The sequence below is a fragment of the Mesobacillus foraminis genome (genome assembly GCF_004340465.1).
In the GTDB taxonomy this organism is placed as follows: Bacteria; Bacillota; Bacilli; order Bacillales; family Cytobacillaceae; genus Mesobacillus_B; species Mesobacillus_B foraminis.
Map to the genome: position 1 here is coordinate 230,686 of NZ_SLVV01000004.1, position 224,544 is coordinate 455,229.

A 224,544-nucleotide genomic window follows, 5' to 3' on the forward strand; every position below is an offset into this window, starting at 1 on the left:
ATGGGTGTCTCTCGTGCACTTTCATTTTCGTTAAGCGTTCATAGGTTTCCTTAATCTCGGGAATATTTCCAAACTTGAGCTGCGGATCTACACCGTGTGAAAAGAGGTTTAGAGCAAGAGTAACAATATCGACGTTTCCTGTCCTTTCTCCATTTCCAAACAGCGTTCCTTCGATTCTTTGGCCGCCAGCCAGCATGGCAAGCTCCGCATCTGCAATCCCGCTTCCTCTGTCATTATGAGGGTGGATGGATAAAATAACATTTTCCCGATAGTTTAAGTGATCGCTCACAAATTCAATTTGGCTTGCATAGACGTGAGGCATGGAATGAGAAACGGTGGCTGGCAGATTGATGATTACTTTATTTTCTGCAGTAGGCTGCCATACATCCAGGACTCGATTGCAAATATCCAGGGCAAATTCCATTTCTGTACCTGTAAAGCTCTCAGGGGAATATTGAAATGTGAAATTCCCTTCAGTGCTCGCTGCATATTTTTGTAGCAATTTTGCGCCAGATACTGCGATATCGACAATTTCCTCTTTGGATTTCCTAAATACTTGTTCTCGCTGTGCCAGTGACGTGGAATTATACAGGTGCACAACCGCTTTATTCGCTCCTTTTAGGGATTCAAAGGTTTTTTTGATGATATGGTCCCTTGATTGGGTCAAAACCTGGATGGTCACATCGTCCGGAATCAAATTTTCTTCAATCAATGTCCTCAGAAAAGTGTATTCCGTTTCTGATGCTGCTGGAAAACCAACTTCAATTTCTTTAAAACCGATATCCACCAGCATCTGAAAATACTCCAGTTTTTCCTCAAGAGTCAAAGGAACAACCAGGGCCTGATTCCCGTCCCTTAAGTCAACGCTGCACCATGTCGGTGCCTCTGATATAAATTCTTTTTCCATCCACTTCATGCTTGTAACTGGTGGCATAAAATAACTTCTCGAATATTTTTCAACATTTCTCATTCACAAAACCGCCTTTCTTCAGACATCCCCATTGTTTTTAGAATAAAAAAAGCCTGTCATCTCATAAGAGACGACAGGCTTTGCCTGCGTGGTACCACTCTTTTTGGTTTGCCTCCATCTGGAAACAAACCCGCTTAATGACTTCATTACGGTCGTCAACCGTTAAGGCCTACATGGTCAGCCTTACCACTCCAGGGCGAGTTGGGGGATTTATTGACTGTCTTTCACCATCCGACAGTTCTCTGGACAATAAAGGTTCCCTTAATACTCCCATTCATTGTGTTTGAAATAATTTAAATTTTTTTCATTTTATAACTTATTTTACTATTGGTCAACCCACATTTTCATTTTCAGGAATCTTTTTGTCAATTTTTAAAACATTCTTAATTAAAACCGGAATAAATTTGATTGAGGGCTTCGACTGCCTATGCTATTTTATGTACATTTGGTACAATATGAAAGATTCATCTTAAAGGAGAAAATTTATTTTGCACGAAATTGCTGATCTATTTTTAGCTAACATGACGCTGATCATTTCTTTCATGTACATTATTCTTAAATTTAAGGAATTCTTAATTATAAAAATAAAAAACATCAACAAATATATTTGGTTGGTACCATTGCTGATCAGCATATTAAGCATCTGGGTGATGCATCACCCGCTTGTGTATGAAGGAATGCGTATTGATTTAAGGGGGGTGCCGCTATTTTTTCTATCGTATTTAGGCGGGTGGAAACTTGGATTTCTCGGACTTCTTTTGCCAGTCTGGTATCGAATTGAGCTCGGCGGCCCTACTCTCATTCAGGGAATTTTGCAGGGAATTCTCATCCCTTACCTGTCTGGAGCGCTTTTTCACAAAAAGTCGGTGTATAATCCCCCCTATACTCTGCTTAGCCTGAAACCTATGATGGCCGGATTTTTTATTCAAGAAATCATAAAATCCGGACTCATGCTTCTAACTACACCGGCAACTCCCCTTTCGATTGGATTAATGATTATGTTTGAGGCAATTGCCCTATTATCGATCGCTTTGATCAACAATGACACCAATCGCAATTTGCTGACTAAGAAAGATTTGGAATTCCAATCGAGATATGATAATATGACGAACTTGTACAATCTCCGCTATTTCAAAAACAAGGTGCATTCACTGATTTCGAATAAAAAATCGTTTGTGATTGCAATGTGTGATGTCGATCACTTTAAACATTACAATGATACAAATGGCCATCCTGCAGGCGATACTGTTCTAAGGACCATCGGACAGCTTCTCACTGACAGCATGCGGACTGAAGATGTGTTTGCGAGATATGGAGGTGAAGAGTTTATTATTTGCTTTACAAACGTCACGAGCCCCCAGACGGCAGCGGGCATTGCAGAGCGATTTCGGAACCTTGTAGAGACCTATCCTTTTGCTGAAGAAGAAAAACAGCCAAATGGTTCACTTACCATCTCCATCGGCTTAAGCAGTGTATCCCATGAAAAAAGCCTTGATACTTTAATTGAAGAAGCAGACCAAGCATTGTACACTTCAAAAAGAACAGGGAAAAACTCCATTCATCTTTATCATCCAGAAGGACATTTCTAATAATGGAAATGTCTTTTTGTCTGTAATGAGGTTTTATATACCTCGTTATACAGTTAGATCTCACTGTTTGTTCAAATAAAGTATCCATTCTCAACCATTTTATTTTCAAGGCTAGCAGTGTCCTGTTATTTATACAGGTATAGTATATAATCCTGCATATCCGAAGTGTGACCCAATTGCCGCAGCATGGTTGCTATATTTCCGCGATGATAGCCTCCATGGGTAACTGTATGGATCACTATTTCAGAAATGGAGATGTCAAGTAAACCCGCATATGGATTATCGACCAAAATGGTGCTTTCCGGATTGATGTGAATGTTAAGTAGGGCTTTGTTTTCTTGTGATAAATCTCCAAATAGTTCTTGTATTTCCTTAAGGCTTTTTCTTTCTACCTGCTCACTTAGTTGGCTCGCAGCCGCCATAGCATCCTTCATGCTTGTTCCTGAAATTATACTAAACCACATATGATCCGTTAGATAAATATGAGACAACACCTTTGATATCGAGGAAAAACCACTATTAATTTCTTGGTGATAAATGTTCTCCGGCAGTTTTTTTAATACATCAAAAATAACCCCATTTGCCCAAATATGATAATCGTACATTTTTAACGCATGCATGGTCATTTTACCTTCCCTCCATCTACCTTTATTAGTACCTTAGAAGAAGTACTATGTTACGATACAACCCTTTTTATATATTCTATTTTGTCAGGCCTTATGCTTTAAAAAATCTCCATCTAGTTGCTTTCATGAATAATCCTTCACCTGCTTCTATGCTTCCTTGGAATTCGGTATTTTAAAAAAATGCTCCTATAAATATAAAAACCACCAATCTTATGATTAGTGGTTCAGACTGTAGATAAATGGTTCTCTGCTCAGTTTAATCCTTTTTTTTGGTCTTAGGCTTTTTTCCTTTTTCTTTGTTTTTCGCAGCAGTTTTTTTATTGGGTTTCTCTTTTTCTTTTTTAGCTTCTTTTTTCGGTTTTGGTGCAGGCGGCACCATGTCCCGTTTTACTCCTTTGATATAAAGTTCGTTCCTTATTTTTTCCACGGAGGCTGGCTGTTTAAAATGGCTGCTGCCGCTGGAGTATTTTTGCATCATCGTTTTGAAGATTGTGTGGGATATTTTCGATTCCTCTTTATTCATAAAATGGCCTGCGCCGTTTTTTGCATATCCTGTCCAGACGGTCATCGTATAATTGGATGTATAACCAGCAAACCAGCTGTCATTCGTTGCATCCTCGGGATAACCAAATTTGCTGATGACCTTCTTATCGAAGTTAGTGGTACCTGTTTTTCCAGCTATATCCGCTCCAGGGACAGCTGCTAATTTACCTGTTCCATTTGGCGCATTTAATACACCGCGAAGCATATCCGTAACCATAAAGGAAGTATAATCCTGCATGACACGTTTGCTATCGGGCTTGAAATCAATTACTGTTCCGTCAGGCATGACAACTTTCGAGACAAAATGCGGTTTTGTATAAACTCCTTGATTGGCAAATGCCCCATAGGCCCCTGCCAATTGAATCGGAGATACCGTATTGCTGCCAATGGAATAAGATTCGTAAACCTTTCCGTCCGGATAAGGGATTCCGAGAGCTTCTGAAAATTTCTTAGCCTTGTCCAAGCCTACGCTTTCCAGTGTTTTTAACGCAGGTACATTCCTGGATTCAATCAGTGCATTCCTAATCGACATCTTGCCGGCGTAATTTTTATAGGCGTTTCGAATTGGATCTCCTGTTGAGTATTCATATGGTTCATCGACGACCTGGTGATAAGTGGACCATTTTAAATACTCAATGGCCGGTCCGTAATCGAAAATTGGTTTAAAAGTAGAACCAGGCTGGCGCCTTAATGAAGTAACAAGGTTGTGTCCGCGGAACGTCGTTCTGTAGTCATTCCGTCCGCTGCCAATCGCTCTTATTTCACCCGTTTTGGAATCCATGAAGGTAAATGCCGCCTGAAATTCCTTGTCGGGATAAGAAACCAGGCCGCCGGAGAGTATCGAATCTGCGAGCTCCTGAGCTTTAGGGTCGATCGTCAGGTAAATCTGCAGTCCATCTTTACTGATGTCGACATTCTTGAGCTTTGCCTCTACTTCTCTGACAGCACCATCTAAAAATGCTTCATATGGCATTCCCTTGTTCGCTTCATTCTTCACGATTCCCTCCGTAACAGGAACCTTACTGGCGCTTTCCATTTCAGTTTTCGAAAGATATCCGTGTCTGTTCATTAAGGTTAGAACCATATTCCGCCGGTCTGTTGCTGCTTTAAGATTTTCCTTTTTAGTGGGATCATAGTTGTTAGGGCTTTGAGTGAGGCCCGCCAGCATGGCAGCCTGTGGAAGTGTCAGCTTATTAAGATCCTTCAGTTCAAGCCCATAATAGTTTTCAGCAGCTGATGCCACACCGTAGGAACGGTTCCCAAGGTTGATTTTATTCACATACATGGCCAGTATTTCTTTTTTGCTGTATTGCTGTTCAAGCTTGTATGCCAGGTACCATTCCTGAACTTTTCGCTTTATGGTTTTTTCAGGGGACAGGAAAGAGTTCTTGATCACTTGCTGGGTGATCGTGCTTCCGCCCTGGCTGCCGAATTCTCCTGTAATGTTCTCCATTATGGCTTTGGCCGTTCTTTTAATGTCCACTCCCTGGTGCTCATAAAAGCGGCTGTCCTCCGTAGCGATAATCGCTTCCTCAAGCTGTCTCGGAATTTGTTCGTAACTTATTTTTGTACGGTGTTCTGTCCCATATTCATGAATGAAGTTGCCGTCCATGTCATAAAACTTGGAAGACAGCGGATCCTCCAATTTTGACTTGCTCAATTCAGGCACATCTTGAATAAAAGCATAAACCGTGCCTCCAATTGCTCCAAGGCAGAATAAGCCAAATAACACAAAACCAATCATCAGCTTGATGAAAAAAGTGAAGTGCTTTTTGTTCCTTTTGTTCTTCCTATTTTGTTTTCCGGCCAATCTCCGTTCTTCTCTTGTTTGATAAGTTAATGTCATGATGATCATATCCTGCCTTTTCCCAACACAATGATGATTCTTTTGAAACTTGATAAAGGTGTAACCATTAATTTAATCTTTATTCCCGTTATTTCAAAGGTGAAACACGGATATAACGAATGAGGGATGTATCAAGCCGGTCCGATCCTTTCTCAGTACGGATCTTTAAAAACTTTGAAGTAGCCGCCCTCCTCATCAAACTTTCAAAGACTTCACTCGCGTTTATATTTATATCCAGAATAATATTTTCAGTTTCCACACGGTCCTCAAGAATATAGCAAACTCTGTATTTTTTCATATTTCAACACCTTATTCCAAATTTATCTAGAGGAATTCTATTTTATACTGGATAATATACGTAGAATGATGTCTGTTTTTGGGGGTTTACGTCGAATACACAATTGTATAGGGATTCAAACTCTATGTAGATGCGCAAAAAAAAGACTGCAGGAAATTTCAATCTCAGTCTTTAGTCGTGATTGGCTGCAATTGAAAAGAGGGCAGCTGCCCTCTTTTAGTGTGTTTTGATAAGATTCATTCCTTTGAAACAAACAAGAAGAAAATTTATTCTTCTTCTTCAAGCATCATTTCTTGAAGTAATCGTTTTTCTTCAGCTGTTAACCTTCCAAGCTTCCGCAGAAGATTTTGATTCAATTGAAGGTTCGCTTCTAGTTCTTCTGCTGCAAATAATTTTTTACGCTTCTTTTTGCAATTGTCTTTGCAGCAGCAGTTGCAGATGCATTTATTGCACTGCTGGCACGGATTAAATCGGTGACATTGGTTGCATTGATTAAAGCGGTTAAACTGGTTGCATTGATTAAAGCGATTAAATTGACCGCATTGGTTAAAGCGGTTGAATTGGTTACAGTGGTCAAAGCGGTTGAATTGCTTGCATGGATCAAATCTGTTAAATTGATGGCAATCTGAACACATTCCTTCTTCCCCCCTTTATATAAGAACTTACTTTATTTTATTCTGGGAGAAGACAAGCTGTGAGGGCAAATACCCTGTTCTCTATTTAATTAATGAAGCTCCCCCTATTTATACATCTACTGCATAAAAAATGAATAAATCCCCCCTATTCACTCGTGGAATTTTTGCCTGGCAAAATGCTAGTTCCAATTTAGTTCATTTTATTATCTTCAGTTCTACTCATCGTTTGCCCCGAGCCCATACACTTTTCAGCAAGCTTCCCTTTTGACAGCCTTTTAGCTTCCCTTCATTCTTTGATATGGTTGTTCATTAAACCTAATTTTTGCGTTGAATTGAAATAAAGCATATAAGAACCCATGACACATCATCAAATCAATACCCGTTAAATACTACAAAGCTTCCTGGCAAAAATGGACCATAATCGAACCGTAGGTATATTTTTCATAGATTTCACCAAGTACTTGGGAATGCAGAAACCCTTCTCAATAATATGAATTATGATTATTCAATTATCCCGCTTAAGGAGGTTTTGGCAATAATAGGAAAATAAAAAGGCAGCGAATTCCCTGGTGGAAAATCACTGCCTCATTGAAATTATATATATAGATAGACTTGTGTTAAAACCATAATCTTTTATGATAGTCATATTCAGGGATGTCGAAAACCTCATCCCCATCTGTTTTTGGGGTACATTCTTCACATGGTTCTTCAGACTGGTTATGTGTACATTGTTCAATTAAAAGTTCCATTGCTTGTCTCCCCTCTCTTAAATCTACTATTTCTACTATCTATATTACAGGTAGCGCTTACATATGTCTGGTGTTTTTTATTGGAAATAGTAAATTTTGCTGAATGAATTGTTATGATAGTATTAATTAGTTCTAAGTTAAAAAGCGTATAGCTATAGTTCCTGCGAGAATGTACTTATACATTTTTGGCTCGGGGAAATATCAATCGCAATCTTGGTTATCTAAAAGGATCCCTGGCACGATGCGGGAGGAATCGTGTTTATTACCGCTATAGATTAATAAAGAGATAGCTGCTGTCAGCTATCTCTCTAACATTACTCTTCTTCTTCTGCTACAGCTTCCTCTTCTTCCTCAGCTGCCTCAGCTGCACCAAACAGGATGCCATTGATGTTTTTAGCTTCGTATGCACCAATTTGTCCATTTACATCGAAGTACGCCAATCCCTCTTTGTCGTTAATGAATTGAGTTACATCTGCCGTTGCTCCATTTATCAGGATACGGCCAACTGCGTAACCAGGAGGTAACTTTTTCATCAAGTCCTTAATTTTTTTTGCTTTTGCCATAAAATCCACCTCCTTTCTGCTTTAATTTTCCCTCTGATTTATCAGGGTTAGTATAGTGTATTTACAACCAGCCATTTTTGAATGGGACAAGCGTTCAATTTTTTAAAAAAGGCTAATGTTCTATTATCTTTTTTAACGTTGATTTATCCACATTAATCTTCTGAATCATCAGCCTCAAACTGGCAAATCCTTGTGGCTTGAGTGCAAAACTTGGGTTGACCTAAAAAAAGAGAGAGCCGGATTGCTTTCTCTGCCTTTTTTACATTTTTTATTCCCTAGGCTTACCTGTCCCGAATAGAATGCCATTAATATCCTTGGTCTCATAAGCAATTAATTGATTATTAACCAAAAAATAAGCTACTCCGTCCTTTTCATTGATAAATCTTGTTACTTCTTCTTTGACCCCATTCACCAGGATGTGGGATACCGGAAAACCAGAAGGCAATCTCTTTATGAGGTCCCCGACTTTTTTTGGCTCCTTCCCGGCAGGCAAATCTGTAATTGGATTGGACATTTGGGCCTTTTTTCGTTTTGGCATTATCGTCCACTTCCTTTCTTTCTGTCTATCAATCTTATATCCGTCTTTCATTTATACAGGTTCTATATTATATTCTGATTTTTATACCCTGTATGGACCAGAGTCCTTACTTGGGAAACTTTATTTTACGCTGCTTTTATGTAAAACTGGAAAAGGGAAGGATTAGCATCCATCACAAGAAAAGAGACAGCATGAAAGCTATCTCTTCAAATGTATTCCTTATGCTTCTTCCTCTTCTTCTGCCGCCTCAGCCGCTCCAAAAAGGATTCCATTGATATTTCTAGCTTCGTAGGCCCCAACTTGGCCATCAACATTGAAATAAGCCAAACCGTCCTTTTCGTTTAAGAACATTGTAACATCTTCAGTAGCTCCCTTAACCATGATGCGGGATACTGGATAGCCAGGAGGCAATTTTTTGATAAGGTCTTTAACCTTTTTCACCTTTTTTCGTTTAGGCATTGCTTCTGCAGCAGTATTCTCAGCTTGTGCCATTTCACAATTTTTGCGTTTTCCCATACTAGTCACCTCCTTTTTATAATTCCCTCTGCTTTGACAGGGTTACTATATTTTATTTTCAAACTGCCTTTTTGTATGGGACAAGGGTTTAGGTTTGATAAAAAGGGCTAATGATGATTAACTTTTTCAGAATTCAGTCTGACTGATTTTATGAACCAGGCAGACTGTTTGTTAGGTTAATAATGATACTTGCAGTTGCAAGGCTCTATAATGCCTCCGCCTTCCTCTTCTTCTTCACCAGCTGCGTCTGCAACACCAAAAAGGATCCCGTCAATGGTGCAAATATCATACACAGCGACTTGGCCACCTGACTGAAAATAGGCTCTCCCATTGCTTGAATGAGAGTAAATTCCACCTTCAGCAACTGCTCCATTAACTAGAATCTGTGCCACAGGATAGCCTGGAGGCATATTTTTTAGAAGGGCCTCTATATGAGAATGCCTGACTCGTTTTTTCATTTTTTCACCTCCCTTTCTATATAAATGGTCCTTTTTACAAGGAATACTATATTGTATTCAGCTAGAAACAGCCTGAATAGGACAAGCGTGCAATATTAACAAAAAAGGGCGTTTACCAAGAGTGAAATAAGGAAAAAAGGCATTTTCAGAGAGACTGAAAATGCCTTTTTCAAATAAAGCAATACATATAAACTTCTATAACACCATATTATTGTTTTAATTAAAAATCCTAAGTTAATTCTATGTACACTCATAAACTGTTAAAAAATTTTCGACATATAGTACTCATCGACAAATTCTCCATTTATGCACAGCGATTTTCTTTTCGTTCCCTCAACGACAAAACCCATTTTCTTGTAAAGTCTAATCCCTGCTTCATTAAGAGTCACGACAGTTAACTCAAGGCGTTCGATTTCGGCTCCCCTTCTCCATTCTTCTAAATGTTTAAATAGTTCTGTTCCAATTCCCCTGCCACGATATTCATCCAGAATCCCAGTAACAAGATATACGGAGTGTTTGTTTCTTTTGGCAGTTCCGCCAATAGCCATTAAATACCCTATTAATTCATTGCCTTCTTCTGCAACAAAAACGGTAGAATTGCCTACCTTCTTCATCTCTATTATTCTACTTTCCAGTTCCCGATCCCCACTCGTTCTCTCACCAGGCTCAAGAAGCATATACTTTGATTGCTTTTCAACCTCCTTAATTAGTTCCACCAAGGCTGCTGCTTCTCCCTTTTTTATCTCTCTAATCTTCATTCCGCTGCCTCCATTTCTAGTACAAGGTTTTTATCACTTGGCTGTACGTAGCTGTAGCGTTTCCCATAAAGCTGGACATCACTGCGTTGATATTAAATGCAAAAAGCCCCATTTCTTTGTAACAGCCAAAGAATTGAGGACTTTAATTGCGCCCACCTTCATAATAACCACTCGCCTTGTGCGAGTTTTTCAACTCTTCCGCCAACCCGCACATCTATTTTTTCTCCATGTTCCTTTGCCTTTACAAACAACAAGGAGTTTCTGTTTATTTCATATCCCTGTTCCACCCTGATATGGATTTGGCTCTTGCCGAAAAATCGGTACTTTACTAAATAGGATCCCAAACAGCCGTTAGAACTCCCAGTGGCGGGATCTTCAGGAATACCGTAATAATCCGCAAAGTCACGGACGTTCACATCATTTTCAGGGTGATAGGTTTCAGGAGAGAAAACGATAATGCCTTTCGCTTCCGTGTGTTCAATCAGCTTATAATAGTTTTCCTTATTGATCATCACATTTTTGACAGCTTCCAATGACTTTAACGGGACGATGATCACAGGAAGTCCAGTAGAAACCTCCTGGACAGGATAATCCAAATTGAAATCTTTTCTGTCCAAATTTAAAACCTCTGACATTTTATCGGCGTTTATGGTTTGTCCAAAAACAGGTATGCCTTGTTTCATCCAGATGACCTCCTCCTGATGATCGAAGGATACAGGCACCTCGCCGGCTTTAAGCTTTACCATCAATTCATCCTGGGGATTCTGGATTATTTCTCTTTGAATCACATAAGCGGTACCCAATACAGGATGCCCGGCAAAAGGGACTTCTTCTTGGGGAGTAAATATCCGGACATCGTAACGGCTGTTTTGATTCCTATCCGATAAGATAAAAGTTGTTTCAGAAAAATTGACTTCCCTGGCAATTTGCTGCATTTGTTGATCAGTAATTTCCTCAGCATCCCGAAAGACTGCCAGCTGATTGCCTGAATATTTGCCTTGAGAAAAGACATCCAGAATGTAATAGCGAAGTTTATTCAAGTATGGGTCTCCCTATCCAAATATTTAATTTCCCGCAATTCCAGAGAGGATTCACGTGCATGATTACTGATTGAAATGGACTAACCTGGTATAAAACTCGTTCAGAAAATCGAAAAATAACTTTTCTGTGGGAAGCAATGCTCGCTGTGTCGGCCATATGATGCCCACTGTCCTTTTTACACTGTGCTCGTTTAATCGGACTTTTACGGTTGAATTGGGGATGTTATCAACTAATGTCACTTCCGGCATAAGAGCAATTCCCAATCCGGCCGAGACCAATCCCTTCAGCGCGTCGATATCGTCACCCTCAAAGGAAATAGTAGGTGAAAAACCATAATCATGGCAGGCATTTATCACCATATCACGGAATACATATCCTTCTGGCAATACAACAAAAGGATCATCCTTCAGTTCTCTCAAATTGATACTATCTTTTTTTGCAAGTGGGTGGTGCAGAGGCAAAAGTGCCACTATGTTATCAGTGAATAATATTTTCCGATGGACTTTTCGCTCTTCGCTTGGCGGCAAAGGAGCAATCATTGCCAGGTTAAAATCTCCTTTGACAACCCCTTCTATGAGCTCTTGATACCGGGCCTGCTTTAAAATAAACTTCGCATCTGGATATTGTTTGCGGAATGCATAGATTGCAGTAGGCAATGTATGAGCAGCCAGGCTGATCGGGAAGGCTATACGAATCGTCCCTTTTTCCGGTGCCAGGTATTCCCTTACCTCCCTTTCAGCTTCATCAATTACATTTAATCCATGCTTCATGCGTTCCAGAAAGATTTTTCCGATGGGAGTTAATTTTACATTCCTTCCCTCCCGGATAAAAAGATCTACACCCAATTCACTTTCCAGATTAAAGATCTGCCTGCTGACCGAAGACTGGGCAACATGGAGGGCATCAGCGGCTTCCGTAACATGTTCTCTCTTTGCTACTTCAATAAAGTATCGTATTTGTCTAAGCTCCACTTTTTCTTCCCTTTCTTTTTCATGCGTAAAATGCATTGATTATATCGAATATTCATATTGAAGCGATTACTTATAAAAGTATAAGATGTAATCATGAAGATATGAAGTCTTTTTTTCTATCTGAAAAGTCTAATAATGAAGCGGAGATTGATATTCATGAACACAACAATTAGCGAAGTAGAGAAAACACAGATTGAAAAGGCACATGAATATGTAAACAAGGTATTCGAGCAAGTAAAGGACCGGAATCCAAACGAGAATGAATTCCACCAGGCGGTTAAAGAAGTTTTTAACTCTTTAGTACCGGTTTTTGCTAAACACCCCCATTATATGAAACAAGCCATCCTGGAAAGAATTTCAGAACCTGACCGATTGATTTCTTTTAAAGTTTCCTGGGCGGATGATAACGGAAACGTTCAAGTAAATCGCGGGTTCCGTGTACAGTTCAACAACACGATCGGCCCTTATAAAGGCGGTTTGCGTTTCCATCCATCGGTGAATGCCAGCATCATCAAATTCCTCGGATTTGAACAGATCTTTAAAAATTCATTGACTGGACAGCCGATTGGCGGCGGAAAAGGCGGATCTGATTTTAACCCTAAAGGAAAGTCGGATGGAGAAATCATGCGTTTCTGCCAAAGCTTCATGTCCGAGCTTGGAAAATATATCGGACCGGATATCGATGTTCCTGCAGGTGATATTGGAGTAGGCGCTCGCGAAATTGGTTATATGTTTGGTCAATACAAGAAAATGCGCGGTGCATTTGAAGCTGGAGTTCTTACAGGCAAAGGCCTTGGATACGGCGGAAGCCTTGCCCGCAAGGAAGCAACAGGATACGGGACTGTTTATTTTGTTGATGAAATGCTGAAGGATGCCGGTTTAAGCTTCAAAGACAGTACAGTTGTAGTATCTGGTTCTGGAAATGTATCCATTTATGCCATTGAAAAAGCAATGGAACTGGGTGCCAAAGTAGTTGCCTGCAGTGATTCCAACGGCTATGTATATGATAAAAACGGTATCGACCTTGACACTGTAAAACGACTGAAAGAAGTAGAAAATAAAAGAATCCGCGAATATGTCACTGTACACCCTGAAGCTGAATATGTAGAAGGATGCACTGGAATTTGGGCTGTGCCATGTGATATTGCTTTACCTTGCGCAACACAAAACGAGATCAATAAAGAATCTGCGGAAATTTTGGTTTCTAACGGAGTCAAAGCTGTTGGAGAAGGAGCAAACATGCCTTCTACCCTGGAAGCTATTGATATTTTCCTCGATAACCAAGTTTTATTTGCTCCAGCAAAAGCAGCGAATGCTGGAGGGGTAGCTGTTTCTGCATTAGAGATGGCTCAAAACAGTGCAAGACTTTCCTGGACGAAAGAAGAAGTAGATTCGAAGCTACATGATATTATGAAAAACATTTACCGCATGAGCAAGGAAGCATCTGAAGAATACAATGCTCCAGGCAACCTTGTTGTAGGATCCAACATTGCAGGATTCTTAAAGGTAGCAGATGGTATGGTTGAGCAAGGAATCTTTTAACATTTGATTCCCTGTACACTAGGATCAGACCAGTCAATCCTTGAATAAAGATGCTATAAAAGCTGACTCTATATCGTTGGAAGACGATAGAATGAGTCAGCTTTTTTAGTTGATTATGACTAACCTCCCCTTTCCTCCCGTTATTGCTGAATCATCAACAGTTTCCCGCTTGCAGCTTCGCTGAAATGATGATCCATGAATATTTGCTTTACTAAATAAACACAATAGGATGGTGCCCAGCACGGATTAATTAATTCCCGGATATTTTACCCCCAGAGAGCATCCAAAGTGGAAAAGCAAACAAAATCACCCGATTTAATCGTTAAAACTGGCTGCAGACTTTTCGAAAAGTATCCGTGCAACGTCTCGTCATTGGGATGGATATAGTAGGTAGTCAATCAATTACTCCTTTACTTTTTATCTATTGTCATTAAAAAGAACAAACTTCAGATTTCCAATGTAGGATCATTGCCTGATCTTTCATAGGAGGCAATCATACTAAATGTTCATGTCGAAGCTAAATAATGATATACCTCGTCAATCCAGGCCCCTTTTTCATCCGCGAGCAACGTATTCCACCCCAAAATCCTTGCCTCATTGAAGTTTTTTTCTTGATCGTCAACATATAAGATATTCTTGGATTTTAATTCCATCTTAACTTTTGCATAGATTTCGGGTTGTGGCTTACAACAGCCTGCCTCACTCGAAATCGTGATGCTTTTCAAGTATCCTTGAATGGGCTGCAGGATAGGTTCTACCCATTCAACGCGGTGATTGCTTAATATATGAATATTTGCGTATTCGCTCCAATTTCGAATCTCTATTGATGTCGGCAGTGGATGGATAAAAGAGAGCAGCAATTGCTTTGTATCCTTTAGTGGAATATAGAACTCTCCCCCATTTTGTACCAGAATTCTCTTTCCTCAAGCTGTCCAGTCCATAAATCGTAACGTACGTCGTTTTTAAATTTTTGCAGTTTCTTTTCAGGAAGGTTATATTTTGAGGCGAGCGCCTCCCAGAAAAAAGGTGAGAAATTGGTCGCAACTACACCGGCAAGGTCTAAAATTAAATCTGGTTTGGGAGACATCTATTATCACCTTATCTATGTATCTCTTTTTTAACTAAATATTTTTGATATTATTATAAATGTTTTAACAGGAATTGAAACAAACTTTTTAGTCGATGTCTGAAAAAAAAGGCTGCAACAGCAACCTTTTCCTTTATCCATATAAAACTACAACCTGTCTGGCTATGTCTAGAAGTCAAGAAAAGGTGATTACTTTACATTTATAGTAATTATCACCTATAAATAAAAGCTAACACTGGTAAATTTATAGAAATTTTTAAAGGTTAGGATACATCCGGGAGCCGAAAATCATTTATGGTTAAAATCTCGCTCTTTCATCATAACTATAAAACCTCCTTAACCACTATGGCTTCGCATTAATGGTCCACGACAGGCCAAACATCATGAAAGTAAATACCAGGATAAACAGATTAAGACCAATTCCCCACCATGCATACATGCGTGACCGATTTCTGGTAACCAGGCCAAAAACTCCGAGGAACAATCCCAGCAGCGGCAGCTTAACTAACATAGTATCAGGAAAGACGTCAGTTTCAATGAGCATTGATGCATTCAGTCCTGCGAGGGCCATTATCCCACCTAAAAAAGACACAAACCCGGTTGCTGTCTGTAATTTTCTTTTAACCCTTGTTATTTCCAATTCCATAGCTTTACTTCCCCTACTTTCATTGCTCGAATTTCCTCGATTTGTTCAAGCTTTCTCAATTCAGGTGTTGGACCAGTGACAACAGCGCCATACACTTCAATCCCGTTTGCTTTTAAAAACGCCAGCCTTTTGGTCATGTCCAATGATTTTGCTCTTGCAACTTTTTCAGAAACAATTTCATTTTCTTCCAGCAGGGCCAGTATATCCATAAATACTTCTTGATTGGTTTGATCCCTGCCATTAAAAGGGGACCAAGTGGTGGTATCGATCTGAGCTGGGTAACCAATCGGCGCAATCGGAATCCCTTCGCCATCTGTTTGTTTTGCTTCCAACCCTGTATGAACTGCCAGCCATTGGACCTCCGTTTCTGTTGGCAGGAACTCTTCTATTTCTTCAGGGTCCATTAAGTTCGAAAATGATAGGTATACTTCAGCCACCGTTCCATTAGGAAGCCCTTTAAGCATATTCCATTCACCACTAACGCTAAATGGGATATTAGCTTTCGGATGAAGCATATTTTCCGTTTCACCAGTGGGATTTTCCGGCAACGGACGTTCGAGGACCATATTCTTCTTAGGAAAAGCTGGCTGATCAAGGGCAAAATAAATATCATAGTCACCGGCCTTATAATCCTGTTTCCCAATTCGTTTATAAACATCAAAAAAGATATTCATTGAAAAGAAACCAATATCATCTTCTATTTCCATTTCCTCAATACTGATATTGGGCTCTGTTACATAAATGGTTTTGGAAGTAACCTCGATCAGATGGTCAGCTCTTCCCCCTATTGCATAATACAAGTATGAAAGCAATGTCATCACCGGCAGGATAAGAAGCAGTATTGCTACACTGATCATAACATTGGTGATACGCGCTGCAGTTCTTCCTCTAGCAACAATTTGTCTTTGTTCCTCCACGGAAATTGAAAAACTGCTGTCCATTTCCTCTTTGGTATTTGTTATGTAAGCTTTATAGAGTTTGTCGTCATTATTACGGTTCTCTATAGAATCATTGTCCTTCATCCCTGCTCATCCTCTCTTTAACCAAGGCCAGAAGTTTCTTCCTTCCCCTGAATAAATGACTTTTAAAAGTGTTTAAGTTTAAACCTAGTATCTTGGCTGCTTCCTGGTATGGAAGCCCGTGCAGATCACATAAAACCACCGCGTGCTTTTCCATCTCCTTTAACACTCCAAGGTCTTCAAATAAAAGTCTAAGGGACTCTTTTTCCAAAACACTTTTCTCTGGAGTTCTTTGATTGGGGACGATATGCTTCTCCATTTGACTTTCGATGTGTACTCGTTTGCTTTTCCTCTGATAGTCAATAAAAGCATGATACGCCACTTTAAACAGCCATGCTTTTATATTCACGATCTCATCTTCCTCCAGAGCTATAAATGCCCGGTAATAAGCCTCTTGAACGAGATCTTCAGCCATATAATGGTCCTTGGAAAGGGAATACAAATAGCGGTATAAGTCATTTATATACATCTTATAAATATCTTCAAGCTGCACTTTCATCCCCCTTCCATCTAAACCACGTTTCAGTTACCAAAAAAGTTGCAAATTTTAACAAATTTATAAGAATTGAAGGTTAGATACCCTTCTTTATTAAAGCTGGAAGATTATTAGCTTAAATGGTTATCCTTAATTGACTCGTTGCTAAGGCGAATTCTTTCAAATAATATTTTCAAAAAAGAATCAGAAAGTGCATAATCCACGAATGGATTATGCACTCAACGTGTTTTTAATATAAGAGCTTAGCTTTTAATCAGCCGATCTTCTATTTTACTATTGTAAGAGTATTTCCCCATAAAGTTTATTTCCGTTATCAAAAATCACGACCATTTCTTCCTGTGTTTTTCCATCCTGGCCGTTTTATGTCTCAATAACCTGTTTTCTGTCGAACTTTAGATATAGTCTCTTTTCACTTTGATTTTATTCAACTCCCTCTAAAGCTGTGTTATTGAATACCCGCTGGACGGTTTTAATTGATTCCAATTCTAGATGATCCAGACTGAAAAGCCCGACATGAACCATTAAGGAAGGTGCCTTCCTATTCAGGTTCAAAGTATCAGGAATGATAGTTAATTATGCATGAATCGCTGCATACAACTCAGGGACCGGAAGTTTCTCCATCCCCCGGCCCAAATAAAAACTGGTATGCGGCGGCTGATTGTATTCTACGTTCTGTCAGAATGCCCAAGCGGTTTACGCGGTCATTCATTAAGGTATACAATTTATGTTTCGCTAGCTCCGATGTGGTATAAATCCGCAAGCCCTGGCTGTCCTCGGATCTCCCATATAGCTTCTTCTCTCCAATCTCCAAGAACCCTTGAGGGCTTGGTGTTCCATTAGTTGTATTATTGGAAACCGTTCCTTCAGCGGTCAGGAAGTTGACTGTAGTCTCGTTTTGAATGGGATATCCGTTAACCTTCCCTATGACCGTCTTTGGTGGAGAATGGCTCGAAAATAAAAACCCGCAGCATTTACCGTTGAAAAACTTTCTATATGTATGTTTTATGGCCTTGTGGTCCCGGCTATTCGTGGCTGACCACAGTGTTTCTTAAATTAGCTTGCCATTCTCGTCATATGCATTGATTTTAATAGGCTTATTTAACTCGTAGTTTTCAAAAATGGAGTACCATACCCATAGATGATCATGGATTTTTATTCGTTTTGGTTGAATGTCATGTTCACTGGCAATCGAGATGGTTTTGACCTCGCTGGTCGATACCCCAATAATCATCGAAAATTTCTCCTGGGGCTCATAATGGGCTTTCCAAAGGATGGGCTCCCGGAACTCCTTAAGCTGCGTAAAATCCAATGTGCTCATCACCGATTTGATTTTAGAAAATTTATTATTGGTAAGCACAGTCATTAAACCCAATTCTCCCTCATAGAATACGAGATGTGCATCACGATCCACATAGTGAACATTGCGGCATTCACCGTGCTGTTTGGAGATCACCGTGCATACTCTTTCCTCTAGCGCTGCCGATGATCTTGTGAATGAAAAACATAACGCTATGACCATTCCTAGGTAAAGTAAAGTGATAAAGGTTTTCGATATCGTTTACACCCCCATAATATATGTCTCAGCATATTTGCCTTTCCCGTAGCCTTTAATGGAAAAAAGAGATTTTACGCAAACGATTCCACCAGCAATTGAGAAAATACATTTACACTACAAGAAAAGTAAAAAAGCAGTCAATTAATCTGCAGCCATCCACTAGAACAAAACCTATAAAAAGTTGTCCGCTCGTTTTTCTCAATAAATATTACGGTTTTTCTGCGTCTAAAGATTCATTGTTTTCTTAAAAAAACCATTAAATTACATAAATTCAACTTATATCAGTAAAGAATTTTGCTCCTACAGTGAATATGGAGTCATTAGGTTGCGTCTTTAATAAAAGCCGCCTTCAATGGTGGCGGCTTTATCTTGAGATCCTTTTAATTTTTCTTCGGCTCTTCTCCTGTTTCAGCTACACGAACTCTCATTTCCACCCTGAATTCTTCTTGTTTTTTAGGTGAATAGTGTATGGGTATAAAGAACTCAAAAATATCGCTTATAGGCTGGAACTGATGATCCCCCACGTACTTAGTCAATTTTTGAAGGTTCCGGAGATAATTTTCAGGGGAGAAATGAAAGGCAATGCATATATATTTTCCTTTCGGTATAGTTGTCAGTTCAAAGTCAGGAGTCACGGCAGATATTTGGTTCTTGCTAAGGACAGGAGAAAACAGATACATATAGGAAATGTCTTTTAAATTTGCGTAGTGCTCAAAATGAAACATGGCCCCATAGCTCGTATTTGTGAAGCCATCAGTCGATTCAATCAGCATTTTCAGTTTGCTGTATGACGCATTAAACAGGCTTTCGGGTTCCATGCCCTCAGCTTCCATTCGGATAATGCGGACTTCTTCCTCTTCCACAACATACACTTCACCTAAAGAAGGATATTCTAATTGACGCTGCATCCCTTTTTTCACATTTGTAATTGATTGTTCAATATTCAATAAGAAATCTATTTTTTCTCTGACCTGTTTTTCTTGCTTCTCCAGAAACGTCAGCAATTCCTCACTGTCCAGCTCCTGCGCCAATCTTATTTCCTCCAGCGGTGTTCCAATATATTTAAGCGATTTTATCAGGTCGAGGTGATAAAGCTGGGAGTCCCGATAATAACGGTAATTTGTATCAGGATCAATATATGCCGGCTTAAACAGGTCAATTTTGTCATAATAGCGAAGGGCCTTTATTGAGACATTCGCCAGTCTGGATATTTCTCCAATGGAGTAGAGCTTTTCCTTCAAGACACCACTTCCTTATGTTGTTCATTATTATAAAAAAGCGTACTTCATGCAGTAAACAATGAATACGCTTTTTGAGTATTTAGTTGACGCTGGCTTTCATCTTTCCCGGGGCTTTCCAGGAAAGTGTCAGTCCAATGCCTGCAGCAAGGACAATTGTTGCAAAGTAGAAAGGGTAATTTAGATCAATATCAAATAGCATCCCACCAATGACTGGGCCAAATACATTGCCAATACTGGTGAACATGGAATTCATTCCCCCAACAAACCCTTGTTCGTTCCCCGCCATTTTCGATAGATACGTGGTAACTGCTGGCCTCATCAAGTCAAAGCCTACAAATACCAGGATCGTTACCGCTAAAATAGCAGCATAGCTGCTGACCAGGGTAAGTAAATATACCAGTATGGTAGAGAAAATAAGGCTGTGTCGAATTAAGCGGATTTCTCCAAGCCAATTTGTTAAACGGTCAAAGAAGCCGACCTGCACAATCGCTCCAACGATGGCGCCTCCCGTTATCATGATAGCAATGTCTTTCGCTGTGAAACCAAATTTATGATCAACAAACAGCGCAAAAAGTGATTCGAAGGCAGCTAAACCGAAGGCTGAGATTAGAATAATCATAAAGGCAATGAAGTACATGGGAGCAAAGATTCGTTTGACCCCTTTCTGTGCCCCTTCTTGTTCACCATTTTCTGGATTTCGCTCCGGCTCGCGAAGAGTGATCAGCGACAGCAGTGCGGCGAACAGGGCAAATCCTGCAGCAAAGAAAAATGGCAGACGGGAATGGATTTCAGCTAAGAAACCTCCAATGCCCGGTCCAATAATAAAACCCGTTGAAATGGCAGCGGACATGTATCCAAGCGCCTTAGGTCGAGTTTGGACTGTCGTAATATCAGCAATGAACGCTGTCACAGCCGGCATGATAAAGGCCGCACTGACACCGCCTAGTACACGTGATAAAAACAAAACTTCAACAGTTTGGCCAATGCCGAATAAAAATTCTGAGATGCTAAAGAATAGCAGGCCAATTATAATCATGATTTTCCGTCCGAACATATCTGCCCAGCGGCCTGCAACCGGTGAAACAATCAGCTGAGTGACAGCAAAGGATGCGACCATGTATCCTACAACGGTACCAGAAAGATTTAACTCGTTCATGATTGCAGGTGTGACTGGAATCACTAGCCCGATACCAAGAAAAGCTATGAACAGATTTAACAATAAAATAGCTAACGTATATTTTTTAATTTGCATGGTGCTTCCCCCTGTTTCGATTCTACTTTTTAAAATATAAGGTCTCCTCCAGGGGGAGAGTCAATAGATTGTTATGATTTATTTTAAAGACGCTCATCCAGGCAAACATATATAAATGATGCCACGCTAAAGCAGGACGAAAAAGACAATGCCGTTTTGATTGGCACTGTCTTTTTCGTCCCGCCAATTTGAATCCTCTACCCCAAGTTTTTTGCTGCTTTTTATGACCGTTATGCGGCTGGCTAGCTGGATTTGGTCAGTGAAATTAACATGCACTGTGTCTAACTTCCTTCAGGAACAATCCTGGTGAACAAGGAGGACCTTGTTTTACCTGGGGGCTATAAGAAAAACTGACGGGTTGAAGCCCGTCTAATAATAAAGCACTCTATTTATACAAGAGCGGCAGGAGTTTGCTGACGAATTTTCTTCCTGGGGGATCTGCCTTTTATCCAGCTAATTTCTTTGTTCTCCGTATCCTTCCATTTCCATATGAGTTTGTGGAAAACCATTTGCGACCCATTCAGCTCTTAAAGCGGAATCATATTGGGTTAAGCCTTTTTCTTCGGGAACCTTTTCTGCATCCACACTTTCCTGCTTGTCAATTTTTTCACTGTTCCTCATATCTGTATCTTCAATGATTTTAACAGCTTCTTTTTGGCTCATTCTATATACCGCCAATCCTACTACAGTGGCTCCTAAAACAAAATTCAATGCTGATTTTTTCATCCTGTATCCCTCCAATTTGTTTGAATGTTTTATCTCTTCTTATATTTAATACCCACTTTAATAAATTAAAAAAGTCATATTTATTTACATTTCTTTTACGAGATTTGGTGTTTATGCGGGGTTTTTGGTATTATCCAGAACTCCTATCAGCTTCCTGTTAAGTTGTTTCCCTGGAGAACTTCTCTATGCACTATTGAGGAGATACAGTTACAACTGTAGCGTTCCATCATTTCTTAAACAGAAACCACCTCGAGTTGCATTCGGGGAAAAGAAAACATTTGGAAATTGGGGTTTGTTTTCTCCAAAATAGTGGAATCTGTTTAACAGCCCTGTTTCATGACCCAGAAACGAAAGCCCTTTTTTTATATTAATAGTTCTTTAACACAATTAGGGCTTCCTCTTAATATGTAATTCATATAATAAGAGGGTATCAAGCAAATGCTCATTTGAGGAGGATGAAAATGTTTTTAAAGCAGCTGACTGAAAAGAAGATGATTTCAATTGATTACTATTCCAACGGTACCTTGCAAACTATTAAAGGACGTGTTCACCGGCTCAATCTGCTGGAACAAATTCTTCAATTGAAAGATGAAAAACAAAAAACATTCGTTATTCAATTATCTGGGATACGACAAATTTACTAGCCTTATCTGCCTTTTCTTACTGACCTATGATGAAACATCTAGGTTTTTTTTATTGAATTCATTTCATTTTTACCTTCCCTCTTTTTATAAACTTTTAATAAACATCCCCATCGGCATTAATAAAATACGGTTAGACTGGAATGGACTTAAGTGTTTCTCTAGTAATCAGCATTCCAATTCTATGAACCGGACAGGGGGAATACACAATGTGTGATCGCAGAATCCTTACCGAAGATGAGATTAGAAAATTACAAGAGCTGAAGACTGTTCTTTTAAATGCAGATAGTTTAACCGAGAGAAATATAATGCTAAAAAAAATAGAGCAGCTGTTTAGTAAATCAAAACAGCGTCATAAATTCATGGTGACTTTAAATGAGGACTAATGGTTTTAAGCGTGGCCAGAGCTGCAAAAACCAAGCAATCCTGGGGTACGCTAGGCGAAGATGCGTGACCGATGATGATTAAAAACAGTGAATGGGAACCCGCGATGAGGATGCATCACGACCGATGGATCGGGTTTGGAATGCAAGATGAAGATGCGAGACTAAAGTGCAATTAATTGAAAAGCCGTCAATCTGTTTATTATTTTTACTCCCAGTTACACTAAAAAGCAAACCCGATCCCCAATATTTTAGCATTGGTTCTTCAAACAGTTCAATTAGCTTTGAGTCCTATATTGAGGAAAGTCAGGGTATCTAAAACCGTTCTATTAGACGAACCCTGTATTATCATAACCTTGTTTATCTATCATTCCTCTACACACCTTTCCCCTCTGTTGTAGATAAGCCCGGGTCACCTAAACCATTCTAAGAACCCTGCGACAAACCTGAAATAAGTGAATGGCTTACAGAAAGACTCCGCAAGCCCATCCCACTTATCATAAGATAAAACTTTGCCATATAGATGGTTTCTACAAGCCCTTCCCCCTGCCTCAATGGAATTCCCTGGTTACAAAAATATAAATGCTTCCACGTGCCTTGCCCCATGAAATCATAAAAGCCAAGGTCAACTAGAACCCTTCTACGACCCCTGCAGCAAACTTAATACAAACTACCGGACACATAGAAAAACTTTACTGCCTTTGCCCCCAATGGGTCAGATTACAAGCAAGACCCAGTCACATGCAAAACCCTCATGTCCTTCTTCGCCAGCTTCCTTAAGGCACCTGGTACCTTTTTTCCCGGGCTTCTTGGATTGCCAGGGAATAGTGCCACAGCAAAGATTCGAATATGGCATCCCACTTTTGTGATAAGGCATAATTCCGCCCTTCCGTCCCCATTTGCCTTCGCAGATTTTTGTTTCTTATTAGGTTTACGATAGAAGAGGTAAAGTCCTGACCATTTCCTGCTTCACATAAATATCCGGTTCTATTATCCTGAACAATGTGCTTAACCCCTCCCGCGTTTGCACAGATTACAGGTGTTCCACTGGCTAAGGATTCAAGGACAACATTCCCAAAGGTCTCTGTAGGTGACGGGAAAATAAACAAATCAGCCGCAGAGTATACCTCCGCGAGTTGTTCCCCTTTTAGGTAGCCTGTGAATGTCATGTTTTCTGGTGCTTCATTTTGGAGCTGCTGACGTAAAGGGCCATCTCCAGCGATGATCCACTGGATATTATCAGCTAGATATGCGGGCATTGATTCAGCTATATCCAGCAGGGTTTTTATATCCTTCTCGGGTGCCAGCCTACCCACATAAAGCAAAACATACTTCTTTGTAATTTGATATTTTTTACGGACCGCAGATTTATCATAATGTGGGTGAAATAAATCGGCATCCACACCTCTAGGCCAAATTTCCATGTTCGTAAACCCATGGCGCTTTAATTTGTCCAGAGTATCAAGAGAAGGAACAAAAAGCTTTTTAAATGGTCTGTGAAACCAATTCATATATTTCCATAAATACTTAGTTAAAACTTGAAGGTCATAGAATTGAAGATAATGGTCGAAATTGGTATGATAGGAGCCAACTAAAGGGATATTGAATTTATTAGCATAATAAACACCATACAGACCGAGGTTAAACGGGGTTGCTACATGGATCAGGTCAGGGGCAAAACTTAGCAGCTCTTCCCTGATGGATGCAGGGCTTGGGAACGCCATTCGGCATTCTGGATATAAAAAAAATGGGAGACTCTTGAAATAGTGAATATGATTTGAAACATATTCATTAGAATCACCGCCAGGAGCAAAGACTTTTACGTCAAGGTTTCTGTTTTCCAGATAGTCGGTAAACCGTTTCAAAGTCCGGGCTACTCCATTAATATCCGGATAAAAGGTATCTGTGAAAAAGGCAATTTTCATTTTTACACTCCTCCCTGACAGGCTTCTCATACATCTTATACGGCCATTAAATAGAAACAAAAAAACCCGCATACCGTTCCTAAAAGACCGCCGGCAAGGACATCTGTAGGATAGTGGAGTCCAAGATAAACACGGGAAAGTCCTACTCCGAAAGCCATAGGTAACAAACTGTACAGAAAAACTGGCATTAATAGAATAAAAGGAATGACAATGGAAAAAATGGCGGTCGTATGGCCGGAAGGAAAAGAATGGTCTTTTAATGGATTCCTTGGAATTTTAGTACTTCCCAAACTCAGATAAGGTCTCTTTCGTGGATACCATTTTTTGATTAAGTGCACAGGTAAATGACTTATTGTTAATGAAAGCGCGCTTGCTATTGCAGTTAACCGAAGCTCGCCTGTTGTCAATCCCATGGCTAGGATACTGGCTCCAACTGTAAACAGTGCTCCCCCAAAATGAGTGATTGCAGAAAAAAACAAATTAAGACCTCTTATATCAAAATGACGGTTTACCCCCTGAAATAAGCGACAGTCGAGCTGATAAAAAACAAGCAGCCATTTCACCATCATTCGCCTCCATTATGTAATTCAATGCTAACCTTATTTTATAAAAAGAAGTTTTAGCCAGCATTAAAGGAGTGTAAACTTTAATCAATTGTTGAACCCGAAAAGAAAATCTGTTGCTACCCTCTCGATCCTTTTAATTTTTCAAAAAAAGAAGACGAGAAGAATAATCTCCTCATCTATTACACTTCTTATTTTTCCAGCTCGTTCAAAACATCAAGTGTCGCCTGAACATCTTCATCCGCCAAAGGGGCAAATCCAGTCTCTTCAGCTGTTTCCTGGGCATTTTCCATTGTATAGATGGCATAGTCCAATACTTCAGGCTTTTCTTTTGCATGGTTTACATTGAGATAAGTGAACACAGGGCGAGTAAATGGGCCGTATTCTCCATCTTCTTTAATGGTATCAACGGACGGTTCAACAGGTCCTTTTCCAAAGTCCACTTTCACAGCAGACAGCTTGTCCTTGTTAGATTCGTAATATCCATAGCCAAAAAAGCCGATTCCGTTTTTGTCTTTTGCCACTAAATCCACCAAAGTTGAATAATCCTGCTGAAGGTTAATGTTCTCAACCAAAGGTTTTTCTTCCAGGATATTTTCGAACATAAATTCATATGTACCATGATTTTCGTTAGGACCGTAAGTCTTTATTTCTTCATCTGGGAATTCCGGGCGAACATCGGACCATTTTTTCTTTTCACCGCTTGCCAGGAAGATGTCCATCACTTCCTCTTTCGTGAGCTCCTTTGCCCAGTCATTATCTTTGTTGATGACAATGGTAAGACCATCCAGCGCCACCTTCATTTCTTGGACTTCAATGCCCAATTTCTCGGCTTTTGCTATCTCTTCATCTTTAATTTTGCGGGAAGCATCATTATAGTCGGTCCCGTTTTCGGCCAGGAATTTTTCAAATCCTGCTGAAGTTCCAGCGCGGCTTACTTCGACAGAAACATTTTCCTGTTCATTTGTCATATAATTTTCCGCCATTTTAGCCATGAATGGATAAACAGTACCGGAACCGTCAATGATTACACCGCCTTCGAGTTCAGCTTGCTTGTCCTTGTTGTCACTTTTAGCCACTGCGCTGCTCTCTTCCTCACCGCAAGCTGTCCCCAGAACCACAACGGAAGCAAGCATTGTAAACACACCTAGTCTTTTTAAACTCTTCATTTCTACGTCCCCCATAAAATGTTTTTGTTTGAATATTCCTTACATGTTTAAAGATAACTTCCAATTCTTAATGCTGTTTATAAAAAATGTAAATTATTTGCAAACTTCCTAGTGGAGTAAATTTACATTTGCAAAATGCGTGGACTGGCTTTCTCTGCTATTCAGCAGGACCTTTAGAGCATAGGGATCCTTACGCGGTATCGGAGAAAAAAGTAATTTAATGGGTATACACAGAAGGAGGAGTACTTTTCTTCAAAATTGAAGTTTTATTGTCTAAGAAAGGAATTTTATTTCCCCTATGCGGTAGATTATTTTTCAGAATGGCCTGTTTTTTTTAAAAGGGGCATCCTGGCGATCTTCGTCCAGTTTTATTTTTCAAAACAGCACCTTTATTTTTCAAATTTAGGATTTATTAGCCAAAGTCCTGATTTTATTTCTCAAAATTAACATTGTATTTCTCAAAATGCCCTGTTTATTTTTCAACGGGGCATCCTGGCGATCTCCGTCCAGTTTTATTTTTCAAAACAGCATCTTTATTTTTCAAATTTAGGATTTATTAGCCAAAGTCCTGATTTTATTTCTCAGAATTAACATTTTATTTCTCAAAAGGGCCTGTATATTTTCAACGGGGCATTCTGAGTCACTCTGTACAGTCAATAAAAAAGTGAGTAAACATGAAGGTGTTTACTCACTCGTATTTTCTTTATACTGCCATTATTAATTTATTATGCTTCTATGACTGGTATCCAAATTTCACTTCTGTAGTTTTCACTATTGGGATCGCCGGCCGGGTATACTTCGATTTCTGGAGCTTTATCATGCTTATAGTCGGATGAGGGAAACCATTCAGAGTAGATCCGGGACCACACGTTTTGAATTGCGCCCGGCATGGGGCCGACACATTCAAAAACTGCCCATTTGGCCTCAGGAATTTCTTCCTCTTCCCATCCCTCCGGCAGTTCTTCCTTGTTCTTTTCGGTCCCAATGTAATAAATAAACCCGTTGTATTCAGGTTGATATGGCATACATACACCAAGCAGCCCCATTGGCCCAGAATGCCTTGAAAGCTCTTCGCTAAAACCATTACTATTAGATTCTATCCAAAACTCAGTGATGGCACGCTGATGTTCATCATTTTCCATTGATACCTTGATTCCTTTACCTACAATTTTAAAAGCGTCCTTTTCTATAATTTTAATATTCATCTCTCCATCTCCTTTTGTCGAAAAATGTATCTAACGAATTAAACATTCTGCACAACCTTTTTATTCCCTTCTTTATTTATTTTAGAAGAGGCCGGAAGATGTGGGGGAATTCTATCAGATGGGTAAATACCATACTAAGTTCATGTTTAAATCGACCTCAAAGAACAACAAAGAGCAGTGCTTCTCCTGCCATGGAAATGAAGCACTGCTCAAAGTTTGTATAAGTCTATTTATCTACGATTTTTATCTCGTTAAAAGGCCAGTAGACCAGTTTGGTGGTTCCCACTACCTGTTCAATCGGCACAGGGCCTATATGCCGGCTGTCTGTACTGTTTCTTCTGTTATCCCCCATTACGAAGAAGGTTCCATCGGGGACGACCGTAGTAAAATCTGGTGTTAAAGCTCCTTCGTATTGACTGCTGTATTCCTTTTTATATTGATCGAGATAGGCTTCTCCATAGGCTTTGCCGTTAACATATAGCGTATCATTTTTATATTCTATTTCGTCACCGGGCAAACCGATGACACGTTTTATGTAATCATCTTTACTGTTGGCATGGAATACGACGATATCGAACCGTTTAGGTTCTCCGACTTTTGTTACAACCATGCGGTCGTGGTCCTGTAAAGTAGGCATCATCGATGACCCTTCTACAACGATGGGTGCCAGGAGAAAGGTCCGGATTACAAAGGCCAGACCAATTGCGATGAGGAATGCTTTTGTCCATTCCCAGAATTCATTTTTTCCTTTTGCCATTTGCTTCATCCTCTCACTAAATTATTGAATTGGTATTTAAAAGTATGACCCTTGTCACTGTGAAAATCAACTAATCGCTATTCGCGTTTTATTAAATATATATTGATTTTAATAGTCCGCTTTGTGTCTTTTTATCTAAAATGAGCAGGAAAACTTTCTTAATGATAGAACCTAATAGTTGTTAATGATTACAACCTTATCGAGATTCTGAAAGGAGAAACGCTGATGAATAACACTAATGAGACGGCAGTGAAAAGAGGTCAATTGGGACAAACGATTCAAGTCCGCTTGGTTTCCGATCTTAAAAAGTCCCAGGAATACTACCGGAAAATTCTCGATTGCGAGGTTGATGACTGGGGCCACGCAAAGCGCGATGGAATGCTGGTTATCCTGCAGCAGGCTAACTCCCTTGACGATGTCCGGCCCAACGCCATTTCCAGAAAGCGCAATGATTATCCTACAGAATGGGAAGGACCAGATTTTGGCTGGGATACGTATATTCATGTTGGCTGGGACGACTTGGACCATATTGTTGAAGAAATCAGTGAAAAAGGCGGATACATTGCGGCCGAGCCATTCACGGGCACACATGGAAAATGGGAGTTTAAAAACGCATGTATAAAGGATCCAGATGGCTATGCGATTGTGCTGGGTTCCATGCGTGAAGGCTAATAAAAACAACCTCTATCTCTTCTGGGGGACTTTAAATCCCTTCAAAATCTTACGGATACCTGCAAAGAGCAAATAATAGAAGAAGTAATTAAAAAATATGCCAAACATATTAACTCCAACAATCCATTCGCCATGATAATCGACGATTTCCGCCGGGTAGCCGATATAGTGAGTTCCATTGGTAATTCTATAGCCAATCCCGGGGATAAAAGCGAATAGAATGGTAGAAATTAGGCTTAATAGATGTAATTTCTTTTTAGAGGATTTCATTTAATATTTAGTGCTGAATATGTTGATCACGGCCAAAACTACCAGGCCTATTAAAAATAGGATACTGAATATTCCGTCGACCATGTAGATAAGCCCCTCTCGTCCTTCAGGAAGGATTATAATTTAACACCAACCGCACATGTGTCCTTGATGCTGTTAAAATTACCATTTCCACCCATTTATTTTATCATAGATCCAAGTTGGGTGTTTCCATTTTTATTAAAATACTGACAAACTTGCCCGGCGGCGAGTTTGTCATTCTTATTCTCATTGAGACTTCCTTATTCTACGACTTTTATGCTAAACGCATAGGATGAATCTCCGTGAGAAAGGTGCTCCTCTTCTTCATCCATCCACCAAACAGAATACGCATAATGGTAGATTCCTTCCTCCAGCGGCGCTGTCACTTCTCCTCCATCAAAGGAAACATCTGTCTCCTTATCTCCCTGAAACTGCGCCAAATGGAATTCATTCGGTTTTGGTTCAAAATCTAACGTGAATCTTATGCTTTCAACCGGTTTAACCACAACGGGTTTGTGACCTTTCATAAGTTCCGGCGGACCAGCGGTATCAGCACAGGTGGTATTCCAGCAATAGCTTCCCTGTACCCCTTCATGCTTTTCATCACCTATTACCATATAGCCAACCGGTGGTGTCTTTCCTGGCATTTCATCATGGCTGCATCCTGCTCCAAATAGAAGCAAGCAACATAACAGAAACAATTTATTCATTACACTCCCCCCTTTGCTCATTAGACGCAACGATTTGGCAAAAGTTTCTTCCGCAGGGCCCCCCCTAATATCTTTTAATTGTTTTTCTGTTAAAATATACCTATTAAAATGTTGGGACAAGGTGGTGACAGACATGAACATTGGGATGGGTTTGCTTTTTTTGCCCCTTGCAATTATTTTTATCGGGTTAGGAGGCCACTTGATTAAAAATAATGATAAAGGTTTTGGGAAAGGATTGGTACTAACTGGTATTATCGTTTTATCGGGGTGCATGCTATTGCTTACTGGTTTATACGATCCTTATGCAAACCATCTTGAATAAACTAACGGGAGGACAGGCTGGTAATGAGGAGAGGCAAAACAAAAAAAGCCCTTATTTCTTTGGACTTTAAATGAACTTTCTTAATATGTATCTAACATTCACGCTGGCCTATAGACGATTCAGATAAATGGGTTTCCCGGAATGAAATCGACAAAGTCTTCCTTCCCTCATTCTCCTTAAACAAATGAGAGTAAAGCTTAAACAGCTGCCGGTACATTCCTTTTAAATCAGGGGCAATGATGACGATTTGCAAACTTTGTTCTTCCCTTCGGACGACAACAACAAATCTTTTCCTTGGCTTCCTTAATCTCTTCATATGCTCCTCTTCTGGTGAATTTTTGTCATTCTGGGCTATTGGTGCAAATAAAAACTGCCGCAGAACACGACAGTCGAATAAGCATAGAAGCAAGTACTAGAGTGCATAGATGATTGGTCCTGAGCTGCTTCAGTGCTTATAGTAGTTAATTATCCTTTTTCCGACATAAATAAACACAAAATTCTTTTTTATCTGTTATTTTTCAAGCAAATATCACCAAAAAGCCTTGAAGACATCCTTACTTTTCCCTTCTACAGCCTATTCAAGCAACGTGGAGGATCTTTTCTCTACTCGGTTAAACTAAAAAACCAGTCACTCCTTGTCGGAGGACTGGTTTTAAAGATTATTCGCCTTTTACAGCATCCTTTAACGCTTTTCCAGCAGAGAATGCAGGTACTTTAGATGCCGCGATTTCAATTTCTTCACCAGTTTGTGGATTTCTTCCTTTTCTGGCTGCTCTTTCGCGGACCTCAAAATTTCCAAACCCAATCAGTTGTACTTTTTCACCATTCGATAAAGCGTATGTAATTGTCTCAAATACAGATTCAACCGCTTTGGTCGCATCTTTCTTTGACAGTTCTCCAGCTTCTGCTACAGCATTAATTAATTCTGTTTTATTCATCGTTTAAATCTCCTTTTACAATATTAATAGGGATTAACTATATCATACGAAAAAAATAATAACAATTCTTAACATGGTTAAATATGGCCATTCTTATCAAAATGCTACTTAATGACCTAAAATCCGGAAATTTTTATGGCAGGATATTAACTTTTTTACTATAATGACGATATATAAACCATAAGTCCTGTGTAAAAAGCACTGAAGGGGGAACTAATTTGTTAACAATTAAACATTATATCTTGAGTGATAAAGAAAGATTTGAAATGGAAGAAGTGATTTTATCGAATAGTAGTGCAATCAGCAGAGATGAAGTATACAATCTTGACGATCAGGAATTAACCCAAATGTATGAAACCTTTAAAGGAAAAGAGTATGCGACTTCAGCATCGTAATAGTAAAACAATTTCCTTAATAAGCAGGTGTACTTAATTCCATAGTCCCTGCTTATATTACTATAACATTTATCCGGTGAATTTCTTATCTCTTGCTATTTTGCCAAGTCATGTAAGATCCAAACGGAGTCTGTCCAACCGGAAATCTTCAATCAGATCAATATTTCTTTTGGTCTTCACATAATCGAGAATTTGCTCTGAAAGATTTGGTATAAGTAAAATGGAGTTGAGCTCCTCAAGCGGCACCCATTCTACCGCTGTTTGAAAGGGATCTGGCTGCGGCGGAAGCCTTGGGATTGAATGATCTTTAAGCGTACATTCAAAAATTAAATGCAAGCTATGTTTTTCGGTTGGCAAGTAATCACCAGACTGTTTTTGAGGGGCAAACTCGTAAACCAGTGCCAGCTGTCCAACCTCTACCTCTGCATTTGTTTCCTCATACACTTCCCTGGCAACACCCTCTAAAATTGTTTCTCCCTGTTCAAGTCCTCCGCCAGGTAAATTGTAATGAATACCATTGTCATTATACCGAATGACTAAGATTGCATTGTCTTTAATTATTAATCCTGTACATCTTATTCTAACATGGGACAAGATCTCACCTCATTCATATATTTCTAATACGCTCTCCTTTAACCCTGCTTAACATCCATACTAAGCCTTTAATCTTTAGATCATATTTTGTTTAATACCTTATAAACTCCCCACTGCGCCCCATTGTTTCTAAAAAAAACAGCTTGGATGTTTCTTAAAAGAAGGTAACCTCTATTGTCAGAATAAAATCACTATTTTTTTCTATATCCACAACCAAAAATCCTTTTAACATATAACTTTAGGAGGGTTTAGTCCACCATGAGAATAAAATTGAAATATTTAAATGGGACCTGCCTGAATAGCTATACATGTACTAATGATATCACCTCTCCCTTTAATTATGTGGAGACAGCCCTTAAGCCCCTTGAAACAGGCTTACAGACGTAGGAAACATTTGTTAAGCCAATAGGCGAGAACTGATTGGCTCATTCAGGTTTCCTTGAAATACTTTCTTTCTTATTTTGCGCTTCTTAAATTTAGAAAAACAGCAGGCCCCACTCTCTTCGTACGTCTATTCCGGCAAGCTCCACCCTTTTTATAAATATTTTCAAAAAAAGGTTTAGACACAAATTGATAAGGGTAATTTCTATTTATGCTTGAAAAAATGAACGACAGGATACCCTGCCGTTCATTTGGTGTAGTTCACTTACAGTTATTCTCCTTTAGCACGCTTTTCTTTTAGCTCAAAATACGCTTTAAAAACATCATCCGCAATATCGAGATTGATATGGGATTTATCCGTCGTTAACCATGGCACTACAACTGAAAGTGCAATTTCAGGATTGTCATAAGGCGCATACCCGGCAAATGTTAAGTTCCAGGTCATGGGCTTCACAGGCAGCGGACCATCATATAAAGCCTGGGCTGTTCCTGTTTTTCCAGCAATCTTGTACTTCTTATTGTCAATGGAACCGTATCCGGTACCCTGGGGGTCGTTGACAACAAGCCTTAATCCTTCTTTTACATGAGCGATCCATTCATCCTCCATATTTACCTTGTTCAGGATGTTTGGCTTATACTCCTTAAAGACTGGCCCCAGTCCATCACCTTCATTACTTGGCTCGCGGATTTCTTTCACGACTTTAGGCTGAACGCGATAACCGCCGTTTGCAATCGTTGAAATATACTGAACTAGCTGTAATGGAGTGTAGGTATCATATTGTCCGATGGCGAAATCTAGCACATTACCACCCTGTGGAGGGATTTGTCCAGCGCCATAGCCGGTTTGCTCCCCAGGCAAATCAATTCCTGTCCTGACGCCTAATCCGAATTGGTTGAAGTTCTTCCTTAAAGTGTTGATTCCTTTCACTTTGTCAATACTTAATGGGCCATTTGGAACGTAGGTTTGCTGTCCTCCAATTTTCATGGCAATCAAAAACATATAAACGTTTGACGACCTTTTTAAAGCATACAGATCATTAATGACTCCAAATCCGACCGTATTCCATGATTTCTTCACTTGGGTACCCTTAAAATGCAATGGACGGTCATTCAGGTAGGACCATGGAGAAATGACCCCCGTCTGATAGCCTGATAAAACAGTTGCACCTTTTACGACAGAACCGGGAGAATAGGAGGTTGTCATATTCCCCAAAGCGAAATCATTGATTTCGGTTATTCCTGTTGAACTGTCCCTGACATATTGCTTTCCAGCCAATGCGAGGACATCCCCGGTCTGGGGATTCATGACCGAAACCATCGCCCGGTCCAAATATGGCTGGCCATACCTGGCAGTTCCCAGTTTTTCCTGGATGATCTTTTCCACTTCCTGCTGAAATTCCATGTCAATCGCTAAAACCAGATCTTTCCCGCTTTTACCTTCTCTGACCACTTGGGAATCAATGACGGTCCCCGAATTATCAGTTACCTTCTTCACAATTTTCTTTTGACCCTGCAGAACATCTTCATACTGCAGCTCTAAATAACTTTTCCCAACACGGTCGTTTCGGTTATAACCCCGGGCCTCATAGTAGCTAAGCATATCCTTTGGCAGTCCTTCTTTAGAACTGGTCACTTTTCCTAATACCGAACTTAAGGTTGTATTACCATCTTCATCCTTATAGGTATTAAAGCGGTCCCAGTCGGTGGTGGTGTTAACGCCAGGAAGCAAATTAAGGTTTTCGCTGACAACAGCATATTCCTTTTCACTAACATCTTTATTCTTAATAATGTGAGGTGTTAAGGATCTTGAGCTGGCCATCTCCCGGAAAATAGCCAAAACTTCCAATTCTCTTTTGGTAAACGAATTTAATTCTTTTTCAGTAATTCGCTCTCTTGTCAAATCATATACCGCCGAATTAAAGTCATCATTATCCAGGTCTTTTTTCTTAATCTCCGCCTGATCCTTTTTCGTCACTTTTTCCTTTGCCTCATCAGGGTGCATTAGAATCCAAAAATCTTGACGGTCCCTCTCGGTAATGGATTTGAAATCTTCCTCAGTGTCCTTCTTAATTAAAGTTGCCAATTTCTCAGCCGTTTCCAGCATTTCTTCCTGTGTGACAGAGGATGGCCGTGTGTACGTAATGGCTTTTAATGGTTTATTTCCTACAATCAGCTTGCCGGTAGTATCATATATTTTCCCTCTTGGCACAGAAGAATTAATTGGCACTACCACCTTTTGATCAATCTCCCGCTTATAATCCTCTCCGTAGACAATCTGGATGGTCCCCAGTCTGACCACCAATGCTGAAAATAAAATAAATACCAAAAAGAAGATAAGATTTAATCTAAATCGCCCACTTTTATTTTTCTTCATTGCAAACTCTCTCTTTCAATTAATATCTTATTCTATAAGACGAAGCACAAAGATTTAGGTTCCCAAATAAATGCTCTTCCTGTAAATATTCTTGGACCATTTCCAGTTTATGTCCCGATACATAGTCCTACTCATATCTATGGCTCCAGGTGATCATCCATGCCCTTCATTAAATAAAATATATCCTCTCGAATGGCAATGACAAACAGCCAAGACTGAAGTTTGGTAAAATGGAAGCAGCAGGTACAGAAACATCTTAGGGGACTAACTGGGATCAACTGTTAATGAAGAAAAGTTTGAATCCAGACTATTGGAAAGGAAAAGTACACAATTCCTCTAAACTATAAGCCTCATTGTTTCTGTTACTGAATTCAGGTTCTTTATGAATATTGTCATGGTCTTCGCTTCACATTTATGCCTTTACTTTTTGTCATCGAACCAACCATAACATATTTTTAATCGTTTTTCAGTGGATTTTGGCAAATTTTTTCATATTTAATCGATTGCTGGATTTTTTTTGTACCGTTACAGCTATGGTAAACGAAAATTCAGCTTTTCAAATAGGGAAAAAGATGGTGATGACAAGGAAGATAGCACTACTATTACCAGTTTACGATACAAAAAAAGAACGGCAGGAATGTCCTACCGTTCAGATCCTATAAATTTTACAGATTCATAAACTCTAGAAGGTGCACCTGCCATTTCCATTTCACACGAAAATAGAGATCCTGCCAGAGGCTCCTGTGTCAGTTGTTCAGATGTCAGCCCTTCCTTGGCTGTCGTAATATAGAGTGTTTTCCTATCTCCTCCGCCAAATGCACAGCTGGTAACATTAGATACAGGCATTGGAATTCTGTCAACAAGCATTCCTTCCTCTGGATCAATGCAAACCACACTGCTTCCTCCCCAAAGTGCGACCCATAGACGATCGTTCTCATCAATAGTCATTCCATCCGGTGAACCGTCCATCCCTTCAAAATCGAAGACAACTTGGCCATCCTCCAATGAATCCGTCTCTTTAGAAAAGCCAAAAGACCATATTTTTTCCGTTGGTGTGTCAATCAGATACATTGTAGTTCCATCCTTATTCCAAGCCAGTCCGTTCGAAATGGTTAGACCTTTTTTACTTTCTGTCAAGGTACCGTATTTATTAATCATATATAGACTGGCTGCACCTTGTTCACCATCTTCACTCATCGTTCCAATCCAAAAGCGGCCATGTGGATCGACTTTTCCATCGTTGAAACGCATTGAAGGTCCTAAATCATTAAGTGAAACAACTGTTTCGGTGATACCTTTGTCCTCATCGTATAAAACCCATTGATTCCTCAGCGATAAAAAGATTGAGCCGCTGTGATCAACAACTGCACTTGTAACATGATCGGCAAACACATATTCCTTTACTATTTCAGCTTCTGGATGGTAAGAAATGAGCTTTTTCCCTAAAATGTCAACACATAGCAGCCGCTTATGATCCTGGTCCCAAAACGGTCCTTCCAGCAGCTGGCCTCCCTGCACTTTTTCCACTTTTACTGATTTCTCCATGTCATCATTCCTTTATCTATTCTTTTATCTTTTAGTTCCCAAGATAAAGAGCCATTGAGCTATGATATTACTTTATTATGTAAGTCCTGTAGTAGCTTCTTCAGACTGTAACGGTTACTGGCTATTTAAATTTACCCAATTCATCCGTAAAACTAACCTTACAGTCAGTAATTTAAAATGCTTTATAAAAAGGCAGCATGAAAAAAATAAGGCCAGCCTGCAAGGCAGGCCGGCCAGCTGAGAGTGAAACTTTAGGGGTTATTAAAGTTCCTATTCCATAGTAAGACAAGAATATTAATTCTTTATGAATATTTTGTAAATTAAATGTAAATGTAAGCTTCCGATTCGATGGAAGGGCTTGTTTTATGACGAAATGAAGACTTGGTAGTGAAATGAACACAAGTTCAACCTTTGATGTCAAACGATTTTCCGGCTCTTAAGCATTTTCCTTTAATTTTGCCGGCTTTACATTAAAGTATAATTTATAGAAGGTCTTATCTCCCTGTTTGACAATCGAATGCCTGACATAGTCTCCCTTGAAAGTTCTTTTTTTGTCATCATAAATATACCAATCCTGCCAATCAATTACGGTCTCAAGCAAGCCTTCAATGGTATAGGGATGTTCATATACCTGCTGGTGTAAAATTTCTTGAGAGAAGGTGTTGCAGATTTGTAGAATAAACACCTTAAGCACCTCCTAATCTAGATACTTTTATTATATCTTATGTGGAAAAAGTTCTTAGAGTGTACTGTGAAGGAAAGGTGACATTTATTCCCTAATATCCTCCTTAATGATATATTTCAGTTCTTAATGTTTTATCAATTGGTATCTGCCAGCTTTGTGAGGGCAATATGGGATAATGGAAGTCAACTAAATATTTAGCATGGTGATTTTACTGGACCGTTAACTGGATGGACCTATAGTAACGACGACATTCCCTTTTTTGTGTCCGGTTTCTACATATCTGTGTGCCTCGGGAATTTGTTCAAGCAAATAGTGCCGATCGATGACCGCCTTCAGTTTTTCCTCTTCAATGAGACTTTTTAGGAATAGCAAGTCTTTGGTATGAACTTTCGCGATTCCCTGGCCTTCAACGGACACGTAGGATCCATCAGGCAGGAGTGCCTTTTTGCATTGGGCCTTGGAGCTTTTTCCAACTGCATCGAAGATCAGATCATATCGCTCGTCACTAGATGTAAAATCCTCTTCCGTATAATCAATCGCATGATCTGCCCCAAGGGACTGTACCAACTCAAAATTTGCTGATGAGCATACTGCGGTAACTTCTGCCCCGTAATACTTTGCGAGCTGTACGGCTGAGGTGCCTACCGACCCTGACGCTCCATAAATCAGGACTTTTTTCCTCTCTTCAATCTGACCTTTTCTCAGAAAGTAGAGAGCAGAAGTTCCGCCAAATAAAACAGCGGCAGCTTCCTTGAGGGGCATATTGTCCGGTTTAATCGCTACCTGACCGGTTTCAGGGATACAAGTATATTCGGCGTAGGCTCCAAAATTCATGCCTGTCATAGCGAAAACCTGATCCCCTCTCTTGAATCCTTTAACATTCTTCCCTATTTCCTCAACCTCTCCAGCCAATTCCACACCCAATATCGATTTTCGAGGCTTCCTCAACCCCAGGAAAATTCGCATCGGGAGCCATAATAAAATGGGACTGTTAAAGCTCCTTACCCTTAAGTCTCCTGACGCCACTGTTGTGGCATGGATTTTGACTAGTAACTCATTTTCCTTTGGAACAGGTTTTTGAACCTCGTGAAGTTCCAAAACATCAGGTGAACCATATTTCGTACATACCATGGCTTTCGTACGCATCCTCCCCTTTCGCAGTCTATTTTTAGTTTATGAACAAGACAGGATTATAAAACTAATTGATTACGAGTGAAATAAATGAGTTGATAAGCATACCTTCGATGTAGACTTTTAGAGATGACTTTCCGGTAAATTACCTGATAAAGCTAGATTGAACCAACAGAAAAAGCTGCCATGTAAGGGCAGCTTTAGAAGTGCATTAGTATGATATGATCGGAAATTCCATGCTATTATTAGTATTTTAATTGGTATTCCCAGTTAAGCTATTCTCGAATAATTCAATGATATCCAGAAATCTTTCCGCTTCCCTGAACGTGTGATCAGCTAACAGCGGATGAATATTGCTCTTGATCCGGCATTCTTCAATCAACTCTCTAGCTGTCTTCTTAAAATCTCTTAGTGATGCTACCGAAACCTTATTTTGATTTAAAAATTGACTCAGGATAGGTCTTGTTTCTGATTGAGGCCTCATAGATTCCAAATCGACTGCCTGAAAAAGCAATTGGTCAAAATCATGGCTGAATTCTCTGGCCTGTTCCACTAATTTTCTTTCCGAAGGGTCTAATAGATGGCCGATAAACTTGGCATGGTCTGCCATAATTCTAAGAAAAAACACATTTTCCTCAATAATGGCTTCTGGCTTCGGCGCCAGTTCGCCCCTGTTAAGCTCCTGCAGCCGGTTCGCAAAATAAGCCGCCTCCCGGCTGATGTGGTCGACTAATAAAGGGTAGTTATTTGAACGTATTTCACAGCGCAATGTCAGCCCTAACACTTTTCTCTTGTAATTCCAAATACCAGCAGCTGCTTGGTACACTTCGCTGTTAAACATGCGAATTTGCTGCAAATCCGAGTGTATAGAAAATCTCGCCAGCCTTTCTTCTATCCTCTCAAATATAGCTATAAACTGTTGTGCTTCACTAATCAGTTGATCTTGATCATGAGTGAACCCCAGGCTTAAGAATAAGGCATGTTCCTTCATGATTCTTGACCAGAATTTTATTTCATCCAAGGACCTGGCAACAATAGGATCCGTCATAAAACCCCTCCTTGATCACTCCCTCCTTTTAAATGTATGAACTGCTATTTGTCCAAATTCGTGAAAGTACCACCATCTAAATTCCCTATTGCGCCGACTGCCCATTTGTAAAGACACCCAGGAAAATAACTTTATATCTTGTTCAGGGAAATTGCAGGCAAGACTTTTGCTTTCTGCAGCATACTTCTAAGTAAAAGGTGCGTCTCCATTATCAAGGAAACGCACCAAAAAGATGCCTATTGATGCAGCTGTAATTGCGTTAAACTAATATTTATCGATTGTTGCTCCCAGAACAGAAGCACGAATAAATTGAAGGTCTTTAAACCGCTTGAGCTCTTCAGCTGCCCCTGTTACTACAGCACCGCTAACAAGAAGTTCACCATTCTTTGTTACTGCATTTTCCTTTATCCCTTTTAAGGCAGCTTTGACAGAGGTTCTTGATTTGCTTAATTGCTCCATTGTTTTTAGGTATCCTTTGCCGCTTTCTGCTGTATATGGATTTTCCTTGTTTACTGAAAATCCATAAGCTCTTCCTCCTCCTTTAACTCTCAGGCTGTCATCTGGCAGTTCCTCAGACATTCTGCTTCTTTGTGCACTTGTTGTCGTATCCACCCACAACCAGTTAATATTCTCATGCCCAAGACGGCTGCTTAACTCAGTCAGAGTCATAGGTTTCTCAAATGAAAGAGCAACCTCGATTAATTTGTTGTCATCCATGCTTGCTGCAATTTCTATTTCCTTAGGCAGAAAGTCATAGGGCAAACCAGGGTAGTAAAAATCGATTCTTCTCTCATTTGTGTATTCATTATAACGGACAACCCGGTTGGCTTCGGCATTCATACTCTGTGTTGACACCAATCCGCTCCCCTGTTCAATGATGCTCACCCGGCCAAACAGAGGAACTTTTTTTGTCGTTTGATCCCAGACTATTTGCCTGTCACCAATTTGTTTATATTCTCTCGTTACAGCCAGAACACTAAAAAGATTATGAATAAAATATGTACCTTCCCCCGTGACATTTGCTCCCTGAATCATAGTTCTCATATAGCCCTTTTCCTGGTCTGCCTGCAGCCGCTTGTTCAAGAAGTATTGACTCCCAAGGAATAGTGCAGTCAAAAGAAAAGCCGACGTAAGGAGTGCAATAATAACATATTTAATTGTCTGCTTTCTCCTGGATTTTTTTACAGCCATCTGTAAGGATGGGCTGCTTATAAAATCTAGTTCCTCTTCTGTATTTAAGCTGTTTTCATTTTTTTTCACCATTTGCAGCCTCCTTTAGAACCTTTGCTAGTTGGTTTCTTGCCCTGTATAAATTGGTTTTTACCGAGCTGAGATTCATGCTGACTATACTGGAAATTTCCTGATAGCTGAGTCCCGTTTGATATTTTAATAATAGCAGTTCCTGAAATTTAGGCTTTATTTTAGCAAGGGCAAAGCTTAATTCCTCACGTTGTTCTTTTGTCAGCATCATGGTTTCAGGCTGTTCCTTTTGAGTTGCTACCAAAATTTCATCATTCAAATCCAGACGAATGCGACTGAGCTTGCGGCATTGATCATAATGAAAATTTAATGCCACCCTGATCAGCCAGCTGCGGGTTTTTGATGGCTGAATAGAATCATTGTATCGCAGAAATTTATAAGCCGTTTCCTGGACAATATCTTCGGCGTCCTCTTTAGGTATCCCCATTTCCCTCAAGTACCTGTAAACAATATTCAGTTCGGTGTTTAGAATCATCCCCTGATTTTTAACTTCCATATCATCCTCCCGGTTACTTGACGTTCTATGATTCAAAAAGTATACAAACTAGGAAAAACTTTTTTATTTTATATGAAAATATCGTTTTATATACTTTCCGCCAGAAAAAAGGATAATTTTAGGCTCTTAAGCAAATTGATCCGTCGTTCCGTCTTTATAACTATTGAGGGGTTTGCCTTGTTTATAAACAGAAGGACTTATAAAGGATAAAAATCCAAACAAGGTTTTTCGTTTACGTTGAGTAATAGTTTCTCTGCCAAAGCTCCCTTTCAATATCCAAAGGAATATTATCAGCGCCCTTTTTCTTTTCCCAAAAACTTATATCACTCCTTGATTTATCGATTATCAATAAGTTATTATTAAGTTACAACACAACATTGTTGTTAGTATCCATTTATCTCGAGGCTGATGTTGTTTCCTCACCGAGGATTTTTTTCGTAAATGGAAATGTTTTTTCCGAGCTAAGAAGAACTGCGAGGGCCGATAGAACAAACGTCCAGCTTTTATATTTTTAAGGGGGAAAAATTATGTCTTTACTGTTAATTTTAGGACTGATTGGGGTTGCTTTGGTTTTAGTCTTCATGCCAAGATTGAATATTGATCCGGGTAAAAGCAAGGCCATTCAAAGGTTACAAGGTTATAAGTGGTTTCACAATCATTGGTACGCTGGGCTCTTTTTGTTCTCCATGAATGCAGTTTTGTTTACCTTGACATGTCTTATGCTCTTCGCACTAATGTATTTCACGATTCCTTTTGTCCATCTGCTTGTCATGCTGGCCGCTGTTATTTTGAGTATTCTTTTATGGTTACTCCTAGGCGGGGCATGGCAGGGAGCAAAAAGCGGCCGGATAAAAATGAGTGGTGCGGGCAGCAGTTTTTATTTTTTACTAACTATTGTGTTTTCATATTGGTTTTTCACAATAGAACCGGAATATCCTGGAGAAGATACCTTTATGAGAGCTGTTGGACTGCTATTCGCCATTGTTGTCGGTCTAGTTGCATTTATTACATGCTTTGTCATGACTGGTTTTCCGAGGAGGAAATAGGGAAGCTTATACGTAACCAATATTAAATCGGACGTTGTTATATTTTTGACATGCTAACAAGGGACTGCCCCAAAAGCTTTTAGAAACGGGGAATTACATTTTTTCTCCATGGCTTCCTGTTTTAAATACTTATGTAATTTTGTAATTTAGTTAATGAAATTCTTATTCCTGCTAAAAGCATAATGTTCAGGCTATTCATATAAGTATAATTGCGTCTAGCTACTTTTGTTTTCCCATTTTGCAGAGGCAATACGTTACACTATAAGTGAAAATTTGATAGACATTCCCTTCAGTCTGCTGCCTTTTAAGAAGTCTAATTTCTTTATCGTTAAGAAAGATGCCACTTACTTGCTCATTCTGTTCATTCACCCATGTAATGAGCAAGGTTCCTTTGTAATAGGCCGTATCCAACCCAAGTGCGGCATCATTCCACAGCATAGCCCCTTCCTGTGACTCCGCTTCAACGGCGGCACGTCCGATATTTAGCTGGTGTCTTCTTAGATCATAATAAATAGCCGCACACGGGCTTCTTTTTTCCTCTGTTCCCAGCAATATCCCCAGCAGTTCCTTGCCAGCCTCCCAATACGACTGTTTTTTTATCATTGAGACTTTCTCTCGCAAAATCAGATAGTCAGTATCCTTTCCCTGAATCCAAAAAGCTAATTTATCTCGATATGGAAATGGTTTCTTGCTTATTTTTACTAACTCTTTTTCCGTTAAGAAAATGCCTGTAACTTCATTAGCAGACTGGACCCAATATAGTGTAAGGCTTGGAGATGTACCAATTGAACTTGAAGAGTGAAAAAAGCGTCCATGGATTTCTTCAGCTGTGTCAAAATGTTTTTTCCTTCGGTTGTACCTTCCTCGTAAAATCGTTACTGTTTCTCTCTGATATTGATAGTTGAGCAGTAAGTTATGAACCATATAGCTTTTTTCCTGTGCGCCACTATCGAGCAACATCGCTAAATCTTCAAAATCAAACACCACAAGTCACCCTCTCCCCAAATTTCTATTCTTTTCTATGTATGGGCATTATCTCATTCCACCTCAGAACGTACTTATAAAGAAGTAATTGATTGGGAACGTCACCAGCCAATTTATATTTCCTACTGTCAACATACGAACGGTGCTCCTCTTTCCTTATTCCATAATAACCCAAAATTCATGGAGGGTTGATCCTTTTTTTTTATGAAATCCCTTTCGAATTTCCCTTTTTAGCTGGAAAATCTGTGACCGTTTAAGAATTAACCCAGTCGCAAAAATTCATTTTATGCACTGGGTTCAGGATATTTGCATATTAACGGGAAGTTAATCGAAATATGTAACTCCTTCATCTTTGTCTTATCAATGTTTACTTCAAGTTTGGTTTTATCCTGGCTATGAGGACTTAATTCTCCATCCAGGACTTATGATTTTTGAAACCTTTTGTCTGAATAATCGTAAAAAAAAGAACAACTAACAGGAGGAATTTTTATGTACGAATACAAATTTGTTAAGATTTCAGTCGGTGCTTTTTCAGGAAGCCCTAAAGATGATTATCAGGGAATAATCCACGAGCATGCAAGACAGGGCTGGAAGCTGCATCAAATATTTACTCCTCCATTTGGTGCTGGCGGTCAAGCCGTTTCAATGGAACTGATCTTTGAGAAGGAGGTGGCAAATGACTAGATGCTATTGTATGATTCCCCTCCCTGCTCATACTATTTGAACCTTAATCTCCCTATACTGGAATTGACCTCCTAGTGATGTCGGCTGTGAAGCTATGGTAAACTAACTACTGTAGTGATGAACAGAACAAAAACATGAAATGGTGGGTAATCGCGGCTCATGGAAACATGAGTTGAGGAAAGTCCAGGCTCGCCCGGTGCTGAGATGCCCGGAGTGTTCGTGCCATCTGCAAAGATGGGCAGCAGGCCATGATTCTGCTGACGGCGGTGAAATTAGCTAAGTCCCTTGGGATATGCTGAAATTAACCTTAAAGTGCCACAGTGACGAGTTCTTCTGGAAACGGAAGAAATGGAACGAGGTAAACCCCGCGAGCGAGCAACCCAAACTTTGGTAGGGGCACCATCCCGAGGGAATATAGAACCAAAAGGATGGATCGATTGAACACACAATCGATAGTCATATGATTACACCTGTTGTGCGAGATTGGCATCGTTTAGCACGCAGGAACAGAACCTGGCTTACAGCCATTTCATGTGCCGGATTCATCCCTATATGAATTGAAAAATAACATAGAAATTTGTCTAGCCTATACATACCGTGCTAGACGGGGAGATGGCGGTGCCCTGTAACCCGCAATCCGCCATAGCGGGGTTGAATTCCTGCTTGAGGTATCAACATGTGAGGTCTGCCTTGTTTAAAGAGGCGTTGAAAATTGGGTCCTTCGCAATGGAAAGCTGTGAACCTGGTCAGGTCCGGAAGGAAGCAGCCATAAGGAGTTTCTTCCATGTGCCGAAGGGGAGCCTAATTTGAGCTGGCTTTAGCAAGTAACGCTTGTTTGTTTTTATCGATAGCAGGTGCACGGTGTTCCATACAATCTTATAATGATGAACAAAGCCGGGGTCGCTTACAGACCCCGGCTTTTTGATACATACAGCAGTATTAATTTTTAAGGCGATTATCCCAGGAATTCACGTGATCGTCTTCGTCGAACTCGACGATAACATCAGCCACTCCTTTTTCCTTCAGGATTTTTTCTTCCAGGCGATCTTTAATGTCATCTGCCTGTGCTACAGAAATTGAAGGGTCGACCTCCACCATTAACTCCACATGAAATTCGTCTCCCTCTTTCAGGACCGTGATTTCTGGCAAATCTTTGACTTCAGGGTCTTCTAAAACAAGAGCGCCAATTTTATTTTGCATGAATTCATCGGCTTCTCCCAGGACTCCTGCTGCATTATCCAGGAAGGTCTTCCCGACAACAAAGAACATCAGAATTCCGATGATGATCGAAGCCAGCCCCTCTGCATGGTGGTATGGAGTGTAATGAGAAATGATAACCGCCATTAAAGCCAGCAATCCGCCACCGGTAGCCACAGAATCCTCAAGGAAAACCAGCTTTGTTGCAGGTTTGGCCTTACCGACATGCCGGATGCTTTGATGGATGATTCCCAGGCCTTTTGCTTCCACTCCTACGTCATGCAGTGTTTCTTTCATGGCTTTAAATAATACAAAAGATTCAAGGATAACGGAAATGGCGAGTACACCTACACTGATTAAAAACCCGGTTGATTCTGCCGGATGGAGGATATGATGGTATCCTTCGACAATGGTTTCATATGCCATTATTCCAACAATCAGTACGGCACCCAGCAATACAAGATTGACCAGGCGGCCAAATCCATTTGGAAAGCGTTTGGTAGGGGCTTTTTTACTAAGCGCAGAACCAATGAATACAAAAAACTGATTAGCCGTATCTCCCAGGCTGTGCATGGTTTCTGCAAACATTGCGACATTTCCGGTAAAGAAAAAGGCTATACCTTTTATAATAGAAATGACTGCGTTAACTGTAGCTGCTGCAAGAGCCGATCTGTTTCCTCGTTTTAATAGTGAAAATAAATCCTTCATCATCTCATCTCTTTCTCTCTATAATTTAATTTAAATAAAAGGATGCTTACAGTATTCGTGGGGATATATGTGTTTATTCCTTAAACATAAAAATCCACTTCTAATTAATGAGGTAAAATCCCCTCTGAAAGCATGATTAGAAATTCTTTTCTTCTAGTTACTTACCTCTTTTTTAAAGCAAAAAAACCTGGTGAAAAGGAGTCTTTAGTAATGAATAGACTGCATCGGCAGCAAAAGGACAATCGTTTCAGACAAAAGTTCTTATTTTTGCCAATAACTTGATTAAGCTAAAAGCGGCAGGGAGACCTGTTGTTTTCCAATAAGAAGTGACTTTTTGAAAAAATGGATCTGGATTATTCTGTTTTACACCGACATTTTTATCTTCGTATTTCAAAATCAAGAATGAATCAGCATTCCATAACTGGCCGATTTACAAGGGAGAAGAACTCCTTCTTTTTGCAGTATTCTTCTTCCCTGACCTCTTGCAACTCATGATGAACGAGACAATTGATTGCATTATGGTTTCTTTAATAGTAATGTTTTTAGAGGAAGTGAAACTAATTAAGAAAGAGGATTTTTATGAATATATTGTGGGATTTTGATGGAACTCTTTTTGATACATATCCTTCTTTAGTTGAAGGCTTCGTACATCTTAGTAAAAAGGATCTGGACCGCGCTGAGGTATTGAAATGGCTGAAAAAAGATTCAAAGACCGCTTTTCGCCATTTCGGAATTGATGAAGGTCAAAGAGAAGAATACAAGCGGTTATATAATCATTATGCAAACACGACAAGTGTCCCTTTTGAGCATCTCGAAGCTGTTTTATCCAGGGGTGGCGATAACATCATTGTGACTCATCGGGAAAAGGATTCCACTATTTCCCTTCTTGAGAAATATGATCTGAGAAAATATTTTAAAGAAATAGTCTCGGTTGAGGAACAGGGATTTCCCAGAAAGCCTGATAGCGCCTCTTATGAATATGTACTTACCAACCATCAAATTGATCTGGTTGTGGGCGACCGTGACCTGGATCTTATTCCGGCAAGGAAATTAAAGATCAAAACTGTCGCTTTTCAAAACAGGGATATTGAAGCCGATTTTTATCTCGACAGCTATGAAGATTTTTTCCCGATGGTTCTTCAGCCACTTCAAAACTAATAATAAAGTGAAACTGGCCCTTTTCTTTACCTTATGAAGTGGTATCCGTCATAAAAGTAAGGCGTGAATTCCTTTTGAATTCACGCCTTGATCTTTATTTATCAAATTCAATTGTTTCGTTAATGTTCGTTGTGTCATACCCGTTTCCTGCCATTCTGTTGACCATATTGATGACATTTTTAGCAAAATTACCGGTCTCCCAATATTCAGCAGCTTCTGCCGTGATTTTAATTAGGATGACATTAGGATCATCATAGGAAGTCTGCATGATCTTTTCATAAGCAGCATTCCATAATTCCCTTTTTTTCTCGATGTTGTCAATAATTTGTGCCTTGCCTCTGACTGAGACATAGGATTTGCCAGCATAGGCGACATTAACTTCTGAATCATGAAGGAGCTCATCATATTTATCTGTATCTCTCTTTGTAAAGAACCAAAGGTCTCCGTCGAACTCTATCTCCTGTGTCTTCATTGGACGAGACACCAGACCTTCTTCTGAATTGGTCGTCAGCATCGCTGTATCAATATCTTTTATTAACTCACGTAATTTAGCGACTTCCTCTAAATTATATCCCGCTATATTTGCCATAAAATCACCTCTTCGTTTTATAAAGATATTACCCTTCGAGAGGTCATTTAATCCATAAAGGGGATTAAATGCTGTACCCTACTTCTTCAAGAATGTTTTTCTCTATGTATTCTATTGCTCGGATTCGGCAACATAGCGTTTCTTGACTATTCATGGGATTGGCAAGTCTTAGTAAAATGACTACAAACTCTCAGGCAAATAATGTTTATAGATATCAAGAATATCTCTATGTTTGATTAAAGCAGACACCGTTTTGGGATGCGGCTTTGTATAAACCATCGGATAGTCGATTTCCCCAATCTTTTCATCAACCGGAAATGCCAGCCTTTCCTCTCCAATTGAAAATTCTGCATGAATCCCTTTTTTATTTCCTCTTGCATCTAATCGAACCCATTTGTCCAAAGTATTAATATAGACAGCATTTAATGCATGTATACAGTACCCTTGCTCGGGAGTATCAAATAACATCAATCTTTGGTAACAGAATCCTGCAGGTATTCCTTGAGAACGCAATAAAGCGGCCAGAAGGTGAGATTTTGCATAGCATATTCCTTCTTTATGCAATAAAACATCCGATGCATTACAAGTAACAGTTCTGCCCTGAATATCCCAGGAATGAGCAATTTTATCACGAACAAACACAAAAGCTGTTTTAACTTTTTCCAACTCATCCTGCCCTGGATGAAACAGCTCTTCCGTCCTTGCTTTTATAACCGGGTTTGAATAATTAACCTCTTCTAATTCAAGCAAATAGTCATCCAGTCTTTCCGACTCGCAAATCATCGAGAATCATCTCCCTTTTTTAATGTATAAATATCTATTTTTATGAATTATAATACATTAAAACCCCAGAAATTTAAAGGTAAATCACTTATAGCTTTTCTGGTAACATAAGCTATGGAATTTGCATTAGGTTTGTCTGACTCTCCGTAGCATGTTCTTTCCATATGTAAATGCCATTAAAACCTTTTTGGATATCTTCTTTTTTGTATAAGCCCCTGCATATATTTAATGTAGGAATATTATGTTCAAAATGCGAATCTATTTAGTGCTGATTTCTCTGACCTGGATCATCAACAACATAATGTAAGGGTGTGTTGAAGCAAATGGATTTAAATACTTTTATCACCATATATCAAGAGTTTTTAAATGAAGGGAGAGCGAAAGGATGGATGGTTGAAATACTTATTGAAGAGTTCGGAAATCACCTTGCATCCATTACTAATCAAGATGGAATTGAAGTGGAGTTCTTCATTGAATTAGATTTAGAAAATGATGTTTGCCTGAGCGAAAAAACTCGTCAAACCACTTTGGATTATGGCGTACTAAGGAAGAAAGGAGAGGGAGATTTTTTTGCGAAGGAAGTATTGGATTCCTTCCACCACTATTGGGCCAAAAAACTGGCTAAACGCAGCATGAGCTTTATCGTTCATAAACGTTCTTAAGCAAAACTCCATTTCATGTACAACGCGCATTTAATTTCTTTAATGGTCAGCCTAAAACCAGACTTCTATGTATACCGCTCTGCAGGTTATTATCATTTAGTACTCCCTCGTTCTTCCTGCTTCAATTGTTATCCCTTCAATTTGAGTAATAAGCCGATTTCTAAAGAAAGTAGCGGCATGAGCACAAGAATATATATTTAAGTTGCCTCCATGCAATCTTCGTTGTTTTTATTCAACTGGTGCAGGATGTCCTTCAACTGAATCATGTCATCAATAACGTAATCAGCCTGAGCCAATTCATCTTCCCTGGCAAAATCAAAATTACACCCAATTGCAGCCAAACCATTTTGTTTCGCTGCATGAATATCTGATAAGCGGTCGCCCACTACAGCTGCTGTTTTAATACCATGCTTTTCTATAATTGCCTTCACTAAATCTGCCTTATCCAGAGTGCTTACTTGTTGTATGCTGAATGTTTCTGTGACCCATTCATCCAGCTGATAATAATCAACAATTTCATTTAAGTAGTGTGTTAAGCCATTGCTTGCAATGAAAATGGAATAGTACTTCTCTTTTAAAAAACTAAAAATTTCCTTTACGTGAGGGTACAAAGCACCTCTCCCTCTTCTAATATTTTCAATTAACCTTGTTAGAAAGTAAGCATCTGTTTGTTCTCTAACCACATCTGTGTGATTAGGCAATAATATTTTCCAGACTGTTGGCAGAGGGACCCCCATAATCTCCCGGTATTTATTAATTGGTGTCGCCGAAGGATATAAGTTTTGTGAACGCAAATGATTAAACGTATCATCAAGTGCATGTTCCAGGATTTTATCGGTCTGAAATAGTGTACCGTCCATATCAAAAATCAGTGCTTTACACATTTCTCTCTCTCCTTTACAAATGTTCTTTTGTTTCCAAAGTTTTGAATAACCAGAAATAGGTTTAATTGGAGAAAGGGGCTGCCTAAAGTGACCTACGCTGTTGGAGAGACACGGTAAGGAACCCCTACTTTTACTCCAAGTTCTTAGCAAGTGTTTTATAAAAAAAGCAAGTCATGCTGTCTTCTAGACTTGAATTCTATATTCCAATTTCGTTACCAGTCTTCGCAGTAGATATTTTAAACCCTTTCACCATCACACCATCATTCGCTGGTTCGAAATCCAGTTCCCGCACTCTCTCAAACCCGATCTTTTTGTACAGGGAAATCGCACTGTTCATAAAATCCGCTGTATGCAGACCCACATGAGTATATCCCTTTTCTTTCGCAGCTTGAATGCAATGTGTGATCAATAACTTTCCAATTCCACTTCTTTGCATGGAAGGCTCAACAGCCAACATACGAATTTCAGGATAATTTTGTTGTCCTGTGGTCCATTCGTATGCTTCTAGTTTCGCAGGAAACAGCACAACGCTTCCGACAATTTGCCCCTTTGCCTCCATAACGAAAATGTCCACACCAAGTTTCACATCATTATCGGAAGACAAGGTTCCTCTTAATGCTTCCCAGTGTGCTTTTGACACCAGGTTTTCATAGCTTTTATAACAATCCAATCGTTGCTTTCTAACAAAATCAATCTCATTTTCTTGCATTTTACGAATCAACAATTTTCCACATCTCCCCGCGAAAGAAAATAAGTAGTCTGAATAAATGAGCTTAATTGTTTAACTGGGTCCTAGAACTGCCAAATAATCAGGAAACTGAAAAAAATAAATATTGGAACTTCTCATATTATGAAGGACCGCCCCCGATGATTCAATCCTTTTTCTTCTGAATGCGAATGGACCTCGAAAGGTACGTCCAAACTCCTGCTTCCATTTTCCGCTTTTTCTTGCCTGTGACGAATGAACGATATACTGATGATCCTCGTCATACGTACAGATACCTTTTTAAAGGAGTGTTGTTTATGAAAACCTCTCAGCTAGGGTTCAGGATTTCCCTTTTTCTGGCCACTATCTGCCTTCTAGCGGGATTTTTTGTGGTCCCTTATCAAATGGAATCAATAAAAACCTTTTTTGGCGTTGAGGAATACGAAAAGGTGATGGATTCCCTTCAGATGCCCTTTCCTTTGCTCATTCTTCTCACCAGTCCCCAAGTGTTTGTTGTTTCCTTGATTCTTGGATTTACTGGCTATTATTTGGCCAAAAGTGCCGGCTTTCGTCTAGTCTTCTTTGAAAACCTCGTCACCAGAGGGAAGAAAGCTGTGCTTAATGCCAATTCTGTCCTCCTCGCTGCAGGACTAGGAATCTTATCAGGACTTATCATTCAGGGAAGCGACCGATTTTTTTTCATGAAGCATATCCCAAAGCTTCAGGAGTCCTCTCCGGAATTTAATGTCATTGGTTTGCTAGCCGGCATTTTTTATGGAGGCATCCTGGAAGAAGTAATGATGAGGCTGTTTGTCATGAGCCTTCTTGTCTGGGTGATCATGAAGGTGTTACGCTACCCGAATGGAACCCCTCTCCCTACCTGGGTTTACTGGTCTGGAATTATTCTTGCAGCGGGTGTATTTGCGGTGGGACACCTTCCAGCCACAGAGCAGTTATTCGGAGAAATAACTTCCGTCCTCCTTTTTCGCTGTTTCTTGCTCAATGGAATTGCAGGAATCTTCTTTGGCTATCTGTACTGGAAGAAAGGACTGGAGTACAGTATGATCTCCCATATGATAAGTCATATTTCTTCGCAGCTCCTGTTCATCCCGCTGTTTTACTAGAGTAAATGTACAATCAAACAATAGGGACAGCGCTCCATTCGCAGTCCCTTCAATCCCCCTTATAGATTGTTGATATAACATTTTTTATACTTTAAGGTTTTCTCATTCAATTCCTCTACCAACTGGTGGATTTTCAGTATTCGTTTTGTCCATCACCAACCAAAAACATTGATTTTCAGGAGATTATTCCTCAGATGATTAATCCTGTCCAAATTGCCCTCAAGTAAGGATCCTGTTCAGCTCTAATTGGAACTTTTCTTTGCAACAGACTTTTATTGAATCAGAATGGAATAGCTTTTAGTCCCGTTCCCGTTCTATTGATGGTTTAGGTGAAAGGATACTTGTTAAATATACTAGTAAAATCAAATTTGGAAGGGATCAGATCATGTTAAACAATCATAGCCTTAAAGGCAAAGTTGCTGTAATCACAGGTGCCGGTTCGGGCATGGGCCGGGCAGCTGCGCTCCGTTTAGCAAGTGAAGGGGCAATGGTCTGCCTGCTAGATATCAGTTTGGATCAAGCAAATAAGGTCAAAGACCAAATCGAGGAAACCGAAGGCAGTGCCCTGGCAAGAAAGTGCGATATAAAGTCCGCACAAGAAATAAAGCAAGGGATTGAAGCTGCAATAGCCCGCTGGGGCAGAATTGATATTCTATTTGCCAATGCCGGCATCGCCGGAGAAATGGCTCCGATTGAAACGATGAAAGAGAAGGATTGGGACAGCACGATAAATACCAATCTAAAAGGGACCTTTTTAACTGTTAAACATTCCGTTCCCTTCCTGAAAGAACATGGGGGCAGCATCATAATCACAAGCTCTGTAAGTGGCAGCCGTACTTTTTCACAGGCTGGGTTTACCGCCTACAGTACATCAAAAGCAGGACAGCTTGCCTTTATGAAAATGGCTGCATTGGAACTTGCTCAATATAAAATTCGAGTAAATGCGATTTGTCCAGGCGCCATAGAAACCAACATACAAAAATCAATTCATAAATCCACCGATGTAGAAGAAGTTGAAATCCCTAAATTATATCCTGAAGGAGATCAGCCTCTTGAACATGGTCCCGGGAAACCGGAGCAGGTTGCCAATTTAGTTGCTTTTTTAGCTTCTGACCTTTCTTCTCATATAACAGGGACAGAAATTTATATTGATGGCGCAGAATCTCTTCTTAAATAAACAGTGGGCTGCTTCTATTGGGGAAGCAGCCTTTTTTAATTGCATCTGCCGATATATGTACAAATGCAAATTATGAGAGATAGTAAGTTACTGCCTTAGTTGAATTTTGATGTACAGCTAAATTAAACGCCAAACATGCCGCCAATCTGCCAATCATTAATTGATTTAAATTTATTTCTTAAGGGACTGCCATAAATGTTCGATTATTAAAAAGAGAAATCTCACCTCAGCACAACATTTGACTTATTTGGGTGATCAATGCACGGTCTCCTCCCGTTTCTCTCAAATGAATCAAGGCTTTTGCATCTTCCCCGACAATGTACCTTAGCTGGGAGGATTGATCAGATGCTGCTTGAAAAACGACTTCCGCCACCTTTTCCGGAGGTATCATCTGTGAAGTTCCCAGCATTTTTAAAGAAGCCTGGTTCACTCGGTCAGTATATTCCTTATAATCAGCAAGTGTTTCATCATAATGATATTCTGAAGGCCTTCTTCCAAAATCAGAGTCCACGGCACCCGGCTCAATCAGCTTTACTTTAATATTCTGCGAGTTTAACTCATAATAAAGGGCCTCAGTAAACCCTTCGATCGCGAATTTTGAGGCATGATATAGAGATAAATTAGGTAATGTGATCCGTCCCCCCATAGAGGACATATTAATCATTATGCCGCCATTATTTCTTCTAAAGTGAGGAAGGATTGCTTTAGCTACATTCATTACTCCAAATACATTGACCTCGAAAACGCTGCGTATTCTCTCATCGTCAGCAGCTTCAAAAATCCCTCGGGCTCCGAGTGCGGCATTATTAAGAACTGCATCAATTTTTCCAAAATGGTTGATACCTTGATCTACTGACTCTTGAATGGACTCTTTATCTTCTACATCAAGTCGAGTAACCAACACATTCCCTAGCACTGTTAAATCACTTTCCTTCTCGGGGGACCGCATGGTTGCGACCACATTCCAGTTTCTTTGAGCAAAGTAGAAAGCTGCAGCTTTTCCAATTCCGGATGAAGAACCCGTAATCAAAATCGTTTTCATGATAAAACTCCCTTATAAAAATTTTCCATCCTATAATATTGGAATATATGCTCGTTCTTAATGAAGAATACTAAGCCCATAAAAAATCGCACAAGGATTCCCATGATGGAGTCCTTGTGCGTTTGTTGATGCATGACCGTAAAAATCCGTAATAAAGCTGTTCTCAAAGATAAAGGAAATCACTTGTGCGTTTACGTGGGTCTACTGAATTCCCGCTCATCCTTTTGTTCACTCATTAGAACGATAAGTCTTACCTGCTTACTAACTCTTCTTTTGTGACAGCGCGCCAGCCATTTGCTTCTAATTTCTCTATATAGGTTTCGAGCTTTATCTTTTCCAATTCTAAAACCAAAGGCAGAAGTGAAACAAAGCATTCATTTTGAGCATAATTGATTGTGACTTTTACAACTTCATAGCCATTATGAAATCCCGGATCAAAACCAGGATCATCGATAATGTCTCCTTTAACAGGGCGAATAGTTGATTCAAAGGTTTTCATCATTGTTTCCTGTCTGGCAGATTCTCTGTTGTCTTTTGATGATGAAAGGAAAAGCATTAGATTGATTTTCATTTTCTGCTCCTTTCCCAAAAGCCAATTTGATAACATGCATGGAATAGCACAAGTTTAAGCAATACCCTTATATTCAAGCATAGGACAATTCTTTTTACAACCCATGGCTTTTTTTACAAAAACAGTACAACAATGTGTAGCATAAATAAGTTTCAGTTTCCCTGCTCTTAACTTAACAGCCCTACCATCTTAAGTCCATGGGTAATCCCATTGTCTTCTACTGATTTGGTCACATATTTCGCGACTTTTTTTACACTGTCTTCAGCATTTCCCATGGCAACGCTATTATGAACCGCTGTAAGCATTTCAATATCGTTAAGTCCATCTCCAAAGGCATAAATATCTTCGTTGGAAACACCAAGTTTTTTCAGGATCTGTTCAATTCCATGGGCTTTCGAACCTCCCCTTGGAAGGATGTCGACTGATACAGGATGCCATCTGACAAAATCAAAATCGCTGAATTCCTGCTCATATTGCTGCTCCTCTCCTTCTGGACAGAATAGCAGAGTCTGATACAAATCCCGGCCTTCATGATAACTTGGGTCATGCGTAGGAAACATGCCAATTTTTAATGTATCAATACTTTCCTTAATGTAGGCATGCTCCGGAACATTGGCTCTCATGTCTTCATGATCCATATAAACCACAGGGTGATTATTCAGAAGGGCTGCCTCGGTTAATTTTAAGAGAGATGAGGTATTTAGAGGGTTGGTATAAAGCACTTCCCCGTTCAATACCACGTATTGGCCGTTATAGCTCACAAACGTATCAATGCCCAGCTCTTTTCGTAAATCCGCAAACATAAAAGGCGCCCGGCCAGTCGCAATAGCGACAATGTGTCCCTGTTCCTTCAGCTTAAATATCGCTTCTTTTGTTGACTGGGGCAGTTCTTTCTTGTGATTAAGCAATGTTCCGTCAATATCAAAGAAAATTACGCTATGTTTCGTCATATCCAATCCTGCTTTCTATGTATTTTAACTTTTATATGATTTTTTCCTTAGGCATCAGGCTGTTCCCCTTTCGATCAGCTTAGCGCTCATTTCTTTATTTGATACCTGTTCGCTGATAGCCTGGAGGAAAAGGTTTTTACCCATCTCTACAAGTGGAATTTCAACTGTGGTAATATTCATCATTTTAGCAATTGGTTCATTATCAAAACCAATGATGGCTAGATCGTCCGGGATAGAGATTTGCTCCCTTTGACAACAGGTGAAGATGCCCGCTGCTACCTGATCACTTGTGACCAGCAAGGCTGTTGGCGGTGTAATCATCTCTTTTATTTGCCTGATAACTTTTTCCCCGTCCTGAAAATAAAGGCAATCATCCATAAGATATTCAGGGTTGTAAGGCAGCTGAGAGTGATGAAGAAAATCACGGTAGGCTGACATCCGTTTCTGGCTGTTCGTCCCTGACTTTCTGGCAATGCAATAACCAATTCTACTATGGCCTTTGGAATGTAAATATTTAAGGGCCTCGTAGAAAATGCGATAGTGATCAACATAAGTGGCGGATAGGTTTTTACCATGGAGATCTTCACACAATACAATTGGCCCAAAGGTTAAATGTTCTTCTATCATTGCAAAATCACAGGTTCTTGAACAAATAATCAATGAATCAATTTGTTTAAGTTTTAGCATTTCAAGAGCTTCTAATTCTCTGCTTTCTATATAAGAGGTTTGAAATAGTACCAGCTTGTAGTTATTCTCAAGTGCCTGCTTAGCGATTCCCTTCAGCAGCTGGGCAAAGTAAGGATGATCTGAAAAGGGCAGAACAACACCCATCAGAAAGGTTTTCCCTTTACTCAAGTGGACTGCATTAATATTTTTATGATAATTACTGGTCCGGACAGCATCTAAAACAGCTTTCTTTTTATCTTCCCTCACATATGGGTGATTATTTAACACTCGTGATACGGTTGTGACGGACACTCCGGCCATCCTTGCCAGATCTTTAATATTTGTCATGCGCTCACCTTTTCAAAAACGATTCTATAAGGAGCAAAAGTCAGCAAAGGGATTTAGGTGATCCTTAATACGCTAGCAAGATCAGGGAAAATACTGATAAAGCCATCCTAACAAAGATCAAATGAATAAGCTAATGAAGAATTCTGTCGATATGTCAAAATTTCTTTTTTAAAGGATACTATTTGATCAATCACCTTCGTTCCCATGCAAGATTTACCTCTACCCCTCTAATGAGTGTAAAGGATGAAACGGGTTTCATGTCAAACAGAAATTATACATATGATGTAAAGTTTTTTATAACTCCTGTTTATCTAATATAAAGGCTTTACAATTGATAAATTTCTGAATGCGCACCGTATTTAAACAAATGGGACATTGATATAATTGCTTCTGCTAATGAAGAAAGGCCAGGGAATATTAACCACCCTGGCTTCTCTTGTAACCATAATATCAATGATTGGCTTAGCAGCCATGCCTTTAATCGAGGTACTCCCTATGTGTTCAATACCCAACGTTTTTAAGCCTATTGCTTGAAGAATTTGATCTTTCTCGTATTCATAATTCTTTTGCCACTTAAGATGATCATTCTCCAAATGGATCCTTGATTTTCCCATGAATATCCCCTCGGAAATTTTTTGCTTACATCCCATTCATTTTCTCACCGCGTATAAAAATGAAAATAAAGCGGATTACAGCAAAGCCGCTTTATTTTCATCTTCAGAATCATTGGTGGTGTTCTTCTTCTTCAGCAGCCATTGCAATGGCTTTTGTTTCATGGACGGTTCCAAATGGATGCTGCGGAGGTGCATAGATTGAATATAGTTTGATTGGTTTATTGCCTGTATTGGTTAGATTGTGCCATGTTCCAGCAGGGATCACAATCGCATAGTCATCATGGACTTTCCGTACAAAATCAAGGTTTTCCTTCCTGTCCCCCATTTGCACAAGTCCCTCTCCTTCTTCAATCCGCAGGAATTGGTCAAGATTCGGATGATTTTCTAAACCAATGTCCTCTCCCGGGTTGATGCTCATCAAAGTTACCTGGAGATGGCTTCCGGTCCATAGAGCTGTCCTGAAATTGTTGTTATTTTTAGCGGCCTCTTCAATATTTACAACAAATGGATTAGGGCCGTAATCACTCCTTCGATGGAAAACTTCCTCCTGGAGCGATCGAAATTTCCCAGCACTTTCTTGTTCGCGAGCTAATACGCTCAAAAAGAGATGGCGAATCTCTGGATGTTGAATGAGTGAATAGCTCCTTTGATACTCATCATACCCTCTTACTACTGTTTCATAAGCTTTTTGTATGCCATCTTCATAATTATCAAAATGAACTCTGTCAATCTGGTACACAGGATTTGTCCCGGTCAGTCTGGTATACAGGGTATTGAAATGAGCCAAATTGGCTTTTTTTCTATCTAAAGCATGCACAAGGTTCATTTTATGCTCCTGATTGGGAGCTTCCTCAGCTAATTGACGGTAAAGCTCAATGGCTGAAGCCTCTGTTTTTATTCCTCTAAGCACAGATTCGATGATTTTGTGATGATGTTCATGCAGAGTTCTTGCTGCATAGTCAGGAAAATACATCGGAGTATTGACTGTCTCGCAATAAGGATTGATATATGCGATTGGTAGATTATACATAGGACTGTTCATTCCTTCCCCGGGTTTTATGGTGCCCATATACCATCATATGCCCAGATGAGGAGAACGTACTTTATCCACTGTCAGCGTTTAAGTAGGGGGATTTGTTTGACTGCATTTTCCCGGCACCGTTAGTTACACTCACGATGACCGTTTAGCAGGATTCTCCTTTATCACTGTTTTATTTACTGACAACTCCTCTTTATTTGTAACGATTTCATTTTGATCGAATCCATTGCAGATGGCAAAATAGCGATCCTCAAGCTGAAAACCAATTCCGTACAAAGCAGGAGCATGACTTCCATTGTCCTCACTTGATTGCAGGATTTCAAGTTGCTCCACTTGTTTCCCAATTACGAACAGCAATTCCAACCCGTTCTTTTTCCAGCTTAACTCAAGGTCGGTCCCGTACCAATCGATAGGCTTTGAAAGGTACATTTCATTGGAAGTGATGATAAACTGATCCGACTTAAAAGCACACAGCTCTATTTGGCCCCCCTCAAACGCTATAATGACAGGTGCATCATTAAACCAATCGTGTATGTTCGTATCCCAGGCAACCCAAAATCCTTTCATTCTTTTCCCAATGATGGTTTCAAGGTTACTCTGATGATCTTCCATCATTTCACTTGACTCACTATATGGTTTAGGATGATAATCTTCGGCCCCCAGCAATAGGGCTCCCTCCTTTCGGCTTAAGGTGCATCAAAAAATTCTATAGCTTCTATAATTGTAAATCTCCTTTTCAAGAGCATAAAAAAAGCGTCTCTGTTGAAACGCATTTGTGCAATATTAAAAGATAAATAATAATTTATTTTATTTTTTGTTGAATCAGTTCTTCTATTAAAACTCCATTAATTTTTAGACCGGAAATATCACAATGATTAATCTCTACATTGGTCAAATTACAGTTTTGTAATTGTGTATTTGTCAGGTCGCAATCCTGAAAACGAACAGGTTTATATGTTCCCTCAGGATCAAAATTCCCGTCACCTTCTACAGGCAAAACAACATTATGAAATTCAGTGCCATATAAATGAACGTGGTCAATCACTGCATGGCTGAAGTTTGCATGTTGGACTTTTAATCCTGACAGATTTGCATTTTTTATGCTGCTGCCTTGCATATTTACATCATTTAGATCAAGATTGCTCATATTCACGTTATTGAATTTCGTATGAGCTAAACACACATTGTCAATTTCCAGCCCCTCCGCATTGACCTCATTCCATTTAGAACCAGAAATGTCAGCCATCTGCAGATCAAGTTTTTGCGTTTTCAATCCCATCATCTTTTCCTCCTCGTGTAAAATAGTCAATCATATCCATCTATATCCATTTGATCTTTCTTCAAAAAATCCTTCCTGCTCAGCAACCATTTTTTCATCTCAACTTTTGGCTGACAGTCTTCATTCTCATTTATAAAGCTCCATAAAAATTGGTGCCACTCTGCAGGGTTTAATCTCAATGTTCTGCCACACATTTCCCACAACATATGGTTCTTCCTTTAGCCATTTGTCAAGTTCTTCCCTAGATGGATAATCCACCACCATCATGGAGCCGATCATGTTCATCAAGGAGAGCCGATCCATACAAGTGTTCTCCTTGTTTAAATCGTCTTTCTACCGACTTTAAATGTTCCTCCCTTGCGGTTAATCTCCTCTCCGGTGCCTTTTCATCTGTGCCGTCATAGGCAGTTATCATATATTGCATGAAATTCCATCTCCTTTTAATCAACTATATCCCAAGGATTTCTTTGAGCTTAAGCTCTATTCCAAGGCAGTTTAATAGAATGGCCTGTTGTACATATAATAAATTCCTCTTAAAAGCATGCCCTACAAAGTATGGAGAAGAAATAACCTCCTCGCTGACTTCTTCATTTCGGAAAAAAGGCGGACAGGGGTTTAAGAGGGCTTGTTTCTTGGCTAAATTCATTCGCTCCAGGGTGATTTGATATTGTTTGATATATTCGTTTGTACGCAACGCCTCTGGGAGAGAATCAGTCAAAATGATATCGCTCAGTTTCAAGATCTGTTCGAGATTTGTTGAGAAGATATAATTAGGCTCATTCACACCTATCTCATACCCTGCTTGGCAAACATGGTAGAACTTTAGATCCAGAATCTTTGAAAGGTCGGCCCACGTTCTGCAGATATTCGTAGCTGGGCCAACAAATGTATAGACATGGTCCCGCTCATTCTTTCTAATTTTACTGATCGAATAGTAGTCGGATAAAATCTCACATGGGTGATTTCCAGAGGACATTGCGTTGAGGATGGGGATTGAACTGTGCTCTGTTAATCCCTGGATTTTAGAGGAATCCGAATGTCTGACAATGACCCCGTCAGCCCAGTTTTGAATATATTGAATGACATCTTCGAGCTTTTCCTCTTTATCAAGCGTCTCGGAAGGGAACAAAATGCTCTCTCCTCCTAAGTCTTTTATCCCTTTTTCAAAGGTCAATCTGGTCCTGATGCTAGTTTGAGGGAAAAAGAGAATGAAGCTTTTTCCTTTTAGGATCTTGCTGCCGTTTTGAAGTGTCAGTTTATCCGCCAGCCTAAATATTTTCATTATTTGAGGCCTCGTCAAATCCTTAAGGCTTAACAAATGCATCATAAGGTTCACCCAGTTTCATTTTTTTATTATAAAAATAGTAGATAGTACCTAAATATTAATTCGTTTCCTGCCGTCTTTCATCCTACCATTATATCCCATTAGTTGTGAAACTGTCTTGAAACTTTGCCAACTGCCCAAGGTTCGGCAAAAACAATAATTTCTGTATGAAAAGTGCTCTAATTCATGCTGTATTCCCCCTTTCCCTCCTATGATAATTTTAAATATGTAAGCGATTCCAAATATTGAGAGAGGAGGACCCTTAACGGCTATAGAAAAGTATGATACTAAAGGAGGATTACTAGATTGAGATTTTCGCATAACGCTAAGAGCATTGTCTTTATTGCAACAGTATTATTGATTTCCCTTCTCTCCCCTGCTTCGATACTTGGAGCTTCTGCTAAGAATCCAAGTGAAGGAACTAAGTTAAAGGAGAGCGAAATTCAATCGTATGTCAGTGATATGCAGCCTGGCTGGAACTTAGGAAATACATTTGATGCAATGGGTGAAGACGAAACATCATGGGGAAATCCACGCGTAACGAAAGAATTGATCCAGCAAATTGCCAAGCAGGGATACAAAAGCATCCGAATTCCAATTACATGGGACCAGAGAATGGGAGAAGGTCCCGATTACAAGATTGATCCAGCTTTTATGGACCGTGTTGAAGAAGTTGTAAATTGGTCATTGGATGCAGGACTTTATGTCATGATTAACCTCCACCATGATTCCTGGATTTGGGTTCATCAAATGGGTGAAAACAGAGATGAAGTGTTCCCTCGATATCAGGCTGCCTGGACCCAAATTGCACATACCTTCAAAGACCATTCTCACAAGCTAATGTTCGAAAGCATCAACGAGCCACGCTTCAACAGCGGCTGGGGCAGTGAAGATCAAACCCATTATGTTCACTTAGATGAGCTGAATACATCCTTCCACAAAATCGTCAGAGAATCTGGCGGCAAGAACACTGATCGTCCACTAGTGCTCCCTACACTGGAAACGAATGCAGGACAAGAGAGACTGGATGAACTTTATCAGACGATTGTAAAGCTTGATGATCCCAATTTAATTGCAACGATTCATTATTATGGGTTTTGGCCCTTCAGCGTGAATATCGCCGGATTTACTACCTTCGAAGAACAAACCAAAAAGGATATCACCGATACATTTGACCGTGCCTATGATACCCTGGTCTCTAAAGGCATCCCGGTTATACTCGGGGAGTACGGACTGCTGGGCTTTGATAAGAATACTGGCACAATTGAGCAAGGTGAAAAGCTGAAATTCTTTGAATTTTTGACCCATTACGTTCAGGAAAAGAACATAACCCATATGCTTTGGGATAATGGGCAGCATTTTAACCGTACCAACTTAAAATGGAATGACCAAGACTTTTATGAATTAATGAGGGCGAGCTGGAAAACCCGTTCAGCAACCGCTGAAAGTGACTTAATCTTTATTAAAAAGGGGGAAAAAGTACAGGATACTTCCATCAAGCTTGAGTTAAACGGGAATAAGCTTACGGGATTCTTTATGAACCGGAACAAGGGGGACAAGCTTCATAAAGGAAAAGACTATACATTAAGCGGAAACACATTAACCTTAAAAGCAAACACCCTGGAAAAGTTGACGGCATCAGGGCAGTATGGTGATAACGCAGAATTGACGGCCTCCTTCAACAAAGGGGCGGACTGGACTTTCGATGTCATCTTGCATGATACTCCAAAGTTGCAGAGTTCCGAAGGTTCAGCAGATTCATTCGCCATTCCAGCAGCCTTTAATGGCGACCGTCTGGCGACCATGGAAGCTGTTTACAGTGACGGTACCAATGCCGGTCCGCAAAACTGGACATCCTACAAAGAATTTGGATATGCCTTCACTCCATCGTATCAATCAAATGAAATCAAACTATTGGAAAATTTCTTTAATGAAGTGAATGACGGCATTGTGAACCTGAAGTTCCATTTCTGGAGCGGCGAGGTTTTGAATTATCAGATTACCAAGAATGGGAATGAGGTCACTGGTAAAGTTACCTCAAACTAGATATGTATTTTAAAATAGGTTTGTTTGCACAGCAAAATGAACTATTGAAAACCTGTTGATTGGAGTGGAAGGCGCGCAGACTCCTGCGGGCTCAGCGCCCGTCCCGCGGAAAGCGAAGCGGCTGGAACGGAAATTAACAGCCCATTTTAACAACTAGACAAAATAAAACAGACTGTGACAAACTTGATTTTTATCTAGTTTGTCACAGTCTGAGAAGAAAGACTTATGCCTTCTGCTGTTTTTTTATTAGGAGGACATTGCCATCCCTCCGTTTATGTGGATGCACTGTCCGGTGATATATGCTCCTTCATCCGAAGCCAGCAGCACATAAGCACCTGCATGGTCGGCTGGCTGACCTGGACGGCCCAGCGGTGTTTGTGTGCCAAAGCTTTCAACTTTTTCTTTATCAAATGTTGCAGGAATAAGCGGGGTCCAGATCGGACCAGGAGCTACCATATTTACACGTATACCTTTCGAAGCCAGATTTTGTGCCAGGCTGCGAGTGAACCCGACAATGGCACCTTTTGTGGCCGTATAGTCCATTAAAGAAGGATGCCCTATATACGGGTTGATGGAAGTCGTATTAATGATGGCATCTCCCTGGCTTAAAAGAGGTGCACTATGCTTACTCATATAAAAAACAGAATAGATATTTGTCCGAAAGGTTTTATCCCATTGCTCATGTGTAATATCCTCGATGTTTTCTGTTGGGTACTGTACAGCAGAATTATTAACTAGAATGTTCAGTTTGCCAAACTCCTTGACAGTTCTATCTATAAGGGATTTACATACATCTTCTTTCGAAACATCTCCTCGCAGGAGGAGGCAGTTAACTCCTTCAGATTCGATCATATTCTTCGTTTCTTCCGCGTCACTGTCCTCGGTTACATAATTGATAGCTACATGCGCCCCTTCCTTCGCATAGGCGATGGCAACGGCACGTCCTATTCCACTGTCTCCGCCAGTAATCAGGGCAACACGCCCATTTAGCTTCCCGCTTCCTTTATACTCTGTCGGCTGGACTGGCCTAGGATTCATCTCAGATTCTATTCCTGGCTGGTGTATTTGTGTCTGTGCAGGCTGCCCTTCTTTTTGTCGGTCATAAATATTCACAGGATCCTCTCCTTCACACAAATCTAGTAGTACCTTTATCCCCTTAAAGGCAGATATAAACCAAGCATTCCTTCCAGGCTCCAATTACAATTGATGATCCTGGGAATAATTCATGGCTTGCTGCAGTGTTTCTGCGAGGCAAAAAGGTTCATGTCTTCCAGGCATTTTTAAATATGATAAAGGGTTCACAAAATATTGAATTTTTCATTGACAGATGACCGCTCCTCCCCTACTGTATAAAGATAATTATATTTTTTGAGGAAGACTGCCAAAGAGACTTGAACTTTATGTCACCAGAAGCTCTTAATCTTTTACTAAGATGAAAGGATGCTTTATGGAAATTGCTCCAAACCACCCAAGGGGACCCCTTTTGTCAGGAAAACTCTAAGGTACAAGGACAGAGGATGAGTTTCAGTGCAGTTGTCAGTTTTTATCATTGGGGAGGATCTATATGGTTTGGGATGTATTGAATGTTATAGGTACCATTGCGTTTGCGATGAGTGGTGCAGTGATCGCCATTGAAGCTAAGTACGATATCATGGGGGTTTATATTTTAGGATTGATTACCGCATTTGGCGGAGGAGCTGTCCGAAATTTATTGACTGGTATTCCAATCGTTGAATTATGGCAGCAAACATCGCTTTTCATCATCGCCCTCATTACGATTACAATTGTATTCCTTTTGCCGAACAAAGCCATCTACAACTTAAAGCTTTGGAGTATTTTTGATGCAATTGGCTTATCTGCCTTTGCAATCCAGGGAGCCATGTACGCCTATTCAATCGAGCTGCCGCTCCTTGCGGTCATGTTTTCAGCAGCCATTACAGGGGCTGGCGGCGGTATTATCCGCGATGTATTGGCGCAGGAAAAACCGATTGTGTTCCGCCAGGAAGTTTATCTTCTATGGGCTATGATTGCCGGTTTTATTATAGGAATGGGCTGGGCTGAAGAATCCTATCAGCTTTACACCCTTTTTTCCATCATTCTGCTGCTTCGGATTATATCCAATCAGTATGGATGGTGCCTCCCTGCGAGAACCTTCAATAAATTGCAAGGAAACTGACGAATTAGTATTCCATTCAGACTTTGAATGCATTTTCTGGAGGGCCTGCTGACCTGGTTTGGCCCTTCACTTCTCACATAAGAATTCATAAAATCAGAGGGCCAGCTAGTTTATACAATGAGAGTACCTCTGTTTTAACTAATTCCTGATAATGCGGTAACCATTTATTGAAGGTTCATTTGCAATGATCAGGAATTTTTTTTGCCGAAAAAGCAAAGACAGTAGATTTTCCTCATTTGAAAAGGTACAGAGAAACGAGCTTTTATAAGTCTTCTCCATAAAAAAGAGTGTTAACCTTTAAGGCGAACACTCTACTTTTAAACCCAGTCTTTCCCCTTTTCACCCAGTTACGGTGAACGATGATTCATACTCTCCTGTTTTGCCCACTGCCCTAGACCAACAGGAATTAAACAGCACTCTCGGAATTTTCCTGATGGATCGCACTTTCCTCCATATATAGCACTTCCCATAGATGCCCATCGGGATCCTGAAAACTGCGGCTGTACATAAATCCATAATCCTGCGGCTCTTTTGAAGGTTTGCCTCCAGCTTCTAATGCCTTGTTTACAACTTCATCCACTTTCTCCCTGCTTTCGGCTGACAAGGCTACGATCGCTTCTGTTGTTTTTGCAGAATCTGCAATCCCTTTCGTGGTAAACGTTTTAAAATGTTCTTCCGTCAGCAGCATGGCATAAATATGCTCATTGATCACCATACAAGCAGCCATTTCATTGGTGAACTGAGGATTAAATTGAAAGCCTAGTTCAGTGAAAAATTTCATGGATGATTGTAAATCTTTAACGGGCAAGTTAACAAAAATGTTTTGAAATCCCATTATACTCATCTTCCTTTCCTGGCTTAATTTTTCCCATCCTTTATAAGGATCATTAGCTGGTTCATATGATGATATTCTCATGCTCCATCCCTAACTTAACGAAATGGGAATTATCACAATATTTATAATAAATTATAACTTTCCTTTTATCAAGTTATACTTACTGAAAAGTCAGTATTATTTGACTTTTTTTAAGTTCATTTATAGGATAAAGGTGACATACATGATAAGAAGGTGAAGACAGTGGGAAAAATTCGAGATGCAGAAAGAACCCGCAGAAAAATTTTAGATGCCGCCAAAGAGGAATTCTTCGCAAATGGGAATACGGGGGCCAGAATTGAATCAATCGCGAAGAGAGCTGGTCTTAATAAACAATTGATTTACCATTATTTTAAAGGGAAAGATGAGCTCATCAATGAAACGATTGCCGATTTTACGAGCTCTATACCAACTGAAAACCTCATCCTCCCTGCAAATCCAGTGAACATAGCAGAGTTTCGGTACAATGTGAATAAGGAACATTTAATGGACTTTTTAAAATTTACCGCCTGGGAAGCGATTGACCAAGTCCCTAAAAATACAAATGGGGAAGAAAGCAGAAAGAAAATCCTTCAATCTTATGTAAAAGACATGGCCTCCAAGCAGGAGATGGGATTGGTCCCTGAGGAATTAGATCCTTCCCTCATCACTTTAATGATTTCGAGCCTGACCATTTACCCCCTGCTCTATAGCAATGTAACCAGGATGATCACAGGTCTGGAAGCTGAAGATCCCGAGTTTCAGAAAAAATGGGAGGAGTTCCTTCATCTAATCAGTGAGCGGATCTTTAAAATGGAACCAAAGTAGTGAGCATTAAAAAAGCAGCGGTACAGATTGGAACCGCTGCTTTATTTGCTCTCTTGAAGATAATTCTCAAAACAGACATATATTCCTGGTGGCCCACAGGCTAGGAACGCAAATAAATGCTTCCCTATTCCTAAAAGAAATAATAAAATTTCCAATCCCTTTCTAAAGGTTCAATCACCTAATTTTACGGCAGGAGGCATTGCTTCGTGAGATTCATTGTTTAATAGCATAGATCAATCTAAATAACTGTTCAGCTGCAAGTTTCAAATTAGTAAAGGTAATCTCTGTTTCCATTGCTCTATCAAGAGTCATAGGTTCATTGATGATGGAAAAATAAGATGTGATGCCGAGATCATTCAGCACCGAGGCCTGCCGGGTTACTCCTCCAGCTAATGCGATGACTGGAATATTATGCTTTGCTGCCATTTTTGCAACCCCTAAAGGAGTCTTCCCCATTGAGGTTTGCCCATCAAGCCTGCCTTCCCCGGTTATGACAAAATCTGTGTTTTCCAGCTTCGTTTCCATACCCATGGTTTCGAGCAATAATTCGGCACCGGAGAGCAACTTCCCATTCAGGAACCCCGCAAAGGCTGCTCCTAATCCGCCGGCTGCTCCAGCACCAGGAATACGTTGAATATCCTTGTTTAATTGATCATATGTTAGTTCCGCGAAATGCTTTAGACCTGCATCCAGCTCCATCACCATTTCCGGTGTTGCCCCTTTTTGCGGGCCGAAAACATAAGATGCCCCATTTTCTCCATATAAAGGATTATGGACATCACAGGCTACCTTGAAAGTACACTCCTTTAGGCGTGGATTAACTCGGGAAACGTCGATTGTTCTGATTTTATGCAGCTCGATTCCTCCAAGACCGACCTCTTTGTTCCTTTCATCAAGGAAAGAAAACCCTAATGCCTGAAGCATGCCTAAACCTGCATCGTTGGTGGAACTGCCGCCAAGTCCAATGGTAAACTCACGGCATCCTCTATCAATGCCATCTAAAATTAGCTCTCCTACTCCAAACGTTGTCGTGGAGGCAGGATTCTTTTTTTCTTCATATACAAGCGGCAAACCACAGGCTGAAGCTACTTCAATTACAGCGCTGTCTTTCCCGATCCTTCCGTAAGTGGCCTGAATTTTCTCTCCCAGGGGACCGGTCACTTCTTTTTCAATGATTTCCCCCTGTTTAGCACGGACGATGGCCTCCACTGTTCCCTCTCCCCCATCAGCCAATGGAAGGGTAATGATTTCAGCATCATGAAAAACGTCCTTAATTCCTTCCTTTATAGCCAAACCAGCATCTAAAGAGGAAAGACTCCCTTTAAAAGAATCAATGGCGATAAGTACTTTCATTTTCCTATCCCTCCATAAGAGAAAAAGACACCTGAACAGTGCCTTTTTCTTAATGTTTAGAACAAAATTGATTGAACTTGATTGGTTTTGACCTTTACTTGAACCTGACTGTTGGCAAGCTCCAGTTTTCCGATTGATTTTTCGTTCAGATTTGCAGCAGACACATGCTCTATTTCCCGGTTAAATTCAAAGGCCGCTGTTGCTTCCGTTTCTGTTGGGTTATAAAAACGCAAGACAAATTGTTCGTCTTTTTCCGCTTTCTTCAATGTACTTAATACAACATTGGGTTCAACCTCTTTTAAGAAACTGAATTCTAAAGGTGTCTTGACATCTGCTTTGTTAAGCTTCATCGCATCGTGCGGAATTTTATTATAGGTCACAACAGGTGTTAGATATTCTTTGGCTGTTCTAGCCACTTTCTCCGGCTGGTCACTTGTTGATATTGCAAATTCCAAGGTTATTTTTCCAATCATCTGCGAATCAGGAGTTGGGAGCTTGATCCCAGATGGGCGGCCCGGCCTGCGAAGCATTTCCTCTTTCCCTAGGAAACCGATGCTTCTAAACAAGGTAATCGCAATAGTATCATAGTTCTCTCCAATGATCTCATACTCTCTCGTACTATTGGTTAATACACTTACACCGAATTTTTCATTAGACAGTCCTGCATAGCTTAACATTGGATAAATAGGATCAGGACGCTCATCCCAGTCTTCTTCCTCCCACACCTCAATAGCAGAATCAATGACATTTCGTTTAATGGACCCAAACTGATGATCTGAAATGGAGAACGATGAGGCAATGCCAGTTGGAATCAAGGCTCTGAGGCGGTGATCCTTAGCACTGTTGTCCGCTTCCAGCTCTACGTGGATGAGCTGTTTGTCATTGGCAACTTTTGCGACAATATGGACATCCACACTGCTATCCAACACTTTTGCTTTTCTCTGCTCAAGGTCGCCCGGAACAACAAGCTTATAGCGGATATCAATGGTCGCCCCGTAAGTGTTTTGGCGGATTTCCGTTTTTGCGTCAACATGATTGGAGTAGATTAATTCTTCATTTGGCAGTGGAGAAAAATCATATTCATCTCCATCATCACCGCCATTTTCCAGGAGGAGTACATTTTCAAAGCTTTGATTTAGTTTTTTATCAAAGATGTTAAGTGTTCCATTACGATTCACGGTAATGCTGTAGAAGTCTGTTTCCACCTTATCAGCAATTGTAAGCGAAGGAGCCATCTCTTTATCGTTTCCTTCAACAAAATAGGTTTTATAGCCCATTGCTGGAAGAGTATCCTTCAGCTGGATGGTGTATTTTATAAATGGATCATAATTTCCATAATGGACAATCTGCCTGTCAATCAAGCCCGGGTCTGTAATTTCGCTGCTGATAATCTCAAAATCCTGTTCTTTTCCGCTCTGGTCGACCAGCTTAAATGATTTAAGCTTTGTCATCACGCTTGTATTTATAATATCTGTCCGTTCATATGGAAGCAAGTTGAATGCTGTTAAGCGATCCTCCTGTTTGGCCGTGTCCATACTGTCAACAATTTTACGCTTGTAAAAATTGATCAGCTGATCCACTTTTTCTTCTGCAAGGAAGAAACGATTGGCAATTTCCCGATGGACTTTATCGGAACAGCAGCAGCCAATGCTGTCATGGGCGTGATTCTTCATGATTTCTTTCCATATTAACTCAATTAAACCATGATGATACTCAAAGCCGAGGCTGTATGCAAGGGAAGCAAGCGGTTCAAGAATATTAGTGATTTTGTTTTCAATTCTAGCATTCGCCGCTTTGATATCCATTCGAGTAGAATAGATGCTGCGATGGACCCGCATATACTTTCCATCTAAAAACTCCCCTTCAAGGGTTGGAAGGTCCTTCTGTTTTTCAAGCTCAGCAAAGACATTTTCATACTTGCTCAGGAAAAATTCCCTGTCTGGATAGAGCTTGCGAAGCTTTTCCATAACGGTAAAAATATTCTTTTGAATCGGCATTTGATCATGGCCGTTTGGAAGCAGGATATTCTCCGTTGTCGCCCCTCGGTCAAGCACCGTAAAATATTTATCTATCCGTTTTTTAAGGGCTTCTTCGTCCTCAGGCAGGTATTTTCCGATTGCATAGCCCAGCGGGAACAATTGTACAAGTACTTTTGATCCATCGTCCGTTTTCCAGTAAAACTCGGTTTTGTCCGTGCCATGGCGCTCAGAAGTGCCTCGCCAAAAGATTGAATACGTGATATCAAACCCATTGAGAATCATTGGCATCTGGGCTGACTGGCCGAAGGAATCTGGAAGATAGCCGATCTTCATAAATTCCCCGAATTCTTTACTGTCTTTTATTCCGTATAAAAGGTTGCGGACAATGGACTCCCCGCCGACAACCATTTCATCTGTCTGGGTATACCAGGGGCCAATAATCAATCGGCCCTCTTGGACAAGCTTTCTCACCCGTTCTTTATTTTCAGGTTTTACGGCAAAATAGTCTTCTAATATCGATGTTTGTCCATCAAGGACATAGTAAGGGTAATCAGGATTCGTTTCAAGCATTTCCATGATTTCTTCCATATTGTTCACTAATAGAATTCTTGATTCTTCTGTAGAGAAATACCATTCTCTGTCCCAGTGCATATGCGGTACGATATGAACCTTTTTCATTGCGATCTCTCCCATCTTATGCAGCTTTTTGTCCAGATTTATTTTTATTTATTTTGTTTTTGCGTGTAGCAATTAATAGAACCATTGAAATGAACGCCCCAATCAAGGCAGCTCCGAACCATATACCTGCTGCTGCCAATAAAGGCTGTCCTTTTAGCAAGGCCAGCGAGAAAATCCCTGCACCCGGCACATCCAGGCCGATGTTGAAGTAGGCGACAATGGCACCGGTAACAGCAGAACCAGCGATTAGGGATGGAATCACACGAAGCGGATCATTAATCATGAATGGAATCGCTCCTTCTGTAATACCTGCAAGTCCCAGCAGCCATGTTTGCTTTCCAATTTCTTGTTCTTGCTTTGTAAAATACTTCTTGCCAATGATCGTTGCTCCAGTTACAGAGAACGCAGAAACCATTTTTACAGATGCAAATGCCGCATAAGGAACTATATTCCCGCTGGCCATTGCACCGATACAGAAAGTGTAGGCAGCTTTATTTACCGGTCCGCCGAGGTCAAATGACACCATTGCTCCTAAAATCGCTCCTAAAATGATGGCATTCGCACCGCTCATGCCGTTTAGCCATTCAATCAATCCGTTGTTCAAAGCGGCCAGAGGCTTTCCGATGACAAACAGCATAATGGAACCTACCACTAATGTCCCAACAACTGGATAAACCCAGAAGCTTATAAAACCAGCAAAAGTACCCTTTGGTTTTACAGTCTGCTTCAAGTACTTCAGGAAATAACCTGCCAAGAGACCGCCCAGCATACCGCCGAGGAATCCGCTTCCAATCAGGTTGGCTGCTACCCCTGCTGCGAAACCAGGCCCTAATGCCGGTTTGTCAGCAATGGAGTATGCCATGTAGGCGGCGAGAATTGGAATCATGAGCTGGCCAAGAAGCGTTCCTCCCAGCTGTCTTAACAGCCATAGCCATGAACCTTCCTGATTATATAGCTCCTGCAAACCAAAAGCCTGTGAGATAAAGACAGCTGCAGCTAAGGTCATTCCTCCTGCTACAATAACAGGGATAATATGGGAAATACCAGTTAACAGTGAATCCTTGATTTCGTTTTTAACATTTTTCCCTTCATTGGAATCGTCTGTGCTGTTCGTTTCAACATACTCCAATTTGGATCCCGTCTCTGCTTTCTTTAAAGCCTGCTGCAGGATGCCTTTCGCATTTCGTAATGGATCGGCAACTGAAGTTTTTACTCTGGGAAGGTGAGCAAACCGATCTTCTCCTTTAACGGCCACGTCAACTGCGAATATGGCCGCATCTGCTTTCTTTAAAAGCTCTTTTGAATGTCGGTCCTCAACCCCATTTGCGCCCTGCTTTTCCACAAATACATTGACTCCCAGTTCTCTTCCAGCCTGTACAAGCGCCTCGGCAGCCATATAGGTATGGGCAATGCCTGCGGGGCAGGCTGTAATGGCCAGTACCGTTTTATCAAAGGAAGGAACCGTTGCGGACTTCACTTTTTGTTGTGCTGCATCCAGACGTTCGAATAGCTCCTGGTTCGTTTCAGCATTCAGTAAACTATTTTTATATTCTTCGTTCGACAGCCTGGTCACTAATTCGGATAAAAGGGCAAGGTGTGTAGATCCTTCCTCCTCTTTAGGAATCGCTAACAAAAACACAAGCTCTACCTGGTTGCCAGGATCGATGCTTTCCCAATCCTTCAATGGCTTTTCAAGTGTCGCGACAGCAAAGGCAGCTTCCTTCACACTGTCTGATTTGCCGTGAGGAATCGCGAGGCCTCCCTCAAAACCTGTCGGTGACATGGCCTCTCGCTCCATGACAGCCTGGTAAAAATCCTTTTCAGACTGTACTTTGCCTTCTGTTGCTAATTGCTGAATTAAATACTTTATAACAGCTTCTTTAGAAGAGAATGACTGTTTTACAGTAATTAAGGATTCTGATGTTAAATTTTTTAACAACATGGTTGTAACCCCTTTCAATAGGTTATGGTTACATCTTAGCAAAAAAAAAAGAAGAAGCCGGGTTCTTCTTACTTTTACACATGGTTCCTCAAATTTACGTTTTATATGTGTATTTATACACATGAATTGGATGCCTCCCAATAGTATTCAGCTAATGCCCTAAGAACCAGCATGACCGGAGTCTTGTCTGTAACATTGTATTCGTTCAGTCTCTTTTCAGGGGAATAGCAATATAAGTTTAAATCTGTGAGGCTTTGCAAAGCATTTTTGGTAAAGTGGGTCAGTGAGATCAATGTAACTCCTCTTTGCTTGGCCAGTTCAGCCATTTCCAGCACTTGCCGGGTCTCACCGGACAGAGAAATAAGAAAGAGAACATCTATCTTCTCCAGGTGATTGATCTCGTAGATCATTTCGTGGCGATGAAAGTAAAATTCCCCATGCTTTCCGGCGACCTTTAGGCTTTTAATCATAACTTCACAGTAAGGTGCGGTATCCCCTACGGCAAAAAAGAGAAGGCGGCGTGCTTCTTGAATTGTTTTTGTCACATTAGCCAGCTTTTCTTCATCAATCAAAGAGATGGTTTTATGTATATTAAAAACAAGGCTGTCTTCCGCAGGAATAGCATTTATTTCATTAAGTTCCTCTTTCAGACTATTTTTCATGTGGGAAAATCCATCGTACCCTAATTTTTTTGACAAACGGGTAATCGTATTTGGCACTGTATAGAGAATCGAGGCTAAGTGCTGTATAGATAAAGTAACTGCCTCGGCTTTATGATTGATGATATATTCAACTATTTGATCCTCGGTATCACTTAGCTTATATTCAAACTTTCGGACCTGTTCTTCGAATTGCATCATGTGAGTACACCTGCTACTTTTATTTGCATCTATAATATATGGTTACTTGAAAGTCATTTTTTAACCTGAAAGACCCAATCATTATATCACAAGAAGAAAGAAACTACGGAAGCAAGACCATACGAATAAAATAAGCACTCGTTTTAAATTGGCAGTTCATTTTCGAAAAACGAGAATGAATCACACTGGAGGTAAAGCTTCCTGCTCTTCCTCCCAAACAATACAGATCCTTTTTGACCTTTTTTTACAAACACGAAAGGACCATAGGTTACTTTAAAACTACTATCGATTTGGACTATGGTCTTAAGAAACAAAGGTGTGATAGGACATATTATTCCCTGTTTTTTATTTATATAAATCGTTCTTTCATTAAACCTGCCATAAATGGCGTTTCTCACACCATTCAATGCTTTTGCAACTTTGAAAGCATTAAAAAAGCTGCCTTAGCAGCCTAAAAAATCTTTTCAAAACAGATATATTCCTGATGGCCTTCTGGCTTGGAACGAAAATAAATGCTCCCCTTTTCCTCATAGCCAAGTTTTTTATATAGCTTTATAGCCCTGCTATTGCCTGAGTAGGCATCAAGACGGATACTGTCATATCCTTTCTCGGCTCCCTTTTTCTCGCAAAGCTTTAAAAATTCTGTCCCGAGCCCCCTCCCTTGAACGCTGGGGTCAATCATTAAGGAGTGAATAATGTAAGGATTCTTCCCATTCCATGAGATTGTACTCCATTCTTCTGCTTCCCATTCATTTAGCACCACGTGCCCAAGTATTTCCTTTTCCTTTGTTAATACATATAAGGTTTTATCATCAATACATTCCTGAAAATATTCTTTATTGGGGTATTGGTCGTCCCATTGGTAAATTCCACTTTTAAATAACTGTTCTCGGCTTGCTAAGTAGATATCGTTAATTTTTTCCAGCATAAAGGTTTTGGCAGGTATTAGTTCATAAGGTTTCGTCTGCATAAGAGTTCTCCTGGATTCTTCTATGAGTATTTTAAATGTGATTCAATTCCACGTATAAATTCAAGCACTTTTTCGAAGGCTTCACGAGCGGATTCACTATGATGATGAGAATGGTATGGATCACCAAATCCGTGTCTTCCGGAAAACTTATGTATCATGATATTTCTTTTATCCAGAGAGGAAATAAATTCATTTACGTCAAACGCCGGCTCTTCTTGTGGAAGAAACAGCATGACAGGTGCTAACTGTTTTTTGTCTCTGTAGTTCCTTATCCTTGAACCATAGTATCCCACGATTCCATCCAGACATTCTTGCTCATTGCATAACCAGGCGGTCGTTGCTCCAACACTGAATCCGATCAGATAGATTTTAGTATACTCATTTTTAACTTTTGATAGTAAAGCTTTTAGTTTTTCCAAAGCTCTTGCAAATCCGACCTGCTCCATAAAATACTGATAAGCTCTTTCTTCTTCAGCATATTCAAAGGGCTCGTCCCTATCCAGTAAATTGGGACAGAGAACCTCAAAACCGCACTCTTTCAAACGTATACAATAGTCTTGTATATGCTGATTAATTCCGTAAATCTCATGTAAAACAATGATGAGACGGTCCTTCTGCCGGAGTTTTTGCATGATCCACATCCCCTTATAAGTAAATATGATAAAAGCAGCGCAATTCCTTAAAGGGAAATGCGCTGCTTTTACAGGAGTCTCATTATGCAGGACTCAAAGCACAGAAACTTGTTATGATGCATCCTCAAACTGGCTATTGTATAGATCGGCATAGAAACCGTTTTTGGCAAGCAATTCCCGGTGATTGCCGCTTTCGATAATGTCTCCATCCTTCATGACGAGGATTAGGTCTGCATTTTTGATTGTTGAAAGCCTGTGGGCAATAACGAAGGACGTTTTGCCGACTGTCAGCTTATCCATCGCCTCCTGAATCAGGACTTCGGTGCGGGTATCAACGGAGCTTGTTGCTTCATCCAAAATGAGCAATGGCGCGTCCTCTACCATGGCACGAGCAATGGTAATCAGCTGTTTCTGGCCAGCGGACAGATTGGCTTTATCATCCAGTACGGTGTCATAACCCATAGGGAGAGTCTGGATAAAATGATGCAGTCCGACTGCTTTACAGGCTGCTTCGACCTCCTCATGAGTGACCCCTTTCCTGGAATAGACGATATTTTCACGAATGGTACCTTCAAACAGCCAGGTGTCCTGAAGAACCATGCAGAACAGCTCATGGATGTTTTCCCTTGTAAGCTGCCTGGTTGGCACGCCATCAATCAAAATCTCTCCACCGCTGACTTCATAAAAGCGCATAAGAAGATTGATCAAAGTAGTCTTGCCTGCTCCAGTAGGACCAACAATGGCCACTTTTTGTCCAGCTTTTGCACAAGCCGAAAAGTTGTTGATAATGATTTTATCTTCACTGTATCCAAAACGGACATTCTTAAATTCAACATGCCCCTTTGCATCCTTCAGTCTCATGGTCTTTTCTTGTTCCTCTGCAAGTTCTTCCTCGGCAAGAAACTCAAATACACGTTCACTTGCAGCAGCCGTTGACTGGAGGTTCGTTGCTGCCTGTGCAAGCTGGGTAAGCGGCTGAGTGAACAGTCGGATATAAATCATAAAGGCAACAATCACACCAAATGAAATGGCATCATTAACAGCAAGCAAGGCACCTACGATACAGACCACTACATAGCCAAAGTTTCCTACGAACATCATCAACGGCATCATAAGCCCCGACAAGAACTGGGACTTCCAGGCGCTGTTATAAAGCCTCGTATTGATTTCATGGAAAGTTTCCTTCGCTTTCTTCTCTCCGTTGTACACCTTCACCACATTATGGCCTGAATAGATCTCTTCAATATGCCCATTAAGCTTCCCGAGCTCTGTTTGCTGCTGGGCAAAATATTTCTGTGACTTGGAGATAATGAACGTCATCAAGGCAAAACCCACAATCGTCGATAGAATTGCCGAGATGGCCATGATCCAGTTGGTATAAAACATCATGATGAGTGTGCCCACAAACATGGTAATTGCTGATACCAGGGTACTTAAACTCTGGTTCATCGTCTGTCCAATCATATCCACATCATTGGTCACACGGCTAAGAACATCCCCGGTGCTTGTTGAGTCAAAATATTTTAGCGGCAGACGATTAATTTTCGTTGAAATGTCGCTGCGTAAATTCTTGGAGACCCGCTGGGTGACTGTCGCCATAATGAATCCTTGTATATAGTTAAAAAAGAAACCCAGCCCGTAAAGAAATGCCAAAAAGCCTGTGACATTGACAACAGCGTCAAGATCAATGCTCGTCATCAATCCTTCTGTAATTAAATCTGTAATCTGGCTGAGCAGTTCTGGACCAGCGATATTGAAGACAGACCCAGCCATTGCAAGAATCAGAGCGATCACAATTAGTGGCAAATAGGTTTTACAATAGGAGATCAGCTGCTTTGCGGTTTTCTTGAAGTCTTTAGCTTTTGCGCCAGGAACACCCATTGGGCCTTTGGGATGTCCTCCTTGTTCTATTGGAGGGGTTTTTCGGTTCTGATCTGCTTTCTTAGCCAATTTCGAGTTCCTCCTTTGACAACTGAGAGTAGGCGATTTCCTGGTAAACGCCACAGTTCAGCATGAGCTCGTCATGCGTACCTATTCCGGCGATTTTGCCTTCGTCAAGCACAATAATGCGGTCCGCATCCTTAATGGTGCCAATCCGCTGGGCAACAATCAGTTTCGTCGCTTCTTTTATTTCTTTTTTAATCAGGGACCGCAGTACTCGATCTGTCCTATAATCAAGCGCAGAAAATGAATCATCAAACAGATAAATTTCTGGATTTTTATAGATAGCACGTGCGATAGACAGCCTTTGCTTCTGTCCGCCGGATAAATTGGTGCCGCCCTGGGCTATGCTTCCCTCATACTGACCTTCCATCTTTTCAATAAATTCAGTGCCCTGTGCTATTTCTACCGCCTTCCTGATGGCCGTTTCATTTTTTGAGTTCTCCCCAATATCCCCATAGGCCACATTTGAAGAAACGGTACCGCTGAACAATATTGCTTTTTGCGATACATACCCAAGCTTGTTGTGGAGTGCCTCCTGGGTGTAATTTTTCACGTTGACCCCGTCAACGAGAACTTCCCCTTCTGTTGCATCATAGAATCGTGGAATCAGGTTGATCAGAGTGCTTTTCCCGCTTCCGGTTGAGCCGATAAAGGCCACCGTCTCCCCCTTATGCGCAGTAAAGCTGATATTATGAAGGATGTATTCACTTGCATCTGGATATTTAAAGCTGACATTACGGAATTCTACTTCCCCGGCAAGCCCTATTTCTCCTTCGGCCAAACCGCCATCGTCTATCTTTGTTTTGGTATCCAGCACCTCGTTAATCCGTTTAGCGGAAACGGAAGCCCGCGGGAGCATGATAAATACAATGGACAGCATCATAAAGGCCATAATGACCTGCATTGCATAGGAGGAGAATACAACCATATCCGAGAACAAGGTAAGTTTATCGGGTGCAGCCGCATCATTAATCAGGAAGGCCCCAATCCAGTAGATTGCGAGACTGATTCCCGACATAATAAGGCCCATGGTCGGCATCATGATCGCCATTGTCCGGTTGGTAAATAGATTGGTCTTTGTAAGGTCGTTGTTCGCCTTTTCAAATTTTTCTTCTTGATACCTTTCCGCATTGTAGGCATGGACCACTCGAATGCCTGTAAGGTTTTCCCTTGTCACGATATTCAGGTTATCCGTCAGGCTTTGAATCATCTTGAATTTCGGCAGCGCCACAAAAATAATGATCGAGAGCATGAGGATCAGGAAGCCTACGGCAAAACCCGTTGCTGCAGTCCATTGCCAGCTTTTCCCCATAATTTTAAAAATCGCCCAGATTGCGAGAATCGGAGCTTTTACAATCGCCTGAAGACCCATTGCAATAAGCAGCTGGATTTGCGTAATATCATTCGTCGAGCGTGTAATCAAACTGGAAGTGGAGAAACCATTGATTTCCTCCATCGAAAAACTCATCGTCTTGTCAAACACCATTCCACGCAGGCGTACTGAAAACCCCGCAGCAACTTTCGCAGCAAAAAAGCCAACCAGCATGGCAGCCGCCATGCTTCCAATGGCACATAAAATCATATAGATGCCCTGCAGGAGAACATCGCTCATCCTGCTTCCTTCTGTCTGGACAAGCATCGTAATTTCATGCATATAATCAGGAAGCTTTAAGTCAAGCCACACCTGTGTCACGATGAACACCAGACTGCAAAGAACCAGCAGCCATTCCTTTTTCTCAAAATATTTAAAAATTCTCAGCATGTATAAACTCCTCCCCCTCCAAATACCTTCCCCTCTATCTAACAGTGTTAGATAATTGAGTAAATCGATCTATACCACTGTCAAGCCTGCTAATAGATTATTCTTCTTCCTTGGAGAATTCTGTAATCCGTTTGATAATCCGCACGAATTCCTGTGCATCATGTTCTCCTAGGTTCCTCAATGTCTGCTCAATCATGGCCATTGCTTCTTCATGTTCTTCCATCATAAAGTTTTTGCCATCCTCGGTAATCGTAACAATCACAATACGTTTATCGCTAGTATCCCTGCTCCGTTCGATGAACCCCTTTTTGGACAGACTGTTCAGGGCTGAAGCTACACGAGGAGTGCTAAGGTACAGCTTGTCACTAAGTTCACCTGATGTTACACCGTCTCTTTCAAAAGTTAAATATCCTAATATTCTTCTTTCACCATGAGAAAGATCATCTACCTTCTTCTGGAACTGCATTTTAGGTGCATTTGTCATGCAGCGGAAAAATTCATTGGCCAGCTCCTTATATTCCATACCAAACTCCTTCCAAAAAAGTATCTAACACTATTAGATAATATTACGGCTGGTTTGTCAAGAAGGGTAAAATAGCAAGATCTGTGCTGTATCCTTCTAATAAATAGAGGGGCTAAGTTCCCAACCAAAAATTTGAGCAGCTACATGGACAGAGGCATATTCTAATAAGGAAGGTTCCCCCTAAAGAAGAATTTTTTCTTATCATGACACTTCACCTGTTCTTTCCCAACAAATGCTTGATAATCTCAAAAAGATAATAAAAACTCATTCTATAGGATTACGTTTCATATTGCTTTTTCTAAATCCAAAGGATAGCCAGGTTCCTCCTGATGAAAATGTTGAATGCCAAGTGCCTCCTTGTTATTCTTGACAACATCAGCAGCTTCACTTCAGGATTTTCATTAAGGATCCAAATAAAAAAACAACCGCCCATATTGAGCGGCCATTAGTTTATCCTCTACTGGCAAAGAGCCCGATTAATCACACAATCCCCATTTGCCACAATTCCCGCATTGCAAGATTGAGAGCCTTCTCTCGTCTCCTTCATAATTTTCGGGATCCACTGCGATTTCCTCGGGAATCTGAACTTCCCAGCAATACATTGCGTAATTTATATAGTCATCAATTTTTTCATCAATACAATGACATTCAATACAGCCATTATGCTCAAAAACAGAATCTGGCAATCCAGAAGTAAACTCGTGTACATTCATTTTGATGTAATCGATTTCATGATTGGATGGGGCCGTCATTGCAGATGCATATGCAATGGTGAAATCTTCTCTCCTCAGCATTATGTGTCTCCTCTCTATAACCTTTCCAATAGTATAAATCCCCATAAATTACCCGCATACACTCTTTTATGGTCATTAATTTCACATTTATTCCCGTGCCTTGGAGATTTTCTCCTCTTCTTACATACATAATCATGCGACACCCGTCTTATTCACTTAGTTTTCATACCACCTTAAAAACGTTAGCCTCTCATTGTGTCCCTGCATGATTTTCCTCATCATGCAGCAGGAACACAAAGACTTTTTATACTGAACCTAATGACATGTGTATCGGCCCATTCTTTGTTCATTCAATTACCTTCATGAACGTGGTTAGACATCCTTTAATGGATAATTTATACATTCGTCGCATTGGGCGAAAAGCCCTACAATCAAGGAAGCTAAAGGCACTCCTTTTAACCGAAGAACAGCGGTAACCAATAAAATCTAGCCTAAAAATTAAAAAAAGTGCGTTAATCCAGATTAAACGGATTAACGCACTTTTTACATCTGCAGGTGACGGAAATCAACCTTTCCCTTTTTCCGCAGCCTTATTATTGCTAGGTGCAAACCAGCCAAGCAGGGCGATTGCAACTAACACTCCATAGAAGACCACGGTCCAGCCAGTACTGTGTGGGAAATGATGGTCCAAGATCCCAATATCTTCATGGGCAAGAGTGATGACAACCAGTTTAACACCGACCCAAGCGACAATCGCGTAGGCGGTTGTTTCAAGTGCAGGACGTTTATCGAGCAACTGTACAAACCAGGTAGCCGCATATTTAATTAAAATCAGGCCGGCAATTCCTCCAAGAAGGATAACTAGAAATTGTCCTCCATCCATGCCGCCGAAATGACCAAGCGGGGAATCTGGAAGACCCAGTGCCAGGGCGACCGCTGCAAGGATCGAGTCGATCGCAAACGCGAGGTCAGCTAACGCAATCTTCCCGACTGTCGGCCAGAAGCCTTTCCCCGCAGCCTCCTTCTCGTCATCTTTATGGATATTCTTATTTTCTTTCCCAAAACGTGCCTGAATCACATGCTTTAAACCCAGGTAAAGCAGATAAGCTGCCCCAATTGCCTGTATTTGCCAGACATTTGCAATAAAAGAAATCGCAAAAAGTGCACCAAACCGAAAAACAAAGGCCATAAGGATCCCGTAGTTTATCGCCCTTTTTTTCTGATCTTCAGGCAAATGCTTGGCAATTACAGCTAATACAAGGGCATTATCCGCAGATAGCAAACCTTCTAATCCAATTAAAATTAACAATGCCCAAGCGTATTCAAGCCATATTGAATCCATCCACCTCTCTCCTTTCTATATCTAATATGTTTCTTTAGAGGTTGGCTAACAATTAGATTTTCCATATCAGCCACAGGTAATCCTAAGTATACAATATTAATTCGTTAATCAGCTACTGGGAAGCACTAGATATGTGATAATTTTAACAATAAATCCAATAACTGACTGTATAGGTTTCCTCCGGATACCTGATATCGCCTACTCTACTAATCCCTTTTACAAGAAGCTTAAAACCTCATCCTCACCATGTTTCTCCAAATTTCTTCTGTTCTGTTACATCCTAAACAAAACCAATTAGCTTTAAAATGAAACAGAACCAGCATGTTGCTTGCAAAAATTATTCAGGGATTAGTAGCCTTCTGTCACTGAAATCTAATACGTAACCCTTTTACTTTTAGTTGGTGGACAAGCAGGCTGTTTATTTCCGCTCCAGCCGCTATGATTTCCGCGGGGCTTGACGCTAAGCCCCTCGTCTCAGGCTCCGCGGGGCCTGATTCCGTGCTGCGTTGGAAGGTCTGCCAGCTTCAGCTGTCTAGCTGCCCACAGGAGGCTGTGCGCATTCCATTTCCATTCCAATCAACTGGTTTTTAAAAGTTAATCTAGTTGTGCAGCCAAGCCTTTATCAGCTAGATACATACCTAGTTTGAATTGATGCAGATGCTTTCTTTCGAAAAACAATCAAACTCGGCCAACTTGAAATGGTACCTTTGATTATCTTGTTGACTGCAGGCAGACTCTTAATTTTCATTAAGTTTGTCTACCGTCAGGGGCTTGAGTACTTAAGTACCTCGAACAATTATTCACGTGCTAACCTTATGTAAAAAATTACGATCTCGGCCGGACAGGAAAATGAAGCAAAAACTCTGAACATTCTCTTTCGCAAGGTGTATGTACCTCAGTATACAGTTCAAATCCAAAAGTTCCCGCCTGTACATACTCTGACTCATTGATCCAATGGAACAATTGGTCATAGGCAACTCCAGCCTGGTCAATGTTGCCATGGTATGCCAACGAGGCATAAGTCCCTCTTGGCAGTTGATATGACACCATCCCAGCTGGCGGCTTAGCATCTGCTTCGACTTCCACTCCCGCAATCCAGGTAAAAGGATCCAGGTCTGGATTGTAGTTTGGAGGGTCTATGAAAATGCCATAAGTTGCTGGAAGGCCCACAGTTCCGTGAACCTCTGCTAATCTCTCATTGAATGATTGCTGGAGTTTGGGGATAATCCTTTGTTCACGTGTATCCCGAAGCAATGTTTCAATCTTCATTCCAATTATACGAGTTGAATTTCTCTCTACAATTTTAATTTCCATCTGTCCAGCTCCTTTTACCATCACCGATTTAAGTTCCAATTATTATGTTCCTTGTTAATTCGTAAAATCCTTTTATAAAAAAAGGATTTCACTAACCAAAAAAGCCGGCTCTGGTTAAGAGCTGGCTCAATTTTTGGTTGGAGTACGCATGGGGCTGTTGATTTCCCTTCCAGACACTTGCTTTCCGCGTGGCTCGCGCTGAGCCTTCCTCGTCGAAAGCTCCTGCGGTGTCTCAACTGTCCAGCTGATCCCGCAGGAGTCTGCTCGCCTTCCACTCCAATCAACAGGGTTTCTAAACTTTAAGTGGAACTATATCGAAGTCTTTTTCTCATGAGAAAGCTGATAAAATTCCAAAAGTGGTTCGGAATGAGAACAATCCGGAACCCTTTTGTCAACAAACTGAGCCAGCTCTTTATTAGGAGCCAGCTGCCAATATCACTCTCTAAGACTTCAGCTACAGAGTATTTGTTTCGAGCCTGAACCCTTCCACTACGACCTCTTCATCGACTTCCACCAGGAGGCACCGCTTTCCTTCGTAGGTTATATATTTTACATATTTCAGGTCCTTTGGATTGATGGCGATTTCGGCCACCTTCGTTGAGATTTTTACCGCTTTTGGAACTAAGCTGCTAGCTTTGAATTCATGTTTTTCGTCATCGATAATGGTTTTGAAGGCACCCTCTACCTTGGCGGTATCGACATCCTCCACTCCGCTCACGGTCAAAATCCGTTCTATATCACGGGAATCCAGTCTGGGAGCTTCATCTTCCTCTTCGTTTTCTTCGTTTTCTTGAACGATTTTGTCAATTTCTTCGTACACATTCGATATGACCCTGGAATCCACTTCTTCCCCCATCACCGTCTGCAAGACCAGCTGGAAGGTATCTTTATCTTCAATCGCGGTCATTACTTCTTCACAGTTCAGCACATCAACGATAAACGTTTCATCAGGCTGGTTTGTTTTTCCGCCATAATAGAGAATGTGGTTCACATCTGCACTATAATCATTGAAGGCTGGAAACAGAAAACCTGTTAACGGAGAAGCCAAATTAATGATCGGATCCACTTCACTGCTGGATTTGAACTCTTTTTCAATATAGTCAAACAGCAGAGCCTTTTTCGGCTGGTCGGTTTTATTGAGACTGCAAAGGATAAATTCATGAGAATATACCTCGTCATCTCCGCCTTGTTCTGATTCCGAATCGCGTTTTTTTGTGGCCTTCTTATATTCTCCCCGGATGAAGGTCACCACTGTATCAAAGTCATACACAGCATGAGCAAACATTTTCTCGACGATGTTCAGCATGTACTCTTTCCAATCCTCGGTTGTATCCGCCTGTAGTCCATCATAAAGAATCATTTGGGTGCTGTCTTCCGCGTCACGCTGAAATTTCAGTTCAAAGAGTTTAGCATCAAGATGGCCAGTCAAAACCTTTTTGAAGTTGGCCAGGAACATTTCCTGATGTTCCTGTTCCAGCAATTGAAACGGCTGGCTTGCCTGATGATAAATTTCACCGGATTCTTTCTTTACATAAACATTGAAGATTTCGGATATCTTCAGTAGATGGTTGTCCAATTTAAATTGCTTTCTAATATTGGCAATGTCTTTTTTATTCAAAGTTCTCATCTCCCAATGCTGATTATACTTTTAAGAAAAAAAATAAGTAAGACTTGATGTTTTAACGTTTTTCATAGCTTAGACATTAAGGGTGCTGTAAAAGCTGATAGTTCTTGTGCTGCGTTGGAAAAGCCAATATTCTTAGCTGGCTGACGTAAACATATTTATTGGTTCCTTAGCTTGCCAGCCAGTTCCTTCAGCGAGTCATACTGCTGGATGCAATAGCGCCGTCCATCCTTCTTCAGATAGCCTTTTTCGCAAAATTGTCCGAGCACATGCAACAAATGACGATAAGAGACACCTAAAAAATCACAAACTGTTACGTGTTTTTCTTTATAGACTTCTTCATCAGCTGTTTGCAAGATGAAATCCGCCAGCCTGTTTTCAAGAGGAAAGGCAAGACTCTGTGAATACTTTGCGGCCATTTTTGTTGCTTTTGCACTTAAGAACTTGGTCAATTCACGCAGGAAATTTACATCTTCCAGCATTTTCTCACGGCAGAGATGAAAAGGAAATGCATAGCAAACGGTCTTGGTGGAAGTTCGAATCCCTTTTGTATAATACACTTCGTTCAATAATTCCATTTCGCCAATATAATCATATGCATTGATAAAATTGATCAAGGATACTTTCCCATTTTGGTGCGTAACATAGATTTTTGCTTTTCCTTCAATGACGTAAAACAAATAATCGGGCCGCATCCCCTCCCTGATCATCCATTCATCCCGTTTATATTCATGCACTTCGATGAACTCTTCAATTGGAAATGCAAATAAATGCGCAATGGGATACGCATCCAGGTAAGATTGTCTTTCCTCGTTTGTACAGATTTTCATTGAACCACCTCAAAAATAGGAGATATCTCATATTAAAGTTTGTGTCTCCATGATATCATGCAACTATTGGAGGCGATACATAATGAACACACAGCGCTGGATGGGCAGACAGTTTTTCAGTTTTTATTTAACATGGGGTGTGTTTCTGCCCTATTGGACAGGGTGGATGATTCACACAAAAGGGATTACGGTTTCACAAGCTAGTCTGATTATGAGCCTTGGTTTGGTTGTAAGGGGCCTTTCCACCTTATTTGTGTTTCCTTATTTATCGGGAAAATTCAGCAGCAAAACGTTATTAAATGGTATGGGCGTCGGTACGCTAATCGGAATTCTCAGTTATATCCCGGCAAATTCTTTTGCAAGCCTGCTTGTGGTCACCTTATTTGTACATTTTTTCTACCCAACCCTTATGCCTGCTTTGGACAGTACAGCCGGGTTCCTTGTACAAACTAAACAATTAAAACATTATGGGAAGAGCCGATCGTGGGGATCGATCGGGTTTGTAGTCGCCGGCATGATTTTAACTTTTTTTACGGGAGCTCTAGGGGATGAAGTGATTTTATGGGCGCTCTTACTCGGCATTCTTGTCTTTATATGTCTCGGGTTTATGCGTGCGCCAGTGGTTTTATCAGAGAAACCAAAAATTGATCCCGCAAAAAAAGGCGGCATGCTGAAATTATTTCGCATCAGGCACTTTGGGCTGGTGCTGATCATTGTCATTCTGCTTCAGGCGGCACACGCTTCTTATTACAATTATGGCTATATTTTTTTACAGGAAATTCATGCACCGAAATATCTGATTGGCGTCATCCTTAATATTGCGGTAATAGCAGAAATTATCTTCTTTACTGTCGCCGATAAGTACTTTCATAAATTTTCAGCAGGGACCTTGCTTGCGTTGGCCGCACTTGGATCCTCCATCAGATGGATTCTGGTATTTGCCTTCCCGAATGTTGTGGTTTTCAGTATTGCGCAAACGCTGCATGCGTGCTCCTTTGCAATGGGACATTACGCCTTTATGAAATACTTAATCAACAATATTCCAAACGCGGATATTCCAAAGGCACAAGGAATGTATTCGGCTTTGGCACTGAGCTGGAGCACGGCGGTATTCACCATCTTCGGCGGATATCTGTATGAAATTGAACCAAGGTATGCTTTTATCGGGATGATTATTTGTACCATCCCTTCAATGATTTTTGCTCTTGTTTATCGGAAACTGGAACTTAAAAAAGTAAAGTATCCTGACTCAAATATGAGCAGTCTCTAGGAACAATAAAGGTATTTACACCTTATTTAAATGTGTAAATACCTTTTCTATTATTAGATTTATGACTATATCGCTTCGGTATTGTTTTCAACACGTATGACCACATTGCCTTTCTTGTGACCTTTCTCTACGTAGCTATGAGCTTCTTCCACTTCTTCAAGTCTATAGATTCGATCAATGACCGCTTTTAGTTGGCCCGCCTCCACAAGTTCTTTTAGAAAGTTAAGTGCTTCGGAAGTCTCGGGTGAATTTCGGCTCAAAAGCAGTTTCCTGCCGCTGGTCAATTGGTACCAGAGCATTTCAGCGCTTGGAAGCGGTTCAGTAACATTTATATAGGTACCGCCTCTTTTTAAAACTTTCATACAAGCTTGAAACGAACTTTTGTTTACAGCCTCAAAGATCATATCATATACTTCACCACTCCTCGAAAAATCTTCCGCCGTGTAATCAATGACCTTGTCGGCTCCCAGAGATTTTACCCATTCAAGATTAGAGGTACTGCAAACCCCTGTCACTTCTGCTCCGAAATAGTTGGCAATCTGGACCGCATAGCTCCCGACACTTCCAGAGGCCCCATAGATGAGAATCTTTTGGCCCCTCCGAATATTGGCTTTTCTCAGGAAATATAGGGCTGTACGGGCTCCAATTGGAATAGCTGCCGCTTCTTCAAAGGAGATATTGGCTGGTTTTAGGGTAACCGGTCCATTTTCAGAGAGACACTTATATTCTGCATATGTGCCAAATCCCTCCAGGGAGGCAGCAAAAACCTGGTCCCCTTCCTTAAACCGCTTAACCTCTTTTCCGACAGATTCTACTTCTCCGGCTAATTCCACCCCCAATATCTCTTTTTTTGGCTGCCTGAAACCAAGGGAAATTCGGGCCGGAAGCCAAAAAACGGCGGGAACGGTGAAACTCCGTGATCGAATGTCTGCAGCTGATACTGTTGTAGCTTTTACTTTTATCAGTATTTCATGATCCTTGGGAGCAGGCTTTTCTACCTCTTTCATATGAAGAACGCCGGGTGGGCCGTATCTTTTGTACACTATTGCTCTCATGCATGGTCCTCCAATTCATTAGCTTCATATCTATCTTACGAATGATGCAGATAAAAAGAACAAATTGATTCTATGTCTTTTTTGGAGTTGGATGGGCATGTTTTATTATTATCCGTGCAAAAACTGAAAGGAGATACGTTCTTAGTGGGGTTACATCCATGGCGAGTTAGCTGAGAGGGTTTCATCATCATTCCTGGCGACTATTTTTTGCAAACCAAAAAAAAATCTAAATGATTGTTGCCGGATTGCCTGTTCCTGAGCTCTGCGCTTGATCATTAACAGGATATCTTTAAATAGAAGCTTTAATTGGTACATACATATCTATTGTACTATCGTCATTTTCGAGGGTATCTATATTTCTCCATAATTCAATATCAAAAGGTCTTAAGCCGCCATGTCCGTTTTTCTCCAGCCATTCATTGATTAAATCGTAGGTGCTTCCAATGCTTGATTCTGGTCCTTTATGTATGAATTCCGCGTAACTGCCAGAAGGCACACAATGTTTGATCATCCCGCTGGGAATATCGCTGTGCTCGCTCACTTCGATTCCAACGATATGAGTGTAAGGTACATCAGGAGTCCACATACATTCGGGATAAAGCTGGATTAAGTAAAGATCAGCCCCTTTTTTGCCCGGGATTTCATTTTTTCTGTTTACCAGCTCTTCGCGTAAAATTCCCACTATATTACTCTTCACAATATTGTTTAGACTATCCTTTACTGAAAAACCGACCAATCTTATTTCTTCTTTTTCCAGTATTTGAACTTGAAGCATTTGCATCCATATCTCCTCCATTTTGGTTTACTAATACAAGAGGAGATATTCTATCTTTTTAGTTATATACCTTCTTGTTTTAATAGAAGTCTCGCAACTTACATTCTTTTACTTTTGTTATCGTGTTTAAGGCTGAATTTCGAAAACTCAAATACATCGGATCAGCGGCAGGATTAATTTCTTTTTTTGTATTGCTTTAAAAGCAAGGTGTTCCACCTCTTTTTTTACATATATATCATGTTGAGTGTCATCTAAAAACCGGTCATTCGATGATTAAAACCTCTGTTGGGCGTTTCAACTTTAAACTTCACTCCTTCTGTTTGTAATTTTCCAATTACTTTCTTCATAGTATTACTTGGTACCGTAAGCAGAGTATATGAGTTTCCATTTTCTACTTAAGAAATTTCGGACAATCAACAGTAAGAGAAACCTGGTACTAGAATGCCAAGTCCTATAAACATTTCGTTATCTCCGTTTAAACATGATATTGTTATGAATTGATTTCCTTCAATCGCAAGTCCATTATATAAGGATCCCATAGCCACTCACTGGCGGCTATAGCCATAACAAGGAATAATAGAAGAATAGCAATCCCATTATATAAAAGAATCCTTCGGTCATTGGAAACGTATCGGTCAATGATCCACAACGCTGCCACACTAAAGAGTGCTATACTCAACGCCTTTTTCCAAATCTGCTGTACACCGAAGATCGTCAATAGGTCGGCATTTGAGATAGAACAAGCAGAAACCATATTTCTCTTAATAAGGTTTTTACTTTCATGAATTTTAACTTTTTAGTTGGTATCAATCATCATTCTCCCTCTTATCGAGATGTCTCTTAAAGACATAAGTTCCCTGGTTGCCTCGAGACAAATGCCTGGTTTACTTTTATACTAAGGGTTTTGGGTATTTTGTTAACATAATATTATTATGAAACACTAATGTGTTCCTATAGTCTTATTTATAACGGTGACAAAAAAATACATAAGCAGTGGCCAGCTGGGATATCTGCTAGATTGACGTTCCAGGGAAGTCATTTTGAGTGGAATTTCCTAAATACTTGAATCCCAAACTTTTTAAGGCGTGATGTCCATCACCAATTTTACGATAAATAATAAGTTCTATCCCACATACCAACAATCCTTCTTCTGTCTCCGCATCTGCTTAGGTTGGTATAAATTCTCTTTAAGAAAGCTATGGGTTGTGGACGTTCTTCTTGTCTCTTTAGTTTCTCTATAGCTGTTTTCATTCTTCACGGGATGATGAAGACCTTTTTCTCTTTCTCTAGTTTCATTTTGGGCTTCATCAGGTTCATGAAGACCTTTTCTCTCTGACTCTAGTTTTATTTTGGCCTTCATCGGCTTTATGAAAACCTTTTCTCTCTGACTCTAGTTCAGTTTTGGCCTTCATCGGCTTCATGAAGACCTTTTTTCTTTGACTCTAGTTTCTTTTTGGCCTTCATCGGCTTCATGAAGACCTTTTCTCTCTGACTCTAGTTCAGTTTTGGCCTTCATCGGCTTATGAAGACCTTTTCTCTCTTACTCAAGTTTCATTTTGGCCTTCATCGGCTTGATGACGTGCTTTTCTTTGATTCTCTCCATCAATCTTCATCAACGGGGTAGACATTTTAATTTGAGTCCGAAAAAAACGTTACAAAAAACCCGCTATCTGGCTTAAACGGCCATTAACGGGTTCTTCCCCATGTGATATTGATATTTTTAACGCTTGCTGATCCTTTGCAGTTCCTGCGTTGTTTTTCCTTTTTCGATGCTCTTTATCAAACCGATATTCTTGGCATAATAATAAATACTGTCCGGGCCCGATGATTTCACTTCAATTACATTTTTAAAAGTTCCTGCAGGTGTTTTTACGGTTTTTGTAGTGGAAGTGACTGTAAATGAGTGATTTTTAGGGTTAGGCTTCCAGGTCTGACCTAAATAGATTGGATATTTTAATAGAATGGTTGGACTACCCAACTTTCCTTCGTGATTTTCAGATGTCGTTTGTAATTGACCCGTTGTTTCCCTTTCATAAAAAACGGCAGGCCCCTCCGTATCTACAATCCATTTGTTCCATTGATATGGAGTTCCGAATGTGGAAGAGGATAGATACTTGTATACTCTTTTTTCACCATAGACTGTATAAGTATATGTCTTGGCCTTATCTCTTTTGAAGGACATTACTGGAGAAAGCTTGATGTATTTCAGGGACACGTAAGCTTTTTTATTATTCAGCCTTATTTCACCCCAGCCTTTTCCGGTAGAATAAATCTGAATGGCGCTTCCCTTTCGCAGCCAGCCTACCACCTTCGAGGAAGCGGAGGCCTTTTCACGGACATTTAATCCGTTTGAAGTGACCGTTCCTGTATATTTTACAACTGGAATCTTTTTTATATATTTTAGAGATACAAAAGCTTTTTTGTTTTTAAACCTTGTTTCTCCCCACCCCTTGCTCGTTGAGTAAATCTGAATCACGTCTCCCTTTTGGAACCAGCCTACCACCTTCGAAGATGTGGAGGCATTTGCACGAACATTTAAACCGTTGGCTGTAACCTTCCCCGAATACGGAGCGGCGGAGGCCTTTGCCATATCCATAGGAAAAGCGAATAAACCCAGCAATAAAGTGAATAAAACAATGGCTTTGATAAATACCTTCAAATTATATTCCCCCTTAAAATCACGAATTCAAACGTTAGACGCTATGAAAAGGGAGATGGTTTCAACATAATAAGAAAATTAAAAATTTTTATATAGTTCATTCAAAAATAAAAGCCGCCTAAAGTGGCAGCTTGTTATGGAGCAGGTGTTAGGTCTGTCGTATCAGTTTTTCGACAAGTGATCCCGATCGATGGATTGAGGGATTTTTTCCATCCATCCGTTATCAATTAAAATGTTTGCACCGTCCTCAACATAAATGCCAATACTCATAAGGAATCTTGAATACATTAACCCAATATCCCTTCTTCCATTCACCGCTATTGCGTTGCCAAAGGACCGTATCTTCATGCAGAACATGTCCACTTTATGAAAAACGTAAACTTTATCAGAAAAGGGTGCAATTGAAGAATCTGTTACCAGGTGATCCAGCAGAGATGGTGAAGGCAAATTATCATGCTGAAGAGTCAATTGCATTTTTTCAAGGGTTCTGTCAGTTATATCCTTCCCTCTCACCAAAAAGTCCTTTACTCTTTCTCTTTTTGCCGTCTGTGAAAACCCAAGCAGCAAGGCTTTACTGGTTGCATTATTCTCAATGTTATCATATAAATGGATAATTTCCAGGGCGTGAAGCGGACGAATTTCTCCAAAAAATCCATTCAAAAAGTTCTGTTTAGAAACAAATTCTACTTGCTCGGGGATTGGGATTTCCGGCGGCCTAATAATTAATCCCTTTCCCATCAAGACATTATTGATTTGTCCCAAGAACATCGTTGTTTTGTCATGGCAAAAAACAAAAAATTCCCTTATGTCCTCCCTCATGACCAGTGGAAGCGCAATAGCGTAAATGCTTAGCCCGGCTTTCGCAGCATATTTTAAATAATGCGCGTAAAATTCATCCTGGAACAGCCGTGGGGCATTTAAGTTATAATCCTCTTCCGTAAAGCCTTTTGGTATCGGAAATTTTTCCTTTTTGAAGAAACCTTCGATTCTGTTTAAAATCTCAGTACTTAAAGTTAACCCGTTTTCCAACAATACTTTAATATCCTCGTCGCCGATATGCTGAAGATAGTATTCCAGAATCCCTCTTGACATCGAGTTTCCCATGTAGGTGGCCCAAAGCTTCCCCATTTCTACTGCAGTCATTTTAGAATCGGGGCTAAGCTTCCCGGGACTTATTTTTATTGGTTTGATTTTATCCATATTAAACCCCTTACCCTTATTTACCGTTAGTTTGAGCATTTAGATGATAATTATTCTGTACAATGCAGAATGGAATATACGAGGTAATGGAAAGAGAAGTAAGTGTAATCATTTCCTGTCGTGCTTTTAGGAGTATTGTTACAACATTGAGCACTTTTACAGATTTATAAAACGGGTAAACGTTCAGTCCAGAGCTATTTAGTAAAGTTGAAAAGCACTCCTCCTTACAGATAAATGCTTGCTTGCCTACTATCTGATAATGGAAAAGCGCCCATACAAGGCGCTTCTAAAGTTCATCGGTCCCGATTTGAATTTTATTTTTAATAAGGGCTTGCTGCAGCGTATTATAGCTGTCGGACCGACGCAAATCAATCCCCAGCTGCACACTGAACATGGCGCTTTTTGGACCAATGCCCGAAAAGCTTGTCTTAATGCCAAGAAGCCTTAAAACATCCACCAGATTATAAATGTAGTGCACGACCACTTCATTTAAAACAGATACTCCGGAAAAGTCGACAAACAAATGCGAGATGTGTTCCTGATTGCACTTTTGCGGTACGGTATTCAAAATATGTTCAGCCCGGTCAACGTCCATATCGCCCACCAATGGCAGCACACCTACAGATTTGGTAATCGGTATAACCGGAGAACCAAGTTCGATCAGCAAATTTTTCCTGGATTCAATCGTTTGAAGCAGCAGTTCAAAATACAATTTTGAAAACTCCTGATACAGCCTTTCGAAGGTTTCCTGGAGGATGCTGCTCCATTTCAGGACGTCCTCTACAGAGATATTTGCTTTATTCTCTGAACAAAAGTCGTTGATAAAGTTCCAAATTATAGATCTTGTTCTTCCCAAAGCTGCCAAAACTTCATGAATTGGAGTAGTGGTGTCGACCCTGCTCCTGGCAACCGTATCGGCCCAAATCGCTAATTTCTCCTCAAATGGTTTCTGATCATCCAGAAAAGCGCTGGCTATCGTTTCAATGGTAAAAGCATGCTGCTCTTTCAGCATATTTTCAATTTTTGGATCGCTCTGCGCCGAATAAATCGAGTTAGTTTTGCTAGTCTCTCTCATTTGAAACCACTTTTTGCTTATGTTAGCGGAGTTTGCGATTAAATATTGATAGATATTGTCCATCCTTCTATGCCTCTTTCGTCTCAAAATGCTTATTTTATTTTATCATAGTGATTTATTTTCAGCTAATAACAATACATTGGAACACTAGGAGTGACTTTTATGGAGATGGATAAGGTTTAATAAAAGCTGGATGCAGCCTGCTCGTTCCGAAGGATATAGAATAAAAGGAAAATATAAAAAGGCTGCCAGAAAGTCATATTCACTGACTTTCTGTTCAGCCTCATCATACTTTCTTGAACGATTAATAAGGATCGGCTTCGTGGCTTTTCTTCACAGCATCTTTTGTTGCTTCATTTGCTGATAGAGAACCTTGGCCTCCTTGATACTTCGACTTGCCTGCTTCACGCCCTGGAACGATATTTTCCGCCTTCATTTCCTGCTTTTCCTTCATTTTCTTTTCAATGCCTTCCTTAACGCGACGTCCATATTCTTCATCGGCTTGAGTGAAATGCTCAATCATGGCATCCTGGATTCGCTTATTGCATGCAGCAAGTGCTTCGGAAAGGTTTTTGATTAATTCATCGCGCTCCCAGTCTTCCAGGCTGCGGTAAGTATGGCCTGCCTGTCCATAGTTGTTAGGGCGGTCAATTGGCGCACTTATCGCTGCTCCATTATACATTGGCTGGTGCGGCGGATGATTTTCTTTGCTGGCTTCCTCAAAACCTCCCAGCATGGAAGGTTCATAATTGATATGCGGATTGTCTCCGGACTCTTTCGGATCACGGATGTCCATTTGGCCTCGCTGCTGATTCGTTCGAACAGGTGCTTTCGGTGCGTTCACCGGCAGTTTCAGGTAATTCGCACCTACGCGGTAGCGCTGTGTATCAGAGTAGGAGAAGGTACGGCCTTGCAGCATTTTGTCATCTGAGAAATCCATTCCGTCGACAAGAACACCTGTACCAAAAGCTGCCTGCTCAATTTCCGCATGGAAGTCCACAGGGTTGCGGTCCAGCACCATTCGTCCTACAGGAAGCCATGGGAACTTATCTTCAGGCCACAGCTTTGTGTCATCCAGCGGATCAAAATCCAGTTCCGGATGATAATCATCCTCCATAATTTGGACGTAGAGCTCCCATTCCGGATACTCTCCGCGCTCAATCGCTTCGTATAAGTCCTGTGTGGCATGGCCTACATTCTTGGCCTGTATAGAATCTGCTTCTTCCTGTGTCAGATTTCGGATTCCTTGCTTTGGCTCCCAGTGGTACTTCACCAGTACAGCCTCACCTTTGTCATTTACCCATTTATAAGTGTTAACACCTGATCCCTGCATGTGCCTGTACGTTGCAGGGATACCCCATGGAGAGAAAAGGAAAGTAATCATATGAGTTGCCTCAGGCGTGCGGGAAACGAAATCAAACATCCGTTCAGGGTTCGGTACGTTTGAAGCGGGATCCGCTTTAAATGCATGGATCATGTCAGGGAATTTCATCGCATCGCGAATAAAGAAAATTTTAAGGTTGTTTCCTACTAGATCCCAGTTTCCATCTTCGGTATACATTTTTACTGCAAAGCCACGCGGATCCCGTGCCGTTTCAGGAGAGTCCTTTGCTCCTGCGACAGTCGAGAAGCGGACCATAAGAGGAGTCTTCTTCCCGGCCCCAGAAAATACTTTCGCGCGAGTATACTTCTCTACCGGCTCGTCCCCAACTTTCCCATACGTTTCAAAATATCCAAAGGCTCCAGTACCTCGTGCATGCACGACACGCTCTGGTATTTCTTCCCGGTCGAAATGGGAAATTTTCTCGATGAAATGATAATTCTCAAGTGTCGCTGGCCCACGATCACCAATCGTACGTATATTCTGGTTGTCCCTTACAGGATGGCCCTGGCGGTTAGTTAAGGTTTCACGTTTCACGTTTTCTTCGTTTGAAGCATTCTTATCTTTGTTATCTGCCAAAAGGAAAACCTCCTAAAATTATTCACCTTTATTTTACTTAAGATTGGAAAATTTATGCAAAATAAAGGTTTGTAAACATTTTATTTGTGTTTTCTTGATGAACATTAAATTTTTTGCCTGATTACGACAACGTGTTTCGGGAACTAGGATCCTCCGATCCCTGCATAGGCTATGAATCTCCCTATCGTTTCAACGGTTATTCATTATGTATTTGGAGTTGCCAGACCTGGCACAGCCTATTCAATGTATTCCTTTGCGAAATTGAATCCAGGATATAACGTCACTACCTTCCTTTATACCCCAGAATATCCACAACTAACCTCTTTACTAGAAACTGTTTACAGAAAGTATTCAGGAAAGGACTTCAATAGATTGTCACTATAAAAAGTCTTTTCGCGCTTTACTTCCTAGCATCCGTTTCCGATAACCGCATTTTCGGAAATAAGCAATCAGAATCTCACTTGTAATTTCTTGCAAACCCTATGAGGGCAAAATAAAAACCGGCTGGTACAACCAGTCGGCTACAAGGAATTTAATTAAGAATTCGTCGTTTTTTTAATAATCAGGAATATATTGTTCCTTATCAGGAATATATGGCTCGACATCGGGATTATATTCCGCAACATCAGGAATAAACGCAGCGATGATAAAATAGCTGCCACGCTTTTACACATAAACAAAATACTGCTGACAGGCTGCTATGTCTCATACCTTTCAGGAAATTAATTGGTGAATCCTATTCAATGAGGTAACTATATAATATGATGGCAGCAAGATCGTGAAAATGATTAAACTTACCATGGTTGCTTTTCTCCATTCAATATCCTTTTTCCTTGTATATAAAAGCAAAAATGCAAAGATGCTAATCCCTGTTAAAAGAATCCATAAAAACTCTTTATATCTGCTCACTTCGTGTTCCAGTTCATCGATTTTCCAGTCATCACTATGCGAGAAAGTTAGATTCGTTGTTCCTTTGTTGACTCCAAATAGATTGAATTCCTTAATGGATAGAGAATTATTTTGCTGTGAAATGATATCATATCCGTTCGGCAAAAATACTGCTTTATAGACCAATAGATAGCTGATTACGACAACAATGATGGTAAATAATAAAAATGTTTTATATTTATTTTTAAAAATTTTCAATTCCCCATTCCCCTCTTCGTCTTTATGAGAGCTACCCTGTTATAGTTTGTTTACACCCCTACCTGCGGATATATCCTTTTGACAGATAAACAAACACTAAAACTGGGACGATACTAAACACCATTAATAAATTGCCAAGTGCAAGAAATTTACTCTCAGACAATGCACCCAAGAAAAATCCTATTGGGTTGAGGATCATTGTCAGTGCTGCGAAGTTTTCCTGCAGGTTAAAAGCTAAATAAGGAACCCAGGACACAATACCAATAAGAAGAATGCATAATGATAGACAAGAATACATTTTTTTCTTCTCGGTTTGTTTCAGAAAAGCTCTCCCCGAACGTTATGGAATATTATTCTTTCATATTCCTTGGCATAAGAACCTGCTGGCAGCTAAAAAACCTTTTGAACGGAATACGTAATTCCCACATTTCTGTTGGTGTTCCATTCAACTTTAGGTACATTTCCGCCAATTATTTATGCACTTATAGTTCCTGATTTTAGTCATTCGAAGTACCATAAAACCAATAACTGCTTTATTGCCATATTCATAAAAGCTCCTACATATTTTACCATATACCCTTTTGTAATTCTGACATGGATGTGCCACTTTATGGCATTATCAGGTAATCACAACCATGTTCTTTCCTGGAGACTAAAACCATTTTTAACTATTTAAACGTTGAAAAAAGAAACTAATTGATGTATTCAACCGTATTAATATATGAGGATATAAAACCCAAATCATTTCGATTAGTTGGCAGGAATAATCTTCTTGCAGGAGTTTTGGGTATATATATAGTACATATAAAATAAATTGTATTGGAGGAGATGGAAAATGGTTAACAAATTGAAAAAAGGATTAATGGCACTTGGCATCATGGGAGCTTTATTTACTGGGGTGCTGGGAATGGCGATGCCGGCGGAGGCAGCCTGGTCAAATGTTGAGCAATCACTTTACGAAAAAGGAACCTTTATTGGTTGGGCAGATACAAATTCTTTTGAAGTTAGATTAAGTTCCGGAAAGTATATGGTGTTTAGATCATCAAATGACTGGTACGAAAAAAACCTCAAACCTGGAACAACATACACTTATTACTATTCTGTAAATAAATATGGTCAAAACATAATCTCTAAGATACAGAAATAAATAATTTTCATTAATTACTTTTTATCATCTCATCTTCAAAGCTTTAGCTTGACCTCTATAACTGGCCTTCCGTAAGATGTAAACGTACGAATCCATCAGAGAGCTATTATTTTCGGGTTCGGCCTATTCTACTATTGCAAACCTTTATTTCACACTTTACATTCCTTTCATTAAAACAGGATGCCTTCTGGTGTCCTGTTTGTTTGTGCCGCTTGCTATCACAAGGGGTTTTAAAGTTAGACCATAAACTGCACTGTTTAATCCATATTCATACTACCTTTTTAATTGGTCTTTATGTGATTGAATATACCAAAATGGTCCTCCCATCTGTCCTTCATCTTCTTCATGACCTGAAGACAAACCTCAAACACAATGGAATGTTCTTTAATCTGGACAACTTTAACCTCAGTCTCTTCAAATAATAATTTTTCACCTACTATAAAATTCATATGATGGGTCTCCTTTTAAGGGCTTTTACCAAAAGAAACATGATTCCGTGAATTTTTTAGAAACAATTCCACCATTTATAAATCAAAGTAATGTTACCTTTTCATACTCTTTTCGGTTCCTATATTGTCTTCGCGAAAAATAAAAACGGGTCCGTCCACCCTCCCTGGATGAACGTACCCGTTTGCAAATTTTAATTAAATTTCATTAAAGTTAATCATTAATTATGAAGATTTCATTTTAATTAATGGATATCATTCTTTTTAAAGTTGCCGCCTTTAACCTCTGCCACATCATAAACAGCAACGAAAGCATTGTCATCAATTTCATTAATGATTTCTTTCATTTTCGTTTCTTCTAACCTGTTGATGACACAGGTAATTTCTTTGAATTCCTCATTTGAATATGCGCCGCGAACAATATTATAGGTTGCACTTCTTCCTAAACGGTCCCGAATAGTTTTAACCATTTCTTCGGGTTGACTTGTGATGATTTTAAAGGTCTTCGATCCGCTAAGACCCTCTTCCACAATATGAATGACCTTGGAAGCTATAAAGTAGGCAATTCCAGATAGGAATGCACCTTGTAATCCGAATACGGTTGAAACAATAATGAATACAAAAAGGTTTAAGAAAAGAATCAGATCACTTGTGCCAAAAGGCAATTTACGAGAAAGCAGGACCGCCAGCATATCGATTCCATCCAACGCACCGCCGTTCCTTAAGGCGAGTCCCATCCCGAATCCAATGATGATTCCGCCAACAACGGTTACCAGCAATGTATCTCCCTGAATGATAGTGGGAATATGGTGCATGACAATCGTGCCTAGCGCCAGAAATGCGATGCCGATGACGGAGTAGATGGCAAAACTTTTTCCTATTTGTTTATATCCCAGAAAGACGAATGGAATATTCAGAATGGCAATGAGCAGTCCAAGCGGCAATCCCATAAGCTGGGACCCGGCGATGCTTAAACCGGTCACGCCGCCATCCGATACATTGTTCGGTATTAAAACCGCTTCTAGACCGTATGCAGTTATAAATGCCCCGATCATAATAGGAATCGCGCGTAATACTAGTTTTAGTTTACTGTTGTTCTTTTTCTTACTGTTTTTACTCATCTTTTACCTCTTTTTTATTCTATTTTTACCACTCTGTACAGCGAGGTTTACCAGCGTATGTATATATAAATTTCACTTAGTTCCCCTACATTGTTTAGAAAACCTTGCACTCGAATCATACTAGCAGGGCCCTCCAAATACAAATTAATCCTGTAGAGTGACAATTAGCCAATAACAACTATACCCAATCAGACTGGATTCATCAAATACTTTTGGCATTAATTGCTATCGTCTTTTATACCCACTCTTAGTTGTATAGATAAAAACGCTCTCCAGAAGATCAGCAATCTTCCAGCCGTGTAAGGAGATTTTATACCTTCAGCCTGTTCGTTCTTTAGATAAGAAAGATCAGTTCACAGCTTGCTATCAGCTTCTATTATTAAATATATATGAGTAGAGAACATGAAACACGGAACCCTTTTTTCTTTTAAACTTTTAAATCAAGATAATAAAGCAGAGTTGCCGGTGGAAACTCTGCTTTTTGACTTTGAATATTTAATCCTTAGCAACCAATAACAGAACATGTGTGACATAGTAGCCAATTCACATCTATAGAAAAAACCTCATCTTAATCCTTCTAAGTCTGATTAACAACCATTGCTGTCAGGATCCGGTTTTCTGCATTAATGGCAGTTACCGAAGAGGTCGCTGCAACAAAAATACTAACAGTAAAGGTATTCTGGCCAGCTACTGTCTGGGTGACGTAACTTATCGATGGGAGGTACCTCTGGGTTCCAGTGCCTACCTGGGTAGCTCTGGTTAAAGTATATTCATTTAATAACACTCCATCTCTTCTGAGCCTGATTCTAAGGTCCAAGCTAAAATTTCCAGGGGTGGTAGTCACCGCAGTTTGTATCATAGAATCCAATTTTACTGTGGTAGGGGCTGTAGTAGTAACAGGTAGTGTCAATAAAGTTGTTTCTCCAGTCAGTGGAACAGGAGTTGCAGTGTTCGTCTGTGTATTAAATATATTTGCTGTTGGTCCCGTTGCACCGGTTGGCCCGGTTGCTCCTGTTACTCCAGTTGCACCGGTTGGCCCGGTTGGCCCGGTTGGACCTGTTGCTCCGGTTGGCCCGGTCGCTCCTGTTTCTCCCGTTGCTCCGGTTGCACCGGTTGGACCTGTTGCTCCGGTTGGTCCAGTTTCTCCTGTCGCACCTGTTGCTCCTGAGGGCCCCGTTGCTCCGGTTGCTCCTGTTACTCCAGTTGCCCCGGTTGGCCCGGTTGGACCTGTTGCTCCGGTTGGCCCGGTCGCTCCAGTTTCTCCGGTTGGTCCGGTTGCTCCGGTTGGTCCAGTTTCTCCCGTGGCTCCGGTTGGTCCTGTTACTCCTGTTGCTCCAGTTGGCCCGGTTGCTCCTGTTTCTCCGGTTGGTCCTATTTCTCCCGTTGCCCCGGTTGGTCCCGTGGCTCCAGTTTCTCCCGTTGGACCAGTTTCTCCGGTTGGCCCTGTTGGACCCGTTGCTCCTGTTGGTCCTGTTGCTCCGGTTGGCCCGGTTGCTCCTGTTTCTCCTGTGGCACCTGTTGCCCCGGTTGGTCCTGTTGCTCCGGTTGCTCCGGTTGCTCCGGTTGCTCCTGTTGCCCCTGTTGGTCCCGTGGCTCCTGTTTCTCCTGTTGCTCCAGTTTCTCCCGTGGCTCCAGTTGGCCCGGTTGCTCCTGTTTCTCCAGTTGCCCCGGTCGCTCCGGTTGGTCCTGTTGCTCCCGTTGCCCCGGTTGGCCCCGTTGCTCCTGTTTCTCCTGTTGCACCGGTTGGCCCGGTTGGACCTGTTGCTCCAGTTTCTCCCGTGGCTCCAGTTGGTCCTGTTGCTCCCGTTGCTCCTGTTGGCCCGGTCGCTCCGGTTGGTCCTGTTGCTCCTGTTGGCCCCGTGGCTCCAGTTTCTCCCGTTGGACCAGTTTCTCCCGTTGCCCCGGTTGATCCTGTTTCTCCTGTCGCTCCTGTTGCCCCTGTTGGTCCCGTCGCTCCTGTTGGTCCCGTCGCTCCAGTTTCTCCCGTGGCTCCGGTGGCTCCGGTTGGTCCTGTTTCTCCTGTCGCTCCCGTTGCTCCAGTTTCTCCCGTTACTCCCGTAGCTCCGGTTGCTCCGGTTGGTCCTGTTTCTCCTGTCGCTCCTGTTGCCCCTGTTGGTCCCGTCGCTCCTGTTGGTCCCGTCGCTCCAGTTTCTCCCGTGGCTCCGGTTGGTCCCGTGGCTCCCGTTGCTCCAGTTTCTCCGGTTGCTCCGGTTGCTCCGGTTGGTCCTGTTGCTCCAGTTGCTCCCGTTGGCCCGGTTGCTCCCGTTGCTCCAGTTTCTCCCGTTGCCCCGGTTGCTCCCGTTGCTCCTGTTGCACCGGTTGGCCCGGTTGGACCTGTTGCTCCAGTTTCTCCCGTTGCCCCGGTTGCTCCTGTTGCTCCAGTTTCTCCCGTTTCTCCCGTTGCCCCGGTTGCTCCTGTTGGTCCTGTTGCTCCCGTTGCCCCGGTTGGTCCCGTGGCTCCTGTTTCTCCTGTTGCTCCTGTTTCTCCCGTTGCCCCCGTTGGTCCCGTGGCTCCAGTTTCTCCTGTTGCACCGGTTGGCCCGGTCGCTCCTGTTTCTCCCGTTGTACCGGTTGGTCCCGTGACTCCTGTTGCTCCTCCGGTTGCTCCAGTTGCTCCAGTTGGCCCGGTTGGTCCTGTTTCTCCCGTTGCTCCAGTTAGCCCGGTTGGTCCCGTGGCTCCAGTTAGCCCGGTTGGTCCCGTGGCTGCTGTTTCTCCTGTTGGCCCGGTTGGTCCCGTTGCCCCGGTTTCTCCAGTTGCCCCGGTTGCTCCGGTTGCCCCGGTTGCTCCTGTTGGCCCAGTTGCTCCTGTTGGCCCAGTTGCTCCGGTTGGTCCAGTTGGCCCGGTTGGTCCCGTTGCTCCTGTTGCTCCAGTTTCTCCCGTTTCTCCCGTTGCCCCGGTTGCTCCTGTTGGTCCTGTTGCTCCCGTTGCCCCGGTTGGTCCCGTGGCTCCTGTTTCTCCTGTTGCTCCTGTTTCTCCCGTTGCCCCCGTTGGTCCCGTGGCTCCAGTTTCTCCTGTTGCTCCAGTTTCTCCCGTGGCTCCAGTTGGCCCGGTTGCTCCTGTTTCTCCAGTTGCCCCGGTCGCTCCGGTTGGTCCCGTTGCTCCTGTTTCTCCTGTTGCACCGGTTGGCCCGGTTGGCCCTGTTGCTCCAGTTTCTCCCGTTGCTCCTATTGGCCCGGTCGCTCCGGTTGGTCCTGTTGCTCCCGTTGCCCCGGTTGCTCCAGTTTCTCCGGTAGATCCTGTTGGCCCGGTTGCTCCGGTTGGTCCTGTTGCTCCAGTTTCTCCCGTTGCCCCGGTTGCTCCCGTCGCTCCAGTTTCTCCCGTTACCCCGGTTGGCCCGGTTGCTCCGGTTGCTCCAGTTTCTCCCGTGGCTCCAGTTGGCCCGGTTACTCCTGTTTCTCCCGTTGCCCCGGTCGCTCCAGTTTCTCCCGTTACCCCGGTTGGCCCGGTTGCTCCGGTTGCTCCAGTTTCTCCCGTTGGCCCGGTTGGACCCGTTGCTCCGGTTGGCCCAGTTGTTCCCGTTGGTCCTGTCGCTCCGGTTGGTCCGCTTGCTCCGTTGGCCCGGTTGCTCCTGTTTCTCCCGGTGCCCCGGTTGGTCCTGTTTCTCCCGTTGCTCCAGTTTCTCCCGTTGCTCCTGTTTCTCCCGTTGCTCCTGTTGGACCTGTTGCTCCGGTTGACCCGGTCGCTCCAGTTGCTCCAGTTTCTCCTGTTGCACCGGTTGGCCCGGTTGCTCCTGTTTCTCCCGTTGCTCCAGTTTCTCCCGTTGCCCCGGTTGGTCCGGTTGCTCCGGTTGCTCCTGTTGGTCCCGTGGCTCCCGTTGCTCCTCTTGCACCTGTTGGACCTGTCGCTCCGGTTGCCCCGGTTGCTCCTGTTGCTCCCGTTGCTCCAGTTTCTCCCGTTGGACCAGTTGCTCCTATTTCTCCCGGTGCCCCGGTTGGTCCCGTTGCTCCTATTTCTCCCGGTGCCCCGGTTGGTCCCGTTACTCCAGTTTCTCCTGTAGCTCCTGTTGCTCCTGTTGCTCCTGTTGGCCCAGTCGCTCCAGTTTCTCCCGGTGCCCCTGTTGCTCCTGTTGGCCCGGTTGGTCCGGTTGGTCCGGTTCCTCCAGTTTCTCCAGTGACACCTGTTGGTCCGGTTGCTCCGGTTTCTCCAGTTGCCCCGGTTGGTCCGGTTAGTCCTGTTGCTCCCGTTGCCCCGGTTGCTCCAGTTTCTCCGGTAGGTCCTGTTGGCCCGGTTGGTCCGGTTGGTCCAGTTGCTCCAGTTTCTCCCGTGGCTCCAGTTGCTCCAGTTGCTCCGGTTGCTCCGGTTGCTCCTGTTGCTCCTGTTGGCCCGGTTGGTCCGGTTGCTCCCGTTGCTCCTCTTGCACCTGTTGGTCCGGTTGCTCCGGTTGCCCCGGTTTCTCCCGTTGCCCCGGTTTCTCCCGTTGCCCCGGTTGCTCCCGTTGCTCCTGTTGGACCTGTTACTCCGGTTTCTCCTGTTGCTCCGGTTGCCCCAGTTGCTCCAGTTTCTCCCGTTGCCCCGGTTGGACCCGTTGCTCCGGTTAGTCCGGTTGCTCCAGTTTCTCCTATTGCACCTGTTGGCCCGGTCGCTCCTGTTGCTCCAGTTTCTCCCGTTGCACCGGTTGGCCCGGTTGCTCCGGTTTCTCCGGTTGGTCCTGTTGCTCCAGTTTCTCCCGTTGCCCCGGTTGCTCCCGTTGCCCCGGTTGCTCCCGTCGCTCCTGTTTCTCCCGTTACCCCGGTTGGCCCGGTTGCTCCGGTTGCCCCGGTTGGTCCGGTTGGTCCTGTCGCTCCGGTTGCCCCGGTTGCTCCGGTTGCTCCTGTTGGTCCCGTTGCTCCTGTTTCTCCTGTTACTCCAGTTTCTCCCGTGGCTCCTGTTGGCCCGGTTGCTCCTGTTTCTCCTGTTTCTCCAGTTGGTCCCGTTGATCCTGTTTCTCCTGTTACCCCAGTTTCTCCCGTGGCTCCTGTTGGCCCGGTTGCTCCTGTTTCTCCTGTTGCCCCGGTCGCTCCGGTTGATCCTGTTTCTCCCGTTGCTCCTGTTTCTCCTGTTTCTCCCGTTGCCCCGTTTGGTCCCGTTGCTCCGGTTGGTCCTGTCGTTCCAGTTGGTCCGCTCGGCCCGATTGATCCTGCTGGCCCAATTGGTCCTGTTGCCCCAGTAGGTCCGCGTGGTCCAGGCGGCCCTGTAGGACCTCTTAGATGAGTCACCTCTCCCACAAGTTCAAAGACATTCTCCAATATGTCTTCAATTACGATAAAAATAAACCTAAACATCTCAAGTAAGGTGTCACCCCCCTTAAAAGTAACCTTATAAACAAGCTATTCAGTACACAAAAAAAGAGTGAGCAAATTGGTTGTCAATTTACTCGCTCTTTTCCTTAAGGGTATTAAAGAATTCCTTGTTGTACAGTACTTTTGGATCATTTGGTAAAGACTGCGCTGCCAAGTCATTGTGACGAACTGATTCTTCAATGTTTCCGAGCCCCCATTGGCAAACAACCAGCTGCAAATGGGGATACCAGGTATGATAAGCTGGTTCATAAAAGGAAGGATCCTCTATATATCTTTTAAACTCGGTCGCAGTCTTAAACCAAAATGCAGCTGCTTGGAGTTTCCCTTTCTCCAGCAGGCAATCACCGATCATACACGCAGTTTTGGGCCGTGGCTCCGTAATTTCCAGGCATGATAACAAGGAACGCAACCTTTCCTCCTGTTTTCCAAGCTGCCCATAACAAAAGCTCATGTACTCGTAGGCTTTAATTTGGTCCTCAATCCAGCCATCCTCGCAAACCAGGAATGATTCATATTGAGAAATTGATTCTTCATACTTCTGATGCTCCCGCAGCTCATTCGCATAATAAAAAAGATCCCTGGGTGTGAAAATTTCACCCCGTTCCAGCCTTTTCTGATAAATATCAAGATTCCGCGTAGATTTGACGGCAAATTCACTTTTAACTGATCCTATATGACTGACACCAATATCGGAGTAAACTGTTTTTCCGTAAACCTCCAAATATTCATGAACAGGCCCAATCCATTTATATCCCCTGCTCCGTTTGACAAATCTGTTCCTTCGATATTGAAAAGCAGGATTCCCCTGGGGATCAAAAGCCATAGTAGTGTACATGGAGACGATATCCACGGATGGATCCAAAGTTTCTTTCAAATGCTTAAATTTTAACTGTTCTGATTCAGGAAGAAGATCATCTGCATCCATGAAAAATATATATTCTTTCGTTGCCTTTGAAAACGCGTAATTCCTTGCCTTGGAAAAATCATCGCACCACTCAAAAAAATACACCTTATCGGTATAGTTTCGTGCAATGTTCACCGTTTCGTCCTCTGACCCTGTATCCACAATAACGATTTCATCAACTAGTTCACAAACAGATTGCAGGCATCGCTCCAAAACCTCTTCCTCATTTCTTACAATCATGCATAAACTGACAGAAACCATATAACCACCTCAAATTCCAACTTCTGATTTTAAGGTATGAATGCGTCTCTATTTTGTCACTATTCAAATTGGGAACGCCCTTTCTTCCTTTAAAGAATGGACACTTGATTGACAAGAAGGGCTAATTTTTTATAAAATTAGGTTGTGCACAATTTAATTTTACATGAAGGGGTTTGCTAATTGAACGCAGAAGAATTTTTAAAGCTCGAAAATCAGTTATGTTTTGCTATATATGCGTGTTCAAGAGAAATTACGCGATTGTACCGTCCAATATTGGATGATCTTGAGCTTACATATCCGCAGTTTTTAACTCTGGCTGTTTTATGGGAGCATCAGCGACTCACGGTTAAGGAAATTAGCCAACATTTGCAGTTGGACAGCGGCACCCTGACGCCGATGCTCAAGAGGATGGAGGCCATGGGTGTTTTAGAGCGCAAAAGGGCCAGTGAAGATGAGCGGAAAGTGTATATTGAACTGACGAATAAAGGGATCCATCTAAAAAAGAAAGCTATTCAGCTTCCAGAGAAATGCATTCCTCATTTTGGGCTTTCAGAACATCAATATAAAGAATTACTAGCCAGCATGCAGCAGTTGATTGAGAATCTTCAACAAGTGACAAGATTAACCTAAGAGGTGAATTAAATGGATGTCTTGCTTCAAAGACCCTTCCAGGAGGGCCAGACTTTCAGAGAAGTAATTGAGAATAAGAAAACCCTGGTTGTATTCGTCCGGCATCCTGGCTGACCGGTTTGCCGGGAAATGCTTACGCAGTTGCGTGAGAGATATCAGGTATTAATGGACACAGGGTTTCAGGTGGTCGTCATCACGCCGTCGATAGGTTTATTTTTAGAAAAGTTCGTGCTTGCCTTTGGCCCTTTCCCATTCCCGATCTATGGAGACCCAAAACGAGAACTATATCAGCAGTTGGGCCATAACACGATGAGCAAATGGAAGCTCCTCTACAAAGCCGGGAAGACCTTCATCACCCAGGGCCCAGGTAAATTTCTTCCCGATGACATAGAACAGAAGCAGCTCGTTCAAGAAGCAATGAAAACACATGATATTTTCATTCAAGGCGGTGCATGGTTATTTGATGATAACGGGAAAATCATCTGGAACCATATAGATTCGTCCCCAGAGGATCATGCCACTATCGATGAACTCCTTTCTGTCATGAAACGACTTTCCATGTCTAGCTAATACGTTTAGGCGCCAAATATATAATTTCATTTTCCACAAAGAAAAGGATCAGGACTCCTAACAGTCCATGATCCTCTTTCTGTTTAGCTTGCAATTCATTGTTTTAAAACGCAATATATCAAAAGATTTTACAATATTACCTCGATCGATTTCTTTTTTTATATGCCTATGTTTAATTTGTAACAATAACTTTGGTTCATTCTGGATTTACTTCTTCACACAATTTAATACTTCACAAAAGTTGTAATTCCACGGTGTGAAAGATAAATCCGGTGACTAAGTTCTTCAACCCATCTCCTCGGGTTCAATTTGTACAAACCATAAATGGTGGAAAAGTAATTTCAGTCATTATTTTGGCTCCTCGGTGGAAGATCTCCTTTTTCTATTTTTGATTTGGCTAATCACTAAAAGAAGGAATGGAATGATGATCATAAATGCTGGGAATATGAAAAAAAGACCCGCATAACGTCCTTCATATAAATGCTCTGAATAGCTGCTGGCAATTGTAACCGACATAAATAATGCAATGAGTCCCATTGGATACACCAGATTTGAGGGCTTTTTCACTTTAAAAAGAACGGCGGCCCCCGCAATTGCCCCATATAAATAGATACTGGCTTTGAAAAAGATTCCGATTACCATCGCCATCATAAAAAAAACATCCAGGCGTTCCAAAAACTCGGCGACTTGAATAGTCTGTACCGTTGATAAAAGCGGAAACTGTGATCGGGACGTCAGATCGACTCCAAGCACACTAATGTTCATGATCATGACAATGGCAATGTTGATTCCACTTAATGTCAGTGCAAAAAAACTGGTCAGTTTGGCTTTCCTTGGATTCGCCAGATATGGGAGAAGCATAGAAAACACAATTGCTTCACCGAAAGGGAAGAAGATGGTTTCTGTAAAACCCACTTTCAGCACCGGCAGGATTCCCGCTTCCAAAACTGGTTTCAGGTTATTGATGTCGATCAGCCCGGAAAAAATGATAAGGACAAACCCCATAAAAGCGAGAATGTACATCATTATAAAAAAAATTTCACCCGTTCTCGCCAGGACTTCAATTCCTTTTCGTAGGGCATATACGATAACAAGTACGAATAGCCCGTTTACAATAAACAGCGGAGTCTCAATATAAGCAAAGGTCAGGAGCATTTCCCCAAAGTCGCGCAGATCCCTTGAGGACAGGTAGACAAAAAACAGAATATACATGAAGCCTAAGGTACGTCCTAAAAATTTCCCTAAAATTTTCTGCATGTACTCTGTGGGGACCAAGTCCGGGTAGGAATGGAACAGCCGATATTGCATCCAGAAAACTACAATCCCGCCAGCCCAGCCGAAAAGAATAGCAAGCCATGCATCCTGCTTGGCGTCAATGGCGAGCGGAACCAGGATCGCGCTTCCCAGCTCAAATAACAGCATGAGAACAAACAGTTGATATGCGCTAATTTTTGCTTTTTCCACGAGACCCTGTCACGCCCTTCTATTCCTGATTGAGCGGGCAAAAAATGAAGTTTTCCCGACTTTAACTAAAAATTGCTTCTATTACTAAGTTTGCACTATCATTGTTGAATAGCCGAAAAACATTAGATAGTAGTGTTATCTTTTATGTGCCTCCTTAGTGTTGCCTTTTTCCCTAAATTACAAAAGCTTTTTTTAAAGGTATCAGATCAACACCCTCTAGCACTTTTGTAGGCCTGGAAACAGGGGGGCGAAAAGACTCACAGACCATTTACCATCATTTTCTAAAAATCATACTAAACTTTTAAAATGCACCCTTTTGTTTATTTTTAGTAAGAACCTTTAAGAAAATTGATGATTTCACGGTTTATTTCTACTAAATGTGTTTCAGAAGGAAAGTGTCCCATATCATAAGCTTTAAACGCTGCTAAGTTCGGAATGACTTCTTTAGCGACGTTCCTTACTCTATTTTCAGGAAAAAAGAGATCCTTTTCCCCCGCTATCACCATCGTGGGCGCGGTGTAGTGTGCCAATTCTTCTCTCTTGGTTAATTTAGGCATATCTTGTTCGAGTCGGATGTATTTAAATACATCGCCGATTATCCTTTTATCTATTTCTTTCATGGTATTATTCGACATATTGCCAGTGATTTTATCTAGATATTTCTGTGATGAGGTTCTATTAAATAGGAGCAAAGGAAGCAGGATCTCTTTCATCATTCTCATTTTGGAACCCAGTGTGATTCCTGCGGGCGATACTAATACGGCACAATCAATTTTTTCCGGCATAAATGATGCCAGCCTTAAAATAATACCTCCGCCATAGGACGGACCTATAAATGAACAATGTTCAATATTAAAATGATCCATCAGTTCATTGATCCATTGAGCAAAGCTCTTATCCTTCGCTGATATTCTATTATCGTCGCTGAATCCAGGATGGCCGATGGTATCTGGCGCATAAATTCTGTAATGTTCGATAATCGGCAAAAACCACGACAAAGTCATTGGATTAATACAATTGCCACCCTGAAGGATAAAAATAGGCTTCCCGGCCTTTGGGCCTGCTGCAAGCACGTGGGTTTTGCCAAAGCTTGTTTCAACATAGAATCTTTCAATATCAAATTCCAATGATTTTAAATAATTCTCGTAGTGCTGTGTAATCAGCCTTTTTCCTTCGCTACTTTTATATATTGTCTTCTTTCCCATAATCCTGCCCCTTCCCTTGCTGCGGTTTTAGGTGCGTTTACCAATGAATTCCTTTTTCTAAATCTATCATATACAAAATTTAGCTATATAAATATAAAAAGCTGCCAATGGCAGCTGATTCCCCGTATATCACATCAAGGTTGATACACTAGTTAGTTGGCTTCATGTTCCGGGCTGTGAATATGTTTTTGGTAGAAGTGGGCATTAGCCACACCCATATATGGAACCAGCCAGAGAAATCCTATTCCAAAAGAGAGAATGCACAGTAAACCCCAGCCTAAGAAGCTCAAGTTCAGAAGGAAAAAGTCCATTTTAAACTCTTTCATTCTTTCTTGACTTTCCCGGATTGCTTGCAGTGCAGTAAATTCCGGGTGGTCTTTCAGAAGGAGATAAGCTTGGGAGTACCCAGTTCCTTTCACGATTCCAGGAATAATCAATAGAAGACCCCACAGCAGAGAAAAGACAACAGTAAGGACACTAGTCCATATCAGTTTCCAGGCCATGCTGGTTGTATAGACAGAGAAAAGTTGACTTGTCTTCCAATGCTCATTCCTTGCAAGAGAAAGATAATACCAATAGGAAGCGGCCGTAATTGGAAAGAGGAAAAGGGTAATGACGGAATTTATCATATCAGCCTTTACCGGAACATGATCCTGTTCAAGCCATTTCCAGAAGCCCCCGCTTATATAAATTTCGATTCCAGTAGGAATAAGGTAAAAAAAGAAGGCCAGAATGATACTTACCCAGAATGCTTGTCCCCATTTGCCTCTTAAGCTGTGTAAAGCAGAGTATTTAATGTCTCCAATAATCATGGTGTCCCCCAGGTTTTTTATGTAATTTTTTGTCCTAATTATTTTCGAAGGCACTTTACTTCGGCTGTCTGCTTGATAAACTCGATCATTTGTCTGTTCGATATAGATACCATCCTCCCCATCCACTTATTATGGCAATCGGCACTAACCAGAGATTTCGGCTAATATCTCCTTCTTTAAGAAAATGGATATTAAAAGCATGTCCCAGTCCAAAAATGACACCAATCGAAAGCAAACCAAAAAATAATCGAATAAAATAGTCTTTGATGTAGTTTTTCATATATAATCCTTTCCCGCTGGTGGGCTTACTTGACTAAGAATAAGTAAGGTCACTAAATCATCTCATTCCCAAAAGAACCTGAGCTTCTTTCGAAATGATTTTAATTAAGTTCTCTTTGTTTAAGTTTAAAGGTTTATCTCCATATTGATATTCTCTTTTTTCCTTCTGGGTAGTTCCCGTTACTGTCTTTCATTGTAGCGCAAAATGGACTGCATTAATATACAATACTATACAATTCTGTTATTATTTAATGGGTGATGATATTGAAACTATTAACGCGATCGTTTATTTTCTCTTTTCTTACTAATATAGTATTCATTGTTGCAAAACTACTATAGGCAGTGATTATAACGGCAATTTTTCTATACGGACCTATTGAAGAATTTGAGGGAGAAGATGTTTCCGTTCTTAGCAGTGAGGTAGCCATAGGGGGAGACATTTTTACTCCCTTCCTTTACGAATTCATTTTGGGATTTGTTGTTGTGTCACTCGTGTTTTTATTAGGCTATAAACTGAAGTTGATCAAGTAAATTGGAGGGAAGTAAAGAGATTTTACTTCCCTTGATCTTTTCAATAATTTGACCCAATGCGCAGAGCGTCCCTAATCTGTATCCCCCCTTTAATTCCCCCCTATCCATGGGACTGTTCCCACAAAAAGCACCCAAAAGCATAATAAGAAAATCCCTGGTATTATAGAAATGATCAAATTGCGGAGGTTTGTTTTAGAATGATTAAAAAAATTGCTACGGTCGCAGTGTATGTAGAAGACCAACAAAAGGCAAAAACGTTTTGGTCAGAAAAAGTCGGGTTTGACGTAGTTGCCAATCACCCCATGGGACCAAATGCCTTCTGGCTTGAAGTAGCTCCCAAAGGTGCAGACAGCTGTTTAGTCATTTACCCTAAATCGATGATGAAGGGTTCGGAAAATCTGAAGGCATCCATCGTATTTCAGTGTGATGACATTAGAAGTACATATGAACAGCTTAAAGCGAATGGTGTTGAGTTTGCAGGTGAGCCTCAAGAAATGCCGTGGGGCACCTTTGTGCAGTTTAAAGATGAAGATGGAAATGAGTTTTTATTGAAACAGTAGCAGCCAGGGGCAGGTTCACAGTTATGGGAGCCTGTCTTATTTGCAGAAAAAAAGGTGTACCACAAAAATGCAGTACAACCTTTCTGTAAGATACCGGTTCTAAATAACCATTTCTATTATTTTATTGATATACTCCTCGTTTTCTCTTATATTGACTTTTCGACTTAGAGATTGATTCAGCCGCAGGAACTCCGCCGCCACCCTTGCCATGGTCTCCATAATTTCATGAGAATTCCGACTGGATTCCCAGCTTTCTAAAAGTGTTAATTGCCCGGCCTTCAGCTTGCTTCGTTTGCCCTCGATTTTGGACCAACCTCCATATGGGCTGTCCAAATGCTGTTCCATTTCCATATACCATCCATAAACGACCAGCCACCGCACTCGATCCATATTCGATAAGGCATAATACATTTCATCCCTCATAACGGCCCGGTATGTTTCGTGTATAAAAGCCAGTACTTTATTTCTCCATGCCTCGACTTCCTCCGGCGAAGGACTGTAAACCAGATGGGAGGATTCCTTCAACACCTTGCTGAGGATATGATGGGGATCATACAGAACCTTGTTTCCTTTTAACCAGATGGAGGGTGTAACTTCTTCAGGTGAGTGATACCAGCTGTCAACCTTAACAAAGCAATCATAATGGGTCACTATCCAGGGAGTATACAGCTGGGATTCTTCGAAGAGCACTTTTCCCCATTTCTTTGCCCGATTGCTTTCATCTTAGATAAAGCCTTCTATCTTTTCGGGGTTTACGACAGTATGCAGATCAATATCAGAGTATACATCAGCATTCCCTCTCGCCAGTGAACCTGCCAGATAAATGGCCAGAACATCAGGGTCTGCGGTTAAATCTTGCAGAGCCTTTTCTAAAAGACGATCACGATGTTTTGGTAAAGATTGATCTCTTTCCATGTATTTACTTACGAATCCCGCACACTATTGACCAGCTCCTTGTTTTAGAGAATCTTAAACATCAATTATTCTACTAACAAATAAGAAATCCTTTTTAGCCATGGGGATTAAGTAAAAAACTCCTGAATGAGTTTTTGCTTTAAATCGCAACTTTAAAATATATATCCATTGCCATTGATCAATCCGAAATATAAGTGCTGATTTGCGACATATCATATTTCTTACTATTAATCCCTTTTATAACAATCCATTAAAGGCCTAGCATCGTATCTTATTTAGCACCCGGGTATAGAGCTCACTTGCTTTTGCACCCAAAGAATGGGTACTAAAAAAGGAAGTTAAACAGAAATAAAAATGCGGCAAACAATTCGTATAAGTTCCAATTTCTCTCAAAATTTTATATAATATTATATAACGTATTATTACATGAAGTGGGGAATATAATATGAAACTTAACACAGAAAGTTCTTTGCCTCTTTATTTGCAGCTTAAGCAGAATATCAAAGATGGAATCCAAAACGGACAATACCTCCCCGGCAGTAAATTGCCAAATGAATCGGACCTTTGCGAAATTTATGGGATCAGCAGAATAACGGTAAGAAGAGCGATCTCTGAGCTGGCGGATGAGGGCTTCCTGGAGCGGAAACAAGGGAAAGGAACGTTTGTCAAAAGAAGCAAAATGGCCCGTGAGTTAATTAATGTCAATGGATTTACAGATTTCAGCAAACAGCTTGGCAAAAACCCTTCAAAGAAAACCATTGTCTGTGAAGAAGCGAAAGCAGACAAGGAGATTGCCGAGTCTCTTCAAATACCGGCCGGTTCACCCGTATTAAAACTTTGCAGGGTCATGTACATTGATCAGGAGCCTTTTTTAATTGATTTGGCCCATTATTCGCTTGAACGCTTTCCAAATCTGCTTGAGAGAATTCATGAGCACTCTTCCTCCTATCAGGTGCTTGAGAACATCTACAACATCGACATTAAGAACAGTACAAGCAAAAAAGTGATAACTGCGATCCAGGCTAACCATGAAGATTCCGAACACCTGGATTGCGAAATAGGCGAAACCCTCTTTAATATATATAAAACCGTGTATGATAAAGATCAGGTTCCCATTCACACTTCGAATTTCAAGGTTCCGGCTTCTCTTGTGGCTTTTACCATAACGACATAAAAAAAGAATGGTTACGATCCAGAAACTGGACGTAAACCATTCTTTTTTTAAGGTATTAATTGCTTTCCATAACCAAATGCCCCATGAACCTCACAGGTTCTTGCTGCGCGGTCGGCAGCCATTCTCAATGATTCTTTAACGGGAAATTGTTGAAGATAATTCGTAAGGAATGCCGCAATAAAGGAATCCCCTGCCCCCAGAGTATCAACGACATTGGCTTCCACAATACCCTGTGTAAACACCTCGCTTTTAATCGAGGCACTCACACCTTCCCCCCCTCTGGTGACAAGAACGAATGGTGTTCCGAGGGAGTGTATCCTCAGAAACAATTCATCAATTTCCTCAGGAGATAAATGACTTCCAGATAAAAAAGCAAACGTTAGATGGGGGCATACCTTCCCCAGGATTTCATCCGTAAAGTGGTTTGAAAAGTCGTATGAAAGCGGAATCATTTTTTTGAGTGTTGGCAATTCATCATCCAGGGAGCTGTAAATGCTGGTATGAAGGATATCAAATCCTCCTATATAATGATAATCATCTTCCGTAAGCTTTAATTTTAAACGAGATTGGATCCCGCCTTTATTGGATGAGATAAAAACACGGTCTCCATCATCATTCAGATCCACATAGGCTTTCCCACTTTCGCCTACTGCCCTTCTGATTTTGCTGATGTCAATCTCCATTGCCTTCAGCGTATCAACAATGTGGTCTCCCTCCGTGTCATTTCCTACAATTCCAATGAACGCCGTTTTCTCTGCCCCTGATTGTTTGGATAGGACCGCTACATTCAAAGCATTTCCACCTGGGAACATTTCGTTCCGGTCTTTATAAATATCAACAACATTATCTCCAATTGCTATAAGCTTCATCGTAAACACATCCTTTTTTTATCCTTTGACGCTGCCGGAAGCAAGGCCGCGAACAAAATATTTTTGCATGCACAGGAACAGCATGATGATCGGCAACGCCGAAATCATCAATCCGGCCATCAGGACTCCCCAGTTGGTAGCCAAAGCATCCCTAAATTGCATAAGGCCCGCTGGAATTGTTTTCAAGGCATCCGAGTCGACAAAGATCAGTGCGAACATAAATTCATTCCAGGTAAAATAAGCGGTCAGCACCACTGATGTCATCATAATGGGTATGTTCATCGGAACAAAGATTTTGGTGAAAATGGTCCAGGAATTGCATCCATCCAGGTAGGCTGCTTCCTCAAGTTCTTTTGATACCTCAAGGAAAGAAGCCCTTATGAGTAAAATCGTGATTGGGATCCGGTAGGCCACATACGGCAGGATCATCGCCCAATAGGTATCATGGATTCCCATCGACTGAATTAGTTTGTATAAAGGTACGAGGCTGACCTGCGGGGAAAGCATCATCCCTCCCATGCAGAACACAAGCAGAAATTTCTTGGCTTTAAAATCAAACCGGGCCAAGCCATAGGCACCCAGTGCACTGATCAGGACTGTAAGGAAACAGGTGATGGATGTAACCAGCAGACTATTAACAAAATAGCCGGAAATTCCTGTATTCCATGCTTCCACATAATTGGACCACATCCATTCCTTTGGAAGCGCCCAGCTATTAGTGAAAATTTCCTCTGTAGATTTGAAAGAACTGACCACCATCCAGAACAGAGGATAAGCGATGGCGATAAAATAGATCAATAATATCGTATAAATGGGAGTGCCGCCAATAAGATTTCTCCGGCTCGTCCTTTTTTTCGAAACAGGCAGCGCCTGAAAGGGAACGGCTGCTTTGCTGGTTTCCATATTATCCATCCTCTCCAGATTTGAATAATCTTAGCTGGATCAGTGAAAAGATCAGGCTAAGCACCAGAATGACAGTCGCGACAGCTGATGCATATCCCATTTGATCCTTAAAGAAGGCCGAGTTGTATAAAAGCGTTCCCAGCACTTCACTGGCATTCCCCGGTCCGCCGCCCGTCAGTATATACGGTTCATTGAAGACGGTAAAGGCGCCGGTCAAAGTGATCAGGGAGGCGACAAAAAACATTTCTCTTACCTGCGTGACAGTAACGGACAAGAACTTGCGGATACGCCCTGCCCCATCCATTTCAGCCGCTTCATACAATTCTCTTGGAATATTTTGAATGGAAACGATGAAAAGCATCATGATATAGCCAATGCTTTGCCATTGTGAGACCGCAATGACGGCAAATATCGCCGTTTCTGACTCTCCCAGCCATGCCCTCGCATGCTCCTCCATACCAATTAAACTTAAGAAACCGTTCAAGATTCCGATATCCGGGTTATAAATAAAGGTAAACAGCAAGGCTATGACGGTAATCGAAATCACAACGGGAATAAAAAAGATCGTTCGGAACATCGAGCTGACCAGCCTGGTGATCGGATCTTCCAGAATGGCAGCAAGGATCAGCCCGCCCATTACCTGGCATAAAATCGAGATGACCGCATACCAGATATTATTTTTTAAGGCTATATAGAAAACTTCATCTTTAAAAAGATTAAGGAAATTTTCGAATCCAATGTACGTTTTTTCTGGTGAAAAAGCTGAAAATTCATAGAAACTGAACCTTAAATTTTCCACAATAGGATAATAGACAAAGAGCAGCATAAACAAGATACACGGTGCAATATAGAGATAGGGCAGCCATTTTTTTGTATGCAGCAACGTAAGTTCCCCCCTTTTTAGGAAAAAGGTGGCGAATGGACAACCACCTTTGATTCTCCTCTTTACTGAGCTGATTTAACATCTTTCACTGCCTTTTGGACATCCTTCATGACTTGCTCAGGAGTTTTCTTCCCATCCAGCATTTGCTGAGTGCCATTTAAATAGGCATCCACAATTTTTATGTCAACAGCTGTATCAAACCATAGGTAGGTCTCTTCAGCATTTGCAATCAAGTCAATGGCTTCCTGCTGAAGCTTTGATGCATTCTCCTCATTGGTGGTTCCTTTGACTGCACTGTACTCACTTACTTCTGCTAATTGCTCGATGCCTTTTTCCTTGGATGTCAGGAATTTAACAAATTCCATTGCCTCTTTAGGATGTTTTGTTTTTGAGGAAATCATAATGCCTTCTGGCGCCCCAGTGATAGAATTTGGATTGCCCTCCCCGCCTTCAATCCCAGGGATGTTAAATACGCCGAGGTTTTCTTTTAGAGTTGGCTCGATCAGGCCAATTTCTGCAAGCTGGAAGAAACCGATCGCAGCCTTTCCGCTCTTAAAGAGTTCACGGGAATACTCATGGTCCACTGAGTTGACTCCCTTGTTGAAATACGGCTCCAGCTCCATGAATTTTTCAAGTGCTTTTACATAGCCCGGATGTGAGAAATCGCCTTCTGCATTCTTGCGGTCATAATCTTCATTGATCACATCCTGCGGAACCATTAACTGATTCAATGAACCGATGTAATGAGAAATCGTCCATGGTGCTTTGCTTCCGAACCCGATTGGAGTGTAGCCGGCTTTCTTGATTTTATCAGACGCCGCTAATAGGTCGCTCCAGGTTTTTGGAACCTCAAGGCCAAGTTCGTCGAAAATTTTCTTATTATAAAAGAATGCCTTGCCATCCGTGGACCACGGAATCCCATAAATCTTGCCATCCAGCGTGAATGGCTTGAATTGTGATTGAATGAACTCGTTGGACCATTCTGCGTCTTCTTTTACATAATCGGTCAAATTAAGGGATTGGCCTGAACGAGCAAAATTGTAGGCAAACTCCCCGCTCCAGGAAAAGAAAACATCCGGCGGATTGCTGGATCCAAGGACAACCCGGATTTTTTCTTTATAAGAATCATTTAAAACGGCTTCCGTTTTGATTTTAATAGTTGGGTGCTGTTCTTCAAACTCTTTGACGGCTTTTTCAAAATATTGTTTTTTAGGCTGATTCGGCCAGCGGTGGAAGAAACGGAGCTCAACTACATCCTTTTCCGAAGCAGTGCTGCTTTTTGAACTGGAACATCCTGCAATGATCGATAGACTGAGTATGGAAACAATCGCAAGTATCAAAAGCTTTTTCATAAACCTTCCCCCTCCGCAATCATCCTGTGATTCTAGTAAAGGTGGAAAAGTGAAGAATCACTTTTCCACCATATTTTTTAATATTCCACTTTCCACATATATCTTCTGGTAGACAGTGGGTGGTTGCGGGCTTCTGCCAGCTGGTCTGCATATTTTCTTAAAACATAATTCAATACTAGCGGAGCTATGTAGCCTTTTACTTCATCCTGGACTCCTTCATAATCAAAATCCTTTGCATCAAGCACAACCAGTTTCTTTCCATAGCGCTTGGAGAATTCCAAAGCTCTTTCTTCCATAGGCCTTGTTTCATCCAGGCCAAGAAGAATGATAAATGGAGTTTCCTCATCAATAATTTCAAATGGTCCATGAAAATACTCTCCTGCGTGAATCGCATGGGAGTGGATCCACTGCATTTCCATCAGGATGCAAATGGCGAAGGAGTAAGCAACTCCGTAGTTGGCACCGCTTGCCATTGTATAGATGATCTTTTCATCTTTATAGAGCTGGCCAAATTGTTCTGCTTTTTCCTGATACTTGGAAACAGCCTTTTCAAATACATTTTGGAGGTTTTCTAGGCTGGTCTCGATTGCTTCAAACTTGCTGTTGTTCTCAACAACCTTTAGGACTCCAAATACTAACTGATAGAGGATGGAATAATTGATGGTGAAAGCATTTGCTTCCTGGCCCCACTCATACTTTAAGACGACATCTGCTGCTTGTGCGAGAGGAGATCCTGGTTCATTAGTAAGCGCAATAGCCAAAGCTCCGTGTTGTCTGGCAAACTTGGCTGCCTCCACTGTTTCAGGGGTTGTACCAGAATGGGAGCAAAGGATGACCAAAGATGAACTGCCCAGCTTATTGTGATTACGGTGAATAAATTCATTGGAACTGTAAAGATGAGCATCCACCTTTTGGGCTTCTCGGTCAATGACATATTTGCTAGGATACATGAGTGCTGATGAACCCCCGCACGCTACGAAAAACACATTCTCAATATTCCTTTTCTCCACTTCCACAAGAGCCTGCTTTACCTGATTTTTAACATCGATTACTAGTTCAGTTGCCATTTAAATTTCCTCCCTATAATTCTTTAGTACAACATATAACCTTGTATAATGTTATATATCGTTATACATAATGTACTATGAATCTTCTAAATCGTCAACAGAGTTTTCTGAATTATTAAACGACAAATTCAGACAAACTTGGACAAACGCATCGGGATCTTGCGTTGGATGTTACTGTTGAATTAATTCAGAAGACGTAACTAAAGTCTTAAATGAGCCGCTCATCTTCCTAAATTCTTAGTGATGAAGATTTTAACATGCTGCCATCCAATGAATATTTTACCTATTAAAAACAGGCATAAATATTTAACAGAGATCATGTTCCATTCCAGCAGGAGATTCCCTCTCTCGGACTTTCATTGAATAGTCGGCAGAATTTATGAACATGAATCCAAACAAAAAGAGCGTCAATCCTATGGACTAACGCTCACTCTGATTTATTTTTACCAAGTTCCTTCTCTTATTTTGGGGTGAGTTCACTCTCTGTTACCCATTTATGATTGGTCACTTTTTCTCCATCAGCCTTAGATGTGTAGTCAACCATATAGACGGTTGTTTGTTGAGCTGAATCAATGACGGCCTCTGCTCCGTCCATGCCCTTCATATGGTCCGCCTTTAGGGTTACTTCTGCTCCTGGTTTAAAAGCTTCATCACCGGCATTTTCGATTTCTTCGTGAATCACCCATTTATGATTCGTGACTTTTTCTCCTCCGGTTGTTGGAGTATACGAAACCGTATAAACGGTGGTATCGTACGCACCGACAATTGTGGCCTCTGCACCGTCCATTCCGTCCATATGATCGGCATTCATCATAGCCTGGCTGCCAACCTTATATGTTGGTTTTTCGGCATCCTTTAATCCTTCAGGAACTTCACCTGAACTTGAATGGTCCATCTGTGAGTGATCGGAATGGTCCATCTCCTGTTGTTTTGGTTCCTGCAGATGCCCTTCGTGTGTCTGTTCATTTGAATCATTCCCACAGCCACTTAAACTGATTATTGCTGACATGCCAAGAAATAACAGTTGCCTTTTCATCTTTATCATCTCCTCAATCATTTGCTGTTCTTTAATACTATACCTTCCTACGGTATAAAACAACCAAGATAAAGTAAAATTTCTGTTAAAAAAATTTTCCTATCTATACAAATTACTGTTAAATATAGGAACTTCCCTTTTGGCAGAAACAAAAAAAGAGCCGGTATCTTTCACCAGCTCTATCGTGAAATCCTCTAGTCGATTTTTCTTTTATCTTCAGGATTATCCCAATTATGATCTTTAATTCGCTCGTACTCCTCCATCGTAATAGGCAAGATGGTTCCATGTTTGAATCCATATGGAAATTGGAAGGCTTTGTCAGAACGGACAAACCTTCCTTCTGCAAGACTGTCTGCGACAAAAGGAACATACCCCTGTCCTGACCCGGGCACACCGTAATAGTCAAGGAACAAGCACCATTTTCCGTCTACGAGACGCACTGCCGTGGGAGCTTCATAGTAGCCAGCCTCCAGTTCCTCCATGCTTTTGTCAAATTCTTCAATCCGGCTGTAAGGCCCTGTGACATGGTCCGCCTTAAGAAGAATGAGCTTTTCCGGGTTGTGTTCGCTTTTTAGGAACATATAATAGTTTCCGTCTTCTTCATAGATCGCTGAATCAATGACACCGCTGTCTTCTTTCCTATACAAAAGCTCCGGATGAGTAAAATGTTCAAAATCCCGGGTCCTGCTGTAATAGATTCCTTTTGGCCCAAAATCATTCTCCTTATGGGAAGATGACCAATGCAGGACATAGTCCCCATGCTCCTTGTCGTAAATAATATCAGGTGCCCACATGCAGCCGAAATCATCATTGCCGATTTTAACAAGCCGTTGCTCGGTCCAATCCACCAGATTTTCAGATTCCCAGACAGAGAAATAGTGGCTTCCATTCCTAGATATCTCCTCCCAGGAACGATTATATTGATTACGCATTCCATAAGAGAGACTTAAGTCCGTTGCGAATATATAAAATTTTTCATTCTGATTGGAACGGATGATGGTAAAATCCCTTACTCCTTTGTCTCCATAGTAAGCCCATAAAAGAGGGCGGCCATTATTCACTTCTTCCCAATGGTAGCCGTCTTTGCTCAGCCCGAAATACACCTGCTCTCCGTCCGGAGTCGTCTTTTCGCGAAAATGTACAAATAAGTATGCCTGCATCTTTTTCTTCCTTTCTCTGCTTTAAAAAAGTCTTTCTATATTCTTTTCGATAGACTCAATCTTTTTCCTTCTTGATAAAACCTCATATTCATTTTTCTGTAGGGTTCCTATCTTCCAACTATTTTGTACTGAAGAATAGGGAATACGAATTAGTCAACGGCAAAAGGATGGTGTAATAGGGTTGAAGGAACCGAGCAATTTACACTGAAAATCAGGTATAGATTGATAAGAATCGCTCATATAAATGTTGAAAAGGAGGGATTTCATTGAAAAATGCCGTAAGAATATTGAAATGGGTATCAGGCAGCCTGGAAGCAATTTTAGGCATTCCTGTTATAGGAGGAAGCATTGTCTTAAGCCTTGCCTGGACACCTTTAATGTTTATGTTAATCCTGCATATTGTCACTGTTGTATTAGCTAAAAAAGAAAATCTCAAAACGGCAGGAAACATTCTTGGAATTATTACTTCCTGTCTCGCATGGATCCCATTTGCAGGAATGATTTTACATATCCTATCGGCGATTTTTATCATGGTTGAAGCCGCTAACCAGGAAAAGGAGACAAAGAAATCAATCGTCTAAAAGAACCTGTAGAAAGAGGTCAGAGATGATAAGGTAAAAATTCGAGTTCTGCATACTTCCTTCTTTCATAGAATGATTTGCCGGGTAACAATCTGCAAGAGACTCTGTTTAATGAAGCAGAGTCTCTTTTACTTATCACTCTTATAAGTAGAGGATTTGCTTCACACGTTCTTTTCAAATAACCGGTACTAGCAGATTTATACTCCCGGAGGTTTTAACTGCTTCTTTTTTATGGTTGATTTGTCTTCTAAAAACCTTGATAGCTTGAATTAACCTACATAAAAATTAAAAATCAGGACAACTTAATATCGATTATTCTTACCTGATTACTCAGTCTAATTACAAACCATAACAAAGGCAGGAATTCTTATGAAAGATTCTGGATCGTTATTTACCAAAGTTAGTAAGGAAATCTTAGAAGGAAGTTCAGGAAAGGGTTCAGTCAATCAGAAGTGGGCGATTTTTTCCATATCGTCCATCCCGCTCGTCATGACATTGGGAAACTCCTCCTTGATTCCGATTTTACCTATAATGGAAAATAAATTAGGCATCTCGGCGTTTCAATCCAGTCTGATTATTACCGTTTATTCTGTAGTGGCAATCTTTCTAATCCCTATAGCTGGATATCTTTCTGATCATCTGGGGAGAAAATCCGTCATCATACCCAGCTTAATCATTACAGGGATCGGCGGATTAATTTCAGGATGGGCATCCTTAAGTGGAGGTGACGGGTATTGGATCATCCTTGCAGGCAGGGCCCTTCAAGGTGCGGGCGCTGCTGGCTGCTTTCCCATCGTTATGCCTCTTGTCGGGGATATGTTCAAAAATGATGATGAAGTAAGCAGTGCTCTGGGGAAAATAGAAACCTCCAATACACTTGGGAAAGTGTTTAGCCCTATTATAGGCTCGGCTCTGGCGGGCTTGACATGGTACACACCGTTTTTTTCTATACCGGTTCTTTGTGCCATATCTGTTTTGTTAATGATTTTCCTTGTTAAAAGTCCGAGGGAAAAAGAAAAAAAGCTTCCGTTTAAAGATTTTATTAAAAAAATTCGTCTCATTTTCACAGAAAACGGCCGTTGGTTATATGCCATTTTTTTTATAGGCATTGTCATGATGTTTGTGCTTTTCGGCATCTTGTTTTACCTTTCGGACGTTCTTGAAATGAAATATGGAGTAACAGATCTAAAAAAAGGATTGTTCCTTGCCTTACCATTGGGTGCGCTTTGCCTTTCTTCTTACTTCACAGGGAAAATCATAAAGAAAAACAAAGTACTGATGAAATGGATTGCTTTTTCCGGTGCTTTGGTGCTTGGTGTTTCAACTTCCATGTTGGGCTTTTCTAAAGACTTATGGTTTCTCTTAACCATGTTCCTAGTAGGAGGAGTGGGCATTGGCGCCAGCCTGCCGCCACTGGATTCCTTAATTACCCAAGGAATCGAAAAGGAAGAAAGAGGAACAATCACTTCCATTTACAGCTCAATGCGATTTATTGGGGTTGCTGCAGGTCCTCCGATCATAGCAATACTAATGAACAATTCGGAGAAAATAATGTTTTTTACTCTTACCGGATTATGTGTTGCTGCTGCATTGGCAACGTTTATCGCTATTAAACCTGATAAAAAAGAAACATAAATCGTCATGTAACATTCAGTTGGCTGTCGCATCACTTTTATCACAATGTAAGATGTTAAAAATTTACCTCTTAACATAATAATTCAAACCATTCAGGCCCTTGTAATTGGTACTTTCATTTAAAGGCAGTAAGGAATCAGCCGGTTAATCGCCTTGCTCTCAGGAAGCATTGGACAGCCCTGAATCCTTGCTCCTTCCCCGAAAGCAAGTAGACCAAGGGCAGGTATACTCCCGGGAAAAATATAAGACAACCTGCTGAAACTGCCTGCCTTTGTTTCTTTGTCTCCAAACACTCTTGCTACATAATCAATTCCTGCCTTAAAAGGCGGACATGCCCTCTGAATCATTACGCAGCTTCATCCACGAAAGGTCCTTTTTTATGCTCAAGTTTAATTTAATAATTTTTCTTTTGAAAACCAAGCATAATACGTTCTAGTGGTACCCAACCAATTAATTTAGGTTTTTCCCAACCTGGAGCCGCCGTTAACTTTTCTACTTCAAGGTAATGGTCAATCCTTACCTTATCCCAAGCATGAATAACCTCTCCATTACCAATTGAAAAGCCGACATGCCCCCAATTTTTACGCACACCGTTAATTTCTCCTATACAATCATAAAAAACGAAGGTTCCTTTTGGGGGCATACCTGTATGCTTATAAGCTTCATATAAATCCGCAGACTCTTTTGCTGTATCCCCACCAAAAATTTCGATGTTATTGCTTCTCTCTAATGCATCCTCTACAAACGCCAAACATATAAAACAATAATCTTTAGAATTTAAATGCCCTTTAGCCCACTCAATTGCATTATGAATATACTCATCAAAATTTTTCTCCATTTATGCTCTCCTTTTAACTTTTATATTAATTCTAATCATATATATATATGTAAATTTATATTCAGTATTAACTCGTAATTCCCTGCTTCAAGAAGGGATTATAAATATTAAAACATATTTTTTATCACTAATTTGTCCGGATACTTTAAGTCCAATTGACCATAACCTTCAATTATTTTTGACCTAACTGATCGACTTGCAAGCGTTTCCTATGAATTAAATGTTAGATTGAAAAGTAGCTGCATTTCTTCGGATATCAGTTCTATCCTTGTTTGGTATAGTATTTTCATCCCTTACTCTACCATTAAAGCTTGATTCTTTAAGAATAGGGTATGTATTCCTTTCTATATTTCTATATGAATTTTTTTGAGATAAAAAAAGACAAAGCTCAAAATTCCGCTTTGTCGTACCTCAACCTATATATCTTCGGGATTATTGCACATTCATCTCTGCACGATAATCGTCTATCATCGCCTGGATCTCCGCATCTGCCGGTACATTCGTCATGTCGTAAAGGAATCCAGTGGACTCTGCAAGCTGCATTTTTCCGTCTAATACTTTAAAGCTCAGATCCAGACGTCCTAAATAATGCTCTTGTTCTCCGCCAGCTTGAGTAATGGGCACCATCACTTCTCCGTTAAACTCGTATTCCGGCGTTCTAATGACTTTATGTGTATCTGCGCCAATTACCGCCGAGATTCCGGGAACTTCAGCCAGGTTGTGGTCTTCAGGATTTCCGGCATGCGAAAGAACGATATTAATATCAGACTTCACCTGAGGAAGCAACCCTTTCAACGCTTCAACCGGTTCGATAAAATCAAGATGGGAAACGTCATTCCAACCGCGCATTTCCGGCTTCATTGAAGTAAGGCCAATCATGCCGACATGGATGCCATCGAAGGTAAACCCCTTCCATGGTTTAACATTCTGTATGTACTTTCCTGTTTCCTTTTCAACGACATTCCCGGTCAGAATTTGAAAATTTACATTCCGGTGGTAGTCCTTTAACTGTTCATAAAGGCTTACCGGCGTGCCTTCCCCCGCAGGGTAAACACGAAAATCATTGTTTCCGAGAACCATAGCATCATAGTCAAGGGCTTTTAAAATAGACGTTTCCAGTTCTCCCTGACCTTCCTGAAACTCACCTCGAAGGAATACATCCCCGCCGTCAACGAGAAGTACATTCTCCTCTTCTTCCCGCACATCTTCAATGATAGTCGCATATTTCGCAATGGAATTGTGGTGGAGAGTTCCATCCTCGAGTGTAACCATGTCATCCAAGTGACCATGAAGATCATTTGTCTGGAGAATGGTAAGTTCAAAGGTCTCCCCTTCCTTTAGCTTTTGGGCATCCGCCGTTACGGGCATGGTGAAAAAAGCGGCGGCCATTGCCAGTGAAAAGCACCCCATCCATGCATTCTTTCTCGTTTTCATCATCCTGTTTCCTCCATTCAAATATGTCTATAAAAGACAACGACTCCAGTAAATTGTAAAACGAGAATGTAAAGACAGGATGAAGCCTGGATTAAAGTTTTGAAAAAATGGATTTGAACATAAAAAAGGTGCATTGGATCTCCCTGGATCAACGCACCCGCCCCTAAAATTTTTAATCTCACAACTCAAAATGATGATTCTGTTGGCTGCAGGATCACTTTTTCAATTTCCTTCATCATGTCATATGCCCCTTCGGATTTGTTGGAACATATAACCGTACTCGTTGAGGTCCCGGGATAGAAAGCAGAATGGAAACTAACTCCAGGGTCGTAACCCATAAGATGGTATTTCAGAACACCTTCCTCATTGTTCTGAATCCATACCCCGTACCCATAGAAGCTATTTTCACTATTTGTTGCAATTTGCGGCGTAAACAGCTTGAGTGTGTATTCTTCACATATTAACTGATTTTGTATAAGCGCATCCCACAGCTTTGCCATATCATGGACGGTTACAAAAGCACCACCGTCTGAACCGCCTTTTACAGGGAGCGAATAGATATTCGTTTTCCAGGTACCATCAGGAAAATCAATATATCCGAGAGCGGTATTTTTGGGAAGTGAATCAAATTCAAAGTAACCGGAGTGAACCATCCCTGCCCGTTTAAAGATATTCTCTTCCACATAATCAGTGAATGAAAGCTGACTTGCCTGTTCGACAATGAGTCCCAGTAAAATATAACCAGCATTGTTATAATGAAATCTCTCACCTGCCCTAAATTTCATTGGCTGGTTCTGAAATAGTGGCAGGAAAGATTCTAAACTTCTTAAGCGGTACATCGGGTTCTGAATCCAAAGCTCTTCAAAGTCATCCATCACTTCCTCATCAAAATAATCAGGTATACCAGCTGTATGAGTTAACAGATGATGAATCGTTATGTCTTTATCAAAATGAGGAAAGGGAGCAGTCAGGCAATCCGCCAATAGAGTCTTTAATGAAAGCTTTCCTTTCTCTGCAAGCTGGCATATGGCTATGGATGTAAACAATTTGCACCCTGACGCTATGCCAAACGCCGTATCGATTTTATTCTCAATAAGTTCAGCACGATTGGCATAACCATAACTTTTCTCTGCAAAAATGGTATTTTTATCTTTAACAAGAATTGCCCCAGAAAAATCATTCTTCTTCTGAGCCTCGGCGATGGTGTTCATCAGACTCGTATCCATTGCGAACCTCCAATCTATTTGGACCTTCCCTAGCCATACTCTCGTAAGGGATTGAAAAGATCTAACATTCGTCCCTATTTTCTTGCATTTCTCGCTTTAGTTCAGTTAAACCTTCTTGAATCCAGGTACGGTCACTCCTGTTCAATCCCTCAATGATGTATCTCAGCTGATCAAATGTAACAAAACAAGAAATTTTTTTTAAGCGATCTTCAACCTTGGACTCCTCCAGAGATGATAATAAATCTCTGGTGATTTCTTTTCCGCAGTCTTCCAAAATATAGATCAATTCATAATCGGGATCGCTTATACACATGTCTCCAAAATCGATGATTCCCGTAAGTTTCTTTGTTTCGTGATCCACCAGAAAGTGGTTTGGAGAAAGATCACCGTGAATGAATGTTGGCTGATAATCATGATAGTCTTTTGAATTTAAATAGGCTTGAAAACGGGAGGAAACATAGGACCTTGTCTTTTCGTCAAGGCGGGGAAATACTTTCTCTTTTACCTCCTGATCTAACTCCAGGATCTTAGTTTTCAGAGAAATTGCAGGAACTCCCCTCTCTCTAGCAACCTCAACAGGGATGGATTGCATTTGCTTTATAAAAAGAGATAGTGATTGAACCAGACTTTGCACTTCTGCTTTGCTGAACGTTGTTATAGAATGTTCCTCTAATAACATTCCCCCGAGCTTCTTATACCCAACAAGGTACAAACCATTTTCCTGTTTGCCAACAAAATCAAAATGAGGAACGGACAAAGATACAGTAGATTCTATATAAGGCAATACCTTTATTTCTTTCTCTAAATCTAATGAGCCCTGGTGATTTTTTGCAAAACGGAAAGCCCATTCATTGTTGACTTCAAAGACGATACTCATCATGCCTTCCCCAAGTATATGAAAAGATTGAATGTCAAACTGTGGAAAGGACCTTATTAGTGCATTTATATAGGGATTGTGATTAACCATTAGACTTACCCACTCCCGTTCATGGAACTTTTAGAAAAGATAAGGATTAGCAAGGTCGATTATTCAAACACCAGGCTAAAGTTCTTATGCAGCTCGTTTTCTGTAATGGATAGCCTGATCGATAAATCTTTTGATCGCAGGACAAATTCTTTGATTCCTATAAATTCAGATTCTGCAATCAAAAAGAATTGCGTCCCCCTTTTTATGCCTTTAAAATTATTTTTCAGCTTATATTTCTTCATGATTTCTTCTAGCTGCTCCCATAATACTTAATTGAATTTGCCATGTAAGTGTTCATGGCAAGAAATGCGGACGTGCTCCTGTCTTCGCGCTTTTCCAATCACTTCCGGCGTTTACCTGATGGATCATGACAGCACTTATAAAGTGCCATATATTCTTTAAACAATCAATATGATAAAGATTGTCGCTGCTTTAAATAATAGAATGAAAACGGTCCACCACGTTATTTTCACTCTTTGTAATAATCGGTCGGTGATAAAAAACAAGATAGCGGATTCCAGACTAAAGATTTTCAGCGGAGATCCGAAAAACAATGCATCAGGAAGGAGGTAATTTCACAGGCATATACGGATGTAAATACCTTCTTGCAGACCCAGTCACTGGATGAGAGATATGATGACCCCATAGGTGGCTACAAACATGAAGTTTAAATAATATAAATTGATGAATGCACCCCATTCAACACCAAAAGAAAGAGAAAAAAAGAATGCAAATCATAAACTGCTGAGAACAGCAGATACAATTTTTCTCTTTAAAATAACAGACTCTCCCTTCTCCAACTGTACGCAAGATTTGAGACGGTCCTCAAATATATACCAATCGATGTGTCCTTCTATTCATCATACTAAACAATCGGAAAACTCTCATTAAAAATCATCTTATAAAAAACGTAAATTGAACAAATGAGCTCCAATCCCAGGTTATTACCCTGATAATAGATTAGTATTAGCCAGCACGAAATTGTACCAACCTATTAAATGTCTCTGTATCACCTGTTAAATGAATCCTTTTTTTCACTAATAATTTGCACTTTTCGGCTTGCCTCCTGACGCAGAATTCTCTCCCTTTTTTCGCTTATTTGTCATATTAGAATAAGAAACGTTCGTAGTGGGATAATTAGTAAAAAAGGAAAATGGAGGAAGGGAATTTTGGTTTTAACAAACCCATTAAGTGCATCGGAAGTAGGTTCGCTTTGGCTCACCTACGAAGAGAAAACCCTGATCATGAGGGTCTTGGAATACTTTATTGAAAAATCAGAGGAACAGCAAGCAAGAAACCTTATAGGAGGGCTATGGCAAGAACTGAATTTTTATATTCAACAGATGGAAATCCTGTTTGAAGAGCAGGGGATGGCAAAACCTGCAGGATTTACGAAAAATGATGTCAACCTTGAAGCACCTAAATTATACGATAATGGTTTTGACATTATGTTTCTTCGGATTTTAAAAGAAGTCAGCATGGGAATGTATACAGTGAATATGAATATGGCTTATAATGATCGGGTCATGACCATATATGAGGGTCTTACCACCATTACACAAAAAATCTATAAGTTATCTACCCTTTATTTACTAGAAAAAGGCATTCTTGCTCTTCCGCCGAAAGTGACCATGCCTAAAAAAGTTGACTTCATCAAGAACAAAAGCTACATGAAGGGATTCAAACCGTTTGGTGACAAAAGAGTCTTGAATACCCTTGAGGTCGGCACGCTTCATCACGCAATCGAGTCCAATAATGTCGGGCTTCAGCTGATCACTGGTTTTGCCCAATGTGCAGAGCACAAGGATGTTAAACAATATTTTGTCAAGGGCATGAAACTAGCCAAAAAACAGATCAAAGTATTTGAGGATCTTCTTTTGGAGAGCAATATCCATTTTTCTGCGACATCCGGAAGCACAGTAACCACTTCAACCGTCGCTCCGTTTTCTGACAAACTCATGATGCACTGTATCTACCTTTTGAATGGGTTCAGTCTTGTCGGCAATACTTTCGGAACGTTTTTCACCTTGAGAAATGACATAAATACAAAATCAGCGTTAATGGCAAGTGAGATCTTCTTATACGGACAAGAAGCCATTGAAATCAAGATTAAGCATGGCTGGTTTGAAGAGCCGCCACAAATGGAGGATCGGGCAGGCATAATAAAAAAGTCATAGCTCATATGCGAACCATTCATCTGACGTATATAGGTAAAGTTAAATTTTATGAACCAGATAAAGGCAAGCTCAGCTGATGCTTGCCTTTTCTTCGTTCTAAAATAAGGATCATCCCCTACTTTTCCCTGCTTGTGGAATTCTCTCTATTGCTTATTGATACGTCATTTCAATGATTTAATATCATTATTATTCATCGCTGACAAAGAACTAGCTAATAACGTCCCCAGGTATTTTAATTTTCCTAAAGTTTTATTGACGCCTATCACAATTCCCCCCTATAATTTACTTGTGACAAATCTTCTAAAATACTACATAGATACACTTCATTTTTGAAAACGATTACAAAATAAGGAGTGTTAAAATGAAGAATCGAGTGAATCCAGAGTTATTGCCGGGCTTGGAAATGTTTCCTGAACTTGATCTGCAGCCGGAGTTTTTACAGGCAATCAGAGAAGGCGCTGCTCAAATGAATCAGCTTGCCATGGCTGATGAATCTCTTTCATTAAATGATGAAATCATCCCTGGGCCGGATGCTAATCCTTTACGGCTAAGAATTTATCGGCCAAAATCCCAAAATGAAGCCTTGCCTGCCCTGTTATGGATTCATGGGGGCGGCTATATCCTGGGATCAGTAGATGATAATGATGATCTTTGCATGAGGTTTGTACAGGAAGCGAACTGTGTGGTGGTTTCGGTGGACTACCGTTTAGCCCCGGAACATCCCTATCCAGCTCCCATAGAGGATTGTTATTCGGCATTAAAATGGATTGCTGATCATGCAGCGGAATTAAACATCGATCCGCATTCAATTGGGGTTGCAGGAGCGAGTGCCGGCGGCGGACTCACAGCTGCATTGACATTATTGGCCCGTGACCGCCAATATCCTTCCCTTTGTTTCCAAATGCCGCTTTATCCAATGATCGATGACCGGAATAATACACCATCAACAAACGAGATTAAAGCAGGATTTGTTTGGAATCAGCAGACAAATGAAGCTGGCTGGAAAATGTATTTAGGAGAATTATATGGCACCGACCGAATCCCTGCATATGCAGCCCCTGCGCGAGCCGACGATTACAGTAATTTGCCATACACCTACACATGTGTTGGTCAATTAGATCCGTTCCGCGATGAAACGATCTCCTATGTAACCAAACTAGCTCAAGCGGGTGTTGATGTCGAATTCCACCTGTATCCTGGAGCCTATCACGGGTTTGAAGGAATCAATCCTGGTGCAGCAATTTCGGTTCGAGCAACCAATGAATATATCGAAGCCGTTAAAAACGGTTTTGAGAGAGTGGCTAAGGTAAAGGCTTAATCATATTCAAACAGAAACACTCACAAATGGTTCACTGATTTGTGGGTGTTTTTATCTGGTTGGAGCGTCAACATTAACCTCTTTTATTTATAAATACAGTTAATTACGACGGATTCCATATTGAGTGTGGTATCTGTTTGAAATCTTTGGGAACAGCTCTCTCCCCTACGCTTTGCTGACGGAATCACCTGCAAAACTCGCCTTCACACTGTTTTTCGACTGCATTGTTTCAGCTTTCCCCATGCTATACTCCTTTTCCCTGTCCTCCGTGTCTTCAAAAATCTCCTGTCACCTTTCCTTGGCTGGCCCTGTATTTAAAAATATCAGGTCTGCTTTCCGTTACCTGCAATACAGTAAATTAAACTCCACTCCCTCTTCTATCGGGTTCCAATCTTGCAAAAAAAATCCTTGTATTCGTCATAAAATCATCTTCCACATAATTTTTGACACATGCATGCTTATCAACTAGGATGAACCTAAATACTATACAATTGACAGGGTGTTCACAGTGAAAATTTTATTAGTTGAAGATGATAAAACCATTGCATCAGGACTGGAGTATTCCTTACAGGCGGATGGGTACGAGACCATCCTCTGTCATAATGCCTCATTAGCCAAATCAGTTATCAATGAAAGATTAGCGGATATCAATTTATGTTTGTTTGATCTATCGCTGCCCGACGGCAGTGGATATGAGCTGTGTCAGCTAGTTAAACAGCGCGGCGACAAACCTGTTATATTCCTGACAGCACTGGATGACGAAGTAAATGTAGTGATGGGACTTGATATGGGAGCAGATGATTATATTACGAAGCCATTCCGGATTCGTGAACTGATCTCACGGATTAAGTCTGTTCTCAGAAGATATAACAAACAAGTACAGACTCATACCAGGACGATCATCGAAATCGACAATGTCCAAATTAATACGCTGGAAGGTAAAGTCTATAAAAAAGGTGAAGAAATACTGCTTACCGCCTTGGAGTACCGGCTCCTTCTCATTTTTGCCAATCATGTCGGCCAAGTCCTGACAAGAAACCAGCTTTTAGAGCGGATATGGGATGTCGCTGGAGAGTTTGTGAATGACAATACGCTTACCGTTTATATTAAGCGGCTCCGGGAAAAGCTTGAGGATGACCACCGCCACCCAACGATTATCAAAACCGTCCGCGGCATGGGTTACAAAGTTGGTGATTGATTATGCTGCGTAACCGTGAAATCCGCTTATTTATGTTCGTCCAATCCATCATTTCCTTTGCTGCAACACTATTAGCGGCTTTCTTTTTCTCTTTAGAAGCTGCACTATTCTTATTTATTACTGCCGCAGTACTATTGATGGTCTCCATTTATTTTACGAAGTGGCGGTACCGTGAAATTGAGAAGCTGTCGGGTTACTTGCGCCAAATTACCAATGGTGATTATAGCCTTGATATCCGTGATAATACGGAGGGCGAATTAAGCATTTTAAAAAATGATATTTTTAAAGTGACTCTCATGCTTTCCGAGCAAAGCTCCTATCTTCAACAGGATAAAGTCCGGTTAACAAATGCCATTTCGGACATTTCCCATCAGCTAAAAACTCCCATAACTTCTATGGTCGTCATGGCTGATTTGCTAAGCGATCCTAATCTTGATGCGGGAAAGCGAAAAGAATTCACCCATAATATACAGGTGCAATTAGAAAGAATCGAATGGCTGGTCTCTTCCCTGCTAAAGCTGGCCAAAATTGATGCTGAAATCGTCCAATTTAAAAAAGAGGCAGTTCCCGTGAAGAAGCTTGTGCAAAAAGCGGTACAGTCTGTTTTGATTCCCATGGATATCAAACAGCTCTCGTTAAAGGTCATTGGTGATGAAGAGGCCACTTATCATGGTGATTTGAATTGGACCGCAGAAGCCCTTATTAATATCTTAAAAAACTGTATTGAGCATACGGACGATGGTGGATCCATTATCATCTCTTTTTTAGAAAATGCTTTATACACGGAAATTAAAATTCAAGATACAGGGAAAGGAATTTCAAAAGAAGACCTCCCTTATATTTTCAAACGATTCTATAAAGGAAAAAATGCAGGAGAGGAAAGCGTCGGCATCGGACTTGCCCTTTCTTATAGCATTATTAAAAATCAACTCGGTGATATTGAGGTAAAAAGTGAGATTGGGAGAGGTACAACCTTCCTGATCAAGTTTTATAAACAGGTAATTTAACTCCCCGGCAAATCCATCGAATAAGTTTTGGGCTCCCATTGTGACAGTGTGTTTCTTTCAAATCCCAGGAACATTCATCAGTTCCAAGCGTGTCCGAAGGCAGCGGATGGAATCTCCTTTCTCCACCTATATTCTTTTTTAGACTGTTATATGTTTAGGGGAACCCATTACTGAGGGTCCCCTATTTAAATTGCCTAGATCATGCAAGCTAACTCCCTATTTTTATTCTCATCCTCACACACTCTCTCAAATACTGAATGATGGCTTCCCTTTATATTTAATAGTAAAATGAAACAAAAATAAGGCGCGACAACCACTATATCTACGGAATCCTAACCGCAGCCTCCAATTGCGGAGGTAAAATTATAATCTTTACCACCTGTTCTTCCTCTAAACGACATACTGGTTTTAACAGAGACTTTTAAAACCTGCAAATAGATATATTTCAGGTAGGTTTGAAGTTTACCGTCTCCTTTTCCAACAAATCTGCAGGTGACTAAATCGTCACTTAAGAGTCACTTCACCGTCATTTTAGACAGATATACTGTAAATATAAAGAAACGGAGGGAACTTAATGAGTATTTTAAGAATAGAAAATCTGTCTAAAGTGTATGGCAAGGGAGAAGCGGCTGTTAAGGCCCTGGATGATGTTTCGTTTTCTGTGAAAAAAGGAGAATTTGTCGTCATCATCGGCCCGTCGGGTTCAGGTAAATCGACGCTGCTCCATTTACTTGGAGGAGTGGACAGGCCAACGAGCGGAAGAGTTTTAATTGATGATACCGATTTATACAAGCTGAATGAAACGCAGCTCGCCATCTTCAGGAGGAGGCAGATTGGATTAATTTATCAGTTCTATAACCTGATCCCCATTCTGACTGTTGAAGAAAACATCACACTGCCTTTGCTGTTGGATGAACATAAGGTGGATCGAAAGCAATTTAATGAGATTGTTGACAAACTTGGGTTAACACATCGCCTCGGACATTTGCCTAATCAGCTGTCTGGCGGCCAGCAGCAGCGGGTTTCCATCGGCCGGGCGCTGATCAGCAATCCTGCCATCATGCTTGCGGATGAACCTACAGGTAATTTGGACAGCAAAAATGGCGAGGAGATTATGGAACTTTTAAAGATGTTTAATAAAACATTTAACCAAACCCTCATTGTTATCACACATGATGAACGGATTGCCCTGCAAGCCGACCGTGTCATTTCGATTGAAGATGGTCGAGTGGCCAAGGATGAGGTGATTCGTTCATGAACATCGTCAATAAACTCACCGCCAGGCATTTAAAAAAGAATAAGAGGCGGACCATGATCACGATTATTGGCGTCATCATTTCCGTCGCCATGATCATGGCCGTTGCCACCCTGGGCGTTTCATTCCTCGATTTAATGAAAAGACAAACCATCGCCTCAACCGGTGAATGGCATGTTCACTATAAAAATCTGAACAGAGACCAGGCCGATGCAATCCAGGATGATGAAGCAACAAGCAAACTGGCGCTTAAAAACGACCGAGGCTATGCCAAACTAGAAGGCTCAAAGAATCGAAACAAGCCTTATTTGTTCCTTCGCGAATACAGTGAACAAGGCTTTGACCAGTTTCATGTTGAATTGGCAAAGGGACGACTGCCGAAAGCAGCAAATGAAGTCGTCATTTCAGAAGAAATCATAAAAGATGCAAAAGTGGACTATAAGATTGGCGATGAAATAACCCTTGAATTAGGTAAAAGGGTCCTTCCCGAGGTACTATCTCCCTTAGACCAAAACGTCTCGTTGCAGATGCAAGAAGACGGGACCTTGGAAACTCTGGACGCCGAAGAGACGGCCTCCTTCACCATTGTCGGCATGATCAAGCGCCCTGTATGGGAACCGACCTGGTCACCAGGATACACGGTGATCAACTATATCGATCCTGAATTAGTAACAGAGAAGGATTCCTTCGATGCGTTTGTCGTGATGGATCAATTGAGCGGCTCCTTCTATAGCGATGTTAAGACACTTATGAAGAAAAATCAGATTGAAACAGCTTCTTACAATGATGATTTATTGCGTTTAGATGGGCTCACTGATAATGATAATCTTCGTGTCACCTTATTCTCCCTTGCGGCAATCATCATGGTGGTCATTATCGTCGGCTCTGTGGCGTTGATTTATAACGCTTTCGCCATCAGTGTTTCGGAACGGACAAGGCACCTGGGCATGCTTGCCAGCGTAGGGGCTACGAAAAAGCAAAAGCGGAATTCAGTCTTTTTCGAAGGAGTCCTGATCGGTGCTTTTAGTATCCCGGTTGGCATTCTGGCTGGACTTGGAGGGATTGCCGTTACCTTTTGGTATGTGAACACCAATCTTGCGGCGGCACTGGGTGATAGTTCCGAGAAGCTGGAAATCGTGATTACTCCGCTGTCTTTCCTTGCAGCTTGTCTTATATCAATTATTACCATCTTTTTCTCCACCTATCTGCCGGCTCGAAAGGCTTCCAAGATCTCGGCCATCGATGCCATCCGCCAGACGCAGGACATCAAGATATCTGGTAAAAGCATTAAAACATCGAGATTCGTCCGCAAACTATTTGGAATGGAAGCGGAGATTGGGCTGAAAAACGTAAAAAGAAATAAGAAAAGATACCGGGTAACCGTGTTCTCGCTGATCATCTCGATTGTCCTGTATTTGTCCGTTTCCTTTTTTACCACAAGCCTCGGCAAATCAGCGGACTTGTCCCAGGAAGATATTGATTACGATATTCACGTGATCGGCAGTGACCTAAGCATCAAGGATTTGGAGCCTTTCACTCTTCTCGATAAGGTATCCAACACAAGCCTGCAGACAAGCATGTGGGGAGCTGCGGAAATAAATGAAAAAGCCCTGCCGGATCTGTTAGTGGATCAAATCAAAGATGGAAAATATGAGTATAGCGTAAACCTAGTTGGACTAGAAGAAAAAAGCTTTCAGCAATATGCTGAAAAAATCGGGGCGGATGTTCAAGACTTTACTGCCACTGGGAAACCGGCTGCAATCGTTATCGATCGAATTTCGTATCAGGACTACTCAACAGGCAAATTCATTGAGACAAAATCAATTGAAGCGAAGCCCGGGGAAAAAATTCAGATCATATTCAAAAAGGATGAAAATGCAAAACCAATATCACTGCCTGAACTGGAAATAGCCGCCCTGACTGATCAGGTTCCAATGGGGGTCACGACGTCCACCCTTGGAGGAGTCGATATCATCATACCGCAAAAGACGATGGATGAGGTGAAGAGTGTCCATCCACTGGTCAAAAAGGAAATTAACTACCATCTATTTCTGAACAGTTCGGATCCAATGGCAACCCAGAGGGAAATTGAACGTGCCATTCCTTCCAATGTGTCTATCTTCAACGTTTATCAGCAGAAAGAAAATGCGCAGCAGCTCCTTATGTTCGTCTCTATCTTTACAAATGGCTTTATTGCCCTGATTTCGCTCATCTCGATAGCGAACATCTTTAATACGATTTCAACCAGCATTTCGTTACGAAAACGTGAATTTGCAATGTTAAAATCGGTGGGACTGACGCCAAAAGGCTTCAATAAAATGATGTATTATGAAAGCATCTTTTATGGAATGAAGGCCCTATTGTACGGCCTCCCAATCAGCGGCATCGTCATGGTCCTGATTTATATGGCTCTGCAGCCAACATTTGAATATGGCTTCCTCCTTCCATGGATGAATATCCTCTTCGTGATTGCAGCCATTTTCATCATTGTCGGCTCCGCGATGCTGTACTCCATTCAGAAAATCAAGAAGGAAAATATCATTGACGGATTAATTCAGGAAAATATTTAAAAGAGGAACAGGTGCTTGATCAGCTAGCACCTGTTTCTTTTTTTATACATCTTATATGACTTTATTACGTGACCTTCTCCCTTTCCTTCCGCCAAGACCGGTCACGTAGAACTTCTCTACGTGACCTTTTCCCCTTCCTTCCGCCAAAATCGGGCTCATAGAACTCCTCTACGTGACCTTCTCCCCTTTCCTGCGGCCAAGACCGGTCACGTAGAACTCCTCTACTCTACGTGACCTTCTCCCCTTCCTTCACTCCCATCTGGGATTTCATTTTTCCGAATTGACTTCCATCAACCCTAGTGGAAGGTTTCCCCTTAACCTGTTTCAATGTCGCTACGATCAGAAAGCTGACGATAACCAATAACAGCCATGAACTTACCTTCCCAAGATGAACGAGACTCCATGCTTCGGTTTGGTTTGGGTATTCCCAGGCACCAAAGAATGTGGCGATATTTTCCGCTATCCAGATAAAAAATCCGATCAGCACAAAAGACAGTGCGATTGGCATGGTGTAACGTGTTCCGCCATCCTCGTATTCCACCCATGATTTCCAAAAAACGATCATCACAAGCGCCGATAGCCACCAGCGAATGTCTATCCAATAATGGTGAGTGAAAAAATTTAAATAAATGGCAGCTGCCAAAGGGACAACGATCATAAACGGCGGCCACTTCACTAGGTTCACTTTAAGCCTGCGCCAAGCCTGGCAAAGGTAACTGGCTACACTCGCATACATAAAACCGCTATATAAAGGCACTCCTAAAATTTTGAAATACCCCTCTTCGGGATAAGACCAGGAACCCATATGCACTTTGAAAAGTTCAAGGGCCAGGCCAATAAGGTGAAACAAAGTAATCACCTTCAGTTCATCCCTGGTTTCAAGCCCGGAACGCACCATCCCCCACTGCATCAGCAGGCAGATGAGAAGCAGCCAGTCATACCGCGGAAGGAATGGCAGTGAAATAATTTGGGTTATAGCCAGTGAGGCAAAAATGACGACCGGAAACAAACACGCCAAGGCCTGTTCCCAGCCAAAACGAACAAGTTGTCTTAGAGCTCTCATAGTTCTGAGCCTCCTTTTTTACTTTGAGCGACGAAATTTAATTGCGTCTCTTTCACTACTTATTTCTAAAAAAATCTCCAAGGGGTCAATGGGATTTCGCATAATGTACATATAAAGAAGATATTCGTATACCTTTTGCACCCTTTTCATCAAGGAAAATCATGATCGCCGTTCCATCCCGTTTGCACGTTCGGTAAACTGATTTCCTTTTAGTAGACATGACTCACAAGCCATCGCTTCCATCTTAGACAGTAAAATTGTTCTCCGTTTTCATTTCAATTGCTTGATTTAAAAGCTTTTGAAGGACAGCTGCAAAGGCTGCGATGACTATGGAAGCAAATGTGCAAATAAGTGCAAGCATGAAAATACCTGCAAGATCACCGCCAACAAATATAGCTGCAAACATGAATCCCGCCCCAATGCCAATAGAGAGTGCAAGTGCACAGTACTTTATAGACTTCAACGCCTTCACAGATCTTTTCGAGAATGCCTTGTTTTTATCTATGAAAGTTAAAAGGATAAATGTTTGATAAAGCGCAGCCAGCAACGGAATAGTCAATACATAAGTACATACTAAAAAGGGATACTGCAAATAGGCAGTTTCAGGATGCGCTTCTGCATCCCTGATGGCGGCCCCGGGCACCCATAAAATACAAAAAACAAGTACCGTAATCCCAATCATAAAAGCGACAAGCTTTAAGAAAAGGGTTGAACCTTGTATATGTTTCATCAAACAGCACCTCATTTGATCTTAGTCAATTTGATTTTAATTTATTATTTATTGAATTTCAATAAAATATTATTGATTTTTACTAATTAATTATTGATAAATTAAATCCCCTTATGCACGCAAAAAAAGCATTTCTCATTCTCAGAGAAATGCTTTGCAGGTTTATATTATTTAATTTATGTTCAAACCTGAAAATTGCCTCGATGCCCCAGCTGCCAAGTAAATCAAGGAAACAATACCAGCCCCTGGACAAGGTTGGCGAGCCAGCATCCTGTTTGGCGCAATCATAAGCGGGCCAAGGGTGCCTGTGCAACTTCAACTAACATGATAAACAAAAATAGCGGATGCACTTTTTTCACTTTCTCCCCTTCTTTCCGCTATCCAACTTCCCTCAATCACTTAAAGTGAGGATTGTTTCTTAAGCCTGTGCGACGGATATAGGCTTCCACATTCACTTCTACTTCCAAATCGGCAAAATGGACACTGTCCCATTCCTTTTGCAGCTTCTTCCATTCCTTCGGGTATGAACGATGGATCGATTGCCCAAACCCAAAGATATCGGCTTTATTTTTTTGGGCCTCGTTAATAGCCATCGTGATCTCTTTTTTAATCTCTTTATCTAATTTTTTTTCCAGGGAAAGAAGTACATTTGGGTCAGTTAAGTCTATAGGTACCTTTGTTTCTCCGATGTCCCCTTCAGCGGCTACATTTATGGTGATTTTAGGCTTGCCTTTCTGGACGGTCCCGCTAACCTTGGTTTTTTGGCGAATTACCTGGTAAATGATCGATTCTTTCTGCCCCTTATAATCGATGCCTATAGCCGTTTGTTTGATTTTATCAAGTACCCAAACAGTCCCTCTGGCTTTTTCCCCTTCCAGCCAGCCCAACAGTTTTCCATTCTTGATGGTGGCCAGCCCGGTTGCCCCCAAGGATGTCACTGGCTCGGTCGCCTGTGTGCCCTCTAGCTTTTTTCCTTCTTCAGCATCTCCATACAGGTTGAACCCTGTAATAACGGGTTCTTTACCAGGGGAAGCCAAGTCTTTTATCGTATCCTGAACACTTGTAGACATAAACTCACCCCATTGCTGCTCAGAGAATTTTAAGGTTTTAATAACCTTGTTGGCCGGGATTTTATCGATCGGAGTCAACACTTTAACGAGTTCTGAAGCTTTTACGCCTCTTGCGATCACGACGTCTGCTGTAATCCGAAATTCCGCATCCCGTTCAATTGCATCTAAAATAGTGCTGATATCCTGATTCTTTGCAAGGTCTTCACTGATCACTAGTAAATTGGTATGGGCATAATATAAACTTCTCGATATTTTTCTGGACGCACTTCTGCTTAATTCGGTTACGCTGTCTCCTGTTGATGTATAAATCGTAACAGGGGGACCCTCCGTACCCCCTCCTCCTTGCATGCCTCCTGCCACATTCCCTGGATTGATGATTTGAAGAGTGCCGATAAGCCGTCCGTCCTCGGCTAAATCAATTCCCAGCACGGAAATGATGGCAAGATCCGTCAGTTCCTTTTGGCTCCAGCAACCCGTTAATATCAGCGAAAAGGTAAAAGTGATGAAAACTAATAATAGGCGCTTCATCCTAGTCCCCCTTTTTTGCTTTCTTATTCACCATGTCACGGTTTTTAGGAGGTTCTGGTTTTTGTTTTTCACCCACTCTTAAATCATGTCCCTGTGTTGTAAGTTCAGGCCTCTTTTTCTGGGCCCACAAAGGTAAACGTACAACAGTATCGCCGAGGTTGGCAGGGATAACAGGTGCAAGTGGTGTCAAATATGGAATCCCAAACGACCTTAAGCTGCATAAATGAACGACTAATATTAGGATTCCAAGAATAATGCCGTAAAACCCGAATGTGGCAGCCGCTATCATGAAAATAAAACGAATTAATCTGGCAGAGATCGCAATGGGAAAAGAAGGAGTCGCAAAATTCGCTATCGCTGTGATGGCAACAACAATAACCATCGCAGGCGAGACGATCCCTGCCTGCACAGCTGCCTGGCCGATAACTAGTGCGCCAACGATTGAAATCGCTGAACCCACTGCCCTTGGCATCCTTACACCTGCTTCCCGCAAAATTTCAAAAGCAATCTCCATAATCAGTGCTTCGAAATAGGCAGGGAATGGGACCGTTTCCCTCTGTGCGGCAATCGCAATCAGCAGCTGGGTAGGAATCATCTCTTGATGGAAAGTGGTACCTGCAATATAAGTAGCCGGTGCTATAATCGAGATAAAAAAGATCAGGATCCTTAAAAACCGAAGCGCTGTTCCAATATCGGCACGGCCATAATAATCTTCCACCGACTGAAAAAACTGGATGAAAATAGCCGGTGCAATGAGGACAAATGGGGTACCATTCACAAAGATGGCAATCCTGCCTTCCAGGATATTCCCCGCTACGATGTCAGGCCTTTCGGTATGGTACAAGGTAGGAAATGTGGTTAGGGCCTGGTCTTCAATAAGCTGCTCAATATAACCAGATTCAAGGATGCTGTCTATCTTAATGCTCTTTAAACGCTTTCGAACTTCCCCAACAATTTCCTCTTTTGCAATCCCTTTTATGTACATGATCGAGACATCGGTTTTAGTCACCGTTCCGATTTTCATGGTCTCCACCCATAAATCCGGGTTTTGAATTCGTCTTCGGACTAAAGCGGTATTCGTTCTAATTGACTCCGTAAAGCCATCCCTTGGACCGCGGACCGTTACCTGGCTTCCCGGCTCTTCAACGGAACGCTGCTCTCCCCCCCCTCGTGTACTGGCAACCAATCCTGTCGATGATCCATCAACAAGAATAATGGTATCTCCCGCCATCAAAGCGAGAAAAAGATCATTCCAGTCTGTAATTTTCTTAACACCAGCAATGGCTAACACCTTTTCTGAGAGGAATTCAATGGTATCGCTTTGGGTGGCTTTTTCTAGTACTGCTTGGTTATTTAACATGGATTCCAGCAAGAAATCGTTGATGTTCTTGCTGTCTGCAATACCCTCAACAAATATGACCGCTGCTTTGTGTTCGGGTAGTGTTTGCAAAATAAACTCACTGATGATAACATCCGTACTTTTTCCAGTTTTTTGTTTTATAAGTTCCAGATTGTGCGATAAAGAATCACCGATGGGACGAGCTACATTTGCTCCTTCATCGGGTTTTTCAATTTGTTTTTTGGATTTAATTTTTATAGGTTTCTTTTTCTTAAAAAATGGAGGCATTGCGGACAAAACCTTTCCTGTCTTTTTTACAATTTTCCCCATAACCTTCTTGATTATGAATAAATTTCTCCAGTTGTTCCTTTTCGGTTTTTGTTATCCGTAAAATTGAATTAAAAAAGCTGCCGATATTTAGGGCAGCTTCTTAGAAAAAAAATAATTTTTTTGATGTCCACCAGTTCAGTTTCTTCTAGTAAAGTTGAACTTCCGGGCAAATACCACCGAAGAGGAACAAAAAATAAAAACTATACTCGAGGTGAAGTGTTTTAACATTGGGTTCAACTCATCGTTTTGAAAAATTTGCAGGATAAGGAATAGTAAAATGGAGGCAGCAACTTCTTGTCAGAGGGAATATAAGTTCTAAGTTCTCAACTTTGTAGTCGATATCTTTTTCCTGCCAATTTTCATGTTCAACCTGTTAGAACCAAATACAAAAAGGATGGCAGCGAGGGCCATCCTTTGGCATAACTAAAGTTCGTTATAATAATGTTAACAGTTTAAAAAGTGATTGCCACCCTGTGCTCGCCAGGATGGCTTGGGAGAAAGTTTCTTCAATCACTCATCATGGAAGCAAAAAGCCACCTGGTTTGGGGAAGTGAGGCGGCTTTTTGCTAAGGGATTGTTGTTTTCTCAACGTCCATGATAGAATAACCAAAATTTGGACATTTATGCATGAACTGATAATAAATAAAGTCCTTTTCTAATTAAACAATCATAATCATTCGCTTTAGGAGTCCCCTGTATCTGGGCCTTTTTTAATTCCTTATGGCAATCCCTCTCATACAAACTGTTGAACTTCAGTTTGTATAGGTTTATACCATACCAATGTTAGATTGTTTTAACTTTCGACTTCAAGTATTGCCTCAATTTCTTCCTGGATCTCGCGGTTCACCATTGAAGCACGTTTTTTTCTCAATTCCAGATCGACTTCTTTGTCAATAAAGTTATTGGTATGATGATCAAAACACTCGAAACAAATAGAATAAAAGTCCTTTTCTTCCTTTAAGAAATCAAATTCCCATGTTTCAAGTTCTAAATAACTGACTACATTCTTTGTTTCTTTTTGGCATAGTTCGCACGTATTCATTAAAAAAACCCTTTCCTGCATTGTCTTTATTTTTTTGCCAGCTGGCGGTCTCTGATTCTTTTTAAACGCCCATGATAGTTTAATATATTGATTTGGGATTGTTTCGCCTCGTCGCTGGTAGGCTGCAGGTTCGCAATATCCCAATACGTTACAACGACATCCAATACCTGGTCGAAGTATTGAAGCGGTCCATAATTGGCATCAATTGCAATGGTTTTCATTCTTTCATTAAAGTCTGGCATAACGGCCCCTGGCATTGAGAAATTGATAATGACGTCCTCAAAAAAGACAATGAAATTCGGATCAAGTTCAAGATGCGCTTTCACCGTATCGCGATAGAAAGCATAATGAAGTGCTTCGTCCTTCGCTAGACGACGGAGCAATGTGGCCAAATCCTTGTCGTGCGGGCCTGCGATTTTAGCAACGTTATTATAAAATACCAGCGTAGCCAGTTCCTGCAATGAAGTATAGGCCATAGTTGCCAAAGGATTCGTGAAGTCAGGGAACCAGCCGTTTTCAACCACTCGTCTTCTTAATTCATGCAATCTGGTTGGATTAACGTTCCGTGTCACCAATAAATACGTTTCAAGCAAGCTGGAGTGCTGGTCTTCCTCAGCCGTCCAGGTGTGTACGAAATCATTGATGACTTCCATTGAATTTTTAAACGTATAATCCAGATGCGAAGTATACCAAGGTAAATTCACTTCTGTGAGCAGTGCCGTCTCAATTGCAACAATGACACCTTCCGGAAGAGTCACTTGACTCTCATCCCAGGGAACTCGTTTAAAAGACATGGCCTTGTCCCACGGAATAAATTCGTGATAGCTCCAGTCAATATTGGCAGAACGTTCCTTATGTAATCGATATAATTCTTTAATGCGCGGCTCAAGGCGCGTATCCAGGTCTGAACTTAACATGTCTCTTCTCCTTAAGATGTTTTTTGCTGTAAAACTTTAAAGCAATAGAATTTTCTTAACAATTATAATTTAAAAGGTAAAAGAAATACAGGAAAAAACATTGAAAGTGACCCGCAGCGAGGACCAAACACCTGAAGCTTGTATGAAAATATGTGCGTTATATTTTAAGACTAAGGATGTCCTGTATCTTGTACCAGCCTTCCCTGCAGTCCATACAGGAATTGAATATCAGAGACCTTACATAGTCCAGTTCAATAGAAAAAGCTGCCTGGTTCGGCTGATTGGGAAAGAAATGCTAAAAACAATGTACATAACAACCTAATTAGCATATATTTCAACAGTAAATTGGTCATATAAATATCAAATAAAAACGCTCTGAAATCTGAGCGTTTTTTTGATGCAATATTTTATTGACTTAATTGCATTAGGGCATTTTTAGTTAAAAAAGGTCTATTATTTTTATCTTTTTTATTGTTAATTGCAATCTATTATAAAACTAAAATAATCACCTAATAGATAGGAAAATACATATTACAGAACAAGCATAGAAGAGTATAGCCGTTTTAAAATTCCTCCTAAATTTAATAGCGTAAGCACAAAAGAAGATAGCCGCAGCTAATTTGGAACAACTTCGTAAATAAGAATGATTTGAAAAAAATGAACTGCTTAAAATAATGGAAGCAAGAAAAGTTATAGAAATAAGTATTTTGAACCACAAAGGTTCATTCAGGAACATTTTAATCATAAATTTTATCCGTTGCATGAAGGTATATCTCCCTTCGATTTTATTAAGTACGACACAAGTAAAAGTGAGATACCAATAACCAGTAGTCCGTAATCCATCTTTACGTCTCAATAATTATTTTTTACCCTTTATACGACATAGAAAAGAAAAAGTTTCCTTTCCTCCTCTAACCTCACTGTTAATTTAGGACTTCAGTTCACAATCATAAAGTTTATTTAGCATAAATTTCATTTTTCTTTTAAAAAAGTAATTCCTTGATATTAAGCGAACTACCTTAGATAATGTATATTTTTCAAATCAAATACTTTATGTGGTAACCCTAATCGTTGTGCAGGTGTTTTCTTTGTTCCGATGGATTTATAGACGAAATAAAAATTGTAATAGGTGCAAAGTAGGGTTTATGTCATTTAGCATACTTCGGATTTGAATTGTAACAGATATCCAATTTTTTTATCTCCACGAGCAGTTGTAAAAGGTCTTTCTAAAATGGATAGCCTTCTAGTATAGCCAATTAACAAAAGTTTTAGCACAGGTTTTAACAACACCGCATAAATTTATGCGGTGTTTCCAATTAGACTGCGAATTGGCGTGCTAATTAGTATGTTAAATCCATCAAAACATAGTAAAACAACAAAAAAGGAGACACCAATTCATATGGGAATTGTTTCTCCAATAAGGCTAATTTTTACTGTTTTCTCCCCAATAACCAAACCCGTTATGGTTCGGCAGCTGTATCTTTTGTAATAAATAATCATTAGAGGAATTAATCCTAAAACGAAGACTGCAAATCCCAAAACTGATCACCGAGGTGATTGATCAGTGCCAGCGCTCTTTTTTCAATATCCTTTGGAAGAGTCTCTTTGCTAAAATATTGAAGATTAATACTCTCTCCATCATTTATTTCCAGCGTTCCTTTTACACCGTTTGCTCTATACAGATGAATAACGCTGTAGGTTTCATCCCCATTCGGGTAACGGAAATAATAAAGTGGACCTGAGAAAACATCTATTAACTCAAAACGGCTAGAAATTAAACCTGTCTCCTCTATTAACTCACGAGAAGCCGTTTCCTCAAGTGTCTCGCCAAGCTCCATTGAGCCGCCTGGCAATCCCCAATCCAACGTATCCGATCGATGTTGAAAAAGAACCTCCTTTCTCTCGTTAACCACAAGTATAGTGGCCCCCACACTCAGGATTGGCTGATTGCCAATCATCTTCCGCAAATCAGAAATATACCCCATTTCTCCTACCCTCTCTGTATATTAATTCCAGTTGAATCATTAGCCATGTCAGGTTTCGAATAATTCCAGTTCTATACAATGCATAACCATCAAAACCATTATAAATCACCATAATATTCAACTACATACAAGAAACCTATTTTCCTTACAAGATTGTTTCTTAATTCTCCTTGAGTTGCTCTTTCAACCGGAGGCTTTGTTAAGGTATAGGCCTTCGCGTTTATTCTCGCGAAAAGCCTCCTTATCAACTTGATTATGATACTCGTCATCGATGATCCCTGTCGTCACCGCAGCAATTGGGTGACCAGTAAAAAAGACATAAGTCCTAAGAGCCAGTTTAGGCGTTGAATGCAGACCAAGCAATACGGCAATCAAGATTGCAACAGCCACTCCGCCTCTTTTGATTCTCATTTAATTTCCCCTTAATGATATACTTTTTAAATGCTGCTCATTAGCAGGAAGTTCTAATCAAGATACTAACTTCGGGCCATAAAAGAGATTTGAATAGATATTGTCATCCCTATAAGTCCTTTTTCAAGTAGTAATGCTTAAAATGTCTGCCAACATGATCAAGAGTTCCATACACTTGGTAACCATTTTTCTCGTAAAACTCTAAAGCTTGAAAACTTAAAGTATCCAACTTTATGAAGTCACACTTTTTATCGATTGCGATTTTCTCGGCTTCTGCTAGTAATTTAGTGCCATATCCAGATTTCCTAATGTCTTCATCTACCATCAAAGTATGGATTTCAAGCCAATTCCAAACAATTTCTCCTAATAAACCACCACGGACCTTGCCATCCTCCTCTCTGAGGAACAAACTGATCTCCTCGAATCTCCCTTTCAAATCCTCTGGAAAATGGCTTGAATTATAGTTATTCAGCTGATGATGAATATAATCTATGTCTTCCTTTTTCATGTCCTTGGTAATGTGGAATTCCATATCCTGTTCATCTCCCATTTTGATCTCCAGGGTTGAGCTTTAAAAGTCAGGTTAACCCATGAAATAATGATCCATATAAGTTCTCTCTTAATGTCGGACGATGAATTTCTGACCGACTATTATTGGCCACCTTTGATAAAAACCTTATCGATTTCATCCCTGTCATATTCTAAAATCCAGTCACTAAACCTTTCATACACACCCTTTAATGAGTCTGGCGAAGCACCCAGTACATCACAGCCTCGGTCGTCATAGACGTGAAAGATGGTGTTGCGGCTGAGGTTCATGAAATACACGGTGTGAGAGAGACTGGGTTTTATCCCCATATCCTGATTACAGATTGCTTTTAACATCGAAGTGTACTTAAGATCAGACGGCCGGCATCTTAGAGTAAACCGAAAGATTTTTGATGAATCCTCTTCACTCTCTTCCGAATAAACATCAGGAAGAGTTTCATGCCTTAACTGGTACAGCAGGGATTTTTCTTTTATAAATCGTCTTAGAAACTTCCTGTTCCTGTAGCCATGGCCATCATCATAGATATCTATGACGATAAAAATGGAATCATTGGGAGAATGCAGCTCTTCAAATAAAGTAATGGCTCTCTTATATACGCCCTGTAAGTAAGGACTATTCACATAGGCCAGGTCAGGCGTGTAATTTATGCCCAATTCAAAGCGGATGCCAATTTCCCAGCGATAAAACAAGCCTGGGCTTAAGAGCAGACTTGGGAACATTCTCCCCAAATAATCATTTGCCAGCATCGTTTCACCTCATTTTGCTTTTACCATTTTACCATTTTTTTCAATCCATCTGACTAAAAAAAGATCCTTTTATAAGAAGGAATCGTACCAGAATATAGACAAACTCGAAGAAAAGTGGGCTTGTGTCTACAGTCATTTTTGTAGGAGTACACTGGGGCTGCTGATTTCCGGTACAGGCGCTTCGCTTTCCGCGGGGCTGAAACTGAGCCTCCTCGTCGCAGGCTCCTGTGGGTTCTCAGCTGTCCAGCTGATCCCGCAGGAGTCTGCGCGCCTTCCACTCCAATCAACAGGGCTTCTAAACTGAATGTGGAACTGTATCGGAATCTATTTTAAAATAAACACCTATTACGCTTGAGGGAATAAGGATGTTTTCGAAAAACAATCCTATCCTTTGAAACCAACGGATTCTAAAAATCTACATTTCCTCAGGAGCTTCCAAACCTAATAACCGCAATCCTTCTTTCAGGACCACTTTAACGGAATAAACCAGTGACAGCCTTTCCTGTTTTTGGCCGTCGTCCTCCAGGATCCGTACGGAAGCATAATACTTGTTAAATGCCCTTGCAAGTTCAATTACATATTTGGCAATTTGGGAAGGGTCATTCTCTTCAAAGGCACGTTTGATCGCCTGAGGAAAAATGGTCAGATTCATGATAATGGGCCATGCTTCAGCATTCGATATACTAACCTCAGCTTGATTTTCCTGATACTCCCCTTTCCTTAAAAGCGAAGAGGCCCGGGCATGGGTGTATTGAACGTAAGGTCCTGTTTCCCCCTCAAACTTTAACATGTCTTCAAGAGAGAACTCGATGTCGTTTTGGCGGAAGTTTTTGAGGTCATGAAACATAATCGCCCCAGTTCCAACCTGACGGGCAACTTCCTCTTTTGAAGGAAGATCCGGATTTTTCTGCTTGATATCTTCCAGTGCCAGGGATATGGCATCCTGCAAAACTTCCTCCAGCAACACAACCTTTCCCTTGCGTGTCGACATTTTCTTGCCGTCTTTCAGCATCATTCCAAAAGGAACATGGGCCATTCCTTTCACCCATTGATAACCCATCTTCTCCAATACAGCAAACAATTGTTTAAAATGAAGAGATTGTTCATTTCCCACGATATATAGGGATTGAGCAAATTGATAAGTATCCTGGCGGTAAAGAGCCGCGGCCAGGTCGCGTGTTGCATAAAGGGTGGTGCCGTCGCTTTTCTTGATTAGGCATGGAGGAAGACCTTCCAATGGAACGACTTGAGCCCCTTCAGATTCCTGCAGGAGGTTCATGTTTTCAAGTAAGTGGACCACTTGATCCATCTTGTCATTGTAGAAGGCTGAAAGGAATCAAACTCAATTCCCATTAATTTATAGATTCTTGAAAACTCCTTCAGTGATTCTTCCCGGAACCACTCCCAAAGCTTCATGGCCTCATCATCATTTTCCTCCAGCTTTTTGAACCATCCCCGCCCCTCATCATTTAAGCTTGGGTCTTTCTCGGCTTCATCATGAAACTTCACATACAATTTAAGCAGCTCTTTAATTGGCTGCTGTTTGACGGTTTCTTCCTTCCCCCATTTTTTGTAGGCCACGATTAACTTTCCAAATTGGGTTCCCCAGTCACCTAAATGGTTAATCCGGACGGAAGGGTATCCGTATTTTTCTGCTATTAATGCCAGGGCGTTTCCAATAACGGTCGAGCGTAGGTGTCCCATGGAAAATGGCTTGGCGATATTGGGAGAAGAGAAGTCCACAGTAATCACCTGATTTTTTCCCAGATCTAAATCTCCATAATGCTCTTTCAGGGTCAGGACCTCTTTTAGGACGAGAAATGAAACTTTGTGTTTGTTTAGAAACACATTCACATAGCCACTGACAGCTTCGACTTTTTCAAACAGCGGGGATTTTATCTCGGCTGCTATATCAGCAGCAATGCTGTGGGGAGATTTACGAAGCAGTTTAGCCAGTTCAAAGCAGGGAAAGGCCAGATCTCCCATCTCCTCAAAGCGAGGTTTTTCAATCATAAGAGTTAATTTGTCCTGATCGAGTTTCCCATCTAAAACTTCGTACAGAATGCTGGCAAAATCTTTTTTAAAGTCCATTGTTCACGCCTCCTAAAATATAAAAAACTCCCGTCTCTTTTAATAAAAAAAGAGACGGGAGTCTGATAAACGGTCCCGTGGTACCACTCTAATTGTTTTTAAACAACTTAAAAACCACTCAAATTTGTAACGGGGAGCTCCCCCGTCCTTCCCTACTGCCGTTCAGGAAAGCATCTCAAAAGTGAGGTTCATTACCTGCTTCATGCCAAGCTTCCACCATCCTTGACTCGCTTCGTTTCCACAAATAATTACTCTCTTTATCACCGATTTTAAAATATATTGAATATTATTATATCCAATTAAAAATAATTCGCAACCACCATTTTTAGGATTATTTCTTATGTATCTATTGAACTAGGTCACAACCATACTAGTCCAGCTCAAGTTAAAACAATCATATCCAATCTTTCACATAGGCAACCAAGCCCAAAACAGCACCTAGCCCGGCTCCTACGAAAGCAGGAATCACATAGCTGGTCTTGTTGAAATTGTTCCGTTTCTTCATACACATCCCCCCTGCTAACTACTACGGTAATATCGGTGAAAAGGTTTTGATTTATTGCTTTTTTTTAGCAAGACTGTATGCTTTTCTTAAAAATCCCCTTACAATTTCGGGAGTATAGGTATCTAACCCAGAAAAAAAATTTACAGCTCCCTAGTAATGAAAGACCATTTCAGACTTTATCTTCCGCCTTTATTGAGTTTATTTTAGATAACATTCGATTCAGCGGCTTTAAGGGACCCTTTTTTTAGTTGAACGAACAATCATCCTGTCTTCCTGCCAATGTAAAGCAAGTGGCTAGATATACCCAGAATATAAGGGTCAGCTGCACGTTCTATAAGGAAGTTGACGACCCTGGTTACTTCCTCTTCCCCTTTACCTTTCCAGTAATCCCAGCTGTCATTGGTCAAAACAGAACCAGGGTTGGACCCTATCAAGTTTATTGTTTCAAACCCTCTTGATTCCATAAACGGGGCAATGTCCTCAATATTAAAATAATACGCACCGGTAAAACGTCCCTCATCTGCGTGATTAAAACATCCCGTTTGAGAGAATTGAAGGATGGTATCCATGTTATTATTTGGTCTCCAATTCTCTGGAAATAGGAGTGACGTCAATATGTGTCTGATTCTCGGCATAAAAGCGACAAAAACCAATCCGCCCAGTTTTGTGACTCTTTTTAATTCATTTATTGCCCCACTGCGTTCCTGTTCTTTTTGTAGATGGTACATGGGCCCAAGCATCAAAGAAGCATCAAAATGGTCGTCTTCCATCATGGTAAGTTTTCTGGCATCTGCTGTATAAAAACCATCAAATTGATTTTGTAAATTAAGATCTCTTGCTTTTTCCTTCGCCATTTCAACCAATCTTGGCGTCAAATCAGCCAGAGTGACATTATAACCCTCTTTGGCCAGTTCCACTGAGTATTTCCCCGGTCCTGCACCATTATCAAGGACCCTTCCTGTTTGCGGCATGTACTTTTTAATATAATGCCAGTTTACCTGGAATTCAATCGGTTCCCGTTCAAGCCTTCCCCACTCATCAAATTGATTGTAATAACGGATGATCTCACTCATTTGATTCTCCCTGCCTTCTGGTTCATACTCTTTTAATTCGATCATCCTATTAAGATCCCCTTTTTTTATCCAGCACTTCTCTTAAAATGTTGTCAGGTTATATGAAAACGCTATTATTCTAATAACATTTCCGGTACTGTCTGGCTTGATTATATTTTCAGGAATAGACAGCTATTATCGTAAAGTCACTACAGACAAAATATTTAGTTGCCAGTCTTCCAGGGGGATCCCCGTAAATTCCTGGAAAATAAATAATATTAAATATTTAGTATTTATTAACGTCTTATTTAGGTGTATGATATTATTTATTATTTCAAAAAAGAAAGGTGTTATCATATGAATTCTACCTACTCATCTCTGCAGTCGACGAAGACCAGAACTCTGGTCATCAATGCACTTTTCATTGCCTTAACTCTTGTTGCCACCATGTTCATTAACATTAAGCTGCCGATCATGGGAAATGGCGGGCTGATCCACCTGGGGAACGTGCCTCTTTTTATCGCTGCCATAGTCTACGGCAAGAAGACAGGCGCGATTGCAGGTGCCTTTGGAATGGCCTTTTTTGATCTTATCTCTGGCTGGGCCGCCTGGGCGCCGTTCACGTTTGTCATTGTCGGTGCAATGGGCTTCGTAGTTGGTTTCATTGCGGAAAAGGTTCCCGGCAACAGATTCATGGTATACGCACTGGCCATTGCCACAGCGCTCATCATTAAAGTTGTGGGTTACTATTTTACCGAAGTTCTTCTCTACGGAAACTGGATCCAGCCATTTGGCTCCGTGCCAGGCAACATTTTGCAGGTCGCCATTGCCGGCATTCTGGTAGTGCCCATTGCTGGACGCTTAAAGAAGATGGCAGGACAGATATAAACACAATATTGCCCATGATAGAACGAGCCGCCAATTGTTTGGCGGCTCGTTTTTAATGAATTCTGAATCCTTCTTTTCAATATCCTGATTGGTTATGTTTTTAAAATGAGAGGCAAGCTGTGTAAATCACGCAGGTTCTTTCTGATTCCCATCCGTTATAAACTCATAAAAGATTCCGGTTATGGCTTGAGTGGTTAAAAAGATGGGGAAAGAGTAGATCAACTTATAATTATTTTGATAGGCAAGGATGTCCAGAAGGGTAAAGACCCATTGCAAGGCAAGAGCGAGAAGCGCCCATGCAGTGATATAAAAGATAAACGACTTTTTGTTGATGTGGAGCATGTGATAAAAATACATAAAAAAATATCCAGCTGGTCCAAACAGGGCATAGTAAACCACATCGAAAAATTCGTAATGGTTTGTATCATTTTGCCGGTAAAAGTCGAGGACCCCTCCGCCTATTGTAAAGTCAAAAAGCATTCCTGTGGCCAGCCCGCTTAAAATGCTTAAACAAGCCACTTCCCTGCTTAGTCTTTTGGGGAAGAGAAACATCAATAAGTAACCACCAAAATTCATAAGGATAAGGGATATCTCATTTGTACTGAAATTTCCAATCCCGGTCATTTAACTTTTCCCCCCTTTTAAAACCCAAGAATGATAGCAATAAAGAACCAAATAACCGAACCCGTGCAACAGAACATAATATAAATAGGAATAAAACGCATTCCAATTTTCATATTTCATTACCTCAAACTTTTGTAAAACCATTATTACAAGCAATAAAACAAAGGAAGAAATGAGGACAGCGATCAATTTCCTTCCCATTGAGGCGGCTTGAGGAATACTATTTAAACCAATAACCACTAGAAGCGGTATAATAATCGTTCGGTGAATCACATATGCTGTGAAATTTAAGGGTGATTGTGAATAAGTAATATACTGCAGTTCAAAATTGATGATCCAGCTCCAGTTCACATTCAGGATAAAAACACTCAGAATCAGTGCTGAATTCTCCATTTTAGTTAACTGCCTGTTCATCGCATTGAATGTCGTGATACAAACCAACCCGATAAAAAACAGGATGGAAAATGCCATTGGCGTTCACCTCTATTTCATCTGTCACATTTATTCTTTGAAGAATAACCAGATTTTATGTGTCGGGAGAATAAACGTCTTAACTCAGGTGGCGATATGCTTCCATTTGGCTAATAGCACAGCTTCCACTGCAATAAAAAAGTACGTTCATTTTTGATGAACGCACTTTTACTTAATCATTATAATCTGGGGAGCCAAGCCTCTTCATTTTTTAAACGAAAACCCAGAGAGTAAAAGTAGGCTGTAAGCCCAAAGCAGCCAGGCAGCAAAAAGAGGCCCTGTATCTGCCTGCAGATTCGGAAATACGTTTCGAAAGAACACAACACTGAAGATATCCAGGAGCATCCCCGGAAGTGCAATTTGGACAGCTGCTGATAACCGCTCCGTTTCTGGTATTTTTCTTGCATGATAGTATGGATAGACAGCTCCTGCAATGACAGGGACCGCAAGCAGAAACGTCAAGAGCAGCAAAAGCGGCTCACCAGGGAGCAAAAAAAGGTGACCAAAGAAACGGAAGATAAATGTAGCTGCCCCCCACAATAAAATTCCCCAGATTATATTTAGCATAGAACCACCCCAAAATTGTCGATAATATGGAGATTCGCACTTTTCCATATAATTCCTTCTCTAGTTGGGGAGTTTTACAAAATTAAAACATTATAGAAATATCCTGCTTAATTAAACCTTATTTTATATTCCGCCTGGAATGTTTCTCCCTTTTCGAGCTTGTTGATCCCGAATTTCTCCTTCAGATCACCTGTTGTATGAACGGTATCTGCAATCCCGTACCATGGCTCAATGCAGACAAACGGTGCCATCGTACCGCTTTTCTCCGTATACTTTGACCAAATCCCAACGAACGGGAAATCTTTGAATGTTACTTGGACACCATGTGGAGATGTATTAGATTTTAGTGCGATTTCATCAATATGGCTGTAAACGAGAGCGTCGTGTTCAAATAATGAGGCTGAAAGTTGAATGACACTCACATTCTCTGCACTTCCTTTTTCATGTATCAAAGAATTTTTCAGTTCATATTCTATTGCCGATTTGTTAGATGCTGGAGTCAAATGAAGGCTGTAGTCCTCGATGGTTTCATTTTCTAAAAGCGGAACCTTGAAGGCAGGATGCGCACCAATGGAAAAATACATGTTCTCCTGGTTTTCATTGACGATTTCCCAATGAACAAGAAGTGAATCCTCTTCAAGTGCATAATGAATAAAAGCTTTGAATTCGTAAGGATACACCTCTTTAAAGCGTCCAAGAGATTCAAAGACAAACGAAACATTTGTGTCTCCCTGCTTTTCCACCTCAAATTGAACATCACGCAAAAAGCCATGCTGCGACATTTGGTAGGTCTTGCCCTCAAGCTGATATTGATCATCCTTCAACCGTCCAACAATCGGGAATAAAATCGGAGAAACTCGTCCCCAGTAGGCACTATCCCCTGTCCACATATAATCCAGCCTATTTATTTTATGCTGCACCGTACGTACTTCAGCACCGCTGGTCTCAATTCCAACCTTAAGCCATTTGTTTTCAATAACTATCATCACTATGTCCCTCTTCTCTGCATTATGGAATTTTAATCCTATTGTTGCATTGAACCTTTCACTTGTATAGAAAAAACCCTCGGATTGTTCAGTATTTTTATGTATAAAACAAGTTTTTCATTTCAATGCCAGCTGTCTTCTTTAACCTTTTTATGTCTTTGTTTTCAAAGCCTCTTTTATAATATAGAAAGGCAAACATCCTCCGCGTTCATTAATGGAAGCATCCGTCACACAAATCCAGAAAAAACACCCACACACATTTACTGGCTGGCATTGTTACTAATTTTCATCTTTAGTTTGTTCTTCATCGCTTTGAACATTCTTTACCGAAAAATCACTTCCCGTCCTATGAAGATGATTACTCCCAACAACAATCATGTTACATGTTTTCCCCGGCACAACCAACAAAGGGATGAAAAAACAGCATAATTTCTAATCTGTATCCGCACACTATTAACTGAATGGGTAAAAATTAATCATATCCCGAGGGGTTTAATTATGAATGAAGAACAATCCAGACTGTTAGAATCGTTAAGGGAACAATCACATCAGCTTGGAGACAAGTGGGTCGATTATTGGCAGACGTATTCCTATATCGATACCTGGCAGTTTTGGCTGAATCTTGTTTTCCTCGTTCTCCCTTTAATAATTCTTTATTTTAAATTAGATAAAAGCAGAGCCTTACAACTTGGTTTTTTTGGATTCAGCGGCCATGTGCTATCGACTTACGTTGACAGCTATTCCACGAGATTTGGCCACTGGGAGTATCCTTATCAGGTAATTCCTGTGCTTCCATTAAGCATTGGACTGGATACCTCACTAATCCATGTTGCTTACATGTTGGTTTATCAGTGGACCATCCACCATAAGAAGAAATATTATGTTGCAACAACCATCCTGGCGGCCTTTTTTGCCTTCATATTCAAACCAATCCTGTCTGCATTACATCTATTTCAATTGTCCGAAGGGAACAACTATTTTCATGTCTTTCTATGGTATTTTCTTGGAGGAATCTTATCGAAATAGGTGACGAATATCTTTTTACGGTTTGAAAGAGAGGCTAGTAGGAATTAGCAAGCATTGAACATGGGTATATGCTTTCACATTATTAATGGTTAATATGAATGAAGTACTCTTTTGCTCTCCTCGTGCCTAAAAAACAACTATAACCTTATAATATAAGCAAAAAATCCCTCCTGAAGAACAGTCTATCAGGAGGGATTCAAGCAATTTCAATTGTATTAAATGAGTTCTATATTATTACCTTGGCCACCTATCTTCTTTCTTCATCAATGGTTTAAAGGTTATATGCGGTTCGCTTTGGTACCAATAAGCGACAGTGGACACATCATCCTGTCTTTCGAACAAGCCTTTCTTGCACACGCCAATTTGCTGAACCGTTACTTTTAAATCTTCATTGAATCGGATTGGATCTGGTAAATGCCATCGGTAAAATCCTCTCATTGGCGGAACATCATCATTATGATAGAGATTATGAACGGCTTCATCATTTTTAGAATAATAAGGATACCCCATATAAGGCGTGCAATAAGTGTTTTCAACTGTCTTGCCGTCCTGCTGAGTAGCAAAGCTCCATGCACCGCCGAAATAGTCTTCTGTTCCGGTGCCGCAGATGGTCGGATATTCTTTATCTCCATCGATGAAAAACTTTACTTCCCCTTCTCCCCACCAGTATCTCTCCAATGTGGCAAGTGCTAGATAGGTCCCAACATATTGCCCTTTCCCTTTAATCCCTTCAACAATGACATAATCTTCGCCCATGTTGGTGATTTTTTGGCGATTCCATTTTGCATGAAAATAACCAGTGTTTTCAGGGAGCTCATCGTACAGGCAATAATCAATTTGAAAGAATAATGCTGGAATACTTTCTTCGTGCTGGTTTTCGATCGTAATTTTAGCTTTTTTATTAAAAGGCATTGGAAAATAACAATTAAATCCTCTCGTGGGATTCACAACGATTGGCAATGAATTCACAGTGCATCCTCTTGCAAATCCATTGCAGAAGAAGTCACCAAGCGGACTTTCAACAGAGGGAACGGTTTCATCATCCCAGTACATGCGGAGGACCAGATCCCTTAGTACAAAGACATCTTTATCTGTTTGATCCGTAACTGTTATCCAGATATGCTGGATAACTCCCGGTCCATCTATATCACAAAGAAGAGCCGTATCCCCGGATTTTACGTCACGAAGGCATGGTGATCCTTTTCTGGAAGGTCCTAAATGACTGGCTGCCATCCCGCCTTTTCCTTTTTCTCCATGAGGGTTTTCTGCCGTAATAGCTCGAGTTCTTCCATTGTTCATCAAAGGGAGGGTCGAAAGGCTGTTCATAAATGGATTAAGGTTCATCGTTATTTCTCCTCTCAAGTTCGTTCTTTTATTTGTTTTACAATGTTATCCTTTTACGCCACCTGACATAATGCCTTCCATGATTTGCCGCTGAAAAATACTAACGAAAATAATGATTGGCAAGATTATGATGAATCCCATCGCAGAGACAAGATCCCAAGGAACTGCGTACATATTGTCTCTTAAAGGCAATTGGGTAATTGCCGTTGACAGGACCGATATTCCATTTGAATAAAACAGCGGTGTAAAAAAGTTATTTAAACAAAGAATAAAATTCACGATACAAACCGTTGCAATGGCCGGTTTTAAAATTGGCAAAGTTACATAAAAAAGGGACTGAAAAAATCCACATCCATCAATTAAAGCTGCTTCCTCTATCGATGCCGGTATATCATTGAGAAAGTTCTGAAGGATGAGAATGGAAAAAGGGATAATTGAACTAATATAAAGGATGATTAACCCAGTGTAGGTATCATACAGCCCAACTTGTCTTAAGAAATCATACAATGGACGGGCTGTCACCACATCGGGGATGAGCATGGAACCCAGGAGAAAAGCAACAGCCAATGATAATCCCCTGCTTTTGAATCTTGCAAAACTAAAGGCTGCCAAAACCGAAACAACCATCCCGATTAAAATGGATAATCCTACAATCAAAAGAGTATCCCAGACTTTTTTTAATAGATCAGCATTTTCAATTAAATATCGATAGCTTTCAAGCGTAGGATTTTCTGGCCAATATTTAATGGGTTTGGAAAATAGCTCTCCGGACGGAGTAATGGAAGAGACGAAAATCCACCATAACGGAAACATGATCAAAAACCCAACCGCAAGCGCAGGCGTCCACTTGAAAAATTGCATCAGCGCTTTTTTTGCCCATAAGGGAACTCTTCGCGGTTCCGCTACAGGAATGTCATAATTTTTTTCCTTCACTGTTTTGGGATACATACCGATTCACCTACTTATAATCAAATTTATTGATATCTTTGAGGACTATCAGCTACTCATATAAAAATCGCCACAGGGCTGGATTTGCATCTGTGTTAGAAATTGGTGCTTCCTAACTCGCAGTTGTGGAAGCACCTTTCTAGCACATTAGTAATTTACTTTTTTGGCACCATACATGCTAAGGCCACTCAAGATTGCCATTACAATAAACAGCACAATGGCAATTGATGCAGCATAACCAGTATTCAGGTTGGTAAACGCCTCCGTTGTAATCCGATAGGCAATCAAAGCTGTGTCTTCTCCCGGGCCGCCGCTTGTCATGGCGTAGACAATATCAAATGAAGTGAGTCTCCACATCGTAAAGAATATACTTAATATCAAAATGTTCTTAGAAATCAGCGGGAGTGTAATTTTAAAAAAGGTTTGTATTGGTCCGGCTCCATCAATCTTTGCTGCTTCATACATATCTGTAGATATAAATTGAAGACCAGCAAGAACCAATATTGCAAAGAACGGCACATCCTTCCATAAATCCACAGCAATTACAGCAAGCCAGGCTGTTTCGGTATGGACAAGCCAATCGAGATTAAATCCAGGATTGAACCAGCGAATAAAATCATTTACAATCCCGTAATCATTGTTGAAAGCCCACTTTGAAGCAATTGCGATGACAACCATAGGCATGGCCCAGGGAAGCAACACGATGGTTCGCAAAACTTTCTGCCCGGCCATTTTCACATTGAGAATTACAGCAAGACCAACCCCCAAAACAATATGACCAATCATGGAACCGACTACAAAAATAACCGTGAATTTAATAGAAGTGATCATTTTCGGATCTTGAAAAATATTGATATAGTTTTGGAATCCGACAAACTCGTTAATTCCTCTTAATAGGTTTACGTTGAAGAAACTAACCCGAAAGGTTTCGAAAATGGGATACACGGTCGTGAAAAACCTTATTAAAAGCGCTGGTAGAACAAATAACCATGCGATGATTAGGTATCTTTTGCTGGCATACATTTTAACGCACCTTTCTAATGGGAGTTAAAAACGTTTTGATATATTCATGAATATATGAGCATATACTCACTTATTTATACTTATCAACCGCTTCTTGTGCCTTTGTACAGAATTCATCTAGAGTGATTTTATCCTGGATGTAGTTATGGAAAAGTGTTCCCATCTCGTTAATAAACTCCATGGTTTGAGGAAGCATTGGGCGTCCATTAATTTCATTCGTTTCCTGGATTTGAGTATAGACCTCTTTGATGTCACTTTGTACTGCTTCATTGCTTGCGACATCCGCTCTTGCAGGATAGCGGCTAAAGTTTTCCCAGCCATTTAGCCCGCCTTCTTCACTGGCTGCATATTTAAGGAACTTTTGGGCTGCTTCCTTATTTTTTGAAGAAGAGTTTAATACATAGCTCCAGGAGTCCGTAAAAATCGCCCGCTTTTCAAACTTTGGCATATTGATCATATGGATTTGGTCTGCACCATATCGGTTTGCTTCACGATAATCCGTACCAGTTCCCCACATAAAGACCATTCCATACTTACCATCAATAAACTTCTGGTTCATTTGCTCATATTTATCAGCAAGCTGGTCAACAGGTGTAACCTTCCAGGTATTGGCCATATCGTACATGAACTTAACTGCTTCACGGCTTCCTTCATTTGTCCAATCATAGTAGTCGCCGCCAAATAGGTTGACGAAAGTTGCGATTTCATTGAATACGTAGGTCTTTTCCCAAGAGCCGCCATATCCATATTGACCGTCTTTCGTTGCCGCTTTCATAAATTTCACGAAATCGTCCTTATTTTCAATTGTTTTCATTCCAGCTTCATCGAGTTTCTTTTGGTCTACCCACAAACCCAGATAACCTGAATAACCTGGAACACCAATGATATCGCCTTTTGCAGAAGTCAGCATATCTTTCATATAGCCTTGTGGGAACTGGCTTAAGATATCATCCGTTAACACGGTATCTTGAAGAGGATCGAGCCAGCCTGCATTTTTGAAAGAAGTAGCCATTTCATCGTTGATTTCAAGGACATCTACGGAAGAATCTCCCGATGAAAGAATAGTAGAGATTTTTTGCTGGCGGGTGTCAGAATCTGTTGGCGCTGCAACCCAGTTAATCTTTACTCCACTCTTTTCCTCCGCTTTTTTCAGCCATTCCTTAAAACCTGGCTGAGTGGATTGAATAGTATAAAGGGTAATCTCATTCTTAGATCCTCCTTCTGAATCCTTTGTTGATGAACCCGTACTGGAGCTTGAGCACCCGGCTACAATGAACGTAAATGCTGCAATAATGGTCAAAAATGATAACAACCGTTTTTTCATCAAAAATCTCCCCCTATTATTATTTATAAACTGATGAATACAATAAGGTATAGCTCTCAAATCAAATGAGACCTCACCTCCTTTAAAGATGGGTTTTCTATTTTTAGACTTGCTTAAAACCCTTAATATAGGCAACTATCAATCTGAATATTAGGAATATTTTTTTGTGGCTGCCCCTTTTTATAGTTGTAACAAGGAATTTATCTATTCTGTAAATGTCATATGGTTCTTAATTGCATCCATACCAAGTGCCAATGCCCCGCACAGCCCAGCCCTTGAACCCAATCCGGGCGGAACAATATAATCATCAATACCGAAAATGATGTCTTCCGCATTTATATATTGATTTAGTTCTTGCTGCACCTGTTTTCGAATCATAGGAAACAAATGATGCTGGTTCATAACACCTCCGCCCAAAATGATTTTTTTGGGTGACAGCATCAGGATCGCTCCTGTCACCGCCCGGCTAATATAGTAGGCCTCCAGATCCCAAGCCGGATGATTTTTCGGAATATCATATCCTTTTAAATTCCACCGTTTTTCAATCGCCGGTCCCGATGCCATTCCTTCTAGACAGTCACCGTGAAAAGGACAGATCCCTCTAAAATCATCTTTTTCATGACTTCTTACAGAGAGGTGGCCGGCCTCAGGATGAACCAACCCATGGATCAAGTTTCCCTCAATCAGTGCCCCCATGCCGATGCCTGTACCAATGGTAAAGTAGATACAGCTGCTGAGTCCTTTGGCAGCCCCCCAGCGGGATTCACCCAAGGCAGCAGCATTTACATCGGTATCCCACCCCATCGGTATTTGAAACTCTTTTTTTAACGTGCCTAGGAAATCAAAGTTTGCCCATCCTTCCTTTGGAGTTGTAGTGATAAAACCATAATGGGAAGAGTCTCTCTCCAAGTTGATTGGTCCAAAAGTACCGACTCCAATAGCCTCCACCGCTTTATCTTTAAAAAAGGCGATACATTTCTCCAAAGTCAGATCCGGAGCTTCAGTAGGAAAGCTAATTGATTCCAGGATTTCTCCCTTTTCATTTCCTATCCCACAAATAAACTTTGTTCCCCCTGCCTCGATTCCTCCAATAAGCATGTCACTGCTCCCCCTTTTTTATTTCAACATCCCAATTTGTTTATATAAAATAGACGCACCCGTTTCCGCTCGGTGTTTAGCTCTCCTCTTCTGATCGTTCATCCCATATCCTTTGAAACTGGGTTAACATTTCTTCCTTCGTTATCTCATGAGAGATATATGCCTGCATTACGCTAGCCATTTGAGAGGTATTCACCTCATAACCAGGATATCTTTGCCATAACCAGGGAATGGTTTTATCGTTTTCAATATACTCCAGCAGGTCCGCAGCCAAGGGACCCAGCTTGTCCTTGTCCGGAGCAATTGTTTTCAGTGCCGGGATAAATTTAAATTCTTCGACAATGTATCGTTTTCCAATTTCAGAGGTAACCATCCAGTTTAAAAATTCCTTTGCTTCCTCTTTTACTTTTGATTTTTTATGTACAACCCAGTAATTAGGAACGCCAATTGGCAAGCGGTCCATCGCTTCTTTATCATCATTGATCGGCATTGGCAGGAACCCGTATTCCATATCAGGATGAAGTTTAAGCAGCTGGAGCTGGATCCAGTTACCTTGCTGAATCATGGCAGCCTGACCAGCAGCAAATGAAGTAACTTGCGTATTATAGTCGGTTTGTAAAGGATTCGGCTGACCGTATTCGAGGGTTAAATCAAGTAAATGAACCCAATCATTAAACGTTTTATTATTTGGGATGCTTTCATTCCCTTTCTTCAATGAATCAATGTATTCTTCAGGATTGTCCTGTTGTGCAAATGCAATGTTGAGTAAATGATTTCCAAGAATTAACCACTCTCCATATCCATTGATAAAAGGAGTTATGCCAGATTCGTCGAGTTGTTTTGCTGCAGATCTCAACTCTGATAAAGTTTTTGGCAATTTAGTAATTCCAGCTTGTTGGAAAAGCTCTTTGTTGTAAATATAACCCCACCCTTCAATATTGAGCGGCATACCGTAAACCTTTCCTTCTTTTGTCATCGGCTCTTTTGCAATGTCTGCTATATCTTTAACCCATGGCTGGTTGCTAAGGTCTTCCAAGTGGTCGAACCAAACGTTTAAATCATTAAATCCGGCAACAAAGAAAATATCAGGTTTATCACCAGAGCTGAATTTCGTTTTTAATGCCGTACTATAATCACATCCTCCTCCGCAGGTTTCAATGACGATATTGACTTCAGGATGTTCCGATTCATACCTTTTTACCAATTGGTCCAGCTGTTCCGACATCTCCACCTTAAAGTTAAATACATTTAAAGTTGCTTCCTTTACATCTGATTGATTATTACCGCCGTTTGTGTCACTTTTACTGCCATTTGAGCAACCCATAAGAGATAGAATCAGAATAGCAAGCAACAATCTATTTGTAAGCATTTTCATTCATTTACACCCCTGTAGGAATCACCTTTGTCGTAATTATAACTAGTTAGTAACATAAAAAATACACGTTTTGGTGACCAAAAATGTGCACTTTTGTGATTGTCCTGTTTATAACCCCAAATGTTATTCCATTCTTCTACTATAGGAAGGCAAATGAACGTATACACTGACAGCCCCTGCCGGAATACTATATTATTTTGATGTAGATTATGTTCTTCGCTGATATAATAAAGCTAACTAAAAATTCAAAATTGGAGAGGCAGTGCTAAAAGTGAAATTTATCCAAGGAAGTATTAGTAATAAGCTTATTGTTTTTTTGCTGATAGCCATTATTCTGCCCATGGTGATCTCCATTTTTATTTCCTACATGTATACAAGGGAGTCTCTCAAAAAGGATTTTATTAGAGAGAATTTACACACCGTACACCAGGGAAAGAGCAGCATTCAGGATTATCTGGAACAAATCAACCATATTTCATTGAGCATCTACCGGGATATTCAAGAGCCTGACAGTCTTTATCAGCTCATATCAGCCAAGAGCCGGACCTATTTAATGGAAAAAGAAATATTCAAGAACCTTGATTCGATATCGAAAGAGAGCAAAGATATTTTACAAGTCTACCTTCACAGCCATCGAAGTCAACAAAGCTATCTAACAATCGACGGGTTCCCAAAACGGAATCAAGAACCAAACCCAGAAATGCAGCTAAAAGACTTTCCTGATAACAAAGTGGCTCCTTTCATAGAATCCACTCACACTGCGCAAAACTACGGTATGGTTGACTTTCCATATGCTCCTAAAGACAAAGTGATTACAATACATAGACCCATTTATAAAGTGCCATTAAAAGAATACCTTGGCTACTTGTCAATTGATATCAAGCTGGATTCTATAAAGGCCATGAGTCGTCTTTTATATTCAAAAAATTCGGAAGATATCTATTTGATTGATCAACAAAATAAAGTGATGTACTCCTCCCAGGAGGGAATGATTGGTTCAAAGTTTAATGGTGACTGGGTGGACAGACTCAGAAGTAAAAAGAAAAGTACCGGTTCTTTTGAATCTGACACTCAGCAATTTAAGGGGTTAACGATATACGATACTGTTAATTATCAGGGTCAAAAATGGGTTCTAGCCAAACGGATCCCTAATAATGTGTTATACAAAAATGTAAATCAGCTTGTTTTGATTAACTCTTTGGTGATTCTGGTTTCCTTATTTATTGTCATTATCGCAACTTTATATATTTCCTTGAAATTAACCTCCCCCATCAAGGAGTTAATAAACTCGATTAAAAATATCAAGCTCAAAGATTTGAAGTTGGACATTAATACCAAAAGCACCGATGAAATAGGAATACTAGCCCAAACCATTAAAAACATGGTGGGCACGATTGATAATTTAATCATGAAAGAATATCGATTGGAACTTGCCAACAAGGATAATCAGCTAAAAGCGCTTCAGGCACAAATTAATCCTCATTTTATTTACAATACCTTGCAATCCATAGGGGCCATTGCATTACAAAATAACGTTCCTAAAATCTATGACCTGACTTCCTCCCTCGGAAAAATGATGAGGTACAATATGAACACAAGCCAGTCCATAGTCGAATTATCAAAGGAGGTAGACCAAATTAGGGCTTACTTGGAGCTGCAGCAACAAAGATTTAAGCAGAAACTAGTCTACAAGATTGAGATTGATGAGAAAGCCGAAACCCTTTCCATTCCAAAAATGATTCTACAGCCCCTAGTAGAGAACTATTTTAAGCATGGTTTTGAACAGAATGAGAGGCCCGGGGAGATGTGGATTTCAATTACAAGACCAAATCCGGATCTCCTGCTTATTATGGTAGAAGACAACGGTAAAGGGATAGATACTGAACGACTCCGATTCGTTCAGCAAAAATTAAAGGATTCAGAAACGTACGGAACGACTCCGGATCAAAGTATTGGTTTAAGCAATGTCATCTCCAGAATAAAATTGTATTTTCATGAACAGGCTCAAATTGAAATCGCCAACCGTGACCCCCATGGTCTAAAAATCACCTTACGGATTCCATTAAGAAAGGAGATATCAGCATGAAAGTATTAATTGTAGATGACGAAGAGGATGTAAGACAATCCATCCGATTACTGATCCCCTGGAGTGAATATGGAATAGAGACGGTTTTGGAAGCTCAGGATGGGAACGATGCTGTTGAAATCATAGAGGCCGAAAAACCAGAAGTCATCTTTACGGACATGATGATGCCCGGGAAAAATGGGACGGAACTGCTAACCTGGCTGCAAAGCAACCACTATAACAGCAAAACAATCGTCATCAGCGGACATGATGACTTCCAATATGTCCAGCACACATTAAAAAATGGCGGTTTGGACTATATATTAAAACCGATTGATAGAAACGAAATTATTAAATCCTTTGAAAATGCCCTGAATAACTGGAAGGCGGAAGAGGAAAAACGGTTAAATGAGGTACAGCGAAGCCAGGTCATTACGCGAAGCAAGCCTGTTTTCCTGGATAAAATGTTCTCCAATTTAATGTTACAGCCCCTTTCGAGCATAGCTTCCTATGAAGAGCTTAATAAGGAATTTAATCTAAAAAACTATAAACAGTTTCAAATTGCCCTTTTAAGTACCGATATGCTTCAGGAAAAAGTTATCAACAAATTTTCCAATCATTTCGATTTATTGGACTCCAGCCTATTGAATGTCTGTAATGAGATTCTGGGTCCATCTAGTGAAGGGTATGCCTTCAAACATTTAAATAAAGAAAATGAGATTGTGATCCTAATCTGGAAAAACTTCGAACATTTAACCGGTAAATTGCAGGAGATCAATGGGGTTTTTACAAAAATTCTGCAGACTCCTTTTCATTTTGGAATCAGTTGTATTCATCCGTTGCCACAAGGATTTCAAACTGGTTATAAAGAGGCAAAGCTGGCGTTAAGGCAGAGTAATTACCTGACAGGGGACCAATTCATCCATTTCTATCAAGGAAAAGATGTGACTAAAAGCAATACCTTGTTTTATTCGGACTATAGTGAAGGAATCGTCATTGCTATTAAAAGCAATGGAACAGAACAAATTGAAAAGGCGGTCGGAAAATTCATTCAAGCTGTTAAACAATTGGACACAGTTACTCTTGATCAGCTTGAATATTGGAGACATGAGTTTTATTTGATGAAGTCCTATCTTTTTAAGGAAATTTTCTTCGAAGAAAAGGTTGAATTGAGATATAAGCATGTTTACTTTCCATTAGAAACAGATGGCCGGCTGTCGCTGGATTTATTCCAGCAACAGTTAACGGAATATTGTAAAATGTTCGCCAGTCAGTTGACAGAAGAACTCCAAAAAACACAAAATATTATTTTTGATATTAAAGCTTATATCGATAACCATTACCATGAAAATTTACAGCTTCAATCTATAGCCGATCAGTTTTTTTTAAGCAGAGAATATGTTTCCCGCAAATTTAAACAAGAGTTTGGGATTAATGCTTCAGACTATATCGAAAAAACCAGGATTGACCATGCCAAAATTTTATTAACAAATCATCATTTACCGGTATCGGATGTTGCAACTGCAGTGGGATATCAGGACGGAAGATACTTCAGCAAGGTATTTAAGAAAGCAGTAGGTGTTACACCTATGAAATATAAAAGGTCCTTCAGAGATGAAATGCAAATAAACCATTAAACATGTTTAGTAAATGAATATATTCTTGTTAAGCGGTCTTTACAAACTCCACTCAAGCTTTAACTAAATATAAATATATGTAATAACATAAAAAGGAGGAGAGCATCTGATGGATGCTCGTCCTCCTTTTGACCCTAAAAACCTTTTAAACAATCAAGTTTGCTAGAGATTTGATTACTTTAACATGGTGCTCCATGTGCAAAAATCAATCTATTTATCAATTAACTGCGGAGCTTCCCTGTGTCCCGTTGCCTGCTCAAAATCATAGGCCATCCCGATTAATTCTGGCTCACTCCACTCTTGACCTAAGAAGGCTAATGCAAATGGGGATCCATTCTTATAATAACCGGCAGGAACCGTGATAAGCGGCCAGCCTCCAACATTAATTTCAGATACAGTTGTTGCCGCAATGCTTCCTTCACCTAGTTTTGGAATAGCCTTGGACATTTGCGGATAGACAAATCCATCCAAGTCGTGTTCCTCCATCACTTCCTTCATCATCTTTCTATATTCGCTTCGTACTTTTTTAAATTCCGTTAAATCTGGGAGTACATCGGGATTATCTTTGCCCGGAAGATTCGCTCTTGAGCTAAGAGGACCACCATCTTCCCACGGAATCGCTCCAGCCTTCTCAAATACTTTTTCAGTCGTAAGATTCGGATTTATATTTTCAAAATAATTTTCAAGGTCGTAGAAAAAAGATTCTCTTCCTTGACTTGGTGCATTTTTAACATACTCGGCAAACCCTGTTCCTGCAAATGGATCGGTGACCACCTCTGCGCCCTGGCTTTCGAGCTCCTTAATGGCACGAGCATAAAGCTCTTTTGTTTCGGCTGACAGTTCTTCTGTACGCCAGCCTGGACCATAGAGTCCAATACGTTTTCCTTTAAGAGAAGTATCATCAAGTAAGGAAGCGTAGCCTTTATCAGGAACATGGCCGACAGACTGCTCTGTTAACGGATCATCTTCGCTATAACCCGCAATTACGTCCAGCATACGGGCAGCATCTTCTACTGTACGGGCATGTGGCCCCAATACATCTCGAGTACTAGAGGATAATGGCGTTACTCCCATTGTAGGCACAAGACCAAATGTCGGTTTTATCCCGACGATTGACTGGGCAGCTGCCGGGTTTTGAATGGATCCGCCGGTCTCTTCAGCAATCCCGAGTACTGCAAAGTTCCCAGATATAGAGGTGGCTGTTCCGCTGCTGCTTCCACCTGGAGCCAAGGAAGGATTTACTGCATTATATGTAGGTCCAGCCCAGCTTGTATTAGCATCCGTTCCCGAAGCACTAAATGCAGGAATATTCGTTTTGCCCAGAATAATGGCACCAGCTTCCTTCAGTCTGGTCACAACCGATGCATCCTTGCTCGGCATAAGCTTAATTCCATCCGCTTCTTTACTAAGAGGCGCCCATCCAAATGTCGTGGGGAATCCTTTTACATCAACGGCCTCTTTTATGACAATTGGCACACCTGCCAATGGACCAAGCTTCTCCCCTTTCTTGCGCATTTTATCAATTTTTTTCGCTTCCTTTAAAGCATCTTTATTGATATAAGTAAAAGCGTTATAGGTCTCCTCGTATGTTTCAATTCGATCCAGATATGATTCGACCACTTCCACTGCCGTATACGTTCCTTTTTCATATTCGGCGATCAACTCATCAACGGTTATTTCCATCAATGGAAATTCATCTGTTCCGGCCTGTGAACTTTGAGGGATAAATCCCGCTGTTAATAAGACAATAATAACTGACATTACCCATGCACTTTTAAGAATTATCTTATTCTTCAATAAAAAAACTCCTTCCATTCTAATAAATGATTTCGAGGACTTCAGAGTATTTCTTTCACTCTAGATGCAGGGCCTGCCCTTCGATGTTTAAAAAGATTGCTTAAAAATATAATAGATTAGAAATCTATTAAACTCTTTCACCTCCTTGCTCGTATTCTCACAATTTTTCGAATAGCCAACAACAAGTTTGTCAGAAACCTTGACACAATATCGAGGAAATGCGCATAAAGGCCCATATAACACTTCTTAATAAAACCGCTTTCCAAACCAATTATCTTTACTGATAATTTTTGGACAATAAAAAAAGCTGCACCTTAGGCAGCTGAAAAATTAATATCACATAGCTATCTTGCTTTTCTTCCGTTTATAACCATTCAAACTAATGACCTGTTCACCGCTACTTATATGACTTGCCAGTAGTTTTGTGGAATAACAATTGTGAAAAACCTTTACTCTTTATAAACTGACGTAAGTCCTAAACTCCCCTTAACATCCATCTATTCCACAAGTCATTCCTTCAGGGAAATCAAACCTCTTCCTATTGATCTCGTCATTGATCATTTGTTTAAGCGTTTCCTTTGAACGGATACCTGAAACTTTCGTGTCACCAATCATAAAGGTAGGGACTGCGGTTATGTTGGCTTGGCTGTAGGCTTCCTCCAGTGCTTTCTCGTGGGCTTCTTTATATTTCCTTGTTTCCAAAGCCTCGCGATATTCACCTTCATCCAGTCCTATTTCAACGGCCAATTTTGTGAGTACGTCAATATCGCCAATATCCTGTTCTTCCTGAAAGAAGGCGCGCAGCATGCGGTCGTTGTACTCATTGCCCTTTCCTTTTTCTTTTGCATATTGGTAGCCTTCGAATGCTAAATGCGTATAAGGCTGCGGGGAAACCTTCGGGAGGACAATATCAATCCCCATTTGTTCGGCCATTGGGTAAACGGATTGCTTCCATATAGTTTGCAAATAATCTCCTTCAGGCTTCAGCGTTTCATTAGGATATGGACGCAGCTCAAAAGGCATCCATTCAATTTCGACATCTTTTCCTTTTACCGCTTCTTCCAGAGGCTTTTCGGCCAGGAAACAAAATGGGCATACATAATCTGAGTAGACTTTTATTTTTACTGTCACAGGTTTCCTCTCCTATCGATCATTTATCCTGTCTTCCTTAATGGTGGATTCCCTTGAATGCCTTTAGGAAATAACGTTTATCCTGGTTATTGTTAACAGGCTACGGGTTTATTAATAGGGTTATTTTAGTTCAGGTGTATGTATTAGTAAAATAGATAGGCTTGAACTGCTATTTCTTATTTCTTCCATTTGTTTGCTTTTTATATCCTTATTTATTTTCCGTACTAGCAAAAAAAAAACACCGGTAAAAGGTTGACAACAAGGAAGCGCTTTCCCTGACTCTAAACAAATATGTCCATATAAGCATCGTACCGGTAATAATACCGTTATACTACAAAAGCAAAGGGAAACCATAAGTACGGGAAGCCTAATGAATATTTAACGCCTCTTCACATATACCAACTACTTCTAAAACAGCGTCTTCCATCCTGAACTCTTCATATACTCCGAAAAGAGCCATGTTTATTACAGACGGTAAGACAATATGTTGTATATTCTGTCAATGTTTACATTGCCAAAACCTTGCCTTTACATTTGTTTGCTAAAATTTTGCATAACAACCATTTAGGAGGAATAAATGTTGAAGAACGTATTGAAACGGCTCAGTTTAGCTTCTACTGCCGCTATCCTTGGAAGCAGTATCGTTATGGGGTCTTCTTATGCTTTTGCAGCCGAAAGTGATGGACAGACTGGTTCTAAACAAGGGAAAGGCAATTCGGACCTTGTCGATCTCCAACTGTTGAGTTTGACAGACTTCCACGGCTACCTTCAAGCACTTAATGACAAGTCTAATAGTCAAATTATGACAAAAGATGGGCAGCTGACAGTTGGTGGCGCTGCATACATGGCCGCACATATAAAAAAACTAAAAAACGGTCACGAGAACTCCATCCTGTTTTCGGCAGGTGATGACCTAAGTGGATGGCCGTTTGAAGTCGCCTCTCATCATAATGAGCCGACGGTCGAATTCCTTAATGCAATCGGTCTTGATTTTTCCGTAGCTGGCAACCATGAATTCGATGCTACCAAGGAGTTCCTGACAGAGCATATTATGAAGGGGAAAAGCTTTGGAGAAGTAGGAGTTGACAGTTCATTCACAGATTCCTCCGGAAAGAAATTCAAAGGAGCGGACTATGACTACCTTTCAGCCAATATACGTGAGGCAGATACCGGGAAGCTCGTATTAAAACCCTATACCATTGAAAGGATCCACGACGGGAAAGGTGGTACAATCCCTGTTGGTTTCATTGCCATTACTACTCCTGCGACAATCCAAGGGTCCACTTCCTTTCAGGATGGAATTCTAACGGCTGATCCTATGGTGGACACAGCAAACCGCTATGCTAAAGAATTACAGAAGAAAGGCGTTGAAACGATCATCGCTGTTGTTCACGAGGGAGGATCAACAAAAAGTGATGGAACTGACATTAACGGTTCGGACAGCCCTTTTGGCCCAATATTTGAGTTTGCCAAAGAAGCTTCCCCTGCCATTGATGCCATCGTGTCAGGACACTGGCATGCCAAATTCAATGCCATGATTGATGATCCTGCCGGGAACCCGCGCCCAGTGGTCGAAGCGGCGAATCATGGCCGTCTTCTCAACGAAATGAACCTATCAATTGATCCTAAGACCAAGGATGTTGTGCGTGATCTTACGACATCAACGAACCATCCGGTTACACGGGATATTCCAGCCGATCCAGAGATCGAGAAAATGGTGTCTTACTGGGCTGAACGCGGGAAGGAACGGTATGCCCAACCAGTTGCAGAATTGACAGGTGACCTGACAAGAACCCGTAATGAAAATGGAGAAAGTACACTGGCAAATGTGGCGGCAGATGCACACTATCATGCAGGAAAAAAAGTGGAGAAACCAGCTGAATTCGCTTTGACAGCGGCTAGTTCGCTGCGTGGTGACCTCCTGTTCAAAAAAGGAAGCAACCCGGCTGACAGGGACGGACAAATCCTGTTTGGAGAAATGTGGCATGCCCATGGCTATCAAAATCCCGTAGCCGTCGTAACATTGACGGGTCAGCAGATTAAGCTAATCCTCGAAGAACAGTGGAGAAAGAAAGCCGATGGATCTGAGAGCTTTCACCCTCTGGCTGTATCACACAATGTGAACTATCGTTTTGATAAAAGCAAACCATTAAATGATAGAATCAATCCGAAGGATGTCATGATCAATGGGGAATCCCTTGACCTTGATCGCTCCTACCGCGTGGCGGCGCTGGCATACCTGATTATTGGCGCCGATGGATACCCGACCTTTACACAGTATCGCCAACCTGAACGGGCCGAGGTCGATTATTGGGCATTCCTAAATTACTTAAAGGAAAAACAAGTCATAGAAACACCCGCGCTGAACCGGGTCACTTCTCTATCTGAAGTTCAGTAAGAATTTAGATAACTAAAAAGGCAAACTCATGGTCCCACGAGTTTGCCTCCGTCTTACTATATGTTTATATTTTCTATTCAAACAACGGACTGACTGCTTTTTCATTGTGAATGCGGTCAATGGCCTCAACAAGCAAATGAGCAACGGAAATACTTTTGATTTTCGGGATTTCTTTTTCTTCAGGTAGCTCAATGGTGTTGGTCACCACTAACTCTTCAATCGGACACGATTCAATTCTGGCCACGGCTTCTCCGGTTAACACAGCGTGCGTGGCTCCTGCATAGATGGTTTTTGCCCCGTTTTCAGCCAGGGCTTTGGCGGCTAATGTAATCGTGGTGCCCGTATCAATTAAATCATCAATCAAGATTGCATTTTTGCCTTCTACACTGCCGACGACGCTGATCGATTCGGCTCCGCCTTCCTCCAGCTTTCGCTTATCGATCAAAGCGAATGGAGCATTTAACAGGTTGGCCATTTTCCTTGCACGGCCAATGCTGCCATTATGCGGCGCAACCACAACGAGATCATCCAATTCCTTATCCATAAAATATTGGGTAAGGAGCGGAACCCCGAGGAGATGCTCTACAGGTATATCGAAAAATCCCTGAATGGCAGCTGTATGAAGGTCCAATGTAACAACCCTTGTCGCTCCTGCGTTTTGCAGCAGATTGGCGATCAATTTTGCCGTAATAGGCTCCCTTGAACGTGCTTTACGGTCCTGTCGCGCATACCCGTAATAAGGGATGACCACATTGATTTTACCTGCAGAAGCTCTTTTCAGGGCGTCAATGATGATGAGGAGCTCCAGAATACTCTCATTGACTGGGTCCGAAGTGGATTGGACGATAAACACCTCGCTGCCCCGGACACTTTCTTCTATATGAATTTGGATTTCGCCATCACTGAACTTGGCTACTGAACATTTGCCCAGCTCGCAGCCCAAGAGCTCAGCCATCTCCGTTGCCAGTTTTCGATTGGAATTCAGGGTAAACATTTTAAAATCTTTTTTTAATTGATATGTCACTTTCGATCCTCCACACCATTTTGACTTCCTGCCATTATGTACTTCTCTTATTTTACTATAACCTTGGCACAGCAGGGCTAACCTGCAGGAACTTTTTTATCAAAACTTCCAATTTCATAAATAAAAGCCAGGCACTTGTCCCGGCAACTTCTATTTTACCATTCTTATCGCTAAAAAACACACCAAAGGACAAACGGATTCAAGTCCGTCCAGCAAATTTAATGGACACCCTCTGAGCCTTTTCCACCTGTTGATCCAGCCAGCACGTCAAATCTTCCAGAACAACTTCCCTGCCATTTTCATCAAACGGACGGTGCTTTGCGAGCGCGTACTCGTAGACGCGTTTGTCCGGGGAACCAACGTGGCTGAAAAATTCTCTGAGTTTCTCAGGAGGAGTGATTCTATCATCAAGACCGTATTGCAGCAGAAAAGGAAGCTGAATGTTCCCGGCTTCTTCCTCCACCCGATCGATGGCGTGAAGCAGCCCGCGGCCCAAACCAGGTGTCACCGTATTATGACGCAAACCTTCTGGATTCAGCTTTGCCTGCAGCTCAGGATCTTTAACGTGCAAATGAAAGTTCCCCTTTTTCGTAAAAGAAAAATCGGGCTTTAGTTTCCCCATTATGGTGATGCCGAACTTTTCAAGCGGTGTCGCTTTGTAGGAGATGGCAGGAGAAATCACTGCTGCACCTGAAATCCCGGTTTGGTGATCCAGCGCATAATCGAGTGTAATCACGCCACCCATACTGTGACCGACGATAAACAAAGGAAGGGTCGGCCTCTCAAGCGCCACAAGCCTTTGAAGCTCCTGCAAATCTCCTCTGAACTCATCCCAGCTGGAGATAAATCCCCGCTTGCCCGAGCTTTTGCCGTGACCGCGCAGGTCGAGGGCATAGACGCAATACCGGTTTTGAACAAGGCTTTTGCTCAGATTCTGCAGCCCTCCACTGTGGTCGCCAAAGCCATGAATCAATATAACTGCCGCCTTTGGCCTTGATTCAGGTTCGTTTATCCGGTAATACAGCTCCGCTCCATCGGTACCATGAAAGGTCCCTTGTGTTGTCATATCTATATGGTCCTCCTATTGCGAACGAAAAAGTAATATCCTTAGCTTATCCATCTCGGGAAGCTAGTAACAATAGTGTTTATTATAATGCAAAATGGACGCCAATCCATTGGTTTGTATCATTTTTCACAAATTCTTTAATTTCGTTTTATAAAAAAACACATGTTACAGATTTTTCATCCAATTACCCCGTATTCGTCATGCGTAATCTATTTCACCAGCTCCGCCTGGACAATATATCTTTTTGGAGCATTCCCGATGTAAGAAAAAGGATAGCACGTCGTTAATGTAAGAGTGGGAATTGATTTCCTGACAACCACCGACCGGTCTTCGGCGTGGGTAATCCAGATTTTATTGATTTTATAGGTATAGATGTCATCATGGTATTCCACTTTTAGCACGTCGCCTTCCTCTAACTCCTTAAGCCGGTAAAAAACGGTATCCCGATGACCGCTTAGTACTGTGTGCCCTCCCCCATTTGGTGCAGTTGTGAAGGGGCTGACATACATTCCGACTCCTTTTTTCAGGATGTCTGGCTGTGCTCCCCAATAGACCGAATACTTTTGGGCAATGCCTGGAACAATCAGCCAGGCGACTTTTTCCCCTAACTCATGCTGGACCTCCGTGGAGGCCTGCTGGGGTTCGGGCTTGCCTTCTGTACGAACCTTTGCGGCGTTGTCTGCATCCTCGCTGTTCTTTTGTACTGGTTTCACTTCTTGTGTATATTGCTGTACTTCAGCCTCCGTCATTTCCTCTGCGGCCGATCTTGCCATTTGCCAAGCCATAAAATGATACGAGGTTATGAAAACTCCAATCACCATCATTCCTATTCCAATCAATCGATTCAAAACCATGACCCCTCACTAAGAAAAACGACAGGATTTCCCCTGCCGTTTTTTTTTACTCCTGTGCTTTTTTACGACGGAAGAACAACATCGCACCAGTTGCAGCCAGCCCGGCGCTTGCTAAAATGGCAGACAGATGATCAGAAGCAGTATCTGGCATCACCTCACCCGTATTTCCTGCCTTGCCCGAATTACCGGTATTTCCGGTATGATCAGTATTGCCGACATTTCCTTCATCACCAGGTTCTTCCGTTTCTTCAGGAGTTCCTCCAGAGATGAACTCGTCATAATCCCCTTTCGTGACTTCGCAAGGGTAGCCGTCACGGTCTCCGTCAAGGTTATGAGGATCATTTGTTGCACTATAGCCGTTATCAAACCAAAATTCCATCACTTCCTGTTTGGTGGCGAAATCATCACAGTTCACATCTTCCTGTGCGAAAGCCCCCATTGAGTACGAAGAAATAAGGACAAAAGTAAAGATTGCTGCCAGCCATTTCATCGAGATAAAACCCCTTTCCAAAATTTGTACAGGGGTTATTATGCCGGAAATAAATGTAAATATTCATAGAGAATTCCTTTAAACTCCATGAAGATTTTCCATAAAAAAACGCCGAACCCAAATGAGTTCAGCGTTTTTGATGATAGACTGGGCTAGCTGGATTCGAACCAACGAATGACGGAGTCAAAGTCCGTTGCCTTACCGCTTGGCTATAGCCCAATGTAGTCATAGTTTATCAAGTCAGGGAAAATATTATACAAGGAATTATTATTTTTTTATGTATGGCGGAGTTGGAGGGATTTGAACCCTCGCACGCTTGCACGTCTACTGCATTTCCAATGCAGCCCCTTCAGCCGCTTGGGTACAACTCCAGCGTATTGATCAATCCCACCTATGCCGTTTTCCCAGGATGTTTTATGAACCCGCCATAAGCAGGTGGGTTTCCGCATACCGATTTCTGCCGTCCTGAGCAAGCAGGCATGGCATCCATCAATAAATGTAGGAATCCCGATAAAAAAGTACGGTTAAAAACATATAGGGCTAACGAACAATGCAGGACTGATGATGCGATCGAGAGGACTTGAACCTCCACGGTGTTGCCACCACTAGGCCCTCAACCTAGCGCGTCTGCCGATTCCGCCACGATCGCATAATAAAGAATAGTTAAGCATCGAGTGTGTGAAATGTGTATCACGTCTCGTGCTTTATTAATATACCATGGCCTATACACTTTGTTAACCTGTAATTTTTTGTATGAAAGGGACTTTTATCCTATAAATAGATATGAATTATATCTCACCATTCGACTTTTTTAGTGAAATAGGCTCATGCATTTGTCAAAATTGCGGTTATTTTGCGGTTACCCAGGAAATATTCTCTAGAAATATCATTGATACCCTTGTTGATGTTCATCGATACCGGCTTATGATGACATTTTTCATTCCTATCCTCGATGATTTCCTTCTTCACCTGCCTTATGATGGCGCTTTCATTCTGCGTCCTTAATGATTTTTGTCTTCATCGGTCATATGATGACGTCGTAATACAGACATTAGACAGCCAATTTTATTTCTCTCTTGATATGACATTGAGAATTAAAATTACTGCAATCCAGAAATAGAAAAAAAACGAGCGATTTGGCTCTTTCTATTTTTAATGGTTGTATTGAACTTGATAATCCATCTCTTAGGAGGTTTAGTGAGTCATATCCTGGATCATAAGGATCATTTCCTACAATCAATAAAACTTTGATTGTCCTAAATACTTCATCGTTAGCCATGTCCTTTAGGATATGAACCTGAGAAGTTTCGCCCCAATTAATAAAGCAATAAGGTGAAAATAACTTCATCACTCGAGGATCGCTGTCGAATGTCATTTTATGAAGGAAGCAGGTGTTTTTTGTGTTCACAGTGCAACTTTATCCCTACTCCGGCCTTTCCACCGCAAAAATCTCGCCGACCTTGGCATAGTTAATGCCAGCGAGCCTGCTTACAGCTCCAAGGCCCCTTGGATCGATTCTTCCATTTTCATAAATGTCACTTTTAATATGAAATTGAACCACTTTTCCTATAATAAAATCACAGCCGGGAGCCTCTTGGCCGCCTAGTTCAAGGGCCTGCTCTAACACACATTCCAGTCGGATTTTTGCTTCCGCAACTCCGGGCACAGAAACCTTAACGCTTTTTACTGGAGTTAATTTCGCTAACTCGATTTCACTTTGGTCAGGAGGAAGAGATGCAGCTGTTTCATTGATCTGTTCGACATTGTCTTCATCTACAATATGGACGACAAACTCCTTGCCTCTTATAATGTTTCTCGCCGTATCCTTCTGTTTTCCCTTCGCCCGTTGAATGGACAGGGAAATCATCGGCGGATTGGAAGACACGATATTAAAATAACTGAATGGAGCCCCGTTCAGGACACCCTCTTCAGAAAGAGAGGTGACGAAAGCAATTGGCCTCGGGATAATGCTTCCGATTAAAAATTTATAGTTTTCTCTTTCTGTAAGCTGAGATGGATCGATTGTTTGCAAAGATATCATTCCTTCCGTTCGCTTAGTCCAATTCCCTTACCTCAAAAGGCAGTAGGCTGCGCTCAAGCTGTTCTCTGTGAGGTTCATACTGGGCAGGCAGCATTAAATTCTCTCCCATCGTATCATGGGTTTCATCATGCGCAAATCCAGGAGGATCGGTGGCAATTTCGAACAGGATTTCGCCATGTTCCCTAAAGTATATCGCATTGAAATAGTTTCGGTCCCGGACAGGTGTGACGCCATAGCCATTCTTTCCTATGTGCCGCTGCCATTCCAGCTGATCCTGGTCATCCACAGCCCGCCATGCAATATGATGGACCGTTCCTACCCCCATCTCCCCTCGCCCAATGGACGTCAATTTGAGGTCGATGATATTGCCAATATCAGCAGAAGAACGAAACCGGGTAAAGTCCCCTTCTGTGCCTATTTGTTCAAGCCCCATAACGTTTTCCAGCAGTTCAGCTGTTTTAGTGGGCTGTGTTGATAAAAGAGTCGCTCCGCCAAACCCCTTGATGGCTACTTCAGGCGTAATTTCGCCGAAGGTCCATGCATTGGCTTCTCCTTCTTCTCTTTCAACGATTTCAAGATGAAGGCCATGTGGATCATCAAATTCCAGATACTGCTCGCCAAACCGTTCCATTTTCGTGAAAGGAATCTTGAACGTTTCCAGTCGTTTTTCCCAGAAAGAAAATGCCCCCTTTGGAACCACAAAAGAGGTGACACCAACCTGGCCATCGCCAATCCCTCCTTGAGGGGCACCTGCCCATGGAAAGAACGTAATGATGGTTCCCGGTTTCCCTCCTTCATTCCCAAAATATAGGTGATATGTCCCCGGATCGTCAAAGTTAACTGTTTTTTTCACCAGACGTAGTCCCAGTACCCCTGCATAAAAATCAACATTTTCCTGCGGATGCCCCACAATCGCGGTAATATGGTGAATTCCCATTGTTTTTTTCATTTTTCTGCTCCTTTTCTTTTATTCCTTTATCTATACCCTAAGTCAAATCCATTGGTTTAACTAAAAATACTGGCGATGACTCATCCTGTCTTATCTTTGCCCATGCAAGATCATTCTGCTCATATAACTTCTGAGCGCATCCTTCAATCCATTTGATAACGATTCGCTCAACCTTCATATTGGTTTAGAGGGCCAGCATGACAAATGGACATGCTGGCATTTAATTTTAGCCATTACCGAATCGTGAACAATCCTTTTGACCAAAGAATCACTTGATCCAGCATTTGATTCACTGAATCCTCTTGTACGGATTTTGGCTTGAACTCCGTGCCGTTTTCGAAATCAGTGAAAAGTGATAATGCTGGATGAACACGAACATCCGCCACTGACAATTCCCCTAAAATACCCCGTAAATGTTCCGCCGCACGGGCACCGCCTACTGAACCATAAGAGACGATTCCGGCTGCTTTGTTGTTCCACTCTTCACGGAGATAGTCCAATGCATTTTTAAGGGCAGCTGTTATCGAGTGATTGTATTCCTGAACAATAAAAACAAATCCGTCTTGAGCTGCGATGATTTCAGACCATTGAGCTGCTCCTGAAGTGTCTCCGCCTGCCTCCCCAAGGATCGGCAGCTTGTAATCAGCGATGTCGATCACTGTGTAGTTTGCATCCCCGCGCTTGTCGGCCAATTCTTTAACCCACGCGCCAACCTGTGGACTTACGCGCCCCTCACGTGTTGAACCTAAAATAATCCCAATGTTTAATTTTGCCATTGTTTTCTCCTCCTCCTGCTTTGTTCCAAAAAATTTAGTTAAAAAACCCATTTTTTCGTTCACCTGCCAACTATTTTTTTTACATTCTCATTGTCTTCGGTACAGTTTCCATGGCCGCCTATTTCTAAATTTTTGTCATATGTGCCACACCACCCAACTATCTCGAATTCAAGATATCTGATAAAAAATTAAAGGCTTTTCGCCCTGTATCCAATTCGTTTTAATAAAGAAATGGTGTCACGGACCTCATCGGCATCTAACTCATCAAAGATTTCTCCAATTTTCTGTTCATGCTGCGGGAAAATCTCATCCATTAATGCTTTTCCTTCGCTTGTCAGCACGGCATAGGTGACCCGGCGGTCCTCCGGGCACCCCCGGCGTTTTACATAGTGTTTTTGTTCGAGCTTATCAACTACATAGGTGATGCTGCCGCTTGAGAGAAGAACCTTCTTCCCAATGCTTTGGATAGGCTGATCCCCCTTATGGTACAACAGCTCTAAAACAGCAAATTCCGTTGGGTTCAACCCATGACTGGCGATATCTTTTCGAATCACTTCCTGAATAGCCTGTGAGGCGCGAATGATGACGGTCAATGCTTTTAGCTCATCTTTTGCTGGTTCCATTCTTATGTCCCCTTGTTCATAGGCTAATGATGCTGAACAGAGCTGTTCATTCGATTCAGCATCATTTCTAAAATGAACTTATGCAGCTGGATTGACTTCCAATTCCACTTTAATCTTGATGTCTTTCCCTACTAGAACGCCGCCTGTTTCCAGTGCTGCATTCCAGGTAAGACCAAATTCTTCACGGTTGATTTTAGCTTCCGCTTCAAACCCGTAAACTTCTACACCCCATGGGTTGGTCCCTTTGCCGCCGAATTCCACATCAAAGGTTACTGGTTTTGTTACACCCTTGATTGTTAAATCGCCGGTTACCTTGTAGTCATCCCCGTCTTTTGTAATGCTTGTGGATGTAAAATCAATGGATGGCTGGTTTTCTGCATCAAAGAAGTCCGCTGATTTTAAGTGATTGTCACGATCTTCATTGCGTGTGTGAATGCTTGCTACGTCAATTTTAAAAGCGATGCTAGCCGTTGTCAGATCGGTTAGATCCTCTGCCACAACGTCTGCTGTGTAAGATTCAAATGAACCTTTTACTTTTGATACCATCATGTGTTTTACTTCAAATCCAATTGTTGAATGTGATTGATCTACTGCCCACTTAGTCATTTTAAAAATTCCCCCAGTTTGTTTTGTTTTTATCTCGAATTCGAGATATTGATTTAAAAAAATATCGAACTCCGTAAATTATCTTGAATTCGAATATCTTTAACTTGAGATAAATTTATCATGTTTCATTTGGTCTGTCAACACTTTTTCTCCTTATTTTTTTATTTGAGCCAGCAGCATGATTAAAACCGAAAGCCAATAATTATCCTCCATTTATGGTCCATTCGATTATATGCGTTATCTCGAATCCCCTCTAAAACAATCGCGTTAATGAAATCTCTGTATGTTTATGCTGGGTGTAAAGGAATGGCGTAAACAAACTCCGCCATTTGAAGATCTGGTTCTTTTCCTGGTTAAAAAGGATAGCAGGGATGATTCTGCAGAGAAAGATGTTTATGACCTTTGTTTGAAACTTCTCATCCCATTAGAACGTACTTATATGATACTGCTGTTCCCTACCATCGTTTATTGCTATTTTGTAGATTATTCCAGAAAAGGAGGAATGCAAGTGAGAAAGATAATAAAATTAATGTTCTTTTCGATAACGGTCATGCTTTTACTAAATGGTTGTAATTCAAATTCGGCAAATGAAGATCTTTTCCAATTTAAAAATTCTTTTGTTGGGGATAACAGTGCAGTCGTAAATATCACGAATCAGCTCCACAGCAGTGAACATTTAGACGAAATTGAACTAAAAACAAAAGAGAAACCCTACGGAATCACCCTGAACTATGATATGGAAAAATCTCAACAAGAGTACAAAGATACAGCGATTTACAATGCTACATACATATTAGCATTGGTGCAGAATGCGGACTGGATCACGTTTCAGTTTGGAAACCAAGAATATAAAGTAACGAAAGAAAATTTACAGTCTTGGTATGGAACAGATTTAAGTGAACTCACTACTGAAGAGGAATTAGAGAGTTTCATACAAGAACAATTAGAAGATGAAAGTAAAGTCAATCAGTTTTTCAGCTGACTGATGCGTTAGCTTAATAGGAAAACCACAAAAAGGACTGGATATGTCCTTTTTCTTTTATAAAACAGTCACACTATTATGTACAAAGCCTAAAAAAAGAATAGCCTGTTACAGCTATTCTCCAAATATTGTCCTACTTTTCCGCTTTTCCTGGAATGAGATGAACCGTCGAACTTGGCCCAAACCCGCTCCAGCGATAGCCTGAAACTTCTGCAAGTCCATTCGGGAGGACATCGGAAAGTCTTTCTCTTTTTGAATATTTGGTCCCCTTCCCTACAGCCTCTACTTTAAAGGTATATTTCTTGCCTTGTTTTAGGCCTGTTACGGTATAGTTCGTGTCTGCAGTTGTCATTTCTGCATTGATCGGTGTGAATTCAGCTCCCTCCGGATTAATCGGCTGCCCATTGACATACACACGGTATCCGATTACTTCCTGGTTGGTTGCATGGGCCTTGTTCCAGGAAAGGTGAACACTTGTCCCCTTATTTCCGATTTCCGCCTGCAAATCCCCAGCAAAGGCTGGAGCCCCGACTGGATACGGAACAGCTGTTGTAACTTCCAGAGAACCGTTGTACGGTGTTTTATTGCCGGCCCAATCAACTGCCTCTACTTTCACTTCATAGTTGGTGCCAGGCTTTAGGTTTCCAAGCGTGTATTTATTTGAAGTGGCGAAACCATGCAGCTCTCCATTTGCATAGACATTATATCCTGCGATCCCGACATCATCACTAGCGGCTTTCCAGGATACCGATGCCCAAGTGAATCCAGGGTAGACTACTTCCGCCTCTTTCCCGCTAAAGGTATCACTGGCAGAGATTTTCGTTGTCGACTCTGTGATATCTGTATTTTCCGGAAGAACTGGAGGCGTTACATCTTCTTGCCCATTCGTCTTTACGGTGATTTCCGGACCATTCACCGTCCGGTTCCCTGTTGCATCCACAGCTTCTACTTTAAAATTATATGTTTTAGCTGGAGACAAGCCGGTAACGGTATAGCTGGTTTTATTGGTTGTGGTGTAGTTTGTTCCCACTTTCTTTCCATCTTTGTACACCGTGTAACCAGAAACGCCCTTATTGTCGGTTGCCGCATTCCAGGTTAACGTCACACTCTTTCCGTCAGCCGAGGAAGTTGCCTGAAGAGCGGAGTTAGCTGGCCACTCCGGTTTAACTGCCGCATCTTCTGGAGCACCGGTTGTATTCTCAAATACAAGTCCAGTCGAGTTTTTAATTCTCCACGGATTACCGCCATTATCTTTCACGTTGGTAAAAGAAACATTGATAAACTTGAAGTCCTTGGCGTAATCCAGATTGGCGGAATAAACGTTATCAAATTTGACATCCTTGAAGGTAATATTTTCGTGATACACTTCGCCGACGTCGTTATTCCCCGAAACCAAAATGGATTGTTTCTTACTGCCGCCCTGATTGCGGACCGTCGTATTCTCAATGGTCATATCCTTAAATTGAGAAATTTCCTGTGCTGGCTCATATAGAATGGCCGCATTGGCATCCGTATAAGCAGAAGTGAAGACAAACGGACCATCCCCGTCAATGCCTTCTAACGCATTGTCTCGGAAAAGGATATTCCTTGCTCCGCCGCCCATCGGGGTATTCGTTTTACTTCGCAGGCCAACATCGGTTTTATACATAATGTTGTCTTCCACGACAAAATCCTGGATCCAGCTGCCTGTATGGCTGCCTGTCACCACACCGCCATGGCCTTCACGAATATAGTTATTGAAGATCCAGGCTTCACCGGTAGGTTCTTTTTCGGCAGCAGCCTGCCCCATGCCGGCCGCAAAGTTAATCGCATCATCACCGGTGTCAACAAAGTTATTGAAGACCATGATGTTTTGCGAATCACCGAACTCATAGCCATCCGCATTATTGGCATCATAGGTTTTGGAAATCGTTCCGTTTACGACGATGTTTTTACTATGAAGGTTAACGATCCCGTGAAAAGCCGGATTCAGCTGGGTAATTCCTTCATAGTACATCCCGTCTACTCCGCGTACCGTAATCAGGCTGGAACGTGTGGAATAGGCCGATTTCTCATCCATCCCCAGCTCCTGGGCAGCATAGGACTGGCTGGCCGCCAGGATTCCAAGTGTGCTGTCTGATTCAAGATCAAGAGGACTCATCTTGCCATTTTCCACTTGAACATTGCCGGTTACTTTGGAGTTATTTCCTGCCGCCAATCGTGGAAGCTCATTGCCCAGCTCATCAATCGTCGGATGGCTTTTATCCTTCTTCCACCCGTTCCCGTCAATGATCCCATTCCCGACAATTCGAATATTCTTCAGACTGCCGTAATCATATGTATGGGCATTGATCAGGGAGTAGGAACGCTCATCAGTCGAATAATCATACAGCCAGAAATTCATGCTGTAGTCCTCCGCATCCGGTGAACCAAGCAAATACCCATCCACCTGCAGGGTCATATCCGATTTCAGCCATAATTCTCCAGAGACGAACTGCCCTTCAGGAATCAAAACCTTTGAACCAGGTGTCGCTGCATCAATCGCAGCCTGAATTGCCTTTGTATCCTTTGTTTCATCATCCGGGATGGCACCATAATCGACAATATTGAAAACCTCAGGCACAGCCGTTGTTTTCCCCTCGATTTTATTGGAAGGAGCTGACTCCACTCCAGCTTCATTAACGGAAGTCACGTAGAATTCATAGGACTTATTCGGCTTCAAATTTTCAACCATAAAATTGTGAATTAGAATGTCCGTATGAAAATCATCTTTATCAATATTTTCATAGAAATTATCGATATAAGCCTTAGTCGGCCCGCCGTTATCTTTTAAAGCAGAGCCCACTTTCTTCCCATTCATGTAGACATTAAAATCAACAATATCACTGTAATCCTCAGGCTTTTCCCAAACAAGGGTAATGCTGTCCTCGTCATAGGCAAGCTTCGGAATCTGCAGGTTTACTGGTGCTGCTGGCTGATTAGTAGAAGAGCTTTTCTTCGCAAGTGTTGAGGAGCCGAATTGACTAAAAATAAGCAAGATTACTAGAAAGACAGAGAGATTAAGCTTGGATCTCTGCAAGTTTGTTACCACCTTTCACTTTTATTATTGATGACTCGTGACACTACCCTCCTTTACCACAGACTTTATATAAACCTTTTCCCAAGCAAAAAAAGCAGCCTAAGGAAACGGTTTATTGCTATTTGTTATGCAAAAAGATGGTCCATTGCTTTCTAGATGGTTTTATTATAGTTGAAAACGTTTTCAAATTTAGGTAAAAATCTTTAGGGGTTTGTTTGATATTTTTATATGAAGGCTCTTTTACTAAAGGAAAGCTTGTTATGAAAATAAAAAGAGCAGGTTCCCTTAAAAAAGGGAAGCTGCCACGTGAAGCATTACTATTGTTAAAAGAATCATTCATTTAAGCTAGGAACAAAGGAATCGGAAATATGAGTTACGATTGGCTCGTACATTTCCTGTTTTTCAACTGGATAAGTGATAATAAAGGTATTGAAGGCACTATCTCCAAAAAAGAACTTTTTATAAACAATCTCATTGCCTTCTTTATACGAAAGAACATACCAATTATCCTTTATTTGTTGGTAGCTAATTTCCGCATTGATTGAAGAGAGATCTTCTTCGTAATAGGTTTCAATTGTTTCCCCTTCATTCACAACATTTGTGTGCCCACCATAAGCCGTAACATTTAATTCATTGTTATGAACTGTGATTCCATCTCCATTTGTCGGAGGTTCATCCATAACAAAATCACTCGGATATTCAAAGGTAAAACCAAACCGCTCGTTTGTATAGGTATTATAAAGTACTGGTTGTTCATGACCGAACGGTTTTGGTCACTAGTTTTTATAATCCATTGTTCATCCAAATTTAACTTAAAGTTTCCATCTGCATAATCAAAATATACCATAAAATTTTCATTATCATACTTAGCGTAGATTAAATGTCCGGTAGGTTCTTCATACAGATAAAACATACTGCTATCTTCAGAAATATACTGACGATCTGGATAAAGATTATAGAACTCCTTTTTGAAAAACCCTTCATTGGTTTGTAGATTCATATGAGTCACTTTATTGTTCGTAATGTATATATTGAGGTTATTATAAGATAGAACAGTATCAGAGGGATCCAACTCGGAGGAATCCTCCTTTTCTTCATCCGGATTACCCAACTTTTCAATAACTAAAGACTTTGGGTCTCCCAGGGTGACTCCCTGTATATAAAATTTCTGTTCAATATCTTCGAAGAGCTTTGGGTTATCGTTATTTTCTTTAGCAACTTTATTTAAATCTATTTCCTCACCATCGGATTGCTGTTGTTCATTTTGGTCTACTTCAACAACTTCACTATCTGCTTGACTTTTCTTCTCGATCGCTTCTGACTTATTCTCCTCCTCTTTACCTTTATCTTCTGATTCAACTGTTTCATTTGCCACTTGTTTTTCTTTTTCAATACTTTCTCTACCAACTGGGTTATTCTGACAAGCGGATAAGAAAAGGATCAATATTAGGGATAATAATAATTTCGGTTTGGTGTACATCATTTACCTCCACGTTTTCCAAGGTACCATTCTTGATGAATCTATTTAATGAACTTTGCCTAGTCTATAACTAAATAATCAACCTAGCAGTTACGTTTATTCTAATTCCCTGAATTCCTTAAAAATCTTACTTTTTATGGTTTCTGGCGACGATATTTCAATTAATGGAACTGTAATTGCTACTGCCTTTTTTAACCCCCAATATTTCTTGGATGACTTTTCAAAAGGTTCGCTTGTCCACTTTCCATTATCCTCTTTAATACAAAAATGATTATCCATTCTAAAAATATCCCCAAAGATCCAGTGATCAGAAACGGCAGGCATTCTGGTCCACTGGGTAAAATCATATGTAAGCTTGGCAAGTGTAACTTCAGGATAGTTATCTTCTCCAGTTAAATCGACTTCCACGCAAAATATTTCACTATCACTTAAGTCAGGTAAGTGTGGAACACTGGTATGATTTTGGATTTGGTAGAGTTTAATAAAGTTACTAGTCAGCCATCCATCGTAGGAAGAATCCGACTTCCATCTAAGGAATCTTGGGGTTAATGGTATAAACCCATCCTCAATAGAAAGGGCATCCATCTCAGTGAAAAGACTGTTTAAATTTTTATAGGTTTCTACTAATACATGTACTGCCGTTGAAATATTTTGTCCTTTTTCAATTTTTAAAGACATAAGTTTTCCTCCCGTCAACATCTTCCATTGCCCAGTTCCATTTGGTTTTAGGACTTTCTTCAAAACGATAACTTTCGTTAGGTTTTACAAGATTTTTTATTGACCGAAAACCATTGAACCTAATGAGTCCTTTATTCTCCAAAAACTGTTTTAAATCTGTAATGATCATCACTTGCCACTCTGGTAATAAGCTAAAATCGATGGATTTCAATTCCTCCAATATGTTTTCCCAAGATAAATATCCTAAAGAGACATTTGAAGTAATTGGTCGGTTTTTCATCACGTCCTCGATCTGATAAACGGTTTTAAATGGAGCAAGAAATATCAAGCACTTTAAATCTCCATGATTCAACCTATCTATTAATCTTGAGTAGCGTACCAATTGATTAATACTTTCTTCGGGGTCAATATCATCCAAGGTTTCTTTATCGTCGTCAGAAGATAGTCCACTTAAATATTTGACCTCTATCCCAATAGCAGCATGATCGACATAAAGAATTAAGTCAATCTCCCCTTCTTCGTACCTTGGCCAGAATTCAATTTGAATATCATTCTTTCTTTGTTTTGATAAAAGAAGTTCCCATTTAAGACTGATTGAAGCGTCACGAAATTGAACAGCGGACAAAACATTCTTTAAACCAACCTCAAATGGTAAATATCGAATCGTTCCAAAGAAACTCCCAGTTAAATGATCTTCGTACCGATCCGACAGATTACTGCCAGAGCGAGAGATTTTGTTATGTATATCAGCTATCATTTTTCCTCACACCTTAAATTAAATATTGTATGCCAGATCATTTGTATATAGAGGGATATTCAAGGCATTATTCTCAGTCATTTCCTTTTTTTCAGAACTATTATACCATTTCCAGATTACTTCAATATGTTATATAAGGAAAAAAGTTCTATAAAAGACAAGCCTTCTTAGTGAATAAATAAATAATTAATGTATGAATAAAAGCGCAAAAAAGAAGGCATCCCAGAATAGATTCTGTTCTACCTTCTGCCTACATCATCTTCATTAACACACGAAAAACACCAGCGGGATTTTTTTCTAAATCGTCGATAGAAAAGACGTTCGTTTCCCTGCGTTTTACAAATAAAATTTGGCGTTCAGTTTTGTTAAACTGAATAGTAATGTCCTTAATTTTATATTCTTTAACAAAAGAGACATCATCAAGTTTCACATTGTCTAACTCCATCTTAATTCGATCTGACACCCTGCGAAGCATCCTCCAAATAGTCATTTCTTCATTAGATTTCATATACAATTCAGGAAGTTCGGTTGCTTCTCTCAAAGTGTTGAGTGTAGTCATCATATAATTAGCAATCCCGTAATGTACAGGCTTAATGACATTCGGAGTGTTTCTCCAACCATCTACCTGAAACCTCATAAAGTCAACTCCGTTATTATTGACGGGCCATACTTCACAAATTTCACCATACATCAATACACCATTTTCTTCAGCGACTCCGCTCTTCACATACAGAGCTACATAACCAGCTTCCTGCCACCCTTTTTTGAGGACCTCAACTGGAATATGGTAAAACCCTTCCTGTATAAAAGAAACATAATCCTCCTGACTGGAAACTAGCCCAACAAGAACCTTGTCATCCAGACTGGATTGCCACTCTTCCATCGCCCCACGTGGTAAGATGCCTTCCCGCTGAATTTCCTCAGGGCTTTTATCTATAAGCCTTTCCACAAAGCGTTCCACTAGGGTTGTAGCATTAGGAAGAAACGGTAGTCCGCCAATATTAACTTTATTGATGCTCTTGTAAAAAGGATGCTCCTGATAAAGTATTTCATCATTCCAAGGAAACAAAACATACGCTCCAAAAGCGGTCCGCTCATAGGGACCGTTGTGCTCGACGACAATTGAATCTCGATAACGGTGCATGGTGTTAATGTCATCTTCCATCGGACCAGGTTGCTTGTACCGATTCCCATAAAAACTGCCATGTTGCGCATAGTCGATTCGATATTTAGCATCAAAAATATAATTGAAGTGATAGTCCGTGCCTTTTTTCTCAATACTAAGCATCGTATCTGGCTTCTGCGGGAGAGTGGGAAGATTCCCTTCGTACTTTTGATAGGTAAGAATAATCTCCTCATTCGTGACTGGATGCCGAAACTTCCTCGTGGCCATTTTGTTCGCTTCCAGATTCACATAAAGACCATCTCGATTAACTTGGACGATATCCTGGCTCACCAGCTTATACTTTCGATTTAAAATCTGCCCAAGCTTAAGGAAGGTCCAGTATTCATACAGAGTTGCAACATCTTTCACCGACATTTGATAAAGCTTCCCCTGAAGCATTAGCCCCTTAAAAACAGTTAAGTAGATTTGAAAATCGTCCCGGTAGCCTGGAGCCATTTGCAGCACCAGACTCATGACAGATCGATCTAATTTGCCGATCGACTTCCAAAAAGAACTTTTCAATCTGTTTTGGATTTTCTTGATCATGTCTTCAATTTTATTAATCAATTCATAATCCGGTTCATCCCGAAACCTTCTACTCTGGTTGACGATGGCTTTCAACAAATCCTCTAGCCTGTGTATTAGCCTCTCCATCATCCACTTTACATACCGGTTCTCAACTGTATCGTAAGTGAGCTCCTTTTTTATCCTTAGCCCCTCGGTTGGCATAACACTTCGCCCTTTAACCTCTATCCCCTTGTCTACTTCTACAAATGAGCCCGAACGTTTCCTTAAATAACTTCGGCTCTTAGAGTCAATTTTCCGCAGCTGATCTCCCCTAGCCTTTTCATGGATCGTTTCCAGCTTATGATGAGGTTGACGCTCAATCCGCTCGATTGCCTGTAAAAACTGTTGAAAATGCTTACTGATCAAACGGTAAAATTCCGCCCTTGAGGGGTTTCCTTCTAACTTCAGCCTCGCCCCTAAAAACGTCTTTCGAATAAAGTGAAACGCAAGATTATAAATCTCATCATTCACCTCTTCAAGGAGTTTTTGATAATCCTTTTTATAATCAAGCTTAGATGGATAGATCTCTAGGGAGACTGATAACAGAGTTTTATTCTCCGATTGTATTTCAAAGGTTGTAAACCCAACTTCATTTTGAAAAACCAAATTCCCCATCAGCATGGATTGCCTGCCAATTTTAGCGGTAGATACAGCTTGTCTAAGTATAGGGTGTTCATGGTAAAAGGAAAGCTCTCTTTCCTCCTTAGGGAGAACAATCAATTGATAGACTCCGTTCTCAAAGAAAACCGGCCGAACCTTTTCATCAAAAACGAGTTGCTGCTGGTTCACATCATAAACGAGAACTTCATGGATGTTTTCCCCTTGGACATCAAACTCCATTACATCATGGTAATCCATCGTACGATATTGCTTTAATCCTTCATAGCGCTCATGATAAGGCTTTCCTTTAATGATTAAAGATAGCTCTTCGGTTTCAATCTGTACGAGTTCAACATCCTTACGAGATCCAGAAGGAAGTAAAGCCATCGTCTCGTAACCTCCTGAGCATTTCCAATACTTTTGTCGCGCTATTACGGTATCTTGCTGTCTTGAGATCAGCTTCATATGAATCCTGATCTTCCTCGTATAGTTTACCAGTGAATTGCTGATAGAGTTGTCTTAATAATTGATCCACTCGAGAGTCACTTCCAGCGATCCGTGGTAATATCTTTTGTAAGATGCAATGGTCCATTGCCTCATCATCGTCCAGTAAACTTCCCTCTTCGTTATAGGCTAGGTAAAAGCAAATCTCATCACGAACACGATAGCCTACCTGGGCGTTGATCAACTCAAGTGATTTGTTGATTTTCACCAACTCTTCCGTAGTCCGTTCCACTAAAGCTTGATGGCTCTGATAAACATCCTTTAAATGTAGGTATTTAGAAGATAGCCGCTCATGCCCAATCGAGATCGATTCAACTTCTTCCTGCTCCTTTAAAAAATCAAGATTCCCCAAATCAACTCGGTTAAACTCAATGGTATTCGCCCTGTCCAGTACCTTTTTACTAAAAGGATGGGTCGTTTCATCCATGTTCACCGTTCCTATTATATAAAGGTTATTCGGCAGCTTAAGATCGATTCCAGCTGTTTCTCTTGATAACAAATTCGATGAAACCATCTCACCGTCTTTCCATTTGCGGCTCTCCATTACACTTAAAATATCGCTAAAATAATACTCTACCCGTGCAAGGTTCATTTCATCTAACAGAACAAAATAAGGCAAAGTAGGATTCTCTTTCGCTCTCTCAATGACCTTCGTTAGCGGCCCTTTCTTGAATTCCCCTTTAATATCCACATAACCAAGTAAATCAGAACCATCATTCCAATCAGGACGAATTGGAATTAAAGCAAACTGACCATTCTCCTCATTGGCCCCAACACTCTCCGCAAACCACTGAACCATCTTCGTTTTACCTGTTCCAGAAATACCTGAAAGGATCACAAATGGTTTTGTTTTGAGAGAGAGGAATAAGTTGATGACTTCTTCCTTCTCGTAATAAAAGCCTTTGCTCTCTATGTAGGCATAGATGTGGTCGATTAGATCTTTATAAGTAAGATATACAGTTTCCTTGTCCTTAACTACTGGGGGAGTTGGTGTTATCATCTCATATCCATTTTTCAAGGAAATAAAGTTTTCGTATATGTTAATCATCTCTTTTAAGTCTGCCACCAAAACATCCTCAGAAGGCATATTATCAGCAGCATAGGAAATATAAGCAGCCGTCGACATAGCATATTGTCTGGCCTTTGTACTGGTCCCAAGATGGATGTCATGGTCTATTCTAACTTTACTCGATTCTAAAATCGAATCCCGTATTTCCTCTTTTATACGGAGCATATCTTCCTTTGATGTCTCAGTAACACCTTGTGCAAGAGTGAGATAAACACTTTCCATATCTTCACTAAAAAGATAAACAATATAATACCCTCTCTGAGTAGAAATGGTAATTTTACGATTCATGATGGCAATCCAAGGAACCGATGCCCAGTTTCCTTGCCCAACAGAGCCAGTGACAACATATTCTGCTGAATCAATAAATGAGAGTTGGTAAAATCGCTGTGGAATATCATTTCGAACAAATGAGCCTAGGAGATGACCACCAAGGCTTTCTCTTTTAGCCCCAAGATACTCCTCCATTACTTTTAATAAACTATTTCTTATATTACTTGTCATGAGCTGCTCCTTTTTATCCAAGGTCTCGAAGAATGATTCTGTAGGATTCCCTTCAGCATCAATCAATCCCGTACTTTCCAACCACATGAAGAGATTGTGTGTTCTCTCCTTCGCAACAGATTCAACCATGAGATTATCACCTCTAGAATTACGAACAATTAGCATCCCTAATTCCTCTACAGCCAACTTCTTCTCTTTTTTTGGATAGTCTCGCAGTAAATCTAAACAAATAAGAGAAACTCTAAAATATCCTAGATTTAAAAGTATTCCCTTAATCAATTGATCTTTATTTGCCGCTTGTGTATATGTATCTAACAAAGGAGTGTTAATTTCATTGAATTCATCAATAAAACCAAGCAAGCGAGCATCTTGACGACTCCTCGACTTAACTCGATATTCATTGCCATTAAAATGCTCCTTTAAGTGTTTAGGATCATAAGTCCCTTTTATTACTTCATCCAAGAACAATTTTACATTTTGGTATTGGTCATTAGGTAATTCATCTGTCTTAAATTCCTTTAGATAAATTTTATTTGTTCTACCAGTGTTAGAAACCTCTACGAAAGGCAAACTTGAAAACAAAGCCATCAAGAAAGACGATCGTCCTCTTGTCTTTTTAAAATCATTTGCTTCCGCTTTACTTGCATTAATGAAGTCATACCAACCTTCAATGATAAATTTATGAGAGATAAATTCGAATGAGTTGTCTTTCTCTCCCCGTAAATATTTAGTTCTTGACGATTCGGTTTCTACATAAATCCCTTGTTCATCACGTCTAGTTATTTTATTTTCTTTTTTATTACTTAGTGTTTTAACCTGTTTTAATCTTTTAGAAAGTTCCAGTACAATCCTTTCTAACATTAATCTCAACGCCTTTACAATATATTCCTATACATTATAATAACAAAACAACTGGGCTCTATATATTACAAATATAAAAGGAGAGCAAATGCTCTCCTTTTTACAATAGTTATTGAGTTCTTTAATATGTAAATCATTCTTATTCCTTATCAATAGACTTTTGGCCTATTAGTAATTCAAAGGTGAAGCAGATTAAAAGGCACATAAAACTCAAGCGGTTTTGAAGTTAGAGGGAAACCATAATATGACGACACAACAATTTATTTATTTTGAAACATTCATATTGTTACCGACGATATCTGCAGATCCTCCCTTTAGGCGTCTACAGATTTTTAATTTGAATTAATGAAGAACTTCATAAACAACTATAGACGTAAATATTTGATACCGGTGGTCAGGATCGGATCTTTTCGTCGAATAAAATGCGCCTATGATCAAAAATCTATGAAAGTTAAAATAATATATTAAAAAGGGGGCTAACCTCTAGAATGTTATTAATTGTCTTTAGTTTTGTTAGACTTACATGCTTAATACATCTTCCTTATAGGTTCTACTAAAATTTGTATTAATCATTATGTTTAATTCTTTTTATCGAAGATAAGTTTCCCTGTTTCTTTACAAATCCCATATTGTTCACTGGCGACATATTTTAGGTTCCCTCCTGATAGGACTCTTTCAGTTAGGATCCTCCGTAAATCTCCCGCTTTTTGTTTTTTGCTGTTAAAAGAAGATTGCCTTGTTTTTAGCTTTAACGAGTTGCCATTTCTAAGCTCAACAATCGTATAACGTCCTTGAGAACGGGTATTTAGGACGTGTTCATGATTGAACCAGATACAATCATGGTGTACAGAAGACTTGTGGGGAAACAGGCAAATGTCCAAGTCCTGGCAGACCATAAAAGGACACAAATGGATATTCCCGAGGATTGACTTAGCCCCTTCTATCGCCCCCTTCAAATTATTCCCATAATAATTGGTACTTTCAATTAGAACTTTAATGGGCGGCAGATCAACAAGCAATGGCATATTTCCCTCTATAACTCTAGTACATAGTTTTCCATATTCATCAAACTCTCCTGTAACCAATTCGGTCTTCTGTTTAATAATATAATGTGTTAACATCAGTTCTTCACTCCTAATTCATTTATCTGCTATTTTCAATTTGAATAATTAGGAGTATACTAACATAGAGTTGGTATACTCCAACCTCTAAAAACCCATTGGGCAGGTCTTCCCGGACTTCATCCCTGTGGGTTTTTATTTTTGTTGCTGCCTAAAATCTTACCTCCCTTATTACATTTTCGTTATCCTTAAAATCAAATAATACAGTCAAACGCTTCCAAATACTTGTACTTAACAACACTGCTTTATTATATCTTGAGGTATTTTTCTTATAGAATAGCTTTTTGATGATAATTGTGAATTTTTGTCGAATTTATAGGTATATGAATCTACCGAAGTTAGTTTCAGTTGAAGCTTCATAGGTCTAAATGATTATTTAACAACAAAAAATGGCTTTGACAAAGCTTGTAAGGAAGCAAAAAAGTAATTTTGCGTAAATTCATTTTTAAATATCAGTAACTTTTATGAAACCAGAACAACCTTTCCTCGTTTAGACCTGGAAAAGACCGTTCCTTTTCCTTGTTTTGATAACTTATTCCCACCCTTAAGACTCATTGTGATTCTTGACTTAATTTAAGCAGCCTTGATTTGCGATTTACTTTAGACCTATTAGCTGCGCAACCTTTCTTTTGGCTTATAACATTTTAAACAATGGATAGCCTAACTCCTGAAAAAAATGCAGGTCCTTTTCAAATAGGAATATTGGCGTTGTTAGCAATTTTCCATCTCCATAAGAACTGCCTAGCGGAAAGTGCTAGCTTCATAGAATAAAAATGCGTAAAAAAAGAAAGGCAGACAACCGCCTTTCTTCACTTCTAATGCATATCCAGCCATTTCTTCACCAAGCGCTTCGGTGCCGCACGTAAATAGGCTTCCTGAATGAGGCTGGTTAATTCATCCCAATGTTCCTCCGTTGGCTGGTCAATCGAAACCCAACCGTGATGTCCTATATAGGGAGTTTTATAAAAATACTCTTTTTCCAGCAAGATCTCCTGTGTTTCTCTATCAGACTTGAATGACAGGCGTTTTTCTCCTGATATCACAAAGGATTTTCCATTGACTTTAAACGTGTTGTGACCGAAACCATCGACAATTTCAACAGCTTCCGGCAGTGCCAGACAGATCTTCCGCAGAATCTCAAGCATGCCTCCAGTTTCTTGTGTGCCAAAGTTGCTATTCACTATTTTGCATTCTCATCGGGCTGATGGATGCCAAAGGTATTGCCTTCCGTATCAATATAATAGCCTTGCCATGCCATACCTGGGAGAGCGTACTTCGGCAAAGCGACTTTTCCGCCAAGACTTAGAATCTTGGCTTCACTAGCATCGTAATCTTCCACTCCCATTGTGCATGCATAGCCATTTAAAGCCTGATTGGGTCCGGGAGGAGGACCTTGGCGCTGCATCAATGCTCCGTTAATGCCCATCTCACTCTCCTCGCCAGTCACTGCCCCGAAATAAGGCATCCCGGCATAGCCGCTCCAATCTTCAAAAGTCCAACCGAACACCTCTCCATAAAACTTCTTAGCCCGCTCCATATCATCTACATGAATTTCAAAATGAATTAATCTTCCCATGATAACCTCCTGCATTTTGTATGATTTTGAATTTATAACTCTATCAGTATGTATTCCTTCCCTGGTGCGGTTTCCTTTTCCATTATTGAAAGAACCATCGCGATTTATTCAATTGACCAGCACAGATATTCAAATTTGTCCTTTTCAATCACTTCTCTAAATGGGCTTTCAACGCATCTAAATCTTTTTCACAGGCTTTCTTAAAGGTTCCTGCCATCATTTTCCCGAACACTTTAGCCAGACCAGTAAGTCCATTGATCTCCCCATGCAGTGTAACTTCTGTTACGTCACCAGCCGTTCCAATCTTGTAAGTGAACAGAAATCCCCCTTTGCCGGTTGTGCCTTTCGTGCCATCACAGCGAAGCACGACGAGATCAGGTTCATGCAGCTGCACCACTTCGAAATGTTCAGTCGCCTCTTTTCCAAACATTTTTCTAGTTTCTCTCCACTCACTTCCCGTTCGCATCGGTCCTTGATCCAAGCGCTCCATTCGCACAAGTCCTTGCATCCAGTTCCGGGCAGAATCAAGGTCAAGCAAGCCTCTATATGTTTCTTCTTGTGTCGCGTCAAAGTCTTTTTTCACCTCAAACACAATTCCCAAATTGATCACCTCCTTTCAACTTGTTGTTGCCAAAGAACCAAACGTTTGTTCTAATTTAGTATATTCAACAGAGAAGACCTTTAATCCTCCTTCGTTCGCGAACTTTATTACAGTTCTGTTAAGAATCCCTCTTTATAAACACATCATGATAAACATTGATATACGTTCATCAGGTTGTCCATTTCCATTTACTCCCTTATACTGAATGTATCAACGATCTCTTTGGAGGGTAACCAAATGAAATTAGGTGCGTTTTCTGTCAGTTTAAGTGTGAAGGACATTCATGTATCAAAAGCATTTTACGAAAAGCTGGGATATAAAGTCCTGGGAGGCGACATTGCCCAAAATTGGCTGATCATGAAGAACGAAAACAGCATCATTGGATTATTTCAGGGAATGTTTGAAAAGAACATCCTGACTTTTAATCCTGGATGGAATGAAAATGCCGAAAATCTTGATTCTTTTACAGACGTGCGCGAACTTCAAAAACAGCTAAAGGAGCAAGGGATAAAAATTCTGTCGGAAGCAGATGAGTCAGGTGAAGGACCAGCTCATTTTACCATTGAAGATCCTGATGGCAATCCTATTCTCGTCGATCAGCACCGATAGATATCCTAAGTAATACTGATAGATTCCATCTTCCTTCATTAAATAAAAGAACTGCCCGGAAAACCGGGCAGTTCCATTGTTCTTGATTAATGCACCGCTGACGGCCGCTCAATCGCCTTATCCGATTCTCCGGCATTTTTCCTGGATGCTTCCTTGTTTTGCGCCATTTCTTCCACTGATTTTACTTTCAGGCGGGCAGCCCCTTTGTAATCCTTTGTCGGGATGAGGTTTCCGCTTGCCAGTCTTTCTTTCGCCCCAGCGATCGCTTCTGTATATTGCGGAAGCCACTGTTCCTGGGCGACGAGCATTTCGTCGACCAGCTGCCAGATTTCTTTCGGGTTGCAGACGGCACCAACCAGCGGATCCATCATCATCGCCTGCCGAAGCAGGAAGTCATCTCCTTTGATGGCCGCTTCGACGGCAAGCCTTTGGACGGTAATACTGACATTGCACACAGCCGCAGGTCCAAGCGGCAAATTACCGACATGCGGCATGGAGATCCCATTCCGGTCAACATAGCCTGGCGCTTCAATGACCGCGTCATCCGGCAGATTAGAGATGACTCCATTGTTCATGACGTTAAAATGGCCTCTGTACACACGCCCTGTTTCCAGCCCTTCAATGATATACGAGCCATGTTCCTCGCCGCGGTTTTCCTGTTTACATTCAATCGCCGGCTCCTTCAGCCAGTTTGGAAAATCCGTTTCAAACCAATTCCTTCCCTCGGTACATACGCGTAAATATCCGCCCGTTTCGCCATTGATCCAGGTGCCAAGGTCAATCCATTCATTGATTTCTTCTGGCCGCTTGCGGTACCAGGGAACATACTCGCTTAAATGACCGTTCGATTCGGTGCTGTAGTAGCCGAAGCGGCGTAGCATATCGATTCGTACCTTTTCAGTTTTGGAGAATTCCGGATGGTTTTCGAATGCTTCAAGCAGCTTGCCTGTCAGATCTTCGCCCTCATGCTTGATGGAGATATACCAGGTTTGGTGATTGATTCCGGCACAAATGATGTCGACTTCTTCCTTTTTCAGTCCAAAGGCTTCAGCAATTTGCCTGTGTCCGCCCTGCACTCCATGGCAGAGGCCGATGGTCCGGACACCGCCATATGTATTGCAGGCCCATGTCAGCATGGCCATTGGATTGGCGTAGTTTAACAGCAAGGCATCTTTTTCTGCCATTTCCCGGATATCTCTACAGATATTGAGCATTTCCGGAATTCCGCGCTGCCCGTACATGATGCCTCCGGCGCAAAGCGTATCGCCTACACACTGGTCAATGCCGTACTTCAACGGAATATCCACATCATGCTGGAAGGCTTCCAGGCCGCCAATCCGTACCACTGAAAATATGTATCTTGCATTTCGTAATGCTTCTCTGCGGTTTAAAGTCGCCTGAATCTTGATATCCAGCCCATTTTCGTCAATATCACGCTGGCAGAGCCTTGTGACCATATCTAGATTCTGGGAGTTAATATCCGTAAATGCTACTTCAATGTTTTTAAACTCCGGCACCGCCAGAAGATCCCTTAAAAGCCCCCTTGTAAATCCAATACTTCCTGCACCAATGAATGCAATTTTAAATGACATTTTCAGCTCCCCTTTACTAATTTATGAATCTACTCTAATAGTAACATTGAATTTTAGAAAGCGTTTACAACTTAATGACTTTATTGGCAGATGCAGTGTATAAAATCCTCACTTTTAGCTGGTCACCTGCTGAACTTCACTATGTCCTGGTCCACCGATTTCCGGTATTCGCCGGGCGTCATGCTGGTATGCCTTTTAAACAGAAGACTGAAGTATTGGCGGCTGTTGATTCCGATATAATAGGATATTTCAATCACAGGGATATCCGTATCGGCCAAGAGCATTTTTGCCTTTTCCATTCTCAGCGAGGTCAAATATTCCATAATTGTATATCCAGTCTGCCTTTTAAAAATCCGGTGCAGGTAGCCAGGGTGCAGACAGACCGCCTGGCTGACATCTTTTACCTGAATATCGCAATCATAATGGTGATGCAGGTATTCGATGGTCTTTTTAACATACACATTGGCTTGCTGATGGTCGGAGTTCTTTTTCCTTTCCTCCATCACCATTCTGGCAACCTGGTTCAGCAGCTGTCCTAAATAGAGCTGAACCATCATGTTTCTTCCTGATTCCTTTTTGTCTAATTCGAGTACAAGATTTTTTAGTGTATGGTAGATATCATTGGAATCTTTTAAAACGGCATAGCTTTGTTTATGCAGCAGGAATTGTGTCAAATCCTTATTTTCAGCGGCCAGCTCTTTAATCGAAGGAAAACTGCCTTCTTTTTTACAAAAGGAAAACTCCACGTTCAGCATCCGGCATGGGCTGTGTTTTTCAATAATCAGCCTGTGAGGGACATTTGAATCCAGCAGGATAAAGTCCCCCTTCTTCATGGAAATAGCCTCTTCCTCTGTCTCAACGGTACATTTCCCGTCAATCACATACATGATTTCAACTTCCTCATGAGTATGAAACGGCATGTGGTAGCTGTCCCATTGCTTGAAGTAGTAAGCGGCCACCTTGGGATGATAATGATCATTCAGTAATTCCCTGTGGTACAAACTGATCTGGTTCATAACAGCCTCCGATCAATTGTATTTTACAGTCAGTTGCTTCCCTGTTTACTTCCCTGCTCCCATCGTAATTCCTTTGACAAAATGTTTTTGCATCAACAAAAACAGAATGAGGATAGGAAGCGATGATAGAATGATCCCTGCAAAGCCGACGTTAAAATTCGTCTCGAATGCACTGAACAAGGTCGACTGCATCACCGTTAGGGTCTTCATATTGTTGTCAGTTAAAAACAGCTGCGGAAGGAGATAATCGTTCCAGATTTGCAGCGATAAAATAATCGTCAGTGCGGCCGCAACCGGCTTCAGCATCGGCAGAATGATTACCCAGAAGGTCCGCATGATCGAGCATCCATCGATAAACGCCGCTTCCTCAATTTCTTTCGGAATGGTTTTAACAAAGCCTGCCATAACAAAGATGGCGAAAGGAAGACTGGTCCCTACATAGAGGAAGATCACTCCAAAGAGATTATTAATGAAGCCCAGGCTGCTTCCAAGCACAAACATGGGAACGAAAATAACCTGGTACGGAATTAAAATCCCGGCAATAAAGAACATATAGCTTCCGTTAAAAAACTTGCTCCCGCCTCTCACAATCGAATAAGCGGCCATACCGCTCAGGAGAATCAGAAGCAGAACGGCACTTGCTGTCAGCAAAAATGTGTTGCCGAAGCTTTGCCAGAAGTTTAATGCCTCAAAGGCCTGGGAAAAATTATCCCATTCCAGCTTCTTCGGCAGCGAGAAAGGCGAAGAGCTAATGAGTTCTTCCGGTGACTTGAACGCATAGAGGAACACAACTAAAAATGGGAGCAGGTAGACCAAGGCAATGATCGTTCCAATCACTTGCAAAACCAACGTTCCTTTGCCGTACTTTTTCATCTATAATTCTACCTCCCTCTTGCGCAGGACTTTTAGCTGTATGAAGGCAAATACGAGCAGCACAAGCAAAAATATGACGCTCATCGCGGATGCGTAGCTGGACTGCTGTGACATAAAGGCACTGTCATAGATGTACATAATCGTTGATTTGGACGAATCTCCAGGGCCTCCGCCTGTAGACGCGACGATCAATTCGTACACCTTTAAGCTTCCGGTCGCGATTCCAATCGTACAGATGGTGATGGAAGGGCCTAGCATAGGGATGGTGATGTGGATGAACTTTTGCCACCAGCTGCCGCCATCCACGGTACAGGCCTCATAAATATCCTTCGGAACGGCCTGGAGACCGGCGAGATAAATCAGCATCCAATACCCGATCCACTGCCAGTTGTTTGCTATGAGCAATCCGGTCATAACGGTATCGGGGCTGGAAAAGAAATTAAAATTGATGCTCAAGCCCAGCATGTCATTAATGCTTGGCAGGATGGTTCCATACATCTTCGTCCAGATTTGCCCAACCAAAATCGGACTTAACAGCACTGGAGCGAAAATAATCGTCCGGTAGAAGTTCTTTCCCTTAATATTGCTGTCCAGCATAACTGCAAAGAGAAAGGCGGCCACATTCTGGATCAGCGTATTAAAGACCATGAACATCGCGGTAAATTTGAAGGAATTCAGAAACATTTCATCTTTGAATATTTCCATGTAGTTCGTGAGGCCAATCCAATTTTTCTCCAGCGAGAGGCCATCCCAGTCGGTGAAGGAATTGTAAATTCCCATTATTAAGGGGATCACCATTCCGACGACAAAAAACAATAAAGGCGGAAGCAATAAGATCAAGTACTGGAAAGTGCCTGCTTTCATCCTTTTCTTTTTTTGTACGCTGGCCGCCGGCTTGGCTGGAAGGTTCACGGAGATGGATGGTGTATTCTTTCTGTCCAGGTTCATAAAAACACCTCATTAAAAAGGAATGAAGGGGAGTCAGGGAGTCTCCCCTATGAAACTAGTGCTTTTATTTCGTTGAGAATTTTACTTTAGATTTGTAATCATCGGTCGCCTTTAACGCTTCATCCAGAGATTTTTTGCCCAGGAGCCATTCCGCTATATAGCTGCCTGCCTGCTCCTGGTATGGCCAAGGAATCTGCACATTTCCTACGTTGGCATTCGCTGCTCCAATGCTCTTATAATTGTTGATGTCTTCAACAAACGGAGCGTCCACATTTGAAACGACATCAGGAATCAAGCTATCCGTTTGAACATTATCGATATATTGTTTCGCCATGTCTTTGTTGGTTGCGAAGATTTCCAGCACTTTCTTTACTTCCTCCGGATGCTTGGTTATTTTGCTTCCTGAGAAGGTATGGTCCGGCTGCATAATGATTTTTGTGTTCTGTTCTTCAGTTGCCGGTGTCGGGAAGAAGCCAATTTCCAAATCAGGATTGTTCTTTAACACTTGAGCCGTCGACCAGGTTCCGATGATCCACATGGCTGTTTCTTCCTTGGCAAACTTTTCGGCTGCTCCTGTAAAGTCAACGCCAAACGGATCCTTGTTTGAGTATTTGTAGACGTCTTCGAAATGTTCAAAGACGGTTTTAAATTCAGGAGATTTTGCGAAAGCTTCTTTTCCTTCCTGCAGATCATCTCCCCATGCAGGATTTTTGGAGAACACTTCAACGGTGGCAAACTGGTTAAAGGAGTTTCCGATTTGATAGTCTTTGAAGTGAGCTGTGAAAGGTGTGATTCCGTTGCTCTCTAGCTTCTCGGCCACGGCCATCAGCTCATCCCAGGTTTTCGGAATTTCTATGTTGTTTTCATCGAAAATTCTCTTATTGTAGAAAACTCCCTGGAAGTTGGAGGTGTATGGGACCGCATAGTCCTTGCCGTTAATCTGGAGGGCTTTTCGGATATCCTCCGGGAATTCATTCATGAACTCTTCATTGGAAAGATCCATTAAATGCTCCGTATATTTTGGGTGGTCTCCTCCTTTAATCATCACGATGTCCGGCAGCTGTCTGCCCGCAATTCTTGTCTGCATGGTGGAACTGAAATCCGTATCCCAGTTTATGTACTCGAACTCCAGTTTCACATTAGGCAGCTCTTTTTCCACGGTATCCTGGATCAGCTTCTCCGTTTCCTTTGTGTTCGTATTATTCCAGTCGAGGACCTTTAACGTGACCTTGCCGTCCTTTGATGCACCACCTGTCGAATTTGAACCGCAGGCAGCCAGAATGGATCCTACAAGCATGATGGCCATGAACAGGCCGAACCATTTAGAGACAAATCTTTTCATTGTTACTTCCCCCTTTTCGTTTTCAGCTTTAAATCTTTTAGCGTTTGTGGAAACTTTCTGTTGAATCTCAGTAGAACGGCGGGCCCAGTGGTAAAACGCTTACAAAAGGGAGAATCCTAACATCATAGTTTTTTAATGCTAACCTAAAATAATAGAAGAAGAACAAAAAATAGAGAACTTCGAATCCAGGTTAAACTTCCCCTTTTTCTAACCACCATCGGAAACTCGCCAGAAAGCTGCCTCCCCTCTTTTTGTTTAGTTATTAGAAAAATCTGAACCTTGTATGTTGCCTACATTATATCGGTAGTAAACATAACTAAACAATAAACAATCCTAACCTCTTCCCATGAACCATGTATAAAATCCTAACTTTAAAATGAATCAACCTAACAAAGAAAGGTGCCTGACCCGCTTTAGTAAACTAAAGGGGGTCAGGCACCTTTTTCATTCATCCATTCTAAATATATTCTTTCTATGCCACTTGAAATAAGGTTTATTGTCAGCATGCACCTTTATTTTGGTCTTTGGATCCAACCAATAATTTAAGTAGTCCACCTCATTGATAACGGAAGAGATATGTAATCGTCCTTGCCCATCAAAGGTGATGAATCCATTGGTATAAAGGGCGTCATGATTCAAGCAAAGGAGGAGACCGTTATATGGATCCAGCCGCTCTTCATCCGTGCTGTCTCTCCATGGTTTTGAATAGCTTGCTTTCACTAATTGAGGTTGATCAATTCCGCATAGTGCACATTTGCCTTCCCATAATGGCAGCAGTTCCTTTTTAAATCTTTGCTGCCCACGGCGCATTTTTGTTATCGTTTCTGATTCTGTTTCTGCTAAAACCGGGATTAAGGTATTATGTTCCGTATGCCTTACCACATCAATCCCAAATTCCAGCTGCTCTTCTCTTACTTGATAGATGTTTAATTCGCTGATGAATTCCAGTAATTTAAGCACCAGTTCCTCGTTACAAGGATATAGATATCCTGAATTCCCATCCCCATCGTGCTGGAACGGCGAATATTTTATCGGCAAAAGCGGTGATATTTCCTTAAAATGATCCCGCACATGAAGTGGTTTATCTAATTCATGATATTCCAGATGGACCAGATACCCATCGTCATTCCACTTATCAGGATTTTGAATGGTTGAAGGCTTTTTCGCCTCTTTGCATCCTTCCTTCGCAATGCTGATCGCTATGATATTCCCTTTTACATAGTGAAAGACCCGGTCTCCTTCTTCTACCTCTGTCATTCGTTTCCACGAATGTGGCACCAAGCCGCCTTTATCCCGCTGGGGTGACCAAAGGATTCCCAGTTTTCGTTCTTCGTTATACGTTTCACCTTGCATCACAATGAAGCTGTTCAATCTGTTTCCCCCTAAAATACATCCAAACTAAGGTATCTTTATTTTACATTAAATTTTAATAATAGATACCTAAAGGTGTTCTGGGGATTGATTCAGATATGTAAAATTAAAAGTTATATATAAATTAATATGATATGTGGGGAACTGATTTGTCAGGCACTAACGGACGATAGAAAGCTGATCAATGGATCATCCCCATATTTGCATCTCGCTCGATCAAGTTGTCCCTCGAAAGTAAAGCTGAATAAATTTCAGATGTAGGAGCGGTCCCTTTCTCGAACACGAGGAACGTGATCATCCTTCTTTTCTTTCTCTAATTCTTCTCTCTTTCTTGTTTTTGTACTGCATTCGTTTCACTCTCGTTTTCCTTTCGTTCTGCCACCGTTCCGCGATGAAAAGAGAAAAAAAATTAACGAATCCTTTTGCTTGTATTTAGTCATATTTAATAGAGAAGACAGGGTTCCGACACCCTTCATCAGTTTTTCACCCCAACGGTTTATTGTGCTTTTGAGATAACGCTTTTCTCCTCTGAACTCGCGGTAACCAATATCCTTCGGCAGATTCGTATTAGACCTGGTAGACTGCCCTCTTTTAAACTTAATGCCATTCACCGTTATACCCTCCTCCCTTGAAGAATGGATTAATTGCCAAACAAACAGACGAACCGTACCTGCTCCCCTCCATAGCTCTATTCGTAGGACCTCCTGAACCCATTTAACCAAAGCACACATATTCGCACCTCACCTTTTATCCTTTTCACCCTCTATATACATAAAAAGAGTTTTAAAAGACAGGGTCAGTATTAAATTTCAAAAAAAGTTTCCCATTCTAACACCAAGAGTATGCCATTGTAATTTTTCCAACATTCAATGGTTTTTTAGACATAAAAAGGCACCTGTAAACAATATTCACAGGCGCCAAAAAAATAGGATGGCAAATTGCTTTTTATTCTATCTGACAGGAATGGCAGACCACTGCTCTTCCAGCCACTTATCAAAGTCAGGGCCCTTTTCTCCCTCATAGGTATCATATAAATCCATTCTTGTCTTTTTCACTTTTTCTTTGAAGTCTTCGTATGAATGATCTTCAGGCAGGCTCTTCTTTATTCTAACCAGGACCTTATTTGTATCTTTAATTAGCTCTCTATTCTTTCTTTCGGGCATTGTCACGTGTTCGCCCCATGCACGAAGTCTGCGGTAAGCAGCTTCCTGTATTTTATAAACCGGATCATTTTCCAGCCTTTGGTTTAATAAATGGATTGTTTCTTTACTTTTGAAGCGACCTAGCTCTTCAATGGCATCTAAACGGTCTCTCCAGCTAGATGTACGATTAACCGATTTTTTTAACTCATTAAAATTCTCCGGTAAGTCTTTTCTAGCTTCTTTGGTTCTTCCTTCAGTTGTTCTTGCTTCGTTCTTTCTGGTTTCATTTTTTCTCAAACCTATTCATTCTCCTTCATGTTATGAACTTTCGCAAAAGATTCCTTATTCATTATACCTTAAAGGGCTGGTGATTCAGGCATTTGTTTCATCACCTTGTAAGAATATTTGACTGATCATTTCACACCCAACTAACAGTAAGGATGCCCTAAATTCTTTTCATTCATAGATCCAGGTAGTCGAGTTCACGATTTTCATACTGATTTGACCCTAGACCAGAAAAATCACCTTTTTGCTTTTCCAGTGAGACAGTACTTTTACTGTGTAACACTTACACATTCGTTTCATAACATATAGAGTAATTTCGCATCCGATATGGGTTACCTACACATAAGCTATCCGCCCAAGGGTAGCTTCTTGTATGTTTTTTATCTATTTATGAAGCAAAAAAAGCGGTTGAAGGATGAATCTCCATATAGGAACACGTGACTCATTAGCTCAAAATAAGCTGTCCCAATTCCTTTGAGCAATGGAAATCCTCTATAACCATCCGGGAAAAAAGCTGTCCCTTCAGCGAGAGACAGCTTTTTTATGCTTTCTAATGCTCATTGCCGATCCTTTCAAACCCGGGAACCTTTACTAGCCTCGCAGACTCCCTTTTAACCATGGGCGTTGGCGGTAAGGTCCGATGGGAACCTGGATCAGGCTGGTTTTTTCTGTATGCTTCATTTTATAAATTTCATCACACAGGTTTGCATCATAGCCAAGGAGAGGGTGCCCTCCCATCCCGATTGCTGAAGCAGCTAAAAGCAATCGCTGTACGAGCATGCCTGCTTCCATTTGCTGGATTCGATACCCTCTATACCCTAATGAAGTTTTATCGAAATCCTTATCCCCTGCAACATGCAGACAGAGTGGTACTTGAAGCAAGTTGACATTGTGCAGGGACATTCCTGACTGCAATTGAAGCCGATGGTCTCCTGGCTGGACCTCTATTAGTTCATGGGCCGCTCCATCATAATGATAGGCACCATTCGGAATGCCCTCCACATTATAAAAACACCCATATAGCGTGACGCGGGGCTCAGGATTTTCCTGCACTCCATCCAGATCATTTCGGTAATGAAAAGAGCTTGTGGCCTCTTGAAGCAGGAATGCCAGCTGTTCCGCACTGATTTTTCCTAAAACAAAATCCATATCGGGTGAAAAGCGCTGCTGGCAGACAGACGCAAAATCATACGATCCTTTTTGAATCTCTGGCAGAGGAACACGTTTCCCTCCAGTATCGCTTCGCTCCTTCTCCTTAATTGGTTCAAAGAAATGGGTTGATTCGTTAAAAGATGCCTCATTTATGGTGGTTAACAGTGGATATTCTTTTACCCTCTTGGAACGAACATAATGGGAGTTCTTGATGGCCGGCAGCTCATCACAGAGTTCACTCGCAAACACAATACCATCTGTGTCCCTTGAGTTATTCATCCAGATGGTAGGCTCCACGGTTAAAGGAATCACACCATACACACTTTCTTCCTGTTCCGGGAGACCAAGAAGATGGTTGATGGACCGGTCAAGAAATTGAAAGTATACCCCTGTTTCAAAGCCAAACCTTTTTGCTGCTTCAAGCAGCTGCCCTATCATGGCACCTGCATCCAGGCCTTGCAGACGGTAGGCAAAGTTATTGTATTTATAAAAGTTCTTCCAAAACATTGTCGATACAAAAACAGTGCCAAAACATGCAGATAGATCACAGCGACTGCCAATGGCCATTTTAATATAGGAGTCAAAGTTGCCTTCTCTCAATAATGCCAGGCGATGGTGTGCAGCATCATAATGATAGACACCGTGAGGCAAATCATCCAGCTTGAGATATAAGTACAGTTCGTTTGGATATAAGGCTCCGCCGGATGGAGCAAACCGTTTATAGGTATGCATCACTTGAGCTGCAGGATCAGGAGACTCCGGGGAAAGGGCCGTTTCACAATATTGCGCAAGGCCATTCACATACCAGAGAAAGTGACTCATTCTGCGAAGGTCAGGCTTTGTGGGCACTTCGTATCCTTCCAGTGTGAGTGGCACTTCCAAAGACAATGGAACAGTTGGAAGTCCCTGGTAGAGCTTATACGCAAGCGGGGCATCTTCCCAATCCACTTCCCAGTCCGGCGAGTTTGTTTTATCAATGTCAAAATGCAGGTTATGCAGAAATTCCTCCTGTTTCATTTCAGGCCCCCTACTCCCCCTTATGGAAACGGATGCGGATATGGATTAAGCTGTTCCAGTGATAATGGCTGCTTCGTATATCCCAGTAGCTTAGGGACCTTCAATACCCTTTCCAGCCCGGTAATGCGGGTCAGGTGATATCCGAATGTCATCGGCAACATCCCCGGAATCAGTACCTTCACGCAATGCAGACTGTTTCGAAGGGTTTCAGGTGTCGTTTGATCCACCACAATCACATCCAGGTTCAATTGGCGAAACGCCTGAAGAATGTCCTTTAAATCTTCTGTCAGGTCTGCATGCTTGCCCTCCCACTTGAATTCCTCGGAGAAGGTCCGCAATGGCCGGTTATCCTCCAGCAAAAACTGCAGACGTTTTTCCGCCTCGGGCAAACCGTAAATCATGCCGTGGTCATCCATTTTTCTTACCAGGGAGGAATCCTGCAGCATACCGAGGAATGTCTCCCGTCCGGCCTCCAATTTATCGTCTAGCGTAAGCATCATGGCCGCAAGTTCGTGAAAGGCACTCTTCACGGCTCTCAGCGGATCCAGATGGGCGCCAGCCGCACAGATTAAATTCAGCCCTTTTTCTTTCGTGTTTTTAGCGATAGCCAAAATACTTGGGATGCCGTTTTCCATTGTCGAGTTGAAGAAATGAAGCTCATATCCAGCCACTGTTCGCACACGGTCAATCATCAGCTGCAATTCTTCATCACCTGCGGACTCAGGGTCCAGACGAGGCAGGCTTAGCTTGGCATACCAGGTCAGGAGAAATGAATCTCGCTCCACCACTTCCATGATCCCGTGGAAAATGGCCTCCTCCAAGCTTCCTCCCAGGGCGCACCCGTTGCTTGTTTCGTATACAAATCCATCACCGCAGCCCAAACTGTAATAGGCAAGGAGCTCTGGAACGAGAATCGAACGCTCCTGTAAAAATGAATACCCCCATACCCAGTTCATCGGCTGGTCCGGATTGAACTCCCTAAAAGGAAAACCTCGGCTGGTATACTGTTCCTTTGCATGTACACCGACCTTCACGGGATTGAGCGCCTGATCCTCTAGATTTCGGTAACTGTCATGAACAACGGTTCTTTTTCCACGGGGGCCAAGGCCGCAGTACCTTTCGAGCCCCTCCAGTATGGCGGTGGACTCACTTATTTTATAGGAGTGAGTCCGTCCTGCTACACCTTCATCCCCCATAAACAAGGGCAGATTTACACTGACATCCGCAAATGGCGGGACAAGGTCATACATTTTGCCATTTAAAAAGCCGGTGCGATTATCCAGATAGTCTTTTGCCAGCACGTTGCTTAGATCATCCATCGAAAGACAACGGTAGCTGTCAGAGCTGATTTTATGGCATGGTTTCAGGGAGATGACGGCGCGGCTCTCGGAATCATCCGGCACTTTCCCGCAGACCGGACATAACGCATCAGGAAGAAAGGTATGCCGAGAACTGTTCAATGTTTTCAGGTTGATTAAAAAGATCTTTCCCTGCTCTTCCTGCCTCCCTTGCAGAATCTCCTGCACCTCTGCCTCAAGCAGGCTGACCATGTGTAAAAGTCCTTGATGCGATGCCCACACATCGCTCCGGGAACTTCCTTGCATTCCCGCTTTTTGTTTTATTTCCCACATTTCTTTTCGGTCGCGTCCTGCCATTACGTATCTTCGGTCTGCACATTGGCTGCATCCTGGCGTACCCGGGCGGACCAGCGGCCCAATAACACCCTCCCCAAAGAGGATGAACCCTCGCAGCCAGGGAACGCCGGAGCGCAAACAGACTTCTTCCGCCTTTTTATGGATGGAAGAATTCCAGTGATCATGGAGCACAAGAATCAAATCGGACTTTTTCGGCATCCCACCCTCGAAATCCGCCAGGCGAACGACATGGCTTGTGGCGGACAGTTTGTCGAACATATAGCCAGCCAGCATTCCTTCACCGACAATCACTACCGATTTCACGAGGATTCCTCCTCTCTAATCAGCACTCCAAACACACCAGCCAGCCCCTCTGTCAGCACTGGTTCTGCTTTGATTTCAAACACCATTAGCTGCCTATGATTTTGTTCCAGGAGCTGCAGGGCTGACTCCAACAGCTCGGATTGTGATGTTTCCTGGGAGGAACGGATCTCAAGGTTTTCCGCCGATTCCCCCGAATGAAACACAGATTCTACTGATTGGGCTGCGAGAAAATCCTCTTGATTTTGTGCCTTCATCAGAGCCTGTTTTAATGCTTGCTGCAGCGCCAGGGTCAAATTCAGCCCTGTACTGCGGAACCATCCTTCACTCGTACCGACCCACACGACCGGGAACCCCGATACTTCTTCTCCTACCCCAATGATTGGCTCCCCCTGCATTCTTTTTAGTGACTGTAAATAAAACTGGCATCGTTCATCTTCCACTTTACCAAGGGAAACCGGAGTTACATAATACTCCCGATTGTGCTCCCGATCGGACAGCTCCTGCTCCAGGTATCGCTGCAGTCCCCGGCACAGTGCTTCCGCGGCACTTTCCCCTGCGCCGATGCCAACAGTCAAATTCTGTACTGCCCTATTCTTTTTTTTAGGGTGAGAAGGAAGAAGCAGATGGACCGTTTGCAGGAAATACTCTTCAATGCCTGTAAGCCCCGCTTCCCTTCTTGCCTCCTCATGAGTGAGGCCAGAACAGACTTTTTCCGGCAGAAGCGACACCGGCCCCTCAGACAGCACGTTGACTGCCTGGACTTTGCATTGAGCCAGAGGCAGCTGCTTTAATTCTTCCTCCTCCCAAATATGGAAAATGCCTGACTCCGGAGAAGTCAGCTTATTAAAGAAAAGTAGCAATTGACCGGGTTCAAGGTTGCGGTCTCTTTGTTTGCACAGCACATCCACATCTTCCACCCAGCGGGCAGATAGATCGCCTGTTACAAATGGATGGGGCAAAAATGAATGCCAGCTTCCTTCGAGGGTAGTTAAATTAAGCAGGTAAAATCGGTCCAGTTGTTCCGGCTCCGTTACTTCTGTGATTTTTTTAAATAGTTCAAATGCAATAACATTAGCGAGCACGGCCCCTGCTACTGGTGAGAAGCCGGAGGACTGCACGCCTTCCTCTTGTTCAGGCAGGTGCAGTCTGCGCCATGCAGACTCCCAGCCTCCTGCTGAGTCCTTATGCACCAGCGGACCTGCCATTCCATAATCCTCGAGGCACAGCGAAGGAAGGAATAGCTTCTGTTCTTCTTTGCAAATGGAATGGAGTGCCCTCAGCTCCTCTATATTCTCCTCCTCTGAAACATATAAAATCGCATCATACCTCCGCACAATCTCCTGCCAGGAACCAGACTCCCCGTTCTCCACAGTGATTTCCTCTAAAGCCACCTCGTGGTCAGTTGTCTGAAAATGATTCACGAGTTCCGTCAACCGTTCTCGATTCGTAGGTGACGAGTCTGTTATCACTACGTTCAATGAAGGCAGCCCTGATTCAAACAAGGAAGAAACAAGCGATGTAAGAATAGAACCAGATCCAATCGCAAGCACTTTTGCCTGTCGATACCTTTCAAAATGGAATGCTCCGGAACCCCGAAAACTGTCCAAAAATTCAATTTGAGCGGCATATGTTTTCAGAGTCCGTTCTTCCAGAAGATGTGGAAGGTCCTGGCTGACATCCCGGACAAATCCATTTTGTAAAAGCACTTCTGCAATTTCATACACTCGATTCCGGTATGGACCGGGCAATCCTTCTGTCAGCTTCGCCATTGTGTTCTCCCCGTTGAACATTGGCATGAGCTTTTCAATCCACTGATGAACATGGCTGCCTTCCATGCGGAACGAACTTACATTGTTCCGGAAATACACACCATGGTTGGGATCAGGGAGATATAAGGTGTCCCTTTTTACTTTTAAACGCATAGAGGGGGTCAAATTGGCCATCCTGCTCCTCCTTACACGTGATCTATTACCAGACAAAATCGTCACGTATACTATCATCCTATGAGGTACGATTTGTCTCATATGTATGGACGTAAAGAGAAAGACCCCTGCAGAAGCTAAGCAGGGGCCAGTCTCTTGTCCTTAAGTGCGAGAATTTCACTGGGAAAAACTTGTGTTAATAACCGCCGCAACGGCCTCCGCACCGACCGCCGCAGCGGCCTCCTCCATGGAAGCAGTTGTGACAGCGGAAACAGTTGAAGCAATTATGGCAGCGGAAGCAGTTAAAGCAGCTGTAACAGGAGAAACAGCTGAAGCAACGGCCAAATCCAACGCCAATAACGCCAAATTGCCTGGAATCATCAGCATAGTACTGATTTTGATCCCAAGGAACAGCCTGATTTACATTAAAATCTCCAAGATTCAGCATTTGTAATTCATTTTGAAAATCATTCATGTGCATACCCTCCGTCATATTTATAAGACCCGTGAACAAAAATGGAACGGGACGAGCAATGCATGAAAGAACCGTCAATTGGTAAACAACCTTAGGCATTTCATGTACTCACAACCAAAATATGTCATAAACAGGGAGTTGCCACTGATTAAGACGCCTATTTTGTTTCTGCTTCCTTTTTAGCTTGTTTGCTCATAAACAATTCACAGTTGATTTATGAAAAAGCCTTATCAGTAACCCGCTGCGATTGTTGGATAGAAAAAGGTCTTCATCAAGCCGATGAAGACCAAGCGCAGCGACAGTTTGATAAAAAAAGTCCTTCATCATGGCGATGAAGACCAACTGCTGCGATAGTTGGTTAAAAAAAGGGATTCATCAAGCCGATGAAGACCAAGCGCAGTGATAGTTGGATAAAAAAGACCTTCATCATGGCGATGAAGACCAAACGCAGTGATAGTTGGATAAAAAAAGGGCTTCATCACGGCGATGAAAACCCGACGCAGCGTCAGTTGAATAAAGAAAGGTCTTCATCAGGACGATGAAGACCAAACGCAGCGTCAGTTGAATAGAAAAAGGTCTTCATCAAGCCGATGAAGACCAACTGCAGCGACAGTTAGATAGAAAAAGGTCTTCATCAAGCCGATGAAGACCAAACGCAGTGATAGTCGGATAAAAAAAAGGCCTTCATCATGGCGATGAAGACCAAAAGCAGCGACAGTTGGATAGAAAAAGATCTTCATCAGCACAATGACGATAAGGCTTTTTAACAAACTATTATTATTGCAAATGAAGACTGTATTAACTATGAATGAAAGGAAATATTAATATATTTAGAACCTCTTGCCTACCTATTTTATTCTATTCTATAGAAATGAGTATACAGGGCACAGTTCCATTCTGCCAACTTAGCTTAACCCGGTGTAAGAATCATCTGGTTTTGCTGACGGTATCCGATTGGTACTGTAAGCTATAAAGAACTAAGTTATCATCCAATGGTGCTGTTCTTTTAATTCTCCTGGTTCCTCCCAAAACTCACCCAGTATTCCCCATCTTCCAATTCCAGCTGGATTCCGCGCCAGCCCGCTGCCAGCATTTCCTGTTGCGCTTTTGTATCGCCCATCTTAAGTCTGGTGATTTCCGACCAGTCTTTATCGCGTCCCTCTGATAATTCCTTTACAAAAACATAACGCAGCATTCCGCCGTATTTCTCTTTTAAAGCAGCGATTTCCATGCCCTGTGCAAATTTATCTTTTAGACTTGGAATGTTAAACGGTGCTACCGTGCAGCAGATATGGGTAAAGCTGTTGTCTGTCTTCATCAGTTCTTGCATGATGAGGATTGCTAAGGTTTGCTGCAGTCGGTTGCCTCGGTATTTCTGATGGACAATGGAGACTTCCTGGTAAATGACTCCTGGAAGCTCTTCTTCGCTCAACCCGATATCCCGGCCTAAATGATCCTCATCAATTTCAGGAACCAGGAGAGCACGAAAACCTATAAGCCGCTCTTCTAGAAATACTCCAAGCATTAAACCATTTCCTGATAATATATTTAGAAACTCCTTTTTCGTAAGCGGCTGGAGTGTTTCCTTCTTTTCCAGAGAATTGATCACAGTATTCTGCAAAGCGATTATTTCATTTATATTTTCTAAGGATAACTCACTAACTGTAAATGACTCCCCGCCCTGTTGCAGGGTTCCTTCATAAATGATGTTCACCGTTTTCCCTCCTTGAACGGACAATTGTCTCATAGACCGTCAGCACCTTGATGGAGCATTTGTATATCACATCCACTCTCAGTGCCATCTTCGGTAAGACGTAAGAACAGTTCATTATAACATAGATTGCCTTCATTTTTTTATCTTAATTGGTCGAGTCCAGGAAACGGAGGTTTACCGTCTTTTAGAATGCATACCGCTCTGCTCTTCGGCTTCCATATACAAACAAGCCTTTTCCATTCCCGCTACCTCCAAACGAAAAAAAGCCGGACTTAGCGCCAGGCTTCTTTCCTTTCTAATCGATTGCAGCGCCAGCTTTTGCTTTGAATTTTTTAACAGCACTAGCTATCCATTCTCTTGGGATTTTCACTGTCATTGATATCTATTTCTAATTCCCCATCTTTTCCATCCAGAGGAGCTTTCCCAATCACTGCTCCCATTGGGATATAGACCCCTTCATCACTTGAGCTCTCATTCATGATGAGAATATAATGCTTACTCTCTTTCATGAGTTTATATCCATTAACCGAATATGTAACCTTTTGGCCGTGTCTAATCGTCCCTGATGCAGCGTTTTCCAGCACTTTGATGACTGTCTTATTCCCCATTTCGTCACCAGTGGTATTTTTGATTACCTCTTTGACCTCAACATCCGAAATAGTAAATCCACCCAGGATGCCTCCGTCCCCATCTTCATGAAACGTTGGCACTTCCTTGTCTAATTTTTTCCCAATGACGATCAATGTGGATTTCCTCTCCATATCTTCAAAGCTCTCAAAGGGTTCACTTTTGCCTTGACTTCGAAATTCTTTTACAGGCTGCGCCGAATTAATCGCATACACTCCGCCATACCCAAGTCCCCCTGCCAGTACAACACCCAGGACCGAAGAAAATAAGATATTTCTCTTTTTCATGTTATTGACCCCTTTTATTTTAATGTCTTCTGGCAGCTTCTAATTTCTATAGGCAAATGGACTTTAAATTTTTTTAAAATCTTCATCCTATGCAATCCAACGACGAGGCCATCCTGATCAATCATTTCTCTTAGAATTCTCCCTCAATCCTTTTCAATCCTCCTGAAATTGGTAGAAAACTGGGTTTTGCTTTTTTTAAATGGTACGAACTTTACTTTGTTCGTCATCTCCCAGTCTATCCACCTATTCATAGATGGATAGACTCATAGTTCCAAGTAAGCACTAACTAAGGTTGTTCTTTTACCAAGGGGGATATTAATTCACTTAACTCTTCTGCTTTAGCCACGGTTTAATACTTTTTTTAGGCATTAAAAAAGAAGCAGCGGGATTTCCACTGCCTCTTTCTTATCGCTCACAAGCATAATTGTCTTTGTCCCTGTCATGTTTGGAATCATAGGCCGGGTGCCCGGCTGGTACTCCATCAGGATAAATCTTTCTCAGCTCTGTACAGTTTTGGAAATACTCTGGAGCTGGAGTTGGTTCTGGCGCTGGAACTGATTTTGGTGCTGGTTTTGGCTTAGGTGCCGGAGCAGGGTCAGCTTTTGGCTCTTCCTCATAGTGGAAGCCGTGATCGTGATCTACATGGGCATAGCCTGGAATGGACCAGACACCAATCTTCTTATTTCTCGCAATATCTTGTGCTTCATGAAATTCATCTAGCATTGTTAAATCATTATACAAATAAGCCGTTGCAGCCAACCCTTTTTCCAGGACCATTTCCTGGTAGGTTTTATTTCCGACCCAGACGTAAGCCAAGATTCGGCCATACCTGTCTGCTTTCTCCTTGCCCACCTGAATGCCAACGGTTTTGTTTTTAAGAGTTTCCGTAGCAAACTGTGATGCTTCCGGTCCAAAAGGCTCAACTGGCTTTTGTGGATGCTTCGTTTCCGGTGTATCGATCAATAACATGCGAATCTCTTTTTGCTCTCCATCCATCAGTACTTCAATCGTATCCCCATCAATCACGCGGACGACTTTTGCCCGAACCCCTTTAGCCGCTGGAGTAGCCGGTTTTGGCTGAGCAGGTTTTGGCTGAGCTTGCTTCTGCTCTTCCGTTTTGGCTTTGTCCTTTGACTCTTCCTTTGAAGCAGACTCTTCTTTTTGTTCTTCTTCCTTCTTAGTCGGTTCCGCTTCTTCCTTCTTCTCTTCATTGGCCTGCCGCTCTTCCTGCTTGCTTGTCTCTTCAGCAGGCGGATTGACTGTACCATCAATGATTGCCATAGCTGCGAATAAAACAAAAGAGCCAACCGCAATTATAAAATCACCTTTCCAGTTCTTCCTTTTAAATAAAGAAACAATGCCCTTGAAAACAAAAAACACAAAGGCTAAAAAAGCGATAATCCCTATAAACATGAACATGTATCTATCTCCCCCCAACGAGTGATTATAGCAGAAGGGTCACTAAAAGCTGTACCTATTTTTAAATTTTCATATACCTCTTATTCCCATATCATTAAAGTCATTTTCTTTTTAAGTATTCTGAAAACCAAAGTTTATAAGCGACCTGTAAAAATACGTAACGATCCGGTGGGATTACCACTGAAAGAGTTTGTATAGAAAAAAAGAGCCCGCTAATTAAGCGGACTAACTACATTCTCTACGAATTATTTTCTTTTCTTTCCTTAAATACCTTGTTAAATTGCTGCTTCGTGCTTTCGATTGACACTTCATCGATAAAATAGGCGATGGCCGCTTCCGATAAGGCATATGTCCCTGCGGTCGCGACGGCTCCAGAAATGATGTTTCCCCCTACGGGGATAACTTTAAGTAGCTGGCGGGCCACTTGTCTAAAGGCAAAGCCAGCGGCTACATTTAGACCTAATGCACTTAAGAACTCCGCTATCCCTTTTTTATCTAGTTTCTTTCCGCCAATTAAGCCAATGGTTGTGACCAGAAACATCTGCAGTCCCGTGATGATGGGGATATCCGCTATTGGAATGGGACTTGCTCCAATAGCCCCCGTTACTCCCGAGATACTTTTGCCAATCCTTCTAGCCAGTTTTTTTTGAACGGACTTTAACTGCGAGAGCTGAGCGAGCTTTAATTGGGCCTGGTTGGGCAGCTGTTCGATTAAAAAATCGAGTAATAGATCGATATTCCATCTAGTATCGTAGACAATCTCCCCGTTTTCAAATTCCATATAGCTGCTCACAGGGATCACCTGAACAGGGTTGGAGACGGAATCCCTTAGTTTTGTTGATAAAACTTCCACCGCATCCGCTATATTCTTTTGTTTGACTTCATGTTCAAACGGCGGCTGATCGACGGATTTAGGACTTAATTCATCCACCTGGGTGACGATTCCCACGATTGGGATATCAAATTGGTGCTCACTCTCAATCGTTCGTTTCAGCTCTGACAGCTGCATCAAGTCTTCATCAATCCGGGAGCTTACTTCCTTGGCTTTACATAAAAATAAGATGGCATCCGGGCACTTTTCTTTAATGGAAACCTGAATCTCTTCCATGGCTGTGGCCTGTGAAATTTCCTCTTCCGGTCGTTCAGCCTCCCCAAGCCCCCTTGTATCGAGTATTTCAAGATTGCCTGAAGCCGATGTGTAGGTATGCCACTTCCCAATCCCGGTTCTGGCCTTCACATCGCCAATTTCCGCTCTCTGTTCACTAAAAATGGCATTGATCAAGCTGGATTTTCCTGCGCCCCTTCGCCCGACAATGGCAATCCGCGCCGGCCGCGCATTCAAGGTAAATTCCTTCAATTGTTCCAGTTCCAGTTTTATTTTGTCTTTGATCGCTGAAGGCAGCTTTGAATCTACCAAACCTTCATAAATGGATTTTATTAAGTCATTCAGTTGATCTTTTTTTATCTCATCTTGTTGAGTCATTTGGCCTTTCCTCCTCCTATCTTCCTTGACCTTTAGTTATAAGTGCAGCAGTTACATTCGCCTTTCATATATATAAGATTTCAATTCTCCCTCTACTATACCCTTCTAAAATGCGGTCGAACCCGTATGTTTTATTGCGTATCAGTAACCCTTTTTTTATAAAAGCAGCTGGTAAACAGCACTAAAAAGTTTCCAATTACTTCACTTAATGTTCCACTTCTTCTTTATTATCATTTAGAATGTTTAACAAACGCTTCTTTAATTTCCTCATTACAAAGGTGATTTTATTGAATACCGCTAACTGAACATTAAGGATCGTTTATACCGTGTTGGTGCTGATCCTTATTTTATTGGGACTAGCCTCGAGAACATATAGTAATAACCTGTACCCTTTTCTGGCGGAGAATGCCGGGGATGCGTTTTGGGCGATGATGGTCTATTTTGGTTTCCGATTTCTTCTGATCCGGAAAGGAATTGTAACTGCCATTGTGGCAAGTTTGTTATTTAGTTTTGCTATTGAATTCAGCCAATTGTATCAAGGGGACTGGATCAATCAGATCCGGGGAACCTTGCCTGGAGCTTTGGTATTGGGGCATGGATTTATCTTTGTGGATCTTATTCGTTATACGGTTGGTATTTTCATAGGGGCGTTTATTGATCGGGCGGCATTTGTAAAATACTTTAGGAATGGTGTTAGTGATGAATAAATTCTGTTTTAGTTATAATAGTAATGCCCTGAGCTCACTAAGCTGGTTATACAAAATGCAAAAAGGAAGGCCAATAATTGAAAACGGGTTCTCTTTTAGGGAAAACTCTTTTATTTGGTCAAATTGCATTTAAATTAAATATATAAACAGTATCGATCATAACTAAAAGAGCAGGAGTTTCTGCTCTTTTAGTTTTTGAGTAATATTTTTTCTAATATCTGTGCATTGTCTTTTTCTAAAGTTCCATACCGTTCTTTTTCATTGTTACTAATAATTGTTGCGGTATCATTACTTTGAATGAACCAAATCTGGTATTCAAATAATCTTTCAGGCATATTCTCATCATATTTGAAGAATAGGGTTGCCTTTATATCTTCTTTTCTACCCATTTTAGGTTCTACATTTGGCTCCCACTTAATTTGTTTAAATGCTTTTCTTAATGCATCTACCGTTTCTTCATCCGTAATCATTTCAGCTTCTCCATAGCTTCCATCTTCCTGAACCACTTCAATATCTACCCTGGAAAGTTGACTTAAATCAAACTCATTCGAAGATTTATTGATACAGCCCACTAAAAACATGGCGAAAATAAGGCACATGATAAGGGAGACATTCGTTTTTTTTGACAAAAAACCAACTCCTATAAAATAATTCCTTATTAAATTATACAACATTTCCCAGCTAAATCTTTAACTATCTCAGGTAATATCCCATAGAAACAGAATATTAATCAGAAAGGACAATAGGTATTTTCCGTTTTTGCTGGCTTTGGTACATCTGCAAAGAAACCTTGATTTTGTAATAAAAAGACCCAACAAAACTGTTATTTGGTCTGTCTTTTTATTATTCACTCTTCTATCCCAAAGGAGAACACAGTCAGAATCCAGAATAATCCTGTTACATAAAAACTTGAACTAAAGAAGTATGAAAATACGTAGCCTTTGGCGGCTCCTCCATATAGGAGACTAATAAGAAACTGATGTTTTACGGCTAAAACTCTTTAGGTCTGACTGTACGGCTCTCACTTGTTCACTCTAAAACCTCTTGGGTATAATATAAATAAGAACTCAAATATATTAAAAAAGCCACTGGTAAAAATACCTCCAAACGTTCAGTCAATAGAGAGTTCCCTTCAAGGGGGACAGCTATAATGGGAATAATCCACCAGAGGCCGGCAAGCTCAAGGGTGGATTATTTTTTATGGATATATTGATTGCGAACTGACCCAAAGATCTAAACTTCAGTAGCCCGAATGCTTTGGCATATTAGCGTTCCACTGCCTAGTTGTGAAAAAAGGAGTCCCGACTCATCCTAATAGACTTCTTTGAAAGCTTTTTGGACCTTTAGTGTTTTGATGACATTTCGGACCCCTTAAAATTTTTTACATTTTTGTGGTGTCCGCAAATTTCAGCACAGTGTAGACCTCAAAAAATAAACCTTGAATAGGCTTTAGCAATTCAAGGTTCTCTATTTAAAATTATTCATTTTGTTTTGACAGCTTTTTTTATTACTTCTACTAATTTATTTATCCACTGAAGAGGGGTAAATTCAGTTGCTGGAAAATAAATTTCTGCATTATCTTGAATAATCCGTTCCTTTTCTTGTTTTGTTAATTCACTATGTAAAAACTCTTCACAATATTTTATTGTAAACAATAGACATTCTTTATTAGCTTCATTTATGAAGTCATCCAATGCTTGTTCTGGAGAGCTGATATCTTGGTGAAATGTTCCTCCTAAAAAATCTTCTACCTCTACAATGAAATCATATTGTTCATCCATTGGAATTCCTCTCTTTCTATTTGACTGGATATCCTATTAGTATAAAATCACCATTATTGTCCTTTTTAAGAACAATTTTTGCGTTCGTTACATTTTCAACTTCTGCTGAGTTTCTTATTACATTTCTACAAATTACCTCTCTATCTCCCTAATACCTAATTGGTAATGTAAGACCACTATTAAGGTCAGAAAGCCACTTTTTTATTTTCACTATTCTTTGGATTACTTAGAACTGTGCAGTCCTCTGTTCTAGTAATCGTTCTTTGTACGTAAAAAGCTGCGAAAAAAATTAAAGGTAAGGAGTTGACAATGAAAATGGTGGTAACTGATGTTTTTATGATTAATTTCATTAGGTAAACATTAAATAGGTTGATGTACGTACTATATAATTTGTTAAAACATTATACTAGGGCATACAAGGCTTAATCATATTCTCTGTCTAAAAAATAAATTATTCGTTACTTGGGAGCCCCACAACAAAAAGTAAAACCTTCGGGACTGGGTATCCCCGCACAAAAAACCTTGAAAGGCTTTAGCCAATCAAGGTTTTTTAATAATCTCTAATTATAATCAATACTTTCTATCTGTAAATTATCTCCACCTCCAGTTAATTTCCCTGTCAGGATAAACTGCAGGTATGTATATACCCTTTTTCCTATTTTCATTATCAATAATATACCAATTGCTATCATCTAACCATTCTTCGTTATAATTAGTTTCTTCAAAATCAGCTTCCTCATCTACAATCTTTGCAAAAAAATCGCTGAATTTATCTATATTTTTCGAAGGGGTAATTTCAGCATTAATCCACATCCCTTCAACACTAATGTTGCGTATATCTCCTAAAAACTCGTTTAAAAAGTATAGTTTCAAAATTCTCACTCCTTAGGCGAAACCTTAATATAGTGGCTAGGAACTTCCCCTTTAATCAAATACTCATTATCCCTTTTAGTCCAGTTAATTGCTCTATTCTTCCAAAAATGCGAAGAAACAACATCTCTTTCAATTAACTTTTGAATCTGTTTTGGGGAAAGTATAACAACATCTTTTACCTTTCCAGACTGTATATCTTTCCTTAAGGCTGATAAATCTAGTTCAATTGCATTTTCTCCATAATTTCCAATCACATTTTTGTTATTTGTAAAACTAGTATAAGGACTATTAGATTTAGCTCCTTTTCTATAACCTCCAAGTATATGCTCTGTAACAGTTACTTGTCGCCCTTTATATAAACCATCCTTACTGGCTGGAACTAAATTACCTGAACTCGATATATGAGGTTTACCAATTCCATTTGGTCTAGTTGGAGAGTGAAGTAAACTATCACCTCTATATAAATTACTTTTGTTGGTTACAGAAGCATTATCTATACCCTTATCAACAAACCCCTTCCACCGTTCCTCCGTCTCAGCCGCCATCTTCACAATATTTTCCTTGGCTTCGCTAAAAGCTTCCCTTACAGTAATATCATTGAAAGAAGGGCCTCCTGCTGTGGCAGTAGCTTTCCCCAAGGACGGAATCCGTACATCCCCCATTGCTTTTGCTGTGTTGGCGATCCATTGCCTGGTGGCGGAGAAAGGGGCCACGACTACATCATTGTACACATCTTTGAAGGCTTTTTGGACCTTTTGTGTGCTGACGACGTTTCGGATGCCCTTGAACACTTCGGGGGTTTTGGCGATGGCGGCAAATCCGGTCTTTGCGGCTGCCCCTTTGCCGGCTTTTACTCCCATCGAAACGGCTTTACCACCGACCCCGACTGCTTTTGCAGGCGGGAAGATGGTCAGTGCCAGCATGAGTCCTGCCAGGGCTTTGTCCCCGGCGGACAGCTTTTCGCCGGTAACCGGGTCATACTCGCCAGCCAGCCGCTGGATGTCATACCATCCGACCATTTCGAGCAGGAATCCGCCGACCTTTCCGGCGAGGCTTTGTTCGGACTGCCTTGTGCTAGAAGCGGTCAATTTTACGAGACGCTGTACATCGTCGAGTTTGTGTTTGTACTTTTTGATTTGATAGTTAAAATCGGCTTCCAGGTTTTCAATGGAAGCTGGCATGGTTCCCGGGAAATTGGCTGCGAGAGATCCCAGATGCCAATTGATAGCGTTAAGCGCATGGTCGCATTCCTGCTCCGCCCTGCCGATTTGGTCTGCAAAGGCCTCCAGCTGATCCGCGTTGATTTGAATCCGGCTCATTTTAATGCCCGCTCCTCGCTGTGGAGCCTGGAGATTTCGCGGTTCAGTGCTCGCAGCAGCTCTTCCCCTGTATGATAAGCCCTGTTTCCCGTATGGTTCAATTCCAATGCCATCTCTTCATAGGCTCTCCTGGTATCTCCCTGCCAGGAACCTGTATAACTTCCATGTGCGACCTTGTATGTACGTTTGGCATCCTCCAGACTCTGCAGGGCCTGCCTCACATTTCCCCTGTATCCTTCCAGGGCTAAAATCTTATATCTTATCTTTGCCAGCTTAGCCAGCCGTACAGCTGCATCGTCCACCTTACTTAAATCCATCCAGTCTCCTCCAGCTTCGTTCACTAGGTATATAGTAAATTTTACCAAAGGAGACCAATTGAAAAATCCTGCTAAATTCTTAATTAGGGAGCAGAAAAGTATGTGAATGATAGTTCTTATTGCCTATATCCAATTATGTTAATAGAGGAAAACGAGGATTATAAGTAGATTTTTGATCGATATTTTTTAGAGTTCCAGATCATATAATCCAATGCCAGTTTACTCCAAAACAAATTCAATGGTAAAAATCAAATAACCTATAGACCGTTGATGTTCGCAACACCAAGCGGTCCTTGTTATTGAAGGTTACTGAGAGTAGAGAAGTCCGGTTATTACCACTTCCCATTTTGCTCTAAGATTGATTTTAAATCCCTAAACAGATTGTTATGAGTTCTTGCTCTTTGTTCTCCATTGTGCTTATCAGTATGCTCAATGCTTGTCAGCCAAGACTCTTTCCCTTCGTGAGGATTTTTAATGGAAAGATGAATGGTGTTTTCGTCTTGTTTCCACATGTTAAAGTTAAGTCCAGATAAAGTTTTCGTTTCCTTCGTCATATTATTTTCCCCTTCCTTTTTGCTGGTCTTCTTTCAAACGATCTTATCACAATTGATCACGTGTTCGTTTCAATCTTCTCACCCATCATTTATGTAAAAAACATGACCATTCTATCAAAATTTCATTCTTATTTTATCCCTTAGTGTGAAAGCGCGGCTAGTGTAAAGGATATTTGAACAGGGGTAGGCAACAGGAAATGTTCCCTTATCCCTGATTTTTGGCAAGGGGAAATTGGATGATGACGGTCGTTCCTTTCCCTTTCGTACTTTGAATGCTGATGGTTCCATTATATTTCTCGGCAATGTTGTAGCAAATCATCATTCCCAGTCCTGTCCCTTTACTTTTCAAAGAATAAAACGGAGTGCCAAGGGCCTTCACTTCCTCCTCTGACATGCCGTGTCCAAAGTCAGTCACTTTAATTGTTGCAACATCTTTGTTCCTGTCAGCAGTTAAAAGGACAGAGCCGCCAAATTCAGAAGCCTCAATTGCGTTCTTGATAATGTTGATTAATAATTGTTTAAACTCTATGGTGTTGGCGGCGATATAGCAGTCCTCCTCCACCTTTAATTCAATCTGGTTATCATGCAATAATCCATATGAATGAAGTAAGTCTGTCACACTTTGAAGAACAGCCTTTACATCTACTGATTCTGTCTCTGGCTCCATATTAGGCTTCGCAATTGATAGAAATTGAGATATGACCTGTTCGGCTGTATTCAACTCATCTACCATCAACGTAAAATGCCTCTTTTTCTCCTTACTGAAGGAAGGGTCTTCTTCATATAATTGCAGAAAGCCTTTTACGACGGTCAATGGATTTCTGATTTCATGTGCCACGGCAGCCGCCAGCTGGCCGGTTGTCTTCATGCGCTCAGCGTGCTGGATTTGTTCAAAATATACTTGCTGTTTCTTGATTCTTCGATACGATATGTAAAAGATAAAATAGATAATGATCTGACTGCCAATAAAATTAATGACATTGCCTGCGGGATCCAGCTTGATATAAGGATAGAAATTTCCAAAGTCACTAAATGTGATAAACCCAAATATGAACAGGATTGATAGGTTGTTCAAAAGCAGCGAAAAATAAAAGAGCTTTGGATCAAAATACAAAATTGAAAATGCCGGCATTAGACATAGAAAAATAAAGGTGGACCATGTCCCAGGGTACAGAAAAAATAGCGTATAAAAATAAAAGGCCAAGACCATCATGATCATCATTCTAAAAAGACGAGTCTCATACTTTGGATACAGCAATAAGCATGCAGACAGAAGTATAACTTGTGCAATTTGAAAAATATATCCAGTACTAATGGCACCAAAATAGGGATTTTCCACAAATAGACCGATCATCATGATAGCGATAATAATAAATACAATACTGTAATAGATTTTTTTATCGATATGACTGTAAAATTCCTTCATACCTGCTCCTTTACTCAATAAAAACCCAGAAACTAATAAATAGATTATATTGCCATTAGTTATATTATCACAAATTATTGGTATTAATTAGATTTCTTCTATCTTAACTAGGAATAAAAGCGTTAAAGTCATTCAACGGAAGCCCCACTTAAGTTACAGGATAGCTGGAGCTTTACGACTGGTTGTGCCAGATGGCCGTTATGTTGCACTCAAAAAAAAGAGGTTGGGCCATAACTAGCTTCAAATAGTGAGAAAGGTGAAATTGAGCGTACTCAATTTCACCTTTCTCTGTTTTTGCTTGTCTTTCTACTATATTCTTAGCTGTTGGCCGTGAA

The 224,544-nt window shown here is 41.1% G+C and carries 211 protein-coding genes, 3 tRNA genes, 3 other RNA genes, 4 pseudogenes and 2 other annotated features (1 of these 223 only partly in view); of the genes and pseudogenes, 41 read left to right on the plus strand and 180 right to left on the minus strand.

What is annotated here, in order from left to right; translation table 11 throughout:
• A protein-coding gene (locus EV146_RS07945) for a 2-isopropylmalate synthase (protein ID WP_132004348.1) crosses the window boundary here: on the minus strand, positions 1–970 show its 5' portion. 734 nt of this gene lie to the left of the window's left edge; only the first 970 of its 1,704 coding nucleotides appear in the window; it begins with the start codon at positions 968–970; its stop codon lies off the left edge, out of view.
• A gap of 63 nt (positions 971–1,033) precedes the next feature.
• Positions 1,034–1,257, minus strand: a binding site (T-box leader).
• Positions 1,258–1,458: 201 nt separating this feature from the next.
• Here EV146_RS07945 and EV146_RS07950 point away from each other — a divergent pair.
• Positions 1,459–2,559 carry a GGDEF domain-containing protein gene (locus EV146_RS07950; RefSeq protein ID WP_241993857.1) on the plus strand — a complete coding sequence of 367 codons (1,101 nt, stop codon included), beginning with the start codon at positions 1,459–1,461 and terminating at the stop codon, positions 2,557–2,559.
• A gap of 125 nt (positions 2,560–2,684) precedes the next feature.
• Here the strand turns inward: EV146_RS07950 and EV146_RS07955 are convergent, their stop codons facing one another.
• From EV146_RS07955 to gltC, 12 genes are all read right to left on the minus strand, one after another.
• Positions 2,685–3,185 carry a DinB family protein gene (locus EV146_RS07955; protein ID WP_132004351.1) on the minus strand — a complete coding sequence of 167 codons (501 nt, stop codon included), beginning with the start codon at positions 3,183–3,185 and terminating at the stop codon, positions 2,685–2,687.
• 256 nt (positions 3,186–3,441) lie between these two features.
• The gene (locus EV146_RS07960) at positions 3,442–5,574 is read right to left on the minus strand and encodes a transglycosylase domain-containing protein (RefSeq protein ID WP_132004354.1); all 2,133 of its coding nucleotides are present in this window, start codon (positions 5,572–5,574) and stop codon (positions 3,442–3,444) included.
• 88 nt (positions 5,575–5,662) lie between these two features.
• On the minus strand, positions 5,663–5,872 hold the full coding sequence (locus EV146_RS07965) for a hypothetical protein (RefSeq protein WP_132004357.1): 210 nt from the start codon (positions 5,870–5,872) through the stop codon (positions 5,663–5,665).
• Positions 5,873–6,242: 370 nt separating this feature from the next.
• Positions 6,243–6,476 (minus strand): hypothetical protein, encoded by a 234-nt coding sequence (locus tag EV146_RS26890; RefSeq protein ID WP_158287041.1) that lies wholly within the window; start codon positions 6,474–6,476, stop codon positions 6,243–6,245.
• A gap of 648 nt (positions 6,477–7,124) precedes the next feature.
• Positions 7,125–7,256, minus strand: coding sequence for a hypothetical protein (locus tag EV146_RS28125; RefSeq protein ID WP_258235980.1), 132 nt, complete (start codon positions 7,254–7,256; stop codon positions 7,125–7,127).
• Between the two features lie 314 nt (positions 7,257–7,570).
• Positions 7,571–7,819, minus strand: a complete 249-nt coding sequence (locus tag EV146_RS07970) for a hypothetical protein (protein ID WP_132004360.1) — start codon at positions 7,817–7,819, stop codon at positions 7,571–7,573.
• 268 nt (positions 7,820–8,087) lie between these two features.
• On the minus strand, positions 8,088–8,357 hold the full coding sequence (locus tag EV146_RS07975; protein WP_132004362.1) for a hypothetical protein: 270 nt from the start codon (positions 8,355–8,357) through the stop codon (positions 8,088–8,090).
• Between the two features lie 219 nt (positions 8,358–8,576).
• Positions 8,577–8,873: a hypothetical protein gene (locus EV146_RS07980; RefSeq protein ID WP_121612824.1), complete on the minus strand. Its 297-nt coding sequence runs from the start codon at positions 8,871–8,873 to the stop codon at positions 8,577–8,579.
• 176 nt (positions 8,874–9,049) lie between these two features.
• A complete protein-coding gene (locus tag EV146_RS07985) occupies positions 9,050–9,331 on the minus strand; it encodes a hypothetical protein (protein ID WP_132004364.1) in 282 nt (93 codons plus the stop codon).
• A 260-nt stretch (positions 9,332–9,591) separates the two neighbouring features.
• Positions 9,592–10,089 (minus strand): GNAT family N-acetyltransferase, encoded by a 498-nt coding sequence (locus EV146_RS07990; RefSeq protein WP_132004366.1) that lies wholly within the window; start codon positions 10,087–10,089, stop codon positions 9,592–9,594.
• Between the two features lie 158 nt (positions 10,090–10,247).
• A complete protein-coding gene (locus EV146_RS07995) occupies positions 10,248–11,129 on the minus strand; it encodes a PhzF family phenazine biosynthesis protein (RefSeq protein WP_132004368.1) in 882 nt (293 codons plus the stop codon).
• Positions 11,130–11,192: 63 nt separating this feature from the next.
• A complete protein-coding gene (gltC, locus tag EV146_RS08000; protein ID WP_132004370.1) occupies positions 11,193–12,101 on the minus strand; it encodes a glutamate biosynthesis transcriptional regulator GltC in 909 nt (302 codons plus the stop codon).
• A 156-nt stretch (positions 12,102–12,257) separates the two neighbouring features.
• Between gltC and gdhA the strand changes: the two genes are divergently transcribed.
• On the plus strand, positions 12,258–13,643 hold the full coding sequence (gene gdhA / locus EV146_RS08005) for an NADP-specific glutamate dehydrogenase (protein ID WP_132004372.1): 1,386 nt from the start codon (positions 12,258–12,260) through the stop codon (positions 13,641–13,643).
• Positions 13,644–14,149: 506 nt separating this feature from the next.
• On the opposite strand, the gene EV146_RS08010 is transcribed toward gdhA, so the two are convergent.
• The 11 genes and pseudogenes from EV146_RS08010 to EV146_RS08050 all read right to left on the minus strand — a co-directional run bounded on the left by EV146_RS08010 (position 14,150) and on the right by EV146_RS08050 (position 21,665).
• Positions 14,150–14,503: an HAD family hydrolase gene (locus EV146_RS08010; protein WP_158287042.1), complete on the minus strand. Its 354-nt coding sequence runs from the start codon at positions 14,501–14,503 to the stop codon at positions 14,150–14,152.
• A gap of 14 nt (positions 14,504–14,517) precedes the next feature.
• Positions 14,518–14,730 (minus strand): hypothetical protein, encoded by a 213-nt coding sequence (locus tag EV146_RS08015; RefSeq protein ID WP_132004376.1) that lies wholly within the window; start codon positions 14,728–14,730, stop codon positions 14,518–14,520.
• A gap of 343 nt (positions 14,731–15,073) precedes the next feature.
• Positions 15,074–15,376, minus strand: coding sequence for a hypothetical protein (locus tag EV146_RS08020; RefSeq protein ID WP_132004378.1), 303 nt, complete (start codon positions 15,374–15,376; stop codon positions 15,074–15,076).
• Positions 15,361–16,398, minus strand: coding sequence for an anti-sigma factor (locus tag EV146_RS08025; protein ID WP_181215968.1), 1,038 nt, complete (start codon positions 16,396–16,398; stop codon positions 15,361–15,363). The genes EV146_RS08020 and EV146_RS08025 overlap by 16 nt, the downstream gene beginning before the upstream one ends.
• Positions 16,385–16,894 carry a sigma-70 family RNA polymerase sigma factor gene (locus EV146_RS08030; RefSeq protein WP_219916449.1) on the minus strand — a complete coding sequence of 170 codons (510 nt, stop codon included), beginning with the start codon at positions 16,892–16,894 and terminating at the stop codon, positions 16,385–16,387. Before EV146_RS08030 ends, EV146_RS08025 begins: the two co-directional genes overlap by 14 nt.
• A gap of 570 nt (positions 16,895–17,464) precedes the next feature.
• Positions 17,465–17,933 (minus strand): annotated as a pseudogene (locus EV146_RS28370) (rhamnogalacturonan lyase family protein).
• A gap of 6 nt (positions 17,934–17,939) precedes the next feature.
• Complete coding sequence (locus tag EV146_RS08035) at positions 17,940–18,344, minus strand: hypothetical protein (RefSeq protein ID WP_132004384.1); 405 nt, start codon at positions 18,342–18,344, stop codon at positions 17,940–17,942.
• A gap of 482 nt (positions 18,345–18,826) precedes the next feature.
• Entirely contained in the window at positions 18,827–19,687 is an 861-nt protein-coding gene (locus EV146_RS08040; RefSeq protein ID WP_132004387.1) for a MerR family transcriptional regulator, read from the minus strand.
• A gap of 79 nt (positions 19,688–19,766) precedes the next feature.
• The gene (locus EV146_RS08045) at positions 19,767–20,939 is read right to left on the minus strand and encodes an MFS transporter (RefSeq protein WP_132004390.1); all 1,173 of its coding nucleotides are present in this window, start codon (positions 20,937–20,939) and stop codon (positions 19,767–19,769) included.
• Positions 20,940–21,065: 126 nt separating this feature from the next.
• Positions 21,066–21,215: a hypothetical protein gene (locus EV146_RS26895; RefSeq protein ID WP_158287043.1), complete on the minus strand. Its 150-nt coding sequence runs from the start codon at positions 21,213–21,215 to the stop codon at positions 21,066–21,068.
• Positions 21,216–21,392: 177 nt separating this feature from the next.
• Positions 21,393–21,665: a hypothetical protein gene (locus tag EV146_RS08050; protein WP_132004393.1), complete on the minus strand. Its 273-nt coding sequence runs from the start codon at positions 21,663–21,665 to the stop codon at positions 21,393–21,395.
• Between the two features lie 461 nt (positions 21,666–22,126).
• Between EV146_RS08050 and EV146_RS08055 the strand changes: the two genes are divergently transcribed.
• The gene (locus tag EV146_RS08055; protein ID WP_121612814.1) at positions 22,127–22,309 is read left to right on the plus strand and encodes a YolD-like family protein; all 183 of its coding nucleotides are present in this window, start codon (positions 22,127–22,129) and stop codon (positions 22,307–22,309) included.
• A gap of 206 nt (positions 22,310–22,515) precedes the next feature.
• Positions 22,516–22,692: a hypothetical protein gene (locus EV146_RS26900; RefSeq protein WP_158287044.1), complete on the plus strand. Its 177-nt coding sequence runs from the start codon at positions 22,516–22,518 to the stop codon at positions 22,690–22,692.
• 773 nt (positions 22,693–23,465) lie between these two features.
• Here the strand turns inward: EV146_RS26900 and EV146_RS08060 are convergent.
• The 5 genes from EV146_RS08060 to lepB all read right to left on the minus strand — a co-directional run bounded on the left by EV146_RS08060 (position 23,466) and on the right by lepB (position 28,308).
• Positions 23,466–24,614, minus strand: coding sequence for a glycosyltransferase family 4 protein (locus EV146_RS08060; protein WP_132004396.1), 1,149 nt, complete (start codon positions 24,612–24,614; stop codon positions 23,466–23,468).
• Positions 24,615–24,649: 35 nt separating this feature from the next.
• Entirely contained in the window at positions 24,650–25,180 is a 531-nt protein-coding gene (locus tag EV146_RS08065; RefSeq protein ID WP_132004877.1) for a phosphatase PAP2 family protein, read from the minus strand.
• Positions 25,181–25,368: 188 nt separating this feature from the next.
• Positions 25,369–26,346: a PstS family phosphate ABC transporter substrate-binding protein gene (locus tag EV146_RS08070; RefSeq protein ID WP_132004399.1), complete on the minus strand. Its 978-nt coding sequence runs from the start codon at positions 26,344–26,346 to the stop codon at positions 25,369–25,371.
• 725 nt (positions 26,347–27,071) lie between these two features.
• On the minus strand, positions 27,072–27,551 hold the full coding sequence (locus tag EV146_RS08075) for a GyrI-like domain-containing protein (RefSeq protein ID WP_132004402.1): 480 nt from the start codon (positions 27,549–27,551) through the stop codon (positions 27,072–27,074).
• Between the two features lie 226 nt (positions 27,552–27,777).
• A complete protein-coding gene (gene lepB, locus EV146_RS08080) occupies positions 27,778–28,308 on the minus strand; it encodes a signal peptidase I (protein ID WP_132004405.1) in 531 nt (176 codons plus the stop codon).
• Positions 28,309–28,533: 225 nt separating this feature from the next.
• Between lepB and EV146_RS08085 the strand changes: the two genes are divergently transcribed.
• The gene (locus EV146_RS08085; RefSeq protein WP_132004408.1) at positions 28,534–28,980 is read left to right on the plus strand and encodes a VOC family protein; all 447 of its coding nucleotides are present in this window, start codon (positions 28,534–28,536) and stop codon (positions 28,978–28,980) included.
• A gap of 551 nt (positions 28,981–29,531) precedes the next feature.
• Here the strand turns inward: EV146_RS08085 and EV146_RS08090 are convergent.
• Complete coding sequence (locus EV146_RS08090) at positions 29,532–29,981, minus strand: hypothetical protein (RefSeq protein WP_241993858.1); 450 nt, start codon at positions 29,979–29,981, stop codon at positions 29,532–29,534.
• Between the two features lie 133 nt (positions 29,982–30,114).
• Between EV146_RS08090 and EV146_RS08095 the strand changes: the two genes are divergently transcribed.
• A complete protein-coding gene (locus EV146_RS08095) occupies positions 30,115–30,303 on the plus strand; it encodes a hypothetical protein (protein WP_132004411.1) in 189 nt (62 codons plus the stop codon).
• A gap of 91 nt (positions 30,304–30,394) precedes the next feature.
• Here the strand turns inward: EV146_RS08095 and EV146_RS08100 are convergent, their stop codons facing one another.
• A complete protein-coding gene (locus tag EV146_RS08100) occupies positions 30,395–30,619 on the minus strand; it encodes a hypothetical protein (protein ID WP_121612803.1) in 225 nt (74 codons plus the stop codon).
• 343 nt (positions 30,620–30,962) lie between these two features.
• Positions 30,963–31,241, minus strand: a complete 279-nt coding sequence (locus EV146_RS08105) for an HU family DNA-binding protein (protein ID WP_121612802.1) — start codon at positions 31,239–31,241, stop codon at positions 30,963–30,965.
• A gap of 242 nt (positions 31,242–31,483) precedes the next feature.
• Between EV146_RS08105 and EV146_RS26905 the strand changes: the two genes are divergently transcribed.
• Complete coding sequence (locus tag EV146_RS26905; protein ID WP_199232665.1) at positions 31,484–31,636, plus strand: hypothetical protein; 153 nt, start codon at positions 31,484–31,486, stop codon at positions 31,634–31,636.
• Positions 31,637–31,744: 108 nt separating this feature from the next.
• On the opposite strand, the gene EV146_RS08110 is transcribed toward EV146_RS26905, so the two are convergent.
• The 8 genes from EV146_RS08110 to EV146_RS08145 form a co-directional block, all read right to left on the minus strand.
• A complete protein-coding gene (locus EV146_RS08110; RefSeq protein ID WP_132004414.1) occupies positions 31,745–32,230 on the minus strand; it encodes an NUDIX domain-containing protein in 486 nt (161 codons plus the stop codon).
• A 652-nt stretch (positions 32,231–32,882) separates the two neighbouring features.
• Positions 32,883–34,985 (minus strand): peptidoglycan D,D-transpeptidase FtsI family protein, encoded by a 2,103-nt coding sequence (locus EV146_RS08115; protein ID WP_132004417.1) that lies wholly within the window; start codon positions 34,983–34,985, stop codon positions 32,883–32,885.
• A 642-nt stretch (positions 34,986–35,627) separates the two neighbouring features.
• The gene (locus tag EV146_RS08120; protein ID WP_132004420.1) at positions 35,628–36,530 is read right to left on the minus strand and encodes an SMP-30/gluconolactonase/LRE family protein; all 903 of its coding nucleotides are present in this window, start codon (positions 36,528–36,530) and stop codon (positions 35,628–35,630) included.
• A gap of 436 nt (positions 36,531–36,966) precedes the next feature.
• The gene (locus EV146_RS08125; protein WP_132004423.1) at positions 36,967–37,215 is read right to left on the minus strand and encodes a hypothetical protein; all 249 of its coding nucleotides are present in this window, start codon (positions 37,213–37,215) and stop codon (positions 36,967–36,969) included.
• A gap of 219 nt (positions 37,216–37,434) precedes the next feature.
• Entirely contained in the window at positions 37,435–38,361 is a 927-nt protein-coding gene (locus EV146_RS08130; RefSeq protein ID WP_132004426.1) for an NAD(P)-dependent alcohol dehydrogenase, read from the minus strand.
• 238 nt (positions 38,362–38,599) lie between these two features.
• Entirely contained in the window at positions 38,600–39,394 is a 795-nt protein-coding gene (locus tag EV146_RS08135) for a DUF2935 domain-containing protein (protein WP_132004429.1), read from the minus strand.
• A 264-nt stretch (positions 39,395–39,658) separates the two neighbouring features.
• Positions 39,659–40,657 carry an anti sigma factor C-terminal domain-containing protein gene (locus tag EV146_RS08140; RefSeq protein ID WP_132004432.1) on the minus strand — a complete coding sequence of 333 codons (999 nt, stop codon included), beginning with the start codon at positions 40,655–40,657 and terminating at the stop codon, positions 39,659–39,661.
• The gene (locus EV146_RS08145) at positions 40,641–41,150 is read right to left on the minus strand and encodes an RNA polymerase sigma factor (RefSeq protein WP_132004435.1); all 510 of its coding nucleotides are present in this window, start codon (positions 41,148–41,150) and stop codon (positions 40,641–40,643) included. Before EV146_RS08145 ends, EV146_RS08140 begins: the two co-directional genes overlap by 17 nt.
• A gap of 527 nt (positions 41,151–41,677) precedes the next feature.
• Between EV146_RS08145 and EV146_RS08150 the strand changes: the two genes are divergently transcribed.
• A complete protein-coding gene (locus EV146_RS08150) occupies positions 41,678–42,196 on the plus strand; it encodes a hypothetical protein (protein ID WP_132004438.1) in 519 nt (172 codons plus the stop codon).
• Positions 42,197–42,415: 219 nt separating this feature from the next.
• Here EV146_RS08150 and EV146_RS08155 read toward each other — a convergent pair whose 3' ends face one another.
• Positions 42,416–43,180, minus strand: a complete 765-nt coding sequence (locus tag EV146_RS08155) for a hypothetical protein (protein WP_132004441.1) — start codon at positions 43,178–43,180, stop codon at positions 42,416–42,418.
• Positions 43,181–43,669: 489 nt separating this feature from the next.
• Between EV146_RS08155 and EV146_RS08160 the strand changes: the two genes are divergently transcribed.
• From EV146_RS08160 to ffs, 3 genes are all read left to right on the plus strand, one after another.
• Positions 43,670–43,864, plus strand: a complete 195-nt coding sequence (locus EV146_RS08160; RefSeq protein ID WP_132004444.1) for a DUF4177 domain-containing protein — start codon at positions 43,670–43,672, stop codon at positions 43,862–43,864.
• A gap of 138 nt (positions 43,865–44,002) precedes the next feature.
• An RNA gene (gene rnpB, locus EV146_RS08165) (RNase P RNA component class B) lies at positions 44,003–44,390 on the plus strand.
• A gap of 69 nt (positions 44,391–44,459) precedes the next feature.
• An RNA gene (gene ffs, locus EV146_RS08170) (signal recognition particle sRNA large type) lies at positions 44,460–44,726 on the plus strand.
• Positions 44,727–44,803: 77 nt separating this feature from the next.
• On the opposite strand, the gene EV146_RS08175 is transcribed toward ffs, so the two are convergent.
• Positions 44,804–45,769 (minus strand): cation diffusion facilitator family transporter, encoded by a 966-nt coding sequence (locus EV146_RS08175; protein WP_132004883.1) that lies wholly within the window; start codon positions 45,767–45,769, stop codon positions 44,804–44,806.
• Positions 45,770–46,348: 579 nt separating this feature from the next.
• Here EV146_RS08175 and EV146_RS08180 point away from each other — a divergent pair.
• Positions 46,349–46,927, plus strand: a complete 579-nt coding sequence (locus EV146_RS08180) for an HAD hydrolase-like protein (protein WP_132004447.1) — start codon at positions 46,349–46,351, stop codon at positions 46,925–46,927.
• 94 nt (positions 46,928–47,021) lie between these two features.
• Here EV146_RS08180 and EV146_RS08185 read toward each other — a convergent pair whose 3' ends face one another.
• Positions 47,022–47,516: a pyridoxamine 5'-phosphate oxidase family protein gene (locus tag EV146_RS08185; RefSeq protein WP_132004450.1), complete on the minus strand. Its 495-nt coding sequence runs from the start codon at positions 47,514–47,516 to the stop codon at positions 47,022–47,024.
• A gap of 180 nt (positions 47,517–47,696) precedes the next feature.
• On the minus strand, positions 47,697–48,299 hold the full coding sequence (locus EV146_RS08190) for a transglutaminase-like domain-containing protein (protein ID WP_132004453.1): 603 nt from the start codon (positions 48,297–48,299) through the stop codon (positions 47,697–47,699).
• A gap of 323 nt (positions 48,300–48,622) precedes the next feature.
• On the opposite strand from EV146_RS08190, the gene EV146_RS08195 reads away from it, so the two are divergent.
• Positions 48,623–48,961: a hypothetical protein gene (locus EV146_RS08195; RefSeq protein WP_132004456.1), complete on the plus strand. Its 339-nt coding sequence runs from the start codon at positions 48,623–48,625 to the stop codon at positions 48,959–48,961.
• Positions 48,962–49,158: 197 nt separating this feature from the next.
• Here the strand turns inward: EV146_RS08195 and EV146_RS08200 are convergent.
• Together EV146_RS08200 and EV146_RS08205 are read right to left on the minus strand one after the other, a co-directional pair.
• Positions 49,159–49,860, minus strand: a pseudogene (locus EV146_RS08200) (HAD hydrolase-like protein); the annotation flags it as partial.
• A gap of 181 nt (positions 49,861–50,041) precedes the next feature.
• Positions 50,042–50,554 (minus strand): GNAT family N-acetyltransferase, encoded by a 513-nt coding sequence (locus EV146_RS08205; protein ID WP_132004886.1) that lies wholly within the window; start codon positions 50,552–50,554, stop codon positions 50,042–50,044.
• Between the two features lie 314 nt (positions 50,555–50,868).
• On the opposite strand from EV146_RS08205, the gene EV146_RS08210 reads away from it, so the two are divergent.
• Together EV146_RS08210 and EV146_RS08215 are read left to right on the plus strand one after the other, a co-directional pair.
• Entirely contained in the window at positions 50,869–51,675 is an 807-nt protein-coding gene (locus tag EV146_RS08210; protein WP_158287046.1) for a CPBP family intramembrane glutamic endopeptidase, read from the plus strand.
• A gap of 385 nt (positions 51,676–52,060) precedes the next feature.
• Entirely contained in the window at positions 52,061–52,852 is a 792-nt protein-coding gene (locus EV146_RS08215) for an SDR family oxidoreductase (protein ID WP_132004465.1), read from the plus strand.
• A 226-nt stretch (positions 52,853–53,078) separates the two neighbouring features.
• On the opposite strand, the gene EV146_RS08220 is transcribed toward EV146_RS08215, so the two are convergent.
• From EV146_RS08220 to EV146_RS08265, 11 genes are all read right to left on the minus strand, one after another.
• The gene (locus EV146_RS08220; protein WP_132004468.1) at positions 53,079–53,894 is read right to left on the minus strand and encodes an SDR family oxidoreductase; all 816 of its coding nucleotides are present in this window, start codon (positions 53,892–53,894) and stop codon (positions 53,079–53,081) included.
• Between the two features lie 250 nt (positions 53,895–54,144).
• Positions 54,145–54,465: a hypothetical protein gene (locus tag EV146_RS08225; protein ID WP_132004471.1), complete on the minus strand. Its 321-nt coding sequence runs from the start codon at positions 54,463–54,465 to the stop codon at positions 54,145–54,147.
• Positions 54,466–54,632: 167 nt separating this feature from the next.
• Positions 54,633–55,415 (minus strand): Cof-type HAD-IIB family hydrolase, encoded by a 783-nt coding sequence (locus tag EV146_RS08230; RefSeq protein WP_132004474.1) that lies wholly within the window; start codon positions 55,413–55,415, stop codon positions 54,633–54,635.
• Between the two features lie 54 nt (positions 55,416–55,469).
• Positions 55,470–56,429: a LacI family DNA-binding transcriptional regulator gene (locus EV146_RS08235; RefSeq protein ID WP_132004477.1), complete on the minus strand. Its 960-nt coding sequence runs from the start codon at positions 56,427–56,429 to the stop codon at positions 55,470–55,472.
• A 359-nt stretch (positions 56,430–56,788) separates the two neighbouring features.
• Positions 56,789–57,043 (minus strand): GrpB family protein, encoded by a 255-nt coding sequence (locus EV146_RS08240; RefSeq protein ID WP_158287047.1) that lies wholly within the window; start codon positions 57,041–57,043, stop codon positions 56,789–56,791.
• A gap of 109 nt (positions 57,044–57,152) precedes the next feature.
• Positions 57,153–58,073, minus strand: coding sequence for a cupin domain-containing protein (locus EV146_RS08245; protein WP_132004483.1), 921 nt, complete (start codon positions 58,071–58,073; stop codon positions 57,153–57,155).
• 141 nt (positions 58,074–58,214) lie between these two features.
• Positions 58,215–58,748: a hypothetical protein gene (locus tag EV146_RS08250; RefSeq protein ID WP_132004486.1), complete on the minus strand. Its 534-nt coding sequence runs from the start codon at positions 58,746–58,748 to the stop codon at positions 58,215–58,217.
• 136 nt (positions 58,749–58,884) lie between these two features.
• On the minus strand, positions 58,885–59,364 hold the full coding sequence (locus EV146_RS08255; protein WP_241993859.1) for a pentapeptide repeat-containing protein: 480 nt from the start codon (positions 59,362–59,364) through the stop codon (positions 58,885–58,887).
• Between the two features lie 123 nt (positions 59,365–59,487).
• Positions 59,488–59,664 (minus strand): YciI family protein, encoded by a 177-nt coding sequence (locus tag EV146_RS28375; protein ID WP_199232666.1) that lies wholly within the window; start codon positions 59,662–59,664, stop codon positions 59,488–59,490.
• Positions 59,603–59,785, minus strand: coding sequence for a YciI family protein (locus tag EV146_RS27500; protein ID WP_199232670.1), 183 nt, complete (start codon positions 59,783–59,785; stop codon positions 59,603–59,605). Before EV146_RS27500 ends, EV146_RS28375 begins: the two co-directional genes overlap by 62 nt.
• A 24-nt stretch (positions 59,786–59,809) precedes the next feature.
• Entirely contained in the window at positions 59,810–60,688 is an 879-nt protein-coding gene (locus tag EV146_RS08265) for an ornithine carbamoyltransferase (protein WP_338419209.1), read from the minus strand.
• A 303-nt stretch (positions 60,689–60,991) separates the two neighbouring features.
• Here EV146_RS08265 and EV146_RS08270 point away from each other — a divergent pair, with 303 nt between their 5' ends.
• Positions 60,992–62,731, plus strand: coding sequence for a cellulase family glycosylhydrolase (locus EV146_RS08270; RefSeq protein WP_132004489.1), 1,740 nt, complete (start codon positions 60,992–60,994; stop codon positions 62,729–62,731).
• Positions 62,732–62,977: 246 nt separating this feature from the next.
• On the opposite strand, the gene EV146_RS08275 is transcribed toward EV146_RS08270, so the two are convergent.
• Positions 62,978–63,844 carry an SDR family oxidoreductase gene (locus EV146_RS08275; protein ID WP_132004492.1) on the minus strand — a complete coding sequence of 289 codons (867 nt, stop codon included), beginning with the start codon at positions 63,842–63,844 and terminating at the stop codon, positions 62,978–62,980.
• Between the two features lie 451 nt (positions 63,845–64,295).
• On the opposite strand from EV146_RS08275, the gene EV146_RS08280 reads away from it, so the two are divergent.
• Positions 64,296–64,907 (plus strand): trimeric intracellular cation channel family protein, encoded by a 612-nt coding sequence (locus tag EV146_RS08280; RefSeq protein ID WP_132004495.1) that lies wholly within the window; start codon positions 64,296–64,298, stop codon positions 64,905–64,907.
• Positions 64,908–65,313: 406 nt separating this feature from the next.
• Here EV146_RS08280 and EV146_RS08285 read toward each other — a convergent pair whose 3' ends face one another.
• The gene (locus EV146_RS08285; RefSeq protein WP_132004498.1) at positions 65,314–65,742 is read right to left on the minus strand and encodes a VOC family protein; all 429 of its coding nucleotides are present in this window, start codon (positions 65,740–65,742) and stop codon (positions 65,314–65,316) included.
• 243 nt (positions 65,743–65,985) lie between these two features.
• On the opposite strand from EV146_RS08285, the gene EV146_RS08290 reads away from it, so the two are divergent.
• Positions 65,986–66,588, plus strand: coding sequence for a TetR/AcrR family transcriptional regulator (locus tag EV146_RS08290; RefSeq protein ID WP_132004501.1), 603 nt, complete (start codon positions 65,986–65,988; stop codon positions 66,586–66,588).
• 213 nt (positions 66,589–66,801) lie between these two features.
• Here the strand turns inward: EV146_RS08290 and EV146_RS08295 are convergent, their stop codons facing one another.
• From EV146_RS08295 to yeiL, 14 genes are all read right to left on the minus strand, one after another.
• Positions 66,802–67,941, minus strand: coding sequence for a glycerate kinase family protein (locus EV146_RS08295; RefSeq protein ID WP_132004504.1), 1,140 nt, complete (start codon positions 67,939–67,941; stop codon positions 66,802–66,804).
• 56 nt (positions 67,942–67,997) lie between these two features.
• Positions 67,998–70,598: a mannosylglycerate hydrolase gene (mngB, locus tag EV146_RS08300; protein ID WP_132004507.1), complete on the minus strand. Its 2,601-nt coding sequence runs from the start codon at positions 70,596–70,598 to the stop codon at positions 67,998–68,000.
• A gap of 16 nt (positions 70,599–70,614) precedes the next feature.
• A complete protein-coding gene (gene mngA / locus EV146_RS08305) occupies positions 70,615–72,540 on the minus strand; it encodes a PTS 2-O-a-mannosyl-D-glycerate transporter subunit IIABC (protein WP_132004510.1) in 1,926 nt (641 codons plus the stop codon).
• Between the two features lie 113 nt (positions 72,541–72,653).
• On the minus strand, positions 72,654–73,400 hold the full coding sequence (locus EV146_RS08310; protein WP_132004513.1) for a MurR/RpiR family transcriptional regulator: 747 nt from the start codon (positions 73,398–73,400) through the stop codon (positions 72,654–72,656).
• Positions 73,401–73,851: 451 nt separating this feature from the next.
• The gene (locus EV146_RS08315; RefSeq protein ID WP_132004516.1) at positions 73,852–74,370 is read right to left on the minus strand and encodes a GNAT family N-acetyltransferase; all 519 of its coding nucleotides are present in this window, start codon (positions 74,368–74,370) and stop codon (positions 73,852–73,854) included.
• Positions 74,371–74,390: 20 nt separating this feature from the next.
• Complete coding sequence (locus tag EV146_RS08320; protein ID WP_219916447.1) at positions 74,391–75,002, minus strand: dienelactone hydrolase family protein; 612 nt, start codon at positions 75,000–75,002, stop codon at positions 74,391–74,393.
• Between the two features lie 111 nt (positions 75,003–75,113).
• Entirely contained in the window at positions 75,114–76,883 is a 1,770-nt protein-coding gene (locus EV146_RS08325) for an ABC transporter ATP-binding protein (RefSeq protein ID WP_132004898.1), read from the minus strand.
• 61 nt (positions 76,884–76,944) lie between these two features.
• On the minus strand, positions 76,945–78,708 hold the full coding sequence (locus EV146_RS08330; protein WP_132004519.1) for an ABC transporter ATP-binding protein: 1,764 nt from the start codon (positions 78,706–78,708) through the stop codon (positions 76,945–76,947).
• A 97-nt stretch (positions 78,709–78,805) separates the two neighbouring features.
• Positions 78,806–79,231 (minus strand): MarR family winged helix-turn-helix transcriptional regulator, encoded by a 426-nt coding sequence (locus tag EV146_RS08335; RefSeq protein WP_132004522.1) that lies wholly within the window; start codon positions 79,229–79,231, stop codon positions 78,806–78,808.
• A 476-nt stretch (positions 79,232–79,707) separates the two neighbouring features.
• On the minus strand, positions 79,708–80,025 hold the full coding sequence (locus tag EV146_RS08340) for a hypothetical protein (protein WP_132004525.1): 318 nt from the start codon (positions 80,023–80,025) through the stop codon (positions 79,708–79,710).
• Between the two features lie 505 nt (positions 80,026–80,530).
• Positions 80,531–81,307 (minus strand): TerC family protein, encoded by a 777-nt coding sequence (locus EV146_RS08345; protein ID WP_132004528.1) that lies wholly within the window; start codon positions 81,305–81,307, stop codon positions 80,531–80,533.
• Between the two features lie 825 nt (positions 81,308–82,132).
• A complete protein-coding gene (locus EV146_RS08350; protein WP_132004531.1) occupies positions 82,133–82,621 on the minus strand; it encodes a GyrI-like domain-containing protein in 489 nt (162 codons plus the stop codon).
• Between the two features lie 454 nt (positions 82,622–83,075).
• Positions 83,076–84,239, minus strand: a complete 1,164-nt coding sequence (locus EV146_RS08355) for a DUF4317 domain-containing protein (RefSeq protein ID WP_132004534.1) — start codon at positions 84,237–84,239, stop codon at positions 83,076–83,078.
• Positions 84,240–84,403: 164 nt separating this feature from the next.
• Positions 84,404–85,075 (minus strand): transcriptional regulator YeiL, encoded by a 672-nt coding sequence (gene yeiL, locus EV146_RS08360; protein ID WP_132004537.1) that lies wholly within the window; start codon positions 85,073–85,075, stop codon positions 84,404–84,406.
• Positions 85,076–85,157: 82 nt separating this feature from the next.
• Here yeiL and EV146_RS08365 point away from each other — a divergent pair, with 82 nt between their 5' ends.
• Positions 85,158–86,345, plus strand: coding sequence for an MFS transporter (locus EV146_RS08365; protein WP_132004541.1), 1,188 nt, complete (start codon positions 85,158–85,160; stop codon positions 86,343–86,345).
• Positions 86,346–86,410: 65 nt separating this feature from the next.
• On the opposite strand, the gene EV146_RS08370 is transcribed toward EV146_RS08365, so the two are convergent.
• The 10 genes from EV146_RS08370 to EV146_RS27505 all read right to left on the minus strand — a co-directional run bounded on the left by EV146_RS08370 (position 86,411) and on the right by EV146_RS27505 (position 96,513).
• Entirely contained in the window at positions 86,411–87,400 is a 990-nt protein-coding gene (locus EV146_RS08370; RefSeq protein ID WP_132004544.1) for an NAD(P)-dependent alcohol dehydrogenase, read from the minus strand.
• 289 nt (positions 87,401–87,689) lie between these two features.
• Positions 87,690–88,181, minus strand: coding sequence for a GyrI-like domain-containing protein (locus EV146_RS08375; protein ID WP_158287049.1), 492 nt, complete (start codon positions 88,179–88,181; stop codon positions 87,690–87,692).
• Positions 88,182–88,665: 484 nt separating this feature from the next.
• Complete coding sequence (locus tag EV146_RS26915) at positions 88,666–88,833, minus strand: hypothetical protein (RefSeq protein ID WP_158287050.1); 168 nt, start codon at positions 88,831–88,833, stop codon at positions 88,666–88,668.
• A 465-nt stretch (positions 88,834–89,298) separates the two neighbouring features.
• A complete protein-coding gene (locus EV146_RS26920; RefSeq protein WP_158287051.1) occupies positions 89,299–89,535 on the minus strand; it encodes a hypothetical protein in 237 nt (78 codons plus the stop codon).
• A 360-nt stretch (positions 89,536–89,895) separates the two neighbouring features.
• Complete coding sequence (locus EV146_RS08385) at positions 89,896–90,834, minus strand: SH3 domain-containing protein (RefSeq protein WP_132004553.1); 939 nt, start codon at positions 90,832–90,834, stop codon at positions 89,896–89,898.
• Between the two features lie 162 nt (positions 90,835–90,996).
• Positions 90,997–92,034 (minus strand): DUF3231 family protein, encoded by a 1,038-nt coding sequence (locus EV146_RS08390; RefSeq protein WP_132004556.1) that lies wholly within the window; start codon positions 92,032–92,034, stop codon positions 90,997–90,999.
• 286 nt (positions 92,035–92,320) lie between these two features.
• Complete coding sequence (locus tag EV146_RS08395) at positions 92,321–93,172, minus strand: STAS domain-containing protein (protein ID WP_132004559.1); 852 nt, start codon at positions 93,170–93,172, stop codon at positions 92,321–92,323.
• A gap of 241 nt (positions 93,173–93,413) precedes the next feature.
• Positions 93,414–95,069, minus strand: coding sequence for a catalase (locus EV146_RS08400; protein ID WP_132004562.1), 1,656 nt, complete (start codon positions 95,067–95,069; stop codon positions 93,414–93,416).
• A 714-nt stretch (positions 95,070–95,783) separates the two neighbouring features.
• Positions 95,784–96,215 carry a hypothetical protein gene (locus tag EV146_RS08405; RefSeq protein WP_132004565.1) on the minus strand — a complete coding sequence of 144 codons (432 nt, stop codon included), beginning with the start codon at positions 96,213–96,215 and terminating at the stop codon, positions 95,784–95,786.
• A 58-nt stretch (positions 96,216–96,273) separates the two neighbouring features.
• The gene (locus tag EV146_RS27505; protein ID WP_199232667.1) at positions 96,274–96,513 is read right to left on the minus strand and encodes a hypothetical protein; all 240 of its coding nucleotides are present in this window, start codon (positions 96,511–96,513) and stop codon (positions 96,274–96,276) included.
• Between the two features lie 537 nt (positions 96,514–97,050).
• On the opposite strand from EV146_RS27505, the gene EV146_RS08410 reads away from it, so the two are divergent.
• Positions 97,051–97,362, plus strand: a complete 312-nt coding sequence (locus EV146_RS08410; protein ID WP_132004568.1) for a hypothetical protein — start codon at positions 97,051–97,053, stop codon at positions 97,360–97,362.
• 281 nt (positions 97,363–97,643) lie between these two features.
• Here the strand turns inward: EV146_RS08410 and EV146_RS26925 are convergent, their stop codons facing one another.
• The 6 genes and pseudogenes from EV146_RS26925 to EV146_RS08425 form a co-directional block, all read right to left on the minus strand.
• On the minus strand, positions 97,644–97,811 hold the full coding sequence (locus EV146_RS26925) for a hypothetical protein (RefSeq protein WP_158287052.1): 168 nt from the start codon (positions 97,809–97,811) through the stop codon (positions 97,644–97,646).
• Positions 97,812–98,053: 242 nt separating this feature from the next.
• Positions 98,054–98,929: a YitT family protein gene (locus EV146_RS08415; protein WP_132004571.1), complete on the minus strand. Its 876-nt coding sequence runs from the start codon at positions 98,927–98,929 to the stop codon at positions 98,054–98,056.
• Positions 98,930–99,506: 577 nt separating this feature from the next.
• Entirely contained in the window at positions 99,507–99,713 is a 207-nt protein-coding gene (locus EV146_RS27510; RefSeq protein WP_181215967.1) for a hypothetical protein, read from the minus strand.
• 624 nt (positions 99,714–100,337) lie between these two features.
• A pseudogene (locus EV146_RS28380) lies at positions 100,338–101,726 on the minus strand (hypothetical protein); the annotation flags it as partial.
• Between the two features lie 632 nt (positions 101,727–102,358).
• Positions 102,359–104,191, minus strand: a complete 1,833-nt coding sequence (locus tag EV146_RS27520; protein ID WP_181215966.1) for a collagen-like domain-containing protein — start codon at positions 104,189–104,191, stop codon at positions 102,359–102,361.
• Between the two features lie 88 nt (positions 104,192–104,279).
• Positions 104,280–105,374, minus strand: a complete 1,095-nt coding sequence (locus EV146_RS08425) for a glycosyltransferase (RefSeq protein WP_132004574.1) — start codon at positions 105,372–105,374, stop codon at positions 104,280–104,282.
• A 180-nt stretch (positions 105,375–105,554) separates the two neighbouring features.
• Between EV146_RS08425 and EV146_RS08430 the strand changes: the two genes are divergently transcribed.
• Positions 105,555–106,004: a MarR family winged helix-turn-helix transcriptional regulator gene (locus tag EV146_RS08430; RefSeq protein ID WP_132004577.1), complete on the plus strand. Its 450-nt coding sequence runs from the start codon at positions 105,555–105,557 to the stop codon at positions 106,002–106,004.
• Positions 106,005–106,133: 129 nt separating this feature from the next.
• Positions 106,134–106,574, plus strand: coding sequence for a peroxiredoxin-like family protein (locus EV146_RS08435; RefSeq protein WP_132004580.1), 441 nt, complete (start codon positions 106,134–106,136; stop codon positions 106,572–106,574).
• Between the two features lie 348 nt (positions 106,575–106,922).
• Here the strand turns inward: EV146_RS08435 and EV146_RS08440 are convergent, their stop codons facing one another.
• From EV146_RS08440 to EV146_RS08455, 4 genes are all read right to left on the minus strand, one after another.
• On the minus strand, positions 106,923–108,038 hold the full coding sequence (locus EV146_RS08440; protein WP_132004583.1) for a GerAB/ArcD/ProY family transporter: 1,116 nt from the start codon (positions 108,036–108,038) through the stop codon (positions 106,923–106,925).
• 326 nt (positions 108,039–108,364) lie between these two features.
• On the minus strand, positions 108,365–109,165 hold the full coding sequence (locus tag EV146_RS08445; protein WP_241993862.1) for an alpha/beta fold hydrolase: 801 nt from the start codon (positions 109,163–109,165) through the stop codon (positions 108,365–108,367).
• Between the two features lie 230 nt (positions 109,166–109,395).
• A complete protein-coding gene (locus EV146_RS08450) occupies positions 109,396–110,055 on the minus strand; it encodes a DUF975 family protein (protein WP_132004589.1) in 660 nt (219 codons plus the stop codon).
• 85 nt (positions 110,056–110,140) lie between these two features.
• Positions 110,141–110,335: a hypothetical protein gene (locus EV146_RS08455; protein ID WP_132004592.1), complete on the minus strand. Its 195-nt coding sequence runs from the start codon at positions 110,333–110,335 to the stop codon at positions 110,141–110,143.
• A gap of 727 nt (positions 110,336–111,062) precedes the next feature.
• Here EV146_RS08455 and EV146_RS08460 point away from each other — a divergent pair.
• Entirely contained in the window at positions 111,063–111,425 is a 363-nt protein-coding gene (locus EV146_RS08460) for a VOC family protein (RefSeq protein ID WP_132004595.1), read from the plus strand.
• A gap of 99 nt (positions 111,426–111,524) precedes the next feature.
• Here EV146_RS08460 and EV146_RS08465 read toward each other — a convergent pair whose 3' ends face one another.
• Together EV146_RS08465 and EV146_RS27855 are read right to left on the minus strand one after the other, a co-directional pair.
• Positions 111,525–112,076: an aminoglycoside 6-adenylyltransferase gene (locus tag EV146_RS08465; protein ID WP_241993863.1), complete on the minus strand. Its 552-nt coding sequence runs from the start codon at positions 112,074–112,076 to the stop codon at positions 111,525–111,527.
• A 72-nt stretch (positions 112,077–112,148) separates the two neighbouring features.
• Positions 112,149–112,340, minus strand: a complete 192-nt coding sequence (locus EV146_RS27855; RefSeq protein ID WP_241993864.1) for a nucleotidyltransferase domain-containing protein — start codon at positions 112,338–112,340, stop codon at positions 112,149–112,151.
• Between the two features lie 445 nt (positions 112,341–112,785).
• Between EV146_RS27855 and EV146_RS08470 the strand changes: the two genes are divergently transcribed.
• Positions 112,786–113,514 carry a GntR family transcriptional regulator gene (locus EV146_RS08470; RefSeq protein WP_132004597.1) on the plus strand — a complete coding sequence of 243 codons (729 nt, stop codon included), beginning with the start codon at positions 112,786–112,788 and terminating at the stop codon, positions 113,512–113,514.
• Between the two features lie 47 nt (positions 113,515–113,561).
• On the opposite strand, the gene EV146_RS08475 is transcribed toward EV146_RS08470, so the two are convergent.
• From EV146_RS08475 to EV146_RS08505, 7 genes are all read right to left on the minus strand, one after another.
• Positions 113,562–114,383, minus strand: a complete 822-nt coding sequence (locus tag EV146_RS08475) for a PfkB family carbohydrate kinase (RefSeq protein WP_132004600.1) — start codon at positions 114,381–114,383, stop codon at positions 113,562–113,564.
• Between the two features lie 18 nt (positions 114,384–114,401).
• A complete protein-coding gene (locus EV146_RS08480; protein WP_132004603.1) occupies positions 114,402–115,286 on the minus strand; it encodes a carbohydrate ABC transporter permease in 885 nt (294 codons plus the stop codon).
• A gap of 1 nt (position 115,287) precedes the next feature.
• Entirely contained in the window at positions 115,288–116,169 is an 882-nt protein-coding gene (locus EV146_RS08485; RefSeq protein ID WP_132004606.1) for a carbohydrate ABC transporter permease, read from the minus strand.
• 62 nt (positions 116,170–116,231) lie between these two features.
• Positions 116,232–117,521, minus strand: a complete 1,290-nt coding sequence (locus EV146_RS08490; protein ID WP_132004609.1) for an ABC transporter substrate-binding protein — start codon at positions 117,519–117,521, stop codon at positions 116,232–116,234.
• A gap of 77 nt (positions 117,522–117,598) precedes the next feature.
• Positions 117,599–118,588, minus strand: coding sequence for an SIS domain-containing protein (locus EV146_RS08495; protein ID WP_132004612.1), 990 nt, complete (start codon positions 118,586–118,588; stop codon positions 117,599–117,601).
• A 460-nt stretch (positions 118,589–119,048) separates the two neighbouring features.
• Positions 119,049–119,624, minus strand: coding sequence for a YdhK family protein (locus EV146_RS08500; RefSeq protein ID WP_132004615.1), 576 nt, complete (start codon positions 119,622–119,624; stop codon positions 119,049–119,051).
• Between the two features lie 194 nt (positions 119,625–119,818).
• Positions 119,819–120,784, minus strand: a complete 966-nt coding sequence (locus EV146_RS08505) for a glycoside hydrolase family 43 protein (protein WP_132004618.1) — start codon at positions 120,782–120,784, stop codon at positions 119,819–119,821.
• 266 nt (positions 120,785–121,050) lie between these two features.
• Between EV146_RS08505 and EV146_RS08510 the strand changes: the two genes are divergently transcribed.
• Together EV146_RS08510 and EV146_RS08515 are read left to right on the plus strand one after the other, a co-directional pair.
• On the plus strand, positions 121,051–121,365 hold the full coding sequence (locus EV146_RS08510) for a hypothetical protein (protein ID WP_132004621.1): 315 nt from the start codon (positions 121,051–121,053) through the stop codon (positions 121,363–121,365).
• A 369-nt stretch (positions 121,366–121,734) separates the two neighbouring features.
• Positions 121,735–123,000 carry an MFS transporter gene (locus EV146_RS08515; RefSeq protein ID WP_132004624.1) on the plus strand — a complete coding sequence of 422 codons (1,266 nt, stop codon included), beginning with the start codon at positions 121,735–121,737 and terminating at the stop codon, positions 122,998–123,000.
• Between the two features lie 119 nt (positions 123,001–123,119).
• Here EV146_RS08515 and EV146_RS08520 read toward each other — a convergent pair whose 3' ends face one another.
• From EV146_RS08520 to EV146_RS08545, 6 genes are all read right to left on the minus strand, one after another.
• Positions 123,120–123,347: a hypothetical protein gene (locus tag EV146_RS08520; RefSeq protein WP_132004627.1), complete on the minus strand. Its 228-nt coding sequence runs from the start codon at positions 123,345–123,347 to the stop codon at positions 123,120–123,122.
• Between the two features lie 47 nt (positions 123,348–123,394).
• Complete coding sequence (locus EV146_RS08525) at positions 123,395–123,838, minus strand: NlpC/P60 family protein (protein WP_132004630.1); 444 nt, start codon at positions 123,836–123,838, stop codon at positions 123,395–123,397.
• Between the two features lie 432 nt (positions 123,839–124,270).
• Positions 124,271–125,275, minus strand: coding sequence for a bifunctional metallophosphatase/5'-nucleotidase (locus EV146_RS08530; protein WP_241993865.1), 1,005 nt, complete (start codon positions 125,273–125,275; stop codon positions 124,271–124,273).
• A 182-nt stretch (positions 125,276–125,457) separates the two neighbouring features.
• On the minus strand, positions 125,458–126,498 hold the full coding sequence (locus EV146_RS08535; RefSeq protein ID WP_132004633.1) for a serine hydrolase domain-containing protein: 1,041 nt from the start codon (positions 126,496–126,498) through the stop codon (positions 125,458–125,460).
• Positions 126,499–126,559: 61 nt separating this feature from the next.
• Positions 126,560–127,465 (minus strand): phosphotransferase family protein, encoded by a 906-nt coding sequence (locus EV146_RS08540; protein ID WP_132004636.1) that lies wholly within the window; start codon positions 127,463–127,465, stop codon positions 126,560–126,562.
• A 59-nt stretch (positions 127,466–127,524) separates the two neighbouring features.
• Positions 127,525–127,707, minus strand: coding sequence for a hypothetical protein (locus EV146_RS08545; RefSeq protein ID WP_132004639.1), 183 nt, complete (start codon positions 127,705–127,707; stop codon positions 127,525–127,527).
• A 927-nt stretch (positions 127,708–128,634) separates the two neighbouring features.
• Here EV146_RS08545 and EV146_RS08550 point away from each other — a divergent pair.
• The 6 genes from EV146_RS08550 to EV146_RS08575 all read left to right on the plus strand — a co-directional run bounded on the left by EV146_RS08550 (position 128,635) and on the right by EV146_RS08575 (position 136,990).
• The gene (locus EV146_RS08550) at positions 128,635–129,642 is read left to right on the plus strand and encodes a DUF3231 family protein (RefSeq protein ID WP_132004642.1); all 1,008 of its coding nucleotides are present in this window, start codon (positions 128,635–128,637) and stop codon (positions 129,640–129,642) included.
• A gap of 361 nt (positions 129,643–130,003) precedes the next feature.
• A complete protein-coding gene (locus EV146_RS08555; RefSeq protein ID WP_132004645.1) occupies positions 130,004–130,960 on the plus strand; it encodes an alpha/beta hydrolase in 957 nt (318 codons plus the stop codon).
• 508 nt (positions 130,961–131,468) lie between these two features.
• Positions 131,469–132,158 carry a response regulator transcription factor gene (locus EV146_RS08560; protein ID WP_132004648.1) on the plus strand — a complete coding sequence of 230 codons (690 nt, stop codon included), beginning with the start codon at positions 131,469–131,471 and terminating at the stop codon, positions 132,156–132,158.
• Between the two features lie 2 nt (positions 132,159–132,160).
• On the plus strand, positions 132,161–133,165 hold the full coding sequence (locus EV146_RS08565; RefSeq protein ID WP_132004651.1) for a sensor histidine kinase: 1,005 nt from the start codon (positions 132,161–132,163) through the stop codon (positions 133,163–133,165).
• A 574-nt stretch (positions 133,166–133,739) separates the two neighbouring features.
• Positions 133,740–134,423 (plus strand): ABC transporter ATP-binding protein, encoded by a 684-nt coding sequence (locus tag EV146_RS08570; protein ID WP_132004654.1) that lies wholly within the window; start codon positions 133,740–133,742, stop codon positions 134,421–134,423.
• Positions 134,420–136,990, plus strand: a complete 2,571-nt coding sequence (locus EV146_RS08575; protein WP_132004657.1) for an ABC transporter permease — start codon at positions 134,420–134,422, stop codon at positions 136,988–136,990. Before EV146_RS08570 ends, EV146_RS08575 begins: the two co-directional genes overlap by 4 nt.
• Positions 136,991–137,216: 226 nt before the next feature.
• Here EV146_RS08575 and EV146_RS08580 read toward each other — a convergent pair whose 3' ends face one another.
• The 12 genes and pseudogenes from EV146_RS08580 to EV146_RS08640 form a co-directional block, all read right to left on the minus strand.
• Positions 137,217–138,053: a DUF817 domain-containing protein gene (locus tag EV146_RS08580; RefSeq protein ID WP_132004660.1), complete on the minus strand. Its 837-nt coding sequence runs from the start codon at positions 138,051–138,053 to the stop codon at positions 137,217–137,219.
• A gap of 244 nt (positions 138,054–138,297) precedes the next feature.
• Positions 138,298–138,783, minus strand: coding sequence for a DUF2975 domain-containing protein (locus tag EV146_RS08585; RefSeq protein WP_132004663.1), 486 nt, complete (start codon positions 138,781–138,783; stop codon positions 138,298–138,300).
• A 395-nt stretch (positions 138,784–139,178) separates the two neighbouring features.
• The gene (locus EV146_RS08590; protein ID WP_132004666.1) at positions 139,179–140,381 is read right to left on the minus strand and encodes a Ger(x)C family spore germination protein; all 1,203 of its coding nucleotides are present in this window, start codon (positions 140,379–140,381) and stop codon (positions 139,179–139,181) included.
• 1 nt (position 140,382) lies between these two features.
• The gene (locus EV146_RS08595; protein ID WP_132004904.1) at positions 140,383–142,008 is read right to left on the minus strand and encodes a spore germination protein; all 1,626 of its coding nucleotides are present in this window, start codon (positions 142,006–142,008) and stop codon (positions 140,383–140,385) included.
• A gap of 835 nt (positions 142,009–142,843) precedes the next feature.
• Complete coding sequence (locus tag EV146_RS08600; RefSeq protein WP_132004669.1) at positions 142,844–143,092, minus strand: hypothetical protein; 249 nt, start codon at positions 143,090–143,092, stop codon at positions 142,844–142,846.
• Positions 143,093–143,118: 26 nt separating this feature from the next.
• Positions 143,119–144,009: an acyl-ACP desaturase gene (locus tag EV146_RS08605; RefSeq protein WP_121612704.1), complete on the minus strand. Its 891-nt coding sequence runs from the start codon at positions 144,007–144,009 to the stop codon at positions 143,119–143,121.
• A gap of 1,514 nt (positions 144,010–145,523) precedes the next feature.
• Positions 145,524–145,994, minus strand: coding sequence for an NUDIX hydrolase (locus tag EV146_RS08610; RefSeq protein ID WP_132004672.1), 471 nt, complete (start codon positions 145,992–145,994; stop codon positions 145,524–145,526).
• Between the two features lie 183 nt (positions 145,995–146,177).
• Entirely contained in the window at positions 146,178–146,405 is a 228-nt protein-coding gene (locus EV146_RS08615; protein WP_132004675.1) for a hypothetical protein, read from the minus strand.
• A 109-nt stretch (positions 146,406–146,514) separates the two neighbouring features.
• The gene (locus tag EV146_RS08620) at positions 146,515–146,937 is read right to left on the minus strand and encodes a GNAT family N-acetyltransferase (protein ID WP_132004907.1); all 423 of its coding nucleotides are present in this window, start codon (positions 146,935–146,937) and stop codon (positions 146,515–146,517) included.
• A gap of 119 nt (positions 146,938–147,056) precedes the next feature.
• Complete coding sequence (locus tag EV146_RS08625; protein WP_132004677.1) at positions 147,057–147,701, minus strand: DUF3885 domain-containing protein; 645 nt, start codon at positions 147,699–147,701, stop codon at positions 147,057–147,059.
• 415 nt (positions 147,702–148,116) lie between these two features.
• Positions 148,117–149,792: pseudogene (gene argS, locus EV146_RS08635) on the minus strand (arginine--tRNA ligase).
• Positions 149,793–149,839: 47 nt separating this feature from the next.
• Positions 149,840–150,065 (minus strand) — a binding site (T-box leader).
• A gap of 492 nt (positions 150,066–150,557) precedes the next feature.
• Entirely contained in the window at positions 150,558–151,370 is an 813-nt protein-coding gene (locus EV146_RS08640) for a class I SAM-dependent methyltransferase (protein WP_132004910.1), read from the minus strand.
• Between the two features lie 336 nt (positions 151,371–151,706).
• Between EV146_RS08640 and EV146_RS08645 the strand changes: the two genes are divergently transcribed.
• Entirely contained in the window at positions 151,707–152,237 is a 531-nt protein-coding gene (locus EV146_RS08645; RefSeq protein ID WP_132004682.1) for an ECF transporter S component, read from the plus strand.
• Positions 152,238–152,363: 126 nt separating this feature from the next.
• Here the strand turns inward: EV146_RS08645 and EV146_RS08650 are convergent, their stop codons facing one another.
• The 4 genes from EV146_RS08650 to EV146_RS08665 form a co-directional block, all read right to left on the minus strand.
• The gene (locus EV146_RS08650; RefSeq protein ID WP_121612697.1) at positions 152,364–152,861 is read right to left on the minus strand and encodes a hypothetical protein; all 498 of its coding nucleotides are present in this window, start codon (positions 152,859–152,861) and stop codon (positions 152,364–152,366) included.
• On the minus strand, positions 152,862–153,332 hold the full coding sequence (locus EV146_RS08655; protein ID WP_132004685.1) for a hypothetical protein: 471 nt from the start codon (positions 153,330–153,332) through the stop codon (positions 152,862–152,864).
• 204 nt (positions 153,333–153,536) lie between these two features.
• Positions 153,537–153,899, minus strand: a complete 363-nt coding sequence (locus tag EV146_RS08660) for a DUF5367 family protein (protein WP_132004688.1) — start codon at positions 153,897–153,899, stop codon at positions 153,537–153,539.
• 107 nt (positions 153,900–154,006) lie between these two features.
• Positions 154,007–154,885, minus strand: coding sequence for an aldose 1-epimerase family protein (locus tag EV146_RS08665; RefSeq protein WP_132004691.1), 879 nt, complete (start codon positions 154,883–154,885; stop codon positions 154,007–154,009).
• Positions 154,886–155,383: 498 nt separating this feature from the next.
• Between EV146_RS08665 and EV146_RS08670 the strand changes: the two genes are divergently transcribed.
• Complete coding sequence (locus EV146_RS08670; protein WP_132004694.1) at positions 155,384–155,911, plus strand: hypothetical protein; 528 nt, start codon at positions 155,384–155,386, stop codon at positions 155,909–155,911.
• A gap of 234 nt (positions 155,912–156,145) precedes the next feature.
• On the opposite strand, the gene EV146_RS08675 is transcribed toward EV146_RS08670, so the two are convergent.
• The 6 genes from EV146_RS08675 to EV146_RS08700 form a co-directional block, all read right to left on the minus strand.
• Complete coding sequence (locus tag EV146_RS08675; protein WP_132004697.1) at positions 156,146–157,255, minus strand: glycoside hydrolase family 172 protein; 1,110 nt, start codon at positions 157,253–157,255, stop codon at positions 156,146–156,148.
• A 45-nt stretch (positions 157,256–157,300) separates the two neighbouring features.
• Positions 157,301–158,203 (minus strand): carbohydrate ABC transporter permease, encoded by a 903-nt coding sequence (locus tag EV146_RS08680; RefSeq protein ID WP_199232668.1) that lies wholly within the window; start codon positions 158,201–158,203, stop codon positions 157,301–157,303.
• A 147-nt stretch (positions 158,204–158,350) separates the two neighbouring features.
• Positions 158,351–159,226: a carbohydrate ABC transporter permease gene (locus tag EV146_RS08685; protein ID WP_132004700.1), complete on the minus strand. Its 876-nt coding sequence runs from the start codon at positions 159,224–159,226 to the stop codon at positions 158,351–158,353.
• Between the two features lie 70 nt (positions 159,227–159,296).
• On the minus strand, positions 159,297–160,550 hold the full coding sequence (locus EV146_RS08690; protein WP_132004703.1) for a sugar ABC transporter substrate-binding protein: 1,254 nt from the start codon (positions 160,548–160,550) through the stop codon (positions 159,297–159,299).
• 204 nt (positions 160,551–160,754) lie between these two features.
• The gene (locus tag EV146_RS08695) at positions 160,755–161,648 is read right to left on the minus strand and encodes an ROK family protein (RefSeq protein ID WP_132004706.1); all 894 of its coding nucleotides are present in this window, start codon (positions 161,646–161,648) and stop codon (positions 160,755–160,757) included.
• A gap of 76 nt (positions 161,649–161,724) precedes the next feature.
• Entirely contained in the window at positions 161,725–163,023 is a 1,299-nt protein-coding gene (locus EV146_RS08700) for an ABC transporter substrate-binding protein (protein WP_132004709.1), read from the minus strand.
• A 271-nt stretch (positions 163,024–163,294) separates the two neighbouring features.
• On the opposite strand from EV146_RS08700, the gene EV146_RS08705 reads away from it, so the two are divergent.
• Positions 163,295–165,109, plus strand: a complete 1,815-nt coding sequence (locus tag EV146_RS08705; protein WP_132004712.1) for a sensor histidine kinase — start codon at positions 163,295–163,297, stop codon at positions 165,107–165,109.
• Entirely contained in the window at positions 165,106–166,725 is a 1,620-nt protein-coding gene (locus EV146_RS08710; RefSeq protein WP_132004715.1) for a response regulator, read from the plus strand. Before EV146_RS08705 ends, EV146_RS08710 begins: the two co-directional genes overlap by 4 nt.
• Before the next feature lie 210 nt (positions 166,726–166,935).
• Here EV146_RS08710 and EV146_RS08715 read toward each other — a convergent pair whose 3' ends face one another.
• Together EV146_RS08715 and EV146_RS08720 are read right to left on the minus strand one after the other, a co-directional pair.
• Complete coding sequence (locus EV146_RS08715) at positions 166,936–168,522, minus strand: amidase (protein WP_241993867.1); 1,587 nt, start codon at positions 168,520–168,522, stop codon at positions 166,936–166,938.
• A 486-nt stretch (positions 168,523–169,008) separates the two neighbouring features.
• Positions 169,009–169,653: a DsbA family oxidoreductase gene (locus EV146_RS08720; RefSeq protein ID WP_132004718.1), complete on the minus strand. Its 645-nt coding sequence runs from the start codon at positions 169,651–169,653 to the stop codon at positions 169,009–169,011.
• Between the two features lie 577 nt (positions 169,654–170,230).
• On the opposite strand from EV146_RS08720, the gene EV146_RS08725 reads away from it, so the two are divergent.
• On the plus strand, positions 170,231–172,051 hold the full coding sequence (locus EV146_RS08725) for a bifunctional metallophosphatase/5'-nucleotidase (RefSeq protein WP_132004721.1): 1,821 nt from the start codon (positions 170,231–170,233) through the stop codon (positions 172,049–172,051).
• A 73-nt stretch (positions 172,052–172,124) separates the two neighbouring features.
• Here EV146_RS08725 and EV146_RS08730 read toward each other — a convergent pair whose 3' ends face one another.
• From EV146_RS08730 to EV146_RS08790, 13 genes are all read right to left on the minus strand, one after another.
• Positions 172,125–173,075, minus strand: coding sequence for a ribose-phosphate diphosphokinase (locus EV146_RS08730; protein WP_277873210.1), 951 nt, complete (start codon positions 173,073–173,075; stop codon positions 172,125–172,127).
• A gap of 199 nt (positions 173,076–173,274) precedes the next feature.
• A complete protein-coding gene (locus EV146_RS08735; RefSeq protein WP_132004724.1) occupies positions 173,275–174,141 on the minus strand; it encodes an alpha/beta hydrolase in 867 nt (288 codons plus the stop codon).
• Positions 174,142–174,350: 209 nt separating this feature from the next.
• Positions 174,351–174,995: a class D sortase gene (locus tag EV146_RS08740; RefSeq protein ID WP_132004727.1), complete on the minus strand. Its 645-nt coding sequence runs from the start codon at positions 174,993–174,995 to the stop codon at positions 174,351–174,353.
• 46 nt (positions 174,996–175,041) lie between these two features.
• Positions 175,042–175,485, minus strand: a complete 444-nt coding sequence (locus EV146_RS08745; protein WP_132004730.1) for an excalibur calcium-binding domain-containing protein — start codon at positions 175,483–175,485, stop codon at positions 175,042–175,044.
• A 147-nt stretch (positions 175,486–175,632) separates the two neighbouring features.
• Positions 175,633–175,704: transfer RNA gene (locus EV146_RS08750), tRNA-Gln, on the minus strand.
• A 63-nt stretch (positions 175,705–175,767) separates the two neighbouring features.
• Positions 175,768–175,856, minus strand: a tRNA-Ser gene (locus tag EV146_RS08755).
• 9 nt (positions 175,857–175,865) lie between these two features.
• A non-coding RNA gene (ssrS, locus tag EV146_RS08760) (6S RNA) lies at positions 175,866–176,047 on the minus strand.
• A gap of 3 nt (positions 176,048–176,050) precedes the next feature.
• Positions 176,051–176,134 (minus strand) — tRNA-Leu (locus EV146_RS08765).
• A gap of 774 nt (positions 176,135–176,908) precedes the next feature.
• Entirely contained in the window at positions 176,909–177,517 is a 609-nt protein-coding gene (locus EV146_RS08770; RefSeq protein WP_132004733.1) for a flavin reductase family protein, read from the minus strand.
• A gap of 22 nt (positions 177,518–177,539) precedes the next feature.
• Positions 177,540–178,475 carry a ring-cleaving dioxygenase gene (locus EV146_RS08775; RefSeq protein WP_132004736.1) on the minus strand — a complete coding sequence of 312 codons (936 nt, stop codon included), beginning with the start codon at positions 178,473–178,475 and terminating at the stop codon, positions 177,540–177,542.
• A gap of 233 nt (positions 178,476–178,708) precedes the next feature.
• Complete coding sequence (locus EV146_RS08780) at positions 178,709–179,302, minus strand: NADPH-dependent FMN reductase (RefSeq protein ID WP_181215964.1); 594 nt, start codon at positions 179,300–179,302, stop codon at positions 178,709–178,711.
• A 137-nt stretch (positions 179,303–179,439) separates the two neighbouring features.
• Complete coding sequence (locus tag EV146_RS08785) at positions 179,440–179,874, minus strand: MarR family winged helix-turn-helix transcriptional regulator (RefSeq protein ID WP_132004742.1); 435 nt, start codon at positions 179,872–179,874, stop codon at positions 179,440–179,442.
• 78 nt (positions 179,875–179,952) lie between these two features.
• Positions 179,953–180,480 carry a YceI family protein gene (locus EV146_RS08790; RefSeq protein ID WP_132004745.1) on the minus strand — a complete coding sequence of 176 codons (528 nt, stop codon included), beginning with the start codon at positions 180,478–180,480 and terminating at the stop codon, positions 179,953–179,955.
• Positions 180,481–180,769: 289 nt separating this feature from the next.
• Between EV146_RS08790 and EV146_RS08795 the strand changes: the two genes are divergently transcribed.
• Entirely contained in the window at positions 180,770–181,462 is a 693-nt protein-coding gene (locus tag EV146_RS08795; RefSeq protein ID WP_338419210.1) for a DUF4825 domain-containing protein, read from the plus strand.
• A gap of 133 nt (positions 181,463–181,595) precedes the next feature.
• Here EV146_RS08795 and EV146_RS08800 read toward each other — a convergent pair whose 3' ends face one another.
• From EV146_RS08800 to EV146_RS08850, 11 genes are all read right to left on the minus strand, one after another.
• Entirely contained in the window at positions 181,596–184,520 is a 2,925-nt protein-coding gene (locus tag EV146_RS08800; protein ID WP_158287053.1) for a fibronectin type III domain-containing protein, read from the minus strand.
• Between the two features lie 332 nt (positions 184,521–184,852).
• Complete coding sequence (locus EV146_RS08805) at positions 184,853–185,200, minus strand: hypothetical protein (RefSeq protein WP_132004751.1); 348 nt, start codon at positions 185,198–185,200, stop codon at positions 184,853–184,855.
• The gene (locus tag EV146_RS08810; RefSeq protein ID WP_132004754.1) at positions 185,146–186,003 is read right to left on the minus strand and encodes a hypothetical protein; all 858 of its coding nucleotides are present in this window, start codon (positions 186,001–186,003) and stop codon (positions 185,146–185,148) included. The genes EV146_RS08805 and EV146_RS08810 overlap by 55 nt, the downstream gene beginning before the upstream one ends.
• A gap of 93 nt (positions 186,004–186,096) precedes the next feature.
• Positions 186,097–186,678: a hypothetical protein gene (locus EV146_RS08815; protein ID WP_132004757.1), complete on the minus strand. Its 582-nt coding sequence runs from the start codon at positions 186,676–186,678 to the stop codon at positions 186,097–186,099.
• Entirely contained in the window at positions 186,662–187,435 is a 774-nt protein-coding gene (locus EV146_RS27525; RefSeq protein ID WP_181215963.1) for a hypothetical protein, read from the minus strand. The genes EV146_RS08815 and EV146_RS27525 overlap by 17 nt, the downstream gene beginning before the upstream one ends.
• A gap of 250 nt (positions 187,436–187,685) precedes the next feature.
• Positions 187,686–190,154 carry a restriction endonuclease-like protein gene (locus EV146_RS08825; RefSeq protein WP_132004760.1) on the minus strand — a complete coding sequence of 823 codons (2,469 nt, stop codon included), beginning with the start codon at positions 190,152–190,154 and terminating at the stop codon, positions 187,686–187,688.
• Complete coding sequence (locus tag EV146_RS08830) at positions 190,126–192,702, minus strand: MrcB family domain-containing protein (protein ID WP_132004763.1); 2,577 nt, start codon at positions 192,700–192,702, stop codon at positions 190,126–190,128. Before EV146_RS08830 ends, EV146_RS08825 begins: the two co-directional genes overlap by 29 nt.
• Positions 192,703–193,280: 578 nt before the next feature.
• A complete protein-coding gene (locus EV146_RS08835; protein WP_132004766.1) occupies positions 193,281–193,823 on the minus strand; it encodes a competence protein ComK in 543 nt (180 codons plus the stop codon).
• Between the two features lie 815 nt (positions 193,824–194,638).
• Entirely contained in the window at positions 194,639–195,007 is a 369-nt protein-coding gene (locus tag EV146_RS08840; protein WP_373566091.1) for an MmcQ/YjbR family DNA-binding protein, read from the minus strand.
• Positions 195,004–195,399: a VOC family protein gene (locus tag EV146_RS08845; protein ID WP_132004769.1), complete on the minus strand. Its 396-nt coding sequence runs from the start codon at positions 195,397–195,399 to the stop codon at positions 195,004–195,006. The genes EV146_RS08840 and EV146_RS08845 overlap by 4 nt, the downstream gene beginning before the upstream one ends.
• A gap of 148 nt (positions 195,400–195,547) precedes the next feature.
• On the minus strand, positions 195,548–196,009 hold the full coding sequence (locus tag EV146_RS08850; protein ID WP_422392475.1) for an SRPBCC family protein: 462 nt from the start codon (positions 196,007–196,009) through the stop codon (positions 195,548–195,550).
• Between the two features lie 228 nt (positions 196,010–196,237).
• Here EV146_RS08850 and EV146_RS08855 point away from each other — a divergent pair, with 228 nt between their 5' ends.
• Entirely contained in the window at positions 196,238–196,609 is a 372-nt protein-coding gene (locus tag EV146_RS08855) for a VOC family protein (RefSeq protein WP_132004775.1), read from the plus strand.
• Between the two features lie 86 nt (positions 196,610–196,695).
• Here the strand turns inward: EV146_RS08855 and melA are convergent, their stop codons facing one another.
• The 12 genes from melA to EV146_RS08915 form a co-directional block, all read right to left on the minus strand.
• A complete protein-coding gene (melA, locus tag EV146_RS08860) occupies positions 196,696–198,201 on the minus strand; it encodes an alpha-glucosidase/alpha-galactosidase (protein ID WP_132004778.1) in 1,506 nt (501 codons plus the stop codon).
• Between the two features lie 122 nt (positions 198,202–198,323).
• Positions 198,324–199,217 (minus strand): AraC family transcriptional regulator, encoded by an 894-nt coding sequence (locus EV146_RS08865; protein WP_132004780.1) that lies wholly within the window; start codon positions 199,215–199,217, stop codon positions 198,324–198,326.
• Between the two features lie 45 nt (positions 199,218–199,262).
• Positions 199,263–200,090, minus strand: coding sequence for a carbohydrate ABC transporter permease (locus EV146_RS08870; protein ID WP_132004783.1), 828 nt, complete (start codon positions 200,088–200,090; stop codon positions 199,263–199,265).
• Positions 200,091–201,038 (minus strand): carbohydrate ABC transporter permease, encoded by a 948-nt coding sequence (locus EV146_RS08875; protein WP_132004786.1) that lies wholly within the window; start codon positions 201,036–201,038, stop codon positions 200,091–200,093.
• 64 nt (positions 201,039–201,102) lie between these two features.
• Entirely contained in the window at positions 201,103–202,380 is a 1,278-nt protein-coding gene (locus EV146_RS08880; protein ID WP_132004789.1) for an ABC transporter substrate-binding protein, read from the minus strand.
• Between the two features lie 444 nt (positions 202,381–202,824).
• Entirely contained in the window at positions 202,825–203,751 is a 927-nt protein-coding gene (locus EV146_RS08885; protein WP_132004792.1) for an HNH endonuclease, read from the minus strand.
• A 353-nt stretch (positions 203,752–204,104) separates the two neighbouring features.
• Positions 204,105–204,362: a hypothetical protein gene (locus EV146_RS08890; RefSeq protein ID WP_132004795.1), complete on the minus strand. Its 258-nt coding sequence runs from the start codon at positions 204,360–204,362 to the stop codon at positions 204,105–204,107.
• A gap of 339 nt (positions 204,363–204,701) precedes the next feature.
• Positions 204,702–205,190 (minus strand): HEAT repeat domain-containing protein, encoded by a 489-nt coding sequence (locus EV146_RS08895; protein ID WP_132004798.1) that lies wholly within the window; start codon positions 205,188–205,190, stop codon positions 204,702–204,704.
• 579 nt (positions 205,191–205,769) lie between these two features.
• Positions 205,770–207,347, minus strand: coding sequence for a SagB family peptide dehydrogenase (locus EV146_RS08900; RefSeq protein ID WP_132004801.1), 1,578 nt, complete (start codon positions 207,345–207,347; stop codon positions 205,770–205,772).
• Positions 207,348–207,367: 20 nt separating this feature from the next.
• The gene (locus tag EV146_RS08905; RefSeq protein ID WP_132004928.1) at positions 207,368–209,275 is read right to left on the minus strand and encodes a TOMM precursor leader peptide-binding protein; all 1,908 of its coding nucleotides are present in this window, start codon (positions 209,273–209,275) and stop codon (positions 207,368–207,370) included.
• 26 nt (positions 209,276–209,301) lie between these two features.
• On the minus strand, positions 209,302–211,248 hold the full coding sequence (locus tag EV146_RS08910; protein WP_132004804.1) for a putative thiazole-containing bacteriocin maturation protein: 1,947 nt from the start codon (positions 211,246–211,248) through the stop codon (positions 209,302–209,304).
• Positions 211,249–211,423: 175 nt separating this feature from the next.
• Complete coding sequence (locus EV146_RS08915) at positions 211,424–211,801, minus strand: heterocycloanthracin/sonorensin family bacteriocin (protein WP_338419211.1); 378 nt, start codon at positions 211,799–211,801, stop codon at positions 211,424–211,426.
• Between the two features lie 284 nt (positions 211,802–212,085).
• On the opposite strand from EV146_RS08915, the gene EV146_RS26930 reads away from it, so the two are divergent.
• On the plus strand, positions 212,086–212,244 hold the full coding sequence (locus tag EV146_RS26930; RefSeq protein WP_158287054.1) for a hypothetical protein: 159 nt from the start codon (positions 212,086–212,088) through the stop codon (positions 212,242–212,244).
• 15 nt (positions 212,245–212,259) lie between these two features.
• Here the strand turns inward: EV146_RS26930 and EV146_RS08920 are convergent, their stop codons facing one another.
• The 5 genes from EV146_RS08920 to EV146_RS08940 all read right to left on the minus strand — a co-directional run bounded on the left by EV146_RS08920 (position 212,260) and on the right by EV146_RS08940 (position 217,232).
• Positions 212,260–212,472, minus strand: a complete 213-nt coding sequence (locus EV146_RS08920; protein WP_132004810.1) for a hypothetical protein — start codon at positions 212,470–212,472, stop codon at positions 212,260–212,262.
• Positions 212,473–212,708: 236 nt separating this feature from the next.
• Positions 212,709–213,416 carry a GNAT family N-acetyltransferase gene (locus EV146_RS08925; RefSeq protein WP_132004813.1) on the minus strand — a complete coding sequence of 236 codons (708 nt, stop codon included), beginning with the start codon at positions 213,414–213,416 and terminating at the stop codon, positions 212,709–212,711.
• Between the two features lie 341 nt (positions 213,417–213,757).
• Entirely contained in the window at positions 213,758–214,330 is a 573-nt protein-coding gene (locus tag EV146_RS08930; RefSeq protein ID WP_132004816.1) for a hypothetical protein, read from the minus strand.
• A gap of 405 nt (positions 214,331–214,735) precedes the next feature.
• Positions 214,736–215,749 (minus strand): thermonuclease family protein, encoded by a 1,014-nt coding sequence (locus EV146_RS08935; RefSeq protein ID WP_132004931.1) that lies wholly within the window; start codon positions 215,747–215,749, stop codon positions 214,736–214,738.
• A 238-nt stretch (positions 215,750–215,987) separates the two neighbouring features.
• A complete protein-coding gene (locus EV146_RS08940) occupies positions 215,988–217,232 on the minus strand; it encodes a GTPase family protein (protein ID WP_132004820.1) in 1,245 nt (414 codons plus the stop codon).
• A 326-nt stretch (positions 217,233–217,558) separates the two neighbouring features.
• On the opposite strand from EV146_RS08940, the gene EV146_RS08945 reads away from it, so the two are divergent.
• On the plus strand, positions 217,559–217,939 hold the full coding sequence (locus tag EV146_RS08945) for a ribosomal maturation YjgA family protein (RefSeq protein ID WP_241993868.1): 381 nt from the start codon (positions 217,559–217,561) through the stop codon (positions 217,937–217,939).
• Positions 217,940–218,127: 188 nt separating this feature from the next.
• Here EV146_RS08945 and EV146_RS08950 read toward each other — a convergent pair whose 3' ends face one another.
• From EV146_RS08950 to EV146_RS08980, 7 genes are all read right to left on the minus strand, one after another.
• Positions 218,128–218,568 carry a hypothetical protein gene (locus tag EV146_RS08950; RefSeq protein ID WP_132004826.1) on the minus strand — a complete coding sequence of 147 codons (441 nt, stop codon included), beginning with the start codon at positions 218,566–218,568 and terminating at the stop codon, positions 218,128–218,130.
• Between the two features lie 852 nt (positions 218,569–219,420).
• Complete coding sequence (locus tag EV146_RS08955) at positions 219,421–219,720, minus strand: contact-dependent growth inhibition system immunity protein (protein WP_132004829.1); 300 nt, start codon at positions 219,718–219,720, stop codon at positions 219,421–219,423.
• Positions 219,721–220,311: 591 nt separating this feature from the next.
• Entirely contained in the window at positions 220,312–220,593 is a 282-nt protein-coding gene (locus EV146_RS08960) for a hypothetical protein (protein WP_132004832.1), read from the minus strand.
• Positions 220,594–220,598: 5 nt separating this feature from the next.
• On the minus strand, positions 220,599–221,912 hold the full coding sequence (locus EV146_RS08965) for a pre-toxin TG domain-containing protein (protein WP_241993870.1): 1,314 nt from the start codon (positions 221,910–221,912) through the stop codon (positions 220,599–220,601).
• Positions 221,909–222,229: a DUF5082 domain-containing protein gene (locus EV146_RS08970; protein WP_132004835.1), complete on the minus strand. Its 321-nt coding sequence runs from the start codon at positions 222,227–222,229 to the stop codon at positions 221,909–221,911. The genes EV146_RS08965 and EV146_RS08970 overlap by 4 nt, the downstream gene beginning before the upstream one ends.
• 332 nt (positions 222,230–222,561) lie before the next feature.
• Complete coding sequence (locus EV146_RS08975; protein ID WP_121612642.1) at positions 222,562–222,783, minus strand: hypothetical protein; 222 nt, start codon at positions 222,781–222,783, stop codon at positions 222,562–222,564.
• 205 nt (positions 222,784–222,988) lie between these two features.
• Positions 222,989–224,209, minus strand: coding sequence for a sensor histidine kinase (locus tag EV146_RS08980; protein WP_132004838.1), 1,221 nt, complete (start codon positions 224,207–224,209; stop codon positions 222,989–222,991).
• Positions 224,210–224,544 lie beyond the last annotated feature (335 nt).

Bases quoted from the DNA above. Each gene is read 5' to 3' on its own strand.
- EV146_RS08970 (WP_132004835.1), bottom strand. From the start codon at position 222,229: ATGGATTTAAGTAAGGTGGACGATGCAGCTGTACGGCTGGCTAAGCTG.
- EV146_RS08370 (WP_132004544.1), bottom strand. From the start codon at position 87,400: ATGAGAGCAATAGTGTACAAAAGATACGGCCCACCCGGCGTTCTTCAT.
- EV146_RS08265 (WP_338419209.1), bottom strand. From the start codon at position 60,688: ATGATGCATTTGTTAAGCCTTAAGGATTTGACGAGGCCTCAAATAATG.
- EV146_RS08325 (WP_132004898.1), bottom strand. From the start codon at position 76,883: ATGGGTGTTCCTGGCGCAAAAGCTAAAGACTTCAAGAAAACCGCAAAG.
- EV146_RS07990 (WP_132004366.1), bottom strand. From the start codon at position 10,089: ATGAAGATTAGAGAGATAAAAAAGGGAGAAGCAGCAGCCTTGGTGGAA.
- EV146_RS08190 (WP_132004453.1), bottom strand. From the start codon at position 48,299: ATGATTTGCGAGTCGGAAAGACTGGATGACTATTTGCTTGAATTAGAA.
- EV146_RS08460 (WP_132004595.1), top strand. From the start codon at position 111,063: ATGATTAAAAAAATTGCTACGGTCGCAGTGTATGTAGAAGACCAACAA.
- EV146_RS08105 (WP_121612802.1), bottom strand. From the start codon at position 31,241: ATGAATAAAACAGAATTAATTAATGCTGTAGCAGAAGCTGGAGAACTG.
- EV146_RS08335 (WP_132004522.1), bottom strand. From the start codon at position 79,231: ATGGAATATAAGGAGCTGGCCAATGAATTTTTCCGCTGCATGACAAAT.
- EV146_RS08665 (WP_132004691.1), bottom strand. From the start codon at position 154,885: ATGATAGTTATTGAAAACAAATGGCTTAAGGTTGGAATTGAGACCAGC.
- EV146_RS08555 (WP_132004645.1), top strand. From the start codon at position 130,004: ATGAAGAATCGAGTGAATCCAGAGTTATTGCCGGGCTTGGAAATGTTT.
- EV146_RS08345 (WP_132004528.1), bottom strand. From the start codon at position 81,307: ATGGATTCAATATGGCTTGAATACGCTTGGGCATTGTTAATTTTAATT.
- EV146_RS08530 (WP_241993865.1), bottom strand. From the start codon at position 125,275: ATGATGAAAACGAGAAAGAATGCATGGATGGGGTGCTTTTCACTGGCA.
- EV146_RS08540 (WP_132004636.1), bottom strand. From the start codon at position 127,465: ATGGTTAATCACAATCCCTATATAAATGCACTAATAAGGTCCTTTCCA.
- EV146_RS08525 (WP_132004630.1), bottom strand. From the start codon at position 123,838: ATGGAGAAAAATTTTGATGAGTATATTCATAATGCAATTGAGTGGGCT.
- EV146_RS08710 (WP_132004715.1), top strand. From the start codon at position 165,106: ATGAAAGTATTAATTGTAGATGACGAAGAGGATGTAAGACAATCCATC.
- EV146_RS08365 (WP_132004541.1), top strand. From the start codon at position 85,158: ATGAACACACAGCGCTGGATGGGCAGACAGTTTTTCAGTTTTTATTTA.
- EV146_RS08605 (WP_121612704.1), bottom strand. From the start codon at position 144,009: ATGTTAAGTTCAGACCTGGATACGCGCCTTGAGCCGCGCATTAAAGAA.
- EV146_RS08615 (WP_132004675.1), bottom strand. From the start codon at position 146,405: ATGAGAATCAAAAGAGGCGGAGTGGCTGTTGCAATCTTGATTGCCGTA.
- EV146_RS07960 (WP_132004354.1), bottom strand. From the start codon at position 5,574: ATGACATTAACTTATCAAACAAGAGAAGAACGGAGATTGGCCGGAAAA.
- EV146_RS08425 (WP_132004574.1), bottom strand. From the start codon at position 105,374: ATGGTTTCTGTCAGTTTATGCATGATTGTAAGAAATGAGGAAGAGGTT.
- mngB (WP_132004507.1), bottom strand. From the start codon at position 70,598: ATGAAAAAGGTTCATATCGTACCGCATATGCACTGGGACAGAGAATGG.
- EV146_RS08245 (WP_132004483.1), bottom strand. From the start codon at position 58,073: ATGTATAATCTACCAATCGCATATATCAATCCTTATTGCGAGACAGTC.
- lepB (WP_132004405.1), bottom strand. From the start codon at position 28,308: ATGGCAAAAGGAAAAAATGAATTCTGGGAATGGACAAAAGCATTCCTC.
- EV146_RS08025 (WP_181215968.1), bottom strand. From the start codon at position 16,398: ATGAAGGACAATGATTCTATAGAGAACCGTAATAATGACGACAAACTC.
- EV146_RS08580 (WP_132004660.1), bottom strand. From the start codon at position 138,053: ATGAGAGCTCTAAGACAACTTGTTCGTTTTGGCTGGGAACAGGCCTTG.
- EV146_RS07980 (WP_121612824.1), bottom strand. From the start codon at position 8,873: ATGGGAAAACGCAAAAATTGTGAAATGGCACAAGCTGAGAATACTGCT.
- EV146_RS27525 (WP_181215963.1), bottom strand. From the start codon at position 187,435: ATGATAGCTGATATACATAACAAAATCTCTCGCTCTGGCAGTAATCTG.
- EV146_RS08450 (WP_132004589.1), bottom strand. From the start codon at position 110,055: ATGATTATTGGAGACATTAAATACTCTGCTTTACACAGCTTAAGAGGC.
- EV146_RS08975 (WP_121612642.1), bottom strand. From the start codon at position 222,783: ATGACGAAGGAAACGAAAACTTTATCTGGACTTAACTTTAACATGTGG.
- EV146_RS08655 (WP_132004685.1), bottom strand. From the start codon at position 153,332: ATGGCATTTTCCATCCTGTTTTTTATCGGGTTGGTTTGTATCACGACA.
- EV146_RS26920 (WP_158287051.1), bottom strand. From the start codon at position 89,535: ATGAAGGCCAAAATAAAACTAGAGTCAGAGAGAAAAGGTCTTCATGAA.
- EV146_RS08120 (WP_132004420.1), bottom strand. From the start codon at position 36,530: ATGGAGAAATCAGTAAAAGTGGAAAAAGTGCAGGGAGGCCAGCTGCTG.
- EV146_RS08230 (WP_132004474.1), bottom strand. From the start codon at position 55,415: ATGACGAAACATAGCGTAATTTTCTTTGATATTGACGGAACATTGCTT.
- EV146_RS08740 (WP_132004727.1), bottom strand. From the start codon at position 174,995: ATGGTTTTGAATCGATTGATTGGAATAGGAATGATGGTGATTGGAGTT.
- EV146_RS08090 (WP_241993858.1), bottom strand. From the start codon at position 29,981: ATGAATAAATTGTTTCTGTTATGTTGCTTGCTTCTATTTGGAGCAGGA.
- EV146_RS08515 (WP_132004624.1), top strand. From the start codon at position 121,735: ATGAAAGATTCTGGATCGTTATTTACCAAAGTTAGTAAGGAAATCTTA.
- EV146_RS08535 (WP_132004633.1), bottom strand. From the start codon at position 126,498: ATGGATACGAGTCTGATGAACACCATCGCCGAGGCTCAGAAGAAGAAT.
- EV146_RS26900 (WP_158287044.1), top strand. From the start codon at position 22,516: ATGTGTGATCGCAGAATCCTTACCGAAGATGAGATTAGAAAATTACAA.
- EV146_RS08520 (WP_132004627.1), bottom strand. From the start codon at position 123,347: ATGATTCAGAGGGCATGTCCGCCTTTTAAGGCAGGAATTGATTATGTA.
- EV146_RS08900 (WP_132004801.1), bottom strand. From the start codon at position 207,347: ATGAAACAGGAGGAATTTCTGCATAACCTGCATTTTGACATTGATAAA.
- EV146_RS08565 (WP_132004651.1), top strand. From the start codon at position 132,161: ATGCTGCGTAACCGTGAAATCCGCTTATTTATGTTCGTCCAATCCATC.
- EV146_RS28375 (WP_199232666.1), bottom strand. From the start codon at position 59,664: ATGGATCGGCTCTCCTTGATGAACATGATCGGCTCCATGATGGTGGTG.
- EV146_RS08135 (WP_132004429.1), bottom strand. From the start codon at position 39,394: ATGACGGATCCTATTGTTGCCAGGTCCTTGGATGAAATAAAATTCTGG.
- EV146_RS08835 (WP_132004766.1), bottom strand. From the start codon at position 193,823: ATGTTAACACATTATATTATTAAACAGAAGACCGAATTGGTTACAGGA.
- EV146_RS08570 (WP_132004654.1), top strand. From the start codon at position 133,740: ATGAGTATTTTAAGAATAGAAAATCTGTCTAAAGTGTATGGCAAGGGA.
- EV146_RS08315 (WP_132004516.1), bottom strand. From the start codon at position 74,370: ATGCAGACGAAACCTTATGAACTAATACCTGCCAAAACCTTTATGCTG.
- EV146_RS27855 (WP_241993864.1), bottom strand. From the start codon at position 112,340: ATGGAAAGAGATCAATCTTTACCAAAACATCGTGATCGTCTTTTAGAA.
- EV146_RS08225 (WP_132004471.1), bottom strand. From the start codon at position 54,465: ATGAAAATCAATCTAATGCTTTTCCTTTCATCATCAAAAGACAACAGA.
- EV146_RS08935 (WP_132004931.1), bottom strand. From the start codon at position 215,749: ATGTTCATGTTTATAGGGATTATCGCTTTTTTAGCCTTTGTGTTTTTT.
- EV146_RS08910 (WP_132004804.1), bottom strand. From the start codon at position 211,248: ATGGCCAATTTGACCCCCTCTATGCGTTTAAAAGTAAAAAGGGACACC.
- EV146_RS08620 (WP_132004907.1), bottom strand. From the start codon at position 146,937: ATGGAATTCCACATTACCAAGGACATGAAAAAGGAAGACATAGATTAT.
- EV146_RS08585 (WP_132004663.1), bottom strand. From the start codon at position 138,783: ATGAAACATATACAAGGTTCAACCCTTTTCTTAAAGCTTGTCGCTTTT.
- EV146_RS08610 (WP_132004672.1), bottom strand. From the start codon at position 145,994: ATGGGGTATATTTCTGATTTGCGGAAGATGATTGGCAATCAGCCAATC.
- EV146_RS08050 (WP_132004393.1), bottom strand. From the start codon at position 21,665: ATGAAAAAATCAGCATTGAATTTTGTTTTAGGAGCCACTGTAGTAGGA.
- EV146_RS08780 (WP_181215964.1), bottom strand. From the start codon at position 179,302: ATGGGTTTTTTAACTAAATTTTTTGGAACAAAGCAGGAGGAGGAGAAA.
- EV146_RS08115 (WP_132004417.1), bottom strand. From the start codon at position 34,985: ATGAAGAAAAATAAAAGTGGGCGATTTAGATTAAATCTTATCTTCTTT.
- EV146_RS07985 (WP_132004364.1), bottom strand. From the start codon at position 9,331: ATGAAAAAACGAGTCAGGCATTCTCATATAGAGGCCCTTCTAAAAAAT.
- EV146_RS08915 (WP_338419211.1), bottom strand. From the start codon at position 211,801: ATGCCTAAGGTTGTTTACCAATTGACGGTTCTTTCATGCATTGCTCGT.
- EV146_RS08145 (WP_132004435.1), bottom strand. From the start codon at position 41,150: ATGGAAGTTAAAAATCAGGGGATGATTCTAAACACCGAACTGAATATT.
- EV146_RS08100 (WP_121612803.1), bottom strand. From the start codon at position 30,619: ATGAAGAGATTAAGGAAGCCAAGGAAAAGATTTGTTGTTGTCGTCCGA.
- EV146_RS08810 (WP_132004754.1), bottom strand. From the start codon at position 186,003: ATGATGTACACCAAACCGAAATTATTATTATCCCTAATATTGATCCTT.
- EV146_RS08055 (WP_121612814.1), top strand. From the start codon at position 22,127: ATGTTTTTAAAGCAGCTGACTGAAAAGAAGATGATTTCAATTGATTAC.
- EV146_RS08395 (WP_132004559.1), bottom strand. From the start codon at position 93,172: ATGGACAATATCTATCAATATTTAATCGCAAACTCCGCTAACATAAGC.
- EV146_RS08785 (WP_132004742.1), bottom strand. From the start codon at position 179,874: ATGGAACCAGCAAAAGATGAGCTAAAAGCATTGACCGTCATCATTCGC.
- EV146_RS08625 (WP_132004677.1), bottom strand. From the start codon at position 147,701: ATGCTGGCAAATGATTATTTGGGGAGAATGTTCCCAAGTCTGCTCTTA.
- EV146_RS08685 (WP_132004700.1), bottom strand. From the start codon at position 159,226: ATGTATGCCAGCAAAAGATACCTAATCATCGCATGGTTATTTGTTCTA.
- EV146_RS08500 (WP_132004615.1), bottom strand. From the start codon at position 119,624: ATGAAAAGGCAACTGTTATTTCTTGGCATGTCAGCAATAATCAGTTTA.
- EV146_RS08340 (WP_132004525.1), bottom strand. From the start codon at position 80,025: ATGCTGAGGAGAGAAGATTTCACCATTGCATATGCATCTGCAATGACG.
- EV146_RS08815 (WP_132004757.1), bottom strand. From the start codon at position 186,678: ATGTCTTTAAAAATTGAAAAAGGACAAAATATTTCAACGGCAGTACAT.
- EV146_RS07975 (WP_132004362.1), bottom strand. From the start codon at position 8,357: ATGCCAAAACGAAAAAAGGCCCAAATGTCCAATCCAATTACAGATTTG.
- EV146_RS08195 (WP_132004456.1), top strand. From the start codon at position 48,623: ATGGATTTAAATACTTTTATCACCATATATCAAGAGTTTTTAAATGAA.
- EV146_RS08825 (WP_132004760.1), bottom strand. From the start codon at position 190,154: ATGGCTTTACTTCCTTCTGGATCTCGTAAGGATGTTGAACTCGTACAG.
- EV146_RS08680 (WP_199232668.1), bottom strand. From the start codon at position 158,203: ATGTATCCCAAAACAGTGAAGGAAAAAAATTATGACATTCCTGTAGCG.
- EV146_RS08830 (WP_132004763.1), bottom strand. From the start codon at position 192,702: ATGTTAGAAAGGATTGTACTGGAACTTTCTAAAAGATTAAAACAGGTT.
- EV146_RS08375 (WP_158287049.1), bottom strand. From the start codon at position 88,181: ATGCAAATGCTTCAAGTTCAAATACTGGAAAAAGAAGAAATAAGATTG.
- yeiL (WP_132004537.1), bottom strand. From the start codon at position 85,075: ATGAAAATCTGTACAAACGAGGAAAGACAATCTTACCTGGATGCGTAT.
- EV146_RS08735 (WP_132004724.1), bottom strand. From the start codon at position 174,141: ATGACAACACAAGGGACCTTTCATGGTACCGATGGAGCGGAGCTGTAT.
- EV146_RS08045 (WP_132004390.1), bottom strand. From the start codon at position 20,939: ATGCAAATTAAAAAATATACGTTAGCTATTTTATTGTTAAATCTGTTC.
- EV146_RS08175 (WP_132004883.1), bottom strand. From the start codon at position 45,769: ATGAAGGATTTATTTTCACTATTAAAACGAGGAAACAGATCGGCTCTT.
- EV146_RS08930 (WP_132004816.1), bottom strand. From the start codon at position 214,330: ATGAAAAAGAGAAATATCTTATTTTCTTCGGTCCTGGGTGTTGTACTG.
- EV146_RS08205 (WP_132004886.1), bottom strand. From the start codon at position 50,554: ATGCAAGAAAATGAGATTGATTTTGTTAGAAAGCAACGATTGGATTGT.
- EV146_RS08940 (WP_132004820.1), bottom strand. From the start codon at position 217,232: ATGACTCAACAAGATGAGATAAAAAAAGATCAACTGAATGACTTAATA.
- EV146_RS08775 (WP_132004736.1), bottom strand. From the start codon at position 178,475: ATGAAAAAAACAATGGGAATTCACCATATTACCGCGATTGTGGGGCAT.
- EV146_RS08455 (WP_132004592.1), bottom strand. From the start codon at position 110,335: ATGAAAAACTACATCAAAGACTATTTTATTCGATTATTTTTTGGTTTG.
- EV146_RS08495 (WP_132004612.1), bottom strand. From the start codon at position 118,588: ATGGCAACTGAACTAGTAATCGATGTTAAAAATCAGGTAAAGCAGGCT.
- EV146_RS08350 (WP_132004531.1), bottom strand. From the start codon at position 82,621: ATGGAAATTAAAATTGTAGAGAGAAATTCAACTCGTATAATTGGAATG.
- EV146_RS08180 (WP_132004447.1), top strand. From the start codon at position 46,349: ATGAATATATTGTGGGATTTTGATGGAACTCTTTTTGATACATATCCT.
- EV146_RS08285 (WP_132004498.1), bottom strand. From the start codon at position 65,742: ATGGGATTTCAAAACATTTTTGTTAACTTGCCCGTTAAAGATTTACAA.
- EV146_RS08670 (WP_132004694.1), top strand. From the start codon at position 155,384: ATGAATGAAGAACAATCCAGACTGTTAGAATCGTTAAGGGAACAATCA.
- EV146_RS08660 (WP_132004688.1), bottom strand. From the start codon at position 153,899: ATGCTAAATATAATCTGGGGAATTTTATTGTGGGGGGCAGCTACATTT.
- EV146_RS08865 (WP_132004780.1), bottom strand. From the start codon at position 199,217: ATGAACCAGATCAGTTTGTACCACAGGGAATTACTGAATGATCATTAT.
- EV146_RS08280 (WP_132004495.1), top strand. From the start codon at position 64,296: ATGGTTTGGGATGTATTGAATGTTATAGGTACCATTGCGTTTGCGATG.
- EV146_RS08470 (WP_132004597.1), top strand. From the start codon at position 112,786: ATGAAACTTAACACAGAAAGTTCTTTGCCTCTTTATTTGCAGCTTAAG.
- EV146_RS08690 (WP_132004703.1), bottom strand. From the start codon at position 160,550: ATGAAAAAACGGTTGTTATCATTTTTGACCATTATTGCAGCATTTACG.
- EV146_RS08150 (WP_132004438.1), top strand. From the start codon at position 41,678: ATGTCTTTACTGTTAATTTTAGGACTGATTGGGGTTGCTTTGGTTTTA.
- EV146_RS08965 (WP_241993870.1), bottom strand. From the start codon at position 221,912: ATGAGCCGGATTCAAATCAACGCGGATCAGCTGGAGGCCTTTGCAGAC.
- EV146_RS08790 (WP_132004745.1), bottom strand. From the start codon at position 180,480: ATGACTAAGTGGGCAGTAGATCAATCACATTCAACAATTGGATTTGAA.
- EV146_RS08320 (WP_219916447.1), bottom strand. From the start codon at position 75,002: ATGCAAAAACTCCGGCAGAAGGACCGTCTCATCATTGTTTTACATGAG.
- EV146_RS08130 (WP_132004426.1), bottom strand. From the start codon at position 38,361: ATGCGTACGAAAGCCATGGTATGTACGAAATATGGTTCACCTGATGTT.
- EV146_RS08505 (WP_132004618.1), bottom strand. From the start codon at position 120,784: ATGCAGGCATACTTATTTGTACATTTTCGCGAAAAGACGACTCCGGAC.
- EV146_RS28125 (WP_258235980.1), bottom strand. From the start codon at position 7,256: ATGGAACTTTTAATTGAACAATGTACACATAACCAGTCTGAAGAACCA.
- EV146_RS27520 (WP_181215966.1), bottom strand. From the start codon at position 104,191: ATGTTTAGGTTTATTTTTATCGTAATTGAAGACATATTGGAGAATGTC.
- EV146_RS08640 (WP_132004910.1), bottom strand. From the start codon at position 151,370: ATGAGTGAGATCATCCGTTATTACAATCAATTTGATGAGTGGGGAAGG.
- EV146_RS08955 (WP_132004829.1), bottom strand. From the start codon at position 219,720: ATGGATGAACAATATGATTTCATTGTAGAGGTAGAAGATTTTTTAGGA.
- EV146_RS08600 (WP_132004669.1), bottom strand. From the start codon at position 143,092: ATGAATACGTGCGAACTATGCCAAAAAGAAACAAAGAATGTAGTCAGT.
- EV146_RS08795 (WP_338419210.1), top strand. From the start codon at position 180,770: ATGCTGGGTGTAAAGGAATGGCGTAAACAAACTCCGCCATTTGAAGAT.
- EV146_RS08220 (WP_132004468.1), bottom strand. From the start codon at position 53,894: ATGAAAACGATTTTGATTACGGGTTCTTCATCCGGAATTGGAAAAGCT.
- EV146_RS08295 (WP_132004504.1), bottom strand. From the start codon at position 67,941: ATGAAAGTACTTATCGCCATTGATTCTTTTAAAGGGAGTCTTTCCTCT.
- EV146_RS08435 (WP_132004580.1), top strand. From the start codon at position 106,134: ATGCTTACGCAGTTGCGTGAGAGATATCAGGTATTAATGGACACAGGG.
- EV146_RS08980 (WP_132004838.1), bottom strand. From the start codon at position 224,209: ATGAAGGAATTTTACAGTCATATCGATAAAAAAATCTATTACAGTATT.
- EV146_RS08020 (WP_132004378.1), bottom strand. From the start codon at position 15,376: ATGGAATTGGAAATAACAAGGGTTAAAAGAAAATTACAGACAGCAACC.
- EV146_RS07955 (WP_132004351.1), bottom strand. From the start codon at position 3,185: ATGACCATGCATGCGTTAAAAATGTACGATTATCATATTTGGGCAAAT.
- EV146_RS08595 (WP_132004904.1), bottom strand. From the start codon at position 142,008: ATGCCTCCATTTTTTAAGAAAAAGAAACCTATAAAAATTAAATCCAAA.
- EV146_RS08140 (WP_132004432.1), bottom strand. From the start codon at position 40,657: ATGGTGAAAAAAAATGAAAACAGCTTAAATACAGAAGAGGAACTAGAT.
- EV146_RS08160 (WP_132004444.1), top strand. From the start codon at position 43,670: ATGTACGAATACAAATTTGTTAAGATTTCAGTCGGTGCTTTTTCAGGA.
- EV146_RS08185 (WP_132004450.1), bottom strand. From the start codon at position 47,516: ATGGCAAATATAGCGGGATATAATTTAGAGGAAGTCGCTAAATTACGT.
- EV146_RS08415 (WP_132004571.1), bottom strand. From the start codon at position 98,929: ATGAGTAAAAACAGTAAGAAAAAGAACAACAGTAAACTAAAACTAGTA.
- EV146_RS26930 (WP_158287054.1), top strand. From the start codon at position 212,086: ATGAAGACCAAGCGCAGTGATAGTTGGATAAAAAAGACCTTCATCATG.
- EV146_RS08880 (WP_132004789.1), bottom strand. From the start codon at position 202,380: ATGAAAAGATTTGTCTCTAAATGGTTCGGCCTGTTCATGGCCATCATG.
- EV146_RS08030 (WP_219916449.1), bottom strand. From the start codon at position 16,894: ATGAAAGTGCAGCTTGAAGATATTTATAAGATGTATATAAATGACTTA.
- EV146_RS08545 (WP_132004639.1), bottom strand. From the start codon at position 127,707: ATGAAGAAATATAAGCTGAAAAATAATTTTAAAGGCATAAAAAGGGGG.
- EV146_RS08855 (WP_132004775.1), top strand. From the start codon at position 196,238: ATGAAATTAGGTGCGTTTTCTGTCAGTTTAAGTGTGAAGGACATTCAT.
- EV146_RS08210 (WP_158287046.1), top strand. From the start codon at position 50,869: ATGAAAACCTCTCAGCTAGGGTTCAGGATTTCCCTTTTTCTGGCCACT.
- EV146_RS26925 (WP_158287052.1), bottom strand. From the start codon at position 97,811: ATGAATTTTATAGTAGGTGAAAAATTATTATTTGAAGAGACTGAGGTT.
- EV146_RS08650 (WP_121612697.1), bottom strand. From the start codon at position 152,861: ATGACCGGGATTGGAAATTTCAGTACAAATGAGATATCCCTTATCCTT.
- EV146_RS08725 (WP_132004721.1), top strand. From the start codon at position 170,231: ATGTTGAAGAACGTATTGAAACGGCTCAGTTTAGCTTCTACTGCCGCT.
- EV146_RS08330 (WP_132004519.1), bottom strand. From the start codon at position 78,708: ATGCTGAGAATTTTTAAATATTTTGAGAAAAAGGAATGGCTGCTGGTT.
- mngA (WP_132004510.1), bottom strand. From the start codon at position 72,540: ATGTTGTTAAAAAATTTAACATCAGAATCCTTAATTACTGTAAAACAG.
- EV146_RS08060 (WP_132004396.1), bottom strand. From the start codon at position 24,614: ATGAAAATTGCCTTTTTCACAGATACCTTTTATCCGGATATTAATGGA.
- EV146_RS08805 (WP_132004751.1), bottom strand. From the start codon at position 185,200: ATGGATGAACCTCCGACAAATGGAGATGGAATCACAGTTCATAACAAT.
- EV146_RS08015 (WP_132004376.1), bottom strand. From the start codon at position 14,730: ATGTCTCCCAAACCAGATTTAATTTTAGACCTTGCCGGTGTAGTTGCG.
- EV146_RS08255 (WP_241993859.1), bottom strand. From the start codon at position 59,364: ATGATGGGATTGAAAACGCAAAAACTTGATCTGCAGATGGCTGACATT.
- EV146_RS08590 (WP_132004666.1), bottom strand. From the start codon at position 140,381: ATGAAGCGCCTATTATTAGTTTTCATCACTTTTACCTTTTCGCTGATA.
- EV146_RS08065 (WP_132004877.1), bottom strand. From the start codon at position 25,180: ATGGTGAAATGGCTGCTTGTTTTTTATCAGCTCGACTGTCGCTTATTT.
- EV146_RS08905 (WP_132004928.1), bottom strand. From the start codon at position 209,275: ATGCTGGCTGGCTATATGTTCGACAAACTGTCCGCCACAAGCCATGTC.
- EV146_RS08475 (WP_132004600.1), bottom strand. From the start codon at position 114,383: ATGAAGCTTATAGCAATTGGAGATAATGTTGTTGATATTTATAAAGAC.
- EV146_RS27505 (WP_199232667.1), bottom strand. From the start codon at position 96,513: ATGTATTCTTGTCTATCATTATGCATTCTTCTTATTGGTATTGTGTCC.
- EV146_RS07965 (WP_132004357.1), bottom strand. From the start codon at position 5,872: ATGAAAAAATACAGAGTTTGCTATATTCTTGAGGACCGTGTGGAAACT.
- EV146_RS08235 (WP_132004477.1), bottom strand. From the start codon at position 56,429: ATGACAAATATTAAAGATCTGGCAAGGATGGCCGGAGTGTCCGTCACA.
- gdhA (WP_132004372.1), top strand. From the start codon at position 12,258: ATGAACACAACAATTAGCGAAGTAGAGAAAACACAGATTGAAAAGGCA.
- EV146_RS08845 (WP_132004769.1), bottom strand. From the start codon at position 195,399: ATGGGAAGATTAATTCATTTTGAAATTCATGTAGATGATATGGAGCGG.
- EV146_RS08310 (WP_132004513.1), bottom strand. From the start codon at position 73,400: ATGATGCAATTCGAAGAACAGGTCCGAAAGTTTGAATATAAGCTAAGT.
- EV146_RS08575 (WP_132004657.1), top strand. From the start codon at position 134,420: ATGAACATCGTCAATAAACTCACCGCCAGGCATTTAAAAAAGAATAAG.
- EV146_RS08490 (WP_132004609.1), bottom strand. From the start codon at position 117,521: ATGAAAAAGCTTTTGATACTTGCGATTGTTTCCATACTCAGTCTATCG.
- EV146_RS08870 (WP_132004783.1), bottom strand. From the start codon at position 200,090: ATGAAAAAGTACGGCAAAGGAACGTTGGTTTTGCAAGTGATTGGAACG.
- EV146_RS08695 (WP_132004706.1), bottom strand. From the start codon at position 161,648: ATGCTTATTGGAGGAATCGAGGCAGGGGGAACAAAGTTTATTTGTGGG.
- EV146_RS07970 (WP_132004360.1), bottom strand. From the start codon at position 7,819: ATGGCAAAAGCAAAAAAAATTAAGGACTTGATGAAAAAGTTACCTCCT.
- EV146_RS08410 (WP_132004568.1), top strand. From the start codon at position 97,051: ATGGTTAACAAATTGAAAAAAGGATTAATGGCACTTGGCATCATGGGA.
- EV146_RS27500 (WP_199232670.1), bottom strand. From the start codon at position 59,785: ATGCAATATATGATAACTGCCTATGACGGCACAGATGAAAAGGCACCG.
- melA (WP_132004778.1), bottom strand. From the start codon at position 198,201: ATGTCATTTAAAATTGCATTCATTGGTGCAGGAAGTATTGGATTTACA.
- EV146_RS08215 (WP_132004465.1), top strand. From the start codon at position 52,061: ATGTTAAACAATCATAGCCTTAAAGGCAAAGTTGCTGTAATCACAGGT.
- EV146_RS08645 (WP_132004682.1), top strand. From the start codon at position 151,707: ATGAATTCTACCTACTCATCTCTGCAGTCGACGAAGACCAGAACTCTG.
- EV146_RS08700 (WP_132004709.1), bottom strand. From the start codon at position 163,023: ATGAAAATGCTTACAAATAGATTGTTGCTTGCTATTCTGATTCTATCT.
- EV146_RS08875 (WP_132004786.1), bottom strand. From the start codon at position 201,038: ATGAACCTGGACAGAAAGAATACACCATCCATCTCCGTGAACCTTCCA.
- EV146_RS08075 (WP_132004402.1), bottom strand. From the start codon at position 27,551: ATGAATATTAAAATTATAGAAAAGGACGCTTTTAAAATTGTAGGTAAA.
- EV146_RS08240 (WP_158287047.1), bottom strand. From the start codon at position 57,043: ATGGGAAAATCAAGGATCCATTTGGAGAATGATCATCTTAAGTGGCAA.
- EV146_RS08085 (WP_132004408.1), top strand. From the start codon at position 28,534: ATGAATAACACTAATGAGACGGCAGTGAAAAGAGGTCAATTGGGACAA.
- EV146_RS08480 (WP_132004603.1), bottom strand. From the start codon at position 115,286: ATGGAAACCAGCAAAGCAGCCGTTCCCTTTCAGGCGCTGCCTGTTTCG.
- EV146_RS08390 (WP_132004556.1), bottom strand. From the start codon at position 92,034: ATGGATAAAATCAAACCAATAAAAATAAGTCCCGGGAAGCTTAGCCCC.
- EV146_RS08095 (WP_132004411.1), top strand. From the start codon at position 30,115: ATGAACATTGGGATGGGTTTGCTTTTTTTGCCCCTTGCAATTATTTTT.
- EV146_RS08745 (WP_132004730.1), bottom strand. From the start codon at position 175,485: ATGAAATGGCTGGCAGCAATCTTTACTTTTGTCCTTATTTCTTCGTAC.
- EV146_RS08070 (WP_132004399.1), bottom strand. From the start codon at position 26,346: ATGAAGAGTTTAAAAAGACTAGGTGTGTTTACAATGCTTGCTTCCGTT.
- EV146_RS08675 (WP_132004697.1), bottom strand. From the start codon at position 157,255: ATGAACCTTAATCCATTTATGAACAGCCTTTCGACCCTCCCTTTGATG.